207 protein-coding genes, 2 tRNA genes and 2 pseudogenes (2 of these 211 running past the window's edge) are annotated in these 228969 nt (G+C 70.3%); 94 read left to right on the top strand and 117 right to left on the bottom strand.

Going from position 1 to position 228969, the window contains the following annotated elements:
- On the top strand, nucleotides 1-559 hold the 3' portion of the coding sequence (locus OG194_RS27370) for a sulfotransferase family protein (protein WP_327403449.1). The gene continues 353 nt to the left of window position 1, outside the view; 559 of the gene's 912 nt are visible here — the last part of the coding sequence; its start codon lies off the left edge, out of view; its stop codon occupies nucleotides 557-559.
- A gap of 95 nt (nucleotides 560-654) precedes the next feature.
- On the top strand, nucleotides 655-1881 hold the full coding sequence (locus OG194_RS27365) for an MFS transporter (protein ID WP_327403448.1): 1227 nt from the start codon (nucleotides 655-657) through the stop codon (nucleotides 1879-1881).
- Here the strand turns inward: OG194_RS27365 and OG194_RS27360 are convergent.
- From OG194_RS27360 to galT, 4 genes are all read right to left on the bottom strand, one after another.
- The gene (locus tag OG194_RS27360; protein WP_327403447.1) at nucleotides 1868-2029 is read right to left on the bottom strand and encodes a hypothetical protein; all 162 of its coding nucleotides are present in this window, start codon (nucleotides 2027-2029) and stop codon (nucleotides 1868-1870) included. The genes OG194_RS27365 and OG194_RS27360 overlap by 14 nt on opposite strands.
- Nucleotides 2030-2100: 71 nt before the next feature.
- Nucleotides 2101-3243, bottom strand: a complete 1143-nt coding sequence (gene galK, locus OG194_RS27355; RefSeq protein ID WP_327403446.1) for a galactokinase — start codon at nucleotides 3241-3243, stop codon at nucleotides 2101-2103.
- Nucleotides 3244-3265: 22 nt separating this feature from the next.
- Complete coding sequence (gene galE / locus OG194_RS27350; RefSeq protein WP_327403445.1) at nucleotides 3266-4228, bottom strand: UDP-glucose 4-epimerase GalE; 963 nt, start codon at nucleotides 4226-4228, stop codon at nucleotides 3266-3268.
- Complete coding sequence (galT, locus tag OG194_RS27345) at nucleotides 4228-5286, bottom strand: galactose-1-phosphate uridylyltransferase (RefSeq protein ID WP_327403444.1); 1059 nt, start codon at nucleotides 5284-5286, stop codon at nucleotides 4228-4230. The genes galE and galT overlap by 1 nt, the downstream gene beginning before the upstream one ends.
- 157 nt (nucleotides 5287-5443) lie before the next feature.
- Between galT and OG194_RS27340 the strand changes: the two genes are divergently transcribed.
- The 3 genes from OG194_RS27340 to OG194_RS27330 all read left to right on the top strand — a co-directional run bounded on the left by OG194_RS27340 (nucleotide 5444) and on the right by OG194_RS27330 (nucleotide 7813).
- Nucleotides 5444-7132 (top strand): sodium:solute symporter family protein, encoded by a 1689-nt coding sequence (locus tag OG194_RS27340; protein WP_327403443.1) that lies wholly within the window; start codon nucleotides 5444-5446, stop codon nucleotides 7130-7132.
- A gap of 21 nt (nucleotides 7133-7153) precedes the next feature.
- On the top strand, nucleotides 7154-7489 hold the full coding sequence (locus OG194_RS27335; protein WP_327403442.1) for a hypothetical protein: 336 nt from the start codon (nucleotides 7154-7156) through the stop codon (nucleotides 7487-7489).
- Between the two features lie 84 nt (nucleotides 7490-7573).
- Entirely contained in the window at nucleotides 7574-7813 is a 240-nt protein-coding gene (locus OG194_RS27330) for a hypothetical protein (protein ID WP_327403441.1), read from the top strand.
- A gap of 71 nt (nucleotides 7814-7884) precedes the next feature.
- On the opposite strand, the gene OG194_RS27325 is transcribed toward OG194_RS27330, so the two are convergent.
- Together OG194_RS27325 and OG194_RS27320 are read right to left on the bottom strand one after the other, a co-directional pair.
- A complete protein-coding gene (locus OG194_RS27325; protein ID WP_327403440.1) occupies nucleotides 7885-8967 on the bottom strand; it encodes a DNA polymerase III subunit beta family protein in 1083 nt (360 codons plus the stop codon).
- A 103-nt stretch (nucleotides 8968-9070) separates the two neighbouring features.
- On the bottom strand, nucleotides 9071-9484 hold the full coding sequence (locus tag OG194_RS27320; protein WP_327403439.1) for an ATP-binding protein: 414 nt from the start codon (nucleotides 9482-9484) through the stop codon (nucleotides 9071-9073).
- A 225-nt stretch (nucleotides 9485-9709) separates the two neighbouring features.
- Between OG194_RS27320 and OG194_RS27315 the strand changes: the two genes are divergently transcribed.
- Together OG194_RS27315 and OG194_RS27310 are read left to right on the top strand one after the other, a co-directional pair.
- Nucleotides 9710-10561, top strand: a complete 852-nt coding sequence (locus OG194_RS27315; protein ID WP_327403438.1) for a helix-turn-helix domain-containing protein — start codon at nucleotides 9710-9712, stop codon at nucleotides 10559-10561.
- Nucleotides 10562-10569: 8 nt separating this feature from the next.
- A complete protein-coding gene (locus OG194_RS27310) occupies nucleotides 10570-10842 on the top strand; it encodes a DUF397 domain-containing protein (RefSeq protein WP_327403437.1) in 273 nt (90 codons plus the stop codon).
- An 18-nt stretch (nucleotides 10843-10860) separates the two neighbouring features.
- On the opposite strand, the gene OG194_RS27305 is transcribed toward OG194_RS27310, so the two are convergent.
- The 11 genes from OG194_RS27305 to rsmI form a co-directional block, all read right to left on the bottom strand.
- Nucleotides 10861-11553 carry a helix-turn-helix transcriptional regulator gene (locus OG194_RS27305; RefSeq protein WP_327403436.1) on the bottom strand — a complete coding sequence of 231 codons (693 nt, stop codon included), beginning with the start codon at nucleotides 11551-11553 and terminating at the stop codon, nucleotides 10861-10863.
- Between the two features lie 232 nt (nucleotides 11554-11785).
- Nucleotides 11786-13639 (bottom strand): outer membrane protein assembly factor BamB family protein, encoded by a 1854-nt coding sequence (locus tag OG194_RS27300; protein ID WP_327403435.1) that lies wholly within the window; start codon nucleotides 13637-13639, stop codon nucleotides 11786-11788.
- A gap of 46 nt (nucleotides 13640-13685) precedes the next feature.
- Nucleotides 13686-15422 (bottom strand): outer membrane protein assembly factor BamB family protein, encoded by a 1737-nt coding sequence (locus OG194_RS27295; RefSeq protein ID WP_327403434.1) that lies wholly within the window; start codon nucleotides 15420-15422, stop codon nucleotides 13686-13688.
- A gap of 201 nt (nucleotides 15423-15623) precedes the next feature.
- Nucleotides 15624-17426, bottom strand: a complete 1803-nt coding sequence (locus OG194_RS27290; RefSeq protein ID WP_327403433.1) for an ABC-F family ATP-binding cassette domain-containing protein — start codon at nucleotides 17424-17426, stop codon at nucleotides 15624-15626.
- A gap of 134 nt (nucleotides 17427-17560) precedes the next feature.
- Entirely contained in the window at nucleotides 17561-18610 is a 1050-nt protein-coding gene (locus tag OG194_RS27285; RefSeq protein WP_327407220.1) for a peptidoglycan recognition family protein, read from the bottom strand.
- 725 nt (nucleotides 18611-19335) lie between these two features.
- Complete coding sequence (locus OG194_RS27280; RefSeq protein WP_327403432.1) at nucleotides 19336-20241, bottom strand: 4-(cytidine 5'-diphospho)-2-C-methyl-D-erythritol kinase; 906 nt, start codon at nucleotides 20239-20241, stop codon at nucleotides 19336-19338.
- The gene (gene rsmA, locus OG194_RS27275; RefSeq protein ID WP_327403431.1) at nucleotides 20238-21140 is read right to left on the bottom strand and encodes a 16S rRNA (adenine(1518)-N(6)/adenine(1519)-N(6))-dimethyltransferase RsmA; all 903 of its coding nucleotides are present in this window, start codon (nucleotides 21138-21140) and stop codon (nucleotides 20238-20240) included. Before rsmA ends, OG194_RS27280 begins: the two co-directional genes overlap by 4 nt.
- Before the next feature lie 155 nt (nucleotides 21141-21295).
- Nucleotides 21296-22597: a ubiquitin-like domain-containing protein gene (locus OG194_RS27270; protein ID WP_327403430.1), complete on the bottom strand. Its 1302-nt coding sequence runs from the start codon at nucleotides 22595-22597 to the stop codon at nucleotides 21296-21298.
- Between the two features lie 132 nt (nucleotides 22598-22729).
- On the bottom strand, nucleotides 22730-23668 hold the full coding sequence (locus tag OG194_RS27265; RefSeq protein WP_327403429.1) for a TatD family hydrolase: 939 nt from the start codon (nucleotides 23666-23668) through the stop codon (nucleotides 22730-22732).
- A gap of 47 nt (nucleotides 23669-23715) precedes the next feature.
- Nucleotides 23716-24141 (bottom strand): hypothetical protein, encoded by a 426-nt coding sequence (locus tag OG194_RS27260; protein WP_327403428.1) that lies wholly within the window; start codon nucleotides 24139-24141, stop codon nucleotides 23716-23718.
- A gap of 303 nt (nucleotides 24142-24444) precedes the next feature.
- Nucleotides 24445-25305 (bottom strand): 16S rRNA (cytidine(1402)-2'-O)-methyltransferase, encoded by an 861-nt coding sequence (rsmI, locus tag OG194_RS27255; RefSeq protein ID WP_327403427.1) that lies wholly within the window; start codon nucleotides 25303-25305, stop codon nucleotides 24445-24447.
- Between the two features lie 62 nt (nucleotides 25306-25367).
- Here rsmI and OG194_RS27250 point away from each other — a divergent pair, with 62 nt between their 5' ends.
- Nucleotides 25368-27110: a dolichyl-phosphate-mannose--protein mannosyltransferase gene (locus tag OG194_RS27250; RefSeq protein ID WP_327403426.1), complete on the top strand. Its 1743-nt coding sequence runs from the start codon at nucleotides 25368-25370 to the stop codon at nucleotides 27108-27110.
- Nucleotides 27111-27120: 10 nt separating this feature from the next.
- On the opposite strand, the gene OG194_RS27245 is transcribed toward OG194_RS27250, so the two are convergent.
- Nucleotides 27121-27678 (bottom strand): hypothetical protein, encoded by a 558-nt coding sequence (locus OG194_RS27245; RefSeq protein WP_327403425.1) that lies wholly within the window; start codon nucleotides 27676-27678, stop codon nucleotides 27121-27123.
- Between the two features lie 187 nt (nucleotides 27679-27865).
- On the opposite strand from OG194_RS27245, the gene OG194_RS27240 reads away from it, so the two are divergent.
- Nucleotides 27866-29497 (top strand): penicillin-binding transpeptidase domain-containing protein, encoded by a 1632-nt coding sequence (locus OG194_RS27240; protein WP_327403424.1) that lies wholly within the window; start codon nucleotides 27866-27868, stop codon nucleotides 29495-29497.
- Between the two features lie 131 nt (nucleotides 29498-29628).
- Complete coding sequence (locus tag OG194_RS27235; RefSeq protein ID WP_327403423.1) at nucleotides 29629-31308, top strand: penicillin-binding transpeptidase domain-containing protein; 1680 nt, start codon at nucleotides 29629-29631, stop codon at nucleotides 31306-31308.
- Between the two features lie 23 nt (nucleotides 31309-31331).
- Here the strand turns inward: OG194_RS27235 and OG194_RS27230 are convergent, their stop codons facing one another.
- The gene (locus OG194_RS27230) at nucleotides 31332-31688 is read right to left on the bottom strand and encodes an SsgA family sporulation/cell division regulator (protein ID WP_327403422.1); all 357 of its coding nucleotides are present in this window, start codon (nucleotides 31686-31688) and stop codon (nucleotides 31332-31334) included.
- A 170-nt stretch (nucleotides 31689-31858) separates the two neighbouring features.
- Here OG194_RS27230 and OG194_RS27225 point away from each other — a divergent pair, with 170 nt between their 5' ends.
- The 6 genes from OG194_RS27225 (at nucleotide 31859) to OG194_RS27200 (ending at nucleotide 36667) form a co-directional block, all read left to right on the top strand.
- Nucleotides 31859-32893, top strand: coding sequence for an energy-coupling factor ABC transporter permease (locus tag OG194_RS27225; protein WP_327403421.1), 1035 nt, complete (start codon nucleotides 31859-31861; stop codon nucleotides 32891-32893).
- 1 nt (nucleotide 32894) lies between these two features.
- Nucleotides 32895-33656, top strand: coding sequence for a cobalt ECF transporter T component CbiQ (cbiQ, locus tag OG194_RS27220; protein WP_327403420.1), 762 nt, complete (start codon nucleotides 32895-32897; stop codon nucleotides 33654-33656).
- The gene (locus tag OG194_RS27215; RefSeq protein ID WP_327403419.1) at nucleotides 33644-34405 is read left to right on the top strand and encodes an energy-coupling factor ABC transporter ATP-binding protein; all 762 of its coding nucleotides are present in this window, start codon (nucleotides 33644-33646) and stop codon (nucleotides 34403-34405) included. Before cbiQ ends, OG194_RS27215 begins: the two co-directional genes overlap by 13 nt.
- A gap of 110 nt (nucleotides 34406-34515) precedes the next feature.
- The gene (locus OG194_RS27210) at nucleotides 34516-34980 is read left to right on the top strand and encodes an organic hydroperoxide resistance protein (protein WP_327403418.1); all 465 of its coding nucleotides are present in this window, start codon (nucleotides 34516-34518) and stop codon (nucleotides 34978-34980) included.
- A 45-nt stretch (nucleotides 34981-35025) separates the two neighbouring features.
- A complete protein-coding gene (locus tag OG194_RS27205) occupies nucleotides 35026-36198 on the top strand; it encodes a serine hydrolase domain-containing protein (protein WP_327403417.1) in 1173 nt (390 codons plus the stop codon).
- A gap of 28 nt (nucleotides 36199-36226) precedes the next feature.
- A complete protein-coding gene (locus OG194_RS27200) occupies nucleotides 36227-36667 on the top strand; it encodes a RidA family protein (protein WP_327403416.1) in 441 nt (146 codons plus the stop codon).
- Here OG194_RS27200 and OG194_RS27195 read toward each other — a convergent pair.
- The 6 genes from OG194_RS27195 to OG194_RS27170 all read right to left on the bottom strand — a co-directional run bounded on the left by OG194_RS27195 (nucleotide 36664) and on the right by OG194_RS27170 (nucleotide 43892).
- Complete coding sequence (locus OG194_RS27195) at nucleotides 36664-37509, bottom strand: DMT family transporter (protein ID WP_327403415.1); 846 nt, start codon at nucleotides 37507-37509, stop codon at nucleotides 36664-36666. The two genes, OG194_RS27200 and OG194_RS27195, sit on opposite strands and share 4 nt — an antisense overlap.
- Nucleotides 37506-38018 carry a YbaK/EbsC family protein gene (locus OG194_RS27190; RefSeq protein ID WP_442811635.1) on the bottom strand — a complete coding sequence of 171 codons (513 nt, stop codon included), beginning with the start codon at nucleotides 38016-38018 and terminating at the stop codon, nucleotides 37506-37508. Before OG194_RS27190 ends, OG194_RS27195 begins: the two co-directional genes overlap by 4 nt.
- A gap of 1622 nt (nucleotides 38019-39640) precedes the next feature.
- Nucleotides 39641-40192, bottom strand: coding sequence for an isochorismatase family protein (locus OG194_RS27185; protein WP_327403414.1), 552 nt, complete (start codon nucleotides 40190-40192; stop codon nucleotides 39641-39643).
- A 49-nt stretch (nucleotides 40193-40241) separates the two neighbouring features.
- The gene (locus OG194_RS27180) at nucleotides 40242-40826 is read right to left on the bottom strand and encodes a hypothetical protein (protein WP_327403413.1); all 585 of its coding nucleotides are present in this window, start codon (nucleotides 40824-40826) and stop codon (nucleotides 40242-40244) included.
- 100 nt (nucleotides 40827-40926) lie between these two features.
- Nucleotides 40927-43149: an MMPL family transporter gene (locus OG194_RS27175; RefSeq protein ID WP_327403412.1), complete on the bottom strand. Its 2223-nt coding sequence runs from the start codon at nucleotides 43147-43149 to the stop codon at nucleotides 40927-40929.
- A 134-nt stretch (nucleotides 43150-43283) separates the two neighbouring features.
- The gene (locus OG194_RS27170) at nucleotides 43284-43892 is read right to left on the bottom strand and encodes a TetR/AcrR family transcriptional regulator (RefSeq protein ID WP_327403411.1); all 609 of its coding nucleotides are present in this window, start codon (nucleotides 43890-43892) and stop codon (nucleotides 43284-43286) included.
- Between the two features lie 200 nt (nucleotides 43893-44092).
- Between OG194_RS27170 and OG194_RS27165 the strand changes: the two genes are divergently transcribed.
- Nucleotides 44093-47347, top strand: a complete 3255-nt coding sequence (locus OG194_RS27165) for a S41 family peptidase (RefSeq protein WP_327403410.1) — start codon at nucleotides 44093-44095, stop codon at nucleotides 47345-47347.
- A 128-nt stretch (nucleotides 47348-47475) separates the two neighbouring features.
- Here OG194_RS27165 and OG194_RS27160 read toward each other — a convergent pair whose 3' ends face one another.
- From OG194_RS27160 to OG194_RS27145, 4 genes are all read right to left on the bottom strand, one after another.
- The gene (locus tag OG194_RS27160; RefSeq protein WP_327403409.1) at nucleotides 47476-47670 is read right to left on the bottom strand and encodes a hypothetical protein; all 195 of its coding nucleotides are present in this window, start codon (nucleotides 47668-47670) and stop codon (nucleotides 47476-47478) included.
- A gap of 91 nt (nucleotides 47671-47761) precedes the next feature.
- Nucleotides 47762-48685: an SDR family oxidoreductase gene (locus OG194_RS27155; protein WP_327403408.1), complete on the bottom strand. Its 924-nt coding sequence runs from the start codon at nucleotides 48683-48685 to the stop codon at nucleotides 47762-47764.
- Complete coding sequence (locus tag OG194_RS27150) at nucleotides 48682-49608, bottom strand: alpha/beta fold hydrolase (protein ID WP_327403407.1); 927 nt, start codon at nucleotides 49606-49608, stop codon at nucleotides 48682-48684. Before OG194_RS27150 ends, OG194_RS27155 begins: the two co-directional genes overlap by 4 nt.
- The gene (locus OG194_RS27145; protein WP_327403406.1) at nucleotides 49605-51119 is read right to left on the bottom strand and encodes a flavin-containing monooxygenase; all 1515 of its coding nucleotides are present in this window, start codon (nucleotides 51117-51119) and stop codon (nucleotides 49605-49607) included. The genes OG194_RS27150 and OG194_RS27145 overlap by 4 nt, the downstream gene beginning before the upstream one ends.
- 184 nt (nucleotides 51120-51303) lie before the next feature.
- Between OG194_RS27145 and OG194_RS27140 the strand changes: the two genes are divergently transcribed.
- Both OG194_RS27140 and OG194_RS27135 read left to right on the top strand, forming a co-directional pair.
- Nucleotides 51304-51933: a MerR family transcriptional regulator gene (locus OG194_RS27140; RefSeq protein ID WP_327407219.1), complete on the top strand. Its 630-nt coding sequence runs from the start codon at nucleotides 51304-51306 to the stop codon at nucleotides 51931-51933.
- 173 nt (nucleotides 51934-52106) lie between these two features.
- Entirely contained in the window at nucleotides 52107-52826 is a 720-nt protein-coding gene (locus OG194_RS27135) for a Crp/Fnr family transcriptional regulator (protein ID WP_327403405.1), read from the top strand.
- Nucleotides 52827-52862: 36 nt separating this feature from the next.
- On the opposite strand, the gene OG194_RS27130 is transcribed toward OG194_RS27135, so the two are convergent.
- The 7 genes from OG194_RS27130 to OG194_RS27100 form a co-directional block, all read right to left on the bottom strand.
- The gene (locus OG194_RS27130; protein ID WP_327403404.1) at nucleotides 52863-54509 is read right to left on the bottom strand and encodes a hypothetical protein; all 1647 of its coding nucleotides are present in this window, start codon (nucleotides 54507-54509) and stop codon (nucleotides 52863-52865) included.
- Nucleotides 54506-55888 carry a protein phosphatase 2C domain-containing protein gene (locus OG194_RS27125; protein WP_327403403.1) on the bottom strand — a complete coding sequence of 461 codons (1383 nt, stop codon included), beginning with the start codon at nucleotides 55886-55888 and terminating at the stop codon, nucleotides 54506-54508. The genes OG194_RS27130 and OG194_RS27125 overlap by 4 nt, the downstream gene beginning before the upstream one ends.
- Nucleotides 55889-55890: 2 nt before the next feature.
- Entirely contained in the window at nucleotides 55891-56571 is a 681-nt protein-coding gene (locus OG194_RS27120) for a vWA domain-containing protein (protein WP_327403402.1), read from the bottom strand.
- 38 nt (nucleotides 56572-56609) lie between these two features.
- A complete protein-coding gene (locus OG194_RS27115; protein ID WP_327403401.1) occupies nucleotides 56610-58337 on the bottom strand; it encodes a vWA domain-containing protein in 1728 nt (575 codons plus the stop codon).
- A 1-nt stretch (nucleotide 58338) separates the two neighbouring features.
- Entirely contained in the window at nucleotides 58339-60609 is a 2271-nt protein-coding gene (locus OG194_RS27110; protein ID WP_327403400.1) for a hypothetical protein, read from the bottom strand.
- Nucleotides 60606-61361: a hypothetical protein gene (locus OG194_RS27105; RefSeq protein ID WP_327403399.1), complete on the bottom strand. Its 756-nt coding sequence runs from the start codon at nucleotides 61359-61361 to the stop codon at nucleotides 60606-60608. Before OG194_RS27105 ends, OG194_RS27110 begins: the two co-directional genes overlap by 4 nt.
- Before the next feature lie 182 nt (nucleotides 61362-61543).
- Nucleotides 61544-62347 (bottom strand): exodeoxyribonuclease III, encoded by an 804-nt coding sequence (locus tag OG194_RS27100; protein WP_327403398.1) that lies wholly within the window; start codon nucleotides 62345-62347, stop codon nucleotides 61544-61546.
- Nucleotides 62348-62439: 92 nt separating this feature from the next.
- Here OG194_RS27100 and OG194_RS27095 point away from each other — a divergent pair, with 92 nt between their 5' ends.
- Nucleotides 62440-62916, top strand: a complete 477-nt coding sequence (locus OG194_RS27095) for a GNAT family N-acetyltransferase (RefSeq protein ID WP_327403397.1) — start codon at nucleotides 62440-62442, stop codon at nucleotides 62914-62916.
- Nucleotides 62917-62967: 51 nt separating this feature from the next.
- Here OG194_RS27095 and OG194_RS27090 read toward each other — a convergent pair whose 3' ends face one another.
- Genes OG194_RS27090 through OG194_RS27075 form a run of 4 tightly spaced genes read right to left on the bottom strand, consistent with a single transcriptional unit; the run spans nucleotide 62968 to nucleotide 66519 of the window.
- Nucleotides 62968-64167, bottom strand: coding sequence for an ABC transporter permease (locus OG194_RS27090; protein WP_327403396.1), 1200 nt, complete (start codon nucleotides 64165-64167; stop codon nucleotides 62968-62970).
- The gene (locus OG194_RS27085) at nucleotides 64164-64841 is read right to left on the bottom strand and encodes an ABC transporter ATP-binding protein (RefSeq protein ID WP_327403395.1); all 678 of its coding nucleotides are present in this window, start codon (nucleotides 64839-64841) and stop codon (nucleotides 64164-64166) included. Before OG194_RS27085 ends, OG194_RS27090 begins: the two co-directional genes overlap by 4 nt.
- Nucleotides 64838-66001 (bottom strand): peptidoglycan-binding domain-containing protein, encoded by a 1164-nt coding sequence (locus OG194_RS27080; protein ID WP_327403394.1) that lies wholly within the window; start codon nucleotides 65999-66001, stop codon nucleotides 64838-64840. Before OG194_RS27080 ends, OG194_RS27085 begins: the two co-directional genes overlap by 4 nt.
- A complete protein-coding gene (locus OG194_RS27075) occupies nucleotides 65998-66519 on the bottom strand; it encodes a hypothetical protein (RefSeq protein WP_327403393.1) in 522 nt (173 codons plus the stop codon). Before OG194_RS27075 ends, OG194_RS27080 begins: the two co-directional genes overlap by 4 nt.
- Before the next feature lie 234 nt (nucleotides 66520-66753).
- Here OG194_RS27075 and OG194_RS27070 point away from each other — a divergent pair, with 234 nt between their 5' ends.
- Nucleotides 66754-67413, top strand: a complete 660-nt coding sequence (locus OG194_RS27070; RefSeq protein ID WP_327403392.1) for a response regulator transcription factor — start codon at nucleotides 66754-66756, stop codon at nucleotides 67411-67413.
- Nucleotides 67407-68756: a sensor histidine kinase gene (locus OG194_RS27065; protein ID WP_327403391.1), complete on the top strand. Its 1350-nt coding sequence runs from the start codon at nucleotides 67407-67409 to the stop codon at nucleotides 68754-68756. Before OG194_RS27070 ends, OG194_RS27065 begins: the two co-directional genes overlap by 7 nt.
- On the opposite strand, the gene OG194_RS27060 is transcribed toward OG194_RS27065, so the two are convergent.
- Entirely contained in the window at nucleotides 68743-69852 is a 1110-nt protein-coding gene (locus tag OG194_RS27060) for a serine hydrolase domain-containing protein (RefSeq protein WP_327403390.1), read from the bottom strand. The two genes, OG194_RS27065 and OG194_RS27060, sit on opposite strands and share 14 nt — an antisense overlap.
- A 35-nt stretch (nucleotides 69853-69887) precedes the next feature.
- Between OG194_RS27060 and OG194_RS27055 the strand changes: the two are divergent.
- Nucleotides 69888-70433, top strand: a pseudogene (locus OG194_RS27055) (GNAT family N-acetyltransferase).
- A gap of 492 nt (nucleotides 70434-70925) precedes the next feature.
- Here the strand turns inward: OG194_RS27055 and OG194_RS27050 are convergent.
- From OG194_RS27050 to galU, 7 genes are all read right to left on the bottom strand, one after another.
- Nucleotides 70926-70999: transfer RNA gene (locus tag OG194_RS27050), tRNA-Ala, on the bottom strand.
- 61 nt (nucleotides 71000-71060) lie between these two features.
- Nucleotides 71061-72410, bottom strand: a complete 1350-nt coding sequence (locus OG194_RS27045) for a gephyrin-like molybdotransferase receptor GlpR (RefSeq protein ID WP_327403389.1) — start codon at nucleotides 72408-72410, stop codon at nucleotides 71061-71063.
- A gap of 207 nt (nucleotides 72411-72617) precedes the next feature.
- Entirely contained in the window at nucleotides 72618-73232 is a 615-nt protein-coding gene (locus tag OG194_RS27040) for a GNAT family N-acetyltransferase (RefSeq protein WP_327403388.1), read from the bottom strand.
- Nucleotides 73233-73252: 20 nt separating this feature from the next.
- Nucleotides 73253-73783, bottom strand: coding sequence for a MogA/MoaB family molybdenum cofactor biosynthesis protein (locus OG194_RS27035; RefSeq protein WP_327403387.1), 531 nt, complete (start codon nucleotides 73781-73783; stop codon nucleotides 73253-73255).
- A complete protein-coding gene (moaC, locus tag OG194_RS27030; RefSeq protein WP_327403386.1) occupies nucleotides 73780-74292 on the bottom strand; it encodes a cyclic pyranopterin monophosphate synthase MoaC in 513 nt (170 codons plus the stop codon). Before moaC ends, OG194_RS27035 begins: the two co-directional genes overlap by 4 nt.
- A 62-nt stretch (nucleotides 74293-74354) precedes the next feature.
- Nucleotides 74355-75677, bottom strand: a complete 1323-nt coding sequence (gene glp / locus OG194_RS27025) for a molybdotransferase-like divisome protein Glp (protein ID WP_327403385.1) — start codon at nucleotides 75675-75677, stop codon at nucleotides 74355-74357.
- A gap of 5 nt (nucleotides 75678-75682) precedes the next feature.
- On the bottom strand, nucleotides 75683-76585 hold the full coding sequence (gene galU / locus OG194_RS27020) for a UTP--glucose-1-phosphate uridylyltransferase GalU (protein WP_327403384.1): 903 nt from the start codon (nucleotides 76583-76585) through the stop codon (nucleotides 75683-75685).
- A 132-nt stretch (nucleotides 76586-76717) separates the two neighbouring features.
- Between galU and OG194_RS27015 the strand changes: the two genes are divergently transcribed.
- A complete protein-coding gene (locus OG194_RS27015) occupies nucleotides 76718-77299 on the top strand; it encodes a 5-formyltetrahydrofolate cyclo-ligase (RefSeq protein ID WP_327403383.1) in 582 nt (193 codons plus the stop codon).
- Between the two features lie 57 nt (nucleotides 77300-77356).
- Here OG194_RS27015 and OG194_RS27010 read toward each other — a convergent pair whose 3' ends face one another.
- Nucleotides 77357-80107 carry a penicillin acylase family protein gene (locus OG194_RS27010; RefSeq protein ID WP_327403382.1) on the bottom strand — a complete coding sequence of 917 codons (2751 nt, stop codon included), beginning with the start codon at nucleotides 80105-80107 and terminating at the stop codon, nucleotides 77357-77359.
- A 194-nt stretch (nucleotides 80108-80301) separates the two neighbouring features.
- Between OG194_RS27010 and OG194_RS27005 the strand changes: the two genes are divergently transcribed.
- The 6 genes from OG194_RS27005 (at nucleotide 80302) to mscL (ending at nucleotide 86142) form a co-directional block, all read left to right on the top strand.
- Nucleotides 80302-81888 carry a potassium/proton antiporter gene (locus OG194_RS27005; RefSeq protein WP_327403381.1) on the top strand — a complete coding sequence of 529 codons (1587 nt, stop codon included), beginning with the start codon at nucleotides 80302-80304 and terminating at the stop codon, nucleotides 81886-81888.
- A gap of 270 nt (nucleotides 81889-82158) precedes the next feature.
- Nucleotides 82159-83433: an MFS transporter gene (locus OG194_RS27000; protein WP_327403380.1), complete on the top strand. Its 1275-nt coding sequence runs from the start codon at nucleotides 82159-82161 to the stop codon at nucleotides 83431-83433.
- A gap of 70 nt (nucleotides 83434-83503) precedes the next feature.
- The gene (locus OG194_RS26995) at nucleotides 83504-83830 is read left to right on the top strand and encodes an FmdB family zinc ribbon protein (protein ID WP_327403379.1); all 327 of its coding nucleotides are present in this window, start codon (nucleotides 83504-83506) and stop codon (nucleotides 83828-83830) included.
- Nucleotides 83831-83951: 121 nt separating this feature from the next.
- Nucleotides 83952-84785 (top strand): S-methyl-5'-thioadenosine phosphorylase, encoded by an 834-nt coding sequence (locus OG194_RS26990; RefSeq protein WP_327403378.1) that lies wholly within the window; start codon nucleotides 83952-83954, stop codon nucleotides 84783-84785.
- Nucleotides 84786-84966: 181 nt separating this feature from the next.
- Entirely contained in the window at nucleotides 84967-85521 is a 555-nt protein-coding gene (locus OG194_RS26985; protein ID WP_327403377.1) for a hypothetical protein, read from the top strand.
- Between the two features lie 159 nt (nucleotides 85522-85680).
- The gene (mscL, locus tag OG194_RS26980; RefSeq protein WP_019057455.1) at nucleotides 85681-86142 is read left to right on the top strand and encodes a large conductance mechanosensitive channel protein MscL; all 462 of its coding nucleotides are present in this window, start codon (nucleotides 85681-85683) and stop codon (nucleotides 86140-86142) included.
- Between the two features lie 8 nt (nucleotides 86143-86150).
- Here mscL and OG194_RS26975 read toward each other — a convergent pair whose 3' ends face one another.
- On the bottom strand, nucleotides 86151-86327 hold the full coding sequence (locus OG194_RS26975) for a hypothetical protein (RefSeq protein WP_019057454.1): 177 nt from the start codon (nucleotides 86325-86327) through the stop codon (nucleotides 86151-86153).
- Nucleotides 86328-86376: 49 nt separating this feature from the next.
- Between OG194_RS26975 and OG194_RS26970 the strand changes: the two genes are divergently transcribed.
- From OG194_RS26970 to OG194_RS26955, 4 genes are all read left to right on the top strand, one after another.
- The gene (locus tag OG194_RS26970) at nucleotides 86377-87600 is read left to right on the top strand and encodes a low temperature requirement protein A (RefSeq protein WP_327403376.1); all 1224 of its coding nucleotides are present in this window, start codon (nucleotides 86377-86379) and stop codon (nucleotides 87598-87600) included.
- Between the two features lie 239 nt (nucleotides 87601-87839).
- Nucleotides 87840-88868: a P1 family peptidase gene (locus OG194_RS26965; RefSeq protein WP_327403375.1), complete on the top strand. Its 1029-nt coding sequence runs from the start codon at nucleotides 87840-87842 to the stop codon at nucleotides 88866-88868.
- 290 nt (nucleotides 88869-89158) lie between these two features.
- Entirely contained in the window at nucleotides 89159-90385 is a 1227-nt protein-coding gene (locus OG194_RS26960) for a L,D-transpeptidase (RefSeq protein ID WP_327403374.1), read from the top strand.
- 157 nt (nucleotides 90386-90542) lie between these two features.
- On the top strand, nucleotides 90543-91289 hold the full coding sequence (locus OG194_RS26955) for a DUF6227 family protein (RefSeq protein WP_327403373.1): 747 nt from the start codon (nucleotides 90543-90545) through the stop codon (nucleotides 91287-91289).
- Nucleotides 91290-91310: 21 nt separating this feature from the next.
- Here the strand turns inward: OG194_RS26955 and OG194_RS26950 are convergent, their stop codons facing one another.
- The 7 genes from OG194_RS26950 to OG194_RS26920 form a co-directional block, all read right to left on the bottom strand.
- Nucleotides 91311-91565: a hypothetical protein gene (locus tag OG194_RS26950; protein WP_327403372.1), complete on the bottom strand. Its 255-nt coding sequence runs from the start codon at nucleotides 91563-91565 to the stop codon at nucleotides 91311-91313.
- 115 nt (nucleotides 91566-91680) lie between these two features.
- Nucleotides 91681-93735, bottom strand: coding sequence for a PTS fructose transporter subunit IIABC (locus tag OG194_RS26945; RefSeq protein ID WP_327403371.1), 2055 nt, complete (start codon nucleotides 93733-93735; stop codon nucleotides 91681-91683).
- Between the two features lie 184 nt (nucleotides 93736-93919).
- A complete protein-coding gene (gene pfkB, locus OG194_RS26940) occupies nucleotides 93920-94867 on the bottom strand; it encodes a 1-phosphofructokinase (RefSeq protein WP_327403370.1) in 948 nt (315 codons plus the stop codon).
- A complete protein-coding gene (locus OG194_RS26935) occupies nucleotides 94864-95625 on the bottom strand; it encodes a DeoR/GlpR family DNA-binding transcription regulator (protein WP_327403369.1) in 762 nt (253 codons plus the stop codon). The genes pfkB and OG194_RS26935 overlap by 4 nt, the downstream gene beginning before the upstream one ends.
- A 165-nt stretch (nucleotides 95626-95790) precedes the next feature.
- A complete protein-coding gene (locus OG194_RS26930; RefSeq protein ID WP_327403368.1) occupies nucleotides 95791-96279 on the bottom strand; it encodes a hypothetical protein in 489 nt (162 codons plus the stop codon).
- Nucleotides 96280-96360: 81 nt separating this feature from the next.
- Nucleotides 96361-97092, bottom strand: coding sequence for a Crp/Fnr family transcriptional regulator (locus tag OG194_RS26925; RefSeq protein WP_327403367.1), 732 nt, complete (start codon nucleotides 97090-97092; stop codon nucleotides 96361-96363).
- Nucleotides 97093-98533: 1441 nt separating this feature from the next.
- On the bottom strand, nucleotides 98534-100042 hold the full coding sequence (locus OG194_RS26920; RefSeq protein ID WP_327403366.1) for an MFS transporter: 1509 nt from the start codon (nucleotides 100040-100042) through the stop codon (nucleotides 98534-98536).
- A 62-nt stretch (nucleotides 100043-100104) separates the two neighbouring features.
- On the opposite strand from OG194_RS26920, the gene OG194_RS26915 reads away from it, so the two are divergent.
- The gene (locus tag OG194_RS26915; protein ID WP_327403365.1) at nucleotides 100105-101085 is read left to right on the top strand and encodes a helix-turn-helix transcriptional regulator; all 981 of its coding nucleotides are present in this window, start codon (nucleotides 100105-100107) and stop codon (nucleotides 101083-101085) included.
- A gap of 25 nt (nucleotides 101086-101110) precedes the next feature.
- Here the strand turns inward: OG194_RS26915 and OG194_RS26910 are convergent, their stop codons facing one another.
- Nucleotides 101111-101866: a TetR/AcrR family transcriptional regulator gene (locus OG194_RS26910; protein ID WP_442811632.1), complete on the bottom strand. Its 756-nt coding sequence runs from the start codon at nucleotides 101864-101866 to the stop codon at nucleotides 101111-101113.
- Between the two features lie 443 nt (nucleotides 101867-102309).
- A complete protein-coding gene (locus OG194_RS26905) occupies nucleotides 102310-103308 on the bottom strand; it encodes a sigma-70 family RNA polymerase sigma factor (protein ID WP_327403364.1) in 999 nt (332 codons plus the stop codon).
- A 183-nt stretch (nucleotides 103309-103491) separates the two neighbouring features.
- On the opposite strand from OG194_RS26905, the gene OG194_RS26900 reads away from it, so the two are divergent.
- Complete coding sequence (locus OG194_RS26900; RefSeq protein ID WP_327403363.1) at nucleotides 103492-104022, top strand: GNAT family N-acetyltransferase; 531 nt, start codon at nucleotides 103492-103494, stop codon at nucleotides 104020-104022.
- Between the two features lie 5 nt (nucleotides 104023-104027).
- On the opposite strand, the gene OG194_RS26895 is transcribed toward OG194_RS26900, so the two are convergent.
- The gene (locus OG194_RS26895) at nucleotides 104028-104831 is read right to left on the bottom strand and encodes a dioxygenase family protein (protein ID WP_327403362.1); all 804 of its coding nucleotides are present in this window, start codon (nucleotides 104829-104831) and stop codon (nucleotides 104028-104030) included.
- 97 nt (nucleotides 104832-104928) lie between these two features.
- On the opposite strand from OG194_RS26895, the gene OG194_RS26890 reads away from it, so the two are divergent.
- Nucleotides 104929-105456, top strand: a complete 528-nt coding sequence (locus tag OG194_RS26890) for a MarR family winged helix-turn-helix transcriptional regulator (protein WP_327403361.1) — start codon at nucleotides 104929-104931, stop codon at nucleotides 105454-105456.
- 111 nt (nucleotides 105457-105567) lie between these two features.
- Here the strand turns inward: OG194_RS26890 and OG194_RS26885 are convergent, their stop codons facing one another.
- Nucleotides 105568-107127, bottom strand: coding sequence for an MFS transporter (locus tag OG194_RS26885; RefSeq protein ID WP_327403360.1), 1560 nt, complete (start codon nucleotides 107125-107127; stop codon nucleotides 105568-105570).
- A 139-nt stretch (nucleotides 107128-107266) separates the two neighbouring features.
- Nucleotides 107267-107911 carry a TetR/AcrR family transcriptional regulator gene (locus OG194_RS26880; protein ID WP_327403359.1) on the bottom strand — a complete coding sequence of 215 codons (645 nt, stop codon included), beginning with the start codon at nucleotides 107909-107911 and terminating at the stop codon, nucleotides 107267-107269.
- 321 nt (nucleotides 107912-108232) lie between these two features.
- Between OG194_RS26880 and OG194_RS26875 the strand changes: the two genes are divergently transcribed.
- The 4 genes from OG194_RS26875 (at nucleotide 108233) to OG194_RS26860 (ending at nucleotide 114638) form a co-directional block, all read left to right on the top strand.
- Nucleotides 108233-109516, top strand: coding sequence for a M6 family metalloprotease domain-containing protein (locus tag OG194_RS26875; protein ID WP_327403358.1), 1284 nt, complete (start codon nucleotides 108233-108235; stop codon nucleotides 109514-109516).
- A gap of 301 nt (nucleotides 109517-109817) precedes the next feature.
- Nucleotides 109818-111500 (top strand): IclR family transcriptional regulator domain-containing protein, encoded by a 1683-nt coding sequence (locus OG194_RS26870; RefSeq protein ID WP_327403357.1) that lies wholly within the window; start codon nucleotides 109818-109820, stop codon nucleotides 111498-111500.
- Between the two features lie 122 nt (nucleotides 111501-111622).
- Nucleotides 111623-111695, top strand: a tRNA-Arg gene (locus OG194_RS26865).
- Nucleotides 111696-111848: 153 nt separating this feature from the next.
- Nucleotides 111849-114638 (top strand): LuxR C-terminal-related transcriptional regulator, encoded by a 2790-nt coding sequence (locus OG194_RS26860; RefSeq protein WP_327403356.1) that lies wholly within the window; start codon nucleotides 111849-111851, stop codon nucleotides 114636-114638.
- Between the two features lie 45 nt (nucleotides 114639-114683).
- Here OG194_RS26860 and OG194_RS26855 read toward each other — a convergent pair whose 3' ends face one another.
- From OG194_RS26855 to OG194_RS26845, 3 genes are all read right to left on the bottom strand, one after another.
- Entirely contained in the window at nucleotides 114684-115619 is a 936-nt protein-coding gene (locus OG194_RS26855) for a quinone oxidoreductase family protein (RefSeq protein ID WP_327403355.1), read from the bottom strand.
- 5 nt (nucleotides 115620-115624) lie between these two features.
- Nucleotides 115625-116071 (bottom strand): nuclear transport factor 2 family protein, encoded by a 447-nt coding sequence (locus OG194_RS26850; protein WP_327403354.1) that lies wholly within the window; start codon nucleotides 116069-116071, stop codon nucleotides 115625-115627.
- 176 nt (nucleotides 116072-116247) lie between these two features.
- Nucleotides 116248-116940: a response regulator transcription factor gene (locus tag OG194_RS26845; RefSeq protein WP_327403353.1), complete on the bottom strand. Its 693-nt coding sequence runs from the start codon at nucleotides 116938-116940 to the stop codon at nucleotides 116248-116250.
- Between the two features lie 159 nt (nucleotides 116941-117099).
- Here OG194_RS26845 and OG194_RS26840 point away from each other — a divergent pair, with 159 nt between their 5' ends.
- From OG194_RS26840 to OG194_RS26775, 14 genes are all read left to right on the top strand, one after another.
- Nucleotides 117100-118242 carry a sensor histidine kinase gene (locus OG194_RS26840; RefSeq protein WP_327403352.1) on the top strand — a complete coding sequence of 381 codons (1143 nt, stop codon included), beginning with the start codon at nucleotides 117100-117102 and terminating at the stop codon, nucleotides 118240-118242.
- Between the two features lie 238 nt (nucleotides 118243-118480).
- Nucleotides 118481-119398 (top strand): ABC transporter ATP-binding protein, encoded by a 918-nt coding sequence (locus OG194_RS26835; protein ID WP_327403351.1) that lies wholly within the window; start codon nucleotides 118481-118483, stop codon nucleotides 119396-119398.
- The gene (locus OG194_RS26830) at nucleotides 119391-120143 is read left to right on the top strand and encodes an ABC transporter permease (protein ID WP_327403350.1); all 753 of its coding nucleotides are present in this window, start codon (nucleotides 119391-119393) and stop codon (nucleotides 120141-120143) included. Before OG194_RS26835 ends, OG194_RS26830 begins: the two co-directional genes overlap by 8 nt.
- 116 nt (nucleotides 120144-120259) lie before the next feature.
- Nucleotides 120260-120388 (top strand): aborycin family tricyclic lasso peptide, encoded by a 129-nt coding sequence (locus OG194_RS26825; protein WP_327403349.1) that lies wholly within the window; start codon nucleotides 120260-120262, stop codon nucleotides 120386-120388.
- A gap of 72 nt (nucleotides 120389-120460) precedes the next feature.
- Entirely contained in the window at nucleotides 120461-122311 is a 1851-nt protein-coding gene (locus tag OG194_RS26820; RefSeq protein WP_327403348.1) for a lasso peptide isopeptide bond-forming cyclase, read from the top strand.
- Nucleotides 122308-122571: a lasso peptide biosynthesis PqqD family chaperone gene (locus OG194_RS26815; RefSeq protein WP_327403347.1), complete on the top strand. Its 264-nt coding sequence runs from the start codon at nucleotides 122308-122310 to the stop codon at nucleotides 122569-122571. Before OG194_RS26820 ends, OG194_RS26815 begins: the two co-directional genes overlap by 4 nt.
- On the top strand, nucleotides 122568-123038 hold the full coding sequence (locus OG194_RS26810; protein WP_327403346.1) for a lasso peptide biosynthesis B2 protein: 471 nt from the start codon (nucleotides 122568-122570) through the stop codon (nucleotides 123036-123038). The genes OG194_RS26815 and OG194_RS26810 overlap by 4 nt, the downstream gene beginning before the upstream one ends.
- Nucleotides 123035-124000, top strand: coding sequence for an ATP-binding cassette domain-containing protein (locus OG194_RS26805; protein WP_327403345.1), 966 nt, complete (start codon nucleotides 123035-123037; stop codon nucleotides 123998-124000). Before OG194_RS26810 ends, OG194_RS26805 begins: the two co-directional genes overlap by 4 nt.
- Complete coding sequence (locus tag OG194_RS26800; RefSeq protein ID WP_327403344.1) at nucleotides 123997-124866, top strand: ABC transporter permease; 870 nt, start codon at nucleotides 123997-123999, stop codon at nucleotides 124864-124866. The genes OG194_RS26805 and OG194_RS26800 overlap by 4 nt, the downstream gene beginning before the upstream one ends.
- Complete coding sequence (locus tag OG194_RS26795) at nucleotides 124863-125432, top strand: MauE/DoxX family redox-associated membrane protein (protein ID WP_327403343.1); 570 nt, start codon at nucleotides 124863-124865, stop codon at nucleotides 125430-125432. Before OG194_RS26800 ends, OG194_RS26795 begins: the two co-directional genes overlap by 4 nt.
- Nucleotides 125429-126178: a DsbA family protein gene (locus OG194_RS26790; RefSeq protein ID WP_327403342.1), complete on the top strand. Its 750-nt coding sequence runs from the start codon at nucleotides 125429-125431 to the stop codon at nucleotides 126176-126178. Before OG194_RS26795 ends, OG194_RS26790 begins: the two co-directional genes overlap by 4 nt.
- Complete coding sequence (gene mslH, locus OG194_RS26785; RefSeq protein WP_327403341.1) at nucleotides 126175-127497, top strand: lasso peptide C-terminal Trp epimerase; 1323 nt, start codon at nucleotides 126175-126177, stop codon at nucleotides 127495-127497. Before OG194_RS26790 ends, mslH begins: the two co-directional genes overlap by 4 nt.
- A 95-nt stretch (nucleotides 127498-127592) precedes the next feature.
- On the top strand, nucleotides 127593-128267 hold the full coding sequence (locus OG194_RS26780; RefSeq protein WP_327403340.1) for a response regulator transcription factor: 675 nt from the start codon (nucleotides 127593-127595) through the stop codon (nucleotides 128265-128267).
- 74 nt (nucleotides 128268-128341) lie between these two features.
- On the top strand, nucleotides 128342-128794 hold the full coding sequence (locus OG194_RS26775) for a hypothetical protein (RefSeq protein WP_327403339.1): 453 nt from the start codon (nucleotides 128342-128344) through the stop codon (nucleotides 128792-128794).
- Nucleotides 128795-128836: 42 nt separating this feature from the next.
- Here OG194_RS26775 and OG194_RS26770 read toward each other — a convergent pair whose 3' ends face one another.
- From OG194_RS26770 to OG194_RS26755, 4 genes are all read right to left on the bottom strand, one after another.
- Nucleotides 128837-129946: a DUF475 domain-containing protein gene (locus tag OG194_RS26770; protein WP_327403338.1), complete on the bottom strand. Its 1110-nt coding sequence runs from the start codon at nucleotides 129944-129946 to the stop codon at nucleotides 128837-128839.
- A gap of 197 nt (nucleotides 129947-130143) precedes the next feature.
- The gene (locus OG194_RS26765; RefSeq protein WP_442811804.1) at nucleotides 130144-131265 is read right to left on the bottom strand and encodes a GNAT family N-acetyltransferase; all 1122 of its coding nucleotides are present in this window, start codon (nucleotides 131263-131265) and stop codon (nucleotides 130144-130146) included.
- 149 nt (nucleotides 131266-131414) lie between these two features.
- Complete coding sequence (locus tag OG194_RS26760) at nucleotides 131415-132605, bottom strand: M23 family metallopeptidase (RefSeq protein ID WP_327403336.1); 1191 nt, start codon at nucleotides 132603-132605, stop codon at nucleotides 131415-131417.
- A 333-nt stretch (nucleotides 132606-132938) separates the two neighbouring features.
- Entirely contained in the window at nucleotides 132939-134126 is a 1188-nt protein-coding gene (locus OG194_RS26755; protein ID WP_327403335.1) for an MFS transporter, read from the bottom strand.
- A 71-nt stretch (nucleotides 134127-134197) separates the two neighbouring features.
- Here OG194_RS26755 and OG194_RS26750 point away from each other — a divergent pair, with 71 nt between their 5' ends.
- From OG194_RS26750 to OG194_RS26740, 3 genes are all read left to right on the top strand, one after another.
- Nucleotides 134198-135163, top strand: coding sequence for an ArsR/SmtB family transcription factor (locus tag OG194_RS26750; RefSeq protein WP_327403334.1), 966 nt, complete (start codon nucleotides 134198-134200; stop codon nucleotides 135161-135163).
- 106 nt (nucleotides 135164-135269) lie between these two features.
- A complete protein-coding gene (locus tag OG194_RS26745) occupies nucleotides 135270-135773 on the top strand; it encodes a glutathione peroxidase (protein ID WP_327403333.1) in 504 nt (167 codons plus the stop codon).
- A gap of 223 nt (nucleotides 135774-135996) precedes the next feature.
- Nucleotides 135997-136905, top strand: coding sequence for a MerR family transcriptional regulator (locus OG194_RS26740; protein ID WP_327403332.1), 909 nt, complete (start codon nucleotides 135997-135999; stop codon nucleotides 136903-136905).
- A gap of 127 nt (nucleotides 136906-137032) precedes the next feature.
- Here OG194_RS26740 and OG194_RS26735 read toward each other — a convergent pair whose 3' ends face one another.
- From OG194_RS26735 to OG194_RS26725, 3 genes are all read right to left on the bottom strand, one after another.
- Nucleotides 137033-137242, bottom strand: coding sequence for a DUF397 domain-containing protein (locus OG194_RS26735; RefSeq protein ID WP_327403331.1), 210 nt, complete (start codon nucleotides 137240-137242; stop codon nucleotides 137033-137035).
- Between the two features lie 243 nt (nucleotides 137243-137485).
- Nucleotides 137486-138343, bottom strand: a complete 858-nt coding sequence (locus OG194_RS26730) for a helix-turn-helix domain-containing protein (protein WP_033287311.1) — start codon at nucleotides 138341-138343, stop codon at nucleotides 137486-137488.
- Nucleotides 138344-138690: 347 nt separating this feature from the next.
- Nucleotides 138691-139443, bottom strand: coding sequence for a GOLPH3/VPS74 family protein (locus OG194_RS26725; RefSeq protein ID WP_327403330.1), 753 nt, complete (start codon nucleotides 139441-139443; stop codon nucleotides 138691-138693).
- Between the two features lie 299 nt (nucleotides 139444-139742).
- On the opposite strand from OG194_RS26725, the gene OG194_RS26720 reads away from it, so the two are divergent.
- Nucleotides 139743-142805 (top strand): D-alanyl-D-alanine carboxypeptidase, encoded by a 3063-nt coding sequence (locus OG194_RS26720; protein WP_327403329.1) that lies wholly within the window; start codon nucleotides 139743-139745, stop codon nucleotides 142803-142805.
- A 211-nt stretch (nucleotides 142806-143016) separates the two neighbouring features.
- On the top strand, nucleotides 143017-144921 hold the full coding sequence (locus OG194_RS26715; RefSeq protein ID WP_327403328.1) for an MFS transporter: 1905 nt from the start codon (nucleotides 143017-143019) through the stop codon (nucleotides 144919-144921).
- 3 nt (nucleotides 144922-144924) lie between these two features.
- Here OG194_RS26715 and OG194_RS26710 read toward each other — a convergent pair whose 3' ends face one another.
- The gene (locus tag OG194_RS26710; protein WP_327403327.1) at nucleotides 144925-145764 is read right to left on the bottom strand and encodes a hypothetical protein; all 840 of its coding nucleotides are present in this window, start codon (nucleotides 145762-145764) and stop codon (nucleotides 144925-144927) included.
- 81 nt (nucleotides 145765-145845) lie between these two features.
- Between OG194_RS26710 and OG194_RS26705 the strand changes: the two genes are divergently transcribed.
- Nucleotides 145846-146634 (top strand): SDR family oxidoreductase, encoded by a 789-nt coding sequence (locus OG194_RS26705; RefSeq protein ID WP_327403326.1) that lies wholly within the window; start codon nucleotides 145846-145848, stop codon nucleotides 146632-146634.
- 135 nt (nucleotides 146635-146769) lie between these two features.
- The gene (locus OG194_RS26700; protein WP_327403325.1) at nucleotides 146770-148347 is read left to right on the top strand and encodes a sodium:solute symporter family protein; all 1578 of its coding nucleotides are present in this window, start codon (nucleotides 146770-146772) and stop codon (nucleotides 148345-148347) included.
- An 18-nt stretch (nucleotides 148348-148365) separates the two neighbouring features.
- On the opposite strand, the gene OG194_RS26695 is transcribed toward OG194_RS26700, so the two are convergent.
- Both OG194_RS26695 and OG194_RS26690 read right to left on the bottom strand, forming a co-directional pair.
- Nucleotides 148366-149487, bottom strand: a complete 1122-nt coding sequence (locus OG194_RS26695; RefSeq protein WP_327403324.1) for an ADP-ribosylglycohydrolase family protein — start codon at nucleotides 149485-149487, stop codon at nucleotides 148366-148368.
- 1082 nt (nucleotides 149488-150569) lie between these two features.
- Complete coding sequence (locus OG194_RS26690; protein ID WP_442811803.1) at nucleotides 150570-150965, bottom strand: ATP-binding protein; 396 nt, start codon at nucleotides 150963-150965, stop codon at nucleotides 150570-150572.
- A gap of 143 nt (nucleotides 150966-151108) precedes the next feature.
- Between OG194_RS26690 and OG194_RS26685 the strand changes: the two genes are divergently transcribed.
- Nucleotides 151109-151921 (top strand): helix-turn-helix domain-containing protein, encoded by an 813-nt coding sequence (locus OG194_RS26685; RefSeq protein WP_327403322.1) that lies wholly within the window; start codon nucleotides 151109-151111, stop codon nucleotides 151919-151921.
- The gene (locus tag OG194_RS26680) at nucleotides 151918-152103 is read left to right on the top strand and encodes a DUF397 domain-containing protein (RefSeq protein WP_327403321.1); all 186 of its coding nucleotides are present in this window, start codon (nucleotides 151918-151920) and stop codon (nucleotides 152101-152103) included. Before OG194_RS26685 ends, OG194_RS26680 begins: the two co-directional genes overlap by 4 nt.
- On the opposite strand, the pseudogene OG194_RS26675 reads toward OG194_RS26680, so the two are convergent.
- Nucleotides 152097-153274, bottom strand: a pseudogene (locus tag OG194_RS26675) (transcriptional regulator). The gene OG194_RS26680 and the pseudogene OG194_RS26675 overlap by 7 nt on opposite strands.
- A 185-nt stretch (nucleotides 153275-153459) precedes the next feature.
- On the opposite strand from OG194_RS26675, the gene OG194_RS26670 reads away from it, so the two are divergent.
- Together OG194_RS26670 and OG194_RS26665 are read left to right on the top strand one after the other, a co-directional pair.
- Nucleotides 153460-153600: a hypothetical protein gene (locus OG194_RS26670; protein WP_327403320.1), complete on the top strand. Its 141-nt coding sequence runs from the start codon at nucleotides 153460-153462 to the stop codon at nucleotides 153598-153600.
- A complete protein-coding gene (locus OG194_RS26665; protein WP_327403319.1) occupies nucleotides 153597-154100 on the top strand; it encodes a DUF2165 domain-containing protein in 504 nt (167 codons plus the stop codon). Before OG194_RS26670 ends, OG194_RS26665 begins: the two co-directional genes overlap by 4 nt.
- Here the strand turns inward: OG194_RS26665 and OG194_RS26660 are convergent.
- Both OG194_RS26660 and OG194_RS26655 read right to left on the bottom strand, forming a co-directional pair.
- A complete protein-coding gene (locus OG194_RS26660; protein WP_327403318.1) occupies nucleotides 154093-154644 on the bottom strand; it encodes a hypothetical protein in 552 nt (183 codons plus the stop codon). The genes OG194_RS26665 and OG194_RS26660 overlap by 8 nt on opposite strands.
- Nucleotides 154645-154766: 122 nt before the next feature.
- The gene (locus OG194_RS26655) at nucleotides 154767-157352 is read right to left on the bottom strand and encodes a bifunctional FO biosynthesis protein CofGH (RefSeq protein WP_327403317.1); all 2586 of its coding nucleotides are present in this window, start codon (nucleotides 157350-157352) and stop codon (nucleotides 154767-154769) included.
- 238 nt (nucleotides 157353-157590) lie between these two features.
- On the opposite strand from OG194_RS26655, the gene OG194_RS26650 reads away from it, so the two are divergent.
- A complete protein-coding gene (locus OG194_RS26650; protein WP_327403316.1) occupies nucleotides 157591-159120 on the top strand; it encodes a CehA/McbA family metallohydrolase in 1530 nt (509 codons plus the stop codon).
- 9 nt (nucleotides 159121-159129) lie between these two features.
- Here the strand turns inward: OG194_RS26650 and OG194_RS26645 are convergent, their stop codons facing one another.
- The gene (locus OG194_RS26645) at nucleotides 159130-159942 is read right to left on the bottom strand and encodes an endonuclease/exonuclease/phosphatase family protein (protein ID WP_327403315.1); all 813 of its coding nucleotides are present in this window, start codon (nucleotides 159940-159942) and stop codon (nucleotides 159130-159132) included.
- A gap of 51 nt (nucleotides 159943-159993) precedes the next feature.
- Between OG194_RS26645 and OG194_RS26640 the strand changes: the two genes are divergently transcribed.
- Nucleotides 159994-160389 (top strand): nitroreductase/quinone reductase family protein, encoded by a 396-nt coding sequence (locus OG194_RS26640; protein ID WP_327403314.1) that lies wholly within the window; start codon nucleotides 159994-159996, stop codon nucleotides 160387-160389.
- A gap of 19 nt (nucleotides 160390-160408) precedes the next feature.
- The gene (locus OG194_RS26635; protein ID WP_327403313.1) at nucleotides 160409-160846 is read left to right on the top strand and encodes an SMI1/KNR4 family protein; all 438 of its coding nucleotides are present in this window, start codon (nucleotides 160409-160411) and stop codon (nucleotides 160844-160846) included.
- Between the two features lie 15 nt (nucleotides 160847-160861).
- Here the strand turns inward: OG194_RS26635 and OG194_RS26630 are convergent, their stop codons facing one another.
- From OG194_RS26630 to OG194_RS26615, 4 genes are all read right to left on the bottom strand, one after another.
- On the bottom strand, nucleotides 160862-162337 hold the full coding sequence (locus OG194_RS26630) for an aldehyde dehydrogenase family protein (RefSeq protein ID WP_327403312.1): 1476 nt from the start codon (nucleotides 162335-162337) through the stop codon (nucleotides 160862-160864).
- On the bottom strand, nucleotides 162334-164055 hold the full coding sequence (locus OG194_RS26625) for an N-acyl-D-amino-acid deacylase family protein (RefSeq protein WP_327403311.1): 1722 nt from the start codon (nucleotides 164053-164055) through the stop codon (nucleotides 162334-162336). Before OG194_RS26625 ends, OG194_RS26630 begins: the two co-directional genes overlap by 4 nt.
- 104 nt (nucleotides 164056-164159) lie before the next feature.
- Nucleotides 164160-165278 carry an LLM class flavin-dependent oxidoreductase gene (locus OG194_RS26620; RefSeq protein WP_327403310.1) on the bottom strand — a complete coding sequence of 373 codons (1119 nt, stop codon included), beginning with the start codon at nucleotides 165276-165278 and terminating at the stop codon, nucleotides 164160-164162.
- Between the two features lie 118 nt (nucleotides 165279-165396).
- Nucleotides 165397-166173, bottom strand: a complete 777-nt coding sequence (locus OG194_RS26615; protein WP_327403309.1) for an SDR family NAD(P)-dependent oxidoreductase — start codon at nucleotides 166171-166173, stop codon at nucleotides 165397-165399.
- Nucleotides 166174-166373: 200 nt separating this feature from the next.
- On the opposite strand from OG194_RS26615, the gene OG194_RS26610 reads away from it, so the two are divergent.
- A complete protein-coding gene (locus tag OG194_RS26610) occupies nucleotides 166374-167108 on the top strand; it encodes a hypothetical protein (protein WP_327403308.1) in 735 nt (244 codons plus the stop codon).
- Between the two features lie 60 nt (nucleotides 167109-167168).
- Nucleotides 167169-167963, top strand: coding sequence for a hypothetical protein (locus OG194_RS26605; RefSeq protein WP_327403307.1), 795 nt, complete (start codon nucleotides 167169-167171; stop codon nucleotides 167961-167963).
- 19 nt (nucleotides 167964-167982) lie between these two features.
- Here the strand turns inward: OG194_RS26605 and OG194_RS26600 are convergent, their stop codons facing one another.
- The 3 genes from OG194_RS26600 to OG194_RS26590 all read right to left on the bottom strand — a co-directional run bounded on the left by OG194_RS26600 (nucleotide 167983) and on the right by OG194_RS26590 (nucleotide 170902).
- Complete coding sequence (locus tag OG194_RS26600) at nucleotides 167983-168633, bottom strand: response regulator transcription factor (protein ID WP_327403306.1); 651 nt, start codon at nucleotides 168631-168633, stop codon at nucleotides 167983-167985.
- Between the two features lie 95 nt (nucleotides 168634-168728).
- Nucleotides 168729-169652: an LLM class F420-dependent oxidoreductase gene (locus OG194_RS26595; protein WP_327403305.1), complete on the bottom strand. Its 924-nt coding sequence runs from the start codon at nucleotides 169650-169652 to the stop codon at nucleotides 168729-168731.
- Nucleotides 169649-170902, bottom strand: a complete 1254-nt coding sequence (locus tag OG194_RS26590; protein ID WP_327403304.1) for an amidohydrolase family protein — start codon at nucleotides 170900-170902, stop codon at nucleotides 169649-169651. Before OG194_RS26590 ends, OG194_RS26595 begins: the two co-directional genes overlap by 4 nt.
- A gap of 210 nt (nucleotides 170903-171112) precedes the next feature.
- Between OG194_RS26590 and OG194_RS26585 the strand changes: the two genes are divergently transcribed.
- Nucleotides 171113-174067 (top strand): AfsR/SARP family transcriptional regulator, encoded by a 2955-nt coding sequence (locus OG194_RS26585; protein ID WP_327403303.1) that lies wholly within the window; start codon nucleotides 171113-171115, stop codon nucleotides 174065-174067.
- Between the two features lie 243 nt (nucleotides 174068-174310).
- Nucleotides 174311-174508 carry a hypothetical protein gene (locus tag OG194_RS26580; protein WP_033286503.1) on the top strand — a complete coding sequence of 66 codons (198 nt, stop codon included), beginning with the start codon at nucleotides 174311-174313 and terminating at the stop codon, nucleotides 174506-174508.
- A 131-nt stretch (nucleotides 174509-174639) separates the two neighbouring features.
- On the opposite strand, the gene OG194_RS26575 is transcribed toward OG194_RS26580, so the two are convergent.
- Nucleotides 174640-176220 carry a FadD3 family acyl-CoA ligase gene (locus OG194_RS26575; RefSeq protein ID WP_327403302.1) on the bottom strand — a complete coding sequence of 527 codons (1581 nt, stop codon included), beginning with the start codon at nucleotides 176218-176220 and terminating at the stop codon, nucleotides 174640-174642.
- A 143-nt stretch (nucleotides 176221-176363) separates the two neighbouring features.
- Here OG194_RS26575 and OG194_RS26570 point away from each other — a divergent pair, with 143 nt between their 5' ends.
- Genes OG194_RS26570 through OG194_RS26560 form a run of 3 tightly spaced genes read left to right on the top strand, consistent with a single transcriptional unit; the run spans nucleotide 176364 to nucleotide 178732 of the window.
- On the top strand, nucleotides 176364-177512 hold the full coding sequence (locus tag OG194_RS26570) for a lipid-transfer protein (RefSeq protein ID WP_327407217.1): 1149 nt from the start codon (nucleotides 176364-176366) through the stop codon (nucleotides 177510-177512).
- Between the two features lie 18 nt (nucleotides 177513-177530).
- Entirely contained in the window at nucleotides 177531-177947 is a 417-nt protein-coding gene (locus OG194_RS26565) for a Zn-ribbon domain-containing OB-fold protein (protein ID WP_327403301.1), read from the top strand.
- A complete protein-coding gene (locus OG194_RS26560; RefSeq protein WP_327403300.1) occupies nucleotides 177944-178732 on the top strand; it encodes an enoyl-CoA hydratase/isomerase family protein in 789 nt (262 codons plus the stop codon). The genes OG194_RS26565 and OG194_RS26560 overlap by 4 nt, the downstream gene beginning before the upstream one ends.
- Here OG194_RS26560 and OG194_RS26555 read toward each other — a convergent pair.
- The 3 genes from OG194_RS26555 to OG194_RS26545 form a co-directional block, all read right to left on the bottom strand.
- Nucleotides 178729-179316 carry a hypothetical protein gene (locus OG194_RS26555; RefSeq protein WP_327403299.1) on the bottom strand — a complete coding sequence of 196 codons (588 nt, stop codon included), beginning with the start codon at nucleotides 179314-179316 and terminating at the stop codon, nucleotides 178729-178731. The genes OG194_RS26560 and OG194_RS26555 overlap by 4 nt on opposite strands.
- Before the next feature lie 36 nt (nucleotides 179317-179352).
- A complete protein-coding gene (locus OG194_RS26550) occupies nucleotides 179353-181692 on the bottom strand; it encodes a serine/threonine-protein kinase (protein WP_327403298.1) in 2340 nt (779 codons plus the stop codon).
- A gap of 191 nt (nucleotides 181693-181883) precedes the next feature.
- On the bottom strand, nucleotides 181884-182618 hold the full coding sequence (locus OG194_RS26545; RefSeq protein WP_327403297.1) for a VOC family protein: 735 nt from the start codon (nucleotides 182616-182618) through the stop codon (nucleotides 181884-181886).
- A gap of 122 nt (nucleotides 182619-182740) precedes the next feature.
- Here OG194_RS26545 and OG194_RS26540 point away from each other — a divergent pair, with 122 nt between their 5' ends.
- The gene (locus tag OG194_RS26540) at nucleotides 182741-183388 is read left to right on the top strand and encodes a TetR family transcriptional regulator (RefSeq protein ID WP_327403296.1); all 648 of its coding nucleotides are present in this window, start codon (nucleotides 182741-182743) and stop codon (nucleotides 183386-183388) included.
- 90 nt (nucleotides 183389-183478) lie between these two features.
- Here OG194_RS26540 and OG194_RS26535 read toward each other — a convergent pair whose 3' ends face one another.
- On the bottom strand, nucleotides 183479-183943 hold the full coding sequence (locus OG194_RS26535) for a nitroreductase/quinone reductase family protein (protein ID WP_327403295.1): 465 nt from the start codon (nucleotides 183941-183943) through the stop codon (nucleotides 183479-183481).
- Nucleotides 183940-185130, bottom strand: a complete 1191-nt coding sequence (locus tag OG194_RS26530) for an acyl-CoA dehydrogenase family protein (protein ID WP_327403294.1) — start codon at nucleotides 185128-185130, stop codon at nucleotides 183940-183942. Before OG194_RS26530 ends, OG194_RS26535 begins: the two co-directional genes overlap by 4 nt.
- Nucleotides 185131-185205: 75 nt before the next feature.
- Between OG194_RS26530 and OG194_RS26525 the strand changes: the two genes are divergently transcribed.
- Nucleotides 185206-186378, top strand: coding sequence for a thiolase C-terminal domain-containing protein (locus OG194_RS26525; protein WP_327403293.1), 1173 nt, complete (start codon nucleotides 185206-185208; stop codon nucleotides 186376-186378).
- On the opposite strand, the gene OG194_RS26520 is transcribed toward OG194_RS26525, so the two are convergent.
- The 9 genes from OG194_RS26520 to OG194_RS26480 all read right to left on the bottom strand — a co-directional run bounded on the left by OG194_RS26520 (nucleotide 186276) and on the right by OG194_RS26480 (nucleotide 193662).
- On the bottom strand, nucleotides 186276-187475 hold the full coding sequence (locus OG194_RS26520) for an acyltransferase family protein (RefSeq protein WP_327403292.1): 1200 nt from the start codon (nucleotides 187473-187475) through the stop codon (nucleotides 186276-186278). The genes OG194_RS26525 and OG194_RS26520 overlap by 103 nt on opposite strands.
- A gap of 82 nt (nucleotides 187476-187557) precedes the next feature.
- Entirely contained in the window at nucleotides 187558-188919 is a 1362-nt protein-coding gene (locus OG194_RS26515) for a hypothetical protein (RefSeq protein WP_327403291.1), read from the bottom strand.
- 918 nt (nucleotides 188920-189837) lie between these two features.
- Nucleotides 189838-190557 (bottom strand): pyridoxine/pyridoxamine 5'-phosphate oxidase, encoded by a 720-nt coding sequence (locus tag OG194_RS26510; RefSeq protein ID WP_327403290.1) that lies wholly within the window; start codon nucleotides 190555-190557, stop codon nucleotides 189838-189840.
- 10 nt (nucleotides 190558-190567) lie between these two features.
- On the bottom strand, nucleotides 190568-191446 hold the full coding sequence (locus OG194_RS26505) for a GNAT family N-acetyltransferase (RefSeq protein ID WP_327403289.1): 879 nt from the start codon (nucleotides 191444-191446) through the stop codon (nucleotides 190568-190570).
- Nucleotides 191443-192048, bottom strand: coding sequence for a GNAT family N-acetyltransferase (locus OG194_RS26500; RefSeq protein ID WP_327403288.1), 606 nt, complete (start codon nucleotides 192046-192048; stop codon nucleotides 191443-191445). The genes OG194_RS26505 and OG194_RS26500 overlap by 4 nt, the downstream gene beginning before the upstream one ends.
- A 58-nt stretch (nucleotides 192049-192106) precedes the next feature.
- A complete protein-coding gene (locus OG194_RS26495; RefSeq protein ID WP_327403287.1) occupies nucleotides 192107-192511 on the bottom strand; it encodes a type II toxin-antitoxin system VapC family toxin in 405 nt (134 codons plus the stop codon).
- Nucleotides 192504-192779, bottom strand: coding sequence for a type II toxin-antitoxin system Phd/YefM family antitoxin (locus OG194_RS26490; RefSeq protein WP_327403286.1), 276 nt, complete (start codon nucleotides 192777-192779; stop codon nucleotides 192504-192506). The genes OG194_RS26495 and OG194_RS26490 overlap by 8 nt, the downstream gene beginning before the upstream one ends.
- 32 nt (nucleotides 192780-192811) lie before the next feature.
- Nucleotides 192812-193213: a Zn-ribbon domain-containing OB-fold protein gene (locus OG194_RS26485; protein WP_327403285.1), complete on the bottom strand. Its 402-nt coding sequence runs from the start codon at nucleotides 193211-193213 to the stop codon at nucleotides 192812-192814.
- Nucleotides 193213-193662, bottom strand: coding sequence for a DoxX family protein (locus OG194_RS26480; protein WP_327403284.1), 450 nt, complete (start codon nucleotides 193660-193662; stop codon nucleotides 193213-193215). Before OG194_RS26480 ends, OG194_RS26485 begins: the two co-directional genes overlap by 1 nt.
- A gap of 231 nt (nucleotides 193663-193893) precedes the next feature.
- Between OG194_RS26480 and OG194_RS26475 the strand changes: the two genes are divergently transcribed.
- The 6 genes from OG194_RS26475 to OG194_RS26450 all read left to right on the top strand — a co-directional run bounded on the left by OG194_RS26475 (nucleotide 193894) and on the right by OG194_RS26450 (nucleotide 201273).
- Complete coding sequence (locus OG194_RS26475; RefSeq protein WP_327403283.1) at nucleotides 193894-195522, top strand: subtype B tannase; 1629 nt, start codon at nucleotides 193894-193896, stop codon at nucleotides 195520-195522.
- A 232-nt stretch (nucleotides 195523-195754) separates the two neighbouring features.
- Nucleotides 195755-196987: a flavin-containing monooxygenase gene (locus OG194_RS26470; protein WP_327403282.1), complete on the top strand. Its 1233-nt coding sequence runs from the start codon at nucleotides 195755-195757 to the stop codon at nucleotides 196985-196987.
- 139 nt (nucleotides 196988-197126) lie between these two features.
- Nucleotides 197127-199352: an acetate--CoA ligase family protein gene (locus tag OG194_RS26465; RefSeq protein WP_327403281.1), complete on the top strand. Its 2226-nt coding sequence runs from the start codon at nucleotides 197127-197129 to the stop codon at nucleotides 199350-199352.
- On the top strand, nucleotides 199343-200140 hold the full coding sequence (locus tag OG194_RS26460) for an enoyl-CoA hydratase/isomerase family protein (RefSeq protein ID WP_327403280.1): 798 nt from the start codon (nucleotides 199343-199345) through the stop codon (nucleotides 200138-200140). Before OG194_RS26465 ends, OG194_RS26460 begins: the two co-directional genes overlap by 10 nt.
- 67 nt (nucleotides 200141-200207) lie before the next feature.
- Nucleotides 200208-200699, top strand: coding sequence for a nucleotidyltransferase domain-containing protein (locus OG194_RS26455; protein ID WP_327403279.1), 492 nt, complete (start codon nucleotides 200208-200210; stop codon nucleotides 200697-200699).
- A gap of 40 nt (nucleotides 200700-200739) precedes the next feature.
- The gene (locus tag OG194_RS26450) at nucleotides 200740-201273 is read left to right on the top strand and encodes an SMI1/KNR4 family protein (RefSeq protein WP_327403278.1); all 534 of its coding nucleotides are present in this window, start codon (nucleotides 200740-200742) and stop codon (nucleotides 201271-201273) included.
- Nucleotides 201274-201304: 31 nt separating this feature from the next.
- On the opposite strand, the gene OG194_RS26445 is transcribed toward OG194_RS26450, so the two are convergent.
- Nucleotides 201305-201898, bottom strand: a complete 594-nt coding sequence (locus OG194_RS26445; protein ID WP_033286521.1) for an HAD family acid phosphatase — start codon at nucleotides 201896-201898, stop codon at nucleotides 201305-201307.
- A gap of 252 nt (nucleotides 201899-202150) precedes the next feature.
- Between OG194_RS26445 and OG194_RS26440 the strand changes: the two genes are divergently transcribed.
- The 3 genes from OG194_RS26440 (at nucleotide 202151) to OG194_RS26430 (ending at nucleotide 203865) form a co-directional block, all read left to right on the top strand.
- The gene (locus tag OG194_RS26440; RefSeq protein WP_327403277.1) at nucleotides 202151-202756 is read left to right on the top strand and encodes a flavin reductase family protein; all 606 of its coding nucleotides are present in this window, start codon (nucleotides 202151-202153) and stop codon (nucleotides 202754-202756) included.
- A gap of 137 nt (nucleotides 202757-202893) precedes the next feature.
- Complete coding sequence (locus tag OG194_RS26435) at nucleotides 202894-203445, top strand: VOC family protein (protein WP_327403276.1); 552 nt, start codon at nucleotides 202894-202896, stop codon at nucleotides 203443-203445.
- A gap of 126 nt (nucleotides 203446-203571) precedes the next feature.
- Entirely contained in the window at nucleotides 203572-203865 is a 294-nt protein-coding gene (locus OG194_RS26430; protein ID WP_327403275.1) for an SCO0607 family lipoprotein, read from the top strand.
- A 10-nt stretch (nucleotides 203866-203875) separates the two neighbouring features.
- Here the strand turns inward: OG194_RS26430 and OG194_RS26425 are convergent, their stop codons facing one another.
- Nucleotides 203876-205243: an MFS transporter gene (locus tag OG194_RS26425; RefSeq protein ID WP_442811630.1), complete on the bottom strand. Its 1368-nt coding sequence runs from the start codon at nucleotides 205241-205243 to the stop codon at nucleotides 203876-203878.
- Nucleotides 205244-205315: 72 nt separating this feature from the next.
- Between OG194_RS26425 and OG194_RS26420 the strand changes: the two genes are divergently transcribed.
- Nucleotides 205316-206389, top strand: coding sequence for a GlxA family transcriptional regulator (locus OG194_RS26420; protein ID WP_327403274.1), 1074 nt, complete (start codon nucleotides 205316-205318; stop codon nucleotides 206387-206389).
- A 14-nt stretch (nucleotides 206390-206403) separates the two neighbouring features.
- On the opposite strand, the gene OG194_RS26415 is transcribed toward OG194_RS26420, so the two are convergent.
- The 4 genes from OG194_RS26415 to OG194_RS26400 all read right to left on the bottom strand — a co-directional run bounded on the left by OG194_RS26415 (nucleotide 206404) and on the right by OG194_RS26400 (nucleotide 210992).
- Entirely contained in the window at nucleotides 206404-207651 is a 1248-nt protein-coding gene (locus tag OG194_RS26415) for an MFS transporter (RefSeq protein ID WP_327403273.1), read from the bottom strand.
- Nucleotides 207652-207772: 121 nt separating this feature from the next.
- Nucleotides 207773-208822 (bottom strand): alcohol dehydrogenase catalytic domain-containing protein, encoded by a 1050-nt coding sequence (locus OG194_RS26410; RefSeq protein ID WP_327403272.1) that lies wholly within the window; start codon nucleotides 208820-208822, stop codon nucleotides 207773-207775.
- Nucleotides 208822-209970 (bottom strand): acyl-CoA dehydrogenase family protein, encoded by a 1149-nt coding sequence (locus tag OG194_RS26405; protein WP_327403271.1) that lies wholly within the window; start codon nucleotides 209968-209970, stop codon nucleotides 208822-208824. Before OG194_RS26405 ends, OG194_RS26410 begins: the two co-directional genes overlap by 1 nt.
- A 110-nt stretch (nucleotides 209971-210080) precedes the next feature.
- On the bottom strand, nucleotides 210081-210992 hold the full coding sequence (locus OG194_RS26400; RefSeq protein ID WP_327403270.1) for an SDR family oxidoreductase: 912 nt from the start codon (nucleotides 210990-210992) through the stop codon (nucleotides 210081-210083).
- Between the two features lie 95 nt (nucleotides 210993-211087).
- Here OG194_RS26400 and OG194_RS26395 point away from each other — a divergent pair, with 95 nt between their 5' ends.
- Nucleotides 211088-212035, top strand: coding sequence for a cyclase family protein (locus OG194_RS26395; protein ID WP_327403269.1), 948 nt, complete (start codon nucleotides 211088-211090; stop codon nucleotides 212033-212035).
- 338 nt (nucleotides 212036-212373) lie between these two features.
- Here the strand turns inward: OG194_RS26395 and OG194_RS26390 are convergent, their stop codons facing one another.
- From OG194_RS26390 to OG194_RS26375, 4 genes are all read right to left on the bottom strand, one after another.
- Nucleotides 212374-212844: an ATP-binding protein gene (locus OG194_RS26390; RefSeq protein WP_327407215.1), complete on the bottom strand. Its 471-nt coding sequence runs from the start codon at nucleotides 212842-212844 to the stop codon at nucleotides 212374-212376.
- A 509-nt stretch (nucleotides 212845-213353) separates the two neighbouring features.
- Complete coding sequence (locus tag OG194_RS26385; RefSeq protein WP_327403268.1) at nucleotides 213354-214247, bottom strand: acyl-CoA dehydrogenase; 894 nt, start codon at nucleotides 214245-214247, stop codon at nucleotides 213354-213356.
- Nucleotide 214248: 1 nt separating this feature from the next.
- On the bottom strand, nucleotides 214249-215382 hold the full coding sequence (locus OG194_RS26380; RefSeq protein ID WP_327403267.1) for an acyl-CoA dehydrogenase family protein: 1134 nt from the start codon (nucleotides 215380-215382) through the stop codon (nucleotides 214249-214251).
- Entirely contained in the window at nucleotides 215382-216578 is a 1197-nt protein-coding gene (locus tag OG194_RS26375; RefSeq protein WP_327403266.1) for an amidohydrolase family protein, read from the bottom strand. The genes OG194_RS26380 and OG194_RS26375 overlap by 1 nt, the downstream gene beginning before the upstream one ends.
- Nucleotides 216579-216663: 85 nt before the next feature.
- Here OG194_RS26375 and OG194_RS26370 point away from each other — a divergent pair, with 85 nt between their 5' ends.
- Entirely contained in the window at nucleotides 216664-218181 is a 1518-nt protein-coding gene (locus tag OG194_RS26370) for a class I adenylate-forming enzyme family protein (RefSeq protein WP_327403265.1), read from the top strand.
- On the opposite strand, the gene OG194_RS26365 is transcribed toward OG194_RS26370, so the two are convergent.
- Complete coding sequence (locus OG194_RS26365) at nucleotides 218160-218672, bottom strand: EF-hand domain-containing protein (RefSeq protein WP_327403264.1); 513 nt, start codon at nucleotides 218670-218672, stop codon at nucleotides 218160-218162. The two genes, OG194_RS26370 and OG194_RS26365, sit on opposite strands and share 22 nt — an antisense overlap.
- A gap of 141 nt (nucleotides 218673-218813) precedes the next feature.
- Nucleotides 218814-219203: an STAS domain-containing protein gene (locus tag OG194_RS26360; protein ID WP_019057336.1), complete on the bottom strand. Its 390-nt coding sequence runs from the start codon at nucleotides 219201-219203 to the stop codon at nucleotides 218814-218816.
- A 321-nt stretch (nucleotides 219204-219524) separates the two neighbouring features.
- Between OG194_RS26360 and OG194_RS26355 the strand changes: the two genes are divergently transcribed.
- Together OG194_RS26355 and OG194_RS26350 are read left to right on the top strand one after the other, a co-directional pair.
- Complete coding sequence (locus tag OG194_RS26355) at nucleotides 219525-220097, top strand: sigma-70 family RNA polymerase sigma factor (RefSeq protein WP_327403263.1); 573 nt, start codon at nucleotides 219525-219527, stop codon at nucleotides 220095-220097.
- A gap of 332 nt (nucleotides 220098-220429) precedes the next feature.
- Complete coding sequence (locus tag OG194_RS26350; RefSeq protein ID WP_442811802.1) at nucleotides 220430-221617, top strand: zf-HC2 domain-containing protein; 1188 nt, start codon at nucleotides 220430-220432, stop codon at nucleotides 221615-221617.
- A gap of 382 nt (nucleotides 221618-221999) precedes the next feature.
- Here the strand turns inward: OG194_RS26350 and purU are convergent, their stop codons facing one another.
- A complete protein-coding gene (purU, locus tag OG194_RS26345) occupies nucleotides 222000-222881 on the bottom strand; it encodes a formyltetrahydrofolate deformylase (RefSeq protein ID WP_327403262.1) in 882 nt (293 codons plus the stop codon).
- A gap of 405 nt (nucleotides 222882-223286) precedes the next feature.
- Nucleotides 223287-223787: an SCO4402 family protein gene (locus OG194_RS26340; RefSeq protein ID WP_026150474.1), complete on the bottom strand. Its 501-nt coding sequence runs from the start codon at nucleotides 223785-223787 to the stop codon at nucleotides 223287-223289.
- A gap of 117 nt (nucleotides 223788-223904) precedes the next feature.
- Here OG194_RS26340 and OG194_RS26335 point away from each other — a divergent pair, with 117 nt between their 5' ends.
- Complete coding sequence (locus OG194_RS26335; RefSeq protein ID WP_327403261.1) at nucleotides 223905-225215, top strand: ABC transporter substrate-binding protein; 1311 nt, start codon at nucleotides 223905-223907, stop codon at nucleotides 225213-225215.
- 34 nt (nucleotides 225216-225249) lie between these two features.
- Here the strand turns inward: OG194_RS26335 and OG194_RS26330 are convergent, their stop codons facing one another.
- Together OG194_RS26330 and OG194_RS26325 are read right to left on the bottom strand one after the other, a co-directional pair.
- Nucleotides 225250-227040, bottom strand: a complete 1791-nt coding sequence (locus tag OG194_RS26330; protein WP_327403260.1) for a hypothetical protein — start codon at nucleotides 227038-227040, stop codon at nucleotides 225250-225252.
- A 200-nt stretch (nucleotides 227041-227240) separates the two neighbouring features.
- Nucleotides 227241-228626 (bottom strand): transcriptional regulator, encoded by a 1386-nt coding sequence (locus OG194_RS26325; RefSeq protein ID WP_327403259.1) that lies wholly within the window; start codon nucleotides 228624-228626, stop codon nucleotides 227241-227243.
- A 256-nt stretch (nucleotides 228627-228882) separates the two neighbouring features.
- Here OG194_RS26325 and OG194_RS26320 point away from each other — a divergent pair, with 256 nt between their 5' ends.
- Nucleotides 228883-228969, top strand: the 5' portion of a protein-coding gene (locus OG194_RS26320) for a bifunctional DNA primase/polymerase (RefSeq protein ID WP_327403258.1). It continues 576 nt past the right edge of the window; the window shows 87 of its 663 coding nt (coding positions 1-87); its start codon is at nucleotides 228883-228885; its stop codon lies beyond the right edge, outside the window.

The raw sequence follows: 228969 nt of genomic DNA, 5'->3' as shown, positions 1-228969 counted from the left end.
GCGCACCCTGGGCCTGGGCCACGAACAGCTGGAGGGCCTGCTCTGGGACCGTGCCCTGCACCGTGAACTGGTCAGGTCCGGAAAGCAGTTCATCGTGGAGAAGACCCCCGGCAACGCCTTCCAGTGGCAGCGCATCGCCGAGACCTGGCCCGACGCCCGCTTCGTCTTCCTGCGCAGACACCCGGGCGCGGTGGCCCGCTCCTGGCACGAGGCGGTACCGGACCGCACCCGCGAGGAAGCGGCCGAACGCGTCCTGAAATACATGGAGTCCATGCGGGAGGCCCAGGCCGAACTCGGCGGCCACACCCTGCGCTACGAGGACCTCACCACCGACCCGGTCGCCGAACTCCGCTCCCTCTGCGCCTACTTGGACCTCCCCTACGAACCCGGCATGACGAACTACGGCAGCAGCCTGAAGAACGCCGTCCTGGGCGCCGGCTTCGGCGACTGGACCGACAAGATCCGCACCGGCCAGGTCCAACCGGACCGCCCGGCACCGGCGTTGGAGGAGATCCCGGAGGTGCTGCGGCCGATGTGCCGGGCGTGGGGGTATCTCTGAGCCGGTGATCGGAGCAGGTGATCCAGGCCGGTGAAGTGGCTGGTTGTGGACGCGCGTTGACGTGGGTTGACGTGGGTCCTCTAAAGTCCCTGGCCGTGACAATCACTTCGACGCAGGGCACCGGAAGATCCTCACTGTGGCGTGAGCGGCCGTTCGTGCTGCTCGCCTCCGCCCGCACCGTCTCCGTGCTCGGCAACGGATTCGCCCGGGTGGCCCTCGCCTTCGCGGTGCTGGCGCTGCCCGGCGCCGGACCGGGCCGGCTCTCGCTGGTCCTGGCCTGCCAGGCGTTGCCGCAACTGGCGTTCATCCTGGTGGGCGGGGTCATCGCGGACCGGATGTCACGCGCCCGCCTGATGGCGCTGGCGGATGTGCTGGGGGCCGGGGCCTACACCGCTCTGGCCGCGATGGTGCTGACCCGGCACGCCCCGCTCCCGGCGATGTGTCTGCTGGCGGTGGCGGCGGGCACGGCGACCGCGCTGTTCGCCCCGGCGATGGACGGCATCATGCCGCTGGTGGTCCCCACGGACCGGTTGCAGCAGGCGAACGCCCTTCTGCGGGTGGCCACCAACAGCGCGCTGCTCCTGGGCCTGTCGCTCTCGGGCGTGACGGTGGCGCTGGTCGGCCCCGGCTGGGCCCTGGCCCTGAACGCCGCGTCCTTCGCACTCAGCGCGGCCCTCACCGCCCGCCTCCCGGTCCCGGCACGCCCGCCGAAGAAGTCCTCCGGATGGGCCGATCTCCGGGAGGGCTGGCGGGAGTTCGCGTCCCGGCAGTGGCTGTGGGTCGTGGTGGCGCAGTGGTCGATCGTGGTGGCGGCGCTCAACGCGAACGTAGGAGTCCTCGGCCCCCTGACCGCCGACCGCTACCTCGGCGGAGCCCGCGCCTGGTCGCTGATCGTCGCCGCGCAGGCCCTGGGCACGATCGCCGGCGCGGGCCTGGCCGCCCGCGTCCGCGTCCACCGCCCGATCCTGGTGGCGGTCCTGGCCACGTTCCCGACGGCACTACCGGTAGCCCTCCTCGCCGTACGGGCCCCCGTCTGGCTGATCGCCGCCGCGATGTTCACGGCCGGCGTCTCCAGCGACATCTTCGGCGTCCTGTGGGCCACCACCATCCACCGAGAGATCCCCGAGGAATCCCTCTCCCGAGTCAGCTCCTACGACGGCTTCGGCTCCCTGGCCTTCGCCCCGCTGGGACTGCTCATCGCGGGACCGGTGTCGTCGGCCGTGGGCCTGGGTCACACGCTCGCGGGGTGCGCGGGGCTGGTGATTCTCGCGACGGGGGCGGCGCTGCTGGCTCCGGGGGTACGGAGGCTCACAGCGCCTTGAGCGCGTCCGAACCGATGCCGACGTCGATGTCGTACGGCATGCGGAGGTCGAGCTTGTCGTGGTGGCCGCCGGTCAGGGTGTACGTCCTGTTCACCGGGTCGATCTCGTGGACCCTCACCCCCGGGTGCCGGTCGGACGGCCCGGCCAACAAGTGCCGGCCCCGTCCGCCGCACACCCGGACGTCACACGACCCCGATCACCCGCGGGCCGCACCCAGGCTCACTCCACCCGCCGCGCCCCCGCCGAAGGCACCGCAGGGAACACGCGCGGGGCGGTGTAACCCGCCGCCGCGAACGCCTCCTCCACCGCCTTGGTCACCGTCTCCGCGTCCGAGGCCTCCACCAGCACGACCGCCGAGCCGCCGAAACCGCCGCCCGTCATCCGCGCGCCCAGCGCACCCGCGCCGACCGCCGTGTCGACCACGAGGTCCAACTCCGGGCAGGAGATGCGGAGATCGTCGCGGAGGGAGGCGTGGCCCTCGGTGAGGACCGGGCCGATCGCGCGTACGTCCCCCGCGTCGAGCAGGGTGATGACCTGGTCGACCCTGTGGTCGTCCGACACCACGTGGCGGACATAGCGCCGCACTCGCTCGTCGGAGAGGCGGGCCAGCGACGACTCCAGGTCCTCGTACGCCACGTCCCGCAGGAACGGGACGCCCAACTGCCGGGCGCCCTCCTCGCAGCCCTCCCGGCGTTCCGCGTACGCGCCGTCGCCCAGCGCGTGCTTCACGCGGGAGTCGACGACCAGCAACGAGAGACCCTCCGACGCCAGGTCGAACGGGATCTGGCGGATCGACAGGTCGCGGCAGTCGAGGTGGAGCGCGTGGCCCTCCTCGCAGCAGGCCGAGGCCGTCTGGTCCATGATGCCGCAGGGGACGCCGACGAAGTCGTTCTCCGCGCGCTGCGAGAAACGCGCCAACTCCGGGGCGGACAGGCCCAGTTCGAAGAGGTCGTTCAGGGCCAGGGCCGTGACCACCTCAAGCGCCGCCGACGACGACAGGCCCGCGCCCGTCGGGACCGTGGACGACAGGTGGATGTCCGCGCCGGTCACCTCGTGGCCCGCCTCGCGGAGGACCCAGACCACACCTGCCGGGTACGCCGCCCAGCTCGTGTTCGTGCGCGGGGCCAGCTCGTCCACGTGCAGCTCCACGACCGGGCCCTCGATGTCCGCCGAGTGGAGGCGCAGGACGCCGTCCGTGCGGCGGGACACCGCCGCCACCGCCGTGTGCGGCAGGGCGAGCGGCATCACGAAGCCCTCGTTGAAGTCGGTGTACTCGCCGATCAGGTTGACCCGGCCCGGCGCGGCCCAGACGCCCTCGGGAGCGGTCCCGTACAGCTCCTCGAAGCCCTCACGTACACCCACGTGCGATCCCCTAGCCCTTCGATCAGTTCGATACGTTCTGTGCGAACGCCCACGCGTCCGCGACGATGCCCGCGAGATCCGCGCGGGACGGGTTCCAGCCGAGGCGCTCCTTGGCCCGGGCCGCCGACGCCACCAGGGTCGCCGGGTCGCCGCCGCGGCGCGGGGCCACGACCTCGGGGATCGGGTGCCCGGTGACCTGACGGACCGTCTCGATGACCTGGCGGACGGAGAAGCCCTCGCCGTTGCCGAGGTTGCAGATCAGGTGCTCACCCGGGGTGGCCGCCTTCAATGCCAGCAGGTGCGCGTCCGCCAGGTCCGCCACGTGGATGTAGTCACGGACACACGTGCCGTCCGGCGTCGGGTAGTCGTCCCCGAAGACGGAGATGGCGTCCCGCTTGCCCTGCGCGACCTGGAGGACGAGCGGGATCAGGTGCGACTCGGGGGCGTGCCGCTCACCGCAACTGCCGTACGCACCGGCCACGTTGAAGTAGCGGAGGGACACGGCTCCCAGCCCGTGGGCGGCGGCCTCGCTCGTGATCATGAAGTCGACCGACAGCTTCGACGCACCGTAGGGGTTCGTCGGGGAGGTGCGGGTGGTCTCGACGATCGGGACCTCGTCCGGCTCGCCGTACGTGGCGGCCGTGGAGGAGAAGACGAGCTTGCGGACGCCGGCCTCGCGCATGGCGGCGAGGAGGGCCATCGAGCCGCCGACGTTGTTCTCCCAGTACTTCTCCGGCTTGACGACGGACTCGCCGACCTGGGAGAACGCGGCGAAGTGGAGGACGGCTTCGTAGGAGGAGTCGAGCCACTTGGCGGCGTCACGGATGTCGCCCTCCACGAACGTGGCACCCGCCGGGACGCCCTCGCGGAAACCCGTCGAGAGGTTGTCCAGGACGGTGACCTCGTGGCCCGCCTCCAGCAGGTGCTGGGCGACCACGCTGCCGACGTATCCCGCGCCGCCCGTGACCAGGTACTTACCGCTCATCAACTCGCTACCTCTCGCAGTCGCTCGGCCGCGCGCTCCGGCGGCACGTCGTTGATGAACACGCTCATGCCGGACTCGGAACCCGCGAGGAACTTCAGCTTGCCGGACGTACGGCGAATGGTGAAAAGCTCAAGGTGGAGAGCGAAGTCGTCCCTGCTCACCCCGTCGAACTCCTCCAGCGTGCCGAACGGCGCCTGGTGCCAGGCGGAGATGTACGGCGTCGGAGGCTCGCCCTCACCGAAGATCCGGTCGAAGCGCCTCAAGAGTTCCAGATAGACCTTGGGGAACTCTGTGCGGGCCGCCTCGTCCAGCCCGAGCAGATCGGGCACCCGGCGCTTGGGATACAGGTGGACCTCGTAGGGCCAGTGCGCCGCGTACGGCACGAAGGCCGCCCAGTGTTCACCCTCAAGGACGACCCGCTCACCGGCGAGTTCGCGCTCCAGGACCGAGTCGAAGAGGTTCTCCCCGCCGGTCGCCTCCTTGTGGGCCGCGAGTGAACGCAACATCAGGGCGGTGCGCGGGGTGGTGAAGGGGTAGGCGTAGATCTGGCCGTGGGGATGACCGAGCGTCACGCCGATCTCTTCGCCGCGGTTCTCGAAACAGAACACCTGCTCGACGGAGGGAAGATGCGACAGCTCCGACGTCCGGTCGGTCCACGCGTCGAGGACAAGGGCCGCCTGCTCCTCGGTCAGCGAGGCGAAGGACGCGTCGTGGTCGGAGGTGAAGCAGACCACCTCACAGCGCCCGGAGTCCCCGGCCAGCGAGGGGAAACGGTTCTCGAAGACCGCAACGTCGTACGACGAGTCCGGGATCTCGCTGAGCCGGTCGCCGGTGGTCGGGCAGAGCGGGCACTGGTCGACCGGCGGGTGGTAGATGCGGCCCTGGCGGTGCGAGGCGATCGCCACCGAGTCGCCGAGCAGCACGTCCCGCCGTACCTCCGAAGTGGTGACCGTGCGCTCCAGCGGGCGTCGGTCCACCGCGTCGCGCACGGTGTCGTCCCGCAGGTCGTAGTAGATGAGCTCACGACCGTCGGCCAACCGGGTCGAGGTCTTCTTCACGCCGGGCTCTCCATCCGTACGTACATCCACGCCGCATCCGGGCTTCACACAGAACTAAACACATCAAACCACCGATCCCCCCAGTCGTCACCATCAAAATCAAACAAAGAACACCAACCAAAGACATCAACCAGACATCAACCAAGGTGAGCGCTTGATGCAGACTCTGCAGACCCCCACCTCTCTCGCCGCCGAGCTCCGGCTCCCCACCAACGGGCTCGACTACACGATCCTGGCGATCTACTTCGTGGTCGTCCTGGGCATCGGTCTGGCCGCCCGCAGATCGGTGAAGACGAGCCTCGACTTCTTCCTCTCCGGGCGTTCGCTGCCCGCGTGGATCACCGGTCTCGCCTTCATCTCGGCCAACCTGGCCGCCACCGAGATCCTCGGCATGGCCGCCAACAGCGCGCAGTACGGCGCCTACACCGTCCACTGGTACTGGATCGGCGCCATCCCCGCCATGGTCTTCCTCGGCCTGGTGATGATGCCCTTCTACTACGGCTCGAAGGTCCGCTCGGTCCCCGAGTTCCTGCTGCTGCGCTTCGACAAGGCCGCACACCTGCTGAGTTCGATCCTGTTCGCCTTCGCCGCGATCCTGATCGCGGGCGTGAACCTGTACGCCCTCGCGATCGTCGTCGAGGCGCTGCTGGGCTGGCCGCAGTGGGTGGCGATCGTGGTCGCCGGTGCGTTCGTGCTCGCGTACATCACCCTCGGCGGGCTGTCGTCGGCGATCTACAACGAAGTGCTCCAGTTCTTCGTGATCCTGGCCGCCCTCATCCCGATCTCCTACCTCGGCCTGAAGAAGGTCGGCGGCTGGGACGGGCTGACCCACAAGCTGGACGCGGCCCACGGCCACAACTTCACCACCGCGTGGGGCGGCACCGGCATCGGCAGCGTCAACCCGCTCGGGGCGAACTGGCTGACCATCGTCCTCGGCCTCGGCTTCGTCCTCTCCTTCGGCTACTGGACGACCAACTTCGCCGAGGTCCAGCGCGCCCTCTCCGCGAAGAACCTGTCCGCGGCCCAGCGCACCCCGCTCATCGCCGCGTACCCGAAGGTCTTCATCGTGTTCCTGGTGATGATCCCGGGCCTGGTCGCCGCGGCGCTCGTCCCGAAGATCGGCACCAGCGGCTCGGACCTCCAGTACAACGACGCGATCCCGTACCTGATGCAGGAGTTGCTGCCCAACGGCGTCCTCGGCATCGCGGTGACGGGTCTGCTGGCGGCGTTCATGGCGGGTATGGCGGCCAACGTGTCGTCCTTCAACACGGTGTTCACGAACGACATCTGGGCGAAGTACGTCGTCACGGACCGCGAGGACGCGTACTACGTGCGCTTCGGCCGCCTGATCACGGTGATCGGCGTAGCGGCGTCAGTAGGCACGGCGTTCCTGGCGTCCTCCTTCTCCAACATCATGAGCTACCTCCAAACGCTCTTCTCCTTCTTCAACGTCCCGATGTTCGTCGTCTTCATCGTCGGCATGTTCTGGAAGAAGGCCACGCCGAAGTCCGGCTTCTGGGGCCTGCTCGCGGGCACGGTCACCGCGATGGTGAACTACTTCTGGATCTACAAGCAGGGGATCATCTCCATCCCCTCCGACCAGGGCGCGAACTTCGTCTCCGCGATCGCCGGGTTCGTCGCCGGTGCGGTGGTCATGTTCGCGGTGTCCCTGTTCACCCAGCCGAAGTCGGCCGAACAGCTCCAAGGCCTCGTCTACGGCACGACGTCACCCGGCATGACCGAGGCGCCGGCCGCGGGCGACGACGCGTGGTACCGCCGGCCCGCACTCCTCGGCTGGGGCGCGGTGATCCTGGCCGCCCTCTGCTACATCCCGTTCTCGTTCTAGTCGCGGGAGGATTGAGAAACCATGTCTGAGAACTCAGGACACTCCGAACACTCAGGGCACTCCGAGCACGACGTCCAGCGCGAGGTCAGCGAGCTGGAGGGCAAGTCGACGACCGCGTCCCGGCTGTTCGATCTGCGGCTGATCATCGGGGGGTTGTTCGTCGTCTACGGCGTCATCGTCACGATCGCCGGGATCAGCCCGTCCCAGGCCACGCTGGACAAGGCCGAGGGCGTCAACATCAATCTGTGGACCGGGATCGCGATGTTGCTGCTCGGGATCTTCTTCCTGGGGTGGCTGAAGCTGCGACCCGTACCCCCGGTGGAAGTTGAGGTCCCGGAGAAGGAAGAGGGGGCTTAGGTCGGTTGCCGGGCGCGGGTGCGCTGTGGCTGATCGCGCAGTTCCCCGCGCCCCTGGGGTGTCGGTGCTCGCGGTGTTGGTCAGTTGACCTGCGCCCGTCGCGCCCGCGCGGCGGAGGGTTTTTCCTGCGGCCAGAAACTGACCGCGCGAGCCCGCACGGCTTGGCCCCGGCTGGCCGCCGTGCACGTCCGCCACTGCGGCCAGTTCGCCCACGTGGACGGCGAACTGGCCGCTGGCGAAAGCATCAAGCTCATGCGCCTGCACTACGGCGGCTCCGTTACCACCTGGGGCTTCGCCCTCTGCCTCGCCACCCCGGGCGGCTGACCAACGCCACACAGCACCCGGCTCCGGAGTCAACCCTCGAAGGACCTCGAAGGACTTCCGAAGCCGACCGGTTAATTTTCCAGGCGGACAGGCATCAGCATCGAAAAGGTGCCCTCGCCGTCGGTCCGGCGGATCGCCAGGGGCGCCGTAGGGGCGCCGAACTCCAGAATCAGTTGGTCCCGGGCTCCGGCGGCGAGGGCATGCAGCAGGAACTCGCGATTGACGGCGATGTCGCCCTGGCCGTCGTCACCGTCGTCACAGACGCAGACCGTGCCGTCGCCCGCCACCCTGAGCACGCTGAGGTCACAGGACACGCCGTCCTGCTCGCGCACCTCGCTGACGCGGACGGAGCCGGTTTCCACCGCCGCCCGGAAAGCCGGGACGTCGACGAGGGCACGGCGCCCTGCCGGCAGGCGGACGAGGCGACGGTAATCAGGAAAGTCGTGGTCGAGACACTGACCGGCCGCCTGACGGTCCCCTGCTTCCAGGGCCACGCGGTCACCGTCCACAGTGAGCTGGACGGATGCGTCGTCACTCAGCAGCGCTCGCATCGCGTCGGCGAGCGGGGACGGCACGATGACCTGCACACGGGGGCCGCCATGTCCGGTGGTACCGGCTTGTGCGACTGCCATCCGGTACCGGTCGGTAGCCACGACATGGAGCGTCTCACCCTCGATGTCGAACAGGACACCGCCGAGCATCGGCAGCTCCGGGTCGGTACTGGCGGCGAAGCGGACCGCGTCCAACGCCGCGGCCAACTCAGGCGCGGAGACAGCCAACCGGACGGTGGCGGTGCGGAGCGAAGCCATGGGATTCTCCCTGCGTTCGAGTAGCGCTCGGACCGTGGAGAACTCCATGCGGGCATCGGACAGCCCCAGTTCAAGACGACACAGATGCGCCTGAAGCAGCTTCCGCACCAGGTCGGTGTTCTCACTGGACCAGCCGGCCAGCACCAGCCGAATGTCCGCCAAGGGCATACCAGCCCGGCGCAGCCGGGCCAGCAACCGGGCCTCTTCAAGCTGCTCGGGGCCGTACCAGCGGTAGCCGCTCACCGGATCCACCCAGGCCGGGACCAGCACGCCGGCACCGTCGTAGAACCGCAGGGCGCTCACGCTCAGTCCACTGTCCCGAGCCATCTCACCGATACTGCGCATCTCGCTCTCCACACCCGGAACTCTGAGCCCTCCACCAAGTCGAGGGTCAACCCCGAAGGACTTCCGGAGCCGACCACTCAGTTGGTCAGGGACGAACCGGTCGCTACGCCACCCCCAGTTCGCACCACACGTACTTGCCGCGGTGTCCGTTCCTCGACAGCGGCTGCCAGCCCCAGAGGTCGGCGCAGGCCCGCACCAACGCGAGGCCTCTCCCCGCCTCGGCGTCCAACAGGTTCGCCAACTGGCCTGGGGGCTGGGGAGGTTCGGGGTCCGCGTCCCACGCCCCGACGCGCAGCACCCCCGCCGACCAGCTCACGCGGAGCATCACCGGCCCCTCGGTGTGCAGTAGGGCGTTGGCCACCAGCTCTGTCGCGAGGAGTTCGGCGGTGTCCACGACCCGGATGAGGCCGTGCGCGGTGAGGACCAGGCGCAGGGTGCGGCGACAGACGGTGACGGCACGGCGATCGTGCGGGACGGAGAGGGAGTACTCCCAGGGGTCGGACTCGGTTTCGGGCATGCGTGAACTCCGTTGGTGGTGTGGGGAGTTGATGCGGTTCACCGGCGGTGGCCTGTCACGCCGTCATGGCAGGACGGGGTGGTGCGCTTCCGGGAGTTCGGGGTTCCGCAGAGTGTGCGTCGCGTCACCGACGGTACGGGTAAAATTTGGAACAGTGCAAGTCGTTGTCGTAATCTGCCCCGAACGAGTCACCACCCCACGGCAGTTGGGGCGAGAGAGGAAGCCATGCCACGCAGACGGCAAGTCACCGCGCGCCAGGAACGCCTGGGCATTGAACTGCGGAAGCTGCGTGAGACAGCAGGACTCAAAGCACGGGAAGCCGCCACGCTGGTCGGGTCCGACTCCGCCCAGATGAGTCAGATGGAGTCCGGAACCGCAGGAGTGAGCGAGGAACGCGTACGCAGCCTCGCCGCGCACTACGCCTGCACGGACGCCGAGTTGACCCAGGCGCTGGTGGCGATGGCGACGGATCGGACCCGTGGCTGGTGGGAGGAGTACCGAGGTTTGCTACCCATGTCGTTCCTGGATCTCGCCGAGTTGGAGTACCACTCCACCTACCGACTCGACGTGGAGTTCCTGCACATCCCCGGGCTTTTCCAGACCGAGGACTACGCCCGCACCGTCTTCTCGTACCGAGTCCCCGAACTCCCGGCCGACGGCCTGGAATTGCGCGTGCGCCATCGTATGGAGCGCAAGGCAATCATCGAGGGCACCACTCCAGCCCCCTACGAGGCGGTGATCCACGAGGCGGCGCTCCGCATCAAGGTCGGCGGTCGAACCTGCTCACGAGCCCAGCTCACCCGCGTTCTCGAATTCTCCGAAGCGGAACACATCACCGTGCGCGTCATCCCCTTCGCCCTGGACGACTTCGCCGGCGCCACCAACGCCATGATGTACGCGGGAGGCGCCGTACCGAAGCTCGATACCGCGGTACGCGACTCACCCCACGGCGCGGCCTTCATCGACTCCGAAGCCCAACTCGGCGCCTTTCGAACGCTCTTCCGTAAAGTGGAGGCGGTGTCACTCGACCCGGAACAGTCGCGTGACCTCATCCACAGGCTGGCGAAGGAACTGTGAGGCGCACCGTGACCATCCCCGACAACTGGCAGAAGTCGTCCTTCTCCGGCAGCGGCGACGGAAACAACTGCATCGAACTCGCCAGCACCTGGCAGAAGTCGTCCTTCTCGGGAAGCGGCGATGGCAACGCCTGCCTCGAACTCGCCACCACCCCCAGCGCCTTCCACCTCCGCGAAAGCGACACCCCCACCACGCACCTCACCACCACCCCCACGGCCCTCGCCGCCCTCCTCGACGGCATACGCTCCGGCACCCCGGTCGCCGGCCGCCCCCACCGCTGATCCGGCACCAGAACTCGCCTACGCGTCCGGCCCCGCCGAATGGTTCACCGGCCCCGCCCTGTCGAGCAGCCCCGTCCGCGCCGCCAGGGCCGCCGCCTCCAGCCGCGACCCCACGCCCAGCTTCATCAGCACCCTCTGCACATGCGTGCGGGCCGTCGACGGAGCGATGCCCATCCCCGCCGCGATCAGGCGGGTGTCCTCGCCGTCCGCCACCCTGACCAGGACTTCCACCTCCCTCGGCGTCAGCATCTGCAACAACCGCTGGCCCTCGTCGTCCGGTTGGGCCGCCGGGTTGAGCAGCTCGCTGAAGGCACCCTGCAACAACTGCGGTGCTACGGCCGCCTCGCCCGCCCTCGCCTTCATGATCGCGCGCTCCACGCCCTCGATGCGCTCGTCGTGACGGACGTAGCCGGACGCGCCCGCGGCGAAGGCCGCGGCTATGCCTCGCGGGCTCGGGACCGGGCCCAGGACCAGGACCGCCACCTGAGGGCGTTCGCGTTTGATTTTGACCACCGGGTCGAAGATGCCCGGTTCCGCCGGTGTCGCCGTGCCGATCAGGCATACCTCGGGGGCGCGGGTGATCACCAGCTCGGCCGCGCCCGCCGCGGGTGCGGCGGCTGCCAGCACCCGGTGTCCTCGCAGCTTCAGTGCCGAGGCCAGTGCCTCGGCGAGCAATCGGTGGTCGTCGACCACCATCAGCCGCACTCCCATCGAGCAACCCCCCAGTCCCCCCAATGGATGCCCACTATGGATGCCCACCGGTCCCCAAGAACAGAGGGCCCCCAGCACCCCCGCTCTTCATGCCCCCGGAAGTTACACGCTTGTTCGACGTTGCGCTGCCCCTACTGGAGAGAAGTGCCCCAGATCGACGGACTTTTTCGCATTCCTGGCATTCGGGAGTGATGGGGGTGGTGGGGGTAATGGGGGTAATGGGGAGAGCGGGTCAGCTGCTCGTACCGAAGGCGATCGCCAAGTCCTTGTCGCCCGTTGACGATGTCGACGCCTTGTCCGCGTAGACCGCCGACATGTAGAGGTGGCCCTCCCCGTAGAGGATCTCCGCGTAGTCCGGGAGGAAGGTCGTCTCCGTGCTCCGTACCGTCTCCGTGCTCGGGTTCTCCAGCAGCTTGGTCTCCTTGAAGGAGGAGCCGTCGATGCTGACGATCTGGCCGCCCTTGTCGTACGGCGGGGACTTGTAGGCGATGACGTTGGTGCCGTCCATGCGCAGCGGGGTGATGGTGTAACCGTCGCCCGCGTCGGCGCGCTGGCCGGTCTGCTTGCCCGTGGCGAGGTCGAAGGCGACGATCTCGTTGGTCTGGCTGTAGGAGTCGCCGGAACCGTCGTGTTCCTCGGTGGGCACGTACAACCGGTCGTTCCCCACGGCCAGTTCGGTGCAGTACTCGACGCGCGTGATGCCGTCGCAGCGGGCCGCGTACTGCTTGCCCGGCGCCGAGATGTGCGAGCGCAGCGCGCCCGTCTTGTTGTCGATGGAGAAGAAGTCCGAGATGCCGCTGCCGTCGCCCGCGCTGTCGCCGACGTCGGCCGCGACGACCAGCGGGTCGGTCGACACGATGCTCGCGTACTCGATGCCCTGGGCCATCTTGTAGTCCGAGATCACCTTCCCGGAGACCGGGTCGATGGTCTGGATGTGGAGCACGGGCGAGTCGTACGTGCCGCACCGGCGCACGGCGACCAGCTTGGTGCCGCCGCCGTAGCCGGCGTCGTAGCAGTCGGCGGTCTTCGGGCTCCACAGGACCTTGCCGGTGGAGATGTCGAAGGCGGCGCCGCCGTCGGTGCTGCCCACGGCGACGGTGTTCGCGCTGACGGTGACGTTCCCGAAACTGATCGGCTGGTCACCGGAGTTGGCGGTCTTCGTCCACAGCTTGGTGCCCGCGTTCAGGTCGATCGCGGCGATCTGGCTGCAGCCGTGCGAGGGCTTGTCCTTGGTCGGCATGGCGGGCTCGTAGAGGATGGCCGTCCTGCCGTCCGTGGTGGTGTGCTTCGTGGCCTGGCAGACCGGGCCCGGGAGTTTGATCGTCCACTGCTTCGCGCCCGTGTCGCGGTTGTAGCCGACCACCTCGGCGCTGCCGGTCTTGGCGTACACCTTGTCGGTGAGCCAGGAGCCGGAGGTCACCATGGTGTCGCTGACCTTGGGCATCGGGACCTCGAAGAGGACCTTGGAGGCCGGGTCGGCCGGGACCTTCTCCTTGCCGCCCGACGTCGTGCCGCCGGTGCCGCCCTTGCCGTTCGTGCCGCCCGTGGAGCCGCCGGCGGTCGCGGTCTTCTTCGTGTCGTCGTCCTTGTTGCCGGACGAGGACGCGTACCAGATCCCGCCGCCGACGATCAGCGCGATCGCCACGACCGCGGCGGTGATGATCACCGCGGGCGCCCCGAACTTCCGCCCGCCGCCGCCCGGTTGGCCCGGCTGCGGGTGCAGCGGCATGGTCGGCTGCCCCGGGTAGCCGTAACCCGGCTGCTGGCCATAGGGGTTGGGCTGTTGACCGTACGGCTGCTGCGGGTGCTGCTGCGGCTGGGCGTACGGGTTGGGCTGCTGGCCCGGGTAGCCGTAGCCGGGCGGCGGGGCCTGCGGGGGTCCCTGAGGCGGCTGGGGGGCTTGGGGCTGCTGGGGTGCCTGGGGGTAGCCGTAGACCGGCTGTTGGGGCCCAGGCGGCTGCGGGTGGCCGTAGCCCGGCGGGGTCTGGGGCGGCTGCTGCGGGGGCTGGTCCTGGGGTGGGCCGAAGCCGCCCTGCGGGGGCTGGTTCGGGGGCTGGTTCGGCGGGGGCGGTGGGGGCTGGGTCATGACGAGTACCTCGGGGTGGACGGCGGGGCGGGGAGAAGTCGGGGTCTCACTTGCCGTACGCGAGCATCAACTTCTCCTTCGTGTCGTCATTGCCGTTCAGCCGGGTCGACGAGATGTAGAAGCGCCCGTCGACGTAGTCGATGTCCCGGGAGAAGAAGCTGGACTCGATCTGCGCGGTGCCGGCGGGCATCTGGAGCAGCTTCGTCGTCTTGTGGGAGGAGCCGGTCGTGGGGACGGACACGATCTGGCCGCCCGCGTCGTAGGAGGCGTCGACGTAGGCGAGGAGTTTGCCGCCCTCGGCCTTGACCGGGACCATCGACTCGTCCGCGGGTGACTTGACGCGCCACTTCTCCTTGCCGGTGGCCAGGTCGATCGCGACGATCTGGTTGGCGCCGGTCGTCGCGTCCGTCGGGAGGTACAGGGTGCTCGCGTCGACGGCGACGCCCTGGCAGCCCTGGAGGTCGCTGTCGATGAACGACGAACCGCAGGTGGGCGCGAACGCGGCCTTGGAGTCGACCTGCGAGCGGACCGAACCGTCGTTCTTCAGCGTCGAGATGTTCCAGTGCTTGTGGTCGGAGTCGGTCATGTAGAGGACGACCGGGTCCAGGGAGTAGACGTGGTCCACCGTCCAGCCCTTGGGGATCGACTTGGTCCACCTGGCCTTGCCGGTGGCCGGGTCCAGCTCCTGCACCTCGTCGTGCTCGGTGGAGGAGCCCGCCCCGCAGGACGAGACCGAGATCAGCTTCGCGCCGCCCGCGAACCCGCCGGGGAAGCAGGCCGCGCCGTACTTCTTCTTCTCGAACAGCTTCTTGCCGGTGTCGACGTCGTACGCGATCCCGGACTGCGAGCGGCCCACCATCAGCGTCTTGCCGGTGACGGACAGCCCGATGCTGAGCACGCTGTCGAAGAGGTCGCCGTCCGGGACGACCGCCGTCCAGCCCTTCGCCCCGGTGTTCAGGTCGAGTTGCTGGAGCTGGTTGCACTTGGCGTTGTCGCTGACACCGCTCTCGTACGCCACGACGATCTTGCCGTCGTCCGACTTCACCGGGGTGACCGCGCAGATCTTCTGCGGGAAGGTGACCGTGGGCCAGGTCGGTTTGCCGGTGCCGACGTTGTAGGCGACGAGTTCCTTGTACGCCGCCTTCACCGCCGTCCTGCCGGTGATCCACATGCCGGGGGCGTCGGCGCCGGAACCGGGCGCGTCCGGCGCCTCCTTGTACCAGAGCACCTTCGCCTCGCCGGACTTGCGGCCCTCGTTGAGGTTCTCGGGGTCGGAACGGCCGTCGCCGCTGCCGTCGCCGGGGTTGGCGGGGTCGTCGGTGGCGCTGCCGCCGGAGGGCGAGGGGCTGTCACTCTTCTCGGCCACCGGCTTCTTGTCGTCACCGCCGCTGGTGACCGCCCACACCGTGCCGCCCACGACCAACAGCCCCGCCACCGCTGCCGCGATCACCAGCGCGGGCCGCCCCTTGAAGGGGTTGCGGGAGCCGCCGCCGGGGGGCGGCGGGGTGAACTGGGGCGCGGGGGGCGGGTATCCGTACCCGCCGTAGGGAGGCTGCTGACCGTACGGCCCGGGCTGCTGCGGCTGGCCGTAGGGGCCGGGTTGCTGCGGCGGCTGTTGCGGGTAGCCGTAGGGGCCGGGCTGTTGTGGTTGCTGCTGTTGCGGGTAGCCGTAGCCGGGCTGCGGCGGAACCGGGGCCCCGAAGCCGCCTGACGGTGGCTGTGGCGGTTGGTTCGGCGGCGCTCCGTAACCACCGGACGGCGGCTGTTCGGGCGGCTGAGTCATCAGCGGCTCCCCCTCGTTCACTGATTTTTAGCCACGCCCTGAGGCTCGCGAGGGACCCAGAGTCGTATTCAGACAGTGCTCAGACAGTTCTCAGACGGCTCTTTCTATCACTGAGCTGTCCATGAAGAACGGGCCGGTTCACCCCTGTTCCCAAGGGAGGACCGGCCCGTGACGTCGTCGTTATGCGCCTTCACGCACCCTTCACGCGTCCTCGGCGAGTTCCAGCCACCGCATCTCCAGCTCGTCCCGCTCGCCGCTCAAGTCCCGGAGTTTCGCGTCCAGTTCGGCCACCTTCGCGAAGTCCGTGGCGTTGTCCGCGATTTGCGTGTGCAGCTTGGCCTCCTTCTCGGAGACCTTGTCCAACTGCCGCTCGATCTTCTGGAGTTCCTTCTTCGCGGCCCGCTGGTCGGCGGCGCTCACGGCGGGTGCGGCCTTCTCCGCGACGGGGGCGGCAGCGGCGGCGACCTCCTCCATACGGTGGCGCCGCTCCAGGTACTCGTCGATGCCGCGCGGCAGCATCCGCAGGGTCGCGTCGCCGAGGAGGGCGTACACCTTGTCGGTGGTGCGCTCGACGAAGAACCGGTCGTGCGAGATCACGATCATCGACCCGGGCCAGCCGTCGAGGACGTCCTCCAGCTGGGTCAGGGTCTCGATGTCGAGGTCGTTCGTGGGCTCGTCGAGGAAGAGGACGTTGGGCTCGTCCATGAGGAGACGGAGGAGCTGCAACCTGCGCCGCTCACCACCGGACAGGTCCCCGACCGGCGTCCACTGCTTCTCCTTGTTGAAGCCGAACGTCTCGCACAGCTGCCCGGCGGTCATCTCCCGCCCCTTGCCGAGATCGACCCGCTCCCGCACCTGCTGCACGGCCTCCAACACCCGCAGCGTGGGCTTGAGTTCGGCCACCTCCTGCGAGAGGTAGGCGAGCTTCACCGTCTTTCCCACGACGACCTTGCCGGCCACGGGCTGCGTCTCGCCGTCGCTGCGGGCGGCGTCGGCCAGGGCGCGCAGCAGGGAGGTCTTTCCGGCGCCGTTGACGCCGACCAGGCCGATGCGGTCGCCGGGGCCGAGGTGCCAGGTGATGTGCTTGAGGAGGACCTTCGGGCCGGCCTGGACGGTCACGTCCTCCAGGTCGAAGACCGTACGGCCCAGCCGCGTCGACGCGAACTTCATCAGCTCGCTGGTGTCGCGCGGCGGCGGTACGTCCGCAATCAGTTCGTTGGCGGCCTCGACGCGGAAGCGCGGCTTGGACGTACGGGCGGGGGCGCCGCGGCGCAGCCAGGCCAGCTCCTTGCGGACCAGGTTCTGCCGCTTGGTCTCCTCGGTGGCGGCGATGCGCTCGCGCTCGGCGCGGGCGAAGACGTAGTCGGTGTAGCCGCCCTCGTACTCGTAGACGTCGCCCTTCTGCACGTCCCACATCTGCGTGCAGACCTGGTCCAGGAACCAGCGGTCGTGGGTCACGCAGACGAGCGCGGAACGGCGTTCACGCAGGTGCTGGGCGAGCCAGGCGATGCCCTCGACGTCGAGGTGGTTCGTGGGCTCGTCGAGGACGACCAGGTCCTGGTCCTCGATGAGCAGCTTCGCGAGCGCGATACGGCGCCGCTCGCCACCGGAGAGCGGGGCGATGACGGTGTCGAGTCCCTGCGGGAAGCCAGGCATGTCGAGCCCGCCGAAGAGTCCCGTCAGCACGTCGCGGATCTTGGCGTTGCCCGCCCACTCGTGGTCGGCCATGTCCCGGATGACCTCGTGGCGGACGGTCGCCTCCGGGTCGAGGGAGTCGTGCTGCGTGAGGACACCGAGGCGGAGTCCGCCGGAGTGGGTGACGCGTCCGGTGTCGGACTCCTCCAGCTTGGCGAGCATCCGGATCAGGGTGGTCTTGCCGTCTCCGTTGCGGCCCACGACCCCGATCCGGTCCCCTTCGGAGACACCGAGCGAGACGCCGTCGAGCAGGGCACGGGTGCCGTACACCTTGCTGACGTTCTCGACATTGACCAGGTTGACGGCCATTTCTCTCCTGACAGGGGGGACGGTCAGCCTCCCAGGGTAATGCGCGGTGGGAGGCTGACGATCCGGGCAGGTCAGGGGGGTGCCGTCGCTTGTCTGCGGCTGCGTCGTGGCTGGTCGCGCAGTTCCCCGCGCCCCTAGGGGGTTGCTGCTGAGCTTCTTACATCTGCCAGGAGGTCGTACATCGTCTGGCCTGGGCAATCTGTCTGGAGCCAGTCCCTGTGGCCGGTGATTGTTTCGTTGTCCTTCTTCACGCCGTTGACCGGGTTGGTGTAGGTGATCTTCGCCTGGGGGTCGAGGCCCTTGAAGCGGGTGATGACCTTGATGAGGCGGGTCAGGGAGGCCTTGGCCGCATCGGTCGGAGGCTGGGCCACGAGGTTGCCGATGAGGGCGATACCGAGGTTGCCGGAGTTGAAGCCGGCGGTGTGGAAGGCGGTGACGAGGTTGCCGTTCTTGTCGAAGGCCGGGACGAGGTCGTCGCCGGAGTAGCGGCCCTCGTAGACGGTGCCCGCCTCGTCGATGAGGAAGTGGTAGCCGATGTCGCCCCAGTCGAGGGTGATCGCGTGGTACTCGTAGATCCCGCGGACGGTCGCGGCCGGGTCCGGGTCGGCGTTCGGCGTGTCCGTGTGGTGGACCGTGATCGACTGCAACGGGTAGTACGCCTCGGGCGAGTTGACCTTGCCGTCCTTGTACCGCTTCGACTCGTCGGCGCCCCAGGCCGGGCGCGAGAGGTAGCCGACGCCTCGGACGCGGGTCGCCTCGGACGGTACGTGGAAGGTGTGGTCGGGGCCGCGGGTGCAGTCGATCGCGACCGAGCGCACGTCGGTCGCGCCGGCCGGTGCCTTCACCTCGTAGCGGGTGGCCTCGTCGGCGGCGACCAGGGCGGTACCGCCGCCGTCCACGGTCGCGCAACCGGTGCCGGTCCGCTGCCAGTCGCCGTCCGCGAGGCGGATCCCGGCGCCGTCCCGGTCGCCGGTCCAGCGCAGGCCGACGTAGGACGCGGCGAAGGCGGTGGTGGCCGGGGCGGTGCCGGTCGCGGTGGCGGTGCGGGTGGCCGGGAAGGTCTCCGGCTTGGTGCCGGCGGGGGCCGCGTCGGGGGTGGTGTCGGGGGTGGCACCTGAGTCGGTGGCCGCGAACACGACCGGGGCCAGGGCCGCACCGGCGGCTACGGCTCCCGCGGCTCCGATCGCGCCGCGACGCGAGAGGGAGCGCTTCCTGCGGTGGGACGGTACGGGGGACGACGTGGGGGACGACGGTGTGGGGGTTTCGGACACGGAAGTGACCCTTCCAGCAGTGCACTTGACGTTCGGTGGCGCGCGCCCCGATGGAACGCTTGAAGTATCAAGCGACCCTATCCGCCCCACCCGTCCCACTTGTACGACGATTGGGGTACATCGTGTGGAGATGGCGGGGAGACGGTGTCGGGCGAGGGCTGGCCGAGCCGGGCGCGGGTCGGGCCGGAGGCCGGTCGAGCCTGGCACTCGTCAGGCCGAGGGCCGGTCGAACCTGGCACCCGTCAGGCCGAGGGCCGGTCGAACCGAAGACTCCGGTTGGGCCGAAGCCCCGTCGAGTCGAGCGCGGGTCGGGCCGAAGGCCCGTCGAGCCGGGCGCCGGTCAGGCCGAAGGCCCGTCGAGCCTGGCACCCGTCAGGCCGAAGGCCCGTCGAGCCGGGCACCCGTCAGGCCGAAGGCCCGTCGAACCGAAGACTCCGGTCAGGCCGAAGCCCCGTCGAGCCGGGCGCGGGTCGGGCCGAAGGCCGGTCGAGCCTGGCGCGGGTCGGGCCGAAGGCCCGTCGAGCCGAAGGCACCCGTCAGGCCAAACACCGGTCGACCCTCGTCCGGTCGAACCGAAGACTCCGGTCAGGCCGAAGCCCCGTCGAACCGGGCGCCCGTCAGGCCGAAGGCCCGTCGACCTACGCACTCCGGTCGACCACGGTCGCCCCCGCCGCCGGACCCGTCGCCGTGCGGACCGTTCGGCAGGTGCCGGAGGCCGTCAGTTCCTCCGCGACCTTCGCCGCCGAAGCGGGGTCGCGGACGAGGAACGCCGTCGTCGGGCCCGAGCCGGAGACGAGCGCGGCGAGGGCGCCCGCGGTGCGGCCCGCGGCGAGGGTGTCGGCCAGTTCCGGGAAGAGCGAAAGGGCGGCGGGCTGAAGGTCGTTGGAGACGGCGGCGGCGAGCGCGTCCGGGTCGCCCTTCGCGAGCGCGTCGAGGAGTGGCCGGGAGGCGACCGGCTCGGGGATGTCGGTGCCCTCGCCCAGGCGGTCGAACTCCCGGAAGACAGCGGGGGTGGACAGCCCGCGCTCGGCCATCGCGAACACCCAGTGGAAGGTCCCGCCGGTCTCCAGAACGGTCAGCTTCTCCCCCCGCCCGATGCCGAGCGCCGCCCCGCCCACCAGGCTGAACGGCACATCGCTGCCCAACTCCGCGCAGATGTCCAGCAGTTCGGCCCGCGAGGCACCGGTACCCCACAACGCGTCGCACGCCACCAGCGCGCCCGCACCGTCCGCACTACCGCCCGCCATGCCGCCGGCGACGGGAATGTCCTTGGCGATGTGGATGTGCACGGCGGGGCTGCGGCCGTACCGCTCCGCGAGTGCTACGGCCGCCCGCGCCGCCAAGTTCGTACCGTCCAGGGGCACTTGGGCCGCATCGGGGCCCGCGCAGGTGACCCGGAGTTCGTCGGCCGGGGTCACGGTGACCTCGTCGTGGAGGCCGACCGCGAGAAAGACGTTGGCCAGGTCGTGGAACCCGTCGGCGCGCGCGGCACCCACCGCGAGCTGGACGTTGACCTTGGCGGGGACGCGGACCGTCACGCTCACTGCTGACCCTGCTCCTTCGGGGGTTCGGGGGTCGTCCCCCGGGATGACGCGGCCTCCGCGATGCGCGTGAACTCCTCCACGGTGAGCGACTCGCCCCGCGCCTGCGGGGACACCCCGGCCGCGACCAGTGCCACCTCCGCCGCCGCCGCCGACCCCGCCCAGCCCGCGAGCGCCGCCCGCAGGGTCTTGCGGCGCTGGGCGAAGGCCGCGTCCACCACCGCGAACACCTCGCGCCGTGTGGCCGTCGTCTTCAGCGGCTCGGGGCGACGGGTCAGCGCCACCAGGCCGCTGTCCACGTTCGGGGCGGGCCAGAAGACCGTGCGGCCGATGGAGCCTGCCCGCTTGACCTCGGCGTACCAGTTCGCCTTCACGGACGGGACGCCGTACACCTTCGAACCGGGCGGGGCGGCCAGGCGGTCGGCGACCTCCGCCTGGACCATCACCAGGGTGCGTTCGATGGTCGGGAAGTGTTCCAGCATGTGCAGGAGGACCGGTACGGCCACGTTGTAGGGGAGGTTGGCGACCAGCGCGGTCGGGGGCGGGCCCGGCAACTCCGTCACCTGCATCGCGTCGGAGTGCACCAGCGCGAAGCGGTCGGCCCGGTCCGGCATCCTCGCCGCGATCGTCGCCGGGAGCGCGCTCGCGAGGGTGTCGTCGATCTCCACGGCGGTGACCCTGTCGGCGACCTCCAGGAGCGCCAGCGTGAGTGAGCCCAGCCCGGGGCCTACCTCCACCACCACGTCGTCGGGGCGGACGTCTGCGGTGCGGACGATGCGGCGGACGGTGTTCGCGTCGATCACGAAGTTCTGGCCGCGCTGTTTTGTGGGGCGGACGTTTAGGGCGGCTGCCAGTTCGCGGATTTCGGCGGGGCCCAGTAGGGCGTCGGGGTTGGTGCTCACGTCCCTAGGTTACGGGGCGGGGCCGCTGCGCTGGGCTGGGCCGTCGTTCGTCTGCCGCGCCGTCGTGGCTGGTCGCGCCCACACGGCGGAGCCGCAAATAGATACAGCCCCGCGCCCCTGGGGGATGGGGGCTGCGCCCCCCTATCCCCCATCCCTCAGCCGTGCAGTCTCGTCCCGCAATGCGGCCACGGGCTCGAACCCCGGCGTACGTACAGCCTCTTCGCCCGCAGCGTCTGTTCCTCCGCGCTCGCGTCCTGGGGGCGGCCGCTGCCGCCCAGGCTGTGCCAGGTGTGGGTGTCGAACTGGTAGAGGCCGCCGTAGGTGCCCGAAGGGTCCACCGCGCCGGGGCGGCCGCCCGACTCGCAGGTCGCGAGGCCGTGCCAGTTGAGTTGGTCGGCTCCCTGTACCGAGGTGGGCATGGGCTTCGTGCCGACCTTCACCAGTTGGGGGCGGGGTTCGCGGACCAGCTGGTCATCGATCCGCCGCGGCTTCTCCTTGACGCCGTTGACCGTGCGGAGGGCGTAGGTGACGCGGCGCAGGCCGGGGTAGCCCGCCCGCTCGACGACCTCCGTGCCCTTGAAGAGGGCGGGGTCGTCGGTGCGTTCCACCTTGAAGGGGATCGCCTCCTCGCGGACCTCGCGCGTGCCCGTCACCCGCAGGACCGTGATCGTCTGGCCGTCGCGCGGGAAGCTGGTGGGCGGGACCGAGGTGGTGTCCTCGCCGTGGAGGCCGATGCCGGCCTCCTGGACCGCCTCGCCGACCGTCGCCGCGTTGGTGCGGATCGTGCGGGCGCGGCCGTCGGCCATGATCGTGACGGTGCGTTCGGTGCGGACGTCGAGGGCGAGTCCGGCGCGGCCGATGGGCTGGGAGCGCGAGGTGGAGACGTAGGCGCCCTCGGCCCGTACGCCGAGTTGTTCGAGGGCGCCGTCGACCGTGCGGGCCGTGGTCCACACCTCGCGCCGGTGGCCGTCGATGGTGAGCCGCACGGGGCGGCCGTAGCGCACCGCGACCTCGTCGCCGCTGGCGAGGGGCGCGTCGCGGCCGGGGGCCACCACGTCGTGGGCTCCAACGTCGACGCCCTGCTGGGCGAGGAGTTCGGTGACGTCGTCGGCGAAGGTGTGCAGGGTGCGCGGCTTGCCGTCGACGTTCAGCTCGATCGCCTTGTCCTTGGCGACGAACGCCGTGGTGCCGCCGGCGAGGAACGCGACGACCAGCGCCTGCGGCACCAGCCGGCGCATCGCGGAGCCGGAGTCGGAGCGGTCGGCTCTTCGGCGCCGCCCGTGCCGGGCCGGCGGCTCGCTCTCCGGCGGGACGGTCCCCGCCTGACGCGGGAACACCGGTTCGTACGCCTCGTAGGCGGGGCGGTACGTGTCCTCGTACACCTCGGTGGGCCCGTCGGTGTACGCGTCGGCGCGCACACCGCGGTCGTACGTCTCGTAGGTCTCGTAGTTGCTCACGCCGACACGCTCCAGAAGGCCACGGGGGTCCGGATCGGGCCAACAGAACCTAGCGGAGCGACCGTCACTCTCCAAAGCGGCGCGGCTACCCAGAGTTGTGTTCGATGGAACCTCGAAGCGTCGTGAGGACTCTCAATAGCCGAACGCCCGGGCCGTGTTGGCCGCCAGCGCCGTCGCCAGCTCGTCCTCCTCGATGCCCCGTACAGCGGCCATCGCGCGCACCGTGACCGGAACGAGGTAGGGCGCGTTGGGCCGTCCGCGGTACGGGGCCGGGGTGAGGAAGGGCGCGTCGGTCTCCACCAGGACCAGCTCCAGCGGGGCCACGGCGAGCGCGTCCCGCAGGTTCTGGGCGTTCTTGAAGGTGACGGTGCCGGCGAAGGACATGAAGTACCCGGCGCGGGCGCAGAGTTCGGCCATGTCGGCGTCGCCGGAGTAGCAGTGGAAGACCGTGCGCTCGGGGGCGCCCTCCTCCTTGAGGACGCGGAGGACGTCGGCGTGGGCGTCGCGGTCGTGGATGACCAGGGCCTTGCCGTGCCGCTTGGCGATCTCGATGTGGGCGCGGAAGGACTTCTCCTGGGCCGCCTTGCCCTCGGGGCCGGTGCGGAAGTAGTCGAGGCCGGTCTCGCCGACGCCCTTGACCTGCGGGAGTCCGGCGAGGCGGTCGATCTCCGCGAGGGCTTCCTCCAGGGCCGCCTCACCACCGGGCACACGCGCGCCCTGCCGGGACCATCCTCCCCCAGCCCCAGGGGGCTGGGAGGTGCCCCCAGGGTCTCCGTGGACGATGCGCGGGGCTTCGTTCGGGTGCAGGGCGACCGTCGCGTGGACGGCGTCGTACCGGGCGGCCGTCTCGGCGGCCCAGCGGGAGCCCTTCAGGTCGCAGCCGACCTGGACGAGCGTCGTGACGCCGACCGACGCGGCCTTGGCGAGCGCCTCGTCCACCGTGCCGGACTGCATGTCGAGGTGGGTGTGGGAGTCGGCGACGGCCACCCGGAGGGGTTCCGGGAGCGGCGGCGCCGCGTTCTTCTCACGGCCGCTGCTGCTACCGCTACCGCTGTCGCTGGAGGAAGGCATGCCCCGATCCTACGAAAGGGGCATGCCCGCCCGGTCGTCGGAGCGGGTCAGCTCGCCTTGCGGTGGAACGGGTGGAGGAGGTCGGAGAGGTGCCAGTGGTGGTCCTCGCGCTCCGGCAGCGGGGTCACGGCGGCGTCGTCGCCGTCTTCCGTAGCCGCTGCCGCCGTGCGGGGCCGGGGCGCCTGGTACTGCCGCTGCGCGGCCTCCCGTACCGACGACACCTGGCCCGCGCGCATGATGCGCACGACATGCCCGTCGCAGTTGAGGCAGGCGGGCCGGCTGAGCGGTGACGGCACGACCTGACCCTCCGCCACGTACATCACGAACTGGTGGCCGTCGGTGTCGACGTGGTGCTCTATCTCGTACGACTGCTCCCAGCCGTGCCCGCACCGCATGCAGGCGAAGGAGTACGACTCGTTGACCACGGCCGTGGCAGCGCCACGAGCGCCGGTCTGCCCTGCGATCTCACTCATGCCAGCTCCTGCTTGCTTTCCGCTGGACAAGCGCCTCGGCTGGGTGATTCCCCCCGGAATCCCGTTGGAGGCGAGGGACGGGTGCGTCCCTTCATCCAGTGGACGCCTCCGGCAGGGCGAACGCATCAGTCCTGTCGACTGTTGGAGGCGATTTGGACTTTCCTTGTCGAATCGCCCCGTCAAGGGGGTCCGGGCTTTGCATTTCGTGACCGCGCTTTGCCCCGCCATGGGGCGCGCGCTCATAGGAACAGCTCCCCGCTCAGAGGAACCTTTCCCGCAGGTCAGAGGTGTTTTTGCGCAGGCTCAGAGGGGTTTTTGCGCAGACTTCGCCGCCACCACGGCATCGAACACCTCGCGCTTGGGAACGCCTGCCTCGACGGCCACGGCCGCGATCGCCTCTTTACGCCGCTCCCCCGCCTCCTCACGCACCCGCACCCGCCGTACCAGCTCGTCGGCACCGAGTTCCTCGGCCTTCTCCGGGGCGCCCTCGACGACGACGGTGATCTCCCCTCTGACCCCCTCCGCCGCCCACTCGGCCAGTTCGCCGACCGGGCCGCGCTTGATCTCCTCGTACGTCTTCGTCAGCTCCCGGCAGACGGCGGCCCGCCGCTCGGCGCCGAACACCTCGGCCATCGCGGCGAGGGTGTCGTCGAGCCGGTGCGGCGCCTCGAAGTAGACGAGGGTCCGCCGCTCACCGGCGACCTCCCGCAGCCGGGACAACCGCTCGCCGGCCTTCCGCGGCAGGAACCCCTCGAAGCAGAACCGGTCCACCGGCAGCCCCGACAGCGCGAGCGCGGTGAGCACGGCGGACGGTCCCGGTACGGCGGTGACCTTGATGTCCTTCTCCACGGCGGCGGCGACCAGCCGGTACCCGGGGTCGGACACGGACGGCATCCCGGCGTCGGTCACCAGCAGCACGCGCGACCCGCCGAGCAGCGCCTCCACCAACTCCGGTGTCCGCGCCGCCTCGTTGCCCTCGAAGTACGACACGACCCGCCCCTTGGGCTGCACCCCCAGCGCCTGGGTGAGCCGCCGGAGCCGTCGCGTGTCCTCGGCGGCGACCACGTCGGCACCCGCCAACTCCTCGGCGAGGCGCGGCGGGGCGTCCGCGATGTCGCCGATGGGGGTGCCGGCAAGGACCAGAGTTCCGGGAGCAACTGTCACGTTTCCATCCTCTCAGGGGAGAGAGGCGGGACTCACACAGACCTGTTCCCTACGATGGCGCGGTGACCAGTACCGCGTCCTCCACGGACACCCGGCAAGGGCAGGCCCCGCAAGACCAGCGGCCGTCGTGGCAGCAGCGGCTGCGCCGATTCGGCTACACGGCGGGGCCCAGAAGCGACGTACGCGACCGGCTGGTGCCGCCGTACGCGGAGCCCAGCCCGCGGTTGTGGGCGGCGCTCGGCTTCTCGCCGACGCTCGTCGACCGCATCAACCGCTGGTCGGGCTGGGGCGGTCCGCTGCTGGTCACGCTCATGGCGGGCGTGATGCGCTTCTACCACCTGGGCAGCCCGAAGGCGGTGATATTCGACGAGACGTACTACGCGAAGGACGCGTGGGCGCTGGTCCACCGCGGCTTCGAGGTCAACTGGGACAAGAACGCCAACGACCTGATCCTCCAGCACAACGGTCACATCCCCATCCCGACCGACGCCGCCTACGTCGTGCACCCGCCGGTCGGCAAGTACGTCATCGGCATCGGCGAGCTGATCTTCGGCTTCAACCCCTTCGGCTGGCGCTTCATGACGGCGCTGCTCGGCACGCTCGCCATCCTGATGCTGTGCCGCATCGGCCGCCGCCTGTTCCGCTCCACGTTCCTGGGCTGCGTCGCGGGCGTCATGATGTCGCTCGACGGCCTGGCCTTCGTGATGGCCCGCACCTCGCTGCTCGACGGCGTCCTGATGTTCTTCGTCGTCGCGGCCTTCGGCTGCCTGCTCCTGGACCGAGACAGGGCCCGGGCGAAACTCGCGGCAGCGCTACCGGTCGACGCCGACGGCCGCGTCCGCCCCGACGCGCACATCGCCGACACCCTCTCCCTCGGCTGGCGCCCCTGGCGCTGGATGGCCGGCCTGACCCTCGGCCTCGCGATGGCCACCAAGTGGAACGGCATGTTCTACGCCGCCGCCTTCGTGGTGATGGCCGTGCTCTGGGACGTCGGCTCCCGCAAGGTCGCGGGCGCGGGCAAGCCGTACGCCGCGGTCCTCAAGCACGACGTGGGCCTCGCCTTCATCTCCACCGCCCCGGTCGCGATCTCGGTCTACGTCCTGTCCTGGCTCGGCTGGATCCTCTCCCCGGCCAACGGCACCGGCGGCTACTTCCGCAACTGGGCCGCGACCGCCGGCAAGGGCGGCTTCTGGAGCCAGTACATGCCGGACTGGGCTCGCAGCCTGTGGCACTACGAGCACGAGGTCTACGAGTTCAACGTCGGCCTGCACTCCCCGCACACGTACATGTCCAACCCCTGGAGCTGGCTGGTCGACGGCCGCCCGGTCTCGTACTTCTACGAGTCCCCGTCCCCCGGCGCGGACGGCTGCCCGGCGAGCGCTGGCGAGAAGTGCGCCCGCGAGGTCCTGGCCATCGGCACCCCGCTCCTCTGGTGGGCGGCCTGCTTCGCGCTCCTGTACGTCCTGTGGCGCTGGGCGTTCCGCCGCGACTGGCGAGCGGGCGCGATCGCCTGCGGCGTAGCGGCCGGCTACCTCCCCTGGTTCATGTACCAGGACCGCACGATCTTCTTCTTCTACTCCATCGTCTTCCTCCCGTTCCTCTGCCTCGCGGTCGCCATGCTGATCGGCGCGGTCATCGGCCCACCGGGCTCCAGCGACACCCGCCGGGTCGCGGGCGCGGTGGGCGCGGGCGTACTGGTCCTGCTGGTCACGTGGAACTTCATTTATTTCTGGCCGCTGTACACGGGGACGGCGATCCCGATCGACCAGTGGCGGTCGCGGATGTGGTTGGACACCTGGGTGTAGGGCCCGTCCGTCAGCCCCGCTGGACGGTGTTCGCGCCGGGCCCGTAGACCGTGTCGTCGCCGTTGCCGCTCCCGCCCGCGCCCACGGTGAGGGTGTCGTCGCCGTTCCCGCCGTGGACGCGCCGGGCCTCGCGTCCGGTGGCGGTCCAGGTGTCGTCGCCGGAGCCGAGGTAGATCTCGTTGTAGCCGAGGGGGTTGCCGGAGGTGCGGTTGTGGATGACGGCGGTGTCGTCGCCGTCGCCGAGCCGCAGCGAGAGCGTGACGAGCGGGTCCGTCTCCATGTCGTTGATCCGGACCGTGCGGTAGACCCTGGTGCGGTCCTTGACCCTGGGGTGGCGGCAGCCGGTCCCCGCCTCGATCGGGACCACGTCGTCGATGGCGTAGTGATAGGTGGTCCGGTCGGCCTCCGACGTCTCGGTGACGATCACGTCGTTGGCCTGACCCGGGGCCGCCGCGTAGACGAGCTCGTAGCCGGAGACCGCGATGGCCGGCGGCCCCTTGTACGGCTCGGGCCCCGAGGTCACCGCGATCCGCACCGCGACCCCCAGAGCCAGCACCAACGCCGGCACAGCCCCAACCCCCACCCCGGGTTGCCCGGTATCCCCCACCGTTCGCCGTACGTTCACATACGTGGCCCACCCGGCGGCGCAATTCAGTCAGCTGATCTCTGTTAGGACAACAAAAGGCAACACCCCTCACAGCTTTCCCCCACGCCACCTACAGTTCGAAGGACTGATAACGGGGAGGGACAGGGGCATGCGCAAGGGGGTAAAGGCCACCGTCATCGGCAGTGTGTTCGCCGTGATGGTGGGCGGGGCGGGGTACGGGGCGTTCAACGTCGTGTCCGCGTTGGGGGGTTCGGACGGGGTCGACGGGATCGGTGGGGCCTCGGCGAAGAAGACCGGGCCGCCCAGCGGCAGTGAGGTCGAGGAGACGACGAAGAAGTTCTTCGCGGCCTGGGAGAGCGGGAGTTCGGTGACCGCCGCGTCGTACACGAACAACGACGCCGCCGCCGACCTCGTCCTGGAGTCGTACAGCGGGGCCGGTCACATCACCAAGGTGAAGATCACGCCCGGTACGGCGACCGGGGCCACCGTGCCGTACACGGTGAAGGCGACGGTGTCGTACAAGGGCATCTCCAAGCCGCTCAGTTACAAGAGTCAGCTGACCGTCGTACGCGGGAAGACGACCGGGCGGGCCCTCGTCGACTGGCAACCGACCGTCGTGCACCCGGAGTTGAAGACCGGCGACACGTTCGTCACCGGGGAGTCCGCGAGTCCGGCGATCGAGGCCGTGGACCGGGACGGGGTCGTGGTGACGAAGGAGAAGTACCCCTCCCTCGGGCCGATCCTGGACGAGTTGCGCGCCAAGTACGGTGACAAGGCGGGCGGTTCGCCGGGTATCGAGCTGGCGATCAAGCACGACGTCGCGGACTCGGCCGACACCACGCTGGTGACCCTGGAGAAGGGCAAGGCCGGCAAGGTGCGCACGACGCTCCGGGCCAGCGCGCAGGCCGCCGCCGAGAAGGCCGTGACGAAGTACTCGGAGTCGTCGATCGTGGCCCTGCAACCGAGCACCGGGCAGGTGCTGGCGATCGCCAACAACCGCGACGACGGCTTCAACGCCGCGTTCCTGGGGAAGTTGGCGCCCGGCTCGACGATGAAGATCATCAGTGCCGCCACGTTCATCGACAACGACATCACGACGATGAACGGCCCGGCGCCCTGCACGCCCGACGCGGTGTGGCAGAGCCAGACCTTCCACAACCTGACCGGTCTCAAGCCGGACTTGAACGCCACGCTCGCCGACAGCTTCGCCCGTTCCTGCAACACGGCGTTCGTGAAGTTCGCCGACTCGGTCAAGGTGGACTCGCTGACCAAGGAGGCCGAGGACCGGTTCGGGCTCGGCCGGGACAACTGGAAGACCGGCATCCCGTCCTTCGACGGCTCGGTCCCCGCGTCCGGCGGCCCGGACACCGCGGCCAACCTGATCGGCCAGGGCCAGGTGCAGATGAGCCCGCTGAACATGGCGTCGGTGACGGCGACCGCGAAGACGGGCACGTTCCGCCAGCCGGTGCTCGTCGCGCAGAGCCTCGACGACCGCCAACTGGCCACCGCCCAGGGCCTGTCGGCGAGTACGTCGGCCCAACTGCGGGCGATGATGAACCGCACCGCGACCAGCGGCACCGCGGCCGGCATCATGGCCGGGCTCGGCGGCAGCATCGGCGCGAAGACGGGTTCCGCCGAGGTGGACGGCCAGTCCAAGTCCAACAGTTGGTTCACCGGCTACCGCGACGACATCGCGGCGGCGGCCATGACCCAGGACGGCGGCCACGGCATCGACGCGGCCGGCCCGATCGTCCGGGCGGTACTGGCGGCAGGTGGCTGATCTCACTCCGCGGGGAAAGTGAACTCACCCGCACAGGACGGGACTCTAGGCTGTGCCCCGTCGTTGGGGTGTGTGAGGGCTGAGGGCCAGAACGACGGCGGCCCAAAGGGATTCGCGGAGGATCGGGAACTGTGGGCACGAGGGGCAAGAAGAAGGTCGTCGCCGAGAAGCGCAAGGCGAGACCCGCCGTGGTCGGCGGGGTGATCGCCGTGGCCGTCGTCGGCGCGGGCGTCGGCGCCTACGCGCTGTACGACGGCGGGGCCTCGGCCGAGGCGGGCACGTCGAACACCGCCGACCACAAGGCGATCAAGACGGGTCCGCTGTCGGCGACCGAGGTGCAGACGACCGCGAAGCGGTACCTGGCCGACTGGCAGCAGGGCAAGGTCGCCCAGGCCGCCGCGACGACGGACAGGTCGACGGCCGCCGCCGCCCTGCTCACCGGCTACACGAAGAACGCCCACATGAAGGGCATCACCGTCACCGAGGGCGCCCGCACCGGCACCAAGGTCCCCTTCTCCGTCAAGTGCACGGTGTCGTACAAGGGCATCAACAAGCCCATGACGTACGCCACTTCGCTCACCGTCGTGCGCAGCGCGAAGGACGGCAAGCCGTACGTCCAGTGGCACGCCTCCGTCGTCCACCCGGACCTCGCGGACGGCGACACCCTGGTGACGGGCGAGTCCGGCACCCCGCCGGTCAAGGCCTACGACCGTGACGGCGGCGAGCTGACGGTGGCCAAGTACCCGTCGCTGGGGCCGGTGTTGGACGGGCTGCGGGAGAAGTTCGGCAAGAAGGCCGGCGGCAAGGCGGGCATCGAACTCCAGGTGATCCGGGGCAAGAAGTCCAAGCAGTCCGACAAGACACTCGTCGAGCTGAGCAAGGGCACGCCCGGCAAGGTGAAGACGACGCTCAGCCCGACCCTCCAGGCGGCGGCCGAGACACAGGTCACCAAGCAGAAGAACTCCTCGGTCGTGATGATGCGCCCGTCGACCGGCGAGATCCTGGCCGTCGCGAACGCCTCGCACGGCTTCAACGTGGCCTTCCAGGGCTCCCTCGCCCCCGGTTCCACGATGAAGGTCGTGACGTCGACGATGCTCTTCGAGAAGAACCTGATCACCCCGGACGCGTCGCACCCCTGCCCCAAGACGTACAAGCTGGCGGGCTGGACCTTCCACAACGACGACGACTCGGAGATCAAGAAGGGCACGTTCAAGATGGCCTTCGGGGCCTCCTGCAACAACGCCTTCATCAACTTCGCGCCCAAGCTGTCCAACAGCGACCTGACGACGGAGGCCCAGCAGGTCTACGGCCTCGGCATGAACAACTGGGCCATCGGCGTCCCCACCTTCGACGGCTCGGTCCCGGTGCAGAGCGGCGCGCAGATGGGCGCCTCGCTGATCGGCCAGGGCGGGGTCCGCATGAACCCGCTGAACATGGCGTCGGTCGCCGCCACGGTCGACACGGGCACCTTCCACCAGCCGTACCTGGTCTCCCCGACGGTCGACAACCGCACGATCGCGAAGGCCTCGCGCACGATGTCGTCGACGACGCAGTCGGAGCTGAAGGAGGTCATGAAGTACACGGCGGACTACGGCACGGCGGCCGAGGCGATGTCCGGGCTCGGTCCGGACTACGGCGCGAAGACCGGCTCGGCGGAGGTCGACGGCCAGAAGAAGCCCAACGGCTGGTTCACCGCGTACAAGGGCGACCTCGTCGCCGCGGGTGTCGTCCAGGCGGGCGGCCACGGCGGCGACACGGCGGGCCCGATCGTGGCGGCCCTGCTCAAGCTGGGCAGCAGCCTCGGCGGCTGAACCTCCGTGCTCGTATGGGGAGTTCAGGTCCCGACGGGCGTGGTGGCCGCCGTATAGGTCCGCCGCAGGAACCGCATGATCGTCTTCGTCTCGAACTGGACGACGGAGACGCCCTGTTCGGAGTGGAACTCGACCACGGCCTGGACCCGCCCGCACGGCCACACCCGCACCTCGCCGCTGCCGGCCGGGGCACGCAGCCCCTGCTCCAGCAGCGCCCGGTCGAAGGTCCATTCATGCGGTCCGGGCAGGCCGATACGGACGGCTCGGGGATCGGATTCGGGGTCGTACCGCAGGACGACCGGCACCGCGTCACGGTCCAGCCGGTCCACGTCCTCGTCGGTGACGATATGGGCTCGCGCGTACTGTTCGACTACGGACATCGGGCGGCCCCTTACGCTGAGTGACCTGTGTGAAAGCTATGCATCCGCTTCCACTACCCAAATGTCGCACATTTTCTCGGGAGCGCCCCTCGGGGCGATAGATCTCACATATCGGCAAGAGACTTCCTCGCTCTTGCAAAGGACTCGCAACAAGCATCTAAAATCATCTCGTGCATGTGCCTGACGGATTCATAGACGCCCCCGTATCCGCCGCGACCGGCGTGGTCGCCGCGGCCGCCATCGCCGTGAGCCTGCGCGGAGCCCGCCGCGAACTCGACGAACGGACGGCGCCGCTCGCGGGCCTGGTCGCCGCGTTCATCTTCGCCGTGCAGATGCTCAACTTCCCGGTCGCGGCCGGCACCAGCGGCCACCTCCTGGGCGGCGCCCTGGCCGCGATCCTGGTCGGCCCCTACACCGGCGTCCTCTGCGTCTCGGTCGTCCTCCTCATGCAGGGCATCCTGTTCGCGGACGGCGGCCTGACCGCGCTCGGCGTGAACATCACCGACATGGCGATCACGACGACGGTCGTGGCCTACGCCGTCTTCCGCGGCCTGGTGAAGGTGCTGCCCCGCACCCGCCGCTCGATCACCGTCGCGTCCTTCACCGCGGCCCTGCTCTCGGTCCCGGCCGCCGCCCTCGTCTTCACGCTCCTCTACTCGCTCGGCGGCACCACCGACGTCTCCCTCGGCAAGGTCGCCACCGCGATGATCGGCGTCCACGTCCTCATCGGCGTCGGCGAGGCCGCGATCACCGCGCTGACGGTGGGCGCCGTGATCGCCGTACGCCCGGATCTGGTCCACGGCGCACGCGGCCTGGAGCAGCGCCTCAAGCTGCGCGTGAACGGTGAACTCGTGGACGCGCCAACGCAGTTGGAGCCGGTCGCCGCTGAGGGTGTTTCGCGCCGCAAACTGTGGATCACCGGCCTGCTGGCCTCCCTCCTCCTCGCCGGTTTCGTGAGCTTCTACGCCTCCTCGAACCCCGACGGCCTGGAGAAGGTGGCCGCCGACCAGGGCATCGACCAGAAGGCGAAGGAGCACACCTCGGCGGACTCCCCGCTGGCCGACTACGGCGTGCGCGACGTCGACGACGCCCGGCTCTCCGGCGGCCTCGCGGGCGTGATCGGCGTGGGCGTCACGGTCGTGGCGGGCACGGGCGTCTTCTGGGCGGTCCGCAAGCGTCGCAGCACCACCTCGCAGGCGGCCTGAGATGGGCGCGGGCCACGCCCACCGCCTCTACCGGCACGGCCACTCCCCCGTCCACGCGCTGCCCCCGCACACCAAACTGGCCGCCGTCTTCGCCTTCGTGGTGGTCGTGGTGTCGACCCCGCGCGAGGCGATGTGGGCGTTCGGCCTCTACGCCGCGCTGCTCGCGTGCGTCGCGTACACGGCCCGCGTCCCCGCGGCCTTCCTGCTCCGCCGCCTGCTGATCGAGATCCCGTTCGTGGCGTTCGCGGTCCTCATGCCCTTCGTGGCGGAGGGCGACCAAGTAACCGTCCTGGGCGTGCAGTTGAGCGTGAACGGCCTCTGGGGCGCGTGGAACGTCCTCGCGAAGGGCACCTTGGGCGTAGCCGCCTCGGTCCTCCTCGCCGCGACCACCGAACTCCGCGAACTCCTCCTGGGATTGCAGCGGTTGAAGCTCCCGCCCCTCCTCGTCCAGATCGCGTCCTTCATGATCCGCTACGGCGATGTCATCACGGACGAGATGCGGCGGATGCGGATCGCCCGCGAGTCACGGGGTTTCGAGGCCCGGGGCATCCGCCACTGGGGCGTGCTCGCGAAGTCGGCGGGCGCGTTGTTCATCCGCTCCTACGAACGCGGGGAGCGGGTCCATCTCGCCATGGTGAGCCGGGGTTACGCCGGTTCGATGCCGGTGATCGACGAGGTGACCGCGGACCGGGCGCAGTGGTCGTACGCCCTCGCACTGCCGTCAGCCGCCCTTGTCGTATGTCTCCTGGGATGGACCCTGTGACTACTCCTTCGCTCGAAGTCTCCGGGCTGGCCTTCGCCTACCCCGACGGCCAACAGGCCCTGTTCGGCGTCGACTTCACCGTCGCGCGCGGCGAACGGGTCGCCCTGCTCGGCCCGAACGGCGCGGGCAAGACCACCCTCGTGCTGCACCTCAACGGCATCCTCACGGCGGGCGCCGGGACCGTGACGGTGGCCGGACTCCCGGTCGGCAAGCGGCACATGGCGGAGATCAGGCGCCGGGTCGGGATCGTGTTCCAGGACCCCGACGACCAGTTGTTCATGCCGACGGTCCGGGAGGACGTGGCGTTCGGCCCGGCGGCGGCCGGGATGAAGGGCGCCGAACTGGAGCAACGGGTGCGTACGGCACTGGAGTCGGTGGGAATGGCGGACTTCGCGGACCGCCCCCCGCACCACCTGTCGTTCGGCCAGCGACGCCGAGTGGCAGTGGCAACGGTCTTGGCGATGGAGCCCGAGATCCTCGTCCTCGACGAACCGTCCTCCAACCTCGACCCGGCCTCCCGTCGCGAACTGGCCGACATCCTGCGGTCGTTGGACGTGACGGTCCTCATGGTCACGCATGACCTGCCGTACGCACTGGAGTTGTGCCCGCGCGCGCTGATCCTGAGCGAGGGCGTGATCGCGGCGGACGGCAAGACCGGCGAGCTCCTCTCCGACGACGCGTTGATGCGCGCCCATCGCCTGGAGTTGCCCTTCGGGTTCGACCCGCGGTCCGTGACGATGGGCGCGTGACGTTACCGACGCTCATTACCCCCGGGTAGATACGGCTGTGCTACCGGTCAGTATCTTGGGCACGAAGGAGCCGCGCGCGCTCGTGTTCCAGCCCCGGGGGAGGTCCCGCCATGACCGACGACACCGCTGTCACCACCGACACCGCTGTCGACACTCGCCCGACGAAGATCATGTACGTCGCCGAGGCCACCGCCCACGGCGGCCGGGACGGCTTCGTCAGCAGCCTGGACGGCCAGCTCGCCCTCCAGGTCGCGATGCCCCCGGCGCTGGGCGGCGACGGCAACGGCACCAACCCCGAGCAGCTCTTCGCGGCCGGCTACAGCTCCTGCTTCCACAACGCGCTGGTCCTGGTCGGCCGTAGGGCGGGCTTCGATCTGACCGGTTCCACGGTCGCCGCGAAGGTCGGCATCGGCCCCAACAAGCAGCGCGGCTACGGCCTCGCGGTCGCCCTGAGCGTGTCCCTCCCGATCCTCGACCAGGACATCGCGGCGAAGCTGGTGGACGCGGCGCACGAGGTCTGCCCGTACTCGAACGCGACCCGCGGGAACATCGACGTCACGATCCTGCTTGGTTGAAAGAGGAGAGCGGTACGGCGCGACATCGGAACGAGGGGCACGGACGTGGACGTGAACGGCATGGTGGCCGAGGGCTTCGAGCCGGTCAGGGACGCGTTCGTACGGAACTTCGAGGCGCGCGGCGACCGGGGCGCGGCGGTGACGGTGTACCGGCACGGGCACCGGGTCGTGGACCTCTGGGCAGGCACGAAGGACGTGGACGGCACCGCACCCTGGCAACAGGACACGGCCCAGATCATCCGCTCGGCGACGAAGGGCGTGGCTGCCGCCGTACTGCTCCTGCTGGCGCAGCGCGGGGAACTGGACCTGGACGCTCCGGTTGGCGAGTACTGGCCGGAGTACAAGGCGGCCGGCAAGGAACACACTCTCGTCTGGCATCTGCTGGCCCACCGCGCGGGCGTACCGGTACTGGACCGCCCGCTGACCCCGGAGCAGGCCGCCGACCCGGTGCTCAGTGCGGCGGCGGTGGCGGCGCAGGCACCGGCGTGGGCGCCGGGCACGGACCACGGGTACCACGCGCAGACGTACAGCTGGCTGACCGGTGAACTGGTTCGCCGGGTGACGGGCAGGTCGATCGGCGAGTGGATCGCGGACGAGATCGCGGGTCCGGTCGGGACGGACCTGTGGGTGGGCCTGCCGGCGTCCTCGGCGGACCGGGTGGGCCGGGTCGCACAGCTGGAAGCCGCGACAACGGACGCGAGCGCCCTCCGCACCCGCCCCAAGCGCTCGGTCTCCGAGGCGTACGCGAACCCCGACTCCCTCACCCGCCGCGCGTTCGGGGCGATCACCCCGATGCCGGACGAGAACGACCCGGCGTACCGGGCCGCCGAACTCCCCGCGTCGAACGGCATCGCGACGGCGGACGGCCTGGCCCGTGTCTACGCGTCACTGATCGGTGAAGTCGACGGCGGAGTACGCCTGTTCACCCCGGCAACAGTCCAACTGGCGCGCACGGAACGCTCGTCGGGCCCGGACCGCGTCCTGGTGATCACCACCCGCTTCGGCCTGGGCTACATGCTGCACGGCAGCGCGTCCCCCCTCCTCGCGGAGACCTCCTTCGGCCACCCGGGCCGAGGCGGCGCACTGGGCTTCGCCGACCCCGAGTCGGGCATCGCCTTCGGCTACGTCACGAACGGCTTCCGCAAGAGCGTGACGGCGGACCCGAGGGCACAGGCGCTGGTGCGGGCGGTGCGGACGTCTTTGCCGCAACCGGAATGAACCGGCCCGACCGAGGGGTTCCCCGTCCATGACGCCGAAGAACGCCAACACCGACGCCGCCCCCTCCACCGACGCCCGCACGATCACCAATCCACCCGCCCTCCACGACCCGACCCCGTTCGGCTACAGCCACGCGGTCTCGGCACCCGGCGAACTCGTCTTCATCGCAGGTCAGTACGCCTCCGACGAGACGGGCGCACCGGTACCGGGCGACTTCGCGGCACAGGTGGATTTGGCGTTCACCCGCCTGCGCTCGGCACTCGCGGCAGTGGGCCTCGACTTCCACCACGTGGTCCGCCTGGGCACGTTCATCGTCGACCACGACCTCACCAAGCTCGAAACCCTGGACAAGGCCCTGCACGCGAACTTCGGCGACCGCCTCCCGGCCCAGACCCTCAGCGGGGTCGCGTCCCTCGCCCTGCCGGGGATGCTGTTCGAGGTGGACGCGGTGGCGGTACGACAGCCCTAACCGGCGCGCAGCATCAGTCCGATGCCGACGACCAGGAGCCCTGCTGCCGCGAGGCGTGGGGCTCCGAAGCGTTCCTTGAAGAAAACCGCTCCGATGGCTGCGCCGACGATGATCGACGACTCCCGCAGGGCGGCGATCGGGGCGAGGTCCGCTCGGGTCTGGGCCCATAGGACGAGGCCGTACGCCGTCACGGACAGGGCGGCGCCGAGGAAGCCGACGGCGGCGAACGGCCGTAGTTTCGCGATGAATTGGCCCCGCCAGCGGTGCAGGGCGTATGCCGGGATGGCCAGGCCCTCGATCGCCATCAGCCAGGCGATGTAGCCGAGCGAGGATCCCGAGGCGCGTACGCCGAGTCCGTCGACGACGGTGTATGCGGCAATCGATACTCCCGTCGCCAACGCGGCCCCGATCGCGGGCCAGTTGGGCGGTCGTCCGCGCATTCCCCACAGGGCGACGCCGGTCAGGCCCGTGCAGGACAGGGCGATGCCGGCGGCGGCCCAGGCGTTCGGCACCTCGTGGGCGAAGACGGCGGCCAGTACGGTCACGAGGAGGGGCGCGGTGCCGCGTGCGATGGGGTACGCCTGCCCGAAGTCCCCCAGCCGGAAGGACTTCATCAGCAGCGCGAAGTACACGACGTGAATGAACCCCGACACGATCAGGTACGGCCATGCCGCAGCCGCCGGGAACCCTCCGAACGGCGCCAGCGCCAACCCGATCAGCGCCCCGCCGCCCGCGATCAGCGTGAAGCCGACGAGTTTGTCCGCGATGCGGTGGGCGAGGGCGTTCCAACAGGCGTGGGTGACAGCGGCGAGCAGAACGGCGGCGGCGACCTCCGGAGTCACGCGGTCTGCTCGCGCACGTCCACGAGGGTGGCGCCGGCGTACGCGACAAGCTCCTTGGGCTCCATGGGGAACACGGCATGCGGATTGCCGGCGGCGGCCCAGACGACGTCGTGCGCGAGCAGCGAACGATCGGCGAGCACACGAGTCTTCGTACGGTGCCCAAAGGGCGGCACGCCTCCGATGGCATACCCGGTCGTCTCACGTACGACGTCCACCTTGGCCCGCGTGACCTTCTCCACCCCGAGTTCCTGCCGGACGAGTTCCAGGTCCACCCTCGATGCCCCGTCCATCAGCACCAGTACCGGGACTCCGTCCGCCGCGAAGATCAACGACTTGCAGATCTCACTCAACTCGCATCCGATCGCGGCGGCGGCCTCGGCTGCGGTACGGGTGGCGTCCGGGAAGCGCCGAATACGACCGAGGAGGTCTCCGAGCCCCAACTCCCTTAGCGCTTCGGCGAATCGGGGGTTGGCGCCGGTGTTGTCGCCTTCGGTGTTGTTCATGCTCATGGGGGCACGGTAGCGGTGGGTGTACTGGGCCTGCGACTGAGTTCCGACCGTCGGACCGCCCGCTTCTTGGTCAGTGTCGGGATTGCGGGAGCCGAGTAAAGGGCGCTCCCTGCGGTCGCGTCGGCTACGCCGATTCCGCTCCGCTCCACCCTTGACTCACCTCCCTCAATCCCGTTTCAGAAGCGAGCGGGCGGCCCCGAGGGATGGGTGGCCAGGCAAGAATCCCCGTGCCTGTACCGCGTTCCGGCCCGGCACCTGGGGGCGCGCTCGCGTCTCGCCAGCACGCCGGGCCGGCTCAGCGGCCAACGGTGGGTGGGCGGATGGGTGGTTGCTGGAAGCCGGGGGGGGAAATCTAACCACCGTAGCGGGCTGTGACTGGTTAGAAATAGACACAGCTTCCAGAGAGGCCAGGGCGGGGCCGGGGCGAGTGCGACGCGTTGGCGTCTCGCCCGCACGCCGGGCCGGCTCAGCGGCTACCGGCCAGTGGGGACTTGCTGCACAAGAGGCCAGGAAGCCAGGAGGCCACGAGGCAAGGAAGGGTGCCGGGGAGTTCATGGCCGAGAGCTAGGGGCAAGGGCGCGGTTCTGCGCCAGGCACGCGCAACAGAACTCTGGGGCGGGGCGAGGGCGCGCGCTCACTCCTCGCCTGCACGCCGGGTCGGCTCAGCGGCTGTCCGCCAGTGGGGACTTACCGCGCAGACGCCAAGAGACCAAGAGGGAATGAGCGCCGGGGAGTTCGGGCCCGGGCGGTAGGCAAAGGAGCAGGGGAGCGGATCCGGGCCACGGCCACCGGCACGGCCACCGGCACGGGCACGGGCACGGGCACGGAGGAAGACTCCCGGGTGGCTCGCCCCAGGCGACGGCCCGGGTGGTGGCTCCCATCTGCCGTCGGCGTCTCCCCGGGGTACCCGGTCGGCAGAAATGTGACAGTTAGAGCGGAAGTGTCACACTTCCCCCACCCGCCTACCCCCTCCCCCGGCCCTGGCATCTTTGGAGGCTGTGTTCTTTTCTAACCGGTCAGAGGTTGCGACGGTGGTTAGATTTACCCCCGGCTTCCAGCACCTACCCACCCAGGGTCGGCCGCTCAAGCCGAGGCGGCGTGCGGGCCGGACGGCAGCACGCCCCCTGCACCCTCCACCCCACCGGCCGACAGTCGCCAAGCCCACCCGGCGTGCAGGCCAGACGCGAACGCGCCCCCTCACACCGGCCCGGATCAGCCTAAGACGGCAGTCCCCACCGCACCCTCGCACCCCACCGGCCGATAGCCGCTAAGCCCCCGGCGTGCAGGAGAGAAGCGGACGCGTCCCCTCGCACCGGCCCGGATCAGCCCAGGGGCAGTCCCCACCCGCGCTTCCCGCCCCACCGGCGGGTAGCCGCTGAGCCCACCCGGCGTGCTGGCGAGATGCGAGCGCGTCCCTCAGTACCGGCTCGCGACGCAGTACAGGTACGGGTCTCCCCACCTTGGCCACCCGTTCCTCCGGGCCGCTCGCTCGCTTCTGAAACGGGCTGGAGCGGGTCGAGTCAAGGGTGGAGCGGAGCGGAATCGCCGAAGGCGACGCGACCGCAGGGAGCGCCCTTTACTCGGGCCGTGGAAGCACGACACTGGCCAAGAAGCGAGTGGCCCTACGCCCAGGTGACCTCTTTTGCCTGGGCTACAGCAGCCGTACGACCCGGTGCCGTGTGGTACTTCCAGTACAGGTTCGTGTGGGCGATGACCTGCTCCGGCGGCGGCGCACCCCACTTGCTCAGGTCCGACGTGGTGTGGGCGTCGCCGACGAGTGTCACGTCGTAGCCGCGTACGAACGCGCCGTGGAGCGTGGAGCGGATGCACGCGTCGGTGGCCGCGCCCGCCACCACCAGGTGGCCGACCTGGGCGGCTGCCAGCAGCTCTTCCAGGGAGGTGTCCTCGAAGGAGTCGGGGTAGTGCTTGGGCACCAGGGGCTCCCCGTCCCAGAGGTGCAGTTCGGGGACGTACTCCCAGGCCTCGCTGCCTGCCGTCATGTTCTCGTCGGAGTGCTGGACCCAGACGACCTGGACGCCTTCCTCCCGTGCCCTGTCGACGAGCGTGGCGATGTTGGCGACGACCGCGTCACGCTCGTACGCGTCGGCCACGACGCCGGCCTGGACATCGATCACGAGGAGTGCGGTGTTGGGGCGTTCTGTGAGTGTGGTCATGCTCAACACGCTAGTCCCGCCCACTGACACCGACTCGGTTCAGAACGGTTCAGAGGGGGCTGAAACTCGGCTCGACCGGCCCGGTCTCTCCTCGCTCCGCCAGTTCCGCCAGGTCCTCCGGCTCCAGGAACTCCAGCGCCTCCGGATCAAGTCCGTGCTCCGGCTTCCTGTCCCGCAGCCGCTCGACGAAGTCGAGGACGAACGCGGTGAACGGTCCCTCGAAGACTTCCGGTTCCGTCCCGTGGCTGTGGGTGACGACCTTCCAGCGGTCCGGGGCCGGGTCGCAGGGCCAGAAGAAGTGTTCGTCGCCGGAGTGGTCGTAGCCCCAGGAGATCAGTCCGCCGGGTTCCGGGTGGAAGGGGAAGGGGTGGAAGTCCGGACCGCGGCGCCTGCTCGCGCCGAACGTCTCGTGGATCCGCCGCATCCTGTCCAGGAGCGGACCGGCGCCCCGAGGGTGGAAGACCACCAGTTCGTCGCAGATCACGCCGGTGCCGTAGGCGTCGAGAAACGCCTTGAAGTCGGCGGGCAGTGCCGAGGCGACGTATGCCTCGACCTCGGTCCAGTCGTCGGCGGACGGTTCCCGTGACGCCGTCGACGGGCCCAGCAGCCGCACCAGTTCATCCAGTGCTGTCACGTCCACCACCCTGTCACCCCGACGCGATCTGCCGCGCCACCCGAACTCGGTGACGCGGCAGATCGGTTGCCCGGTGCCTCAGTGCCTCGCGGCAGCCGCCTCAGGCCCGGACCAACTCCCGGTCCTCGTCGGGATCCGAGTCCTTGGAGTCCAGCTCGCGCAGGCCCTCGCCCTCGACGTCCACGTTCGGCAGCATCCGGTCGAGCCACTTCGGCAGCCACCAGGCACGCTTGCCGAGCAGGGCCAGCACCGCCGGGACGATCGCCATGCGGACCACGAACGCGTCGAAGAAGACCGCGACCGCCAGGCCGAAGCCGATCATCTTGACCATGGACTCGCTGGAGGTGATGAAGCCGGCGAAGACCGCCATCATGATGACCGCCGCGGCCGTGACGACCCGCGCACCGTGCCTGAACCCGGTGACGACGGCCTGGCTGGGCTTCTCGCCATGGACGTAGGCCTCGCGCATCCGGGTCACGAGGAACACCTCGTAGTCCATCGCCAGGCCGAAGACCACGCCCACCAGGAAGATCGGCATCATCGACATGATCGGACCGGTCTCCTCCACGCCGATCAGGCCCGACAGCCAGCCCCACTGGAAGACGGCGACGACCGCGCCGAGCGAGGCGAGCACGCTGAGCAGGAAGCCGAGGGCCGCCTTCAGCGGGACCAGGATCGAGCGGAAGACGACGATCAGCAGCAGGAAGGCGAGGCCGACGACCAGGGCCAGGTACGGGATCAGGGCGTCGTTGAGCTTCTGCGAGAAGTCGATGTTCATCGCCGTGGTGCCGGTGACCAGTACCTGGGCGTCCGTGTCGGCCTTGATGCCGGCGCCTTCGTCACGGATGGAGTGCACCAGGTCCTCGGTGGTGACCGACGACGGCTTGGAGTCCGGCACGACGGTGATCGTCGCGGTGTCGCCGGCCTTGTTGAACATGGCCGGACTGACCGAGACCACGTCGTCGAGGGTCTTGATCTTGTCGGTCACCGTGGTGACGGCGGCCTTGGGCGCGTCGCTGTTCTTGGCGTCCACGACGATCATCAGCGGGCCGTTGAAGCCGGGGCCGAAGCCTTCCGCGAGGAGGTCGTAGGCCCGTCGCTGGGTGGTGGACGTCGGCTGCGAGCTGTCGTCGGGCAGACCCAGCTGGAGCTGGCTGGCCGGCAGCGCGATCGCGCCGAGGCCGAGCACGCTGAGGATCAGGACGGCGGCGGGACGCCGTACGACGAAGCTCGCCCAGCGGGTGCCCATGTTCGGCCTGGCCGCCTTGGCCGCTTCCTTGGCGCTGCCGCCGCCCAGCCACTTGGCCTTCTCGCCGGTGGGCTTGATCCTGCGGCCCGCGTAACCGAGCAGGGCCGGGATCATGGTCAGCGCGATGAACACCGCGACCACGACCGTGCCCGCCGCCGCGACACCCATCTTGGTCAGCATCGGCACGTTGACGACCGCGAGACCGGCCAGCGCGATGACGACCGTGAGGCCGGCGAAGACCACCGCCGAGCCTGCCGTGCCTACGGCCCGGCCGGCCGCGTCCTCGCGTTCGCGGCCCTCGGCCAGTTCGGCCCGGTAGCGGGACACGATGAACAGCGCGTAGTCGATGCCGACGGCGAGGCCGATCATCATCGCCAGCGTCGAGGTCGTCGATCCCAGGTCCAGCGTCTTCGCCAGGACCGTGATCGTCGAGACGCCGATCCCCACCCCGATGATCGCCGTCAGCAGCGGCAGGCCGGCCGAGACCAGCGAACCCAGGGTGATGACGAGGACGACGGCGGCCAGGGCGATACCGATGATCTCGCCGACGCCCATCTCCGCGGCGGCCTGGAGCGCGTCGCCGCCGACGTCGACGGTCAGCCCGGTGGCCCGGGCCTCGGACGCGGCGTTCTCCAGGGCGTCCTTGCTGGCGTCCTTGAGTTCCATGCCGGGGACGTCGTACTTCACCGATGTGTAGGCGACCGTCCCGTCCTTGCTCACGGCGTTCGTGGTGAACGGGTCGGAGACGGAGACGACTTCGGAGCCGTCGGCCAGCTCCTTCACCGTCTTCTCGACGGTCGCCTTGTTGCCGGCGTCGGTCATCTTCTCGCCGCTCGGCGCCTTGAAGACGACACGCGCGGTGCCGCCGTCCGAACTGGAGCCGGGGAAGCGCTGGTCGAGCAGGTCGAAGGCCTTCTGGGCCTCGGTCCCGGGTATGGAGAAGGAGGTGGAGCCCGCCGCGGGCGCGCCGGCCGCGCCGACTCCCGCGAGGGTCAACAGCGCGATCCATAGAAGGGCGACGTAGTGCCGTCGCCTGAAGGCGAGCCGGCCGACTTTGTAGAGGAACGTGGCCACGAGGGCGTACTCCCGGTCAGGTCGTGGGGTTCTTCGGGGCAGGGGTGATCGACCGGTTGGGGACACGGTTGATCTGCCCGACGACGTGAGCGGTTACGTCAGGTGGGCGTGCTGTGGGTTGTGCGCGGGGTTTCTCAGGTGGTGGGTACCGGTGCGCCCAGTGCGGGGAGCACCACGGCGTCGATGTACGACAGCAGGAAGGCCTGGGTGGGCGGCTGCTCGTCGATCATGGTGCGGGCGGCGAACCCGCCGATCATCATGTGCACGATGTACTCGATCGCCGGATTGTCGGCACGGACCTCACCCCGGTCGATCGCCCGCCGGAGCATCGTCTGGAACTCCGCCATCTCGGGTTCGACGAGGTGTTCCCGGAACGCCTTGAGGAGGTCCGGGTTGCCGTGCATCGCCATGGCCAGGCCCCGCATCAGCGCGGAGTTCTGCTCCATCTCGCAGTCGTCCGACCGCTTCGTGAGGGCGTGGAAGTCGCCCCTGAGCGAACCGGTGTCGACGGCGGCGGCCGAGGCGCCGGGCTTGTTGTGCCGCACCGCTTTGGCCACCAGCTCGGCCTTGCCGCCCCACTGGCGGTAGAGCGTCGCCTTGCTGGACTTGGTGCGGGCCGCCACGGCGTCCATGGTCAGGGCGTCGTAACCGACTTCCCGGAGCAGGTCGAGCACGGCGGCGTACAGCTCGGCCTCGCGCTCGGGTGTGATGCGACTGCGACGCGCCGTTGCGACTTCAGTCATGCCACTCACCTCTCCGGATCCGAACGAGACGGTTTCGTACCGCCTCGCGTAGTCATGAATGTAGCGCACTCTCCAGCGAAACGAAACCGTTTCGTACGTGTGGAGAGTCACCCGCCGAGTCGCCCGCCGGGCAGCCGCCGGATCACCCCGGCGATTTTTCATAAGTTGCCCGGGCCCGTCCCCCGGAAAAGCATAGGGAGGTGAGCTATCTGCGCCTGCCGCACCTCAGTGGCGACCTCCTGAGCTTCGTGGCCGAGGACGACCTCTGGCTGGCCCCTCTCGACGGCAGGGGCCGCGCCTGGCGGCTCACCGTCGACCGCACGAAGGTCGGCCACCCCCGCTTCTCCCCCGACGGCCGCCACATCGCGTACACGACCTGGCACAGCCTGGTCCCGGAGATCCATCTCGCGCCGGTCGAGGGCGGTCCCGGCCGTCGGCTCACGTACTGGGGCAGCGCCGACACCCAGGTCTGCGGCTGGACCCCGGACGGCGACATCCTCGCCGTCGCCTCGCACGGCGAACCGTTCTCGTACTTCACCTGGGCCCACAAGGTCCCCACCGACGGCGACCCCGGCGGCCGCCTCCCCTGGGGTCCGGTCTCCGACATCCAGCTCGCCGACGTCGACGGCGAACGCCAGACCCTGCTCCTGACCGGCACCCCGCCGCACGAACCGGCCGCCTGGAAGCGCTACCGCGGCGGCGCCATGGGCCGCCTCTGGCTGCACGGCCGCCGCCTGCTCGCCGACCTCGAAGGCCACCTGCACTCCCCGATGTTCGTCGACAGCCGCATCGCCTTCCTCTCCGACCACGAGGGCATCGGCAACCTCTACTCCTGTTCCTACGACGGCTCCGACCTCCGGCGCCACACCGATCACGACGCCTTCTACGCCCGGCACGCGGCCGGCGACGGCACCCGCGTCGTGTACCAGTGCGCCGGCGACCTGTGGATCGTCGACGACCTCTCCCCCACATCGGTCCCCCGCAAGCTGGACGTGCGGTTGAGCGGGCCCCGCGCGGGCCGCCGTACGTACCAGGTCCCCGCCGCCCAGCACGTCGACGGCATCTCGGTCGACGAGACGGGCCGCGCGAGCGCCGTCGTCGTACGCGGCAGCCTGTACTGGCTCACCCACCGCGACGGCCCCGCCCGCACCATCACCGACACCCCCGGCGTACGGGTCCGCCTCCCCGAGATGCTGGGCTCCGGCGGACAGGTCGCCTACGTCACGGACGCGGACGGCGAGGACGCGATCGAGATCGCCTACCTCCCCCGCGCCTCCGGCGAACGCGAGCCCCGCCGACTCGCCTCCGGCGAGGTGGGCCGCGTACTGGAGCTGGTGTCCGACGCTGCGGGCGAGCGCCTCGCGATCGCGGCCCACGACGGACGACTGCTGCTCCTGGACGCCACGGAGGACTCTGGGGGCACCTCCCGGACGGAGTCTGGGGGAGGCGAGGTGACCGAGCTGATCCGCTCGATCAACGGCCCGGTACGGGACTTGGCCTTCTCTCCGGACGGCAGCTGGCTGACCTGGTCCCACCCGGGCATCGGCCGCTCGCTCCGCCAGATCAAGATGGCGCGGATAAAGGACCGTTTGATCGTCGACGTCACCAACGGCCGCTTCGAGGACGAGAATCCGGTCTTCACTCGGGACGGCCGCTACCTCGCCTTCCTCTCCTGGCGCGGCTTCGACCCGGTCTACGACGTCCACACCGGCGACCTGTCCTTCCCGCTCGGCTGCCGTCCGTACCTGGTGCCGCTGTCCTCGGCGACCCCGTCCCCGTTCGCACTGACCCCGGAGGGCAGGCCGGCCGCCGGGGGTCTCGACGCGGCGGAGGACGACGACGGCGCGGACGGCGCGGTGACGGTGGAGGTCGAAGGGCTGGAGAGCAGGGTGACGCCCTTCCCCGTCGCCGCCTCCAAGTACTCGGCGCTGTACCCGGTTTCGGGCGGCGGCCTGGTCTGGCTGCGCTGGCCGATCTCGGGCGCGCTGGGCGAGACCTTCGCCAACCCGGACGACACCAGCGGCCGGCCGACCCTCGAACACTTCAACATCAGCAAGGCGAAGAAGTCCGAACTCGTCGACCACCTCGACTGGTTCGCGGTGAGCGGCGACGGCTCACGGCTGGTGGTAGTCGACGAGGACGAGCTACGAGCGGTCCCTTCCACGGAATCCGGCGACGGCGACTCGACCGTCTGGATCGACCTCCGCCGCATCCTCCACGAGGTGGACCCGCCCGCCGAGTGGCGCCAGTCGTACGAGGAGGCGGGCCGCCTGATCCGCGCGTACTACTGGGACCCGCAGATGTGCGGCATCGACTGGACCGGGGTCCTGGACCAGTACCGCCCGCTGGTCGAACGGGTGGCGTCCCCCGACGACTTCGCGGACCTGCTCCGGGAAGTCCTGGGCGAGTTGGGCACGTCCCACGCCTACGTCACCGCGTCCCGCCGCAACGAGGGCCCACCCCACTACCAGCGCCGCCAGGGCCTGCTGGGCGCCAACTTCGTTCGCAGGGAGGGCGGTTGGACGGTGGCCCGCATCCTCCCCGGCGAGTCCTCCGACTCCAAGGCCCGCTCCCCGCTGGCCGGCACCGGCATCCGCGAGGGCGCGATCCTGACCCACGTGGACGGCCGCCCGGTGGACGAACTCACCGGCCCCTACCCCCTGTTGGCAGGCGCGGGCGGCACAACGGTAGAGCTGACCTTCACCCCGGCGGAAGGCGAAGGCAGGGCCCGCCGAGTAGCCGTAGTCCCCCTCATCGACGAACGCCCCCTCCGCTACCAGGACTGGGTGGCCAAACGCCGGGCGGTGGTACGGGAGTTGAGCGGCGGCCACTGCGGCTACCTCCACATCCCCGACATGGGCGGCTCCGGCTGGGCCCAGTTCAACCGCGACCTGCGCCTTGAGGTGTCCCGCCCGGCCCTCATCGTCGACGTACGCGGCAACGCGGGCGGCCACATCAGCGAGCTGGTGGTCGAGAAACTGACCCGCACGATCCTGGGCTGGGACCTGACCCGCGACGCCCAACCGGTGTCGTACGCGTCAAACGCCCCCAGGGGCCCGGTGGTTGCCCTGGCCGACGAGGCAACCTCCTCGGACGGCGACATGATCACGGCCGCCTTCAAACTCCTCAAACTCGGCCCGGTGGTAGGCCAACGCACCTGGGGCGGAGTGGTCGGCATGACCGGCCGCCACCAACTCGGCGACGGCACGGTGATCACGGTCCCCATGAACGCCGCCTGGTTCGACGCCTACGGCTGGTCGGTGGAAAACCGAGGCGTGACCCCGGACTTGGAGATCCTCCGCACCCCCCTGGACTGGGCAGAGGGGAGACACGCGCAGCTGGACGACGCGATCCAGCTGGCCCTGGACCTCCTCGCCCTCCACCCGGCGGCAACCCCGCCGGACTACAGCGCGGTACCGGACCGCTCCAGGCCGAAACTTCCCCCACGTTCTTGAGAGGGGGCAGGCCAACCCCCTGCTTTCAGGGGCGCGGGGAACCGCGCGCCCAGCCCCCACCAACCCGCACCCAACGACGAAACGTGGGACGCCCCAAACTCAGGGCGCCCCACGCAAACAGACCTCAACTACGCGTCGTAGTCCTGGTCCATCCGATCCTGCACATCCCGCTGCGCCCGCTGCGCATCCTCACGCCCCTGCTGACCGCGCTCACCACCCTGCTGAGCACGCTCCGACGCCTCGTCCTCACCCTGGCCCATCTTGTCCTTGGCCTTGTCCGCGAGGTCCTTCGCCTTGTCCTGGAACTGGTCCTTCATACCCATGTGGGTTCACTCCCGTACTGAGGGGGGACTTGTGGGCCCCTTGCTGGGGCCTCGACCAGATTCACACGCCAGAACAAAGCGCGCATTTCGATCAGTCACCCTCCGTGACACGCGCCGTAGCCCGCGCCTCAGCCCGCGCAGCGGCCCGCGCCGCTTCGTCCGCCGCCCCACCCGCCCCCACAAGCCCCGACCGCATCCCGTCCAGCCGAGACCCGAACCGCCGCATCTCCCGCTGCCCCACCGACCCGATGACCCCCGGCAGATACCCCCGCACCCCCTGCATCCCCCGCAACCACCACTGCCCGTACACATGGCTGGACCGCCGCTCGATCCCGGCGACGATCCGATCCACGGCCGGCCCCAGCGGATACGTCTTGTTGGACGGCCAGGGCAACCGCTCCCTCAACTCCCGCATGACCGCGTCCTGATCAGCCCCCCGCACCATGTCCGTGTCGGTCCAGGACAGATACCCGACCCCGACCCGCACCCCCTTGTACCCGACCTCGGCCCGCAGACTGTGCGCGTACGCCTCGACGCCGGACTTGGACGCGCAGTACGCGGTCATCATCGGCGCCGGCGTGATCGCGGCCAGCGAGGCGATCTGCAGCAGATACCCCCGGCTCTCCATCAGCACGGGGAGGAACGCCCGCGCGGTCACGGCGGACCCGATCAGATTGACCTCGATCACCCGCCGCCAGGCGACCGGATCGGAGTCGAGGAAGGGCCCACCGTTGGCGACACCCGCGTTGGCGACGACGATGTCGACCTTCCCGAACCGTTCCTTGACCTCGGCCGCGACCCGGGCCATCGCCTCGTGATCGGTGACGTCGGCATACCAGTGACCGCTGTCGGTGTGCAGCCGCTCGGAGACCTGCTTCAGCGCGTCCGGCTCCAGCCCGATGAGCGCCAACTTGGCCCCGCGCGCGGAGAGTTTGCGGGCGAGCAACTCACCGACACCCCGCGCGGCCCCGGTCACGACCGCGACCTGCCCCTCAAGGCTGACCCTGTTGCTCATGCGCCCTCCGTAACCTGATCGAACTCCATATAGGTGGCGGCCAGTTCACGAATCTTCGCGCTGACCAACTCCGGCGCCTCGACGGGCGTCATATGACCGAGCCCGGGAAGTTCGGTGATCCCGACGCAGTTGGGCAAGGCGGCGACCAACGCCCGCGCGTGCACCGGCGGCGTCATCCGGTCCGCAGTACCGACGACGACGGCCGTAGGCACGGCCAACTCCCCTACGCCGCCGTCGAGATCGAGCGAATCAAGCACCCGCGACCACGCGTACCGCACCGCCCGCGGACACGCGTGCACGATCCGCGCACACGCCTCGACCATGTGCGGGGCCGAACCGGGGCCCATCGTCCCGTACTTGAGGATCCGCCGCGCGGTCGGCGTGACCGGCCCGAGCGGTGCCCGCGTCCCCAGTATCTTCCGGGTCAGCCGGGTCCGCATCCGCCCGGCCCGCAACGGCACCACGAGCGACTCGTCGACCAGCCGCGAACTCCCCGTACTGCACAGCAGAACGGCCACCGCGTGCTCCCGGAACCCCGCCCGCCCGGCCGCCGCCAGCACGGCCATCCCGCCCATGGAGTGCCCCGCGATCACGGCCTTCTCCCCGGGCGCGAGCGTCTCCTCCAGTACGGCTTCCAGGTCGTCGGCGAGCGCGTCGGTACCGTGCGCGACGGCCACCGGACTGCGCCCGTGCCCCCGCTGGTCGTAGGCGATGACGCGGTGATCGACGGACAGGTCCCGTATCTGCGCGGCCCAGAAGGCCGTGGAGCAGCACCAGCCGTGTGCGAGGACGACGGCGGGCGCGTCCTCGGGGCCGTACACCTCGACGTGCAGCCGGGAGCCGTCGGCCGAGGTGACGGTGAGTTCGCGGGCGGGGACGGGCGGGGCGTACGGCCCGGAGGCAACGTGCATGAGACGGCTCACGCGCTCGCCACCTCCGTCTCGACCTCGGCCTTCCTTTCGGTCTTCGCCCGAACCACCTCGTACTCGGTGAGGTCGACTCGCCTGGTGGCCTTGCGGAATTCGGCCGTGGTCCCGGGCCAGATGGTGGTGTTGACGCCGGACGCGTCCATGTACCAGCTCGTGCAGCCGCCCGTGTTCCACACCGTGCGCTTCATACGGTCCTGCACGCGCCGGTTCCACGCGCTCACCGCGCTCGGCCGGGCGTCGAGGGCGACGCGGCCGCCCAGGACGTCCAACTGCCGTATGTAGTCGGCGAGATAGTTCAGCTGGGACTCGATCATCAGGATCATGGAGGAGGTCCCGAGGCCGGTGTTGGGCCCGATGACGGTCATCCAGTTCGGGAACCCGGCCGCGGACGAACCGCGCAACGCCTGCATTCCGCCCTGCCACGCCTCGGCGAGCGTGCGCCCGTCCGCGCCGACGACCCGGTCGGCGATCGACATGTCCGTGACGTGGAAACCCGTGCCGAAGACGATCGCGTCGACCTCGGCCGTGGTGCCGTCGGCCGCGACGACCGTGGAACCGCGGACCTCGCTCAACCCGCTTGCCACGACGTCGACATTGGGCTTCGCGAGAGCGGGATAGTAGGTGCGGGAGAGCAGGATCCGCTTGCAGCCGATGCGGTAGTCGGGGGTCAGTTTGGCGCGCAGCGCCGGGTCCTTGATAGCGCGGGCCATGTTCTTCTTGGCCAACTGCTCCACGAGGACAAGCTCGTTGGGCCGCTTGGTGAAGGCCTGGGTCTGCAACTCCCTTATGCCCCACAGGAGTCCGCGCCGGGCCTGGGTGGTGAAGGGCAGCGCGCGGTGTACGGCGCGTTCGGCGGCGCTGATGGGGCGGTCGACGCGGGGCATGACCCAGGGCGGGGTGCGCTGGAAGAGGGTGAGGCGCTCCACGTCGGGCTGGATCGCCGGCACGATCTGGATCGCGGAGGCGCCGGTGCCGACCATGGCGACGCGCTTGCCGCGCAGGTCGTAGTCGTGGTCCCAGCGGGCGGAGTGGAAGACCTTGCCGGGGAAGGTGTCGAGCCCCGGGACGTCCGGGATCTTGGGGTCGGACAGCGGCCCGGTGGCGGAGACGACGAGGTCGGCGGAGTAGGAACCGGCGGTGGTCTCGATGTCCCAGCGCAGCCGCTCCGCGTCCCAAGTCATCATCTTGACCTCGGAGTTGAAGCGGATGTGCGGCCGGAGCCGGAAGACGTCCGCGACGTTCTCCAGGTAGGCACGGATGTGCTCCTGACCGGAGAAGGTGCGCGGCCAGTCGGCGTTCGGCGCGAAGGAGAACGAGTACAGATGGGACGGTACGTCGCAGGCGCAGCCGGGATAGCTGTTGTCCCGCCAGGTCCCGCCCACGCTGTCGGCGCGCTCCAGGACGACGAAGTCGGTGACGCCCTCGCGCCGCAACCGCACCGCGGCCCCCAGCCCCCCGAACCCGGACCCGATCACCGCCACCCGCACATGCTCGCGTTCGGTCATCCCGTGCCCTTCCTTACGACCTGCTCGACCGCGCCAGTGAACACTGGCGCAATCGGAGCGTAGGGCAGCTCCGTACTCATGGGTAGGGGTCGGGACAAGGAAAGTTACCGGGGGTACGACGTAAGGTGCGGGCGTGGCGGAGAAGGCAGAGCAGGCGGAACCGGCGGAGAAGCGCGAGTACCGCATGGAGGAACTGGCCGAGGAGGCCGGCATCACGGTGCGCACCCTGCGCTTCTACCGCGAGCGCAAACTCATCCACCCGCCGCGCCGGGAAGGCCGTATCGCCTGGTACGACGAGACGCACCTGGCCCGCCTGCGCACGATCTCGGCGCTCCTGGAGCGCGGCCACACCCTCAACGGCATCGCGGAACTCGCCGAGGCCTTCGACCACGGCCGCAACGTGGGCGAGTTGCTCGGCCTCGGCGCCCCCACCGAGGAGACCCCGGTCCGGCTCACCCCGGAGGCCCTCGCCGACTACTTCGGCGACCAGGCGACCCCGGAGAACTTCGCCGCCTCGCTCGAACTCGGCTACCTCGGCACCGACGGCGGCGAGATCGTCCACATCAGCCGCCGCCTCCTCGACGTCACGGCCGCCCTGGTCCGCGAGGGCATCCCCCTCGCCGACGTCCTCAGCGCGGGCCGCCGCGTCCGCGCACACACGGACGCCCTCGCCGAACTCTTCACCGACCTGGTCATCTCCGGGGGCCGCACGGCGGAGGACCTGCAACGGTTGCGCCCGCTGGCGAAGAGCGTGGTGCAGGCGGAACTCTCCCTCGCGATGGACAGGCGGTTGCAGAAGAGGATGGACGGGTAACGTCCTCCTGCGCCGTCCCGGCACCCACAGTCCGCACCACGCAGGAGGGGCGCTCCGTGGTCGCCGGGTGGACTCGGCGGCCGTGCGTCGGCGCTGCCGGCGGCTGCCTACTTGTCGCCGGTACGGTCCTTGGTGACTGACCGCGGAACGAGGCAGTGAGGACGGCGACAACCGTGCATTTCCAAGACGACGGGCCACTCGGGCACGGGCCCGGCAGGACTCCGTTCTGGGATCTGCTGGACCCTGCGGCCCGTCAGGTGTTGCGCGCGGGAGGACAGGTCACGGCCTATGCCGCCCGGGAAGACCTGCTCCGCCAGAACGACTTCGGCGATCATCTCCTCGTCCTCGGCTGCGGCTGCATCAAGGTCACCACGGTCTCCGCCGTCGGCTACCAGGCAGTCCTCGCGCTGCGCGGACCCGGTGACCTGCTGGGCGAACAGGGAGGACTGGACGGCGGGCCCCGATCGGCGACGCTCACCGCTCTCGTCCCGGTCCGCGCTCTGCTGATACCCGCCGCGATCTTCCGGGCAGCCGCCCGCGACCACCCCGTCATCACCGGCGCCGTCCACCATGTGCTCTCCACCCGACTGCGGGACGCCGACCGGCAGCGCACCTCGGCGGGCGCGGACCCGCTCGCCGCGCGCCTTGCCGGCCTGCTGCTCGACCTCGCCGCGAGCCACGGCCGACGCCACGCCTCCGGTGCCGTCGAGATCAGCCTGCCGCTGTCCCAGGACGATTTCGCCGGGCTGGTGCTCGGCTCCCGCAGAAGCGTCAGCCGCGTCCTCGAGCAGTGGCGCGCCGAGGGCTGGGTCATCACCGCCCGTACCCATGTGACCGTCGGCAACACCGACGCCCTGAAGCGGGTACGCGAGGGCGGGCCGACCGGCGGATGACCGGGCCGCCGACGCTGGCGGTTGGTCCGGAAGGGCTCACAGATCGGTCCAGGCCAGCGTGTCCAGGCCGTACTCCTGCGCAACGGGATTCCATGCGGCGACGAAGTCCTGTTTTGCCGCCGTGGCGTCATCGCCCGCCGACGACGCGTCCTGCCAAGAGCTCGACCCGACCACGTTGGCGGACGAGCAACTGCCCGAGACATCGTCGACCACTCGGGCATAGGCCCTGTCGGCCTTCTCTGAGTTCTGCCAGGCACTGCTCAGGTCCGACACCATGTCGTCGGACAACTGGTCCACGCTCAGCGCGCCCAGTTCCTTGACCAGGTCGGCCCGTGCTTCGGCCGCGTCCACGAACACCTGCCGGGCGTCCTGCAGTCCGCTGCACCGCAGCATCGACTGCACGGCGTCGGAGACACCGCTGCGCCGGCCGGCGTTCCCCGCCAGGAGGGTGTTCAGCGCCGTGACCTGCTCCTCACGGGTGCCGCTGTTCCCGCTCCGGGTCTGTCCCGTACTGCCGCTGCCGGAACCGCCGCTGTCAGAGCTGTGGTGAGCCATGAACTGCCAGACTCCCAGGCCGATCAGTGCCAGGACGATCCAGGCCACGACCGTGGCCGCCCGCCCTGACGACGAGCCCTGGGGCCGGCTCGGTGAAGGGACGTATGCCGGAGCTGTGTACGACGGCACGGGGCCACTGGGCGGCCGGGTGGCACCGGGGCGCGTACCACCGGTGGCTCCGCCGACCGGGCCGGTACCGGCTCGCGGTGAGGCCGTGGTCCGTTGGCCGGTCGTTCCGGTGCCGGTCGGTCCCGCTGCGGTGAGCCAGGTCACGGGAGCGGTGTCGAACGCCCGACGCAGCGGGTCGAGCCATGCGGAGAGGGTGGGCCGGGCGGCAGGATCCGCGCTCAGGCCGCGTGCGGCCAGGTCGCCCACGGTCGTGTCCATGCGGCGCAGCGCGGCCGGGTCCTGCCCGTGCTGCTCGTGCAGGAAGAGCCGCACCGCGAGCAGCGCGAACTTGTAGCAGTCCCCCTGCTGGGTGTCCGGGGCCTCCCCGTCGGGCAGCGCCCACCCGGGTGTCTGCACGGGCTTGAGGACCCAGTCTCCCTCAAGCCCCATGGCGTCGCAGTCGATGAGGAAACAGCCGGGCCGTGCCCCGGACAGCGCGAACAGAAGGTTCTTGGGGGAGAGATCGCCCGCCACCACGCCCAGGCCGTGCAGCCTCTCCAGGATGTCGGCGAGGGCGAGCAGCAGGCCGAAGAACTGACGGGGAGTCACGGTGCCGACGGTCTTCTGCACGAAGGCCAGAGGATTGAGCAGAAACTCGAAGCCGGCGGCCTTCCGGTCGCCCGAGGGCACCGTCATGAAGAACTCGTCCGGGATCTGCCGCATCAGAAAGCCGCGTATCTGCGGGCCCTCCGTCACCAGGGCCGCGGGCCAGGCCGTGTGTCCGGCCAGCCACTTCCCGACCGCTGCCGGTCTGCCCGGGAGGAAGGCGACCATCCGCTCCAGGGCGTCGATCTGAAGCTGCGTCTGAACCTCCGGTTTGTACTCCTTGTACGCCACCGGCCAGGTCCCGTTGATCAGCCGTTTCTCGACCACCCACACCTTGCCCTGACCGCCGCCGCCCAGGGAGGCGCCCAGTGCCAGATCCGAGCGGGCGATCCGCACCGCCCCGGGGCCGGTCACCGGCTTCCGCCGGATAGCCGGTCGCGGGGCCAGACAGCGAGCAGGGTGCGATCGTCGTCGAACGTCTCGCGCGAGAAGTCCAGCAGGTGGGCCAAAGCGCGGGGCTGCTGCGGAGGCACCGCCAACCCCGTGCCGAACAACTCGCCCACCACACCGGTGCCGTCGCCGAGCGGGACACCGAAACCGTCGGTGCCGACCAGCAGGACGCTGTCCGAGGGCAGCGTGTACGACACCGGGCGCACCCGCGTGGACAGCCGCGGCAACGCGACCACCGCGGTACTGGCGATCTCCTCGGAGGCGGTGTCCCCGTCACTCAGCAACTGGGCGTACTGGCCCCGCCGCAGGCACCACGCCGAGGAGTCCCCGGCGCGCACCACCGTGACGTGCATGCCGCCGGACCTGTCCGGTGCGACGGTGCCCGCCACCAAGGTCGTCGCCAGTGTCCTGATCGCCTCCGCCCGGTGCTGTTCGTCCGGCTCCCGGCCGCGCGCCACGCGCATGAGCAACTGGTACGCGGCTGCCTGCAGCACACGCGACCAGTCCGGGGCCTGCCGGTCCTCACCGAGCTGGACCAACAGGTCGTTGACCGCCGTACGGCAGGCCAACGCGGCGCCCACGTGTGACTGTGCGGCCGACGAGACGCCGTCGGCCACCGCGAAGACGACCGTGGCGGTCGGCTCGTGCCAGGCGACGACCACGTCGTCCTGCCTCGGCCGCCCGTCGAAGCGGTGCTGGTCCCCGCGCACGGAGGCAAGTCGGACGGTCAGGTGCGGAGTCGACCATCCGTCGAAGACGGTGTCGGGCCGGTAAGGGTCGGCCGGTGGCGGTTTCGGTTCCACCTGGGCGGCGGGTTTGCCCAGCACGATCCGGTCCCACTGGTTCGCCACCCGCCCGGAGTCGGGTGCAGGTGTGCCGGGTCCGGATTCCCGCGAACCCGGTTGCGGTGCCGCGTGCCGTGGTCGCGAGACGCGCTCCGCCGGGACACCGGTCTGTCCCGGTGGGCCGCCTCGCGGATCGCGCGTGTCCTCCCGGTCCACGTCGGAGAACTGCTCGGCGCTCTCCGCGCCCCGCGTGCCGTCGAGCCGTGTGGCGGACGGACCGTCGAGGCCGGGGCCGACGTACTCCGGCACGTCATAGGCCGGAACCTCGTACTCGGGCACGCGGTAGGTGGCGACCTCGTACGCGGACGCGGCGTCGCGGGCCGGCGGTGCCACGGGTCCCGGCGGCACGGCCGTCTGCCATGCCTCGGCGTGCCGCGGGTCGGGGGGTGACGACGGCGGTGGGGGAGCCGCGGGTGCATCCGGACCCGTCGGCTCCGGCGCGTCCGGCTCTTCGGCGGGACGGCCCGTGAACCGCTTCAGCAGCGATCGTTTGTCCACCGTCAGACCTCGTCGATCGCGAGCCGGAAGCCTTCCGGCTTCTCCACCTCCAGCTCGGCCGGCTGCCCCGCGGCCATGGCGTTCGCCGACTCGACCACGCTCTTGGTGAGCGCGGTGAAGAACTTGGCGATCGCCTCGCCGAGTTGGGCGCCGGGGAGCGAGACGAACGCGAACCGCTCGTTGGTCGACACGGCCAGGATGGTCTCGGCACGAGCCTCGCCGATCCCGAAGGCGATCACGTTCGGCGCGGCGCCGGTCACCGTGCGGTCGGTGAGGCGGGCGTGCGTCTGCCGCCACTCCTCACCGCAGGTCGGCTGTCCGTCACTGAGGAAGAAGACCGCGGGGCGCAGCACCTTGTATCCCTGAGACTTCAGCGTCTGCACGTCCTGCGGGATGCGCTGCAGCAGCGCCCCGAAGGCCGCGTCGTAGTTCGTGCCACCGCCCGCCGACAGCTGCGGCAGCTCGTTCTCGCTTCTCAGATCGGCCAGGATCAGACGTTCCGTCACGCGGTTGGCGAAGCCGAGTACGGAGAAGCGCACCTTGGCCGCCGCCATCGGTTCCCCCAGCAGTGCGACGTGCAGCGACTTCATCCCCTCGTTGAGGTCGCCCACGGAGCCCGCCATCGAGCCGGACTCGTCGGCGACGATGTACACCGGCAGCAACTGCCCAAGCGTCTCGGCCATCCCAGTTCTCCCCTTTGTTGCTCAACTGGTCTATTGCGCTATTGCTCTTCCGCGACGGGCCTGAGGCCCTGCGGGCACTGAAGTCGCAACTCCATCTGCCCGGCGATCGCACTCCGGCCGAGATGCAGCAGCGTCTGCTGCAGCAGGACGGAGAACTGCACCGCCGACTGGGCCGGGTCCGCGCCTTCCACCGCGACCACACCCAATTCCGGCCGGGACGCCATCCGCTGCACCACGCGGTCCTGGCCCGCGCCGATGCCGCACGCCACGATGTGCGGGAAGTACTTGTGCCCCATCAGCTCGGCGTGCGCCGCGGGCCATTCGCTGTCGTCCTCGGCCTGGCCCACGGCGAGGAAGAAGACGACGGGCCGCAACACACGCGGCACCTGTTCCTTCAGCCGCTCCGTCTCCAGCGGCACGAGGTCCAGCAGCCGCCGCAGCACGGGCCGGTAGCGGCAGCCGGGCGTGGTGCTCAATCCCGGAACGCCTGTGCGCCAGGAGACCTCGGTGAGCGGCAGCACCACATCGGCGCCGTCGGCATACGTGATCACCGAAAGCCGGATGGCCCCGGCCACGTCGGGGCTGTTCGCCAGGAGCGTCTGGACCGAACGCAGCGCGTTGCCCAAGTCGGTGACACAGGCGGTCGCGGCCGTCGAGGTGTCCAGGACGACGTACACCGGGACCAGTCCGCTCGGCGGCGCGGTACCGAAGGCCGCGGGGCTGCCGCCCCACTGCACGGACTCGGCGCCCTGCGCCGCTGCGGGCGCGGACCCCGAGAAGTCGGGACTGCGGGGTGCCACGCCGGACGCGAAGGACGCGGGCTGCCCGGCGTCGGGCCGCTCAAGCACACCGGCGACTCCGCTGCCCGGCGTGCTCTGGCCGAGCACGCCCTGCCGCAGCCCGGGCAGGTCCACCTCTCGTACGACACCCCGCTCGATGAGGTACTTGACCATCTCGGCGTGCCGCTGGTCCCGGACCTCGTGCTGAGTGGCCTCGGACTCCCGGACCCGCGCCAGCAGTTCGAGGGCGTGCACGGTCTCCTCAGGGTGCCGGACCAGGTGCTCACGGATGAGGTTGCCGAAGTCGAGCGGCGTGCGTTCCAGGACCGCGCGTTCGTCTGCCTGCCTGCGCCTGCGGGCGGCCGCCCTGATGTCCTCGAGGTCCTCGTCGGAGTAGGTCTCCGCTCGCTTCGCCTCGTGGACGTGCCCCCCGAGTTTGGCGCGCCGCCGTGCCTCCTCCAGTTCCTGGATGTAGCGGGCGGCGGCTTCGTCGGGCTCCATCTGAACCCTGCAGAGGTAGATGGTGATGCCTTCGGGGAGCCTGATCTCCCGGTCCAGCTCGTGGTTGACGGCCAGTTGGGCCGCCATGGCCTCGGTGATGGCGAACTGCGCGGCCTGCAGCCGGATCCGGTCCGTGAGGTATCCGTAGACGACCGTCAGCGCGTCCCGTACGTTCCTGGCCACCACCAGGGCCGGGTCATGTACTCGGAAGCCGATGTCGATCGTGGCCTGAAATCGATGCCCTCCGTCTTTGCAGGTCAGCGGAGTCTTCGTGACCGACGCCTGGCGTCGGTGGTCACCGAGGTCCACGACGTAGCAGGCCCGGTTCTTGCCGAACCAGCGTTGCCCGGCTGTGCGGACGGTCTCGACCTCGAAGGGCCCGCCCTCCACCGGGTAGACGATCGCCACCGCAGGCGGCAGGTTGGGCAGTTCGCCCACCCGGCTGCGGGCGATCGCACGGTCGTTGAGAATCAGCGAGACAGACATCTCACACTCCTTCCAGGTCCAACTGCGCGTGCACCATGGCGGCCGTCAGCGGCAGACCGACGATCCGCTCCGGATGGACCCAGTCATCGGCACAGCTGCGCAGGATCCGGCCCGAGCGCTGATCCCCGTGCGCGATGGCGCCGACCAGGAGCCGCAACATCTCGCGGAGTTCCGAATCCCGTTCGGCCAGCCTCGCCCAGCCTCCGATGACCTGTTCCGCTTCGTCGTGGAAGAACGACTCGTTCAGTGCTCCACGCCACAACCAGACGAAGGAGTCACGGAGTTCGGCCCGGCGGTGCGCGAGGTACAGCAGCGTGGGCCATTCCGGTACCGCGGCACCGGGCTCGATGTCCTTGGTCTCGACGACCACCTGTGCCGCAACGATCAGAAAGGCGAGTACCGCCGTCCGGCCGGAACGGTGATCGCCGATCCTGGCGCGCAGTGTGGACAGAACGGACCCGGCCATGTCGAGGTCGTCGGCGACCAGGTCGGCCAGCGCGCAGCCGACGGCCACGGCGACCATCACACTGTCGACCGTGAACAGCCGGGCGAGTTCGTCGACGGGGCGACCCGGCACCGCCGCCAGCCCGTGCACCCGGGCCGCGGCCGCCCTCACTTGGGGACGTTCGTCCGAGTACCAGCCGTTCACGAGGGCGCTCGCCTGCTCCTGCACCCAGGGACTCTGGCAGGCCACGGAGAGCGCGTAGGCGACAGCGGTGCGGCGCAGCGCGCTGTCGCTGCGCGCCCACGGACCCAGGACGCGCTGTTCGACGTGCCGGTAGGACTCGGCGGCCAGGACTCCGAGCCCGGAGGCCGCTGCGTAGACGCGCACCTGTTCCGCCGGGTGAACCACCAACTCTCCGAGCCAGTCGAGGAGTTCGCCCTGTATCTCGTACTGGGTCCAGGCGTGCAGGATGACCCGGCGCGCATACCCGGGGTCCTTGTACTCAAGGACCTTTCCCGGCTCGCCTCCCGGCTTGTCCCGCTCCTGGGCGCGCAGCCGCAGGAGTTGCCTCCGACGGGGCGTCTCGAACAGGTCCTTGGCCTGGAAGACCCGTCCGTCGGCTCCGGGTGCTCGGAGGTAGGGGCTGTCGTCGTCCAAGCGGTCGCGGAGTGACCGGGCGGCCTGGGCAACGTCCTCTTGTGGCAACCCGTTGAGTACGGCCAGGGCGAGCGCGAAGCTCCGTGAGCCGACATCCGGCAGGCCCTCGGCCCAGATCTCGAAATCCTCCGCCTCCAGCCGAGCCCGGTGTTCGCGCAGCCGGTCCAGGTCGACGCTGCCCTGCAGGTCATACTGTTCGCTGAACGCGGCGGCCAGGTCCCCGGCCTGCCTGCAGGCGGGGACACCGCCCACCAGATCGGCGATCACCTCGCGCACGTCGTCACGCGCCAGGAGCCGGTCGGCATCGCGCTCCCCCAGCCGCCACCGCAGGTGCGCGCGCACGACCTCGAGAGGTTGCGGGGCGTCCGTCAGGTCTCTTACGCCGGCGAGCAGTTCTCCGTCGGCCAGCTCGCCGGCAGCGACGGTGACGACCATCCATGCGTCTGCCTGGGACAGCGCGCCCTGCACCTTCTCGTAGGTCTCGCGGCCGAGATTGCCAATGTCGTCGGGCCGCTCCAGCAGGAATCCGGCGCCGCGCTCGATGACCCCGCCGTCGTTCTCCAACTGCTCGGCCAGCGAGGCGAAGTCGACTCCGCTGTCCAGATGGTAAAGCGTGCCCCTGCACGCTCCGAGCAACAGCCGAACCGCCATGGCGGACTTGCCGTAACCGGCCGCCGAGCGCAGGATCAGCAGCCGCTGCCGCTTGAGCGCTTCACGGGCATCGGGCAGATCGGCGGGAGGGCAGTACGCGAACCGGACCCGTTCGGCGATGAGCGGGGACAGCGCACGCAACTTGCGTTTACGGCCGCCCAACAACACCACGTACTTGTCGCCGCCGACCATGTCGCCCTCGACGTTGGCGACGGCGTTCTGCAGCAGCCCTCGGCGCTGCGATCCCTGCCCGAGTTGGCCGGTCGCCTCGTACGACTCCGCGCCCGGCCCGGACTGCGGAGGCTGCTGCCGGTCCGCCCCGTCCTCGGGTCCCGACGCCGACTGTCCTTGGGGCGTACCGTCCGGATTGTCCTTGGCCGACTCCTGTCCCGGACCCGGGGCGGACGGTTTCGGCGCGCCACCGCCTCCGCCCGCCGCGGATCCCCCCGCCCCGGCCGCCGGTTGGCTCCCCCCTGGATCACCGGCGGCCGGGGGGCCGCCGGCCGCGACTGCCGTCACAGCCGGACGCTCCCGGTGTTATGGACCGTCACATGCTTGTCCCCTGCCACCTGGTCGCCCTGCACGGTCTGGGCGTGCTGCGTGACGGAGGGCTGCCCCGGGGCAGCAGGCGACTGCTCGTCATAGGGAGCATCGGCGACGGTAGGCGGGGTCGCGGGCAGTCCCGGAGGGGCCGCGTAGCCGGGGACAGTGATCCAGGTGCCGATCTTCTCGCCATGCTTGGTCGTGAAGTCGCAGGGCAGATAGGCCGCGGGATCGATGCCGCGATGGCTGTGTCTGATCACACTGTGGTGGATCTCGTCCGACACGGCGAAGACCATCCGCGCCGACGGCGCAGCCGCAAGCACATCTCTCAACGGCTGCGCGTCGACGATACGGCTGGCAGTGTTGACCGCGTCTCCCGACCAGCCTTTCTCGTCGCGTGCGGCCAGGCCCTGGTGCAGCGCCATACGCAACCGCACAGCGTGATCCTCGTTCGCCTCTTGGGCGTACTCACGGAGTTCCTCGTCGAGTTCGCGCACGAAGGGCCCAGCGATCAGCACCGGCGACACGGACGAGCTGACCAGCATGAGTACGCCGTCCCCGCGGTCCTCGGCCACGGTGTCCGCCGCTGCGAGCTCGGCGCGCTCCATCGCGCCACCGAGAACGCGGTACATCGCGGCCCGAACACGCCGTTGCACGGGATCCCTGCGTGAACTGAAGTTCTCAATGTCCAACACCACGATCCAGTGGTGCGTGGCGTCTCCCGCCATGTCCGGACCTCCCCCGTGCTCCCCGCGTACGTGCTGCCGACCAATGGCGCTACCTAGTACACGGCATTCGGAGACAGCGGGTCCACGCCATTTGACACACTCGCGGGATTGACCGGAAACGATCTGCGACAAGAGTTCGGGAACCCGGGGGACTGGACTCGCAGCAGGTATGACCGCCGAAGCTACGAGCCGTACACGACAGTCACCGGCGCGTGGTCCGACCACCGCTCGTCATGCGTGGCCGCGCGCTCGACGTACCCCTTGACCGCCTTGGCGGCGAGGCCGGCCGTCGAGACGTGGTAGTCGATCCGCCATCCGCTGTCGTTGTCGAACGCCCGCCCCCGGTAGGACCACCAGGAGTACGGCCCCTCCACGTCCGGGTGCAGGGCGCGTACGACGTCGACATACGCACCGTCCTCCGCGTCGAAGACGCTGCTCAGCCACTCCCGCTCCTCGGGCAGGAAACCGGAGTTCTTCTGGTTGGCGCGCCAGTTCTTGAGGTCGGCGGGGTGGTGGGCGATGTTCCAGTCGCCGCAGACGACGACCTCGCGCCCGTCGGCGGCGGCCCGTGCGCGCAGCCCCTTCAGATGGACGAGGAACTCGCCCATGAAGCGGACCTTCTCGTCCTGCCGCTCGGTGCCGACCTCGCCGGAGGGCAGGTAGAGGCTGGCGACCGTGACGCCGGGGAGGTCGGCCTCGACGTAGCGGCCGCTGCCGTCGAACTCGGCCGACCCGAAGCCGACTTGGACGCGGTCCGGCTCGCGGCGGGTGTAGAGGGAGACGCCCGCGCGGCCCTTGGCGGCGGCCGGGGCGTGCACGACGTGCCAGCCCTCGGGGGCGCGGACGTGCTCCGGCAGCTGCTCCGGCTCGGCTCGCACCTCCTGGAGGCAGAGCACATCGGCGGAGGTCTCCGCGAGCCATTCCACGAAGCCCTTCTTCGCGGCAGCCCGCAGTCCGTTGACATTGACAGAGGTCACAGTGAGCACTCGGGCACAATACCGGCACACTGGACGGAGTCCAGATTCCCCTGCGCAGACCTTCGCAGACCCTCCCTACGCATAGAAGTACGATACTCGGCATGAATATACGCACCGTCCCGTTCGACCACCCCGACGCCGTCAAACTGAACGACCAGGTCCAGGCGGAGTACCACGACCGCTACGGCGACGGCGGCGACGCCACGGTCCTGGACCCGTCGGACTTCACCCCGCCGAACGGCGTCTACCTGATCGCGTACGACGAGCACGACGACCCCGTGGCCACCGGCGGCTGGCGCTCCCAGGACGCCAACGGCGAGGGCAACGAGGACGGCGACGCCGAACTCAAGCGCATGTACGTGATCGAGCAGGCCCGCGGCCTGGGCCTCGCCCGCCGCATGCTGGCCGCCCTGGAGGACGACGCCCGTACGGCCGGCCGCACCCGCATGGTCCTGGAAACCGGCACCAAGCAGCCGGAGGCCATCGCCCTCTACACGTCCAGCGGCTACGAGCCCTGCGTGAAGTTCGGGTACTACCGCTTCCATGACGACAGCCGGTGCTTCGCGAAGACGCTGTGACCGGTGACTGGTCACCGGTGACCGTGGGGCAGCCATCCTGCCGGGATCCCGTCACGGGCTGGAGAGTGCTTCCCGGGGAGCGAGGCGGGCGGCGCGGACCGCGGGCCAGAGGCCGGCGAGGGCGCCGATGGCGATCGTGGCACCGACCCCGACGACCAGCGCCCACGGGGGTATGACGACCTGCCAGCCCTGGTAGGCGGCGTAGCCCGCCGAGGCCGCGGCGCCCAGTGCGGCGCCGCTCGCTCCGCCGAGGGTGGACAGCAGTACGGACTCGGTCAGGAACTGGGTGCGGATCTGGGCGCGGGTGGCGCCCAGGGAACGGCGCAGGCCGATCTCGCCGCGTCGTTCCAGGACGGCGATGACCATGGTGTTGGCCACGCCGACGCCGCCCACCAGCAGGGCGATGCCGCCGATGCCGACCAGCAGGCCGGTGAAGGCGTTGTTGGCGGCCTGTTTGGCGGTGAGTGCGTCGGAGGGGCGGGAGACGGTGACCTCGCTGGGGTTCTCGGGGTTGACGGTGGCCGCGAGGACGTCGCGGACCTGGCCGACCTCGCTGTCCGCGCTGCGGAGGTAGATCTGGGTGGGCCTGCCGTCGAAGCCGAGCAGGCGCTTCGCGGCGTCCCAGCCGACCAGGGCCGAGGTGTCCAGCTCCGGGGCGAGCGGCGCCTTGTGCAGGATGCCGGTGACGGTGAACCACTGGCCGCCGAGCCAGATCCGGTTGCCGGGGTGGGTGATGCCGAGAAGCTCGGCCGTGGTGGCGCCCAGCACGACGGTCGGGTAGCGGGCCTGCGCGGCGTTGAGCCAGGTGCCGGCCGCGAGATGCAGGCCGACGGTCGTGGGGAGGTCGAGTCCGGTGGCGAGGACGCCGATGCCGCCGCTGGCCTCCTGGGGGATGTGGTCGGTGCGGTAGACATGCGCGTCGTCGACGCTGCCGGTGGCCGACGCGGAGTCGACGGGAGCGATGCGCCTGACCATGCCGACGGAGCTCTCGGGCAGCGGAGCCGGTTTCCCGACGAAGTCCTTTCCGGGGGTCACCGTGAGCAGATTGGTGCCCACGGAGGCGAGCCGGGCGTTGAAGGCGGCCTGGCTGGAGGAGGAGATGGCGATCACCGCGACCATCGCGGCGATCCCGATCGCGATGCCGAGGGCGGAGAGCACCACCCGGGCCGGACGGACCCGCAGGCCCGCGCTGCCGACGCGCACGGTGTCGGCGGGACCGAGGCGGCGCGGGACGAGCTGCCCGGAGTTCATGCCCTCACCTCGTCGTCGACCCGGCCGTCCAGGACGCGGACCCGGCGCGGGAGCGAGGCGGCCAACTCCTGGTCGTGGGTGATCAGGACGACGGTGGTGCCGAACGTGTTGAGCTCCCGCAGCAGTTCCAGCACCGATGCCCCGGAGGTGGTGTCCAGGGCGCCGGTCGGCTCGTCGGCGAGCAGCAGCGAAGGGTCGCCGACGACCGCGCGGGCGATGGCGACACGCTGCTTCTCACCCCCGGACAGTTCGTGCGGGCGGTGGTCCAGGCGGTGGCCGAGGCCAACCCTGCGCAGGGTCCGCTCGGCGCGTGCGCGGCGCTGCCCGCGGGGCACGCCCGCGTACAGGAGGCCGTCGGCGACGTTGTCCAGGGCGCTGACCGAGGGAGCGAGGAAGAACTGCTGGAAGACGAAACCGATGGCGCGGGCCCGCAGCGCGGAGACCTGGCGCTCCTTGAGGGTGGCGATGTCGTGGCCGTCGATGGTCACGGTGCCCGAGGTGGCCGTGTCCAGGGTGCCGATGAGGTTGAGCAGGGTGGACTTCCCGGAACCGGACGGGCCGACGATCGCGAGGAGTTCCCCGTGCCGGACACGCAGGGACACCTCGTGCAGCACTCTGGTTCCGCCGGGGTAGACGTGGGAGACCTCGCGAAGTTCCACCAGGGGGCCGGTCATTGGGCGACCCCGATCTCGGTGCCGGCCGCCAGGCCCCGCCCGCTGACCTCCACCCGGCCGTCGGCGAACATGCCGAGGGTGACGGGGATGATCGTGGACCGTCCACCGGAGCCGGAACCAGAACCAGAACCAGTTCCGGTGCCGGTGCCGGTGCCGACGACCTCGACGCCGTAGCCGCCCTCGCTCAGTGCCAGCAGTGCGGTGACCGGCACCGTGAGCACGTTCTTCTTCTCGGCGGTCCGCAGTCCGACGGTGACCGGCGCCTGGGTGTAGGCCCCGGCGTCACGGCTGTTGACCGCGATGTCGACACCGATGGTGGACTTGTCCGAGCCGCCGTCGGTGCCCGGGGTCACCGTGACGACCGTACCGACCGAGGTGATCGTGCCCTGGACGGTCCTGCCGCCCGGGAGGGAGACGGTCACCTTCTCGTTCTTCCGCGCGAGCGACTGGTTCGCGACGTCGAGGTCGACGTGCACCTGTCTCTTGTCCGAGGTGGCGGCCAGTACCGGCGTTCCGGGTGCGGCATCGGAGCCGGCCTGGGTCCTGTGGGCGCTGATCCGCAGTGCTCCGGACGCGAAGACGATCCGGCCCAGTGGGACTTTCCCGGTCCGCTCGCCCGTCGGCAGCCCGAGGTCCTTCTGCCAGCGTTCTACGGCACTCGCGGTGGCGGCGGTATAGGTGTCGTCGGCGGTGAAGCCGTCGTAGCCCAGCGCTCGGAGGTTGGTCTCCAACTGCCGTACGTCCTGGCCCTCTTCGCCGGGTTTCAGCTCGCGGTAGGCGGGGGCGGAGCCGTACATCAGGACGACCGGGGTTTCGTCGACGCTGTACAGCGGGTGGCCTCGGGTGATGGTGCGGCCGAGGCCCGGCAGGCCGGTGACGATGCCCGGCAACTGGGCGTTGACGGTGGTGGAACCGGCGTAGCCGAGGGTCCCGTCGACCTGTTGGGAGTTGACCAGGGTCTGCCGGGTCACTGTGGCGGTGTCCTCCTTCGGCCCGTCGGTGGTGGCGGGGGTGGTCCGGCCGGGGGCGACCAACGCGTAGAGCGCTCCGCCGCCGATCACCGCGACCGCCAGCGCTGCTACGGCCCAGCCGGTGCGGCGTCTTGGGCGCCGGGTAGCCTCGTCCTGCGGCGGCGCCGCGGTCCTGTCGAGGGCGGTCACTGGCCGGCCTTCCCGGAAACCCCGCCCCCGCACGCCTTCATGGCGTCCTGAGTCTTCTGCGACTCGGCGTCGGGGATGTTCAACGGCTTGTCGGCGGAGGGGTCCGGCACATCAACTCCCTTGCCGCGCAGGCACCGTGCCAGCTTCAGCGCCTGGGCGTTCGCCGAAGCGCTGTCGACGGAACCCGTCCCATCGGCGCTGGGCATGTACTGCTTGCACTTCGCGACGGCGCTGCTGAACTTCGCGGGATCGCTGGGCATGGTCAGCTTCGTCCCGTCGGCGCCGGGGTCCGGCATGTCGACGCCGTTGTGGCGCATGCAGGCCGCGAACTGCAACCGGGCCTTCTGCACGTCCTTGCTCTTCGCGGAGGCGCTGGACGTGGGCGTCCTGCTGCCCTTGGCACTGGCGACATCGTCGCCGGAGTCGTGCGCGCCGCACGCCGACAGGACCAGGACCAGCGACGCGGCGCCGGCCGCGAGGACAGCGCGGGCCCACGGAACAGTGGCCAGGGTGGACATCGGGAACCTCACAGGGATCAGGGGAAGGGATGCCTCCGTAGGACAACAGGGCGGTGTTCGCAGGGAGATAAGGACCACGCGGAGCGGGACCGGCTTCGAACGGACCCTTATCCCGCTGCAATCAGGCTCCTGGTTGGATGGCCCGGCACCTGACTGACCTGCCTGACCTGCCTGCTTTCTTCTACGTCGGTCATCGTCGCGCGCGCCCGCGAGAGAGCAAGGAACCCACGTGCCATGAGAGTTCTGATCGCCGAGGACCACCAGGTCCTGGCCCGTACGATCGCCACCGGCCTGCGCCGTGAGGCCATGGCCGTCGACATCGCCTCGTCGGGGGACATGGCCGAGCGGCAGTGCCTGCTCAACGACTACGACGTGGTCGTCCTCGACCGCGATCTGCCGGTACTGACCGGCGACGAGGTCTGCCGCCGGCTGGGCGAGCTCCGGGATCCACCGCGCATCCTGATGCTGACGGCGGCCGGCTCACCGGAGGACAAGGTCTACGGCCTTGATCACCTCGGTGCCGACGACTACCTCGCGAAGCCCTTCGCCTTCTCCGAACTCGTGGCCCGGGTAAGGGCGTTGAGCCGGCGGGTGACCTCGATCCCGGTGGCGCCGCTGCGGCACAGGGGGATCGAGATGGACCGGAGCTGCCACTCGGTGCACGTCGACGGCCGCGCTGTAGAACTGACCGCCAAGGAGTTCGCGGTGCTGGAGTTCCTGCTGGAGACCCGGGGCGATCCGGTCACCCACCGCGAGCTCCTGGACCGGGTCTGGGACGAGAACCTGGACCCGCGCACCAGGGCGGTGCGCGCCACCGTCAGCCGGCTGCGCACCAAACTCGGCGGGCGTGACGTGATCTCCCTCGACGAGGGAACGGGTTACCGCCTGTGCTGACCCGCCCGCGGTCGCCCGCCGTCCGGCGCGGCCGGCTGACCTTCCGCGCCAAGCTGGCCGCCGCCTTCGCCTCGGTCTGCTTCCTGGTGGGCGCCGCCGTGCTGGTCCTTGTCGCACTGCTCGCCCGGCACGGAACCATGGCGGAGGCGTCGGTGCTCAAGGTGCGGCTGGTCGGTCCGACGGCGACTGCCTCGCAGCCAGCGGAAACCGCCTCACCACCGGCGGACAGCACCTCGCAGTCGACGGAAACCGCCCCACCACCGATGGACGACACCTCGCGGTCGGCGACGGGCCGCACCTCATCGTCCGGAGCGGGCGCCGGAGCGGACCCGGCGATGGACCGCATGACCGTGGAGGTCACCAAGAAACTCCAGGACGCGGCGCTGCGGCAGATGGTCCTGTGGCCCGCCGTCGGGCTGGTCCTCATGGCGGTGCTGTCCGGGACCACGGCCTGGTGGCTGGCGGGCCGTGCCCTGCGTCCCGTGCGCGAGGTGACCGGGGCCGCCCGCAGGATGAGCGGGGAGAACCTCCACGAGCGGCTGCGGCTCTCGGGACCCGCCGACGAGTTGCGGGAACTCGCCGACACCTACGACGCCATGCTCGACCGGCTGGAGAAGTCCTTCACCGGCCAGCGCCGTTTCGTCGCGAACGCCTCCCACGAACTGCTCACCCCGCTGACCGTCCAGCGCACCAGCATCGAGGTGGGCCTCGCGGATCCGCTTCCGTACGGCCTCGCCGAGGTCCGCGAGGAACTCCTCACCGCCAACCGCTCAGCGGAGCAACTCGTCGCCGCGCTACTGGTTCTCGCGCGCAGCGACCGCGGCCTCGACCAGGTCCAGGACACCGACGTCTCCGTACTGCTCACCCAGACCGTGGCCGAACTGCGCTCACTCGCCGACGACAACGCCGTCGACGTCTCCACCCACATCGAGCCGCTGACCGTCAGCGGTGACCCGGCGCTGCTCAGACAACTGGTCTCCAACCTGCTGCGCAACGCCATCCAGTACAACCACCCCCAGGGCTACGTCGCTCTCCACGCCGGGGCGGACCGGCTGACCGTGACCAACACCGGCCCACTCGTCGATCCCGACCGCGTCGACGCCCTCTTCGAGCCGTTCCGCAGGCTCGCCCCGGACCGCACCGGCACGGACGGGCACGGCCTCGGCCTGTCCATCGTCCGGTCGATCGCCGACGCCCACGCGGCCACGGTCACGGCGGAGCCCCGAGCGGAAGGCGGGCTCACGATCGAAGTCCGCTTCGCCCGTGAACCTGCCCGTCCGAAACCGGGACCGACCCCGGCGACGTTCGGCCGCCCCGTCGTCGGCAGGGCTACTGACCGGTGATGAGGGCGCGGGCGGTGGCCGCGAGGCCAGGGGCCGCACCGGGGGCGGGCGGGTCGTAGTTGGAGAGGGTGACCGCCGTCCAGTCCAGGTCCGGGAACCAGTCGATGCCGGTGTCGACGCCGGGCGCCGCGCCACTGTGGCCGACGGCCCAATTGCCGTTGATGAGCGCGGTGGTGGTTGCGTACGAGTCGAAGGGGAACTGCGCGGGCACGCCAAGCCCGGCAGGCAGCGGCGCCCTGGGCACCTTGGGACTGAGGGTGAGTTCGGTGTGGACGGGGTCGAGCAGCTCGTGGCCCAACAGGGCCCGCTTGAAGCGGACCAGGTCCGGTGCGCTGGAGAAGGCGTTCCCCGCGGGCGAGCCGACGTAGAAGAAAGAGCCGTCGATGGCGTCGACGCGCTGCCCGGCGGGCTGGTTCTGCGCGGTGTACGGGTGCGCGATGCGTGGGTCGTCCCGCCACTGCGGCTTGGTGTAGAAGTCGGAGGCGGTCATGCCGGCCGGGCGGAAGACGTGGTCGCGGACGTAGTCGTAGTAGGACCGGCCGGAAACCTTCGCGACGATGGCGCCCAGGACGTGGTAACCCGAGTTGCTGTACTGCCCCTTGGTGCCCGGGACGAAGTCCAGCGGGGCTCTCCGGATGAACTCCATTGTCCCGTCCATGACTTGCTCGGAGCTGGTCCAGGTGAACGCCTCGCCGAAGAACCCCGGGCGCTGCATGTAGTCGCCCATGCCGGAGGTGTGGGTGAGCAGGTGGTGGACCGTCACGCTGCCCGCGATGTCCGCCGGGAAGCCGTCGAGGTACGTGCCGAGCGTCGCGGTGTACGCGATCCCGCCCCGCTGGACGAGTTGGGCAACGGCGACAGCGGTGAAGACCTTGGTGATCGAACCGAGGCAGGAGACGGTGTCGGCCCGGTTGGGGACCGCCCCTTGCCTGTCGGCCATTCCGTACGACCGCGCCAGCACCGGTCGATCGCGGTACAGCAGGAGCACGGTGCCGGAGAAGGACTTGTTCGGCGAGAACACCAGCTCCGCGATCGACTCGATCCTCCGGCGGGCGTAGGGCGCGGCGGCACAAGGACCGTTGCATAGGCTGGCCACCGCCTCATCTGACATACCGCGACGAGGACCAGCACATGCACAGCAGCACCAGGATCCGTCTGATCGAGCCCACCGACGCCTCCCCGATCGCCGCGCATCGGGTGCGGGACGTCGAGGCTTTTCGGCGGTGGGAACCGACTCCACCGGCCGAGTTCTTCACGCCGGAGGGCCAGGCGGAACGGATCGGCAAGCTGCTGGCCGGATACCGAGCGGGCACGGTTTGACCGGGCGTGGTGCTCGCCGACGACCAGGTGATCGGGCAGGTCACCGTCGGAGGCATCCTGCCCCAGGTCCACCTACGCCGTGCCTCCGTCGGATACTGGATCGGCAGTGTCGCACAGAACCAGGGGCACGCGGGGCGCGCCGTCGAGCTCGCACTCCGGGTGATGACGGACGAACTCGGGCTGCACCGCGCCGAGGCGTCCACCAATCTGGAGAATCTGCCGTCGCAGCGGGTACTTCGCCGCAACGGGTTCAGCCCGTACGGCGTCGCGCACTCCTCGATCTTCCTCGACGGACACTGGCGGGACGGGCTGCTGTGGGAGCGCATCCTCGGCAACCAGCTCGACTCTGACATGTAAATAGCTGCAGGTGGGTGCTCTTACAGGCATGGGTACCGGCCCGGTCGGAGTCATCCCTTCGGGCTTCGGCCGCACTCGTTCAGGTGGTGTCCCCGTCGTGGTGTGACCGATCATGGTCTGTCGCCCCCGCTCCGGAGTCGCCCTGCCCACTGCGCGCCGCTTCACGATCACCGCTAGTCCCGACTCGGTGAGCCCCGACAAGGTATCCGGCGAGGGCCCGCACGAGCCTTTCGGCCTGGCGTTTGCCAACCGGCGGTTCACCGATCGCTCGTCCAGGGCGGGTATCCGCCGTATCCGGCTGCACGACACCCGGCACACGTGCGGCTCGCTCCTGGCCGCGCTCGCACGTGCCCTCGGAGTCGACACGGCGGGCGCTTCGCAAGCCGGGCAGGCACCTTGGGAAGCAAGATCCAGAGTAGTTACTGTACTTCGCTGCTGTACGACGCCAAAGAGCCCCAGCCGGATCACTCCGGCTGAGGCTCTGAGCTGCGGTGGACCTGTGGGGATTTGAACCCCAGACCCCCTCGATGCGAACGAGGTGCGCTACCAGACTGCGCCACAGGCCCTTGCAACGAGTGAAACTCTAGCATCCCCGTCAGGGTGCTTGGAAATCCGTTCCTTGCCTGGTCACTCGTTGGCCGCGCGGGGTCGTTCGCCGTCCTCGTACTGGTCGAACAGGGGGGTACGGCCCCGCTCTCGGGCCCGGCGGGCGGACGCTGCGCGGCGGGCGTCGGTGCGGCCGTCCGGCGTCCCTTTGTCCTCCGACAGGTCCTCCGCGTCCTCGTCCAGAGCATCCCCGGTGTCGCGGGCATCGCGATCGTCCCGCGCGGCGGACTGCGCCTCCTGCTCCGGCGCTACGGAGCTGGAGCGGGCCGAACTCCACGCGTCCGGCGCCCCGAGGTCCACGTCGGACGTGGCGCGCGGCGCGACCGGCGCGGTGACGTACGTCGGCAGCGGTACCGGTACCGGGTCCCAGCTGTCGCCCTGGCCGGGCCGGCGCTGCCGCTCGCGCTGCTGGTCGACCCACTCGGCGTGGTCGGTCTGCTCGACGAGGGCGCGACGGTCGGCGGCGAGCGCGGACAGCCCGGGGTCCGTCGCCGGTTCCGGGCCCTCCTCGGCGTCGTCGATCCCGGCGTCCACGGACGCGCGCCTGCGCGACTGACGTTCCCTCAGTCGCTGCGCGGCGACCTCGGCCCGGCGCCGGTCCATCTGGTAGGCGAAGCGACGGCGTTCCCGGGTGCGCAAGTAGGCGATGTACCCGCTGAGCAGGATCGCCGGTACGCCGGGCGCCCAGAGCAGGGCGAGCCCGCCGACCGCCGCGACGATCGCGCCGAGCGTGAAGGCGAGGAAGAGCATCACGGTGGTACGCCTGCGGCGCGCGAGCACCTTCACACGCCGGGCGCGCGCTGCCGCGGCCTCCCCGGCGGGGCTGCGCCGCGCGACCGGGACACGCTTGCGCTCAGGCGCGGAGGCAGGTGCGGGTGCGGACTTGGGCGCCTGGGCCGGCACGGAGGCTTGGCGGGGTGCCGACTTGGACGCCTGCTCACGCGCCGGTTCGCGGACCGGCTCACGCTCGGGTTCGCGCGCTGCCTCCCGTGCCGCCGCGCGCTCCGATTCACGGACCGCCCCGCGCTCCGGTCCTCGCGCCGCTTCCGGCCGCTCCTGGCTCTGCTGCCGGACGGGCGCGTGCACCTGGGGACGGGCCGGGGGCATGGCGAAGGCCCGGACGTCCACCGAGTCGGTGACGGCGTCCGGCGCGACGGCGCTGGGCTCCTCCTCGTCGGTGGAGCGCGCCCGCAGGTCCTTGGCGTACCGGCGCTCCATCCCCGCCCGTCCGGACAGCAGCCGGATGGCGGTGCTGAAGCGTTCCGTCGGACGGGCCTCGTTCAGCTCGTCCTGCCTACGGAGCCACATCGGCACCAAGTAGGCGGCCCAGGCCCCGACAATGACTGCGTAGATGAGGCCGCTGCTGCTCACGCCTCACACGGTAGAGGGGTTTGCGTGAGGCCATCTGCCAATTGAGCCGGTGTGTCGCACGATCTGGCTGATATTTCGAGCTTTTTTTGTGACCGATGCGATCAACAGGCCGCGGAGTTGGCGAATTCATTGCCTCAAGACGGTCATCCGCCGATCACTTTCGAACACTTATTCCATTTCTGGGCTTCGAGTCCAACGGGCTTGCCGCTATGCGGGATTGTCGTGCGGGGTGCTCCGGGAGCGTGCCCGCTGCCAGCGGGCCAGCAACCCCTCGGGCACCTCTTCCGCGGTGAGCGCGAAGACGAGGTGGTCGCGCCAGGCACCGTCGATGTGGAGATAACGGGGCCTGAGCCCCTCCTCACGGAATCCGAGTTTCTCGACGACCCGGCGGCTGGGGCCGTTCTCCGGGCGAATGCAGACCTCGATGCGGTGCAGTCCCACGGCACGGAAACAGTGGTCCACGACGAGTGCCACGGATGTCGGCATCACTCCGCGCCCGGCCACCGATTCGTCCACCCAGTAGCCGATGTGACCCGAGCACATCGAACCCCAGGTGATCCCGGCGACCGTCAACTGACCGACCAGGCGCCCCTGGTACTCGATGACGAACGGCAGCATCCGGCCCGAGTTCGCCTCGGAGCGGAGATGCCGGACCATCTGCCGGTACGTCGGCCGGTGCGCGATCGGCCCGCTGGGGGTGGGCGGCGGAATCGTCGCCTCCCAGGGGCGCAGCCAGTCCCGGTTGCGCCGGTTGACATCGCGCCAGACGCGCTGGTCACGCAGTTTTATCGGCCTCAGGACGATGTCGCCGTCCACCAGCACGGCGGGCCAGGATGGGCTGTTCAGCTCGCACCCCCACTGGTGTCGGCGGGTCTGGTGTGATCGCCGCCTCGGATCTGGTCGACGGCGTGCGCCAGCAGGGGCTCCAGGACGGCGAGGCCGTCCCTCACCCCGCCGGTGGACCCCGGCAGGTTGACGATCAGTGTGCCCCGGGCGACTCCGGCCAGGCCCCGGGAGAGCGCCGAAGTCGGCACCTTCTCCCGTCCGTACGCCCGGATGGCCTCGGCGATGCCCGGCACCTCGTAGTCGATGACCGCGCGGGTCGCCTCGGGGGTGCGGTCGGTGGGCGAGACGCCGGTGCCGCCGGTGGTGACGACGGCGTCGTAACCGGCCTCTACGGCGGCCCGCAGCGCGGCCTCTACCGGGTCGCCGTCGGGGACCACCTGCGGGCCCTCGACCGCGAAGCCGAAGTCCTTGAGGCCGTCGGCGATCAAGGGGCCGCCCTTGTCCTCGTAGACCCCGGAGGCAGCCCTGTTGGAGGCGGTGACCACCAGGGCGCGGTACTGCGCGGGCAGGGTGCTGTCGGGTGTCATGTCCGGCTCCAGTCGCCCGACTTGCCGCCCGTCTTCTCCTCCACGCGTACGTCCGTGATGACCGCTCCCTTGTCGACCGCCTTGACCATGTCGATCACGGTGAGTGCGGCGACGGCGACCGCGGTGAGGGCCTCCATCTCGACGCCCGTGCGGTCCGTCGTCCTCACGGTGGCCCGGATCCGTACGGCGTCGTCCGCGACCGACAGATCCAGTTTCACACCCGACACCGACAACGGGTGGCAGAGCGGGATGAGGTCCGGGGTGCGTTTGGCGCCCATGATCCCGGCGATGCGCGCGGTGGCCAGGGCGTCGCCCTTGGGGACGCCCTCGCCGCGGAGCAGTTCGACCACGCGGGGCGAGACGAGGACGCGTCCGCTGGCGGTGGCGGTGCGCGCGGTCACGTCCTTCCCGGACACGTCGACCATCCGGGCGGCGCCCGCGTCGTCGATGTGCGTCAGTCGGTCGTGCGCAGGGGGTCCAGGGGTTTCCCCCCGGAATGGCTCAGTCATGCTGTGTGGCGCTCCCGGTCCGGGCGTGTTGTGCGCGACACGGTACCGCCAACCAGGAGTACTCAGCCGAGCAGGACCACTTCGACCTCGGTGCCGGGTTCCACGGACTCGACGTCCTCGGGGACGACGATCAGCGCGTCGGCGAGCGCGAGGGCCGCGACCAGGTGCGATCCGGCGCCCCCTACGGGGGTGACCGCGCCGTCGGCGTACGTCCCGCGCAGGAACTGTCTGCGGCCCTTCGGGGAGGTCAGCGCCTTGTCCGTGGTGAGGGTGGCCCGGGTCCTGGGACGGTGGACGTCGTCCAGGCCCATCAGGGCGCGGATCGCGGGCCGGACGAACAGCTCGAAGGAGACGTACGACGACACCGGGTTGCCGGGGAGGGCCAGCAGCGGGATGTGGTCGGGGCCGATGGAGCCGAAGCCCTGGGGTTTGCCGGGCTGCATGGCGAGCTTGCGGAAGTCGATCCCGGCGCCCTCCTCGTCCTCGTCGCCTACGGAGGACAGGGCTTCCTTGACGACGTCGTACGCCCCGACGCTCACGCCGCCGGTGGTGACCAGGAGGTCGGCGCGGACGAGCTGGTCCTCGATGGTGTCGCGGAGGGTCTCGGCGTCGTCGGCGACGGCACCGACCCGGTAGGCGATGGCTCCGGCGTCGCGGGCTGCGGCGGTGAGGGCGAAGCTGTTCGAGTCGTAGATCTGGCCGTCGCCCAACTGCTCGTCGGGCTGGACGAGTTCGCTGCCGGTGGACATGACGACCACGCGCGGGCGGGGGCGTACGCGGACCGTGCCGCGGCCGATCGCGGCGAGCAGGGCGATCTGCGGCGGGCCGAGGACGGTGCCGGCGTCCAGGGCGCGGTCGCCCACCTTCACGTCGCTGCCCTTCGCGCGTACGTGCGCGCGTGCCTCCGCCGAGCGGTACACGTGCACGTGCCCGGTGGCCGCCTCGGGGGCCTGGCTGCGGGCCCGCATGCCGGTGACCGGGCCACCGCCGAGGCCTCCGTCGGTCCACTCCACGGGGACGACGGCCTCGGCACCGGGCGGGAGCGGGGCGCCGGTCATGATGCGGGCGGTCTCCCCCGGGCCCACGTGGAGCGGCTCGCCCTGGCCCGCCGCGACGTCGCCGATCACCGTCAGAACGGCCGGGAACTCCTCGCTGGCGCCCGCGACGTCCGTGACCCGCACCGCGTATCCGTCCATCGAGCTGTTGTCGAAGGGCGGGAGCGAGACCGGCACCGTGATGTCCTCGACCAGGACGCAGCCCTGGGCGTCGAGCAGTTGCAGCTCGATAGGTTCCAGGGGGCGGACGGTCGCGAGGATGTCCTCCAGGTGCTCGTCCACCGTCCAGAGGTGGTCGGGCCCTGTGGTGCGGGTCGCGGCGGTGCTCAACGTTGCTACATCTCCTCGGCTACGTAACTGCGAAGCCAGGCCCGGAAGTCCGGTCCCAGGTCTTCACGTTCGCACGCGAGTCTGACAATGGCACGCAGATAGTCGCCCCGGTCGCCGGTGTCATAGCGGCGGCCCTTGAAGACGACGCCGTGCACGGGGCCGCCGATCTTTTCGTCCGTTGCCAACTGCTGGAGGGCGTCGGTGAGTTGGATCTCGCCGCCGCGGCCCGGCTCGGTCTTGCGCAGTATGTCGAAGATGTGGGGGTCGAGGACGTAGCGGCCGATGATCGCGTAGTTCGACGGGGCGTCGGCCGCGTCCGGCTTCTCGACCAGGCCGGTCACCTTGACGACGTCGTCGTCCGCGGTGGCCTCGACGGCCGCGCATCCGTAGAGGTGGATCTGCTCGGGTGCGACCTCCATGAGGGCGACGACGCTGCCGCCGTGCTGCTCCTGGACCTCGACCATGCGCGCGAGGAGGGGGTCGCGGGGGTCGATGAGGTCATCCCCGAGGAGGACGGCGAAGGGCTCGTGGCCGACGTGCGGGGCTGCGCACAGGACGGCGTGGCCGAGGCCCTTGGGGTCGCCCTGGCGGACGTAGTGCATGGTCGCGAGGTCGCTGGACTCCTGGACCTTGGCCAGCCGGCTCGCGTCGCCCTTCTTCTGGAGGGCGGATTCGAGCTCGTAGTTGCGGTCGAAGTGGTCCTCAAGGGGTCGCTTGTTGCGTCCGGTGATCATGAGGACGTCGTCGAGCCCAGCCGACGCGGCCTCTTCGACCACGTACTGGATCGCGGGCTTGTCCACGACCGGCAGCATCTCCTTGGGAGTTGCCTTCGTGGCCGGCAGGAACCTGGTGCCGAGACCGGCTGCGGGGATGACAGCCTTGCTGATCCTGGGGTGCGACTGAGTCATGCCCGAACCTTATCCGGTGCCTTTGTGCAGAATCTGTGGCTCCGGTTAAAACGCTCTCATATGAGCACATTAGGAAGGGTACGGGTGAGACCTGTGCGGGACCTAGGACATGAACCTGAGCCTGACAAGCGAATGTTGCGACGAGAGTTCCTCACGGTGAGGAACAGGTTGACGGCCGATGACGTACGGGAGGCCGCCGCCGCGCTCGCCGATCGCGCCCTGGAACTACCCGAGTTGGCGCACGCGCACACAGTGGCGGCGTACGTCTCCGTAGGGAGCGAACCCGGAACGCTCGCGCTCCTGGACGCACTCCGCGCGCGGGACGTCGAGGTCCTGCTCCCGGTGCTCCTCCCGGACAACGACCTGGACTGGGGCGCCTACGACGGCGAGGGCTCGCTCGCACGGGTCCGACACGGCGGAAAGATGGCCCTGTTGGAGCCGTCCGGCGAGCGGCTCGGCCCGGAGGCCGTGACCGGCGCCGACGTCGTCCTGCTGCCCGGTCTGGCGGTCGACGGGCGCGGGATGCGCCTGGGGCGCGGCGGGGGGTCGTACGACCGCGTGCTGGCGCGGCTGGAGCGGGCGGGTGTCCGTCCCGCGCTGGTGGTGCTGCTGTACGACTCCGAGGTCGTCGAGCACGTGCCTGCGGAGGCGCACGACCGGCCGGTGCGGGCGGTGGTGACGCCCTCGGGTGTGCGGCGGTTCGCGGGGAACTGAAATGGCCCTCCACGCGTGCGTGGAGGGCCATTTCGGGTTGTCCGGATGTTCAATGGTTCACGGTTTCAGCACCAGGGTGTCGCTCGTGCTGCCGTCGACCGCCTTGGACGAGAACGACCAGGGCAGCAGCTCGCCGTTGACCCACTTGCCGGTCTGGTCGGTGTAGTGCGCGCTGTAGGCGTGCCCGGAGGCTCCGGTGAGGTTGATCCACTTGGACTTGTCGAAGTCGTCGAGGTTGACCACCATGCGCATCGACGGCACCCAGACGACTCCGTAGCCGCCTGCCGCGTTCCAGCCAGTGGCGTTGACCGTGGCCTCGCCGCCGCTGAGCTTCCAGGGGCCGCGGTTGAGGACGTACTGGACGATGCCGGGGCCGTCGGTGCCCAGGGTCTGGTTCTTCAGGAACAGGCGGTGCAGCCGGCCCCAGCTCCAGGTGTCGATGTCCTTGCCGAGCTTGGCGGTCAGCTCCCAGCGGGCGTCGATCATGGCGCGCTTGAACAGCTGGTCCATGGTGCTCGCCGACGGGCGGTTGCCCGACGCGGGGGTCTTCCACCAGTCGCTGTTCGGGTCGTCCATGAGCTTGCGGACGACCTCGAACCAGCGGTCGCCGCCGTCCGGTTGGGCCTGGTCGGCGTCACGCTCGCCGCACTCGCGCACCTTCTGGTTGTCCTCGTCGGCGGGACCGGTGGTGTCGACCGGGGCGACGTACAGGCACTGGCCCTTGACCCGCAGCTCCTTGGGCAGCTTGTTGCCGAAGGCGAGCTTGAGGATGTTGCGCCAGACCGAGTTGAAGTAGGCGGCCGCCGCCGAGTCGGCGTCCTGGGTGTAGTCCCAGCCTTCCAGGAGCTTCTGCGCCTCGCGCACGTCCGGGTCGGGCTCGTCGATCTTCAGCAGCTTGGGCACGAGCAGCTTGGCGATCTCGCTGCTGTCGTCGAGCTGCATCTGCCGCATGTCGTCGGTGGAGATCTTGCCGCCGCCGTCGATCTTCGACTGGATCAGATCGGTGATGCGCTGACTACGGGTGCCGTAGCCCCAGTCCGTGGTGAGCGTGTACGGGTACTTGTCCTTGTCGATCACGGCCTGGTTGGCGGTGACGATGTAGCCGCGCTTCGGGTTGTACTCGTACGGCAGGGCGGCCTGCGGGATGTAGCCGGTCCAGTCGTACTTGGAGTCCCAGCCGGGCACGGGCAGCGAGCCGTCGCCCTTGCCGCGGATCGGGATGCGGCCGGGCAGCGTGTAGCCGATGTTGTTCTTGGTGTCGGCGTAGACGAGGTTCTGCGAGGGCACGTCGAACTTCGCGGACGCGGAGCGGAACTCGCTCCAGTCGGACGCCTTGTCGATGGCGAAGACGGCGTCCATGGTGGTGCCCGGGTCCTCGGCGGTCCAGCGCAGGGAGATGCCGTAGCCGTCGCCTCTGTCGGGGGCCGCGGTGTCGACGGCGGCCTTCTTGCCGACCTTCACCAGCTCGTCGTTGCGGTCCGAGAGCAGCGGTCCGTTGTTGGTCTCCCGGACGACGATCTTCTTGGACGCGCCGCCGGCGACCTTGATGGTCTCCGTGCGGGTCGTGAAGGGCTTCGTGGTGCCGTCGGACAGATAGCCGTCGCCGGAGAGCTTCTCCAGGTAGAGGTCGGTGACGTCGACCCCGGAGTTGGTCATGCCCCAGGCGATGTCCTGGTTGTGGCCGATGACGACGCCGGGCATGCCCGCGAAGGTGTAGCCGCTGACGTCGTACTGGCACTTGCTGGAGATCGCGCGGCAGTGCAGGCCCATCTGGTACCAGACGGACGGCAGCGAGGCTTCCAGGTGCGGATCGTTGGCCAGGAGGGGCTTGCCGGTGATGGTGTTCTTCCCGGCGACGACCCACGAGTTGGAGCCGATGCCCTGGCCGTTCACGCCGACGGCCGTCGGGAGGTCGTCCAGGACGTTCGAGAGGCCCGCCAGCTGGCTCGTGAGGGCCGAACCGGACGAGGACGACGTCGAGCCCGTCGTGCCGCTCGTGGACGTGCTGGAGGAGCTGTCACCGCCGTCGAAGGTCTTGGTGTACTCGTCGTACTCGCCCTCGGTGACGATCGGCTGGTTGCGGCTGTACGGGTAGTCCGGGTACAGGTCCGCGATCTGCTGGGGGCCGAGGCGGCTGGTCATCAGGGCGCGGTCGATCTCGTCCTTCATGTTGCCGCGCAGGTCCCAGGCCATCGCCTTGAGCCACGCGACCGAGTCGACCGGGGTCCACTTCTCGGGCGTGTAGTCGTACTTGAAGCCGAGGGCGGCGTACTCCAGGGAGATGTCCTTGCCGTCCTTGCCCTTGAGGTAGGCATTGACTCCCTTGGCGTACGCCTGGAGGTACTTCTTCGTAGAGGCCGACAGCTTGGTGTCGTACTCCTTCTGAGCTACCCGGTCCCAGCCCAGGGTGCGCAGGAACTCGTCGTCCTTGACCTGGCTCTTGCCGAACATCTCGGACAGCCGCCCGGCGGTCATGTGCCGGCGCACGTCCATCTCGTAGAACCGGTCCTGCGCCTGGACGTAGCCCTGCGCCATGAACAGGTCCGCGTCGGAGGACGCGTAGATCTGCGGGATGCCGTAGCTGTCGCGCTTGACGTCGACGGGCCCCGACAGGCCGTCGAGCGTGATCGAGCCCGTGGTCTGCGGAAGGGAGGCACGGACCGTGCTGACGGACCAGTACGCGCCGTAGACGATGCCCCCGATGATGGCCATTACCAGAACAAGCACCAGTAGACGGGCTTTGCGCCCCTTTTTCCTGCCGGACTTGCCGGGCTTATGACCCGATGAGGCGGTGGTGTTGGGGGGCATCGCTGTCCTTGCTGTCCTAACGCGAGCGGCAGGGCGGGCTGTGCTTTTGACTGAACGCTGGAGCAACCATAGGCGCAGGGTCCCGAGCGACTTGACGCGGAGTCGGGTACCGACGCGGACGGGCGTTCGATCTTGCCTCGCGAAGTGTCAAGAAAGCGTCAAGAGTTAGGTAAGGTAACGAAGTACTTGGACGCATGGCGCCGCAGCCTCGTGTCCCCTGTACATGTGCTGCCGCCCTGTACGCGCGTCAGCCGAGGAAGGGAAGGCCACTGACTGTCCACCACCTCGACCAGCTGCTGCTCGTCTGCTCGCTCGTCCTGCTCGTCGCCGTCGCGGCGGTCCGGATCTCCTCGCGCAGCGGGCTCCCCAGCCTGCTCGTGTACCTGGGGATCGGCGTCGCCATGGGCCAGGACGGCGTCGGCGACATCCACTTCGACAACACCGAGCTGACCCAGGTCATCGGGTACGCGGCCCTGGTCGTGATCCTGGCCGAGGGCGGCCTCGGCACGAAGTGGAAAGAGGTCAGGCCGGTCCTGTCGTCGGCCGCCACCCTGGCACTGGCGGGGGTGGCGGTGAGCGTCGGCGTCACGGCGGCGGGCGCGCACTACCTGGTCGGACTGGACTGGCGGCAGGCGTTCATCATCGGGGCGGTGGTGTCCTCGACGGACGCGGCGGCGGTCTTCTCCGTGCTGCGGAGAATCCCCCTCCCCGCGCGCGTGACGGGCACGTTGGAGGCCGAGTCCGGCTTCAACGACGCCCCGGTGGTCATCCTGGTCGTCGCCTTCTCCACGGCCGGCCCGGTCGAGCACTGGTACATGCTGGTGGCCGAGATAGCCCTGGAGCTGGCCATCGGCGCGGCCATGGGCATCGCGGTGGGGTGGCTCGGCTCCTGGGGGATGCGGCACGTGGCGCTGCCCGCCTCCGGCCTCTACCCGATCGCCGTCATGGCGATCGCGGTCACCGCGTACGCGGCGGGCGCCCTGGCGCACGGCAGCGGCTTCCTGGCGGTCTATCTCGCCTCGATGGTGCTCGGCAACGCCAAGCTGCCCCACTGGCCCGCCACGCGCGGTTTCGCCGAGGGGCTCGGCTGGATCGCCCAGATCGGCATGTTCGTCCTGCTCGGCCTGCTGGTCACCCCGCACGAGCTGGGGGACGACGTCTGGCCCGCGCTCCTCATCGGCCTGGTGCTGACGATGGTGGCCCGGCCGCTCAGCGTGGTGGTGAGCCTCACGCCGTTCCGGGTGCCCTGGCAGGAGCAGACCCTCATGTCCTGGGCCGGGCTGCGCGGCGCCGTGCCCATCATCCTGGCGACGATCCCCATGGTGAACGGCGTCGAGGGCAGCCGCCGCATCTTCAACATCGTCTTCGTCCTGGTCGTCGTCTACACCCTCGTCCAGGGGCCGACGCTGCCCTGGCTGGCCCGCAAGCTGAAGCTGGGCGAGGGGGCGGAGGCCGCCGACCTCGGCATCGAATCGGCGCCCCTGGAGCGGCTGCGCGGGCATCTGCTGTCCGTCGCGATCCCCGGGGAGTCGAAGATGCACGGCGTCGAGGTCAACGAGCTGAGGCTGCCGGCCGGGGCCGCGGTCACCCTCGTCGTACGCGACGGAAAATCGTTTGTCCCGCTGCCCTCGACGGTCCTGCGGCGCGGGGACGAACTCCTCGTGGTCGCCACGGACCCCGTCCGGGACGCGGCGGAACGGCGGCTGCGCGCGGTGGGCCACGGCGGCAAGCTGGCGGGGTGGCTGGGCACGGACGGCGCCGGCGCGGGCGCCGGTCGTTAAGGGCATGTTTCGTACGGTTCACATGTTCTCCAATCGCAGGTGAACGCGCGCGTGGTGCCCGTTTTCACAGGCTCACCGGCCCTGATCACCTGTACGATGAAGGCACATTCTGATCGAACCAACTCTGCCTGACGCAGTGCTGGCGCGACCGTATGGCGGCCGAATCCCTCTCCGCGTGGGCACCGGTATCTACCGCAGTTCCGCGCAAGAGGACAGCTCTCGGCGCCCCCCGCACAGGGCGCGCTACCAGGTGGCAGAAAGGCACGGGCCGTGGCATCCACGGTCACCTCCGGGACGGGATCCCGTCCCGGATACGGGCAGCTGCTGCGCACGCGTGGCGCCTGGACGTTCCTGCTTCCCGGCTTCGCGGCACGTCAGCCGTTCGCGATGCTCACCATCTCCATCGTGCTGCTCGTGCAGCACACCAGCGGCTCCTACGGCGCGGCGGGCGCCGCCGCGGCCGTCACCGGCGTCTCCATGGCCCTGTTCGCGCCCTACAGCGGACGGCTGGCCGACCGCCACGGACAGCGGGCCGTCCTGCTCCCCGGCGTCCTGGTGCACACCCTGTCGGGCCTCACCTTCACGGCCCTCGCGCTCGGCCACGCGCCCCTGTGGGCGCTGTTCGTGGCGGCCGTGCCGACCGGTGTCTCGGTACCGCAGATCGGGCCCATGGTGCGCGCCCGCTGGGGCGTGAAGCTCCAGGACTCCCCGCTGCTGAGCACCGCGGCGGCCTTCGAGTCCGTCACGGACGAGCTGACCTTCGTCTTCGGCCCCCTCCTGGCGACCGCCCTGTGCACCGCCGTGAACCCGGCCGCGGGCCTGATCACGGAGGCCGCGCTCACCCTCATCGGCGGCCTGCTGTTCGCCGCCCGGAAGAGCACCCAGCCCAAGGTGGCCCTCGCCGGGCACGCACGCGTGGAGCACGTCTCCGCACTGAGCATCCCCGGGGTGCGCGTGCTGATCGTGACCTTCCTGGGCATCGGTTCCGTCTTCGGCGGCATGCAGGTCTCCCTGGCCGCCTACACCGAGTCGATCGGCGAACCCGGCCTGAACGGCGTCCTCTACGGCACCTTCGCCGCCGGCAACATGCTCTCCGGCCTCGTCTGCGGTGCCGTCGCCTGGAAGGTCGCCCCGCAGCGCCGCCTCCTGGTCGGCTACGCGGCGCTCGCGCTGACCGCGTCCGCCCTGTGGACCGCCCACTCGGTGCTGCTGCTGGCCGGCCTCGGCCTCCTGGTGGGCATGTGCATCGCGCCCGCCCTGATCACCGGCTACACGCTGGTCGAGGGGCTCGTCCCGGTCGGCGCCCGCACGGAGGCCTTCACCTGGCTGACCGGCGCGGTCGCCCTCGGCCAGGCCGCCGCCGTCACGGTCGCCGGACAGCTGGAGGACCGCCTGTGGGGCGGCGCCGGTTTCCTGGTGCCGATGGCCGGTACGGTGCTCGCCCTGGGGACCCTGGTGGCCCTCCGGTCACGCCTCGCGACCCGGCCCCACAGCCGCACCGTGGCACGTGGCGTCGGTCACCGCGTGCCGGTGGCAGTGGACTGATCCCCGGGAATACGTCACTATGGACGCTCGTTAGCACTCATTGAGTGAGAGTGCCAGGAGGAAGACAACAGTGCCGACCTACCAGTATCAGTGCACCGAGTGCGGCGAGGGCCTTGAGGCGGTGCAGAAGTTCACCGACGACGCCCTGACCGAGTGCCCCAATTGCGGTGGCCGCCTGAAGAAGGTGTACTCCGCGGTCGGCATTGTCTTCAAGGGCTCCGGTTTCTACCGGAACGACAGCCGCGGCTCCTCGTCGAGCAGCTCGCCGGCCACCGCGAAGCCGTCGACGTCCTCGGACTCGAAGCCGTCCACCCCGTCGACCACTTCGTCGTCCTCGGACTCGAAGTCGAAGTCGTCGAGCTCGGGCTCCTCGTCCAGCAACAGCTCCGCCGCGTAAGCCTTTTCGTCGCGGGACCCTGTCGTCCTACGACGACAGGGTTTTCGGCGTTTCCGGAGCCGGTTCCCGCGTTCGTCCCCGCGCCCGTTCCTGAGGCTTTTCGGCGGCTAGGGTGCTGGCCATGGCGAACGCAGAGATCGGCGTAATCGGTGGCTCCGGGTTCTACTCGTTCCTCGACGACGTGACCGAGATCCAGGTGGACACCCCCTACGGACCGCCCAGCGACTCCCTCTTCCTCGGCGAGATCGCCGGCCGGCGGGTCGCGTTCCTGCCCCGGCACGGGCGCGGCCACCATCTGCCGCCGCACCGCATCAACTACCGGGCCAACCTCTGGGCGTTGCGCTCCGTCGGGGTGCGCCAGGTCCTCGGTCCGTGCGCGGTGGGCGGGCTGCGCCCCGAGTACGGGCCGGGCACGCTGCTGGTGCCGGATCAACTCGTGGACCGTACGAAGTCCCGGACGGGCACGTACTTCGACGGACTCCCGCTGCCCGGCGGCGCGGTGCCGAACGTGGTGCACGTGTCCCTGGCCGACCCCTACTGCCCGACCGGCCGGGCGGCCGCGCTGAAGGCGGCGCGCGGGCGGGACTGGGAACCGGTCGACGGCGGCACGCTCGTGGTGATCGAAGGCCCGCGCTTCTCGACCCGCGCCGAGTCGTTGTGGCACCAGGCGCAGGGTTGGTCGGTGGTCGGCATGACCGGCCACCCCGAGGCGGCGCTCGCCCGCGAACTGGAGCTCTGCTACTCCTCGTTGACCCTGGTCACCGACCTCGACGCGGGCGCCGAGACCGGCGAGGGCGTCTCCCACGACGAGGTGCTGCGGGTGTTCGCGGCCAACGTGGACCGGCTGCGGGGCGTGCTGTTCGACACGGTGGCGGCGCTGCCGGAGACCGGGGCGCGGGACTGCCTGTGCGCGAACGCGCTGGGCGGGATGGACCCGGGGTTCGAGCTGCCGTAGCCGCGGTGGGTGCCGTAGCCGCTGTGGCTGGGGGTGTGGAGAGGGCCGGGGATGCGGAACTTGCCGTTCGGGTGAGGGAGTTGTCCACAACCGGCGGGTAGCACACGGGCTCCGGCGGACCTCGGCGGATTGCCGCATCGTGGGACCGCAAGCCGATCCCTCGTCGCAGGTGGTGGTCCACATGTCCCTCGCCCCTCCCTCCCATCTCTCCTTCCCTCGCCCGTTGGGCACCGACGCTCCGCCCACGTGCGAGGTGCCGCACTTCGCGCCGGTGCGGGTGCGCGGCGGTCGGTATCAACTGCGTCGGTTGCTACGGCATCGAAGGCGGGCCCTGGCCGCGGGGCTCGCGCTGACCGCGGCCGCGCTCGTGGCGGCGGGCCCGCGTGATGCGGCGGAGGCGCGGCACAGTGAGCGGCCTCGCGGGCATCCGGTGGCCGATCCGGTACGGCAGCGGCGGGCGGTCGCGTGGGTGTCGGCGCCGGTGCGGATCGCCGACGCCGGTACGGTCCGGCTGTTGCGGGCCGGCGACCGGGTCGATGTGATCGCCGCCGAGGAGTCGGCGGCGGGCGGTGACGCGCACGTGGTCGCGCGCGGGGCGCGGGTGACGAAGGTGCCCGAGCCGCTCGAAGTGGCGGACGGCGGCGGGGCGTTGGTGGTGCTGTCGGTGCCGCGCTCCACGGCGGCGCGGCTGGCCGGCGCGAGCGCCACGGCACGGTTGGCGGTGACGCTGTGGTGAACCGTGCGCTACGTGTCGTGATCCAGGCCTTCCGTCGCCTGTGCGAATTCGTGTCAAGTCCCTCGTTGGAGTTACTGAATTGGACAGGGCGGCCGGGCCTTGACGTAGGTTGCGGAGCTGTTGGTTCCACACCCTGCACGTGCGAGAAGAGGCTCCGAGTTGAGCGAGAAGAAGAAGGAATCGGGCGTCTGGCAGGGCTTCAAGGCCTTCCTGATGCGCGGGAACGTCGTCGATCTGGCAGTCGCGGTCGTCATCGGCGCCGCCTTCACGAACATCGTCAACTCGGTGGTGAAGGGGATCATCAACCCGCTCGTCGGGGCGATCGGCACACAGAACCTGGACACCTACAGCTCGTGCCTGAGCAGCAGTTGCTCGGGCGACAAGGGCATCCAGCTGATGTGGGGTTCCGTTCTGGGAGCCGCCCTCAGCTTCGTGATCACCGCGGCGGTCGTCTACTTCCTGATGGTCCTGCCGATGTCGAAGTACCTGGCCCGGGCGGAGGCCCAGCGCAAGGCCAAGGAGGGCACGCAGGAGGTCATCGAGATCACCGAGCTGGAGGTCCTCAAGGAGATCCGCGACGCGCTGGTCGCGCAGCGCGGCGAGGGACACCGGGAGCCGTAGCCGAGGGCTCAGATGTGGTGGGGCGGCTTCTCGTCGAGGAAGCGCTTCAGGTCGGCCGCGCTGTCGCCCTCGGGCCGCTCGCCCCACCCGCGGTCCGTGTCGTCCGAGGACGGCCGGCTCAGCGGGTCGTCGAAGACCAGCGCGGGCTTCGGATCGCGCGGCTCGGGGGCGGTGGGAGTACTCATGCCTCCAGGGTACGGCGCCCGGCGGACGTCATCTGCTGTGCTTGGCCCCATGACGTCCGAGACCCACAGCCCCCAGCGCCCCCTACGACCCCTGCGCCCGCTCACCGCCCGAGGCCGGGACGAGCCGCACCGGGTCGCCTCGCCGCTGGAGCTGTTCTTCGACCTGTGTTTCGTCGTGGCCATCGCACAGGCGGGCCTCCAGCTGGCGCACGCCGTCGCGGCGGGGCATGCGGGCGAGGGCGTCCTGAACTACGCGATGCAGTTCTTCTCGATCTGGTGGGCCTGGATGAACTTCTCCTGGTTCGCCTCGGCCTACGACAACGACGACGTGCTGTACCGGGTCGTCACCCTGGTCCAGATCGCCGGCGTCCTGGTCCTCGCGGCCGGGGTCTCGCGGGCCTTCGAGCAGCACGACTACGTGGTCGTCTGGCTCGGCTACCTGATCATGCGGCTGGCGATGGCCGCGCAGTGGCTGCGGGCGGCGCGGGCGGCCCGGGGCCCGGAGCGGACGATGGCCCTGCGGTACGCGGGTGGTGTGCTCCTCTGCCTGGTCGGCTGGCTGGGGCTGGTGGTCCTGCCGGAGCACGCGCGGGTGTGGGTGTTCCTGGTGATGGTGATCGCGGAGTTGTGCGTGCCGCTCTACGCGGAGAAGGACTACGCGACGCACTGGCATCCGCACCACATCTCCGAGCGGTACGGGCTGTTCACGATCATCGTGCTGGGCGAGACGATCGCGGCGGCGACGGTCGCCGTGAAGTCGGGGGTGGACGAGAACGACGCGCTGGGCGAGTTGCTGCCCATCGCCGCCGGCGGGCTGTTGATCGTGTTCGCGGCCTGGTGGATCTACTTCGTGGTGCCGATCCACGGGCACCTTCGCTCCAACCGGCAGGCGTTCCTGTGGGGTTACGGCCACTACCTGATCTTCGCCTCGGCGGCCACGATCGGCGCGGGCCTGGAGGTGGCGGTCACCCAGGCGGTCGGCAAGGCACACATCTCGACACTGGCGGCGTCCGCCGCGGTGACCCTGCCGGCGGCGCTGTACCTGCTCACCGTCTGGGCGCTCCACGCCCGCCACTACAAGGTGGGCATCGCTCAGCAACTGGTGCTCCCCGTGGCCGCGTTGCTGGTCATCTGCTGCACGTTCCTGGGGCAGTGGGCGGTGCTCGCGGCGGGGCTGGTGTCGGCGCTGACGGTGGCGGTCGGGGTGACGTTGACGGCACGGACGGCTGCCGCCGGGGAGAGCGGGGCCGAGGCGTCGGCGCCGATGGACTGACGGCCACCGGATCGGCCGGGCACGCCGAACGGACCGGCACGGCAACAGCGACGCGCACCCGACCCACTGTCACCGGAACCGCCGCACGCGCTGGACCGGCCGCCGGCGGAACAGTCGCCGAAGCTCAGCCGACCGGTACGGGAACAGTGGCCCAAGTCGGGTTGACCGTTCGCGGATCACCGGCGCGCACCGTGCCGACCGTCCCCGAATCGGCCGGGTGCTGGGCAAGACTGACCTCCATGACAGTTGACGCGTTGACGGATGTGGCCGGGGTGCGGGTGGGGCATGCGACGCGGTCGGGGGACGGTTGGCTCACCGGGACCACAGTCGTGCTCGCGCCGGAGGGCGGGGCGGTGGCCGCCGTGGATGTGCGGGGCGGCGGGCCAGGCACCAAGGAGACCGACGCGCTCGATCCGCGGAACCTGGTGCAGCGGGTCGACGCGATCGTGCTGACCGGCGGCAGCGCGTACGGGCTGGATGCCGCGTCCGGGGTGATGGCCTGGCTGGAGGAGCAGGGGCGCGGGGTTCGGGTCGGCGCGGATCCGGCGCACGTCGTGCCGGTGGTGCCCGCGGCCTGTGTCTTCGACCTGGGGCGGGGTGGCACCTTCCGGGCCAGGCCGGACGCGGCCACCGGACGGGCCGCCGTGGAGGCCGCAGCGATCAGCGGGCCCGGGGTGCGGGTGCGCGAGGGGTGTGTGGGTGCCGGTACCGGGGCGGTGGTCGGGCCGTTGAAGGGCGGGGTAGGGACCGCGAGCGTCGTGCTGGAGTCGGGGATCACGGTGGCGGCGCTGGTGGTGGCCAACGCGGCGGGTTCGGCGACGGACCCCGAAACGGGCGTGCTGTACGGGGAGTTGTTCCGGGGACGGGTGGAGTATCCCGAGCCGCACGTCCACGAGGCCGCACGCCTGCGCCTCGCCGAGGCCGCCGCGAAGAACGCGCCTCCCCCGCTGAACACCACGCTCGCGGTGGTCGCCACGGACGCCGAACTCACCAAGGCGCAGGCCCAGAAGCTGGCCGGCACGGCACACGACGGCATCGCGCGCGCCGTACGTCCGGTGCACCTGCTGAACGACGGGGACACGGTGTTCACGCTCGCCACCGGATCCCGCCCGCTCGACGGCGAGAACCCCCTCGCCCTCAACGCCGTCCTCGCGGCCGGAGCGGACGTCGTGACCCGCGCGATCGTCCGCGCGGTACGCGCCGCCGAGCCGGTGGACGGACCGGGCGGAACGTGGCCGTCGTACGAGGAGCTGTACGGGAGACGGTAGGCACCCTCTGGAGGTCGGAGGCTTTCTAACCAGTCAACTGTCGTGACAGTGGTTAGATTTACCCCCAGCCTCCAGCAACTACCCACCCGGGGCCGGCCGCTGGGCCGAGGCGGCGTGCCGGCGGGACGCAGGCGGCCCGCCACCGGACCCCGCCCCGCAGATGTCCCGGTTCTGTCACCGGACGGCGTCCATGAAGAACGCGAGGAACCCGTACGGGCGTGCGGCCCCTCTTTGTCCACGCATCGCAGCGGATCACGCATCGCGTACACCACACGAACCTGGAGCAGCCCGTGACAACGCCGGACATAGCAGCGCGGCGCGTACTGGGGGCCATCGCCGCCCTGGTGGTCGGCACCCTCACCCTCAGCGCGTGCGGTGGCAACGCCAGCGCGGACGCCAACACCGACAACAAGGGCGGCGGCAACACGACCGCCAGGACGTCCACCGCGAAGATCGCCATCTCCGCCAAGGACGGCGCGACGAACGCGTCCATCAACTCCACCGGCGTGAAGGTCAGCGACGGCACGTTGACCGACGTGAAGATGACGGTCTCCGGGTCGGGGGAGGCCGTGGACGGCGCGATATCCGCCAACGGCAGTACCTGGAAGCCGAAGGAGCAGTTGGAGCGCGGGACCAAGTACCAGATATCGGCCACCGCGAAGGACTCCAGCGGGAAGACCGCGGCCGCCAACTCCATCTTCACCACCGTCACTTCGAGCAACAGCTTCATCGGGACGTACACCCCGGACAACGGGACGACGGTCGGCGTCGGGATGCCGGTGTCGTTCACCTTCGACAAGGTGATCAGCGACAAGAAGACCGTGCAGTCGCACATCACGGTGACGTCCAGCAGCGGGCAGCAGGTCGCGGGGCACTGGTTCGGGGCGCAGCGGCTCGACTTCCGGCCGCAGGACTACTGGAAGGCCGGTTCCAAGGTCACGATGAAGATCGACCTGGACGGCGTGCAGGGCGCCAACGGCGTCTACGGCGTGCAGAAGAAGACCGTGAGCTTCACCATCGGCCGCTCACAGGTCTCCACGGTCGACGTCAACACGCAGACCATGACGGTCGTACGGGACGGCCAGACCCTCAAGTCGCTGCCGATCTCCTCCGGCAGCCCCGAACACACCACGTACAACGGCCAGATGGTGATCTCCGAGAAGTTCACGCAGACGCGGATGGACAGCCGGACGGTCGGTCTGGGCGGGGAGTACGACATCCCGGACGTGCCGCACGCGATGCGCCTGACCTCGTCGGGGACGTTCATCCACGGCAACTACTGGTACAGCAGGTCCAATCCGCCCTTCGGCCGGACGGGCACCAGCCACGGCTGTGTCGGGCTCGCGGACGTACAGGGCGCGCAGGGCGCGACGAACGCCAAGTGGTTCTACGACAACTCCCTCATCGGGGACGTCGTGATCGTGAAGAACTCCCCCGACAGGACAGTGGACCCGGACAACGGACTCAACGGCTGGAACATGGCGTGGAGCGAGTGGACCGCCGGAAGTGCCGCCTGACCGGCGGGTTTTGACGGATCTTCGGGCCGCGCGGGAACATCTCGCGCGGCCCGCGCGTTTTCCGGGCAGACGTTTTCTCGGTTCACAGACATGATGTCCGACCGAGGGGCTACGGTATGCACCCACAAGGTGACATGCAGCAACGCCGGGAGAAGCCTTGAGCGTTCCGTACGACACGGCAGCGTACGAACAACCCGAGTCGCCCGAGTCTCCGGAGGAGCACCTCGCGCGACTCCTCGGCCGTGCCCTGAACTCCTTCGAGTTGCCGGACGAGACGATACGGCGTCTCGACTGCGCGCTGGCGCACGACAGTTCGCTGCACTCGGCGCACCACAGCGCCGGCCTGCACCGGGAGACGTACCGGCACACCTGGCTGCTCGCCGACGGCTCCGCGCTCACCCTGTGGGAGCTCGTCCACAACACGGTGCTGGGCCGCGAGACGCAGCACGAGGTGTATGTCGACGAGGACGAGCTGCGCGTCGCGACCGCGCGCCTGCCGCTGCCGCCGGACACCCCGGACTTCGAACTGCCGGTGCTGGTGCAGCTGTCGCCGATCCCTGAGCCCCGGCACACGTATCTGGCGGACGACTCCGCGGACCACGCGCGCCGTTTACTGCGCCGGGCGGAGAACGTGGACCGGCCGGACGAGGAGACGGCCGCGCTGCTGGAGACGGCGTTCGCGCACCAGATCACGCAGGCCTTCGGCCGCCCGTTCCGAGCGGGCCGTGCAGCGCTGTGCTTCTCGCTCTACGAGCACGCGTTCCTGTTGCAGGACGGCGCGGAGATCTCCCTGTGGGAGGTCGAGCACACGGCGACACCGGACGGCCGTCACATGTGCGAGGTGTACGTCAGCGAGGACGCGGCCCGCGACGCCATGGAGCGGCGGGCGGCGCAGGTCTCCTGACCGAGGTGAACGGGGAAGGCTTCAACGCCCGTCGCTGAGCTGTCGTACCAGACCCGCGAAGGCGTCCCGCTCGGCCGGGGTCAGTTCGACGGACTCCACGTGGGGCGCGGTGCGGCGCTGGTTCGGGAGGCCGTGGAGCGGGTGGGCCGCGTGCCACGTGGTGGGCTCGACGAGGGAACGGCGCAGGACGCGCGTCAGGCCGAACACCCAGGCGACGGTCGCCAGGGCGAGAACGGCCACACCGGTCAGCTGGAGGATCGAGACGTGCTCAGGCATGCGTTCCAGTAGACACCACGGTCCGGGACCGTGGTCCCGGACCGTGACGTATCTCGCAGTTGCCGTGAACATCTCACGGCGGCCCAAAAGAGGCTCGAAAGAGGCCGGAAAGCGGCTAGACGGCGACCGGCTGCTTCGTGTCCGCCGCAGGGGCGGATATGTCCTCCGGTGCTCCGGGGGCCGTGCTGCCGACGGCCGGCTTGCGCATGCCCTTCAGTACGACGACCAGGGCCGCCGTGACGCACATGCCGACCGCGATGGCGATCAGGTAGAGGAACGCGTGGCCGATCAGCGGGACCACGAAGATGCCGCCGTGCGGGGCCCGCAGGGTCGCGCCGAACGCCATCGACAGGGAGCCGGTGATCGCGCCGCCCACCATCGCGGACGGGATGACCCGCAGCGGGTCGGCCGCAGCGAACGGGATCGCGCCCTCGGAGATGAACGAGGCACCCAGCACCCAGGCGGCCTTGCCGTTCTCGCGCTCGGTCTCGGTGAACAGCTTGCCGCGCACGGTCGTCGCCAGGGCCATCGCCAGCGGCGGGACCATACCGGCCGCCATGACAGCGGCCATGATCTTCATCGCCGAGTCGCTCGGGCTGGAGACCGCGATGCCCGCCGTGGCGAAGGTGTACGCGACCTTGTTGACCGGGCCGCCGAGGTCGAAGCACATCATCAGGCCGAGCAGGGCGCCCAGCAGGATCGCGTTCGAGCCGCTGAGGCCGTTGAGCCAGTCGGTCATGCCCTTCTGCGCCGAGGCGATCGGTTTCCCGATGACCACGAACATCAGGAACCCGACGATCGCCGTGGAGATCAGCGGGATCACCACCACGGGCATGATCCCGCGCACCGCCTTGGGGATCTTCACCTTCTGGATCGCCAGCACCACACCACCGGCGATCAGACCGGCGGCCAGGCCGCCGAGGAAGCCCGCGTTGATGGTGGAGGCGATCATGCCGCCGACGAAGCCGGGCACCAGCCCTGGCCGGTCCGCCATGCCGTAGGCGATGTAGCCGGCCAGCACCGGGACCAGGAAGCCGAAGGCGACGGCGCCGATCTGGAACATCAGCGCGGCCCAGCTGTCGGTCTGCGTCCACACGAAGTGCTGCATGACCGAGGGCGCCGACTTGATCTCGTAGCCGCCGATCGCGAAGCCGAGGGCGATCAGCAGACCGCCCGCCGCGACGAACGGGACCATGTAACTCACGCCGGACATCAGCCACTTGCGGAGCATGGAGCCGTAGCCCTCGCCCGCCTCGCCGCCGCGCTCGACCGGGGTCGGCGCGGATCCGCCGGTGACCTCGCCGCGCTCCGCCTTGCCGCGGACCTCGCTGATCAGCTCGGTGGGACGGTTGATGCCCGCCTTCACGCCGACGTCGACGGTCGGCTTGCCGGCGAAGCGCTCCTTCTCCCGTACAGGCACGTCGTGGGCGAAGATCACGGCGTCCGCCGCCGCGATCACCGCCGGGTCGAGCCGGGTGAAACCGGCCGAGCCCTGCGGCTCCACGACGAGTTCGACACCGGCGTCGCGGCCCGCGTTCTCCAGCGCCTCGGCCGCCATGTAGGTGTGCGCGATACCGGTCGGGCAGGAGGTGACGGCGACGATACGGAACGGCTGCTCGTCGGCGCCGGTGTGCGCGGCAGCCGTAGAGACATCGGCCGGGGAACTGCCCGCCGCGGCGCCGGCGGAGGCCGCCACCGGCGTCGCGGCGGAGTCTGTGCCGCCCTCGGGTTCGTCGCCGCGGATCAGGGCCGCCGCGCTCTCCGCGTCGCCCACCGCGCGCAGGGCGGAGGTGAACTCGGCGTTCATGAGCTGGCGGGCCAGGGCGGAGAGGATCGTCAGGTGGGCGTCGTCGGCGCCTGCGGGCGCGGCGATCAGGAAGATCAGGTCGGCGGGGCCGTCGGGTGCGCCGAAGTCGACGCCCTCGGCGCTGCGCCCGAAGGCGAGCGACGGCTCGGTGACGTACTCGCTGCGGCAGTGCGGGATGCCGATGCCGCCGTCCAGGCCGGTCGGCATCTGCGCCTCGCGGGCGGCCACGTCGGCGAGGAAGCCGTCCAGGTCGGTGACCCGGCCCTGGGCGACCATGCGCTCGGCGAGGGCACGTGCCGCCGCCTCTTTGGTATCGGCGGACAGGTCGAGGTCGACCAGGTCCGCGGTGATCATCTCGCTCATCGCGGGCTCCTTCGCACGCGTATCGCCCGGGGACTGCCGTGGGCGGGGGTGAGGACGGGGACGGGGACGGGGGTACTACGGGACTGCCGGAAGGGGGCGGCGGTTAACAGGGAGCGGAGGTGGGCGGTCGTAGAGACCGTGAGCGCGCTCATGCAACCGGCTCCGTCAGGACGCATGAGCGCGCTCATGTCACCGGCTCCGTCAGGACGCGGTCCACCGGGACGTCCGCCGTGACCGTCACCGCGGCCGGGTCCAGGTCGGCCGGGGTGGGCATCACGCTGCCGGGGAGCTGGACGGCGGCGGCGCCGTGGGCGACCGCCGAGGCCAGGGCTTCGGGGCCGTGGCCGCCGGCGATGAGGAAGCCGGCCAGCGAGGAGTCCCCCGCGCCGACATTGCTGCGTACGACGTCGACGCGCGCGCTGCCGAACCAGACACCGGAGCCGTCCACCAGCAGCTGCCCGTCGGCGCCGAGGCTGGCGAGGACGGCGCCGGCGCCCAACTCCCGTAGTTCTTCCGCCGCTTTGACCGCGTCGCCGACGGTGGCGAGGGGGCGGGAGACGGCCTCCGCGAGTTCCTCGGCGTTGGGCTTGACGACGTCGGGGCGTTCGCGCAGGGCCTCGATGAGCGCGGGGCCGGAGGTGTCCAGGGCGATACGGACGCCGACGGCGTGCGCGCGGGCCACCAACTCGGCGTACCAGGACGGCGCGAGGCCGCGCGGAAGGCTGCCGCAGCAGGCGATCCAGTCGGCGTCACGGGACTGCCGGCGGACCGTCTCCAGGAGCAACTCCTGTTCGGCGGCGGTCAGTTCGGGCCCGGGAGCGTTGATCTTCGTGAGGACGCCGTCCGCCTCGGCGAGGGCGATGTTCGAGCGGGTGGCCCCGGCGACCGGGACCGGCGCGACCTCGATGCCCTGCGCGTCGAGCAGGTCCGCGACCAGCGCGCCCGGCGCTCCCCCGAGCGGCAGGACGGCGACCGTACGGCGGCCCGCGGCGGCGACCGCGCGGGAGACGTTGACGCCCTTGCCGCCCGGGTCCATGCGCTCGCCGGTGGCCCGTATGACCTCGCCGCGGTCGAGGGAGGGGACCTCGTAGGTGCGGTCGAGGGAGGGGTTCGGGGTGACGGTGAGGATCATGCGCGCACTACTTCCATGCCGCCGCGCTCCATGGCGGTGGCGTCTTCTGGGCTCAGCCCGCTGTCGGTGATCAGCAGGTCCACGTCGCTCAGGGCGCCGAAGCGGGCGAAGTGCTCCTGGCCGTGCTTGGCGGAGTCGGCGAGCAGCACCACGCGGCGGGCGGCGGACATCGCCGCGCGCTTCACGGCGGCCTCGGCGAGGTCGGGGGTGGTCAGCCCGTGCCCGGCGGAGAAGCCGTTGGCGGCGACGAACACGACGTCGGCGCGGATCTCGCCGTACGCCCGCAGCGCCCAGGCGTCGACGGCGGCGCGCGTACGGTGCCGCACGCGCCCCCCGACGAGGTGGAGCTGCATGCCCGGGTGGTCCGCGAGGCGGGCCGCGATGGGCAGCGAGTGGGTGACGACGGTGAGCTCGGCCTCCAGCGGGATGATTCCCGCGAGGCGGGCGATCGTCGTACCGGCGTCGAGGATCACCGTGCCCTGCGTCGGCAGCTCGGCGAGGGCCGCCTTGGCGATGCGGTCCTTCTCGTCGGCCGCCGTCGACTCGCGCTCGGCGAGGTCCGGCTCGAAGTCCAGCCGCCCGGCGGGTATGGCACCGCCGTGCACCCGGCGGACGAGTCCCGCGCGGTCGAGGGCCTTCAGATCCCGGCGGATCGTCTCCGCCGTGACCTGGAACTCCTCGGCCAGCGAGATCACGTCCACCCGGCCGCCGTCACGGGCCAGCCGGAGGATCTCCTGCTGCCGCTCCGGTGCGTACATGTCCGTTCGCCTCCGACCTGTGCCCGAACTTGTGGTTTCGCTCGGAGGCTACGCCCGGATTTCCGGAAAGTAAACAGGTTCGGGCATTAGGTGGACATGAACGGGCAGAGGGATCTTTAGGGGGCGCCGTCCGGTGTCTTTTCGGGGGTGCCTTGCGGTGGGCGGTCAGCTGCGGCGCAGGTCCTTGATCCTCTTCTGGGCGGCGAGGATGGCGCGTACCAGTTCGCCCCGGGCGGCCTCCTGACGCATGGCCTGGACGAGCCGGGCGTGGCACTCCTGGACACCGAGGTGTGCGGCCGCCGGGTCGACCTCGGGCAGGGCGGTGGCGACGTAGTCCCGCACGCACTCGACGACCTTCGTCAGTACGAGCCGAACAGCCTCGGTGTCGTCGGCTATGCCCTCGATCATGTTGCCGGTCCGGGAGATCTCCACGAAGTCGTCGGCGACACAGGGCTTCCGGGTGAGGCCGCACTGGGCCTTGTAGAGGTCGCCGAGCCACTCGGCCGGCTTGTCGAAGTCGGTGTTCGTCTCGTCCTTGCGGCGGATGTTCCGCGTCCAGGCGAAGAACTGTCTCTGCTGCCGTTGGGACAGCGCGGAGAGGACAACTCCGCCGAGGGCAGAGGCGCCGGACACCAGGAAGGTGCTGGTCATCATGCGGTGATCCGTTCGGGGATGAAGCGCGAGCGGGGAGGGTGAACGGTGTGGCGGGACGGGGGTCCGACGGACCCGGCGGTGTCAGTTCCCGGCGTCGAGGTGACGCAGCGCGTCGACGTCGTGCACGACGAACTGGCGGTACCGGGCTTCGATGACCCCCGAGTAGCGCAGGGTCCGGAGCGCGTTCTCCGTGGTGGAGACGGCTAGTTGAAGGGCGGCCGCGATGTCCTTCTGGCCCGGGCCGGTGATGGTGACGGAGCCCGTCCGCGGGTCGCGGGAGCCCGCCGTGTCGGCGAGATGTGCCAGGAGTCCGCCGGTGCGCTTCAGGGGCGGCAGAGTGGTGAGGGTGTAGACGAGTTCGTCGCTGCGGTTGCGGTCCTCAAGGCTGCGCAGAAGCGCGATCTTGGCGTCGGTCCTGCGGTTCAGCAGGATGTTGAAGCGGTGTGCGCGGCAGGGGATGACCACGGTCCTGGTCAGGCACCTGGTGCGGACGGCGGAGTCGAGGGTGATGAGCTTGGCCTCGCCGACCAGTTGGCCGCCGCCCCTGAACCGTGTGACGGTGGGGGCGCCGGCCCAGTCGCCGAGCGGGAAGCGGTCCTGTCGTACGACGCCGTCCCAGATCATGTACACGTTCCGGTCGTCCGGACCCAGCGGCAGGTGCTCGTCCTGGCCGAAACAGCGGCCCCGCAGGTCGTCCTGGAGCAGAAAGCGCCAGTCCTCGGCCGACAGACGCCGCAGGAAGCTCCCCTCGGGCTTTTTCTCGTGGCCCAGGAGAAGATCGGTCGGCCGGTTGGCGGGGGCTGTCGAGGGCACGCTCACTCCCCCGCGCCGACGGCCGTGATGGCGCGTGTACCGGCGTACGCGCCCTGAAGTGCACGAGGGTGACGGTGTGTCACGGGTAGGGGGCCGCGGGAGTCGCGGCACGACGGCGGGAATACGCCGTCGTCGTTGACGGTACGCATCGAGTCCGATCCTCGTAGTGTCTGCGCGTGGGAGCCCCGCTGGTCAGCGAGGTTCCGGGTGGTGGGTCCGGAACATTCCGGGAGGTGCGGCACCGCCCGGCTGGTGTGGGCCCGGCGGGTGGAAGCGGTGGGAAACAGTGACGCGGGATAGACCGTACCCCTCGCCAGGAGTGAAGAGCCAGTCGTGTTTTCGAGGATGCTCGCGAGGAATGTGGATCTTGCCAGGAACCCCTGACCGTGGGGTTTTATTACAGAAGATCACGGGAAATTCGAAGGGGAAAGAAATTCCCCTTCGCCTCATTACCGATCGCACCCGACCCGGTTATCGACACCCTTTCCAAGGGTGGAAAAAAGCTCTTCCCAGGTGGCCGACATATGACGCCCACGCGAACCGGCGGCAAAAACAGGAGGCCCCGGGGCACCACCCCCAGGACCTCCCGAAATGGTCCGGACCCACCAAGGATCAGACCGGTGCCCAGTAAACACCACGGATGCCGTTCGGGTCACTCCCCGGCCGGCAACATCGAGCCCCCGATGGTGGATGACCGGGCGAAAACCCCTCCCGTAGGGATTGTCACCGACAGCACACCTCTCCACACACGCCGTCGGAACACTCAGACCGGCCGCGCTTTTTGCCCCTTTTTTCCACGTGGGAGCAAGACCCTCCCGCCCCACTCAGGGACATGACAGCGTTATCAAATGATTGCCATCGATCAAGAGTAAACAGATTCGGCCACCCCGACCCCGCCCGGCCGACAGCCTCGCCAAACAGAAGCGCGCCCCGCAAAACATGTGGAGCACGCAACTCCGACCCGCTCGATTAACCGATCACCGCCGCAGCTATTTCTTTTCGAGGGGCAATCCGAGCCGACAGAAAATGCGGCGATCCCGGCCGACGGGCGGAATCCTGAACGGAAATCAACGGTTCGCCGCCGCACATCGTAAAGGTCGACAAACGAATAAGGCCACCACACCCGACTCCGCGCCGACACCCCCGGCACGCACCCCGGGCCCGCCCGTCACACCAACAACTCACACCCTGTCAGTTTTCTTGCGACGCAGGTCAGTTGAGCGCACGAGACACCCGAAGTCGGCGTGTTCCCCACAGAACCGATCATTCAGGTACGTAGTGCGGCGATCACCCCGGAGCGCGCCGTCGAACCGCCCCGCGTACGCCTCCATGTGAGCACCGGCGTACGCCATCATCCGGCGTTTCACGTCGAGCGCCCCGCCCCCGTACTGCCTCGGGGCGGGGCGCTGTCGTACGACATCCCGTGTGGCGGCGGGCGGCATCAACTCCCGTTCTGCGCCGCCTCCTTGGCCACCCGCCCCGCCGCCCGCCCCGGCAACGCGAACATCAGCAGGAAGATCAAGCCCATCACCGCGGCCACCCAACCCAGCGCGTTCTGGAAGGCGTTCACGAACGCCGGGCCCACCTGCGCCGGGGTCAGCCGGTCGCCGATCGAGCCGAAGAAGACCACCGATACCAGCCCGAGCCCCAGCGCATTGCCCATCTGCTGAACGGTGTTGATGAGTCCGGACGCCGAACCAGCGTGCTCGCGCGGCACTTCGGAGAGGATCGTGTCGGTCAGCGGGGCGAAGATCAGGCCCATGCCGGCGCCCATCACGACGAGCGGGAGCGCCATCTGCCAGGAGGCGATGGCCAGTTGGTACCGGTCGGACTCCCAGAGGTAGAGCAGCACGCCCACCGTCATCACCAGCGCACCGGCCTGGAGGACGTTGCGTCCGCCGACGCGCGGCACCAGCTTCTGCACGGACATCCCGGCCGCCACCGAGACCGCGATCGAGAACGGTACGCCGGTCAGCCCCGCCCGCAGCGGGCTCCAGCCCAGCCCGATCTGCATGTACAGCGTCCAGACCAGGAAGAAGATGCCGAGTCCGACCCCGAAGACCGTCTGGACCGCGATGCCCGCCGCGAAGCTCTTCACCTCGAACAGCGACAGCTCGACGAGCGGCGAACCGTCCCGCGCCGCCTTCCGCTTCTCGTACGCCACCAGCGCCGAGAAGACGCCGATCGAGCCGGACATCGACACGAACCCCCAGGCGGGCCAGCCCAGTTCGTCGCCCCGGGTGAGCGGATAGAGCAGCATCAGCAGACCGAGGGTGACCAGAGCGACGCCGACGAGGTCCAGCTTCAGCGCGCGCGGCGCCTTCGACTCGGTGATGAAACGGCTGCCGAGGATCAGGCCGGCGATTCCCACCGGCAGGTTGATCAGGAAGATCGGGCGCCATTCGAGACCGAAGAGGTTCCACTCGGTGAGCAGCGCGCCGAGCAGCGGGCCCGAGACCGCGCCCAGGCCGACGATCGCGCCGAACAGCCCGAACACCTTGCCCCGTTCGTGTGCCGGGAAGGTCGCGTGCACGATCGACAGCACCTGCGGCACCATCATCGCCGCCATCCCGCCCTGAAGGATGCGCGAGGCGACCAGCATCTCCGGGTTCGCGGCGAAGCCGCACAGCGCCGAGGCGAGCGTGAAGCCACCGATCCCGAGGAGGAACAGGCGCTTACGGCCGTAGATGTCACCGAGCCGCCCGCCGGTGATCAGCCCGGCGGCGAAGGCGAGCGCGTAACCGGCCGTTATCCACTGGATCTGGCTGAAGGACGCGCCCGCGTCCCGCTGGATCGACGGGATCGCGACATTGACGATCGTGACGTCGACGAGGTCCATGAAGGCCGCGGTCATCACGATCGCGAGGGCGAACCAGCGACGCCGGTCACCGGTGCGTACCGGGTCCGCCACGTCTGTCGGGCTGTCGACAAGGGTTTCGGTGGAGGTCATGGCTTGAAGCTATGACCTCATTAGGTCAGATCGTGTCCTAGTTCTACGGCATCCTCGAACTCATGACGACGGACACCCCGGCCCGGCTCCTCCAGCTCCTCTCGCTCCTCCAGACGCCCCGCGAGTGGCCCGGCGGCGAGCTGGCCGACCGGCTCGGGGTGTCCCGGCGCACGGTCCGCCGGGACATCGACCGGCTCCGCGAACTCGGCTACCCCGTGCAGGCGACGCTCGGCTCCGACGGCGGCTACCGGCTCGTCGCGGGCAAGGCGATGCCCCCGCTGGTGCTGGACGACGAGGAGGCGGTGGCGATCGCGGTCGGCCTGCGCGCGGGCGCCGGGCACGCGGTCGAGGGCGTGGACGAGGCCTCCGTACGGGCCCTGGCGAAGCTGGAACAGGTACTGCCCTCGCGGCTGCGGCACCGGGTCGCCACCCTCCAGGCCGCCACGACCCCGCTGACCAGTGGCGACGGCGCGAGCATCGCCCCCGAGACACTGACCGTCATGGCCTCGACGGTGGCCGGCCGGGAGCGGCTGCGCTTCGCCTACCGCGCCAAGGACGGCACCGAGTCCCGCCGCGTGACGGAGCCGTACCGGCTCGTCTCGACCGGGCAGCGCTGGTACCTCGTCGCCTACGACCTCGACCGCGAGGACTGGCGGACCTTCCGGGTGGACCGGGTGAGCCAGCCCTTCGCCACCGGGGCCCGGTTCACCCCGCGCGAGCTGCCGACCGGAAGCGCGGCGGAGTACCTACGGCAGTCGATGCACCGGCGTCAGGAGACGTACGAGTACGCCGTCACCTTCGCCGCCCCCGCCGACGTCGTCGCGGCCCGCATCCCCGCCTGGCTCGGCGCCCCGGAGCCGCTCGACGAGCACAGCTGCCGCCTGCGCGCCACGACCGGCGACGCGGTGGACTGGCTGGCCGTACGGCTGGCCATGCTGGGGTGCGAGTTCACGGTGCACGAGCCGGAGGAACTGGTGACGTACGTAAGGGAGTTGGGGGAACGGCTGAGTCGGGCGGGCAGTAGGGGCGAGCCGCAGGCGTGAGCCTCGGGGGGCACGTGAACGGAGTTCACACCGTGCCCCGTCCTGTCGTGCCCGGTCCCGTCTCCAGCTCACCCCAGGGAAAGTCCCGCAACGCCCGCAGGTTGCGCAGTGCCGGTTCCACCGGACTCCCCCGGCCCTCCCCGGACGCCCACCCCTCAACAGCCGTCCGTACGGCGGCACTTGCCACGGCGGCGGCGAAGCGCAACTCGGGGGACAGCACGGGCGGAGCCGGGTCGGCGGCGATGTCATTGTCGGTGTCGTCGCCCTGGGGAAGGCGTTCCACGGTGAGGCGTTCCGCGAAGATCTCGCCCAGGGTGCGTTCCGAGGCCTGGTAGACCTCCGCCCACACCCGGCGCAGGGCGGGGCTGGATTCGGCCATGCCGATCAGCGTGCGGACCCAGGTCCAGGAGTTGACGGAGACGCCCACCCCGGGGGTCAGCGTGTAGCGGACCCCGTGTTCCAGGGCCTCCGGTACCGACAGTGCGGCCGGGGCCGCGCGGACCGCCTCCACCCAGCGCTGGGCGCCGGCCGCGTAGAGCGGGGCGACGGCCTCTTCCTTGGTGGCGAAGTAGCGGTAGAAGGTGCGGGGGGCGATGCCGGCGCTCTGGGCGATGTCCTCGGCGCGGGTGGCCCGCAGCCCGTGCCGCACGAAGAGTCCGGCGGCGGCCCGGGCGATCTCCATCCGGGTCTCGGCCTTGCGCCGCTCGGTCAGCGAGAGCGGTGCGGAGGGGGCCGAGGGGGAGGCGGGGCTGGAATCCGGTGCCGGGGTGGGGCTGCTCACACCGGCAGGCTATGCCGCTGTGGCACAATCTGCCATTCGGCGGGCCACCCCGGGGTTCAGGTACGGGGTGCCCCGCCGTCCCAGCATGCCGCCGCCCCGCCGACCCCGCATGCCCGCACCTCTTCCCCCCCTCCCGAAGACACCAGGCCCGCAGAAGAGCCCATAAAAGAACCGGGCCCCGACGCCTGGGGGGTAGGCGCCGAAGCCCGGTTCGGGAGAGTCCCGGCGCCGGGGGGGTGTTGCGTCGGGACTTGGTTCAGGGGATCTCGGGGCGTGGCCCCGGACCCGAACTCCTGGGCTCTGGAGTCTTGTTCCCAGGGCCAAGCAGCTTGAAGCGGCATTACACAGCCATGTTCGCGCGGCCTCCCGCCACCGGGCGTACGCGGTGCGGCGCGTACCTCGTTCGTACGCGCCCCGCGTCCACCGGGCCGGAGTCCAGAGGCTCAGGCCGCCGCGTCGAAGCCGGTCTGGCTGGCCAGCTTCTTCAGTTCCAGCAGTGCGTGCTTCTCGATCTGGCGGATGCGCTCGCGCGTCAGGCCGTGCTCCTTGCCGACCTCGGTGAGCGTGCGCTCCCGGCCGTCCTCCATGCCGTACCGCATCTTGATGATGGAGGCCGTGCGCTGGTCGAGGCGGCCGATCAGGTCGTCCAGTTCCTCGCTGCGCAACAGGGTCATGACGGACTGCTCGGGCGAGACCGCGGAGGTGTCCTCCAGGAGGTCACCGAACTGCGTGTCGCCGTCGTCGTCCACCGACATGTTCAGCGAGACCGGGTCTCGGGCCCAGTCCAGGACGTTCGTCACGCGCTCCGGGGTCGACTCCAACTCGGCGGCGATCTCCGCGTGTTCGGGCTCCCGCCCGTTCTTGCGGTTGAACTCGCGCTGCACCCGGCGGATCCGGCCCAGCTCCTCCACGAGGTGGACGGGCAGGCGGATGGTCCGGGACTGGTCGGCGATGGAGCGGGTGATGGCCTGGCGGATCCACCAGGTCGCGTACGTCGAGAACTTGAAGCCCTTGCGGTAGTCGAACTTCTCGACCGCGCGCACCAGGCCCGCGTTGCCCTCCTGGATCAGATCGAGGAGGGGCAGGCCGCTACGGGGGTAACGGCGGGCCACGGCCACGACCAGGCGGAGGTTGGAACGGATGAAGACGTCCTTGGCACGCTCCCCTTCGGCGACCAGGGCCTCGAGTTCGGCTCGGGAGGCGTCCGCCTGGGACTTCTCCTCGCCCTCAAGGACCTGGCGCGCGAACACGCCCGCTTCGATGGTCTGCGAAAGCTCGACTTCCTTGGCGGCGTCGAGCAGCGGTGTGCGCGCGATTTCGTCGAGATACATGCCGACCAGGTCGCGGTCGGCGATCTCGCCGCCATGGGCGCGAACACTGCGCGCCACGCCGGAGGTCTCGCCGGAGGCGGACTTACGACGGGCGACGGCACGGGTTGCCATGCGTGCTCCCTTGCGATGGTGGGGTCAGCAGGTGTTCGTCCGATGCTGTGGCACTTGTCTGGTGACTCTTCTCGTGTGCCCTGCATCTGATGGAAACAACGACTGGAATCCGGACAGAATTCCCAACCCGCTCCCCTATTTTTCTGATCTTGCAGTACCCTGTCCGGCCACAAGGGGGTAACGATGTCGTCGGAACGTACAGAGGTGCAGGTCAGGCCGGGAGTCGAGAGTGACCTCGACGCCCTCACGGACATCTACAACCACTACGTAGGCGAGACCCCGATCACCTTCGACACCGTCCCCTTCACGCCGGAGGAGCGTCGCCCTTGGCTGCTCTCCCACCCTGAAGACGGGCCATACCGGCTGAAGGTTGCCGTGGACGGGACCTTCCAAGGAAACTCACAGCGAATCCTCGGCTACGCCACATCCAGCCCTTACCGGACGAAGCCCGCCTACTCGACCTCGGTCGAGGTGACGGTCTACCTCGCCCCGGACGCGGCCGGCCGGGGTATCGGCACGCTGCTCTACAAGGCCCTGTTCGAGGCCCTGGCGGACGAGGACGTGCACCGGGCGTACGCGGGCATCGCACAGCCCAACGAAGCGTCCACGCGGCTGCATGAACGCTTCGGGTTCCGGTACATCGGCGTCCACCGGGAGGTGGGCCGCAAGTTCGGCCGCTACTGGGATGTCGCCTGGCACGAGAAGGACCTGTAAAAGCCTCAGCCGAACTGCACCGACCGCTTCGCCATCCCCATCCAGAACCCGTCGATCACGGACGGGTTCAGGGCCTCCGGCGCATCCAGCTCGCCGGCCGCCTCCGCCGCGCCCAGGGTGACGAACAGCGGGGCGAAGTGCTCGGTACGCGGATGGGCGTAGCGCCCGGCCGGTGCCTTGTGGAGGAAGTCCAGCAGGCCGTCCCAGTCCCGGGACTCCAGCGCGCGCCTGCCCCAGTCGTCGAACTCGGAGGACCAGGTGGGCACTCCCCCGCCGGTGTGGCGCAGCGCGGCGAGGTTGTGGGTGAAGAAGCCGGAGCCGACGATCAGGACGCCCTCGTCGCGCAGCGGGGCGAGCTTGCGACCGATGTCCATGAGCTTCGCCGGGTCGAGGGTCGGCATGGACACCTGGAGGACCGGGATGTCGGCGGCCGGGAACATCTCGACGAGCGGGACGTACGCCCCGTGGTCGAGGCCGCGGTCCGGGACGTCCTGCACCGGGATGCCCGGGGCGCGCAGCAACTTCCGCACGGACTCGGCGAGTTCGGGGGCGCCCGGGGCGTCGTAGCGGACCTGGTAGTAGTGCTCGGGGAAGCCCCAGAAGTCGTAGACCAGCGGGACGGGGTCGACCGCGCCGAGGGCGAGGGGGGCCTCCTCCCAGTGGGCGGAGACCATGAGGATCGCCTTGGGGCGGGGGAGGTCGGCAGACCAGGCGGCGAGTTCGCCGGGCCAGATCGGGTCGTCCGCGAGGGGCGGGGCGCCGTGGCTGAGATAGAGGGCGGGCATGCGCTCCGGTGCGGCGGTGGACATGACGGTCACTCCCCATGCTTGAACTCTCAAATTCCCTGAAGCGCAGCTTACGCCCCGTTTGTTTAACGTTCAAGGAGGGCTCTCGTACAGTGGACGCATGAACACGGCATCCGCACCCGCTGACGCAGCGGCACCCTCCGACGAACCCCGCTGGCTCACCGCCGAGGAGCAGCGCGTCTGGCGTTTCTACATGCACGCCAGCACCCTCCTGGAGGACCATCTGGACCGCCAGCTCCAGCGCGACGCGGGCATGCCGCACATCTACTACGGCCTTCTCGTGCAGCTCGCCGAGGCCCCGCGCCGCCGGCTGCGGATGACCGAGCTGGCCATGAACGCGAAGATCACCCGCTCCCGGCTCTCGCACGCGATCGCGCGCCTGGAGAAGAACGGCTGGGTGCGCCGCGAGGACTGCCCCTCCGACAAGCGCGGCCAGTTCGCGGTGCTGACCGACGAGGGCTACGGCGTGCTCCGCCGGACCGCGCCGGGTCATGTGGCCGCCGTACGGCAGGCGTTGTTCGCGCGGCTGTCCCCGGAACAGCAGAAGTCCCTCGGCGAGATCATGGAGATCGTCGCCGAGGGACTTCAGCCGAACGAAGCGGGTGCGGATCTGCCCTGGCTCCGCTGAGCCGCTCAACTCAACGGAGAACCAGGGCAGTTCCTGGGAGTCGTGCCTACGAGGCGTCCCCTTCCCCGTAGGCACGGATGGTGCGAAGGGGGTACGACCGGCCGGGCGCCGTCAGTGGGCGACGACCGGGATCTTGAACTCGTCCTCGACACCGTCACCGGAGGCGACCGGGTCGGAACCCTGCTTGCCCGCGTTGACGAGGACCGAGACGATGACCGCGGCCGCCACCAGCATGCCGACGGCGAACCAGATGGCGTTGGTGTAGCCGTGCACCTGGCCCTGTAGCGCGACGAGCTGCTGCTGGGTCTTGGAGGTGCCCGCGCCGGCGATGTGGTCCTTGACGTACGCGGTCGTCGCGGACGCGGCGATCGTGTTCAGCAGGGCCGTACCGATCGCGCCGCCCACCTGCTGCGAGGTGTTGACCATCGCGGAGGCGACACCCGCGTCCCGGGGCTCGACGCCCAGGGTGGCCAGGGACATGGCCGGCATGAACGCCGTACCCATGCCGAGACCGAGCAGCAGCATCGCGGGCAGGATGATCGAGGCGTACGACGAGCCGATCTCCAGCTGGGTCATCAGGAGCATGCCGACCGCGGCGACCAGGAAGCCGGGGCCCATCAGCAGACGGGCCGGCAGGCGGGTCATCAGCCGGGTGCCGATCTGGGTCGAGCCGACCATCATGCCGACGATCATCGGCATGAAGGCGAAGCCGGTCTTGATGGGCGTGAAGCCCTTCACGACCTGGAGGTAGTAGGTGAGGAAGAGGAACGTGCCGAACATCGCGATGATGGCGATGCCGAGCGAGAGGTAGATCCCGCCACGGTTGCGGTCGGTGATCACGCGCAGCGGCAGCAGCGGGGCCTTGACCCTGGACTCGACGATCACGAACGAGACCAGCAGGACCGCCGACGCGATGAAGAGCGCGATGGTGGAGGAGTCGCCCCAGCCGTCGGTCTCGGCGCGGGTGAAGCCGTAGACGAGCGAGACCAGACCGAGGGTCGACAGGAGCACGCCCGGGATGTCGAGCGGGTTGCGGTTGCGGCCGCCCTCCGGCTCGCGGATGACGAAGTACGCGCCGAGCGCGGCGACGATCGCGAACGGGATGTTCACGAAGAACGTCCAGCGCCAGTCGAGGTACTCGGTCAGCACACCGCCGAGGATGAAGCCGACGGCGCCGCCGCCACCGGCGATCGCGCCGTAGATGCCGAACGCCTTGGCGCGTTCCTTGGCGTCCGTGAACATCACGGCGAGCAGGGAGAGCGCGGCGGGCGCGAGCAGGGCACCGAAGGCGCCCTGGAGGGCACGGGCGCCGAACATCATCGCGCCGGTGGTGGCGACACCGCCGAGCGCGGACGCGGCGGCGAAACCGGTCAGGCCGACGACGAAGGCGCGCTTGCGCCCCCACAGGTCGGCTATACGACCGCCGAAGAGCAGCAGACCACCGAAGGCGAGGGCGTAGGCCGTGACGACCCACTGCCGGTTGCCGTCGGAGATGCCCAGGTCGGTCTGGGCGGACGGGAGAGCGATGTTCACGATGGTCGCGTCGAGCACGACCATCAGCTGGGCGAGCGCGATGAACGCGAGCGCCTTCCAGCGGTTGGAATGGGCTTCGTGCTCGGCCTCGGAGGCCTTGTCGAGAGCGCCTGGGGCGCTTCGAGCCGTTTCAGACATGGTGGTACCCACTTCGGGACTTCGTGACGGAAAAGGGTGTGAAAAAGGGTGTCTTCGGGGACGGCCTGTCGCCTTCGTCGGCGCCTGCCGGGAACTTGGTGTCGGAGTTGGGACTGAGGTGAAGCGCTGAACTAATCGGTCAGGGCTGCCGGAGATCCTCCATGGTCGCGGCGGTGCCGGGCAGGACCGAGCGGGCCGGAGCCCGCAGTCCGTCCAGGAACAGCTGCAAGTGTCGGTGTACGAAGCGGTCGGCGCTGAGGCAGCCGGTGCCGGCCGGGGGCCGGCTGAGCTGGGCCACGGCGACCATCACATCGCCGACACCCACGTCGGACCGGAGCTGCCCGGCCTTCCTGGCCCGTTCCATGACCTCGCCGATGAGCTCCTCGACCCGCTCGCGGGCCGCTTCCAGGTCCGGGTGGAAGTGGTCGAACGTGCTGGCCATCATCGGGCACAGCGCGCCGACCCGTTCGTCCGCGGAGTCGTGCACGAAACGCTCCAGCGCGGTGAAGGCGTCGCCGGTCTCGGCGAGCGCCAGCTCCGCGCCCTCCGCGACGCGGTCCATGACCGAGCAGACGACCTCGCGGACGAGGGCGTCACGGTCCGGGAAGTTCCGGTAGAGCGTGGCGTTGCCGACGCCGGCCCGGCGGGCGATCTCGTCGAGCGGCACATCGGGGCCGAACTCGACGAACATCTCGCGGGCGGCGGTCACGATCCGCTCCCTGTTGCGCAAAGCGTCGGCGCGCGGCCGGGTCACCTTTCGCTGTACGGGGGTCGCGGTCGTCACGGCGTGCTCCTGAAGGTCTTGGACTGCTGAGGCGATCCGGGGAGGCAGTCCCCGTTTCGTTCGGACACATGGCTAAACGGGGAGACGCTCCCCGGTTATTTCCACCTCCGCGATTGTTCTGATGTGACCTGAGTCACATTCGCCCGAATTCCGGTTTGGATCTTCGCCCGGCGCTCCCGCGGGGCTCCCCGTTCGGCCCCCTACCAGCGAGAAACACACGGTCGGTCTCCTCCAGCGCGCGCCCTCGCGGCACACGACACAGGGTGATCGAAAGGGTGCAGCCGGAGACCGGCGGCTGCCGTTGGCGCGAAGGGTCCCTGCATGCAGCCCAGCCGTCGGATACGCCCGCGCCGCGTGGCCGCCCTCGCGTCCGTGACCGTCCTGACCCTCGCGGTCAGCACCTCGGCCGGTACCGGACACCTCACCCCGGGCACCATGACGGCGGCGGGCCCGGTCGCGCTCGCCCGCACCTCCGCACTCGGCCCCTGCATGATCAACGGCCCTCTGGACGTCCAGATGTCCGAGGGCATCCCCACCCCCGGCGGCTACTCCCGCTCCACCGGCACCGTCCACGCCCTGACCCTGATGGTCGACTTCTCCGACGCCCCCGGCGAGGGCACGGCCATGGACCGGTACCGCGAGTTCTTCCCCAAGACCCAGGAGTGGTTCGCCACCAGCTCCTACGGCCGCCTCGACTACCGCCCCGAGACCCCGGTCACCCACTGGCTCCGCATGCCCAAGCCCTTCAGGTCCTACGGCATAGAGCGCGGCGCGCCCTTCGACCCCGGGTACCGGCAGCTCGTCCAGGACATCGTGGCCGCGGCCGACCCGACGGTGGACTTCCGCCAGTACGACCTCCTGAACGTCCTGGTCACCCCGAACGCGGGCCCCTCCGCCCTGGACACGGTCCTGTCGGTGACGTTCGCCGGCAACACGGAGGCCCCGGTCGCGGACGGCGTCCCCGTCTCCAACGCGTCCTTCGTCTACTCCCGCCAGGACGACGGCTCCGGCTCGTACTCCCAGACCGGATACCGCGTCCTCCCCCACGAGAACGGCCACGTCTTCGGCCTGCCCGACCTCTACACCCAGGAGGGCGGGGGCGCGGTCGGCCACTGGGACATCATGAGCGAGGACTGGGGCGCCGACAACGACCTCCTCGGCTGGCACAAGTGGAAACTCGGCTGGCTGGACCCGTCCCAGGTCAACTGCGCGATGACCAGGGGCACTTCGGAGTACACCCTGACCCCCCTGGAGCGCCCCGGCACCGACGGCACGCGCCTGGTCTTCGTCCCCCTCACCCGACGCACCGGCTACGCCCTGGAACTGCGCACCCGCGCGGGCAACGACGAGGCGGTGTGCCGCCCCGGCGTCCTCATCTACAAGGTCGAAGCGGACGTGGACACGGGCATGGGCCCGGTGAAGGTGTACGACGCCCACCGGAACAGCGGCGGCTGCACCCGAAGCCCCAACGTCCACGCCGAGTTGTCGGACGCGCCGTTCACTGCGGGCGAGAGCTTCAACGATCCGGGGAGGGGGATCCGGGTGACGGTGACGGGGGCGGATGCGGCGGGGGACTATCGGGTGACGGTTACGCGGACGCGGTAGGGAACGGGGGGTGAGGGGGAGGGGGCGAGCGTAGAGGTAGGCGGGCGTGGCAGGCGGGGGTGCGGCTCGGTGGACGGAGCACGGCTCTCCTGAAGCCGGTGTCGCAGGTTCGCCGGAGATGAAGTGTGCCGGGCGCGAGGCGGCGCCGGGCCTCCCGCGGCGCGGGCGCCGGGTGGTGGCCCGCCGTAGAACTGTCGCGGCGGCGAAGGTCCGGCCCCCGGCCACCGCAGCGCCGTCGGCGACGAGGGTCCCGGCCTCGGGCTTACCGTAGGGCTGCCGAGATTGCCGTACCGGAGAGTCGATGCCCACTGACGCCGCTGACCTCACGCTGGTCGATCCTGCCGCCGTCGTGCCCGCGGAGGCGGTCGCGCCGTTGATCCGCGGGGTCGCCGTGGTACGTCAACTGACCGACGCGGGCGGGATGTTGAGCCTCAGCGGGCTCGAACGGGCCACCGGGCTGGCCCGTTCCACGGTCGACCGGATCACCGCGACGCTCGCGCGCATGGGGTACGTCCGTCTCGACGGCCGGGACGCGGTTCTCACCCCTCGGGTCATGGAACTGGGCAACGCCTATCTCGCCGCCCTGCGTCTGCCCTCCGTCCTGGACGCCCGCGCGGACGCCCTGGCCGACGAGTTGGACGAGTCGGTGTCGCTCGCGGTCGCCGACCGGGACGGCATCCGCTTCATCCACCAGGCCACCCGCCGCCGCGCGATGTCCCTCAGCTTCCGCATCGGCGACCTGCTCCCGGCCGAACGCACCGCGCCGGGACCGCTGTTCGCGACGGAGTGGACGGACCTGGAGTGGCGGCGGTGGCGGGAGCGGCGGGCCGCCGATCCGGGGGACCTGGGCTTCCCGGCCGTTCCCGAACGGTCCTCGCCCGGGCCCGACTTCGAACGGTGGGCCGTCCAAGTGCGCCAGGACGGCTGGGCGTTGGACGACCAGTTGATCGAACCGGGGCTGGTGGCGGTGTCCGTGCCGGTGCGGGATCCCCGTACCGGCACGATCGCGTGCGTCGCGAGCGTCGTGAGCCATACGAGCCGGCACACGGCGGAGGATCTGCGGAACTCCCTTCTGCCCAGGCTGCGTTCGGCGGTACGGACGATGGAGGAGGACTTGGCGGCGGACCTGCGCGAGGCTCCGCGGGGCGAGTCCGTCGCCGTACCCTCCGGACTCGCGACCTGGACGGGGGCGTCCAAGCAGGAGCTCGGCCGGGAGTTCGTCGAGTCCCTCGCCCGCGGCCTGACGGTCCTGACGGCGTTCGGCGAGGGCCGCGCCGAACTGACCCTCACGGAGGTCGCCCAGGCGACGGGCCTGGCACGGGCGACGGCTCGCAGGGCCCTGATCACGTACGAGCACCTGGGCCTGATCGCCACGTCCGGCGACCGCCGTTTCGCCCTCACACCCCGGGTGCTGTCCCTCGGCTTCCCGCCCCTCTCCCGTACGACCCTCCCCGACCTGGCGCTCCCCCACCTCACCGCCCTCGCCTCCCGCATCCACGAGTCGGCGTCCCTCGCGATCCTCGTCGGCGACGACATCCAGTACACGGCCCGGGTCGCCACGAGCCGCGTGATGAGCGTGAACATCGCGGTGGGCACGCGGTTCCCGGCGTACGCGACGGCACTGGGGCGCGTGCTCCTGGCGGACGCACCGCCCGCGGAACGCCCCGCCCCGGGTGAGCTGCGCGCGCTGACCCCTCGCACGCTGACCGACCCGGTGGCGCTGGCGGCGGCCCTGGAGACGGTCCGTTCGCAGGGTTACGCCCTGGCCGACGAGGAGTTGGAGGCGGGCCTGCGTTCGATCGCCGTACCGATCCGCGACCGTACGGGCAGGGTGGTCGCCGCCCTGAACACGGCGACCCATGTGACCGGCCGTACGGTCGAGGAGTACGTCCGGGACATCCTCCCCGAGCTGACGGCTACGGCGAGCGCGATCGAGGCGGATGTGCGGGTGGCGGGGCGCTTCACGCGGGTGTCGGCGTCCTGAGCCCGGCGCCCGCACCTGCCCTGCCCGCCCCACCTTGCCCGTTCCCGCCTTGCCCTCCCCACCGAACCGACTCCCCAGATCCGCTACCCTGTCCTGGACCGCCTTCCGGGGCGATCCGTCCCGCCTTCGTAGCTCAGGGGATAGAGCACGGCTCTCCTAAAGCCGGTGTCGCAGGTTCGAATCCTGCCGAGGGCACAGCGCGGAGCTTGTTCGCGCGGGCTTGGTCAGAGGCCCTTCCGTCCGGTGGACGGGAGGGCCTTTGTCGTCTCGGCGGGGACACGGCACCCATGTCTGTACCTCGCCGGCCGGCGATAGCCTGGAGTCGGCCTTCCGCTTTCCGGTCACGGCGTGATCGGCCGGACTGATCCCCTGGAGCGCGCGATGATCGACCTGCCCGCCGTGGAGGGTTCGGGCAAGGCGGAGTCCGGGCTGATTCTCCGGCACGACCTCGTGGGAGTCCTGGACCGGGCGATCCAGGAGCAGCGGGTCACGATCGTCTCGGCGCCGGCCGGCAGCGGGAAGACGTCGCTGCTGTCCGCGTGGGCGAGCAGGCCGGGGGCGGACTACCGGGTCGCGTTCCTGACCGTACGTCCGGGGCAACGGGACATGCAGCTCTTCTGGCTCGCCCTGCTGGGCGCGATCCGCACCGCGGCGGGCACCGGCACCGGTCACGGCGGTGAGCAGGTGCCGCCGCTGCCTCCGGTGACGCCCGGCGCCGACGGCAGCGCCCTGGTGGACACGGTGCTGTCCGAGCTGGAGGAGTCAGGCGACCGCTTCGTCCTCGTCATCGACGACCTGCACGAACTCAGCGCGCCCGAGGCCGCCGCCCAGCTCACCGAACTGCTGACGCGCCTGCCGGCCGGTGTCCGTACGGTCGTCGCCACCCGCCGGGACCTGCCGCTGCGCCTGCACCGGCTCCGGCTCGCCGGTGACCTGGCCGAGATCCGGGCCGCGGAGCTGCGGTTCACCGAGGACGAGACGCGTCGGCTGCTGGCCGGGGCCGGGATCACGGTGCCCGGGCATGTCGCCGCGATGCTGCATCAGCGGACCGAGGGCTGGGCGGCCGGGCTGCGGCTCGCCGTACTGTCGCTGGCCGGGCACGCCGAGCCGGAGAGATTCGTCGCCGAGTTCTCCGGCACCGACCGCACGGTGGCCGAGTATCTGATGGCCGAGATGCTGGAGCGTCAACCGCCGCACGTGCAGCGGCTGTTGCTGCGCACCTCGCTGCTCGACCGGATCAACGGCGAGCTGGCCGACCTGCTCACCGGAGCCACCGGCTCGGAACGCATCCTGCTCGGCCTGGAGGACGCCAACGCGTTCGTCGTGTCGCTGGACTCCTCCCGTACCTGGTTCCGCTACCACCGCATGTTCGGCGACCTGCTCCGGCTGGAACTGCGCCGCACGATGCCCGCCGACATCGCCGGGCTGCACCGGCTCGCCGCGCACTGGCTCGCCGCCCGCGGCCAGACCGCCGACGCCGTCGGCCACTTGCAGGCGGCCGGCGACTGGGACGCGGCGGCCCGCATGCTCACCGACCACGCCCTCGGCCTCACGCTCGACGGGCAGGCGGGGACCGTGGCCGCGCTGCTGCGTGCCTTCCCGGCCGGGACCGGTGCGGACTCCCCCGATCTGGCGCTGGTCCGGGCCATCGCCGACCAGCACGATTTCCGCCTCGACGAGACCGCCGCGCACCTGCGCGAGGTCGGGGAGTACGCGGCCACCGCACCGCCCGCCCAACGGCGCCGGCTGCGGATGGCCATCGCCTCCGTGGAGCTGCTGATCGCGCGCCGACGCGGGCACTTCGACAGCATCGTCGAGCAGGCGGAAATGCTTCTACGACCCGACGACGGCCGGACGAGCGACGGCGGCCGGACGAGCACGGACACGGCGTTCGGAACCGGCACCGCGCTCAGCACCGGCACACCGCTCGGCACCGACACCGCCCTCGGCAGCGACCTGAAAGCCGTCACCCTCCTCAACCTGGGCGTCACCGAGGCCTGGTCGCTCCGGCTGGCCGACAGCGAACGGCACCTCGCGGAGGGCGCCGCCCTGGCCCGCCGTATCAACCGGCCCTACCTGGAGGTGGCCTGCCTGGCCCACCTGGGTTTCGCCTCCACGGTCCACTCCTTCGCCCTGGCCCGGCAGCGCTGCGAGGAGGCCATCGAGGTTGCGGCGGGGCACAGTTGGGACGCCGAGCCAGTGATCGCGCCGGCGCTGGCGGGGCTCGCCAACGTGCTGGCCTGGACGGGCCGGTTCGACCTCGCCGAGCAGTGGCTCGACCGTGCCCGGCGGGCCACGCACGACGAGGGCGAGCCCGGTGTCCGCCTGCTGGTGCGTCTCACCGCCGCGACGCTGCGGGCGGCGCGCGGCCAGTGGCACCGGGCGCTGGAGGAGTTCGCGGCGGCCCGGCAGGTACAGGATTTCATGGTCGGTGAGCACGGGCTGACGGCCCGCGTCGACGCGTGGACGATCGCCGCCCGGGCCCGACTCGGGATGACCGGGGAGGCGCGGGCCGCGCTCGCCGCCCTGGACGACCGGCGGTCCGGCACCGGCGAAATCCGCAACGCCGCCGCGACGGTCCTGCTGGCCGAGCGGGACCCGGCCGCGGCCCGCCGCGAACTCCGTTCCGTCCTCGACGGCGACGCCCCGGTCCTCTCCCACCTCACCCGGATCGAGGCGCATCTGCTGGACGCGTTCGCCTGCCGCGACCTGGGCGACGAACACGCCTCCCGGGAGGCCGCCGAACAGGCCCTGAACCTCGCGGAACCGGACCGCCTGATCCTGCCCTTCGCGATGACCGGCGCGGACCGGCTCCTCACCGCCGTCCCACGGCACGGCACCTCGCATGCGGCCCTGATCACCGACATCGTCGACGCGGTCCGCGACCCTGGGCGGCGTACCGAGCCGAACACCTCACCCGCACCGCCGGTCAGGGAACTCAGCAGAAGCGAGCTGCGCGTCCTGCGCTACCTCCCGACCCATCTCACCCGCCGCGACATCGCCGGCGAGCTGTCCGTCTCGCTGAACACCATCGACACCCACATCCGCCGCATCTACGCCAAACTCGGCGTCGCCGACCGGACGGCCGCGGTGGAGCGGGGCCGGGAGCTGCGACTCCTGTCCATGGGCCGCGCGTGAGCGCCGTCCGGCGATCCGGGTCCACGGCGGTCAGGACCGGGTCCGTCAGGGCGTGACCACGAGTTTCCGGGAGGCCCCGGCCCTGAGGTGCTCCCAGGTCTCGCCGATGTCCGCCAGCCGGGTCCGCTCCAGGTCCATGGTGATCTCGCCCTCGGCCGCGTGCCCCGCCAGTCGCGCGTACGCGGAACGGCGCACCTCGACGGGCGTGACGAACAGCCCGTGCCCGATGAGCGTCAGCGGCTTGTTGCGCAGGACGGGCCCGACGATCGTGGACGCGGCCCCCGCGGAGTTCCCGACCTGGACGTAACGGGCCCCGGATCTGGCGTGGTTCATCGCGAGCGGGGCGAATCCGCCCCACAGGAAGTCGACGATCACGTCGTAGCCGCCGGGTGCCGCGGCCGCCAACTCCGCGTCCACGGCCCCCTCGTCCGCGAGGTCCACCACCGCGTCGGCGTCCAGGCCGAGGGTCTGCGGGAGGTTCTTCCCCCGGGCGGCCCCGACGACCCGGCCGGCGCCGAGAACCCGCGCCGACCGCACCGCCAGCCGCCCCGCCGAGCCACCCGCCCCGAGCACCAACACGGTCTCCCCGGACTGGAGTTGAGCACGCTGGTCGAGGGCGATCCACCCGGCGAGACCGGCGATCCCGAGGGCGGCGGCGAGAGCGGGGTCGAGACCGGCCGGAACAGGAAAACCGTCCGCCTCCGGTACAGGCACCGACTCGGCCAGGGTGCCGTACGGCGCCGGCGGTGCTGTCACGTATCGCCGGGTGCCGTCGTCGAGTTGCACGACTCCCTCGTAACCGGCGACACACGGGGCCCGCAGCGGTCGTAGCGGAAACTGGTCGTTCACGAAGGCCAGGTCCAGCGGGTTCAGGGCCGCCGCGAGCAGGGTGGCGATCGGGACGCCGGGGCCGGGGCGCGGATCGGCGAACTGTTCCAGGACGGGAGTGGCGCCGCGCTCACGGACTACTGCCGCTCGCATTCCGTTCACTGCTCCAGTGCGGCGCCGAGGTTTCCGATGACACCGAGCTGGGTGAGGATGATCGTGCCTTCGGGGTAGCAGTCGAACCGCTTGATCTTGCCGTCGACCAGCTCGAAGACGTCGCAGCACGGGGCGTCGATCCGCTTGCCGGTCGGCGGCAGTGTCCCTGCGGGCAGGTGCAGCGGGCCGAGATGCGTTCCCTGGAGCGCCAGTTGGACCACCACGATGTTGCCGGTGGAGTAGAAGCGGAACAGCTCGCGGTGCATGTCCGGGAAGGCCCGGTGGTAGTTCTCGACCTGTGTGGGGAGTTCGGCGGGACCCTTCCAGGTGACGCCGATGGACGAGTCGGTGAACGTGCCGTCCTCGGTGAACGCCGCGGCCCACGCGGCCATGTCCATCTTCTCGGCGACCTCGTACGCCTGCCGGACGATCTGCTCGTTGTCCAAAGCCATGCCACTTCTCCTCAGCCGTACGCTCGGCCGGCCGACGCGCCCCTGCCCACGGGCGAACGCCGACCGCTGACGACGTCATGGCAGTGACCTGCCGCGACACATCCAGCCTCGCCGCCGGCCCGGTGACGGGAAGTCACTTGATTACGGTGATTCACCGGCCCGGCGTCTCGGCGAGGTCAGGCGTGCTGGGGCAGTACGGCGTCGGGCTGGTCCCCGAACCCGGCATCCCGTGCCCGCAGTACCGCCGCCGCCCGGTCGTGGACCTCCAGCTTGGTGAAGATGCGGGAGACGTAGTTGCGTACGGTCTTCTCGGCGAGGTAGAGACGCAGGGCGATCTGGCGGTTGTTCAGGCCGTCCGCGAGGAGTTCCAGTATCTCCGTCTCCCTGGTGGTCAGTTGGGAGAACTCGGGCGGCTCGGGGAGTCTCTGTACCGTGGCGAAGAAGCTGCTGAAGCGGGCCGCGATCGTCGGGCTGAAGGCGGCTCCGCCGCGGGCGACGATGTGCAGGGACTGGAAGAGGTCCTCCGGGGACGCGATGCGGGCGAGGTAGCCGTTCACGCCGAGGCGGAGGGCGGAGACGATCACGTCGTCGTAGTCGTTCTGGGACACCACGACGATCTGCGGGCGGGACTTCTCCTGGCGGTACAGGGAGACGATCCACGCGATGTTCCGGCAGATGGCGCGCTTCGACGGTGGTTCGCCGATGATCACCACGTCCGGGCGGAGCGGGTTGTTCTCCAGACATCGGAGGCCGTGCGACTCGTCCGTCGCCGTACCGATGAGGTTCACGCTGTCGTCCTGCTCGACGATCGCCTCAAGTCCGGCCAGGGACACCGGGTCCTCACTGAGAATGAACAGGTTGATCCGCATAGCTTTGCACCCCCGTGGTAAGCGTTTCTACGCGTCTACGCCTGCAAAGACGGTTCCAGCCTAGGCAGACGAAACGGACGTCCACCCCGGCTCGTCGCGGGCATGGTCCTGTTCCGGCCGTGTTGGACGTCCGGTTGATCAGCCCCTTAGGTTCGGGACATGGGAGATGTCTCGCGCCGACGCATGATCCTCCTCGACACGGCGGCGGCCCTCGGGTTCGCGCTGCTTCCGCAACTGACTCCGGTACGGCCCGACAGCGGCAGCGAGCCCGCCGCTCTCGCCGTGGCCCTGCTCTCGCTCGCCACCGCGCTGCCGCTCGCCGTACGGCGGTTGTGGCCCCTGCCGGTGTTCGCGGTCGTCCTCACCGCTTCCTTCGTGGCGCTGGCCGCCGGGCTCGGCCCCGCCGTCTTCCTCGCCGCCGCCTACGCCCTGTACCTGGTCGCGACGACACGGCACCGGCCGCTGGGGCGGTCGGCCGTGGTCGTCGGCGGGGCGAGCACGGCGGGCGCGGCCCTGCTGACGGTGTCGGGCGGGCAGCACTACACGGGCGGCACCCTGGCGGTCCAACTGCTGTTCGGACTCCTGGTGTTGGGGGCGACCTGGGCCGCGGGGACGGCCGTACGGGAGCGGCGTGAGAGCCTGCGGCGGACCATCGAGCAGGCGGCCGAGCAGGCCAAGGTCGAGGAACGGATGCGGATCGCCCGGGACATCCACGACGTCGTCACCCACAGCGTGGGCCTGATCGCGGTCAAGGCGGCGGTCGCCAACCACGTCGTCGCCACCCGTCCCGAGGAGGCCGGGGCAGCTCTCGCCGTCATCGAGGACATCAGCCGCAAGGCGCTGCGTGACCTGCGGATCACCCTCAAGGTGCTGCGCCGGGAGGACGCCGACCAGCAGGACCGGCGGCAGGACCTCCAGCCGGTGCGCGGGCTGGCGGACCTGCCCTCCCTGGTCCGTACGGCCGAGGCGGCGGGCGTCGGCGTCGAGCTGCGCTCCGTGTGCGCGGAGGAACCGCCCGACGGGGTCGCGCTGACCGCGTTCCGGATCGTCCAGGAGGCGCTGACCAACGTCGTCAAACACGCCGCCCCGACCCGCTGTCTGGTGAGTGTCTCCGCGCGGGACGGCGTCCTGACGATCGGCGTCACCGACGACGGCCCCGGACCAGGGCACCGGCCGACCGTGCCCGGCGGCGGCATGGGCCTCGTCGGCATGCGGGAACGGGCCGTCGCGCACGGCGGGACCCTCACCGCGGGCCCCCTCCCCGGCACGGGCTTCCGGATCCTCGCGACACTGCCGTACTAGACATGTCCGCGGAGTCCCGCCGTCCGCCCGACGGGAGGTACTTCGCGGACACGGCCCAGGACCACGCCGATCGGCCCGGGTCGCCGTACTGGTGTCACGCCAAGTGCCCTACGTCCCGCGCATCGCATATGGCCGAAATGGACTCATACTCCGGTATGGGTCCGGGCCGCGGAAGCGGGCCGCGGCGTCCCGACCCCGGTCCGATGTGCGGTGCGGCCGGCGCGACCAGACTCGTCGTGTGATTGACGTCCAGAACCTGACCAAGCGGTACGGGCCGGCCACCGTGGTGGACGGACTGACCTTCACGGTGCGGCCCGGAGCCGTCACCGGCTTCCTCGGCCCCAACGGCGCCGGGAAGTCGACCACCCTGCGGATGCTGCTGGGCCTGACCCGCCCGGACACCGGAACCGCGCGGATCGACGGGCACGCCTACGCCGAACTGACCTACCCCCTGCGCCACATCGGCGCCCTGCTGGAGACCTCGGCCCCGCACCGCGGCCTGACCGCGCGCGACCATCTGCGCTGGCTCGCCCAGAGCAACCGGATCGCGCGCGGCCGGGTCGCCGAGGTTCTGGAGGCGGTCGGGCTCGCGGACGCGGCCCGGCGCCGGACCGGCACCTTCTCCCTCGGGATGGGCCAGCGGCTGGGCCTGGCCGCCGCGCTCCTCGGCGATCCGCCCGTGCTGGTGCTCGACGAACCGGTCAACGGCCTGGACACCGAGGGCATCCGCTGGCTGCGCGACCTGCTGCGCTCGATGGCCGCCGAGGGCCGCACCGTCCTCATCTCCAGCCATCTGATGAGCGAGATGGCCCTGGTCGCCGATCACCTGGTCGTCATCAGCCGGGGCCGGCTCCTCGCGGACACCGGGATGTCGGACTTCATCGAGCGGCACGGGCGGCCGTACGTCCGGGTCCGCACCCCCGAACCCGACCGGCTGGCAAGGGAGTTGACGGGTGCCGGCGCCACCGTGACCCGCATTCCCGGCGCCGGCCTGGACGTTGTGGGCCTGGCGGCCGCGGACGTCAGCCGGATCGCCGCGGCGGGCGGCTTCCCGCTCGACGAACTCGGCACGCACGCGGGGTCGTTGGAGGAGACGTTCCTCGATGTCATCGGAGAGGGCACCCTCGGTGCGAAGGGCGGGAACACCCATGTCTGAGACGCTCGCGGCCGTCCGCGCCGAGACCACCAAGCTGCGCGGCATCCGCGGCACCCAGATCTCGCTGCTGCTGTTCGCCGCGGTCAGCGTCCTCATCGCCGCCCTCGACGGCTGGTCCGCGAAGAACGCGCTGGAGTCCGACAACCCGAGCCTGCGCTCCGACTTCACCCCGGAGCAGGCCGGCCTCGACGGCATCCTCTACGGCCAGCTGGCGCTGATCGTGTTCGGCGTGCTCGTCGTCACCAGCGAGTACACGTCCGGCATGATCCGGGTCTCGCTGCTCGCCGTCCCCCGGCGCGGGCGGCTCTACCTGGCGAAGATGGCCGTCACCGCCGTCGCCGCGGTGGCCGTCTCCGTCCCGGTGACCGTCGTCGGCTATCTGGTCACGCAGGCGGCGCTCGGGTCGCACGGTTCCTCGCTCGGCGCGAGCGGTGTCCCGCGCGCTCTGGCCGGGGCGGTCGTCTATCTGACCCTGATGTGCCTGTTCGCGGCCGGGATCGCGGCGATCGCCCGCAACGCGGTCGTACCGCTGGCCGTGCTGCTGCCGATGGTGCTCGCCGGGACGCACATCCTGTCCCTGATCGGGGCGACCAAGGAGATGGCCCGGTACTTCCCCGACCAGGCGGGCAACGAGCTGCTCACCGTCCGCTCCCCGCACACGGCCTTCGGCTTCACGGTGCTCCTCGCCTGGACCCTCGCCGCCCTCGGCTGGGGCTGGGTGCGCCAGCGCCGGTGGGACAGCTGACAGGACCGGCGTGGGACAACTGCCCCACGCCGGTGGGACATTCCGCCCCGTAACTTCCGTGGCAGATCACAGGCCGAACAAGGTCGGCCTGGGCGATCCGAACCGGGAGGACACCCATGTCCACGATCTACGAGCCCCCCATGCTCCAGGAAGTCGGCGACTTCGAGGAGCTCACCAAGTGCCTCGGCGTCGGCAGCTGCAACGACTTCGCCGGCTGCGGCTACGCGATCGTCTGCTTCTGGTGATCACGTCCGGTGCCGGTGCGTTCACACGCACCGGCACCACCGGGGCAACGAGGAGACGGGGAACGAGGCGACATGGAATTCGTGGTTCTTCCGGACTGCCCGGCCGGTGCCGCGGCGGCCGGACGACTACGGGCCGCACAGCGCATCGACCATGCGTCGGGGCGGCCCTGGATCATCGGTGACTGGCCCGAGGCCGAAGCGGTCGTGGTCGAGGCGGGCCCACGGCGGATGGCCGTGCTGGGCCGCACCCGGCTCGACGAGCGGGCCACGACGGCCGAACTCGGCCGGCTGCGCTCGCTGCACGACGTGGACGCGATCGCGTCCCGGCTGCCGGGGGTCCTGCACCTGGCGGTGTCCCTGGACGGCAGGACCAGGGTGCAGGGTTCGGCCGTCGGCGTACGACAGATCTTCACGGCCCGCGTCGACGGGGTGACCGTCGCCGCGAGCGGGGTGGACCCCCTGCTGCGGCTGACCGGCGCCGCCCTCGACGAGAGCGTGCTCGCCGCCCGTCTGCTGGCACCGGGCGGGCCGCCCTGGCCGCTCGCCCAGCGCCCCGTCCGCCGGGGCATCGAGGCGCTCACCACCGGCCACTGGCTGGAACTGGACCCGGACGGCCGGGCCCGGCAGATCCGCTGGTGGCACCTCCCGGAGCCGTCCCTCACGCTCGCGGAGGGAGCCGCCGCCGTCCGCTCCGCGCTGGACGACGCGATCACCACCCGGGTCGCCACGGGCGGCACCCTCAGCGCCGACCTGTCCGGCGGCCTGGACTCCACCTCGCTCTGCTTCCTCGCCCACGCGGCCGGGGCCGACCTGGTCACCTATCACGTGATGCCGATCGACAGCGCCAACGCGGACACGCTGTGGGCCAGCCGGGCCGCCGAGTCCCTGCCTGCGGCCCGGCACCACACGCTGTCCGCCGACCGCGCCGAGAACCTCTTCGACGTCGGCTACACCGCCGACCTCGTGGGCGCGGCCCCGGAAGGCCCCTCGACCTGGGCCTCCGGACTCGCCCACATCCAGGACCTGGCCGAGCGGGCCACGGCCGAGGGCGCCGCGCTGCACCTGACCGGGTTCGGCGGTGACGAGCTGTTCGGCCGGATGCCCGCGTGCGCCTGGTCCCTGGCCCGGGCCACCCCGGTCGGCGGACTGCGGCTGGTCAACCGCTACCGGCTGGCGAATCGCTGGCCGTGGCGGGCGACCGTACGCTCGCTGCTCGACCGGTCGACGTTCGCCCGGAACCTCGGCCGGGTCGCCGCCCGCATCGACGCCCCGCCCCCGCCGGTCGACGAGCCGGACTTCGGCTGGGTGTTCGCGCCCCGCATGCCGCCCTGGGCGACCCCCGACGCGGTGGACGCGGTCCGCGCCCTGCTCACCGACGCCGCCGCCGGGGGACCCGGGCCGCTGGACGCCGACCGGGCCCGGCACCAGGCGCTCGCCTCGCTCGTCTTCGAGGGCACCACCGTCCGCCAGGTCAACACCGCCCTCGGGGACACCGGCATCACCTGGGACGCACCCTTCCTCGACGACCGGGTGGTGGAGGCGGCCCTGGCGACCCGGATCGACCAGCGGCTGCTCGGCGGGCGGTTCAAGCCGCTGCTCACCTCGGCCGCGCGGGGGCTCGTCCCCCCGGACATCCTGGGCCGCCGCGACAAGGGCGAGTTCAGCGCGGAGGCGTTCCGCGGCCTGGCCCGCAACCGGGCCCGGATCCTGGAGCTGTGCGAGGACTCCCGGCTCGCCCAGCTCGGCCTCGTCGACCCGGCGGCCTTCCGCTCCGCGGTGCTGAACCCGGGGCCGATGTCCCATCACCTCCAGCCGATCGACACCACCGTGGCCTGCGAGAGCTGGCTGCGGACGCATCCGGAGACACCGGAGACATGCGCCCCGCCACCCGCCCAGGCCACGCACACGGGAGAACTCCGATGAAGCTGACCCTCGCCCGCGACGTCACCCTCACCGACATCGACACCGGGGCCGTGCTGCTCGACGGGCGCCGCGGCCGCTACTGGCAGCTGAACCACTCCGGCGCGGGTGTCCTGCGCCAACTCCTCGACGGACAGGCGCCCGACGCGGCCGCCGCCGGCCTGTGCGCCGCGGCCCCGGTCAGCGACGACCGGGCACGGCAGGACGTCCAGTCCCTCATCGACGCGCTCAGCGCGGCCCACCTCGTGGAGGTGGCCTCGTGACCACCCCCGCCGTCGCCGAACAGGCCCCGCGTCTCCCCTGGCGCCGCCAACTCGCCCCACGGTGCGCCGCCGGGGCGGCCCGGCTGCTGGTCCGGCTGCCCCCGGCCCGGCTGCACCGCGTGCTGGGCGTGGTCAGCAAGGGGTCGCGCCCCGCCGGGTACGCCGAGGTGGCGCGGGCCCGCCGGTCCGTCGTCTCGGTGAGCACCCGCTGTGCGGGCCTCGGCTGCCTCCAGCGTTCCGTGGCCACGGTGCTGCTGTGCCGGGCCCGCGGCCGGTGGGCCGACTGGTGCACCGGGTTCAGAACCGAGCCGTTCGGCGCGCACGCCTGGGTGGAGGCCGACGGACGCCCGGTGGACGAGCCGGGCGAACTCAGCGTGTTCCGCACGGTGTTGGCGGTCCGCCGCCCGGACGGCCACCGGAGCACCTCCGGCCATGGCGTCCGCCCCTCCGAAGGGAGCCGCTCATGACGGCGATCCGGGCCGAGGGCCTCTACGCGTACTACGGCACGACACCGGCCGTGAACGGGCTCGACCTGACCGTGCCCACGGGGAGCGTGTACGGCTTCCTCGGACCGAACGGCGCGGGCAAGACCACCACCATCAACATGCTGACCACCCTGCTGCGACCCACCGCGGGGCGCGCGGAGGTGGCGGGCTTCGACGTCGCCGCCAAGCCCGCCGAGGTCCGCCGCCGGATCGGCATCGTCTTCCAGGAATCGACCCTCGACCTGGACCTCACCGCCACCGAGAACCTCCGCTTCCAGGCCGACCTGTGCGGCCTGTCCCGGCGCGCGTCCCGCGACGCGATCGCCTCGATGCTCGACCTGATGGACCTCTCCGAGCGCCGCCGGGTGCCCGTACGGCAGTTCTCCACCGGCCTGCGCCGCCGCCTGGAGATCGCCCGCGGCCTGCTCGCCGAGCCCAGCGTGCTGTTCCTCGACGAGCCGACGACCGGCCTGGACGCCCAGACCCGGGCCGCCGTCTGGGACCACCTGGAGCGGCTGCGGCGGGAGCGGGGCATCACCGTCTTCGTCACCACCCACCAGCTCGACGAGGCCGAGCACTGCGACCGGATCGCGATCATCGACCGGGGCAAGGTGATCACGGAGGGCACGCCCGCGGACCTCAAGTCCGTCATCGGCGCCGACCTCGTCGTCCTGCGCACCGACGACGACCCGCGCGCCGCCGACGCCCTCGGTGCCCGCTTCGGCCTCCCGGCGGAGCCCACCCCGGACGGCCTGCTGCTGCGGGTGGAGCGCGCGGCGGCGCTGGTGCCCCGCCTGTGCACCGAACTCGGCGTGACCGTACGCGAGGTGGCCATCGCGCCGCCCACCCTCGACGACGTCTTCCTGCACCACACCGGTCTCGCCATCCGGGAGAGCCCGACCGGCCCGCGCACGCTCGGCAACCTCGGGGAAGGACTGCGATGAGCCGGACCGACACCGCACCCGCCGCACTCGGCGACCGCACCGCCTCGGCACCACCGGCCGACCGGTCCCGCAACCCGGCCCGCCCCGTCCTGCTGCTCTGGCGCCGGGAGATGACCCGGCTGCGGCACAACCCCGTGCGCCTGGCCATGGGACTGGTGACGCCCCTGCTGTTCCTCGTCGTCCTCGGCACCGGCCTCGACGCCGCGTCGTCCAGTCTCGGCAAGGCCCAACTCAACGACTACCGGGCCTACTTGTTCCCCGGCACGCTGGTCATGTCCGTACAGGCGCCGGCGATCGCGGTGGGCATCTCCCTGGTGTGGGACCGCAGGCTGGGGGTGCTGCGCCAGATGCTCGTGGCACCGTTCCCGCGCGCGTCCATCGTCTTCGGCCTGGCGGTCGGCGGCGCCACCACGGGCGCGGTCTACGGCCTGATGGTGCTGTCCGTCGGCGGGATCGCGAGCATCCGCTACACGCCGATGCTGCTGGTCGTCCTCCTCGAACTCCTGCTGGTCTCCCTCATGTTCACCTCGCTCGGGCTGCTCGCCGCCGTCACCATCCGGCAGGTCGACACCTTCCAGGTCGTGGTGAACCTGAGCCTGATGCCGCTGATGTTCTTCTCCGGCGCGATGTTCCCGCCCAACGGCCTCCCCGGCTGGCTCGACACCGTCGTCAAGCTCAACCCGCTGACGTACGGCGTCGACGCGGTCCGCCGGACCCTGCCGGGACCGAGCGTGCTCACCTCGGAGCAGACCCGGCTGATGCTCGGCGACTGGCATCCGCCCGTGGCCGCCGAGCTGGGCGTGCTGGCCGCCCTCACCGCGGTCGCGCTGGGCCTCGCGGGCTACCGGTTCTCCCGTACGTCATGAGCCGGGGCGGACCGGACACGGTGGACGCGGGCACGCCGGACGCGGCCACGGCGGATGTCACGACGACGGCCAACACCCGCACCACGTACGGGCGTTGGGCGGTCCCGGCCCGGCTGGCGGCCCGACTGCTCCTGGCGGCGGTCCTGGCCTACGCCGGTCTGGTGAAGATCGGGGACCTCACGGAGGCCGGCCGGACGGTCGCGCTCTACCGCATCGTGCCCGACGACTCGGCCCAACTCGTGGGCGGTGTCCTGCCGTTCGTCGAGGTGGCGCTCGCGCTGCTGCTGGTGGCCGGGCTGGCCACCAGGGCGGCGGCGACGGGCGCGGCCGTCCTGCTGGTCGCGTACGTGGCGGCCATCGCCTCGGTGTGGGCCCGGGGCATGTCCATCGACTGCGGCTGTTTCGGCGGCGGAGGCACGCTCACCGGTGGCGCCGCACGCGGCTACGCGCTCGACATCGCGCGCGACCTGCTGCTGCTCGCCCCGGCCGCCCTCCTGATCCGGCATCCGCGCACCCCGTACGCGCTGGACAACTGGGTCCTGGACCCGAAGGAGCGAGGAGCATGACGGCGGACACCCAGACAACGGACACCCGGGCGACCGACGCCGAGGTGCGGGCGATGGTGCACCGACGGTACCGGCGACGGCGCACGGCGATCGTGTCACTGGCGGCCGTCCTGGTGGTCACCGCCGCCGCGCTGGTCGGCGCCGGCCTGGTCCGGGCGAACAACACGGCCCCCGGCAAGGCGCCGAGCCGGGTACCGGCCGGGATCGCCGCCGACAAGTCGGGCGTGGCCGGCTCCACCGGCGCCGTACGCGTCGACGTGTATCTCGACTACCTCTGCCCCGAATGCCGCCGCACGGAGCGGGCGTTGACCGCCGCCCTGGACGGTCTGCGGTCGCACGGCGGGGTGAGCGTCGTCTACCACCCGGTCGCCTTCCTCGACGACCGCAGCACACCCGCCGGCTACTCGACACAGGCGGCCTCGGCGGCGGCCTGCGCGGCGGACGCGGGACGGTTCGAGCGGTACTCCGCGGTCCTGTTCTCGAAGCAGCCCGCCGAACAGGGCCCCGGCCTCAGCGAGGCCCAGCTGATCGCGGCGGGCCGGGACGCCGGCATCACCTCGGCGTCCTTCGCCCGCTGCGTCGAGGACGCCCCCTACCGGCCCTGGGTGCGGTACGTCTCCGACATCGCCGCCTCCCGCAAGGTGGCGCTGACCCCGACCGTCACGGTCGCGGGCCGCCGTGTCGACGTCACCGGCTCCGACCCGGGCGGCGCACTGACCCACGCGGTCACGGCGGCCCGGCGATGACCCGGCTGACCGTGGCCCTCTCCGGCGACTGCATGGCGACACGGGGAGCGGTGATCGCCGCCGACCCGGCCGCCGGACGGCTCCAAGAGCTACTCCATGACGCCGACTTCGCCGTCACCAACCTGGAGGTGGTCCCCTACGACGGACGCGGGCACCCGGTGCACAACGCGGCCGGCGGCGGCTGTCTCATCGCGGACCCCGGCGTCCTGGACGGGATCACGGCGGCCGGGTTCACCGTGCTGGGCTGCGCCAACAACCACGCCATGGACCTGGGCACGGAGGGCGTCCTCGGCACCGTGGACCAACTCCGGTCCGGACGCGTCCCGTTCGCCGGGATCGGCGCCGACCTCACCGCGGCGCGCCGGCCCGTCTACGTCGACCGGCCGGGCGGCAGCCTGGCGCTGCTCTCCTGCACCGCCACGTTCCTGCCCGGCCAGGAGGCGGCCGATCCGTCACCGGAACTGCCCGGCCGGCCCGGCCTCAGCCCGCTGCGCCACTCGGCGACCCTGCGGGTGACGGCGGCGCAGATGGACGTGCTGCGGACGATCGACGCCGAGACGGGCCTGCGCGCCCGCCGGGCCGAGGCCCGCACCCTGCTCGGGATCGATCCGGCCATCCTCGGACCCGACCGGCTCAGCCTCTTCGGCACCCGCTTCCTGACGGCGGACGAACCCGGCTTCACGACCGAGTGCGATCCGCGCGACCTCGACGAGATCTCCCGCTGGGTCGGCGAGGCCCGCCTCCGCGCGGACCTCGTCGTGGTGAGCGTGCACTCCCACGAGCCCGGCCCGACGCCGGAGACACCGGGCGAGTTCCTCCGCGCCTTCGCGCACCGGATGATCGACGAGGGCGCGGACGCCGTCGTCGGGCACGGCCCGCATTTCCTGCGCGGTGTCGAGCTGTACCGGAACCGGCCGATCTTCTACAGCCTCGGCAACATCGTCAGCCAGATCGAGCTGGCCGACCGCGTCTCCGCCGAGGACTACGCCAAGGTCACCGCCGACCGGCCGCCCACCCCGGGCCGCTACTACGACCGGCTCAGCGGCCACGGCACCCGGCTGTTCGCCCCGCACCGCCGCTACTGGCAGTCGCTCGTGCCGGTCCTCACCTTCGACGACGGCACCCTCGTGACGGCCCGCCTCCACCCGGTCGACCTCGGCTTCGCCCGGCCGGTGCGCCACCGGGGCCGCCCCCGCCTGGCCGACGAGACCGAGGCCAAGGAGATCCTCACCGAGGTCACCCGGCTGTCGCAGCCGTACGGTACGACGCTCGGGGCGGCGGCCGACGGCACGGCGGAGCTGCGGCTGGACATGGCGTGAAGTGCCCTGCGGGTCGGCCGAGTTGACGAGAAAGCCTGGCTAAGATGCCCCACGTCACCAGGCTCTACGAGCGAACGAGGAACCGGGGAGCGGGCATGGCCGAGGCGGTCCGGGTACTGATCGCGGACGACCAGGCCCTGCTGCGCGGGAGCTTCCGGGTCCTCGTCGACTCCACCCCCGGCATGGAGGTCGTCGGCGAGGCGGGCGACGGCGCCACGGCGGTCCGGCTCGCCCGCGAACTCGCCCCGGACGTCGTCCTGATGGACCTCCGGATGCCGGTCCTCGACGGCATCGCGGCCACCCGGGAGATCTGCTCCGACGAGACACTGGCCGGTGTCCGGGTGCTGGCCCTGACCATGTTCGACATGGACGAGTACGTCTACCCGGCCCTCCAGGCGGGCGCGAGCGGCTTCATGCTGAAGGACGCCTCACCGTCCGACCTGGTCGACGGCATCCGGGTCATCGCCACCGGCGAGGGCGTCCTGGCCCCCACGGTCACCCGCCGTCTGATCGCCAACTTCTCCCGCCGGGGCGAGACCCCGCGTCCCGCGCCCCGCCTGGTCGGCCTCACCAAACGCGAACACGAGGTCCTCGCCCTGATCGCCAACGGCCTCTCCAACGCCGAGATCTCCGAGCACCTCACCATCAGCATGCCGACCGTGAAGACCCACATCGGCAGCCTCCTGACCAAACTCCCCGCCCGCGACCGCGCCCAGCTGGTCATCATCGCGTACGAGAGCGGCCTGGCGGAGCGGGGAATGCCCACGTGAGGGTGGCGCGCGGGGCGCAGCGCACGCCGTGAACCCGCAGGACAACCGCCGCCCCCGCCCGCCACAATCCGAGCATGTCCACCGACGTGAGCGGAATGATCGAGTGCAGGCCGGGCGCCCGGATCTGGGGCGTGGACGACGAGGACTCCGTCTGGGTGGGCGCGATCGATCTGATCGTCCTCGACACCGGCAACGCGTACGACGCGCTCGCCTGTCTCTTCGGGGTGCGCAACTCCTACGGGTTCCGGCCGCTGGCCGAGGGGCGAGGGCTGCCGGTGGACGCCTCCGACGAGATGCGCGCCACCTTCGCCGCGTACGGCGGGCCCGACCATGTCCACAGCACCACCTGGATCACCGGGGACGAACTGGCCGCCGCCGACTGGGACGAGACCGACCGTTCCGGCACGCGCAGCCGTCGTGCGGTCGCGGGAGACGCCAGCTACTGGCGGCCCACGTGGGAGGTCATGCGGACGCTCGGCGGACTCCACGGCGCGGAGAACGTGCGGCTCGTCGTCTGGTTCGACTGACCGCGGAGTACCGGGCGAGCGGCAGCCGGCCAGCCGACCCGGCTACGGAACCTTCGTCGCGTCCACGGGCTCAGCCGTCCCCTCCCCCTCCGCCAGCGCCCGGTTCCGCCGCACCGATGACCAGAACGACCACCCGATCAGCACGACCCCCACGAGCCCGGTGATGACCTCGTTGATCTGGTACTGGATGGTCACCATCAGGATCACGGCCAGGGCGCCGATCGCGTAGTGCGCGCCGTGCTCCAGGTAGACGTAGTCGTCGAGGGTGCCCTGGCGGACCAGGTACACCGTCAGGGAACGGACGTACATCGCGCCGATGCCCAGGCCCAGCGCCATCAGCACGATGTCGTTGGTGATGGCGAACGCGCCGATCACGCCGTCGAAGGAGAAGGACGCGTCGAGGACTTCGAGGTACAGGAACATGAAGAACGCGGCCTGGCCGGCGAGGACGACCGCCGAGCGGTCGCTCTCCCGCTCCCGTTCCTCCTCCGCCTCCAACCGGTCCTCGAAGAAGCCCGAGAGGCCGCCGACGATCATGTACGTGATCAGACCGGCGATGCCCGAGACCAGAACCGTCTGGGCCTTGTCCGCGTGGGCGCCACCGTGCTGGTGGGCGTGGGCCGCGAAGGTGAACGAGGTGACGAGGAGGACGATCAGGGCGATGCAGACCGACAGCATGTCGACCTTGCCGAGCCTGGCCAGGGGGCGTTCCAGCCAGCCGAGCCACTTGATGTCGCGGTCCTCGAAGATGAAGTCCAGGAAGATCATCAGCAGGAACATGCCGCCGAAGGCCGCGATCGCCGGGTGCGCGTCGGTGACCAGCTGTTCGTAGCGGTTCTTGTCGGTCAGGGCCAGGTGGACCGCGTCGTACGGATTGAGCTTCGCCGTCACCGCGACGATCACGACCGGGAACGCCAGCCGCATCCCGAAGACCGCGATCAGGACGCCCACCGTGAGGAAGATCTTCTGCCAGAAGGCCGACATCTTCTTCAGGATCCCGGCGTTGACCACCGCGTTGTCGAACGACAGCGAGATCTCCAGCACGGCCAGGATCGCGATGACCCCGAACGCCGTCCAGCCGCCGTACCAGACTCCCAGGGCCAGGCCGAGCGCGGTGACCGCGAACGACCAGCGGAAGGTCTTCAGAAGCACGGGTTACCCCTTCCTGTTGTCGCGCGGTCGCCCGCGGGCCGGGCACAACAGCCCCGACCATCATCGGCGTTGTCTACCACGAGCGCCTGTCGTACAGGTGACGGGGGCGGATCTCCTACGACCCGACCGGCCCGGAGCGCGAAAGAGGCCCCGACCTTCCGGTCCAGGGCCCCTCGCCGATGGATCGTGCCGCATCGTCACTTCTTCGACGGCACCCTGCCCGTCGTACGCAGCGTGCCCACCGTCTTGAGGAGACGGTCCGCCGGGTCGCGCAGGGACTGGTGCGCCAGGACCGTGTTGCGCAGGCCGCGGACCGGGCGGCGCCACAGACGGTGGGCCGCCGCGACCGGGTGGGGGCGGGTCGCGAAGCCCTCGCCGACCCGCAGCTCGCGGGTCTTGAGCCAGTCCTTCCACTCCTTGTCGCCGCGCCCCAGGTCCATGAGACGCACGCCGTGCCGGCCCGCCTCCTCGGCCATCCTGAGGTGCATGATCAACCCCGGGGAGTAGTACCGGAGTTCGGGGTCGTACGCCGTGAACCAGGCGGCGAACAGCGTGCGGGACGTCGGGCCGAAGTGGGCCGCCACGGGGCGGTCGCCGGCGTAGAGGACCGACAGGATGCCGGTGAAGTGTTCCTCGCGGACGCGGAACAGGTGGTCCACCAGGTCCACGATCCACGGGCGCGCGAAACGGTCCATGCGGCCGGTCCTGCGGTACTGGGCCGACTTCCAGCGCATCAGCGTGTGCAGCACCTCGGGGTCGCGTTCGTCGTACACGAAGCGCATCTCGCCGAGGTCGCGGCCGAGGCGGCGTTCCTTCTTCAGGGTCGTCTTGGCGATGCCCGGGTACGCGCCGCGCAGCCACTCCGGGTAGGGGACCTCGCCGTCGCCGTCCTTCAGGTCGATCACCGGGGACGCGAAGGTGCCGGTGACGTGGCGGCCGAACGGCTGCTGCTCCTCGACGAGATGGTCGAACTCGAAGACCGACAGGCCGCAGGCCCGCAGGAGTTGCTGGACGTCCCAGGTGACACCGGGCCGGTGCACCAGGGCCTGGCAGTCGGAGAGGCCCAGCCCGATGGCCCGGCCGACGCCGACGGGGTTGCGCTCGTACGGGAAGAAGCCGACCGGCTCCCCGCCCTCGTGCAGAACCGCCACCTGCGCGCCGCCGCGGTGGCGGCCGACGCCGTCCGCGAACTCCGGTGCCAGGAAAGGGTTCGCGTAGTCCGGCGACTCGTCCATCGCCTTGTGCCAGGCCTGGCGGAGCGTGGTGGTGAGCTCCTCCGGTCTGTGGATCGTGATGTCCGCCTTGCCGGCGGATCGCATGGATCGCATGGGCGACCGTCCCCCCACATTTCCCCCACGACGCGTCGTCCGCGTCCTGCCTACGTATCCCAAGGTACGACGAGACACGAACAGTTCGGCAGGGCTCAAACGTCGCGAAACAGTACGCACGCTGTCAAGGATGCCTGTGGTCACCTAAAAGCACGGATCACCCTCCCCCGGTACAGCCGCCCCGGAACATCGGTGAACCGCAGGTCGAGGCCGACCCCGTCACGCTCCGCGTGCAGGTGGAGATGCGGCTCGCTGGTGTTGCCGGAATTGCCTGTCTCTCCTATGAGTTGCCCCACGCGCACCGTCTCCCCCAGGCTCACCGTCAGTGAACCGGCCCGCAGATGGGCCAGTTTGACGATCTCCCGCCCCGTGTCGATGAACACGTGGTTCCCGTACAGGGGTTGATAGCGAGCACGCCCGCCCGGCCGCGCGTCCTGGTCCTCGATCGCCCCCTCGGCGGAAATCACCAGCCCGTCGCACGGGGCCCGCACGGCCCGTCCGTAGGCGGCGAACGCGCTCAGCTCGTGGTCGCGGCGCGTACGGGTCCCGTACCGCCCCAGCCCCACCAGGTCGACCGCGCCCCGCTGTTCGGGTATCCGGGCATGATGATTGAGCGGCCGGCCCCCACCGTGAACGACGTACCACTCCCCCTCCAACGGAAACCGCAACGGCCGCGAGAGCGGTGCCCGCCAGGTGTACATCCGCGCGACGGCGACCAGCACGACGAGCGCCACCAGCAGTACGCCCCCGCCCGCAAGCCCCAACACCCCGTCCCCCGACGGCAGTCCGCCCAGCCGGAACACGGACCCGAGGGCGGCTACGACGACTCCCGCCTCGACCGTACGACGCGGCAGGCGCGGCTGCTGGGCGGGGGCACCGAGGCCTTCGGCGAGGACGCAGCAGACGGCGAGGACCGTCAGGTCGGTGAACCAGGCGGTGCGGTCGGTCGCCGTCCAGAGGGCGACGACGTTGCAGAGGGCGAGCAGAACGACCAACAGGCCGTACGGCAGCCGGAGTCGGCGCCTGCGGGCCGGGGTGTGGAGGCCGCCTTCGAGGTACAGGGCGGCGAGTTCACCATCCGACGTCACACGGGCCCAGGCACGCACCTGACCCTCCTCACCGGTCACGAGCAGGCCGTCGGGGCTGTCCGCCACGGTGACGGGGCGGCCGGTGCGGGCGAGGGTCGCCTGGACGATCCGTTCCAGGGCCTCGACGCCGACCGCGTCCGCGACGCGCGGGGCGAGGCGGGGGCGCTCCTCCGGGGCTGCCGTGAGGAACCTCAACAGGGCTGCGGCTTCTGGGGGTTGGGGCGACGACGGCTCGGGATTCAACGGGGGCTCCCCTCGGCGGGCGCGGCGATGCGGTGGCCGGCGCGGGGAAGCGGGGCGGTGCTCCGGGGCCGCCATGGCGACTCCGATGTCAACAAGGGGTCCCCCGGCGGGCATGACGATGCGGCGGCCCGGGGGCGCGTCTCCAAGGCAGCCGCAGTACCCCAACAAGGCGCCGGCCCCCGGTGGTTGAGGTGACGAGGACTCCAGCGGCAACAGGTGCTCCCTCGACATGCGTGACTCCGCGACCGATGGCCGGCGTAGGGAAAGGGAAGACGACGGGGCGCCCGGCACGGTTCTTGCCCCTCCCGCCGGGCGCCCCAACACCTCTTCCCCTTAAGCCGTTTGCACCTCCGCGACCTCCCCCCGTACCTGCCGGCCGAGCACCGCCAGTACCAGGGTCACCGCTGCCGACGCCACGGCCATCAGGGTCATCGCCGTTGCCGGTGAGGTGAGTTGGGCGACCGTGCCCGCGAGGGCCGCGCCGACGCCCTGCATGGTGAGCATGCCTGCGGAACGGAGGCCGAGGGCGTGGCCCGCGAGTTCGTCGGGGGTGAGTTCCATCAGGCGTTCCTGGAGGACGAGGCTCGCGCCGTAGCCGATGGAGGCGACGCAGACCGCCAGGGCGGACCAGAGCAGGCCCGGGTGGAGGGCGAACAGCAGGTACGGGGTGGCCAGGAGGAGGCGGAGGGGGATGTCCAGGCGGGTGCGCAGGGTGCGCGGGATGAAGCGGCCCAGGGTCAGGTCGCCCACGAACATGCCCAGGGCCGCGCTCGCGAACAGGACTCCGGCGGAACCGGAGTCGTAGGAGACGTAGAGGGATTCGCAGCCGACGATCAGGCCGTTGGGGATCCACATGCCGAGGTAGGTGAGGCGGCGGGGGCGGGAGGACCACAGGAGGGCGTTCGTGCGCCAGGTCGCGGCCACCGACGGGCGGCCCGCCGCGCGGGGTGGGCGGGCCGACAGGCCGAGGCGGAGGACCAGGGCCGTCGTCGCGTACAGCGCCGCCGCGAGGAGGAGACAGACGCGGGGAGAGAGCAGCGCCAGGAGGGCTCCGCCCGTCGCGAAGCCCGTCACCTGCATCAGGCCCGAGGCCATGTTGAAGACCGAACGGCCCAGCAGGTAGCCGTTCTTGGGCAGGATCTCGTTCAGCAGGCCGCCGCTCACCCCGCCGCCCAGGGAGGCGATCAGGCCCTGGAGGAACACGACGGCGAAGATCGCGCCGATCGGCAGACCGGGGAGCGCCAGCAGGACCGTACAGCCGGCGAAGGCGGTGTTGATGCCGGTCAGGGTGACCCGTGGGGGCAGACGGTCGGCGCCCGAGAGGAAGAACGTCGCGCCCAGCATCTGGGCGAGCTGCGGGCCGAACATGCTCACGGCCGACAGTAAGGGCGAGGCCGTCGCCCTGTAGACGAGGGTCGCGAGCGCCAGGCCGCTGATCGTGAGGGCCGCGTTCTGGGCGGCGAAGGAGAAGAAGAACGGGGTGTATTCGGGGGTGCGGAAGAGCTCGCGGTAGCTGCGCATGCGCGGAGTCTGCGGGGGTGCGGGCAGGGGTCCTATTCTTTCGCCCGGACGCGAAACACGGGGGTGGGCGAATGGGGTTGTGGCAGCTCAACGCGGACACCCTGGCCCGGAGCCGGTTCGTGCTGTCGTCGTTCGCGGAGACCTTCGCCGCGCTGAAACTGCTGCACGCGGGGGTGGGCGCGCACCCCGGCGAACAAGCGTGGCTGCGCGACCATCTGCCGGGCTACCGGGCGCTGTTGGCGGCCGACCCGGCCACCGGAGCGCTGGTGCGGGCCGCGCTCGGGCGGTCCTGGATCGCCGACTTCTTCTGCCCGACCCAGACGGACCGGGAGTCGTTCGCCGAGACCGTCGCGCGGGTCCGGGAGACCCGGCCCGAGGACGCGCGGGACAACCTCCGCGTCTCGCTCGCCGGGCCGCACCCCGCCGCCCTGGAGCGCGACGACCTGCCCGAGCGGGCGGCCCGTCTCCTGGAGTACGTCTGGGAGGAGACCGTACGGCCGCACTGGGCGCGGCGCCGGCGGGTCCTGGAGGCCGATGTGGTCGCCCGGACCGCGCAGGTGAGCCAGGGCGGCTGGGCGGCCGTGCTGGACGCCCTTCAGCCGGGGCGGACGCGGTGGCTCGGGGAGAGCCGGCTACAGATCAACCTGCACGCGAATCCACCGCGGGAGGTCTCCGGCGCGGAGCTGCTCCTCATGCCCGTCACGCCGAAGAGCGGATGGGTGTCGTGGGAGGCACCGGACCGGTACGCCATCGTCTACCCGTGCGCGGGCGTCCTCGCCGACCACGGCTCGCGCGCGGTGCCCGAGAGCCTGGGCGCGCTGCTGGGCCCCTCGCGGGCGGCCGTGCTGATGCTGCTCGGCTCCCCGATGAGCACCAGCCAGCTGACCGCCGTGACCGGGCAGGCGCTGGGTTCGGTGGGGCGGCATCTGCGGGTGCTGCTGGACGCGGGTCTGGTGGAGCGGCGGCGGGCGGGGCGGTCGGTGCTGTATTCGCGGACGGCGGCGGGGGAGGTCGTGGTGAAGGCGGCGGGGCTGTGAGTACGGGGGTGTGTGGGCCCGTGAGCACAGGGGGGTGTGGGCCCGTGAGTGCAGAGGCTCATGGGCCCGTGGGGAGAACGACATTTACCGGAGTTAGCATCCGGTTATGACGACTACAGAGAACACGGGCCCCCTCGGTGTCGAGATCGGGTCGCTCAAGGGCGGCTCGGCGGACCTCTCGCAGTACGCGGGCAAGGCCGTCCTCGTGGTGAACGTGGCCTCCAAGTGCGGGCTGACCCCCCAGTACACGGGCCTTGAGCGGCTCCAGGAGCGGTACGCGGCGCAGGGCTTCACCGTGCTGGGCGTGCCCTGCAACCAGTTCCTCGGGCAGGAGCCCGGCAGCGCCGAGGAGATCGCCGAGTTCTGCTCGGCGACGTACGGCGTGACCTTCCCGCTGACCGAGAAGGTCGAGGTCAACGGGGACGGCCGGCACGAGCTGTACGACCGCCTCGTCGGCTTCGCGGACGGCGAGGGCCACACCGGTGACATCCGCTGGAACTTCGAGAAGTTCCTGATCGGCCGCGACGGCACGGTCTCCGCCCGCTTCTCCCCGCAGACCGAGCCGGAGTCGGCGGAGGTCGTGGCGGCGGTGGAGACGGCCGTCGCCTAGGACTGCCGTAGGCAGGTGTTGACCTTGCCCCTGGGGCAGGGCTGAGCGTCCTGGTCACCGGGCGGACAGAAACCGCCCGGTGACGGAGGGCGAGCGAGCCAAAGGGGCGCGCCGGTGTCGAGAGCGCGAGCGCGCGGAGGCCCGAAGGGCTGAGCACGGTCACGGGCTCGACACCGGCTTTGGCGCCCCGGAGGCGAGCCGACCAAAAAAAGGGGCGGCTGAGGTGGACGACGACCTGCTGACCATCGGCGCGTTCGCGGCCCGGGCCCGGCTCTCGGCCAAGGCGCTGCGGCTGTACGACCGGCTCGGGCTGCTGGCCCCGGCGCACGTCGACGAGGTGAGCGGCTACCGCTACTACCGCGCCGACCAGGTCCAGCGGGCCCGACTCGTGGCGCTGCTACGGCAGTTGGACATGCCGCTGGCCCGGATCGCCGAGGTGGTGGAGGCCGACGGGGCGGACGCCGCCGATCTCCTCGCCGCGTACTGGACGGACGTCGAGACCCGGATCGCCGGGCAGCGCACGCTCGCCGAGTACCTCCGTGCACGCCTTTCGGGGAGGAGCTCCGAGATGTACGGAACATTCGTGGTCGAGACGGTCGAGGTACCGGAACAGGTGCTGATCACCGAGACCCGGCACACCCTCGCGGACGAGTTGCCGGCCTGGATCGGCGCCTCCCTGGGGCGACTTGAGGCGGCGGCGCAGGAGTGCGGGGGCGTGAGCGCGGCGCCGTTCGTCGTCTACCACGCCGAGGTGTCGATGGAGAGCGACGGCCCGGCCGAGGCCTGTGTACCGGTCGCGGACGAGGCGGCGGCGCGGGCGTGGGCCGCGCGGCAGGGGCGGGTCCGGCAGACGGCGGTCCGGGTGGAGCCCGCGCGGACGCTGGCGTACGCCCGGATCACCAAGGCGCAGGTGGCCCATCCGCAGATCCTGGCCGCGTTCGAGGCGGTGGAGCAGTGGGTCGCCGGGCAGGGGCTGCGGTACGCCGGGCCGTGCCGCGAGGTGTACTTCGCGGACTGGGATGCGGCGGGGCCGGGGGATCCGGTGTGCGATGTGGCGTTCCCGGTGGAGTTCCCGACGGCACTCCCAGTGGCACTCCCGGTGGCACTCCCGGTGGCACTCCCGGTGGAGTGAGGCACCGGCCGGCGTACGGCGCCGGGCACAAGCCGAGCCCCCTCGGCCAGGACGGCGGGCCAGTCGAGAGGGCTCTTCTTGAAATGCTTGTGCTGCTTATGGAGTTGTGAAAGGTGAACCAGCCGCATCAGTGAAGGTCGTGCGCCCCCCGCGCGACATCTGCCACGAAGGCGTTCCACGAGTCGGCGGGGAAGGCCAGCGTCGGACCCCCGTCGACCTTGGAGTCCCGTACGGCCATGGCCGCGAGAACCGGTGACTTGATCTCGACGCATGCGCCGTTCCCGGTGGAGTACGAGGACTTGGTCCACATGTCCGCGGCGCCCTGACGAATTGCCATTTTTGCTCCGGTTATTGCCAGTTGATGAGTTGCTGTCACCGCGCGTCACGTCCGACCACGAACACATCGGACGTACAACACGGTTTGCGCCAAAGCCTGTTGCTCGATGGCGTGATCGACGCTACTCGCCAACATCGGCGCGCGAAGCGGCCATTCACTCGACCGGGTGGCATATACCCCTGGTGTCTTCCATCCCGCCGGGCGGAAGGTGTACTCTGCGGCACCTTCCGCCAACGGGGCCCCTCAGCGCGCGTATTCCTTCGCGATGTCCGCGATGAACTGACGGGACTGGTCCACGTTCAGGGCCTGCGCCCTCAAGTGCTCGTACATCACGCTGTACTTCTGGACGTCGTTCGCCTTCTCCAGGTACAGGTCGCTGGTGACGCCCTCGATGTAGACGACGCTGGAGTCCGCCGCGTCGGGGAACTCCAGGATCGCGTACTGCCCGTTGAGCCCCGGATGAGCACCCATGTCGAACGGGATCACCTGCACGGTCACGTGCGGCAGCTGGGACTGCTCGACCAGGTGCTCCAACTGGTCCCGCATCAAAGACCTGTTGCCGACCACGCGGCGCACCGCGGACTCGTCCATCACGGTCCACAGCCGCAGCGGGTTCTCCGGCGCGGAGATCCGCTCCTGCCGGCGCAGCCGCACCTGGACCCGCTTCTCGACATCGGCCAGCGCGGTCTCGGGCAACGCCCCGGTGATGAGCGCCTCGGCGTACTGCCGGGTCTGCAACAGGCCGGGGACGACCTGGGGATCGTAGACGCGCAGGCTCGCCGCGTCCGTCTCCAGTCCGATGTAGACGCTGTACGGGATGTCGCCGAAGGAGTGCCACCAGCCTTGCTGGCGTGAGTCCTTGGCCATCTGCATGAGCGAGTCGACGATGCGGACGTCCTCGACCTCGTAGACCCCGCACAGGTCGCGGACGTCGCGCTGGCTGATGCTGCGCCGCCCGTTCTCCAGCCGGCTGATCTTCGACTGCGACACCAGCAACCGCTCGGCGACCTCTTCGGCCGTCATGCCCTTGAGCTCTCGGAGTCGACGCAACTCCTGGCCCAACCGGCGTCTCCTGACGGTGGGATTGACACTTGACGCCACGGGAACGTGCACCTCCGGCTGCATACCTGTACTTGCTGCTACTTGCTGCTCACTGCTTGCCACTTTGCGTATCTGCTGTTGAGCAGACTGCCACCAAGGTGGTTTCTACCGCTGGGAAACGGTGGATATGCGGCAGGTACGAGCCAGTTCGGGTTGCCCGAGGCGTCCGCGAAGGCGTCCGTAGATGCGGCCGAGCGGGGTGGAGAGACGTTACGTCTACTCCACCCCGCTCGGACCAGCGGCTCCCGAACCGGGTCTTGGGGACTGCGGTGCGGCGTGTACTGCGGTCGTGCGGTGGTGCCGGTCGTGCCGCTCCGCGGTGCGGGCGTGTGCCGTGGGACTGCGGCTCAGTGAGCCACGGCGCGCGCCATCGTGCCGCGGTGCGGCTGCATCGGAACACCACGAGCCGGTTCCGGTGGCCTTGATCCGGGCACGGCCTGACGGCCGGCCGGGGCCGGGCTACGGCGTGGCTGTGCCGCCACTCCGTTCTGGACGTCCATCACGGCGTGCGCCACGAGTCCGCCCATGGGGTCGTGCCTGATCAGGTCCCGCAGCCGGGAGCGGGACGAGCGTCCCTCATTACCCGGATACAGGTGTTTGCCGAGACCTACCGCGTGCGCCAGTGCGGCGAGCGCGGCTGTCCGCGGGTCCGGTGGCACACCGGTGCGGATCGCGGAATCGAGTCGGCCCTTGATCTCGCGGCTGATCTCGTTGTCCGTCGCCTGATAGCGAGTCGTCGGCAGCACCCCGCACATCTGTCCCGCCACGGCATGCACCATGCCGCACCGCTCCAGATGCGAGAGGTAGGTCTGGCGAAGTCCCAGTCGGGGCCCGCCAATCCAGTTCACTGCACGTACGGGAGCGCCACGCCTTCGCAGCAACTCCAACGCGCAGTCCAAAGTCGGATCTCCGGTCGGCCGTGGTACCACCACGGCGATACGATCCCCGTCTGGGGCTATCCGTCCGGCCAGCGCCAGCTCCACTAGCTGTGCTCCGGCCAGACCGAGGTCGAGCGACTGCGGCTGTGCAGTGGTACCCGTGGCCGGGTCCAATGCCAGCAACAGAAGCTCTTCCGGAAGAGTTCTGCGGCTCCTGCCCATCCATGCCTCCCCGCGTGGATGAATGACAGGGTGACCCCTCTCACATTGGTCTGTCGAGGGTGCGTGACCGCTTCGTAATGGAACCGGCAGGTATGTCGTTCTCGTCTACCGCAGGGGTTAAGCCCGCACACAGGACACTGGTACATGGTTCGGACAACGGTGTTGATGCGTCGTCCGGACTGCGGGTAAGAGGTTTTCCAGCTGACATCCAGCTGGCTTCCAGCTGATTTTGTGGCTGTTTTTGTAGCTAACTCGGTTATCTCGGTCGGTTCGGTTGACGCACGCCAAGCGTGCGGCGCATGGAGGAGGCATCGGTGGCGGGCGAGTCCCCCGACAGGTCGAAGAAGCGCGAGTCGTCGGCAGAACCGACGCCGGGGAGCGCGAGTCCGGTTCCTGAGGCGCGGGGTGAGCGCGATCCCCGGTTGGCGGTGGCCCGCGAGGACGCGACACCGTCCGCGTCGGCGGCTCAGCGCGGGGGCGTGGACACGGCGACGAAGATCTTCTCGATCCGGGAACTGCGGTCGGAGGAGACCGAGGGGGCGGAGACCCCTTCCGATTCCGAGGATCCCGATACGCAGAACCCTTCCGCCAAGGGCGGGCCGGGCGGGCCTGAGGGCGATGCGCGGTTGCGGGCGGCTGTGGCGGCGTGGGTGACGTCGGGGTCGACCGGGGAGCGGCCTACCGGCGACGAAGACCCCGAGGACGCCGTCGAGAAGCCCACCGGGAGCGAGGCGGCTGACGGCGCCGAGGGCTCGGGGGACGTTGCTACGGCCGAGGGCCCCGAGGACGCGGAGACGCCCGCTGGAGGCCCGGAGACCGGGGATGCCGAGGACGCGGGGGAAGTTTCCGTGGCCGACGCCTCCGAGGGTGCTGAGAGCGCCCAGGAAGCCGACACGGGCGAGCGGGCCGAGGGTGCGGGTGCCGGGGTGACTGGTGACGCCGAGAGCCCCGAGAACCCCGAGGATGCTGAGCCCGCCAAGGGCGAGTCCGACGGCGACGACGATGTGACCGAGGGCGAGCGGGTCGCCGACGCTGCCGCCGAGGGCGAGTCCGAGGCGGACAAGACGCCCGTGGCCGCGCCGGCCGGCAAGGTCGGTGCGGATGCCGACGCGCACCCGGAGACCACCGACACCGCCTCGGGCGAGACCGCTGATGCCGGGTCCACGGAAGCCGAGGTGGACGAGGCCGAGGCCGACACCGCCCCGGAGCCCGCCGAGGGCGACACGCCCCTCCCAGCGACCGGAGCGAAGCCTGACGACCGCCCGGGGTCCGCCGAAGGCGATGCACCCTCCGACGCGACCGGTCCGAAGGCTGACGACCGCCCGAAGCCGGCCGAAGGCAAAGCGTCGACCGGCACGGCCGGGCCGAAGGACGATGACCGCCCGGAGCCCGCCGAGGGCAAGGCGTCCACCGACGCGACCGGTCCGAAGGCTGACGACCGCCCGAAGCCGGCCGAAGGCAAGGCGTCGACCGGCACGGCCGGGCCGAAGGACGATGACCGCCCGGAGCCCGCCGAGGGCAAGGCGTCCACCGGCACGACGGCCCCGAAGACCGACAGCCACCCGGAGTCCGCCGAAGGCGAGGGCGAACCCGCCCCCGGTGCAGTAGCCGCCGAAGGCGACACGGACACGGACCCCCGGACCACCGGCACCGACCCCGAGGACGCCGCTCCCTCCGCGTCGCCCACCGACGCACAACCGAAAGCCGCCGACGACGAGAAGGCCCCCGCAGGGCCACCCGCACCCGACAACGAGACCCGCACGGGCGGTGCGGGTGGGAACACCAAGACGGCCGAAGGCGAAGCCGAGGCCGTCGATCACCCCACCACCGTCTTCAAGGCCCCACGCCCACCCAAGCCCGCGGTGGACCAGCCGACCACCATGCTCAAGGCCCCCAAGGCCCCAACCGCCCCCACCCCCCCGAAAACCCCCGAGACCCCCGCAGAACGCACCAGCAGGTTCGTCGCCCTCAAGCCCCTCGACGAGCCCCGCAGGGAATCGCCCCGCAGGGATACACCCCCGAAGGACGCCACCCGCCCCGTCACCCAACTCGGCCCCGAGCACACCACCCAGCAACCGCTCCCCCCGAAGCCCCCGCTGGACCTCCTCGCCGAACTGACCAACACCCCCCCACCCCCGGAAACCCCGGTCCGCACAGCGATCCGCAGGGTCAAGATCTGGACCCCGCTGGTCATCCTCCTGGCGATCGTGTTTGCAGTAGTACAGGCCGTACGCCCCCTCCCCACCCCCTCCCTCACCCTCACCGCCGACGACTCGTACACCTTCGACGGCACCAAGACGAACCTCCCGTGGCCCAGCGAGGGCCAGGGCTGGATGGACGTCAACGGCATCGGCACGATGGGCGACTTCGGAAAGCAGACGCCGGTCGCCATCGGGTCCGTAGCGAAGGCGATGACCGCGTACATCGTCCTCAAGGACCACCCGCTGAAGGCGGGCACGGAGGGCGAGAAGATCACCGTCGACGCGACCGCCGAGAAGGAGGGCGGCTACGACAAGGACGGCGAGTCCACGCTCAACACCGTGAAGGCCGGCGACATCCTCACGGAGAAGCAGGCGCTCTCGGCGATCATGATCCCCTCGGCGAACAACATCGCGCGTCTGCTTGCTCGTTGGGACGCGGGCTCCGAGGCGGCGTTCATCAAGAAGATGAACGACACCGCGAAGTCACTGGGGATGACGAACACGACGTACACCGACGCGTCCGGCCTGAAGGAGACGACCGTCTCCTCCGCCGAGGACCAGGTGAAGCTGGGCAACCAACTGGTCAAGATCCAGGCGCTGATGGACATCACCAAGCTGCCGAGCTGGGTCGACCCGTCCGGTCACAAGTGGACCAACTACAACCGCCTGGTGCCGTACAACAACTCGCTCGGCATCAAGACCGGCACCACCACCGCGGCCGGCGGCAACCTGCTCTTCGCCGCCACCAAGGAGGTCGGCGGTGAGACGGCCGTCGTCGTCGGCGCGATCCTCGGCCAGCACACCGCGCCGATCATCGACACGGTCAACGCGGTCAGCAAGACGGCGATGCTCGCGGCGCAGGACGCGATGACCTCGGCGAAGATCCTGAAGAAGGGGACCGTGGTCGGGTACGTCGACGACCAACTCGGCGGTCACACCCCGGTCGTCGTCACCAAGGACGTCGCGGCGGTCGGCTGGGCCGGCCTGAAGGTGAAGCTGTCCTTCGCCCCCGACGCCGTACCGCACACCGCGAAGGCCGGCACCAAGGTGGGCACGCTCACCGTGGGCGACGGTTCGAGCGGTGCCGTCAAGGTGCCGGTCGCCCTCCAGAAGGACCTCGCCGAACCGGCTTTGACGTCCAAACTGACCCGCCTCGGCTGACCCACGAGGCGCTGCACGTCACCGCGCACGTCACCGCGCACGTCACCGCGTCCCGTCGGCGGGCCCCCACCCGGGAGCCCGTCGGCGGGGTGCGTGCTAGCGTCGCGAATCGGGGCACGTCGCCGGTCGAGCGGGACGCGGCGTCGAACAGGCCGGGAACGGGACAGGACGCGGCCGAGAACGGAAGACGGGACACGGGGAGTGCCTTCAGGTGGCCACAGCGGAGCCGACACGTGCCGACGATGCCGATCCGGGCCCGGTAACCGGCCCGCGAATACGCGTACCCGCGCACACCGCGACAGACAGGACGGATGACGCGGCAGTCGACGCCCATCACACGGACGACAGCGGGACCCGCGAGGTCGAACCCCGTGAGAACAGCACCCGCCTGACACGCTTCGTCGACCGTCTCCGCGCCCCCTTCCTCGCCCACCCGGTGATCGGCTTCACGCTCCTCTCCGGTGTCCTCCACGTCGTCTGGTTCTTCACGTTCGCGAACAGTGGCGGCGACCTCGCGGCGCAGGACGCCTGGGCCGAGTTCGTCGGCCGCCACCCGGACTCGGCGTACAACCTCGCCTGGTACGGCGGCATGCACCCGGTGTCGTACAGCGTGGTCTCGCCGTATCTGATGTCGGTCCTCGGTGTCCGTACGACGATGATGATCGCCGGGACCATCTCGGCGGGCCTGCTCACCATGATCCTGATCCGCAGCCGCTCGGTGCGGAACCCGCTGTGGGCCTCGCTCGCGGGTGTCTTCGCGCTGCTGTGCAACGCGGCGTCGGGCCGGGTGACGTACGGGCTTGGCCTGGTGTTCGGGCTCGGCGCGGTGGCCGTGGTCTTCTGCTGGCCCTACCGCTGGCGCTACAAACGCTGGGCGAAGGCCCTGTGCGCGGCCCCGCTGGCCGCGCTCGCGACCATGTCGTCGCCGGTGGCCGGACTGTTCGTGGGCCTGGTCGCCGTAGCCCTGTTCCTCCAGAAGCGACGCCCAGGTGCATGGGCCCTCGGCCTCGCGCCCGCGGCCGTGGTGGCCGTGTCCGCCTGGCTGTTCCCGTTCTCCGGGACGCAGCCGATGCTGTTCGGCTCGATGATCCTGCCGCTGGCGTCCGGGGTGATCGTCTACTTCCTGGTGCCGCGCGAGTGGAAGACCGTACGGATCACGTCGGCCGTGTACAGCATCGGCGTCATCCTGGTCTGGCTGGTCAGTTCGCAGATCGGCTCGAACATAAGCCGACTGGCGATGCTGTTCGCGGGCGTGGCCCTGATCGCCGCGCTGCCCTTCGCGGTGCCGCGCTCGCGCAAGTGGTACGCGATCGCGCTGGCCTTCGTCGGCTTCAACGGCTGGATCGGCTTCAAGTCGGTCGACGACGTCATCAACACCGCCCCCGCCGCGTCCTGGTCGCACGAACTCGCGCCGCTCGTCAACGAACTCCAGACCGTAGGCGCCGAGCGCGGCCGCGTCGAGGTCGTCCCGGCCGCGTCCCACATCGAGGCCTCCGCGCTCGCGCCCTACGTCAACCTGGCCCGCGGCTGGAACCGCCAGGCCGACATGGAGCGCAACCCCCTCTTCTACGACGACACCCTCAACTCGGCGAACTACCACGAGTGGCTCCAGCGCTGGGCCGTCCACTACGTCGTGCTGCCGAAGGACAAGCTGGACGGCGACGGCGGCGAGCGCGAACGGGCCCTGGTCCAGCGCGGGATGCCGTATCTGAAGCAGGTCTGGGGCGACACGAACTGGCAGCTGTTCCAGGTCACCGACCCGACGCCGCTCGCCGAGCCGAACTCGGTCGTCGACCGGGCGGAGCAGGGCGAGTTGACCATCGAGGTGAAGAAGAAGGGCCGGATCCTCATCCGCATCCCGTACTCGCCGTGGCTGAGCATCGTCGACGCGAAGGGCAAGAGCCTCAAGCCCCCGCAGGAGACCGACGCGTCCAAGCACCGCGCCGAGGGCACGCCGAAGACGTACGACAACCTCAACGGCTGCCTGATGGAGACGGAGGAGGACTCCAAGGGCGACAAGTGGACGATGTTGCTGGCCCCGAAGACAGGAACGTACCGGCTGGCGGCGCCGTACCAGTTGCCGCGGGGTACTCCGTGTCCGGATGAACTGAAGTAGTGGTCAGCGGAGTTGGTCCACGTACCTGTCCGTGCCCGGCACCGTGGGGATGAACGGTGCCACCAACTCCACCCGCCCCAGCCCCGATTCGGCCACCGGCGTCTCAAGATCCGCGAAGTGCTCCTCCCAGCACTCCCGCGGATCCGCCTCCAGGAACCACAGCAACGTGAGCCGGGTGTCGACCCCCTCGACCTGCTTGACGTAGGTCATGCGGTCGCCCGGCAGCGGGGTCGGCCGGAAGACGGTCACCATGGCGGCCGGTGACCCGGCGAGGCGCTTGGGCAGCTGCCGGGAGCGGAGCCACTCCAGCAACTCGGCGCGCTGCTCGGCCGATTCACTGTCGACGACCTCCAACACCAGCCCGGCGTAAGGGTGGTCGAGGGCGTGGAAGTCCCGCGGGCCCGCCGCGCCGTCCCGGTACACGGTCGCCTCGTGGTCCTGGAACGCCGTGAACACGTGCGTACGGTCCTGGTACACGCGACCGTCCCGATTGAGCCGTTTGTTGATGCCGACGGTCCACTTCATGTGGTCGTCGTAGCGGCCCTCGGTGACCCAGTACGTGGAGAGGTAGCAGCCGGCGGTGACGGGCTCGGCGACGGCCGACTTCTCTGGCCGGCGCAGGAGTTGGAGGTCGCGGGTGGCAACCCAGCGGCGGCCCGAGTACATCCAGGGCATGGCCATCGCACCCGCGTAGTAGTGGTCGTCCTCGTACCAGCGGTTGTAGGCGTACTCGTGGCCGGGGCGCGGTTCGACCATGGTGATCAGCGCATGCCCCGGCCGGACTCCGTACGGTCCTACGGCGGCCAGTTCGGCGTACACGTCGCTCCGGGTTTCCTCGCTCACGTCGCTCCCCTTCCGTCCTCCGCCGGTCGCCCATACTCTGACGCCCCGTCAGATAAACCGCCAGACCCCGGGAGGGATCGAATGTCGCTGCTCGCGGGCAAGACCGTCGTCGTCTCGGGGGTCGGGGCCGGACTCGGCCACCAGGTCGCCGCCGCCGTCGTACGGGACGGGGGGAACGCCGTCCTCGGTGCGCGCACGGAGGCGAATCTCGCCAAGTCGGCCGCCGAGATCGATCCGGACGGCGCGCACACGGCGTACCGGGCGACGGACATCACGGACGAGGCGCAGTGCGAGGCGCTGGTGTCGGTGGCGCGGGAGCGGTTCGGGCGGGTCGACGCGGTGGTCCAAGTGGCCGCGTGGGACAGCTACTTCGGCGGGGTCGAGGACGCGGACTTCACCACCTGGCAGTCGGTGATCGACGTGAACCTGCTGGGGACGCTGAAGATGACGCGGGCCTGCCTGCCGGCACTGAAGGAGGTGGGCGGCGGCTCGATCGTCTTCATCGGGACACAGTCCGCCGTGGCCGCCCCGTCCCAGGTGCGGCAGGCGGCGTACGCGGCGTCGAAGGGAGCGCTGACGAGCGCGATGTACTCGCTGGCAAGGGAGTTGGGGCCGTATCGGATCCGGGTGAACACCGTGCTGCCGGGGTGGATGTGGGGGCCGCCGGTGGAGGCGTACGTGCAGTTCACCGCGCACACGGAGAAGGTGCCGGAGGCGGAGGTACTGAAGCGGCTGTCCGACCGGATGGCACTGCCCGAGCTGGCGACGGACGGGGATGTGGCGGACGCGGCGGTGTTCCTGGCGTCGGAACGGGCGCGGGCGATCACGGGACAGTCGTTGCTGGTCAACGCCGGGGAGCTGATGCGATGAGTTCACATAGCTGAACGCGGAACATCAATCCGAACGATTTTACTCCCCCTTGACCGTGCGCTTACTTGTCGTGCTCACGCGCGACCGCCCACGATGAGCCCCGGGCTGAACCGGCTCAATCGTGGGAGGGCGCATATGAACGGGCTCGACTGGGCCGTGCTCATCGGCTATTTCGGCGTGATGGTGGCGATCGGTGTGTGGTCGCACAAGCGCGTCGACAACGTGAGCGACTTCTTCACGGCCGGCGGGAAGATGCCGTGGTGGCTCTCCGGCATCTCGCACCACATGTCGGGCTACAGCGCGGTGATGTTCACCGGCTACGCGGGCATCGCCTACACCTACGGCGTCACGTCCTTCATCACCTGGTCGTTCCCGATCGCGCTGGGCATCGCCATCGGCTCCAAGCTGTTCGCGCCGCGCATCAACCGGCTGCGCTCACGGCTCCACGTGGCGTCCCCGCTCGAATACCTGAAGAACCGCTACAACCTGAAGACCCAACAGGCGCTCGCCTGGTCCGGGATGCTGCTGAAGATCGTGGACGTGGCGGCCAAGTGGGCGGCGATCGCGACCCTGTTGTCGGTGTTCACAGGTGTGTCCCTGAACCAGGGCATCCTCATCACCGGTGCGATCACGGCGGTCTACTGCACGATCGGCGGCCTGTGGGCGGACGCGCTGACCGAACTCGGCCAGTTCATCATCCAGTTGCTGGCCGGCGTCTCCATGTTCGTGGCCGTCGTACTGAAGCTGCACGACAAGGGCATCAGCTTCCTCGGGGCCTGGGACGAACCCGCGCTCCAGGGCCACGGCAAACCGCTCGTCGGCCCCTACGGCACGGTCTTCCTCCTCGCGTTCCTCTTCATCAAGCTCTTCGAGTACAACGGCGGCATGCTCAACCAGGCCCAGCGCTACATGGCCACCAAGAGCCCCTACGAGGCCGAGCGTTCGGCCCGGCTGTCGGCGGCGCTGTGGCTGATCTGGCCGACGGTCCTCTTCTTCCCCATGTGGATGTCCCCGCTCCTGGTCCACGCGCAGAAGCCGGACGGCTCCGACTCCTACGGCCTGATGACCGAACAACTCCTCCCGCACGGCCTGTTGGGCCTGGTGGTCGTCGGCTTCTTCTCCCACACGATGGCGATGTGCTCCTCCGACGCCAACGCGATCGCAGCGGTCTTCACACGGGACGTGGCACCGGTCGTATCGGCCAAGGCCCGTGCGTGGGACGACCGTTCGGGGCTCATCGCGGCCCGCGTGACGACGGTCGTCTTCCTCGGCCTGTCGATGTCGGTGGCGACACAGATCAACTCGCCCACGTTCAAGGACATCATCACGGTCGTCATCAAGTGGGTCGCGGGCCTGATGGGCCCGATCGCGATCCCGATGATGCTGGGTCTGCTCCGCCCGTTCCGCAAGTCCGGTCCCACGGCGGCGCTGACGAGCTGGGCGGCGGGCCTGTTCGCCTTCTGGCTGGTCAACTACCCGATCAACTGGGAGGTGGACGGCGGGGTCCCGCTCCAGTACCAGGTGTCGATCCCGCTCGCGGTCTCCCTGGTCCTCTACATCCTCATCGGCTACGTGAAGCCCGAGGACACCCCGGAACGGGACGCGCTGATCGAGAAGATCAACGGCGGCGGGGACGACGACGGAGAGGCGGCGGCGGTGACGGTACCGGCACAGGCGAGTGCGGGAGACGACGTGGTGGGCAGCCAGTCGTAGCTACGGCTCCGGCTCCGACTACGCGCCTCTGGGGTATCTGGCGATCCACCCGGGGGCGGACCCGGCGGGCCCGTGCAACGCGGGCCCCTGGGTCATCTCCACCGCGAAATCATCGGCGAGCACAAGCAACGTGGGACGGCCCTCCAGCTCGGCCAGCCAGGCCGGCGGGAGGGCCGTCTCGCCGTGCAACGCCCCGAGCAGACCACCGGTGAGCGCCCCCGCAGTCCCGGAGGGCCCACCGTGATTCACGGCCAGACACAGCCCATGCCGTACGTCCTCGCCGACGAGCGCGCAGTAGACAGCCCCCGCGAGCACCCCGTCCGCGTTCCCCTCCCCCACGAGTTCCTCGACCCGCGCGGAGGTGGGCATCCCCTGCCGTACGGCGCCGAGAGCGCGCTGGAGCGCGACGGAGACGGGCTGGTGCCCGGGTCTGACGGCAAGCAGGCCGAGCGCCCGTTGCACGGCGGCGTCAAGACTCTCTCCACGGGCAAGTCCATGGACAATGACGGCATAGGCACCGGCGGAGAGATACCCAACGGGATGCCCATGAGTCTGAGCGGCACACTCCACGGCGAGCTGCATCACCAGCTGAGGCTCCCACCCCACGAGCAACCCAAAAGGCGCGGACCGAGCGGCGGCCTCCCCACCCACCTCGCCAGGATTCTTCGGAGCATCGAGCGTCCCCATCCGCTCATCCCCAAACCCCAGCAAACAAGCCCGAGTTGGATCACGCCGAGCGTAGAGCCACTCCTCGCGCGCAAGCCACCCATCATCCTTACGACGCTCATCGGGCCCCCAGTCATGCTGGGTCGCGGCCCACCGCAAATAGGCCCGATGCAGATCGGTAGGCGGATGCCAGGCCCCGGTGTCGCGCCGCACCTGAGCGCGGATCAGCCCATCGACGGTGAACAGACTGAGCTGCGTGAGATGAGTGACGGCCCCCCGCCGGCCGTAGCCGAAGACGAGATCCACGACGCCCTCAGCACCGTAGGCCTCCCGGATCTCATCCCCCGCCAACAGATCCACCGGCGCACCGAGCGCGTCCCCCACGGCGGCCCCGAGCAGCGTCCCCCGCACCCGACTCCGAAAATCCTGCTGCTCCACCCGACCCCAGACGGCCGCGGTTGCCGTACTCACCAAGGCCTCCTCGGGCTCCGTCGTACGTACGAGTCAGTTCAGCACTGTAATCGAACGGGGACGGTGGGTTGAGGGGGTGGATAGGGGTGGATCGGTACGCGGGGTGGGGCCACTCGCTTCTCGGCCAGTGTCGGCCTTCCACGGCCCGAGTAAAGGGCGCTCCCTACGGTCGCGTCGGCTGCGCCGATTCCGCTCCGCTCCACCCTTGACTCGACCCGCTCCAGCCCGTTTCAGAAGCGAGCGAGCGGCCCGGAAGGACGGGTGGCCAAGGCGGGCAGGCCCTTGCCTGTGCTGAGTCGTGGGCCGGTGCGGAGGGGCGCGCTCGCGTCTCGCCTGCACGCCGGGCCGGCTTAGCGACTGCCCGCCGGTGGGGTGGGAGACGCGGGTGGAGGGTGCACGGGGGCGTGCCGCCGTTCGGCCCGCACGCGGCCTCGGCTTGAGCGGCCGACCCCGGGTGGGTAAGTGCTGGAAGCCGGGGGTAAATCTAACCACCGTCGCCGCCTTTGACCGGTTAGAAAAGGACACAGGCTGCGCAGAGTGGTGGGGGAAGAGCCCAGCAGGGAAGGACCGGCGGGACGGGTGGCAGCACCCAACCGCACTCCCCACCGGGCGTTGGCCGCTGAGCCGACCCGGCGTGCGGGCGAGACGTCAACGCGTCGCACTCGCCCCGGCTCCGCCCCGCCCTGGCCTCTCTGGAAGCTGTGTCTATTTCTAACCAGTCACAGCCCACAACGGTGGTTAGATTTACCCCCGGCTTCCCGCAACCACCCATCCACCCGTCCGCCCATCCACTCATCCACCGTTGGCCGCTGAGCCGGCCCGGCGTGCAGGCGAGACGCGAGCGCGCCCCTCCGCACCGGCCCAGAACGCAGCCCACCCGACAGGATTCGTACCTGGCCACCCATCCCTCGGGGCCGCCCGCTCGCTTCTGAAACGGGCTGGAGTGCACCGAGTCAAGGGTGGAGCGAAGCGGAATCGCCGTAGGCGACGCGTAGCGCCCTTTACTCGGGGCATGGAAGCCCGACACTGACCAAGAAGCGGGCGGCCCGACGTTCACTCCACAACTCAGGCCCACAGCAACCCCCTCACCCCCGCCCCAACACGAGCTCGGCCCACACGGTCTTGCAGGGGGCGGGTGCCTCATCGACACCCCACCGCTCCGCGTACGCGGCCACGAGCAGCAGCCCGCGCCCCGACTCCGCCCACACCGAGTCCGAGTTCGGGACATGGGGGACCCGATCGCCCCGGGCGTCCGTCACCTCGATACGGAGCGTGCCCAATGCGTCGAGCCGTAGTGTCAGCCGGAAATCGCGCCCGGGTACCCGCCCGTGAAAGACGGCGTTCGCGGCGAGTTCGGCAACGACGTGTTCGGCGGCGTCGGACGGCAGCCCCCAGTCGGCGAGTTGACGTTCCGTGAGGAGACGGGCGAGGCGGGCTCCCCTGCGCGTCGCGGACAACAGCACGGTGAAGTGCCGTACCAGGGTGGCGGCTTGGGTGATTTCTTCATTCACATCACTCAGCGTGGCCACTCCTGTCTACCCTGAACAGCATTCATGTCGGTACGGAGCGCGACTGTCCGGCTGCTGTCCGGGGTCGTCCGGCTCGTGCACGAGAGGTGGGCGGTGTGGAGGACGAGGAGTCGGCGGCCGTACTGAAGGCGGTAGGCCGGCAGATCAAGATGTGGCGGGAGGCCGCCGGGCTGTCGCAGGCGGAGTTCGGGGTCGAGATCGGGTACAGCGCGGAGATGGTCTCGTCGGTGGAGCGGGGGCGGCGGGCCCCCAAGCCGGAGTTCCTCGACAAGGCGGACAAGGTGTTGAAAGCGGGCGGCAAGATCTCCGCGATGAAGGAGGACGTGGAGAAGGCCCGGTACCCGAAAAAGGTCCGGGATCTGAAAAACCTGGAGGACGAGGCCGTAGAGCTGGGGGCCTACGACAGCCACCAGATTCACGGTCTGCTGCAAACCCCGGACTATGCAAGGGAGTTGTATGTCATGCGACGCCCCGCGTACACGGAGGAGGAGATCGACCGGCACGTCACCGCGCGCGTGGCACGCAAGGCCGTCTTCGAGCGCAAGCCATCACCGCTGCTCACCTTCGTCCAGGAAGAGGTGACGCTACGGCGACCCCTCGGAAGCAGAATGGTGCTGCGGAAACAGCTTGAACACCTCCTGGAGATCAGCAAGTTGCGCCATGTCGAGATCCAGGTGATGCCCACAGACCGTGAGGACCACGCGGGTATGGCGGGCTCGATCCGGCTGCTGAAGCTCCTCAACGGCAAGACACTCGGCCACTCGGAGGGCCAGCTCCACAGTCGACTGATCAGCGATCCCAAGGAAGTTCAGGTCCTGGAAATGCGCTATGGCATGATCCGGGCGCAGGCTCTCACGCCACGGGAGTCCCTGGCCTTCATCGAGAAAGTAATGGGAGAAGAGACATGACCTCCGCGCTGAAGTGGTTCAAGAGCAGCTACAGCAGCAACGACGGCCCTGATTGCGTTGAGGTCGCGATAGCCCCCGCAGACGCCACAGTCCACGTACGCGACTCCAAGAACACGCAGCGCGCCCAACTCGCCTTCGCGGATGCCTCGTGGGCCGAGTTCGTGGCTTTCGCGTCCTACTGACGTACAGCCGCCTGCAACTCACGGACGCCGGTCGTACGCGGGTGCCGTTCTGCCAGTTCGTGGACGATGCTGCGGATCGCGGGCCGGTCCCGGACCTCGGCGGGGCTGGCGCGGTATGCGGAGAGCAGCGCCTGGGTGGTCTGTTCGGGGCGTTGCCATGCCCACCATGCTCGCGCCATGTCGGTGCCCAGGCGGGCCTTGCGCTCGGCGGTCGGGAATTGCGCGGGCGCAGGTTCTTCCCCGCCTCCAGGGCCGCGCCCGCATCGCCGAGCGCCCAGTGCACTCCGACCGCGTACAGGTCGACGGCGGCCGGGTTGATGGGGAACAGGCGTCCCGGCGGGGCGGTTTGAGGCAATCGGCTGGCGGCGCGGCGGGCTTCCTCGGTCATCGCGAGGGCCTCGGCGCGGTGTCCGCCGCGGGCGGCGGTGTAGGCCAGGGTGCAGAGCATCTGCGCGTACGCGGACGCCGACGCGTCGGTCCGCAGTCCGGTCGCCTGTACCCCGGAAGCCGCCGCCAACATGAGGCGCTGGGCCTCCTCACCGCGATCCTGGTGGAGTAGCACGATCGCCAACTCCCGGACCGCGGCGGCCGATGCGAGGGGTGAACCAGAGACCTCGGCCCAGGTGCGGGCGCGGTCCGCGGTGAGTCGGGCCTGCTCGTAGGAGCCGAGCTTGCTCAGTACGGCGGCGGCGAGGCTGTAGACGGAGGAGAGGCGGGCCTGATCGAGTTCCCGGCGGGAGGAGGCGGCAGCGTGCCCGTCGGCGATGAGGCCGGGCAGGGCGGCGAGCAGAGGCGCGTGCGTGCCCTTGTCGTACAGGTCGCGGGCGGCGGCCAGCCGGGCGTCCAGCGGTCCGGCGCCGGTCGGTGCGGGAGTGTCGGCCAGGGCCTCGTCCACCCCCAGCAGCAGGGCGGCCGGTCCGGCGGCTGCCGTTGCGGTGAGCAGCGTACGGCGGCGCATCGGGTCCTCCTCGGCGTGCGGACTGGCCGTCACCCTAGTGGCCGTCGATACCGTCGGGGTGGGTGGCGCGAGAGAACTCACCAGGACGTGTCGCGGAACACCGACTTCGAGCGCGGCGCGGTGTTCGCGGCCGAGGCGGATGAGCGCGCCGGGGCGCCGTTGCGCGGCCAACTCGCGTGCTCTCGTGCTGTTCCAGAGCGGGTCAACGGGCACGGGCCCCTCCCACACCGCACGAACGGGGCCTTTCAAGCTACGGGTGCGGAGCGGGGCCGTCGAGACCGCTTGCACACCGCGCAAAGCCCTTACGCGGAAAGCGAGTTGATCGCACCTGGCCCGTTCCGTGCGGCGTGCTGGGCGCAGCGCCCCGAAACGCGGGGCACCGTCCAACGGAGGTCTGGGTGAAGACCCTGGACGAGGCCGGGTTCACGGACATCAGCGTCGACCTGCTCCCGTCGACCAACGAGGGACCGCGCGCCGCGGACACCCTGTTGATCCGAGCGGTGAGCATCCCTCGTACGCGGGGAAGAAACCGGTCATGACCACCCCCACCTCACGCACCGCGGCACAGCTCGCCGCCACCCTCCTCACCGCCACCGTCGCCCTCTACATCGCCCTCGTGGCGTTCGGGAACATCACCGACTTCGGGACCAACCAGCAGTTCGTGCGGCATGTGTTGGCCATGGATACGACGTTCAAGGACGACGATCTGATGTGGCGGGCGGTGACCAGCAAGGGGCTACAGGACGCGGCTTATGTGCTGATCATCGTGTGGGAGACGCTTGCCGCGCTTGTGCTCGGATATGGGACCTGGCTGTGGGTCCGGCGGGATGACGAGCGGGCGCGGCGGTTCTCCACGTACGGGCTGCTCATGCTGATGGTGTTGTTCGGGGCCGGGTTCATCGCGGTCGGCGGTGAGTGGTTCTCGATGTGGCAGTCGAAGGACTGGAACGGGCTGGAGGCCGCGACCCGGGTGTTCCTGCTGAGCGGGGTCGTGCTGGTCGTCGTTCAGCTCACGGAGAGCCGGACGGCGACTACTTGACCACTATCACCTTCGTGCTCGTCGTCCCGAACGCCCACAGTGCCGCGCCGTCCGCCTTGCCCATGCGGACGCCGCCCGTCTCCTTGCCCGCCGCCGGCGGGGGCGAGGAGCCGTCCACCGCGTTGGAGAAGGCGATGTTGAGGCCGGACTTGGTGGCGAAGTAGACGATGTTCTCGATCTGGACGCCGTCGGAGCCCGTCGTGGCGTCCTTGCGGACCGACACGGTGTATTTGCCGGGGTCGGGGCTCACCGTGCCCGGCCAGACCGCGAACGTACGGCCCGCCTTGTCGCTCGCGTCGACCAGCCAGACCCGTTTCTGGCCGACGGCGTAGACGATGCGCCGCCCGGTACCGGAGGAGGCCGGTACCGCGGCGGCCGTCGCGTGCGGCTTCGGGGACGTGGACGCGTGCGCGGACGCGGAGGCGCTCGGGCGGGCGGCGGACGCCTTCGGGTGCGGGCCCTTGTTGGCCTGGACGGCCAGGACCGTGACCGCGGCGATCGCTCCCACCGTCAGACCGGTCACCCAGACCTTGGAGGCAGGCACGGGCACGCATCTCCTCAGCTACTCACAGCCCCCACATCCCGATCGAACAGGGGTCGGATCATCGTACCGGCCCCCCATCCCGACACCCGACCTCTCCGCCCGCTCCCGCCCGCTCCCGCCCCTCAGTCCAGCACCGGCAACAGCTCCGGCAGGTGCCCGTCCGACACCGCCGCCGCCCGCTGCCGCTCCTCCGACACCTCCCCGTACAAGGTCGTACGGGGGCGCGCCGGCCGACCCGCCAGCTCCGCCACGGCGACCAGGTCCCGCACCGACTTGTACGAGCCGTACGACGAACCCGCCATCCGCGAGATCGTCTCCTCCATCAGCGTGCCGCCGAGGTCGTTCGCCCCGGAACGCAGCATCTCCGCCGCGCCCTCCGAGCCCAACTTCACCCAGCTCGTCTGGATGTTGGGGATGTGGGGGTGCAGGAGCAGCCTCGCCATCGCGACCACCGCCCTGTTGTCCCGCATCGTCGGGCCCGGGCGGGCGATCCCCGCCAAGTACACCGGCGCGTTGGTGTGGATGAACGGCAGCGTCACGAACTCCGTGAAGCCGCCCGTGCGTTGCTGGATGGACGCCAGGGTCCGGAGGTGGCCCAGCCAGTGGCGTGGCTGGTCCACGTGGCCGTACATCATCGTCGACGACGAACGGATGCCCAACTCGTGGGCCGTCGTGACCACTTCGATCCACGTCGCCGTCGGCAGCTTGCCCTTCGTCAGGACCCAGCGGACCTCGTCGTCCAGGATCTCCGCCGCCGTGCCGGGGATGGTGTCGAGGCCCGCCTCCTTCGCCGCCGTCAGCCACTCGCGGATGGAGAGGCCCGTGCGCGTCGCGCCGTTCACCACCTCCATGGGGGAGAACGCGTGGACGTGCATGCCGGGGACGCGTTCCTTGACCGCCTTCGCGATGTCGAAGTACGCCGTGCCGGGCAGGTCGGGGTGGATACCGCCCTGCATGCAGACCTCAACTGCCCCGACTTCCCAGGCCTGTTGGGCCCGGTCCGCCACCTGGTCCAACGACAACGTATAGGCATCCGCGTCCGTACGGCGCTGCGCGAACGCGCAGAAACGGCAGCCCGTGTAGCAGACGTTGGTGAAGTTGATGTTCCGCGTGACGATGTACGTCACCTCGTCGCCGACCACCGACTTCCGCACGTCGTCCGCGATCCGCGTCAGCGCGTCCAGCGCCGGACCGTCCGCGTGCAGCAGCGCGAGCGCCTCCGCGTCGGTGAGGCGAGTGGGGTCGTCGGCCGCCGTCGCCAGTGCCTGTCGTACGTCCGTGTCGATGCGCTCGGGGACCATCCCGGGCGCCGCCGCCTCGCGCAGGGCGCCCCAGTCGCCGTAGACCTCGTCGAAGTCGTCACGGCGGTCGGACGTACGGCCCTCCGTGTCGATCGTCGTGTGGAGGTCCGTGCGGCCGGATGACACGAAGGCCTCCTCCGGTTCCTGCCACGCGTGTCCCTCGACCACCGCGTCCTCACGGGCCAGGCCCGTCTCCGGGTCCGCCAGCGCCCGTACGTGCGGCAGCAGACGCGGGTCCAGCCAGGGTTCGCCGCGACCCACGAACTCCGGGTAGACGCAGAGGCGTTCGCGGAGTTCGAAGCCCGCCTCCGCCGACTGCTCGCGCAGCAACTCGATCTGCGGCCACGGGCGTTCGGGGTTCACGTGGTCGATCGTCAGAGGCGACACCCCGCCCCAGTCGTCGATGCCCGCGCCGATCAGGCGCTTGTACTCCGAGTCGACGAGGTTGGGCGGGGCCTGGAGGCAGGCCGACGGGCCCATGATGTGCCGCGCCACCGCGACCGTCGCCACCAACTCGTCCAGTTCCGCGTCCGGCATGCCGCGCATCGCCGTGTCCGGCTTGGCGCGGAAGTTCTGGATGATCAGTTCCTGGATGCCGTGGTAGGAGCGGGCGACCTTGCGGAGCGCGAAGAGGGAGTCCGCGCGCTCCTCGTAGGTCTCGCCGATGCCGATCAGGATGCCGGACGTGAAGGGGACCGACGAACGGCCCGCGTCCTCCAACACCCGTAGGCGTACGGCCGGTTCCTTGTCCGGGGAGCCGTAGTGCGGGCCGCCGGGCTCGGACCACAGGCGGGTCGCGGTCGTCTCCAGCATCATGCCCATGGACGGGGCCACCGGCTTCAGGCGCTGGAAGTCCGTCCACGTCATGACGCCGGGGTTGAGGTGCGGGAGCAGGCCCGTCTCCTCCAGGATGCGGATGGAGATGGCGCGGACATACGCGATCGTGTCGTCGTAGCCGTGCGCGTCGAGCCACTCGCGCGCCTCCGGCCAGCGGTCCTCGGGCTTGTCGCCGAGGGTGATCAGGGCTTCCTTGCAGCCGAGTTCGGCGCCTCGGCGGGCGATGTCGAGGACCTCGTCGGGGGACATGAACATCCCGTGGCCGGCCCGGCGGAGCTTGCCGGGGACGGTGACGAAGGTGCAGTAGTGGCACTTGTCGCGGCAGAGGCGGGTGAGGGGGATGAAGACGCTCTTCGAGTACGTGATCACGCCCGGTCGGCCGGCCGTCGCCAGGCCCGCGTCGCGCACCCGGGCGGCGGACGCGGTCAGGTCGTCGAGGGCCTCGCCGCGCGCCTGGAGCAGCACCGCCGCTTCCGTCACGTCGAGCGCGACGCCGTCACGGGCGCGTTTGAGGGCGCGACGCATGGAGTTCTCGGTCGGGCCGGTTCCGGAGCTCGCGGGAGTCGTCATCCTTCGAGCATACGATCGGCCTGATCAGGCCAGAGAGAGACGCCCGATTCATGCCGCACCGCAGATCGTTACACGGTGTGACTGGCCGCGGGAGCGCCCCGGCGTCCCCATGCCGACTCCGGATTTCCGACACCCGCCGATTCCCTGTCCTTGCACGGGAGTTCACAGCCGACTATCAGAGTCGTACGGGTCACCTCCGCACCGTCCCTGTCACTCACGACACCCCGGGAGCAGCAGCATGTGCGATGACGATCACGGAAACGGCACCACCAGACGTGCGCTGATCGTGACGGGCGCCACCGCCGCGCTTACGTTGGGAAGCGTGACCTTCGCGAGCGGTGCGGCGACCCCGGCAAGCGGTGCCCAGGAGACGCGGACGGTACGGGGCACGCTCCCGACCGGTTCGCCCGACTATGTGTACGTGCCCGTCGAGGTCCCCACGGGGGTCGCCGAGATCAAGGTGGCCTACACGTACGACAGGCCGTCCGTCCCGGCCGGCACCCAGGGCAACGCGCTCGACATCGGCATCTTCGACCAGCACGGCACGGACCTGGGCGGCCGGGGTTTCCGGGGCTGGTCGGGCGGGGCCCGCACGGAGTTCTTCCTCCGCGTGGACGACGCGACGCCCGGCTACCTCCCCGGCCCGGTGCACGCCGGGACCTGGCACATCGCGCTGGGCCCGTACACCGTCTCCCCGCAGGGGCTGTCGTACGAGCTCACGATCACGCTCACCTACGGCGACCCGGGCGTCGCCCCGCGACCGGTGTACCCGCCGGAGCGGGCGAAGGGGCGCGGGCGGGCCTGGTACCGGGGTGACTGCCATCTGCACTCCTGGTACTCGGACGGGCGCCGCACCCCGGCCGAGATCGCGGCGCTGGCGCGGGCGGCGGGCCTGGACTTCATCAACTCGTCGGACCACAACACCCCGTCATCGCACCCCCATTGGGCCTCGGAGGCGGGCGACGACCTGCTGATCCTGCTGGGGGAAGAAGTCACCACCCGTAACGGTCACGTGGTCGCCCTCGGCACCGAGCCCGGCACCTTCGTCGACTGGCGGTACCGGGCTCGCGACAACCGCTTCGGACGGTACGCCCGCGAGATCCGGCGGGCCGGCGGCCTGGTCGTCCCCGCCCATCCGCACGCCACCTGCATCGGCTGCGCCTGGAAGTTCGGCTTCGGCGAGGCGGACGCCGTCGAGGTGTGGAACGGCCCCTACACGCCCGACGACGAGATCGCCCTGGCCTCCTGGGACGCGACACTCGTGGCGTCCGTACGGGAGAACCGGGAGTGGCTCCCGGCGATGGGCAACAGCGACGCCCACCGCGACCCCGACGCGATCGGTCTGCCCCAAACCGTCGTCCTGGCCGAGGACTTGACGCGGGAGGCGATCCAGGACGGCCTGCGCGCGGGGCGTTCGTACGTCGCCGAGTCCAAGAACCTCTCCCTCACCTTCACCGCGACCGGCGGCCGGGCCCAACACGCGGGAATCGGCGAGCGGTTGAGGGTGGCTGCGGACACCCCCGTCACGCTACGGCTGGAAGCCACCGGTGCCCCGCGCTGCACCGTCCGCTTCGTGACCGACCAGGGGGTGCTGTTCACCAGCGATCCGCTCCCGGTGAGCGGGGCGGGGGTGGTCGAGTGGGGTACGACGGCTGCCTACGCGGCGTACGTACGGGCCGAGTTGAGGCACGAGACGGCGGCGGGGGCGGTACCGGGGGCGCTGGCGGCGCTCACGAACCCGATCTTCCTGGGCGAAGCCAAGCGGTAAGCCGGTGGACTAGGCGCTCAGATCCACGACAACGGCCGCGTGGTCGGTCGGCCACACCCCGTCGACCGGCCCGTCCCCCGCCCGCCGTACGCCCCGCACATGCCCGAGCCCGCCCTTCCCGGTCGGCGCGACGAAGACGTAGTCGACGCGCACGCTCGGCCCGAACGTGCCCGCGATGTACGGATTGTTGAGGTCCCAGGTGGCCGAGGGCGCCCCCGGCTCGGCGAACTCCCAAGCGTCGATGAGGACTTGCCCGTCCACGGCCGGCGCGGTCCGGTACCCCCCGAAGAGCCGTACCTCGTCGGAGTCGGGCCAGGCGTTGAAGTCGCCGGTGACGACGGGCGGGAAGGGGCCGCCGCCACGGTGCTCGGCGACGAATTCGGCGAGCGCGGTGACCTGTTGGCACCGTACGGCCGAGGCCTCGGTGGCGGAGGAGAGGTGGACGGTGAAGAAGGGGACGCGATGCCCCGGCGCGTCCAGCCCCGCGTACAGCGCGAGCCGGCCGCCGTCTCCATCGCCCGGCGGCAAGGGCAGTACGGCCCGCTCGGCGACGGGCCAACGGCTGAGGACGGCGTTGCCGATCCCGACGGTGGGATCGCCGAGTCGCCGCTGCCAGAACCCGGGGTCGTGGGAGGCTCCCCAGGTCCAGTGCATCCCGAGTTCCGAGGCGAGCCACCCGGCGAGGTTCACACCTTCGGCATCCCACACCTCCTGCAACCCGACGACATCGGGCCGCAGTTCACGCAACACGGCGAGAATCGCCTTCTGCCGGGCCTCCCAGGGCCCGTACCGCCACCACAGGTTCCACGTCACGACGCGCACGGCACCATTGAAGTCCACACCCCGGCCCACCGACAGGAGATCAGCAAACCGATGCCCACATCGAACCCCGAGGCCAAGTACCGCACCATCAGCCGGATCCAACGCGTGCTGAACTCGGTCACCCGCCACCTCCCCACCCAGACCGTCCTGGAGACCACCGGCCGGGTCTCCGGTCAGCCGCGCCGCACCCCGCTCGGCGGCCGCCGCATCGGCGACACGTTCTGGCTCGTATCGGAGTTCGGCGAGCTCTCCCAGTACGTCCGCAACATCAAGGCGAACCCGAAGGTCCGGGTCCGCATCATGGGCCGCTGGCACACCGGCACGGCCCATCTCCTCCCCGACGACGACCCCCAGGCCCGCCTGCGCACCCTGCCCCGCTTCAACAGCGCGGCGGTGAAGGCGATGGGGTCGAGCCTGCTGACGGTGCGGGTGGATCTGGGGGACTGAGCCCGCCTAACCTGCACGCATGTGGAGAGACACCGCCCAACAGGCCTGCTCGGAGACCGAGTTCGACGTTCCGGTCGATACGTCGGCCCTCCGCGCGGCGGAGCGGCGGCTCGGACGGCGGCTCCCCGCCGCGCTCGCGGACCTGCTCCAGGAGACGGACGGCATCCGCGGCCCGTACGGACTCGCCACCGTCTGGCCCCTCGAACGGATCGTCGCGGACAACCTGCACTTCTGGTCGGACCCGATGTTCGCCGACCTCTACATGCCGTTCGAGCCCCTGCTGTTCTTCGGTGACAACGGCGGCGGCGACCAGTTCGCGTTCGTGCGTGTTCCCGACGGGCGGCCCGACGTCTTCGTGTGGGAGCACGAGGACGACAGCCGCCGGTGGGTGGCCCGGGACCTGCGGGACTACGTCGCCCGATCGCTCACGTCCGAGGGCGACGACTGGTACCGGTAGCAGGACCGGAGAACGTCACCCCGGCCACACGATCGCCTGCACCTCGCTGTACGCGTGCAGCGCGTACGACCCCACATCCCGCCCGACCCCGCTCTTCTTGAACCCCCCGAACGGCGCCTCCATGTTGCGCCCCACGGTGTTCACGCCCACCCCGCCGGCCCGCAACAGCCGTGCCACCCGGAACGCCCGGGCCACGTCCCCCGACCACACGTAGTCGATGAGGCCGTAGTCGCTGTCGTTGGCGAGGGTGATGCCCTCCTCCTCGTCGTCGAAGGGGACGACCACGACGACCGGGCCGAAGATCTCCTCGCGGACGACCCGCATCTCGGGGCCGCAGTCGGCGAGGACGGTGGGGGCGACGAGGAACCCCGGTCCGTCGGAGGGGCGTTCGCCGCCCGCGACGACCACCGCGCCCTCCTTCCGGCCCAGTTCGACGTACGACTCGACGCGCTCCCGGTGTGCCGCCGAGATCACCGGCCCGACGACCGTGTCCGGCGAGCGCGGATCGCCGACCTTCAACGCCCGCGCATAAGCGGCCAGTTGCTCCACGACCCGCTCGTACACACCCCGCTGCGCCAGCACCCGCGTGGGCGCCGTACAGATCTGCCCGCTGTAGAAGGAGAAGGTCGTACCGATCCCGGAGACCGCGGACGCGAGGTCCGCGTCGTCGAAGACGACCGCCGCCCCCTTCCCGCCCAGCTCCATCAACTGCCGCTTCATGCCCCGCCCGCACACCTCGGCGATCCGCTGCCCGACGGCCGTGGAACCGGTGAAGCTGACCATGTCGACGTCACCGGACTCGACTGCGGCCTCCCCCACCTCCACCGACTGCCCGTTGACGACGTTCACGACCCCGCGCGGCACCCCGGCCGCCTCCAGGGCCCCGGCCATCCGGTAGACGGACAGCGGGTCCTGCGGCGCCGGTTTCACGACGACCGTGTTGCCCATGGCCAGGGCGGGGGCGATCTTCCCGGCGGGGTTCGCCCAGGGGTTGTTGTACGACGTGATGCAGGCAACCACACCCACCGGCTGCCGCACGGCGATCGCGCCCATGACAGCCGCCCGCCCGAACGGCCCCGCCTCGTTGACCTGCGGCGCGATCGCCCACTCGGCCGGCTCCACGGTCGCGTAGCGCCGGAACCGGGCCGCGGCGACGCCCACTTGCATGCCCCGCGCGGTCCCGGTCGTGGCGCCGGTCTCCGCCTGGGCGAGTTCGGCGTACGACACGAGCCCGCGACGGATGATGTCCGCCGCCCGCCCGAGAATCGCCGCCCGCTCCTCGGCCGGCGTACGCGACCACGGCCCGAAGGCTTCCCGGGCAGCGGCGGCAGCGGCGAACACCTGCTCCCGCGAGGCCTCCGGTGCCCACCCCACGGTCTCCTCGGTCGCGGGATCGACCACGGCGTAGTACCCACCATCCGGCTCGACCCACTCACCCCCGACGAACAACCGCTGCCCATCAGCGACTTGAGAACCGACTTCGGAACTCACTTGGTGCTCACCGTCCTGGTGTCCCGCCCCGACCGCAGCACCCGCCCCGGCACGTTCCCGCTCACCACGTCGCCCCGGATGGCCTCGACTCCGTTGACCCACACGGCCGTTATGCCGATCGCCTTGGAGTCCAGGCGCGGACTGTCGCCCGGCAGGTCGTGCACCAGGGTGGCCTTGCCGGCGTCGATGCGCTCCGGGTCGAAGAGCACCAGGTCCGCATGCCATCCCTCCCGCACCTGCCCCCGCTCCCGCAGCCCGAACAACCGGGCCGGGTCATCGGTGAGCATCTTCACGGCCTGCTCCAGCCCCACCAACTTCCGCCCCCGCACGCAGTCCCCGATGAACCGGGTCGTGTACGGCGCCCCGCACATCCGGTCCAGATGCGCCCCGGCGTCGGACCCACCGAGTAGCACGTCCTCGTGCTGCCAGGTCTCGGCGCGCAGCGCCCAGGAGGCCGGGTCGTTGTCGGAAGGCATCGGCCAAAGCACCGTCCGCAGCTCATCAGCCGCGCAGATCTCGACGAGACACTCGAAGGGCTCCTGACCTCGCTCGGCGGCGATGTCCTTGACCACCCGCCCGGTCAGCCCCTCGTTGGCGTCGCTGTACGTGTCCCCGATCACATACCGCCCGAAGTTCGCGAGCCGCCGGAAGACGCCCGCCTCCCTGGAGTTGGCGCTCCGCAGCATCTCGGCGCGCACGTCCGGTTCCCGCAGCTTGGCGATCCGCTCGGGTACGGGCAGGCTCAAAATCGGTCCCCACCCGGGTATCAGGTTCAGCGCGCAGAAGGTGCCGAGGGACATGTTCATCGGCGTGAGGATCGGCATGGTCAGCGCGACGACCCGCCCCCCGGCCTTCCGCGCCCGCTCACTCGCGAACAGCTGCCGGGGCACCCGCTCGGGCACGGCGGCATCGATGGTCAGCACGTTCCAGTTCAACGGCCGCCCGGCCACCGCGCTCATCTCGACGAACAGATCGATCTCCGCGTCACTGAACTGATCCAGACACCCGGCGACGATCGCCTCGATCTGCGTACCTTCATGCTCCCCAACTGCCCTGGACATGGCGATGAGTTCGGCGGGCAGTGCATGCCGGGAGGCAACGGGCTTCCCGTCCCCGTCGGAGTGAGTGCTGGACTGAGTCGTGGAGAACCCCCACGCCCCCGCGTCCATCGCCTGGTGCAACAACCGCACGATCTCGCCGAGTTGCTCCTCACTCGGCTGCCCACCCACGGCATCCGCCCCCATCACATACCGCCGCAGCGCACAATGCCCCACCATGAACCCGGCGTTGACGGCGATCCGCCCTTCGAGCGCGTCCAGGTACTCCCCGAACCCACGCCAACTCCAGGGCGCCCCCTCCTCCAGCGCGACCAGCGACATCCCCTCGACCTTGGACATCATCCGCCGCGTGTAATCAGCGTCCTCCGCCATCAGCGGCGCGAGCGTGAACCCACAGTTCCCGGCGGCGACGGTAGTCACCCCGTGATTGAGGGAGGGCGTGGCATACGGATCCCAGAAGAGCTGGGCGTCGTAGTGGGTGTGGGGGTCGACGAACCCGGGCGCGAGCACAAGCCCGCTCGCGTCCTCCGACGTCCGGGACTCCTCAACCACCGTACCGATGACGGCGATCCGCCCGTCCCGTATACCGACGTCGGCGACAAACCCGGCCGCCCCCGTCCCATCAACGACGGTGACACCTTTGATGACGTGATCGAGCATGGGGCTGGGCCTCCTCAACTCCGTTAGGTTCAACGCCCTTTGCTTTTAGGGGCGCGGGGAACTGCGCGACCAGCCACAGCCGACCCGCACCCCGCAACGAGACCTCAGGCCGTCTCCCGGAACCGCGTAGTCCGATGCACAGGATCCGTATCGATCTTCGGAACCACGTGCTCCCCGATCAACCGAATCGTCTGCAACGTCTCCTCCTTGGGCACCCCCACCGGCAACCCAAAGCTCAGCTGATCCGCCCCCGCCTGCTCCCACCGCTTGCACTGAGTGAGCACCTCATCCGGATCCCCACAGATCAACAGCTCCTCCTCCACGAGGAGTTCGACGAACTCCGGCGTGTACTCGGGCAGCGTCTCCGGCCACACAGGGAACCCCTCAGGCCGAGGAAACGTGTCGTGGTACCGGAACACCAGCGAGGGCAGATAGTGCAGCCCCCCACTCGTGGCGATCCGGATCGCCTCGTCATGGGTCGGCGCACAGATCGCCGTCGTGGTCACCATGACGTTGTCGTTGACGAACGCCCCGACCGGCTCGGCGTTCACGATCGCCGTCTTGTACTGCTCCAGCACCCACTCCATGTCGGACACCTTCTGGATGCTGAACCCCAACACCCCCAGCCCCTTGCGCGCGGCCATGGCGTACGAGGGAGGCGACCCGGCGGCGTACCACATCGCGGGGTGCGCCTTCCCGTACGGCTTCGGCAGGATCTTCCGCGGCGGCAGCTGCCAGTGCTTGCCCTGGAAGCCGACGTACTCGTCCTGGAGCCACATCTTGGGGAACTCGGCGATGGTCTCTTCCCAGATCTCCTTGGTGTAGTTCATGTCGGTCACCCCCGGCATGAACCCGAGGATCTCGTGCGACCCGGCACCCCGCCCGCTGCCGAACTCGAAGCGGTTGCCGGTGAGATGGTCGAGCATCGCGACCTTCTCGGCGACCTTCACCGGGTGGTTGACCTGGGCGAGCGGGTTGAAGATGCCCGACCCGAGGTGGATGTGTTCGGTGGCGTGGGCGAGGTAGCCGAGGAAGACGTCGTTGGCCGAGAGGTGCGAGTACTCCTCCAGGAAGTGGTGCTCGGACGCCCAGGCGTACTTGAAGCCGGACTTGTCCGCCTGGATGACGTACTCGGTCTCCTCCATCAGCGCCTTGTGCTCGGCCAGCGGGTCCGTCTCGGCACGCTTGCCCACGTATCCCTGTACAAAGAGCCCGAATTCCAAGGAGGTTCACCGTCCCCAGTCCAGATGGTTCCTATGAGTGCTACGACTTTCTGACGTACCGTCAGATTCGTCAATAGATGACGCCTCGTCAGATGGCGCCGGATGACATCAGGTGACGTCAGATGACACTGACCCCGGCCAGCCAGCCCCCGTCGATCACGAACGGCTGCCCGGTGATGTACGACGAGTCGTCCGACGTCAGGAACAGCGCCAGCCGCGCCACCTCGTCGGCCCGCCCGATCCGCCCCAGCGGCACGAGCTTGCGGTACAGCTCGTCCAGCGCCCGGGTCATCTCCTCCGGGTCCGCGTCCGGGTCGAGCCGCGCCGGGTTGGACATCGCGGTGTCCACGGCCCCGGGGCAGACGGCGTTGACCCGGATCCGCCGGCTCGCCAGCTCCAGCGCGGCCACCCGGGTGAGCCCGAGGATCGCGTGCTTGGTGGCGGTGTAGGTCCCGACGGCCGCCATCCCCGTGACCGCCGTGTACGAGGCCGTGTTGACGATCGTGCCACCGTCCTCCATCGCCGACGCCACGGTCTTGATCCCGAGGAAGCAGCCCACCTGGTTGACCCGCACGACCTGCATGAACTCCTCAAGCGGCGTGTCCACAAGGGAGTTGAACCGCAGGATCCCGGCATTGTTGACCAGCCCGTCGATCCGCCCGTACACCTCCTTGGCGGCTCCCACGGCGGCACGCCAGTCCGCCTCCTCGCCGACGTCGAGATGGACGTAGGACGCGGACGCGCCCAACTCCTTGGCCAGCGCCTCCCCTTGCTCGTCCAGCACATCGGCCACGACGACCTTCGCGCCCTCGGCCGCGAACAGCCGTGCCTCCTGCTCCCCCTGCCCGCGCGCCGCCCCGGTGACGATGACGACACGCCCGTCCAGCTTGCCCATGCGGGCCTCCTCGGGATCGGTGGATGCAGGGCATCGTAGCGCCGTATCTGACGAAGCGTCAGATAGAGGGAAGGGACTCCTCGCGCACGAGGGAGACCTTGCACAAGCACACATCGAGTGCACAAGCACACTTCAAGTGACCGCCGAGTAGGGACATTTGACTCTGTCCATACCTCGGCTTGGCTCCAAGAATGCCGGGTATGGCAAAGCGGAGATTGCGCAACAGGAAAGTCAGGTACGTGGCGATCGGCGCGGCACTCGCCACCGGCGGGGTGGTCATCACGCTGCTGCCGTCGGCGAACGCGGCCGACGCGAAGACGCCGGACGAGATCATGGCGATGTGCGAGAGGTCCGCCGTGGTCAATGGCGAGAAACGGACGGTCGAGGATTTCGGCGGCTCCTTCGCGGACGGTTTCGCCGCCGACAACTGCGATTTCGCCGAGACGAACTTCGAGACCTTCGACGGGCCCACCGAAAAGGCGTCCATCGACTTCCCCAACTGCGAGCCGAACGCGACCGATCCGGCCAAGGTCTCCATCACCTGGTCGTCGACCGCTGCCCAGGGGCAGGGCACGTACGTCTCCACCCAACAGGGCGCCGCGGGCGGCCTGTTCGGATTTCTGAGCGGGTCCTGGAGCAAGCACAAGGGCACCCTCGACATGACCGTGAAGTCGGCGACGGCCGGGGACACGGAAGCGCGGGACGTGCCGGTCGGCAAGGTGCTCCACATGGAGTTCACGCCCAAGTTGCAGCGCATGACCGGTGAGTGGCGGGTGCGTGTCGACGCCCGGGAACAGACCACCACCCTGCCGGCCAGCCCCGAGCAGAACTTCGTGGCGCCGGATGTCGTCGAGGGACCCGTCGTCCTGCCGGCTGCGGCCGGTGCTCCCGGTGTCGTGGACGGCACCTCGAAGGCGGTCCTGGAGGACTGCTGAGCCTCGGCCCGCCTTAAGGAACCCGCAGCTCAACTCCCTTACACCTCACTGGAGATACCCATGTCCCGGAACGGCCGCACGAGAAGTCACCGGAGCAAGAAGAAGCGCATCACCCTCGCCCTGGCCCCCGTCGCGGCACTCGCGGTGATCGTCCCGCTGATGAACCAGGCGAACGCCGCCACCCCGTCCGAAGTGAGCGCCGACTGCTCCACGGACTCCGACAGACTGGCCGACTGCCAGTTCGTGGACGTGCAGTTCAAGGCGAACAGCCTCGGGCCCAACGAACGCGTCTCCCCGGTGTCCGACAACTGCGGTTCCACGGGCACCGCGACGAAGACCTTCAACGTGAGCACGTCGGTGACGAGAACCCTTCAGGTGGAGGAGGGAACCGTCACCGAGGCCGGTACGAAACTCGGGAACTCGCTCTTCGAAGTCGGCCTGGAATTCAGCACGTCGACCATCAACATCACGCGCGACGACAAGACGACCACCCTCGCGTTCAGCCGGACGGACACCGTGCAGGCGGACAGCACCGCCTTCTTCATGTGGTCCGCCAAGCGCACCGATGTCAGCGGATTCCTGAAGGCGACGTACAAGGAGGCACAGGACGGCCAGACGGTGTTCTTCGCGCCGAGCGAGGGAGCGGCCACCGTGCACGTCTTCTATCCGCAGATCCTGAACAACGGAACGCCCGACGGGCGCCTTTGGCTGCGGAATGTGAAATGCGAGACGACCGCCGCCGATGCCGTGCCGAATTCCACGAAGGCCCTCCAGTCCGAGGAGGCCGGGTTCGGTGAGGGCGGCGCCAATGTCACCGACGTGGAGATTCCGCTGTCGGAGGTTCCGGCACCCTGATATCCGGTTGCCCCGATTCTCAGGTGCGAAGCACGGGCGTGGCTCCCAGCCAGCGCAGGACCGCGTCCGTGCCGCTCCTGGCGTCCAACTTGGCATAGATGTTGCTGAGGTTGTTGCGCACGGTCTTCTCGCTCAGCCGTAGGCGCTGCCCGATCTGCTGTGCGCCCAGGCCGGTCGACAGCAGCTCCATGATCTGCTGCTCGCGCGGCGAGAGCAGGGCGCGCAGCCGCTCCATCGCGTCGTCGGTCGCGGCCATCCGCCGCGCCCCCTCGCGCAGGGCCGCGGCCGCGGACGGCGAGAGGTACGTGTGTCCTACGGCCGCCGCCATGGCCGCCGAGGACAGCATCTGGCCGCAGTGGTCGCCCTCGACGAGATAGCCCGCCCCGGCCCGGAACACGTCGAGCACCGCCTCGGTGTCCTGGCGCGGGCTGACGACGAGCACCGGAACTTCCCGTGCACGCAGGGCGGTCAGCAGCCCGGGGAAGGTCACCTCCGGGTCCTCGCAGCGCAGGACGACGACGTCCGCCGTGGTGTCGCGCAGCCCGCGGTAGGGCGGGGAGACCCTGAGCACGCTGCTGACGAACGGATCGTCCGGGGCCGGCCAGTCGTCGTGCGGCCAGGTGCCCCCGGCGGAGGCGAACACGAGGGAGAGGCGCTGGGAGGATCGCACTTCGGGGTCCTTCCGCCGGAGCCATCACGTCCGTACGTCCGTACATACGCGGCTCGGCGTAACCGTGTTCAAACAGGTTGTGATCAGCGGCGTGATCAGAGCAGCGGCCCCACCTCGGTCCCGAACTCGCTTATCTGGTCGGTGAGTTCGGCCCGGTCGCGGCAGCGGAACCGCACCTGGATCTGGTCCACGCCCATCGCCCGATAGGCGCGAAGGGACTCGGCGAGGATTTCGGGCGCCCCGGTGAGCGTGCGCCGCCCGACCTCCCACCCCGGATCGCCGATGTACAGCGGCTCGGTGATCGCCCCGAACACGAACGGCCCCTCCACGGCGGCCTCTTCGCGCAGTCGCCGTATCCGCTCGATCTGCGCGGGCAGCTTGTCGCGCGGGTCGCCCTGCGGCAACCAGCCGTCCGCCTTGAGCGCGGCCCGGCGTACGGCGGCGGGGGACGACCCTCCGACCCAGAGCGGGACGTGTTCCTGCGCGGGCCGGGGCCGCTGCCCGAGCCCCTCGAAGTCGTACAACTTGCCGTGGTGCTCCGGGAATTCGTCCGGTCCGAGCGCGGCACGCAACGCGTCGATCGACTCGTCGAGAACGGGCCCCCGGCGCTCGAAGTCGACCCCCAGCGCCTCGAACTCCTCCTGTACGTGCCCGGCGCCGACCCCGAGGATCAGCCGGCCCCCGCTGAGGTGGTCGAGGGTGGCGTACTGCTTGGCGGTGAGCAGCGGGTGCCGCAGTCCTACGACCGCGACATGGCTGAGCAGGCGGACGCGTTCGGTGACGCCCGCGAGGTAGGAGAGGGTGGCGACGGGGTCGTACCAGATCGTGCTCATGGCGGCGGCGAGGCGGCGCGGGACGCCGACGTGGTCGCAGCCCGCGATGTAGTCGAAGCCGGCCCGGTCGGCGGCCCGCGCGATCTCGACGAGGTCGGCGGGACCGGCGTCGGCCTCCCAGGGCTCGGCGTAGATGGTGCTCTGGGACTGGACGGGCAGCTGAATGCCGTAGCCGAGGCTGGTCACTTGGGGCCCTCCCACAGGCCGGCCGGGGTCAGGCCCAGCAGGTCGATCGCGTTGCCTCGTACGATCCGTTCGACCACGTCCGGTGCCAGGTGGCCCATCTGTGCCTCGCCGACCTCGCGGGACTTGGGCCACGTGGAGTCGGAGTGGGGGTAGTCGGTCTCGTAGAGGACGTTGCCGACGCCGATCGAGTCGAGGTTCTTCAGGCCGAACGCGTCGTCGAAGAAGCAGCCGTAGACGTGCTCGGTGAAGAGTTCGGACGGCGGGCGGTGGACCTTGTCGGCGACGCCGCCCCAGGCGCGGTTCTCCTCCCAGACCACGTCGGCGCGCTCCAGGATGTAGGGGATCCAGCCGATCTGGCCCTCGGCGTACATGACTTTGAGGTCCGGGAAGCGCTCGAACTTGCCGCTCATCAGCCAATCCACCATGGAATAGCAGCAGTTGGCGAAGGTGATCGTCGACCCGACGGCGGGCGGCGCGTCCGCAGACGTCGACGGCATACGGCTGCTGGAGCCGATGTGCATGGCGATGACCGTGCCGGTCTCGGCGCAGGCGGCGAGGAACGGGTCCCAGGCGTCGGTGTGGATGGAGGGCAGGCCGAGGTGCGGGGGTATCTCGGAGAAGGCGACGGCACGGGTGCCGCGGGCGGCGTTGCGGCGGACCTCCGCGGCGGCCAACTCCGGGTCCCACAACGGGATGAGAGGGAGTGGTATCAGGCGGCCGTTCGCGTCCGGGCCGCACCACTCCTCCACCATCCAGTCGTTGTAGGCGCGGACGCACAGCAGCCCGAGTTCGCGGTCGGCGGCCTCGGTGAACGTCTGGCCGCAGAAGCGCGGGAAGGTGGGGAAACACAGCGCGGACTGGACGTGGTTGACGTCCATGTCGGCGAGCCGGGACGGGACGTCGTAGGAGCCCGGCCGCATCTGCTCGTAAGTGATGACTTCGAGCTTGATCTCGTCCCTGCTGTAGCCGACGGCCGTGTCGAGGCGGGTGAGGGGTCGGTGCAGGTCCTCGTAGACCCACCAGTCGCCGATGGGGCCGTCGTCGCCGGGTTCGCCCATGACGGGCTTGAACCGGCCGCCGAGGAACGTCATTTCCTTCAGTGGCGCGCGGACTATGCGCGGGCCGGTGTCCAGGTACTTCTTGGGCAGCCGGTGCTGCCAGACGTCGGCGGGCTCCACGGTGTGGTCGTCGACGGAGATGATCAGAGGGAGGGCCGCCTGGTCGGTCGCCTGGGGGTTCTGGGTGTCCATGGCGCTCACGGTAGCGCCGATCTGACGACCCGTCAGCTAGCTGGATCCGGGTTCGGGATGCTCGGTTGTGTGCGGAACTGTGCGTAGGCGGTGTGAGGGCCTTGTGATATCCCGCGTGGCCACCTGTGACCGGCGCCCCCGAGAGCTGACGCATCGGGCGCGGACAAGGCAAACTGTCGTAGTTAACAGGCTTGCCTAGGGGGAACGGCGATGGACGGTGGACCGCGAGTACCGGAGCAGCGGCGCCCCGGGTCCGGCTCGAAGGAGTCGACCGCGCTGCGCTTCAGCGTGCTCGGTCCGGTACGTGCCTGGCGGGGCCCTGTTTCGCTGAACACGGGCTCGCCGCAGCAACGCGCCCTGCTGGCCGCGCTGTTGCTGCGCGAGGGCCGCACGGCGACCGCCGGTGAGCTGATCGACGCACTGTGGGGTGACGAACCTCCGTCGCAGGCGCTGGCCGCGGTGCGGACGTACGCGTCCCGGCTGCGCAAGTCGCTGGACGCCGGGGTGCTGGTCAGCGAGTCGGGCGGGTACGCCGTACGGGGGCTGCCCGAGGGCGCGTTGGACGTGGCCGAGGTGCACGACCTGGCGAACGAGGCGGAGAAGGCGAAGTCGGCGGGCGACCTGGGCCATGCGCGGGACCTGCTGGGCCGGGCGCTCGCGCTGTGGGACGGCGAGCCGCTGGCCGGACTCCCCGGGCCCTACGCGGAGGCGCAGCGGGTCCGTCTGGAGGAGTGGCGGCTCCAACTCCTGGAATCCCGGCTGGACATGGACCTGGAGCAGGGCTGCCACGCGGAGGCGGTCAGTGAGTTGACCGCCCTCACCGCGGCCCACCCGCTTCGCGAACGCCTCCGCGAACTGCTGATGCTCGCCCTGTACCGCTCCGGCCGCCAGGCGGAGGCTCTGGCCGTGTACGCGGACACCCGGCGCCTGCTCGCCGACGAGCTGGGCGTGGACCCGCGCCCGGGCCTGCGCGAACTCCAGAACCGCATCCTCCAGGCCGACCCGGGCCTGGCGGAGCCCTCCGCGCCGGCGGCGGAGACCGTGCCGACACCGGTCCGCCCCCACCAACTCCCGGCGACGGTCCCCGACTTCACCGGCCGCGTCTCCTTCGTGACCGAACTGATCGACGTCCTGGCCTCGGCCGAGGGCCGCGTGATGGCGGTGTCGGCGCTGGCGGGCATCGGCGGAGTGGGGAAGACAACTCTCGCCGTCCACGTGGCCCACCAGGCCCGATCCACCTTCCCCGACGGCCAGTTGTACGTCGATCTCCAGGGCGCGGGCTCCCGCTCCGCCGAGCCGGAGACCGTACTGGGCGCGTTCCTGCGGGCGTTGGGCACCGCGGACTCCGCGATACCGGACTCCTTGGAGGAACGGTCCGCGCTGTACCGGTCGGCGCTGGACGGGCGGCGGGTGCTGGTACTGCTGGACAACGCGCGGGACGCGGCGCAAGTACGCCCCCTGCTCCCCGGTATGGAGGGCTGCGCGGCACTGGTGACATCCCGCGTACGGATGGTGGACCTCGCCGGAGCACATCTCATCGACCTGGACGTGATGTCCCCCGAGGAGGCGCTGCAACTCTTCACGAAGATCGTCGGCGCCGAACGCGTCGCCGCCGAACGGGAATCCGCCCTGGACGTGGTGGCGGCGTGCGGCTTCCTGCCCCTCGCGATCCGCATCGCGGCGTCCCGCCTCGCGGCCCGCCGTACCTGGACGGTCTCCGTCCTCGCCGCCAAACTCGCCGACGAGCGACGGAGGTTGGACGAACTCCAGGCCGGCGACCTGGCCGTGAAGGCCACCTTCGAGCTGGGCTACGGCCAGTTGGAGCCGGCCCAGGCACGAGCGTTCCGCCTGCTGGGCCTCGCCGACGGCCCGGACATCTCCCTCGCGGCGGCCGCGGCGGTGCTGGACCTCCCGGTCGAGGAGACGGAGGACGTGCTGGAGTCCCTCGTAGACACGTCACTTGTCGAATCGGCGGCTCCCGGACGCTACCGGTACCACGATCTGGTGCGGCTCTACGCGCGTGCGTGCGCGGAGCGGGACGAGTCGTCGCCGACCGAGCGGGGGGCGGCGCTCTCGCGGTTGCTGGACTTCTATCTGGCGACGGCGGCGGGGGTCTACGCGATCGAACGCCCCGGGGACCGGCTGGTGGACCACCTGGAGCCGACCGCCGTCGAGGGCCTGACCTTCGTGAACCGCCAAGCGGCCTGGGACTGGCTCTACTTGGAGGCCGTACCGCTGCTCGCCTGCGTACGGCAGTCCACGGAGAAGGGCACCCTGCGCCGTGCGATCGACCTCATGTGGGCGTCGGTCGACCTCGCCGAGTCGGGCGCCAACTCGAAGGAGTACGAGACGGCCGCGGCGGCCCTTCGTGATGCCGCGCGTGCCGAGGGCGACGTCCGGGCGGAGGGACGGGCGTCGGTCGTCCTGAGCAACGCGCGCCTCTTCTCCGGGCTCTTCGACATGGGATACCGGGAGGCGCAGGAGGCGTTCCGGCTCGCGGAGACCACCGACGACCTGCTGCCGTCCTGCTGGGCGGCGAACATCCTCGGCGGCATCGCCTTCTACCAGAACCGGCACCAGGACGCCGAGGACCACTTCGGCCGGGCCATCACGAAGTTCCGGCACTGCGGCGACATGGCGGGAGCGGCGGCCGCCCTCTGCAACCTGTCCCGTCTCCACCTCGCGACGGGCCGTGCCGAATCGGCGGTCGAACTCGCCCGGCAGGGAGTCGACATCTACGAGAACCTGGGCCACTCCCTGCGGGGGGCGAACGGGCACTACGCGCTCGGGATGGCCCTCGGCAAGACGGGCCAACACGCCAACGCCGCCGAGCAGTTGGAGGAGGCCCTCCGGGTCTTCCGCTCCAGCCGCCAGCGCCTGTGGGAGGGCATGACGCTCTGCCGGCTCGCGGAGGTCGACCTCGACGCCCGCAGGCAGGCCGGCGCCGCGAGCAATGCCGAGATGGCGCTCACCGTCCTCCGGGGAATCGGCGGCGAATGGCGTCGCGCGCATGTGCTCACCGTGCTGGGCAGGGCGCTGAACGGGATCGGACACTCCGGGCGGGCCCAGGTCTGCCTGCGTGAAGCCCTGGAGATCTACGAGGGGCTGGACTCGCCGGAGGCCGCACAGGTGCGCTCGCTCCTCAGCCCGGTCTCGACTTCCTAGGGCTCTTCCTCAGGGGCTCCCTCGGCCCGGCCGGGGACCCGGGCGGCGTTCATCGTTCGTTTATCGCCGCCCGGCAGTCTCTTCGTAGTCGATCCGTCGCGTCGGGGGGCAGACGGACCGCCGGTGAGGTCGCCTTTTCCTGCATCTAGGGTGGGCGACCGAGTACCCGTCCGGTCATCCTCGGGGGAGTGACCGGACGGGTCTCTCACAGTTCCGACTTGCTCCAACAGGGGAGGCACCACCATGAGCGACACCGAGAACGACACGGTCACGCCGGACAACACGCACGTCACCGACGAGCCCGCCGGCGAGGAGATCACGCCACTCAACACCCATGTGACCAGCAGCCCGATCAAGCCGCTGAACACCCACGTCACCGTCCTGGCGGACGACGGGACCGACACCCCGGACAACACCCACGTGACGTCCGAACCCAGCTAGACCATCTCCCAGCACGGGGGATCGGCCGCGACTGCTCTGGGGGGAGCCGTCGCGGCCGATGTGTGTCCGGGGGCGGACGGCGGTGGCGGGCCGGGCCGTACCGCAGGACAACCGGGACGACAGGGGGCCGCTCACAGCCCCCGCAGCTCCCCCTTGACCACCTTCCCGCTCGCGTTCCGAGGCAGCTCCGCCACGAACTCCACCACCCGCGGGACCTTGTAGTTCGCCATCTCCCGTCGCGCCCAGGCGATCAGGTCGTCGCCGGTCAGTGTCACGTGCGGGCGTCGTACGACGTACGCCTTGCCGACCTCGCCGAGCCGTGCGTCCGGTACGCCGATCACCGCGACGTCCGCAACGTCGGGATGGACGCCGAGGAGTTGCTCTATCTCCGCCGGGTACGCGTTGAAGCCGCCGACGATGAACATGTCCTTGATGCGGTCGGTGATCCGGAGATTGCCCTCGTCGTCCAGGACGCCGACGTCACCGGTGCGCAGCCAGCCGTCCTCGCCCAGGACCTCCGCCGTGGCCGCCGCGTCCTGGTAGTAGCCCCGCATGACGTTGAAGCCGCGGACCAGCACCTCGCCCGGGGTACCGGGAGGCGCCTCCACCCGCACCTCCGTGCCCGGAATCGCCCGCCCCGACGTCGACGCGATGACCGCCGGATCGTCCCCGCGCCGGCACATCGTCACGATGCCGCTGGCCTCCGAGAGGCCGTACGCCGTGAGGACGGTCCCTACTCCCAGCTCGCCCCGCAACCGTTCCACCAGCCGCAACGGCACCACCGCCGCGCCGGTCACCACCAGCCGCAGCGCCGAGAGGTCGTGCGCGTCGCGGGCGGGGTGGTCGAGGAGGGACTGGTGGAGGGTGGGCGGCCCCGGCAACACCGACACCCGTTCCGCCGCGATGTTCGCGAGCACCGTGTCGACGTTGAACACCGGCTGCGGGATCATCGTCGCGCCCCGCATCAGACAGGCGATCACACCCGCCTTGTAGCCGAAGGTGTGGAAGAAGGGGTTCACGACGAGGTAGCGGTCGCCCTGTCTCAGCCCCGCCAGGTCGCTCCAGATCTCGTATCCCCGCAGCGTCTGCGCGTGCGTGATCACCGCGCCCTTCGGCCTGCCCGTCGTGCCGGACGTGAAGATGATGTCCGAGACCGTCGAACCGTCCAACTCCCGTTCCCGCTCCCGTACTTCCGCCGCGCCCACCCCCTCCCCGCCCGCGAGGAAGTCCTTCCAGGTACGGAAGTCGGCGGGCGCGTCATCGGCCAGCACCACCACCTGCTCCAGCGCCGGAAGTCCGGGCAGCGGACCGTCCCCGGCCCCCTCCCCCGCCGCCCGCCGCAGCGACGCCACGTACGACGTCCCCAGGAACGTCCCGGTCACGAACAACAACCGCGCCCCGCTGCTGCGCAGCACATACGCGGCCTCGCTCCCCTTGAACCGCGTGTTCAGCGGCACCAGCACCGCGCCCGCCGACACCGCGCCCAGCGCCGAGACGATCCAGTCCGTCGAGTTCGGCGCCCAGATGCCCACCCGGTCGCCGACCTCGACCCCGGCGGCCATGCAGGCGGCCGCCGCCCGCTCCACCCGGGCGCCCAGTTCGGCGTAGGAGATCCGGGTCCGGCCCTCCACCACCGCCTCGGCATCCGCGTACCGTTCCGCGGCCGAGCGCACCAGGCCCGGGACCGTGCCCCACTCCACGTCTCCGCGCATGAACGGCCTCCCCACACCCACTAGCTGACTACCCGTCAGATTAGCTGTAGCCTGACGCCCTGTCAGCAGCCCCGGTGTCACGCGGAGGTGCACAGAACATGGCCGCACAGAGCATGGCGGGACAGCGCACGGCCGGACATCGCATGGCCGGACTGAAGGACGCGACCGCGATCGTCGGCATCGGGCAGACCTCCTTCGCCAAGCAACTCCCCGAGGACGAGCGGACCTTGGCGTGTCGTGCCGTGCTCGCCGCCCTCGACGACGCGGGCATCGCCCCGAGCGCGGTCGACGCCCTCGCCTCCTACACGATGGAGGAGACGGACGAGGTCGAGCTGGCCAAGGCGGTCGGCTTCGGGGACCTGACCTTCTTCAGCAAGGTGGGGTATGGGGGCGGGGGTTCATGTGCAACCGTCGCGCATCTCGCCACCGCCATCGCCGCCGGGCAGGCGACGGTCGGCGTGGCCTGGCGGTCCCGGAAGCGCGGCAGCGGGGCGAGACCGTGGACCAACACGACCCGCCAACTCCCCACCCCCGCCCAGTGGACCCGCCCCTTCGGCCTCCTCCGCCCGGCGGACGAGATAGCGATGCTCACCCGCCGCTACATGTACGAGTACGGCGCCACCCGCGACCACCTCTTCAACGTCGCCCTCGCCTGCCGGAACAGGGCCAACCAGAACCCGGCCGCGATCATGTACGACCGGCCCCTCACCCGCGAGATGTACATGACCTCCCGCTGGATCAGCGAACCCCTCTGCCTCTTCGACAACTGCCTTGAGACCGATGGGGCGTTGGCCTGCGTGATCGTCTCCCGCGAACGCGCCCGCGACTGCCGGAGCACCCCCGTGTACATCCACTCCGCCGCCCAGGGCCTCCCCGCCCAGCACCACGGCATGGTCAACTACTGGAACGACGATCCCCTCACCGGCCCCGCCTGGACCGCCGCCCGACACCTGTGGAAACACGCCGACTTCACCCCGCAGGACGTCGATGTCGCCCAGATCTACGACGCGTTCACCGCCCTCGTCCCGCTCTCCCTGGAGGGCTACGGCTTCTGCGGACGCGGCGAAGGCGGCGCCTTCACGGAGGGGGGCGCTCTGGAGATCGGCGGCCAACTCCCCCTGAACACCAGCGGCGGCGGGCTCTCCGAGGCGTACGTCCACGGCTTCAACCTGATCAACGAGGGCGTACGGCAGTTGCGCGGCACCAGCACCGCCCAGGTCCCGGACGCCGCCACCTGCCTGGTGACGGCGGGCGAGGGCGTCCCCACCTCCGCCCTGCTGCTCACGACGTGAAATGAGGAGTCGACCGCCATGCTCACTCCGCTCACCGACACCGACGGCGCCCCCTTCTGGCAGTACGCCCGCGACGGCGAACTCCGCGTCCAGACCTGCGCCGACTGCGACGAACCCCGCTTCCCACCCCGCCCCTGCTGCCCCCACTGCCAGTCCTTCGCGAGTGAGTGGCGGCCGGTGAGCGGGCGCGGGCGGGTCTGGTCGTACGTCTTTCCCCACCCCCCGCTACTTCCCGACTACGCCGCCGTCGCGCCCTACAACGTGATCGTCGTCGAGCTGGTCGACGCCCCGCGCATCCGGCTGGTCGGCAACCTCGTCAGCGAGGCCGGGGCCGCGCTCAACTCCGTTGCCCCCGGCCGGATTCGGATCGGGGCGCGGGTGCAGGTCGTGTTCGACGAGGGCGGGCTTCCGCAGTGGGTTCTGGAGCGGTCATGACTCCCACCACTCCCACCACCCTCACCGTCTCCGTCGACAAGGACACCGGCGTCGCGGTCGTCACCCTCGACCGGCCGCGCAAGCTCAACGCCATCGACCTCGCCACGGCCGCCGAACTCAGCACGACGTGGCGGGAGTTGCGGTTCGACGACTCCGTACGGGCCGTCGTCCTCACCGGGGCCGGGGAGCGCGCCTTCTGCACCGGGCTCGACCGGGACTCGGTGGTCCCGCAGCCCAACTCGCCCTACATGCAGGACGATCCACTGCTGCACATCGGCCCGAAGGCCAACGACCTCTGGAAGCCGGTGATCTCCGCCGTGCGCGGGATGGCCTGCGGCGGGGCGTTCTATCTGCTGGGCGAGAGCGAGTTCGTGGTCGCCGACCCGACCGCCGTGTTCTTCGACCCGCACACCACGTACGGGATGGTCAGCGCGTACGAGTCGGTGCTGATGGCGCACCGGATGCCGTACGGCGAGGTCGCGCGGATGATGCTCATGGGGACGGCGGAGCGGATCTCCGCGCGGCGGGCGTACGAGCTCGGGCTGGTCTCCGAACTCACCGAGCCCGGGCGGGCGTTGGAGGCGGCCGTGGCCTGCGCGACCGTCATCGCCGGGTATCCGACCGAGGGTGTCCAGGGGACCGTGCGGGCGTTGTGGGCGGCGAAGGAGGCGGCACGGGCGCAGGCCTATGCGCAGGCGCCGCCGCTGATCGCGCTCGGGAATCTGCCCGACGAACGGCAGGCTGAGCTGTTCGCCGGGCGGCAGCGGGAGTACCGGCTGCGTTAGGGGGTGGCGTCGGCCTCGGGGTCAACTTGGCAGTGGTCGACCGAGGTTGAGCTGCCGCGCACGGGGACGCGGACGGTCGCCTTGCCCTTGGCCGGGACCTTGACGTCCGCGAAGTTGAAGTCGACCTCGCTGTTCTGGGCGTCCAGGAAGGTGACGTCGACGGAGAAGGTGGCCTTGCGGCTGTTGGGGTTGCTGACTTCTACGGTCGCGTACGGCTTGGTCGCGGTCGCGCAGCTCACCAGCTTCGCCGTACCGTCCAGCAGGCTGGTGCCGCTGCCGGAGGTGGCCGTAGAGGTGGGTGTGGAGCGGTAGTTGGGCCGGTGGGTGTACGAACTGCCCCCGGACGTACTGCCCGAATAGTCGTCCGCCGAGCTACCCGTCGAACCGCCTGACGATCCACCTGACGTCGATGATGTCGACGTGTCGTGGTCCTGGCCGGCGCTGCTGCACCCGCCCCCTCCCCCGCCGCTCCCGTGACCGTGACGGCTGCCGCTGTGGTGCCGTCCGGTGGAGAAGCCGGTGAGGGTGAGAACCGTCAGTGCCAGTACCGCCGTGAGTTTGAGCCTGCGCCCCCGCGTATGCATCCGATCATGGTACCAACCGGGACCAACCGGCTTCGCTCACGCGGTCCTTGCGGTGCCCGTGCCCTTCTCCGCGTCGAGGGCGTACACGCAGCGGTCCTTGCTGCACGCGTACACGACGCCGTCCCTGACCACCGGTGCCCCGGTGATCTCGCCGCCGGTCGCGAGCTTCCAGCGGAGGCGGCCGTCGTCGGCCTTGAGGGTGTAGAGGAGGTGGTCGGTGGAGCCGAAGTGGATACGGCCCTCGGCGACCGCGGGGGTGCCCACGATGTCGCCGCCGGCCTGGAAGCGCCACTTGGGTGTACCGGTGACCGCGTCGAGCGTGTAGAGCCCCTTGCCGCTGCCGACGTGGACGTGGCCGGCGGCGACGAGGACCGGTTCGATCGACGCCCGGGACTCGGTCGCGATGCGCCAGCGGTCGCGGCCGTCGGCGGCGTCGAGGGCGTAGACCGTACCGAGGTAGTCGGCGAGGTAGATCCCCCCGCCCGTGACCGCGGGGCCGGGGGCGAAGGTGGGCGGGCAGAGGAAGACGGCCGGGGCCTCGAAGTGCCAGCGGACCCGGCCGCTCGCCACCTCGACGGAGAGGACGCGGGTGCCCGCGGCGACGTAGACCTGACCGTCGGGGGCGGGGGTGATCCGTACGGGGACGCCACCGCAGGAGGCCGCGTCGCCGATCGGGTAGGCCCAGCGCTCGTCGCCCGTCCGGGCGTCCAGGGCGCGGAGGCGGGCGTCCTGCCAGACGTAGACGGTGCCATCGTGCAGCGCGGGGCCCGCCTCCGGGGACTCGAAGTCGGTCTGCGCGCCGGACAGCTGCCAGAGCTTCTGCCCGCTGGACGCCTCCCAGGCCTGTACTCCGCCGCCGCGTGTGCCGGTGACGACGGTGCCGCGCTCGGCCTTGAGGGAGTACACCCAGGCCTCGGTGGACAGCCGCCACAGGTCGCCGCCCTCGCGGGCGTCCAGGGCGAAGAGGGTGGGCCCGTCCGAGGCGTGGATACGGCCGTCCGCGACCGCCATCGACCAGGCGACGTCCCGGGTCTTGAAGGAGCGGCGGCCGGTCTGTACGTCCAGGGCGTGCACCTCGAAGGAGGTGACGTAGACGAGGTCACCGGCGACGGTCGGGGTACCCCAGACGTCGTTCGACATACGGAACCGCCAGGGGCGCCAGCCGGAGGCCGTTTCCGGGGGCAGCGCGGGGGGCGGGGGTACGGCGGCGGGGTCGGCGCCGTTGACGCCGGGGCGGGGCCGGGACCAGGAGGCGACCAGGCCGGCCTCCGGAGGGGGTGCCTTCACGGCGGCGGCGCGGGCGTCGGCGACACGGGGACCGGGGCCGATGGGGACCGGGGCGCCGGCCAGGCGTACGGGCCCGGTGTCGGGGGCGCCGACCGGGACGGGCACGACGGGGTCGTGGGAGGGCGGGGGCGGTACGGCAGCGCGCCCGCCACCACCGCTGCGCCCGGCGGTGGGCGTCGGTTTCACGGGCGGGCGACCGCCGCGCCGGGTCTCGATCAGGGTCACCGCGCGCTCGGGCAGCCAGGCCGAGGCCGTACCGCTGTCGTCGGAGCCGGAGCCGAAGAGGTGCGGGGCGAGTTGGGCCTGGAGGTCGGCCGGGTTGGGCCGGCCGGTGGCCTCCATCTGCATGCACGACTCGATGAGCGGGCGCAGTTCGTCCGGGAGGCCCTGGAGGTCGGGGCCTTCGCGTAGCAGCATGAAGACGGTCTCGACCGGGTTCGCGCCATGGAACGGAGGATGTCCGGTGGCGGCGAAGACGAGCATCGAGCCGAGCGAGAACACGTCACTCGCGCCGGTGACGCTGCGGGAGTCCTTCGCCTGCTCGGGAGACATGTAGGCCGGGGTACCCACGGCCACGTTCGTCATCGTCAAACGTGTGTTGGACACCCCGGAGGCGATACCGAAGTCGATGACCCGGGGCCCGTCCTCGACCACGAGGACGTTGGACGGTTTGAGGTCACGGTGAACGAGACCCGCGCCGTGAATGGACTGCAACGCCTCCGCGACCCCCGCCGCGAGCCAGCGCACCGCCTGGGCCGGCATCGGCCCACACTCGTTCACTATCTCTTCGAGGGAGGGCGCGGGCACGTACGCGGTGGCCAGCCACGGCACGGCGGCCCGCGGATCGGCGTCGACCACGGCCGCCGTGTAGAAACCGGAGACCGCCCGCGCCGCCTCGACCTCGCGCGTGAAGCGGACCCGGAACAGCTGGTCCTCGGCGAGTTCCGTCCGCACGGTCTTGATCGCCACCCGCCGGCCGGACGCCGAGCGCGCGAGATAGACCAGCCCCATGCCGCCCGCGCCCAGCCGTCCCAGCACCTCGAACGGCCCGATCCGCCGCGGATCGTGCTGCGTCAGCTGATCCACCACTTGCCTGCCACCTCCCCGTACGGGCCGCGCCACCCACATATGTACGCGACCCCGTGCAGCGTCTCACCACCGCACCGCCATGGCGGCACGCACCCTGATTCTTCCTGGCCGGGCCACAGGTTGCGAACCCGGCGACTAATCGGGGTGTCTCGCCATATCTCCGGACAAACATCCAGGTGTCAGCGTTGCGGTCATCGTTGCAGCAGTGCGAACGACGCCCCTTGATTGTCCGTGACGACCGCCACTTTCCCGTACGACGTCTCGAAGAGCGGAACCTGGACCCGCCCGCCGAGCCGGTGCACGGCCCCCAGTACGGCCTCGATGTCCTCGACCCGGAAGTGAACGAGGAAATGCGGCGGCATCTCGACCGGGAAGACGTCGGAGACAGGAGCGCGCCCGAAATCAGGGGCGGCATCCGGTCCGAACAAGGCGTCTGTGAAAAGTCCGCCGTAGAAAGTGTTCGCGGCCTCCGTGTCGCGGGTGTACAGCTCGGCCCAGCCGAAGGTGCCCGCCTTGTGCCGGGTGCCGAAACCGGAATGCCGGGCGGCCTGCCACAGCCCGAAAACGGCACCCTCCGGGTCGGCGGCGAGGACGGCGGTCCCCAGCTCCCCCACGGAAACCGGCGCCATCACGACCTGCCCACCGGCCTCCCGGATCCGCCCGCTCAGCCGCACCACGTCCGGTGTCGCGAAGTACACCGTCCACACGGTCGGCATCCGCCCGTCCGCCTTGTGGGCGAGCGCCGCGACGGCCTCGCCGTCCTTGCGGGCCCATACGGAGCCGCCGTACGCCTCCTCGAAGGTCCACCCGAAGAGCTCACCGTAGAACCGCCTGCCCGCGGCCAGGTCCGGCAGCTGCGCGTCCAGCCAGCAGGGGACGCCCTCTCCGTAGGTCTTTTCCTTCGCGGATGCCCTGTTTTCGGCCATACCGTCAAAGTAACGGCGCCGCACGCACCCCGCAGACCAGGCACACCACCCTCTAGACCCCCGTGCACCCCATTTGCAGTCGGCCGAATCGCGCTCCGATCACCCCTCGGTAAGCTGACGGCATGACAGGACAAGTGCGTACCGTCGACGGCCGCGTGGCCGGCCGGCGTGGGCAGGCGACCCGGCAGAAGCTGCTCGACTGCCTAAGCGAGATGCTCAGCTCCTCCCCTTACCGGGACGTCAAAGTCATCGATGTCGCCCGGAAGGCGGGGACTTCACCCGCGACCTTCTACCAGTACTTCCCGGACGTCGAAGGCGCCGTCCTGGAGATCGCCGAGCAAATGGCCACGGAGGGCGGTCAGTTGACCGAACTGCTGGCCGGCCGGTCATGGGTCGGCAAGGCGGGTTGGCAGACCTCCCAGGAACTCGTGGACGGTTTCCTGGAGTTCTGGCGCAGGAACGACGCGATCCTCAGGGTCGTCGACCTCGGAGCCGCCGAGGGAGACAAACGGTTCTACAAGATCCGGATGAAGATCCTGAACTCCGTGAACAACTCCCTCTCGGACGCGGTGGCCGAGTTGCAGGCCAAGGGCAGGGTCGACAAGGACGTGAACCCGGCGGCGATCGCCGGTTCACTGGTCGCGATGCTCGCGGCCGTCGCCTCGCACCAGAAGGGTTTCCAGACGTGGGGCGTCAAGCAGGCTGAACTCAAGCCGAACCTGGCGCTGTTGGTCCACCTGGGCGTGACCGGCAAGAAGCCGACGAAGTAGGAGCAGTTCCTGCTTCCAGGTGCCAAGTCCTGTCTCGTGGGCGGTGGTTCACTCCGGTGGACCACCGCCTGCCCTGCATCCACGACGAGTTCACCGCCGCACGACCCGGAACAGCCGGATCTCCCGCTCCACCCGTTTCTGGTACGTGGCGTACGGCGGCCAGAACGCCAGCGCGGTCTTCCACACCTCCGCCCGCTCCTCCCCCTCCAACAGCCGTGCCGTGACGGGGATTTCCTGCCCTTTCCAGCTGATCTCGACATCGGGACGGGCAATGAGGTTGTACGTCCAGGCGGGATGACCGGCCCGTCCGAAGTTGGACCCGACGAGCACCCAGCCGCCCTCCTCCGGCATACAGGCGAGGGGGCTGCGCCGCGCCTGCCCACTCCGCGCCCCGATGGAGGTCAGGATCACCCCCGGCAGCATCTGGGCGCTGAGCAGCACCTTCCCGCGCGTGAGCCGGTGCACGGTCCGGTCCATGGCCGGGATGACATGCGGGGCGATCCGCGCGAACGCCCGGGTCGACGACACCTTCTGGACCGCACGCACACCGATCACACCGTCACCTCGCGGCTCTCGAAAAGGTGCGCGCCCTCGGCGGCGTACGCCCGCAGCCGGTGCACCGGCCCGAACAGCAGCTCGTCACCGGCGGCACGCTTGAAATAGAGATGGGCGTCGTGCTCCCAGGTGAACCCGATCCCACCGTGCAGCTGAATGCCCTCGGCGGCAGCGGTCCTCAGGGCTTCCAACGCCTGAGCGAGCGCGAGCCCACCGGCCCGCTCCTCCCGGCCGATCGCCCAAGCGGCGTAGTAGGCAGCCGACTTGGCCGCCTGCACCTGCACATACACATCGGCCAACCGGTGCTTCACCGCCTGGAACGACCCGATGGCCCGCCCGAACTGCTCACGCTGCTTGACGTATTGGACGGTCCGCTCCAGCGCCCGGTCGGCGGCCCCGACGGCCTCGGCGGCGAGCACGGCGGCGACGGTGTCGCCGGAGGCGGAGAGCTCCCGCAGAACGCGAGGACTGTCGTCGACACCGAGCAACTCACCCTCGACATCCCGTAGTTCGAGCCGGGCCTGCGGCCGGGTCGCGTCGAGGGAGGTCTGCCGTACGCGCACAAGCCCGTCCGCATCCCCCGCCACCAGGAACAGCAGTGTCCGCGACCTCGCGAAGCCTCCGGCATGGGCGGCGACGACCAGCAACTCGGCACTGTGCCCGTCGAGAACCTGCGCGACCTGCCCGTACAACCGCCACCCGGAGCTCCCGACCTGCCTGGCCTGCACCCCGCCCGCGCGCCCGCCCCCCGCCCATTCCCCGCCGTTGGGGCCGGTGAGGGTGAGGGCGGTGGTGAGGGCGGTGCCGGGTACGGCGAGGGCGGCGGTCAGGGAGCCGGCGGCGATGCGGGGCAGCAGGCGGGCGCGCTGGGTCTCGGTGCCGAGGGCGAGGACGAGGGGCGCGACGAGCACGGCGGTGGCGAGAAGCGGCGACGGCGCCAGGAAACGTCCCGTCTCCTCTGCCGCGAGGGCGAGTTCGGTCGCCGTACAGCCGACCCCGCCGTAGGCCTCGGGGAGGGCGAGTCCGGGCAGGCCCAGTTGCCGGGCGAGGGCGGTCCACAGGGCGGGGTCGTGTCCGGCGGGGGTATCGACGGCGGTGCGCAACTCCTCTGATCCGCACCGCTTTTGGAGCAGTTCGCGGAGGGTACGGCGGATCTCGTCCTGCTCGGCGGTGAAGCTGGCGTCCATGGCACTTCCCTCCAGATCTGACGGTCCGTCATATTAGGAGTCCGGGCACGATATGCACAGAGGGAGGAGCGCCTCATGACACCGGGGAGCCGCAAGGTCGCCGTGGTGGGTGTCGCCCTGTCCGACTGCGGGCGCGTGGACGACACGACCCCCTACGCCCTGCACGCCCAGGCGGCCCGCCGCGCACTGGCGGACGCGGGCCTGGACAGGGAGCTGGTGGACGGCTTCGCGTCGGCGGGCCTGGGCACCCTGGCCCCGGTCGAGGTGGCCGAATACCTGGGCCTGCGCCCGACGTGGGTGGATTCCACCTCGGTAGGGGGCTCAACCTGGGAGGTGATGGCGGCCCACGCGACGGACGCGATCGCCGCAGGCCACGCGAACGCGGTCCTGCTGGTCTACGGCTCGACGGCCCGAGCCGACATCAAGGCGGGCCGCCGCACCGGCAACCTCTCCTTCGGCGCGCGGGGCCCGCTCCAGTTCGAGGTCCCCTACGGCCACACACTGATCGCGAAGTACGCGATGGCCGCGCGCCGCCACATGCTCGAATACGGCACGACGATCGAGCAGTTGGCGGAGGTGGCGGTACAGGCCCGCGCGAACGCCGCGCTGAACCCCGAGGCGATGTTCCGCGACCCGATCACCGTCGACGACGTGCTCTCCGGCCCGATGATCGCCGACCCGTTCACCAAACTGCACTGCTGCATACGGTCCGACGGCGGGGCGGCGATCCTGCTGGCGGCCGAGGAGTACGTACGGGACTGCCGTACGGCACCGGTGTGGGTGCTCGGCACCGGGGAGCACGTCTCGCACGCGGCGATGTCCGAGTGGCCCGACTTCACGGTGTCACCGGCAGCGGTGAGCGGCCGACTGGCCTTCGAACGGGCGGGAGTTGGGCCGTCGGAGATCGACTTCGCGGAGATCTACGACGCGTTCACCTACATGACGCTGGTGACGCTGGAGGATCTGGGTTTCTGCGCGAAGGGTGAGGGGGGTGCCTTCGTGGAGAAGGGCCGGTTGCGGGTGACCGGCGGCGAACTGCCCGTGAACACGGACGGGGGCGGGCTGTCGGCCCAACATCCCGGGATGCGGGGGCTGTTCCTGCTGGTGGAGGCGGTGCGGCAGTTGCGGGGGGAGGCCGGGGCTCGTCAAGTCACCGGCGCGGACGGCGACTTGCCGCGACTCGGAGTCGCCTCCGGGACGGGCGGCTGGTTCTGCTCTTCGGGGACGGTGGTGCTGGGGCGGGACTGAGCCATCAGGGACTTCCAGGACCGGTTCCGCTTGAAGGGCAGTTCGAAGATCCGGGAGAACAGCCATGCCGTCAGCACCGAGACGGGCAGTCCCAGGAGAAGCGTGAAGCAGAACGTCGGCATCCCGGGCGCGACGAAATGCGGGGCAACTCGGCGGATGACGACCAGGACGATCGGCAGGTGGATCAGGTAGAGGCTGTAGGAGGCATCGCCGAGGATCTGAAGAGGCCGGGCGGTCAACAACCGTACGAGAAAGGCAGGTTGGCCGGTGGCGACCGCGGCGATCAGCATCGTCATGGCGGGAGCGATGGCGAGATCGACCCAGAAGTAGTGGTTCACGGTCCACACGGACCCTTGAACGACGCCGACCACCACGACCGGCAGGGCGGCCAGGACGGCGAACCACCCCCACGGCAGACGCCGAACCCGCTCCGACGCAACTACAACCCCCGCACCCACCACTCCCGCGACGAACACGGGGGCGAGATGCGGGGCGAGCCAGTTGTCACCCTCGACCGGGTTCGCGCCGGTGGCCAGCAGCCCGCGGACGATCACCGGGAGCGTCACGCACGCGACCGCGGCCGCCGCGCTGAACCGCCGCCGGACAAGAAGGACGAGGGGGAAGAGGAGATACAGCTCGGCCTCCACCCCGATCGACCAGAACGCGCCGTTCGGGGTCGGGGCGAAGAACACGTCCTGAAGGACAAGGCCGTAGACGAGAATCGACGAGCCGTCGGGCGGCCCGTAGTGCGAGGCCGGCACCACGTACAGGGAGACGACGAGGCTCATGGCCAGCGCCGCCCAGTACGGCGGCAGGATGCGCCAGGCGCGTCGGCGCAGGAACTGGGCGACACCGCCGGACCGCCAGCCGTGCCGCGCCGGGGAGATGGCGAGGGAGAAGCCGGACAGAACCAGGAAGAAGACGACGGCGAGGCGGCCGAACATCAGCACGTCCAGCACTCGGGGCGCCGAACTGTTGGGGTACCCCGGGAAGGTGTACAGCCAGCAGTGGAACAGCACCACGTACAGCGCCGCCAGCCCGCGGAGGCCGTCCAGCCCCAGCACCTGCCGACGCACAGGTGCGTCGCTCGCCCTCACTTCCACAGAGACTGAAATCGCTCGACCCTTCCTCCGACGCCGCCGCCCTCGGTGAGTGGTACGCGGGGCCCGGCCGAGCGGTTCAACGGTCGGGGTGGACCGTGATGACGGCTTTGTCGTTGCCCGGGTCCGGGTCGCGGTCGCCGACGTACCAGTCCTGGGCCGGTTTCTTGTCCTGTTTCCTGTCCTGGAGGGTCAGGGCGCCTTCGCCCGGTTCGCCGAGGCGCATCGTGAACGTGAAGGTCTGGGTCTTGCCGGGTTCCAGGGCCTTGATGTCGCAGGTGTAGGCGTAGGCGCCGCGCTCGCAGTAGGGCTCGTAGGCGTCTTCGTCGTACTCCTGCATGGGCTGCTTCACCATCTCCATGCCGAGCGGCGGGCTGAACACCAGCTGCTCCGTGGCGCCGGCGTCGGCGGGGCCGTTGTTGCGGACGGTGAGTTTGAAGGTCCGCTCGGTGCCGGGGTCGCCGTACAGGTTCACGTCGGAGACGGAGTAGTCGGCGTGGGTGTCGAGCACGACGTTCGTCCAGCCGCCACCCTTGGCGTAGGTGCCCTTCTCGGCGGCGGTGGCTTCGGGACGAAGGGCCGGACCGTCACCGTGGTCCCCGCCGGCCATGGCACCCCCGTATTGCGGTCCCATGTCCAGCGCCCGGGCCTCGCTGTTGAAGGAGGCGTACATTCTCGTCTTGGGCGCGCGGAGCCGGAGCGCGGGCTGGACGGTCACGGTCTGCCCGGGCGCGATGCGAAGATCCGGGAACTGGCACACCGCGATGTGCCCCTTGTAGAAGCCCGGATAACGGCAGTTGGCGTACCGCTCCTCGAACTCCAGCTGTTCGAGGCCGACTTGGAGCACCAGTCCCCTGACCGGCACCTCGCCGGTGTTCCGGACGACGATCGGCCGGCTCAGCTCGGCCCCCGGACGAACTCCGCCGAGTAACTTCGTTGTCAACACCTCGACCACCGGCTCGCCTACGACGACCTTCGTCCGCGCGGTGACCGTCTTCCCACCCCGACCCGCGTACGTGTACCGAACCACACCGGCATCCCCCGGCCTGCTGCCCTCGGCCGCGACCAGGGAGACGCCTCCGTCCGACCGGCTGTCGTACTCGGAACGCACCGCACACGTCATATGTGTGGGACTGCCCGTGCAGTTCCCGCCCTTACGCAGTACGACCGCACTCTTCACGCCGGGCAGCACGTCCACGGTGAGGGTGTGATCAGCGGATCCTCCGACACCGGTGTGCGTCTTGCCGTCGTCGGCGGAGAAGTGGAACGGATCCTTGTCGTGCGGGCCGGACTTGTCGCCGACGGGGCGCAGGTAGAAAACCTCGGGCGCGGTGATCGAGGGCGCCTTGTCGGTTGCCCCGCTGCCACAGGATGTGAGCGCCGCGAGCAGGAGGGTGACGGCTGCTCCGGCGCCGACCGCACACTTCAACGGGCGGCGCACGTTCACAGTCTCCCCGCCTTCTCCTCAACGAACTTGGAGATCAACGTACCCCCTGCCCGCGACTCGACGAAGACGAGATTGAGGCCCTACTCAGTGCCCACAAGCCCCTCACCAGTGACCGTTGGGCCACTCGCTTCTTGGTCAGTGTCGGGCTTCCACGGCCCGAGTAAAGGGCGCTCCGCTGCGCTACGCGTCGCCTGCGGCGATGGCCCTGCGGGCCACCCTTGACTAGGGCCGCTCCAGCCCGTTTCAGAAGCGAGCGAGCGGCCCGGAAGGACGGGTGGCCAGGCAGGAACCCCCTTGCCTGAACTGTCCTGCCGACCGGTATGAAGGGGCGCGCCCGCGTCTCGCCAGCACGCCGGGTCGGCTTAGCGGCTACCCGCCGGTGGGGCGGGAAGCGTGGTGGTGGGGGGTGCATGGGGGTGTGCTGCGGTCCGGCCCGCACGCCGCTTCGACTTGAGCGGCCGACCCTGGGTGGGTAGGTGCTGGAAGCCGGGAGTAAATCTAACCACCGTCACCACCCTTTACCGGTTAGAAAAGGACAGAGGCTGCGGAGAGTGGAGGGGGAAGAGTCCAGCGGGGAAGGACGGGCGGGACGGGTACCAGTCCCCAACCACACTCCCCACCCACCACCCACCACTCGCCGTTGGCCGCTAAGCCGGCCCGGCGTGCTGGCGAGACGCGAACGCGCCCCTCCGCACCGGCTTGCTACGCAGTGCAGGTAGGGGCCTGCCCACCTTGGCCACCCGTTCCTCCGGGCCGCTCGCTCGCTTCTGAAACGGGCTGGAGCGGACCGAGTCAAGGGTGGAGCGAAGCGGAATCGCCGAAGGCGACGCGACCGCAGGGAGCGCCCTTTACTCGGGCCGTGGAAGCACGACACTGGCCAAGAAGCGAGTGGCCCAAAGTTCAGTACACAGCTCAGGGCCAGAGCAACCCCTTCGACCAGCCCCGCTCCCCCCGGACATAGCTCAGGCGCACGTGTCGTCGTAGCGCATCGCCCTGGAAGAACTCGACCTCGTCCGGGAACACCCGGTACAGGGTCCAGGACGGGGCAGGGGTTTTTGGTTCTCGTTGTGCCAGTTCCCAGGCCGTTTCCGATGTCTGCGTCAACTCGCCCAAGGATGAGAGGACTTCGCTCTGGTGGCCGGTCAGCGCTGCCGCCAACGCGCCCGTCGAGTGCGCGTGCAGGTCCGCCTGGGATTCGGTCGGTGTCGCCGGGATGACGGGGCCTCGTAGGCGGACCTGGCGGCCGAGCCGGGGCCAGTAGAAGGCGAGGGCGGCGTATGCGAAGCCCTTCAGCTGGTGGCCTTTGCGGCTCGTGGAGTGGGTCGCGAAGGACCAGCCCTCCGCGTCCGCGCCGTGCAGCATGACCATCCGTACGTCCGGGAGGCCGCCGCCTTCAGACTCCGGGTCGCCGTCCCTCGTCGCCAGCGACATCACGTGCGGTTCGAGCTCGCCCGCCGCCACCGCCTCCGCGAACCAGGTGGTGAAGAGGGCGAGGGGGGTGTCCGGTGCCGCGGTCGGGTCCAGCGGCGGCAGCTTGGTCACCTCCGGGGCCCATACCCGTAGTGACTTCAGCAGTTCGTGAAGGTCTGTTCCCGATCCCGATCCCGATTCCGTTCCTGATCCCGTTCCCATGGGTCGAGTATCACCTTCGCTCCGCGCCGGGCCGGAAGTCGTAGCCCGCGAAGTCCTCCACCGGGCGGTACCCGATGCGCTGGTACAGGGCGTTGCTCGTGGGGTTGGCCAGGTCGGTGAACAGGAGTACCTCGTCCGCGCCCGCCGCCAGGGCCATTCCGCTGACCTCCGCCGTCACCGCGCCCGCGTAGCCCCGGCCCCTGAGGTCCGCCGGGGTGTAGACGGGGGCGACTCGGACCTGGCCGGCGACCTTCGTCGTGAGCCCGGCCATGGACACCGGCGTACCGTCCGGGGTTTCCCAGAGCGTGATCCCGCCGTACGCGATCCGGGAGTCGGCCCACTCACCGGGGTCCTGCGAGGTGCCGCTCTCGCCGATCGCCGCGGTGAACTCGACGTACCAGCGCATGAGTTGTTCGCGGTCGTTTGCCGTCGCGACTCTCGGGCGGCCCGGTGGGGAGGGTTGCGGAGTCGTCAACTCGCCCAGGCGGTAAAGGCGTTGGCGTGCGTGGAGTTCGGAGAGCGCGCCCGTTCGGCTTGTCCATGCCTCCGCGAACGTCGATGCCGTGTCCAGTTCCCCCATGACTCCCGGCAACTCGTCGCCGCGCAAGGACAGTTGGGCGGCCAGCTCGACGGCCTCCTCCGCAGCGAGGGGCGTCAGCATCAGCCGGCCGGGAGGCGTGCGGAAGAAGGCGGCCCGTACGTCGCCGTCTCGTTCCAGCGCGCCGAACACCGGGTCCCCCACGCCGTACATGCGCAACCCTCGGCTGCGCAGCGCCGCCGTCACCGTGAGGTGAACCGTGTGCAGGGCGGGCCGAGAACGCAGGAACTCCCCTGCCCGGGCGAGGAATTGGTCCAGGTCCCCGGTGATGTGCCAGTCGCGGTCCGTCACACCTTCACCTCCGGTTCCGGGTCCGTGGCCAGCCGGCCGTGCAGGTGAACGTCACGGAACGCGTCCCGTTGCCCTGCCTCGAACATCGCCCCGCGCAGCGTCCCCTCGGCCGGGAACCCGCAGTGCTCGGCGATACGGCAGGACGCGTCGTGGCCGAGGGCGTGGCCCAGTTCGAGGCGGTGCAGGCCCAGGTCGGTCAGGGCCCAGCGGGCGGCGAGGGTGAGGGCGCGGGTGGCGACGTTGCGGCCCCGGGCCTCGGGGAGCGTCCAGTAGCCGACGCGGGCGACGCGGATGACGTGGTCGATGTCGTTGACGCCGATGTGCCCCAGCGTCGTACCGCCGGCCGCGTCCGTGACACAGAACGACGCGCTGACGCCGTCCTCCGCGTTCTCGGCACGGGACCGCAGCGAGTTACGGGCGCTCGCGAAGTCCGTGACCGGCCGCAGCGGGGTGTTCCAGCGCTGGAACTCGGGGTCCGACACCCCGCGCAGCCAGTCCGTCACATCGGTGTCGTCGTCGGCATCCCAGGGCCGCAGCCGCAGTCCGTGACCGTAGAGCTCGGGAAAGGGCTGCCGCAGAGACCGCTCGCGTATGTGGGCCATCGCGCCATTGAATCAAGCCCCTTGTGCGCCGGGTACGTCATTTTCCGGGCCGGGACAGTCAGACGGGGACGATGAGAACCGCGTCTTCCAGCCCTTTGAAGTCGCCCGCATTGCGCGTGTAGAGCGGCAGGCCTCTCGTCGAGGCGATCGCGGCGATCATGAGATCCATGCGCCGTGGTCGCGGATCCCTGCTGGCCGCGATGGTCAGTGCGACCAGCGTGCTGTACCGGGCGGCGGCGGGGCCGTCGAACGGCAGGGGGTCGAAGTCGGCGACCGCGGCTCCCAGCTTCTCCATGCGGGCCGCCCTCGCCATCGGGTCCTTGGCCATGGCCACGCCCTGCTGCAGTTCGGCCAACGTCACGGCGGTGAGCTCCGGCGCAACAGGGAGATCCTGCGGGGCGAGGAGGTCGAGGTCGATATAGGTGCAGGTGTCGAGGACACCGGCGGGATGTCGATCAGCCACGCCTGCGCTCCCAGGGGTCTTCGTCGGCCCGGTCCTCGCCCTCGAAGAACTCGTCCGCCTCCGCTCGCATCTGCGCGGCGTCCACACGCGGAAGCATCCGGTGCCGGGCGACGAGTTCCTCGACGCTCAGCCGCCGCCGGCGCGGCAACGGGCGCAGTTCGGCGACCTCTATGCCGTTGCGCGTGATGTGGTACGTCTCCCCGGCCTCCACCGCGTCCATGACCGCGGCGGAGTTGTTGCGGAACTCCCGCTGCGTGATCGTCTTCATGCAATCAGCGTAGCCCTGCGTGTCTCACAGGGCTACACCGTCCTGAACACCGGCACCCCGTCCCGGAACGTCACCTCCACCGGCATCCCGGCCCGCAGCCCCGCGGGCCCAAGCCCGGATTCCACGAGCTCCGTCATCATCCGCGGCCCCTCCGCGAGGTCGACCACCGCCGCCACGTACGGCACCCGTTCCCCGAAGGGCGGGAGGTCGTTTCGGTGGACGACGGACCAGGTGTAGAGGGTGGCGTGACCGGTCGCGGGTTCCCAGGTGACGTGGTCGCTCCAGCAGTGGGGGCAGAACTCGCGGGGGTAGTGGTGGGCCCGGCCGCAGTCCGCGCAGCGGCGGAGGAGCAGGCGGCCCTGGGCCGCGGCGTCCCAGTAGGTGCGGGTGAACGCGTCGGGCTCGGGGAGGTCGTAGCGCGGGGAGGTCCCCATCAGAACCATCCCAGTGCCGCGTCCAGCGACCACACCTGCCAGGACATCGCGAACAGGGCGACCAGGGAGATGAGCGCCATCATCGCGTTCTGCCCCTGCTCCGCCCAGTCGTGGATCATGAGCGTGAAGTAGAGGACGTTGAGGAGCAGGCCCCCGACGAGCGCGGCGGGGGTGAGGAAGCCCACGACCAGGCCGAGGCCGACCGCCAACTCGGCGTAGACGACGACGTACGCCATCGTGCGCGGGCGCGGCGCGACCATCACGTCGAAGCCCGAACGGACCGCGGTCCAGCGGTGTTTGGCGGCCACGTCGGCCGCCCACGCGATGCCGGTGCCGCGCTCGAACCAGGCCTTCTTGTCCTTGTGCCGCCAGCTCTCCAGCCACCACAGCCCGAGTCCTATACGGAGGACCGCGAGCCAGTCCGCTCCGCTGAGCCAGATCGCATCCATGAATCTGACGGTACGTCAGAAGCTGAAGAAAGCCGAGAGGGGGCCATGAAAATCCTGTGCGCGGACCGTGCCGCTGTGGGTCCGCCATGAATCCCCGCAGATTGTTGACGATTTTGTTCGGCGCCGATTACGTTCGCAAGCGCAAGGCCAAGGAGCGGTCGGGAAGACGCAGTCGGGAAGACGAGAGGCAGCACGGTGAAGCACAGGGCAGTGAAGCGCAGGACGGTAGTCATGGGCATCGGCGCGACCGCCGGTGTCGCGGCGGTCGGCGGCATCGCGCTCAGCGCGAACGCCAGCAGCTCGAAAACGTCGTCGTCATCGTCCTCATCTTCCTCGGACACCCTGGTCTTCGACCCGGACGCCTACACGAAGCTCACGAAGACCGTCACGGACACCGCGGGCACGAAGCACACGGTCGTCTACCACTTCTGGAAGGCGATCACGTACGTCGCCAACCCGGTGGACGCCACCTACCAGTCCCTGATCGTCAGCTCCCCGGTGTCGATCGACGGCAAGGCGGTCGACGCGAGCAACGCCCCGATCCTGCTCGCCAACTCCATCGGCGGCTACCTCCCCGCCTCCGTGGCGACCGCCACCGAGGTCGGCGGCGGCGGTTCGGCGATGGGCGGCGGCGCGGCCCCGTCCGGTGCCCCCAGCTCCTCCGCCTCAACCTCAGCGAACGCCTCAGCCTCCGCGAGCGCCTCCGCCCCCGGCGCCAACGGCAACACCAACGCCACCGGCGGCGCCACCTCCAGCAACCAGTTCCTCGCGCTGGCCGCCGGCTACGTCGTCATCGAGCCCGGCGCCCGCGGCCGTACCCTCAAGAACTCCAGCGGCGAGTACTACGGCACCGCCCCGACCGCGATCGTCGACCTCAAGGCCGCCGTCCGGTACGTGCGGTCCAACAAGGGCCGCATCCCCGGCAACGTCGAGCGCATCGTCTCCGCGGGGACCAGTGCGGGCGGCGCGCTGTCGTCCCTGCTGGGCGCGTCCGGCGACAGCCCGCTCTACGACAAGTACCTCAAGGAGCTGGGCGCGGCCGACGCCTCCGACGCCATCTTCGCGACCGGCGCCTGGTGCCCGATCACCGACCTGGAGCACGCCGACGGCGCCTACGAGTGGAACTGGGGCGCCAACGACCTCAGCACCGGCAAGCAGGTCGACCAGACGGTCTCCAAGGCGTTGCAGGCACAGTTCGCCGAGTACCAGGCCGGCCTGAAGCTGCGCGGCCTCGGCGGCTTCGGTCCGCTGAACGCCCGCAACCTCGACGCGTACATGGTCGAGCAGTACCTGGAGCCCTCGGCGACCACCTATCTCGCCGCCCTCTCCGACTCCGCCCGCGCGACCTACCTGAAGGCCAACACCTTCATCACCTGGTCCGGCGGCAAGGCCACCTTCACCTGGGCCGACTTCCTCACCCATGTCGGCGCCCGCAAGAAGGACGCCCCCGCCTTCGACGCCTTCGACCTGTCGGCCGGCGAGAACAACGAGTTCGGCACGGGCACGACCCTGGCCCGCCACTTCACGGCGTACGGCGCGAAGAACGACTCAACGGGCCTGAGCAGCAAGCGGGTTCCGAGCGACATCCCCGCGAAGCTCGACCTGATGAACCCGATGTACCACCTGGTCGAGAAGGTCAACCCGAACCGTTCCAAGCACTGGTGGATCCGCCTCGGTACCAAGGACTCGGACACCTCGCTGACGGTCGCCGCCAACCTCGCCGCCCGCCTCGACAACCTGGGCGACGACGTGAACCACGTCTACTACTGGGACGAGGGCCACGGCTCCAACACCGACCCGGGCGACTTCATCACGTGGATCGCCCAGGTGACGGGCCACAAGGCCAAGCGCGGCAAGTAGACACCAAGGACGCGGTACCGGTTTCCCGTCATACATTCCGGTCGCCGTCTCACGACGCCGAGCCCCTTCGCGCACGACGCGGGCTCGGCGTCGTGGCCATTCCCACGGCCCTCACACACCAGAGGCCCTACGCCACCGACCTCACCCACTCCTCCACACCCGTGATCGATCCGCAACCAATTCCGGGCTTGACCGAGACCCATCAACGTGGGACGTGATTACGCTCGCGCTCATGGCCGACTCCACAGCGTCCCCGAACCCCGCGGCGCAGAACCACGCAGACCGCCCCGTGTACGTCATCGGCGGCGGCCCCGGCGGTCTCGCCGCCGCGTACGCGCTGCGCGCGCAGGGCATCCGTGCCGTCGTACTGGAGAAGTCGGACCGGGTCGGGGCGTCCTGGCGCAGGCACTACGACCGCCTGCACCTGCACACCACCCGGCGGCTGTCGAGCCTGCCCGGACTGACCATGCCGCGCCGGTTCGGCCGCTGGGTCTCGCGGGACGACGTGGTGCGCTATCTGGAGAAGTACGCCGAGGTCCACGAGCTGGAGATCGTCACCGGCGTCGAGGTCTCCCGCGTCGAGCGCTCGGCCGACGGCACCGGCTGGCTGCTGCACGCCACCGGCGGGCGTGAGCTGACCGGCCGCGCGGTCGTCATCGCGACCGGCACGAACCACACCCCCCGCGTCCCCGACTGGCCCGGCCGCGACGCCTACACCGGCGACCTCCTGCACGCCGCCGACTACCGCGCCGCCCAGCCCTACGCCGGCCGGGACGTCCTGGTCGTCGGCATCGGCAACACGGGCGCGGAGATCGCCGTGGACCTGGTGGACGGCGGAGCGTCGCGCGTCCGCCTCTCCGTCCGCACGGCCCCGCACATCCTGCGCCGCTCGACCGCGGGCTGGGCGACCCAGTACACAGGCGTTCTCGTACGACGGCTGCCGGTCGGCCTGGTCGACCGGCTCGCGGGGCCGGTGTCCAAGGTCAGCGTGCCTGACCTGTCGGCGCAGGGGCTGCCGCGCCCCGAGACCGGGCTGTACAGCCGGGTCAAGGAGGGCTCGATCCCGGTGCAGGACGTCGGGCTGATCGACGCCGTGCGCAAGGGGCGGGTCGAGATCGTGCCGGCCGTGGAGAGCTTCGAGGACGGCAAGGTGGTCCTCGCCGGCGGCGACCGCATCGGGCCGGACGTCGTGATCGCAGCCACGGGTTACGTCCGCTCCCTGGAGCAACTCGTCGGCCACCTGGGCGTGTTGGACGCCCGCGGCAAGCCGGTCGTGAACGGGGCCCGCACCCCGAAGGACGCGCCCGGCCTGTACTTCACCGGGTTCACCAACCCCATCAGCGGGATGCTCCGGGAACTGGCCATCGACGCGGAGAAGATCGCGAAAGCGGTCGCCAAGGAGACCAGGAAGCTCTCGAAGAAGGCCTCGAAGGCGGCCTCGAAGGGAGTTCCGGCCGCGTCCTGACCCCGGGTCCGTCCGTGTCCGTCCGTTCTTTGCGTGCACGACAGTTCCTGACGGACTGTCAGTTCGTTAATCTGACACTGCGTCAGTTTATTGCGCTGGCATGACTGTCACGACTGTCACACAGGAGCGGGGCGGACCGATGCTTGGATCAACCCACGGCACCCTCACCACCGACTCCCGCCGGGCCCGGGTCATCGCCTGCGGTGAGCAACCCGGCCCCGCCGTCCACGGCAGGCCCGCCGACGTCGACGATCTCGACGTCAGCGGGCGGCCGTTGTACGCGGGCGTACCCGACCTGGACCGTTTCTTCCGCCCCGAGTCGGTCGCCGTGGTCGGCGCCTCCGACGCGGAGGGCCGCCCGAACACCGGCATCACCCGCCAACTCATGGCCTGGGCAGGACGGGTGGGGGCCCGTCTGCACCCGGTACACCCCACCCGTGCCACGGTCTTCGACGTCCCCTGCTTCCCCGCCATCACCGACCTCCCCGAACAGGTCGACCTGGCGGTGGTGTTGGTGTCCGACCCGCTCCCCGTGATCGAGCAACTCGCCGAGGCGAAGGTGAAGTTCGCGGTCGCCTTCGCGTCCGGCTTCGCGGAGACGGGCGAGGCGGGTGCGCTGGCACAGGCCCAACTGGCCGCAGCCGTAGGCCGATCCGGCCTCCGCCTGCTCGGCCCGAACACCAACCTCAACGCCTTCGAGAACTTCCGCGAGGACCTGGAAGGACCCGCGATAGCCCTCATCACCCAGTCCGGCCACCAGGGCCGCCCGGTCTTCGCCCTCCAGGAACTCGGCATCCGCCTCTCCCACTGGGCCCCCACCGGCAACGAGGCCGACCTGGAGACCGCCGACTTCATCTCCTACTTCGCCGAGCGCCCCGAAGTCGGCGCCATCGCCTGCTACATCGAGGGACTCAAGGACGGCCGCTCCTTCCTCCTCGCCGCCGACCGCGCCGCCCGCCGCAAGGTCCCGGTGGTCGCGGTGAAGGTCGGCCGCACCGAGACCGGCGCCCGTACGGCCGCCTCCCACACCGGCAAACTCACCGGCGCGGACACGGTGGTCGACGCGGCGATGCGCCAGTACGGCGTGATCCGCGTCGACGGCCTGGACGAACTCCAGGACACGGCGGCCCTGTTGGCGCGGGCGAAGCCTCCGGTGGCCGAGGGGGTGGTCGTGTACTCGATCTCCGGCGGCACGGGAGCCCACTTCGCCGACCTGGCGAGCGAGGCGGGACTGCACCTCCCACAGCTGTCGACCGGCAAACAATCCGAACTCCACGAGTGGATACCGCCATACCTGAGCGTGGCGAACCCGGTCGACAACGGCGGTCACCCGGTGGGCGATTGGCGCGGCCGGAAGATCATCGACGCGATCCTGGACGACCCGGAGGTAGGGGTACTGGTCTGCCCCATCACGGGCCCGTTCCCCCCGCTGAGCGACAAGCTGGTGGAGGATCTGGTGGCGGCGGCGGAGCGCACGGACAAGCTGGTGTGCGTGGTGTGGGGCTCACCGGTGGGCACCGAACCGGCGTACCGCGAGCGGCTGTTGGGCTCGTCCCGAGTGGCGACCTTCCGCACGGTGGGCAACTGCGTCACGGCCCTCCACGCCTACTTCTCCCACCACCGCTTCGTCCACGCCTACCGTTCCCCCTTCGACGAGGCCCCCCGCGCCGCCTCCCCCTCCTTCCGCAAGGCCGAGGCCCTGATGCGCCCGGGCCAGCAACTGAGCGAACACGCGGCGAAACAACTCCTGCGGGCCTACGGAATCCGGGTCCCCCGCGAGCAGTTGGTGACCAGCGCGGCAGCCGCCGTACGGGCGGCGGGGCTGGTGGGCTACCCGGTGGTGATGAAGGCGTCCGGCGCGCAGATCGCGCACAAGACGGAACTCGGCCTGGTGAAGGTGGGCCTGACCTCGGCGAGCCAAGTCCGGGACGCGTACCGCGAGTTGACGGACATCGCACGCTACGAGGACGTGACGCTCGACGGGGTGCTCGTGTGCCAGATGGTCGAGCGGGGCGTCGAGATGGTCGTCGGCGTCACCCAGGACGAGCTGTTCGGCCCGACGGTGACGGTGGGGCTGGGCGGGGTGCTGGTGGAGGTACTCCGGGACGTGGCGGTACGGGTGCCGCCGTTCGGCGAGGAGGCGGCGCGGGACATGCTCGGCGAGTTGCGCGGGCGTCCGTTGCTGGACGGGGTACGGGGACGGCCCCCGGCGGACCTCGACGCCTTGGTGGAGGTGATCCTGCGCGTGCAGCGCATGGCCCTCGAACTGGGCGATGTGCTCTCGGAGTTGGACATCAACCCGCTGATGGTGCTGCCGAGGGGGCAGGGCGCGGTGGCGTTGGACGCGTTGGCGGTGTGCCGGTGAGTGAGGTCGTGTACACAGTCTCCGGCCAGGTCGCGTACCTCACCCTCAACCGCCCCGAGGCCCTGAACGCGATCACCCCGGCCCAACGGGACCGCCTGATAACCCTGTTGGGAGAGGCATCGGCGGACCCCTCGGTACGGGCGGTGGTCCTCACCGGCACCGGGCGCGGTTTCTGCGCGGGCGCGGACCTGCGGGGCGGCGGAGCTTCAGCCGGTGACGAACGGGTGGCCGGTGACGTGGCCCGGGTGATCCGCCTGGGCGCACAACGCCTGATCGCCGCCGTCCTGGACTGCGAGAAACCGGTGATCGCGGCGGTGAACGGCACGGCGGCCGGCCTCGGCGCCCACCTGGCCCTGGCCTGCGATCTCGTACTGGCCGCGGAATCGGCGAGGTTCATCGAGGTGTTCGTACGGCGGGGGCTGGTCCCGGACGGCGGCGGCGCGTATCTGCTGCCGCGCCTGATCGGCCCGCAGCGTGCGAAGGAGCTGATGTTCTTCGGCGACGCGGTGAGCGCACCGGACGCGGAACGGCTCGGCCTGGTCAACAGGGTCGTACTGGATGGGGAGTTGGAGAAGACGGCCCGGGAATGGGCGGAACGCCTCGCCACCGGCCCTACCCGAGCCCTCGCCCTCACCAAGCAGCTCGTCAACGCGTCCCTGGACAGCGACCGTACGACCGCGTTCGCGGCGGAGGCGGCGGCCCAGGAGATCAACATGACGACGGAGGACGCGCGGGAGGGGGTGGCGAGCTTCGTGGAGCGGCGGACTCCGGAGTACCGGGGGCGGTGACCCTCCGGCTTTGCCTCGCGAAACGGTTCGCGTGTCCGGGGCGGTCACTTCTAACGTGCCTCAAGTGATGAGTGCCGACGAGGTGTTGTTCATCCTGGAGCTGCTGCGCCGCGCGGAAGCGGACGTCTGGATCGGCGGCGGCTGGGGCATCGACGCCCTGATCGGCGAACAGACCCGGGACCATCGCGACCTGGACCTGATGCACCGCCGGGACGAGGAGGACGCGGTGCTGGCGGCTCTCGGCGCGGAGGGCTTCGCCGAGAGCCTGGACTGGCGGCCGGTCCGCTTCGTCATGACGGCCCCGGACGGGCGCGAGATCGACCTCCATCCCCTGGTCTTCGCCGCCGACGGCTCGGCCACCCAAGCGTCACCCGACCCGGAGCGCCCTTTCGCCTACCCCACCTCGTGCTTCGTGACGGGCACGATCAAGGGAGCGCCGCTCCCGTGCCTGTCCGCCGAGCAGCAGGTCCATTTCCACCAGGGTTACGAGCCGTCGGAACGCGACCGGCACGACATGGCGCAGCTCCGCCGTGTCTTCAGGATCGGCACGCACTTCTGACGCACGCCCGCCGTCCCGGTCACATCGCTAATCTGTTCGCGTGACGCCGAACGAGGACCGCGAGTTCCCCGCCCCACTTGCCGCTGCCATGGCGGTTCGGCTCGCCTGGATTGGCGAGGACGGTGTCGATTTCGAGCCCTACGACGCTTTCCTCAGTGCCGATGAGACGAACGACTGGCTGCGGGCCTGCACCCGCAACGGTGAGCTGAACGGCGATGACTTCCGGGTGTTCGGCCAGGACGGCTCCGGTGGGAACGCCGCATTCTGGATCGTCCGCCCGGGCCGGGCACTGGCCGAGCAGCCAGTCGTCTTCCTCGGCTCCGAGGGAGAGACCGGCGTCGTCGCCCGCGACCTGGGCGCGTTCCTGTGGTTGTTGGCCGACGGCTTCGGCCCGCTGGAGGCATCCGTCGCGGACGATCCCGAGCCCGACTGGGTACCACGCCCCAACCGTGAACTGGCCGCCATCGCGGAACAGTTCGCGCCCGACCGTCGCGCGACCGCGGCTGCCGTGATCGAGCGGGCCGCGCGGGAGTTCCCCGACTTCGACGACATCATCATGAAGCTGGTTCGCTGAACTCCGCGCGGACCCTCGGCAGTTGTACGGGTCAGTCCAACAAGCCGTCGTAGTCCGGGAGTTTGTACGTCGTGTCGGCGTAGCCGCCCGAGAGGTCGGTGGTGTTGTTGCCGATGTTGGCGATGATGTCGTAGCCGTTCGCCTCGATCGCCTTGCGCTGGGAGGTCTTGAAGTCGGCGATGGACTCGGTCAGGAGCTGGGCGACGGTACGGGCGTAGAGGCCGTCGACCGTGTAACCGACGCTCGTCAGGTTGGACTTGGTGACCGCGTTGAAGAGGTTGCTGCGGGCGCTGACGAAGAAGACGCTGATGCCCTTGGCGTGCGCGTCCTGGGCGAGGGCGAGGACCGGCGGGGTGGCGGGGACGGTGATGCCGCCCTCGAAGTAGGTCTCCAGCGAGGTGTTGTCGATGTCGAGGACGATCGCCTGCTTGGCGCCGGAGGTGTTGGCGGCGGCACGGGAATCGATGTAGGTCTGCGCGGGGCCGGTGACGGCGGCGACGTCGGTCAGCCACTGGGACTCGGTCACGGTCGAGTCGGCTGCCTGCGCGGGCAGGGCGGCGGCGAGCGTCAGGGCGAGGCCGGCGACGGCGGCCACGGCTCCGCCGCGTGCGGTGAGACGGTTCATCGTGTGGGTGCTCCTCAGGTCACGGCTGCCAGCGGTGATGTACCGGTGGCGGTCGTTCCGTAACACTGCTGAGGGTTGGCGTGCGGGGGGTGACCCGTAGGGGTCCGTGGGGCGACGTAACACCCATGATCTGCCCAGCAGCCTGTGAATTGGCCCAGCACAGAGCCGATTCGGACCGGTCCGCGATACGGGATGCCGACAGGCCCGCACCCCTTCCTATCTGATGATCCGTCAGCTTCAATGGGTGATGTGATGGGACACGCAGGGGCGGCCGCGGCCGCCGTCCGGTACCTCAGGTCGGCCGGAAGCGCTCCGGCCGCGCAGCCTGTCGAGGCGCTGCCGCGGCCGGAGCTTCGGTGCGTCACGGACGACGAGCGGGCGCCGGTCGACCACGGTGAATTCCGGCGCGTACTGGGCACGTTCGCGACCGGCGTGACCGTGATCACCGCCCCCGCGGCCGAGGGCGAACCCGGCCCCGCCGGCTTCGCCTGCCAGTCCTTCTCCGCCCTCTCCCTCGACCCGCCCCTCGTCGTCTTCATGGTCGGCCGCACGTCGACGACCTGGCCGCGCATCGCCCGCGCCGGCGTCTTCTGCGTCAACGTACTCGCCGCCCACCAGGGCGAGTTGTGCCGCGGCTTCGCGGTGAGCGGCAAGGACAAGTTCGCGGACGTCCCCTACGACGCCTCCCCCGTCTCCGGCTCCCCCCGCCTCACCGACGCCACGGCCTGGGTCGACTGCACGATCCACGCGGTGCACACCGGGGGCGACCATCTGATCGTGGTGGGACGGGTGGACGGGCTGGGGACCGACGAGGGTGAGGGTGCGCCCCTGTTGTTCCACCGGGGCCGCTTCCTCTGACCGTCAGCAGGACATCCGGCCGTCAGTAGGGCATCCGGCCGTCAGTTGGAGATCCGGCCGTCAGTAGGACAGGACCTGTCCTATCCCGCCCCTATCGTCGCGCCCGAAACCCGGCAGCGACGAAGGGAACCCCGACCATGCCCCAGCAGACCGACTCCGCCCCGGAGGGCTACACCACCGTCGCCCCCTGGGTCGTCACCGACGACACCGGAGCCTTTCTCGACTTCGTCGCCGCGGCGTTCGGCGGGAAGGAACTCGGGCGGGTGATGACGGAGGGCGGGGCGATCGGGCACGGTGAGATCCGGATCGGGGACACGGTCGTGCTGGCCTTCGACCGCAGCCCGGACTGGCCCGTCATGCCGAGCCTGCTGCGCGTGTTCGTACCCGACGCGGACCAGGCGTTCGCCCGGGCCGTCGACGCCGGCAGCCGCATCGTCACGCAGTTGGCGAACGACGCCTTCGGACAGCGCGGCGGCCGGATCACGGACCCCTTCGGCAACATCTGGTGGGTGGTCGCCCACGTGGAGGACGTCCCCGAGGACGAGATGTGGGAGCGGCTACGGCAGCCCGAGTACGCCGAGGCCATGCGCGTCGCCCAGGAGACGTTCGACGCCGAACTCAGCGGCCGGGGTCACGGGCGCAGCAGCGCGCCCGTGCGGACGGCGGTTCCTCCGAGTGCTGCTGAGTAACCCGCGCTCCGATGCTGAGCCCGCGTACTCATGAAGGTCCGCCCCTCCTCCGACAGCCTTGCTCTCAGACCGATTCGAGCATTCGCGCATTCGTGCATTCGCGCATCTGACCGGGGGACCTCCACCATGAGCAAGCGCACGCGAGTCGCCGTTCTCACGTCCGTCCTGATATCCACCGCCGGGCTGCTGTCCGCCTGCTCGTTCTCCAGGGCGGACGCCCTGTGCGGTGGGGGCGAGTACCCGGTCCTGGCCGTGGGCAGCACCGCGGGCGGCGCCTGTGTGAAGAACGGCGACACCCCGCCGAGCGGCTATGCGCGGTACCCGAAGGGGAAGGTGCCGCAGCACGTCGACGACAAGTGGGACACGTACTGGCAGACCCACACCGTGGACGCGAAGGGGAACATCACCTCCGCCCCGTAGCCGTCAGCCGTCACGCCACCGCGACCGCGCCCATCCGCGCGACCGGCCGTCGCCGGATCACCAACGCCATCAGCGCCGCCACCGCGCACAACGCCCCGGACACGTACCAGACCATGTCGTACGACCCGAACGCGTCCCGGGCGACCCCGCCCAGGAAGGCGACGAGCGCCGCGCCGATCTGGTGGGAGGCGAGGACCCAGCCGAAGACGATCGCGCTGTCCTCGCCGTACTGCTCTCGGCACAGGGCGAGGGTCGGGGGGACCGTGGCGACCCAGTCGAGGCCGTAGAAGACGATGAAGAAGAGCATGGGCGGGTGGACGGTGGGGGCCAGCAGCATGGGGAGGAAGAGGAGGGAGATGCCGCGCAGGGCGTAGTAGACGGCGAGCAGGCGGCGGGGTTCGAAGCGGTCGGTGAACCAGCCGGAGGCGATCGTGCCGACCACGTCGAAGACGCCGATCACCGCGAGCAGCGAGGCCGCCGCCGTGATGGGCATGCCGTGGTCGTGGGCGGCGGGCACGAAGTGGGTCTGGATCAGGCCGTTCGTGGACGCGCCGCAGATCGCGAAGGTACCGGCCAGCAGCCAGAACGGGCCCGTGCGCACCGCCTTGGACAGAACCGAGATCGTACGGCGGGCCGCACCCGTCACCGGTTCCGGCTTCGGCACGAACTCGGTCGCCCCGTACGGCTTCACGCCCACGTCCGCCGGGTGGTCCCGCAGCAGCAGCCACACGAAGGGGACGACGGCCAGCGCCGCGAGGGACACCGTCACCGCCGCCGGGCGCCAGCTGTGCTCCTCGACTATCCAGGACAGCAGCGGCAGGAAGATGAGTTGCCCCGACGCCGAGGCCGCCGTGAGGATGCCGGTGACCAGGCCCTTGCGTGCGGTGAACCAGCGGTTGGTGACCGTCGCCGCGAAGGCGAGCGCCATCGAACCGCTGCCCAGCCCCACCAACAGGCCCCAGCACAGCAGCAGTTGCCACGGCGCAGTCATCCACACCGTCAGGCCGGACCCGAGCGCGATCACGGTCAGCGCGACCGCGACCACCCGCCGGATGCCGAAGCGGTCCATCAGCGCCGCCGCGAAGGGGGCCGTCAGCCCGTACAACGCGAGGTTGATGGACGCCGCCGCCCCGATCGTGCCGCGCGACCACCCGAACTCCTGGTGCAGCGGATCGATCAGCAGCCCGGGCAGCGAACGGAACGCCGCCGCACCGATGATCGTCACGAACGTGACGGCGGCGACGAACCAGGCACGATTGATCCGGGTACGGCTACGACGGCTACGGCCGCTGGGCGCGGTGCCGGAGCCGGGCCCCTCGGCGGTGCCGGGGCCCGGCTCGTCTGCGGTGCCGGTCGCGGCATCGGTTGTCTGCGTCACGTCAACGAGCTTCCGGCATCCCACCCCTCCCGAGCCACTGGCCCGAAGGACAGCATTCGCTAGAATCGGGCCATGAGCCGAGAGTCCGAGCCGGAGTACCGCCCGCACCGCGTCGTCGTCCTCGCCCTCGACGGCCTCCTCCCCTTCGAGCTGGGCATCCCGCACCGCATCTTCGGCCGCCCCAGGGACACCGAGGGACGTCTGCTGTACGAGGTCGTCACCTGCTCGGTCCGCCCGCCCGGCCCGGTCGACACCGACGCCGACTTCGCCATCCACGTCCCGAACGGCCCGGAGGCCCTCGCCACCGCCGACACCGTGATCGTCCCGGCGTCGTACGAACTCGGCCCGGTCTTCGAGGAGGGCGTCCTCACCCCCGAACTCGCCGCCGCCCTCGCCCACATCCGCCCCGGCACCCGCCTCGCCTCCATCTGCACCGGCGTCTACGTTCTCGCCGCCGCCGGCCTCCTCGACGGCCGCCCCGCCACCACGCACTGGGCCGACGCCGAGCGCTTCCAGGAACTGTTCCCGCAGATCGAGGTCGACGCGGACGTCCTGTTCATCGACGACGGCGACGTCCTCACCTCCGCCGGTGTCGCCGCCGGCATCGACCTGTGCCTGCACATGGTCCGCCGCGACCACGGCACCGCGGTCGCCAACGACGTCGCCCGCCGCACGGTCGTACCGCCCCACCGCGACGGCGGCCAGGCCCAGTACATCCACCGCCCGGTCCCGGACCCGCAGGTGGCGACCACGACCGCCGCCCGCACCTGGGCGCTGGCCCGCCTCCACGAACCCATCCAGCTCCGGGACATGGCCGAGCAGGAGGCGATGTCCGTCCGCACCTTCACCCGCCGCTTCCGCGAGGAGGTCGGCATCAGCCCCGGCCAGTGGCTCACCCAACAACGCGTCGAACGAGCCCGCCACCTCCTGGAATCCACCGACCTCTCCATGGACCAGGTCGCCACGGACGCGGGCTTCGGCACAGCCCAGTCAATGCGCCAGCACCTACAGACGGCCCTCGGAGTCACCCCGACCGCCTACCGCCGCACCTTCCGCACAGGAGCAACGGGAGCAACGGGAGCAACGGGAGCAACGGGAGCAACGGGAGCAACGAACACGCTAGGCGCGATGAGCGCCCTGAACTGACCAAGCGTCGCAGCTCACTTGACACCCTCAACACCCGCCCCAGCCCCAACACCCCCTGGCTCTACGACACTCACACCACTCCCCTCCGCATACGCACCCCGCCGCGCCCGTCGCACCTCTCCCCACCACCCCACACCGGTCATCGCCACGGTCAGACACACCCCCGCCAAGATCGCCGTGGACGGCGCAGCCACCTTCAACAACGCCCCGGCCAGCGACCCCGTAGCCGCATACCCCACCCCCGACGCCGCGTACATCACCGAATACCCCGCAGCCAACGCACCCGGCGGCAACACCTCCCGCAACGAGAGATTCCGGGTGAGCATCGCGCCCGACTGAAGCGTGCCGCCCACGACGAGCGCGACCGCGATCCCCGCCGCGGCCGGTATCACCGCGGCCAGCGCCACACACACCGAGGTGCCGGCCATCAGCACCACACTCCGGGTGCGCAACAACCCCGGCCAGCCGCGCAGCCCGTAGACGAACGCGCCCAGCCCACCCCCCACCGCCATCCCGGTCAGCAGCGGACCCGACCAGCCGACGCCGATACCGCGCTGTTCGAGGAGAGCCGGGAGGACAAGCTCCGACAGCCCGAGCAGGGCAAGGCTGGCCCCGCCCACGACATACACCGGCCATGCCCCGACCAGCACCCGGAGCAGCGGAGGACTCTCCCCGCCCTCCTCTTCCGCCCCACCCCACCGGGCCGGCAGCAGCCACAACCCCCCGACCGACCACGCCATCAACCCGGCCGCGAGCAGCAACGGCACCCTCGGCGCGACACCGAGCGCCAGCCCGGCCACCGCCGCCGGAGACACGGCCCACACGCCCGCCGTGAGTATCGACTCGACGGACAGGGCCTGCGCCACGGACCGCGCCGGCACCAACTCGCTTAGCAGCGTGCGCAGTCCGCCGGTGGCCGCGGCAGGCGCACCCCCGGCGACGAACGCGAACCCGGCGAGCACGACAGGATGCGCCCCCGGAAACACCCCGAGCCCCAGAAACCCCACCGTCCCGACCGCGAGCCCGACAGCCAGCTGAACCCGGGCCCGCTCCGGCCGCAACCGCATCCCGAAGACCGGCGCACCGCCGATCTCCCCCAGGACATAGGCCGCCGCGAGTATCGCGCCCAGCGAATAGCCCCCCGGTCGCTCGCGCACCAGGAAGACCAGGGCCAGCGGCGCCATGGCCACCGGCATCCGGGCGCCGATGGCGGTGCAGGCCCAGGCCAGGACCTGTCGGGAGACCACATCGCGGTAAGTCATGCCAAAACGCTACGGGCCGGGACCGACAACGCCCCATGAATTTCCCCGGCCTGTGGATAACTCCAGCCATGCCACCGTCAAGCGCACCCGCCGCCACCATCGAGCACGCCCGAAGCCACCGTCAGAACGTGAGTACCCCGCGCGCCACCCGCCCCGCCTCCGCGTCCCCCGCCGCCTTCTCGAAGTCCTCGACGGGATACGTCTCGGTCACCAACTCGTCGAGCAGCAACCGCCCTTCGCGATACAGCTGGGCGTACAGGGCGATGTCCCGCTGCGGCCGGGACGATCCGTACCGGCACCCGAGAATCGACTTGTCCAAATACATGGACGAGACGAGGAAGGACGCCTCGGCGGTAGCCGGCGGCACCCCGAGCAACACCGCCTGCCCATGCCGATCCAGCAGATCCACAGCCTGCCGGATCAACTCCACCCGTCCCACGCACTCAAAGGCGTGATCGGCCCCGTTCGGCAGAATCTCGCGCACACCCTCCGCCGACGTAAGGAAGTGAGTGGCCCCGAACTGCCGAGCCACCCCCTCCTTCCCCGGGTTCGCATCCACCGCGACGATCGTCAACGCCCCCGCGATCCGGGCCCCTTGAAGAACATTGAGCCCAATACCACCCGTCCCGATGACGACGACACTGTCCCCAAGACCGACCCGCGCCCGATTGAGAACGGCACCGACCCCGGTCAACACCCCGCACCCGATGAGCGCGGCGGACGGCATCGGGATGTCCTTCGGAATCCGTACGGCCTGCACGGCCTTGACCACGGTCCGCTCGGCGAAGGCGGAGTTGGAAGCGAACTGGTACACCGACTGCCCGCCTCGCGTGAACGGCTTCCCCGGCCGCCCGATGGCCTGCCGGCACATGGTCGGCCGCCCCCGGTCGCACTCGGCACAGGTACCGCAGTTGGCGAGCGTGGAAAGAGCCACATGATCCCCAGGCCCGACATGGGTGACGCCCACACCCACGGCCTCCACCACGCCCGCACCCTCATGTCCCAGCACCACAGGAACGGGGAAAGGTATGGTCCCGTCCACCACAGACAGATCGCTGTGGCACAACCCGGCCGCCGAGATGGCGACCAGCACTTCCCCGGGCCCCGGTTCCCGGACCTCCAGATCGTCCACGACCTGGATCTGCTTGCCGTCGAAGACCACACCGCGCATCAGACGACCCCCTTGGGTTCCCTGGGCAGACCGAGCACCCGCTCGGCGATGATCGTGCGCTGAACCTGGTCCGAGCCGCCGTAGATCGTGTCGGCCCGCGAAAAGAGGAACTGGTGCTGGAACAGGTCGAGTTCGTACGACAGTGACGGCGTCCAGTCCACCGGCCCGACCGCCGCCGCGGCCCCCCGCACCTGCATCGCCAACTCCCCGAGCCGCTGATGCCACCCGCCCCACAACAGCTTGGCCACACTGGGCGCCCCCGCGTCCCCGGCCCGCCCCAGGGTCCGCAGGGCGTTCCACCGCATGGCCTTCAACTCGGCCCACTGTCGCACGAGTCGATCGCGCAGGACGGGATCACCAACGGCCCCCGAGGCAACGGCGGCCTCGACCACCCGCCCCAACTCCCGTGCGAACCCGATCTGTTGGGCCAGGGTCGACACCCCCCGCTCGAACCCGAGCAGACTCATGGCGACCTGCCACCCCTCGCCCTCACCCCCCACAAGATGCTCGGCACGCGCACGTGCCCCCTCAAAGAACACCTCGTTGAACTCACTCGTCCCGGTCAACTGCCGTATGGGCCGCACCTCGACACACCCCGGCTGATCCATGGGCACGAGCAGAAAACTCAACCCCCGATGCCGCCGCGACCCCACCTCGGTCCGCGCCAACACAAAACACCAGTCGGCCTCATGAGCGAGCGAGGTCCAGATCTTCTGCCCGGTGACCCGATACTCCCCACCGTCCCGCACGGCAACAGTCCGCACCCCCGCGAGATCCGACCCGGCCCCCGGTTCGCTGTACCCCTGACACCACAGCTCGTCCCCCGCAGCGACAGCCGGCAGGAAACGGGATTTCTGCTCCTCGCTTCCATGCGCGATGAGGGTAGGGGCAAGAAGGTTCTCCCCAATATGCCCGGACCGAGGCGGCGCGCCCGACCGCGCGTATTCCTCGGCCCAGGCGACCTGTTGGGTAAGGCTCCCCGTCCGATTCCCATACCCGGACTCCGGCCAACCCAGCCCGATCCACCCACTCTTACCAAGCGTCCGTTCCCAAGCCCGCCGATCCTGATCCGAATCAACATGCTCAGAGAGCCACGCCCGAACCTCCACCCGAAAGTCTTCATCTGCGTCAGCGAATCCAAATTCCACAGCGGGTCCCCTTCCAGCACAGGCCGGCTCAACTAACCCAGGGGCGCGGGGAACTGCGCGACCAGCCCCCACGCACCCGCACACGCCACACAACACAAACCCCCCACCCCCTAGGCGTTAGGCCGCTCCCCACCCCGCGCAGCCCGCTCCATCTCCTGCACCCGAGAAAGCATCGGCATCGGATCCACCCCGACAGACCCCGGCAAAAACTCCGCGATCTTCTCCGCCGTCCACCCTCCGGCCGCATACGCCGCCCGCAACTCCCGAGGCTGAGCCCACACCGCGATCTTCTCCCCGGCAACGGTATAAACCTGCCCGGTAATCCCAGCCTCCCGAGCCCGCTCGGACAACAAATAAACAACCAGCGCCGCAACATCCTCCGGCGACCCGATCTCCGCCAACTCCATAGGAACATTCGCGGACATCCGCGTACGAGCAACAGGCGCCACCGCATTGGCGGTAACCCCATACTTGTTCAAGCCCAAGGCAGCGCTCCGCACCAGCGAAATAATCCCCCCTTTCGCCGCACTGTAATTAGCCTGAGAAACCGACCCTTGATGATTCCCGCTGGTGAACCCGATCAAGGTTCCGGCCCGCTGCTTCCGCATCACAGCGGAAGCCGCCCGAAACACGGTGAACGTCCCCTTCAGATGAGTGGCGAGTACGGGATCCCACTCCTCCTCGGACATATTGAAAAGCATCCGCTCCCGAAGAATCCCCGCAACGCACACCACCCCATCGATCCGCCCGTACGAAGACACCGCGACATCGACAACCCGCTGCCCCCCAGCCATCGTCGAGATGTCATCGGCAACGGCAACGGCCTCCCCACCCGCAGCCAGGATCTCCTTGACAACCCCCTCGGCGATCTCACTCGTGGGCGACGCCCCGTCCATCGAGACCCCGTAGTCGTTGACGACAACCCGCGCCCCCTCGGCGGCAGCCCCCAGCGCGACGGCCCGCCCGATCCCCCGCCCCGCCCCCGTCACAGCGATGACCCTGCCAGCCAAGAAGTTCCCCATGTCCGGCCCCTCCCGCAGTATCTGACGGTCCGTTAGATTCGACTCAGATTCTACGACCCGTCAGATACCTGAGGACAAGCCCCGGGGAGGCCCCGATGTCACCGCAGACGTCACCGCCGTCACTTGGTCCGGAGTTCCACGACATCGCCAAGCGCGTGAACAACTGGGGCCGTTGGGGGTCGGACGACGAGATCGGCACGCTGAACCTGATCACCGACGACGTGGTCCGAGCCGCCTCCGCCGAGATCCGCACCGGCCGCCGCATCCCCCTCGCGCTGCCCCTCCAACAGGACGGCGTCCAGACGGGGTTGATCCCCGGCCGGATCAACCCCCTGCACGCGATGGTGCAGATCAACCAGGAACTCTTCGGCCCCGGAACGGTGGCGTGCAGCGACGACGCCGTGACGATGGGACTACAGGCGGGCACGCACTGGGACGCGCTCACCCACGTCTCGCACTCCGGGAAGCTCTACAACGGCCGCCCGGCCGGCACCGTGACCCCGCACGGCGGCGCCGAGTTCAGCGGCATCGACAAGGCCCGGCACATCGTCTCGCGCGGGGTCCTGCTCGACGTGGCACGGGCGCGGGGCGTCGATCGACTGGAGGGCGGACACGCGGTCACCCCGGAAGACCTGGAAGCCGCCGAGGAGTTCGCCGGCACGCAAGTCCGCGCGGGCGACATCGTGCTCGTACGGACGGGGCAGGTGCAGGTGTATCTGGCCGGTGACAAGCACGGGTACGGCTATCCGTCACCCGGGCTGTCGGTCCGTACGCCGGAGTGGTTCCACGCGCGCGATGTCGCGGCGGTCGCCAACGACACCCTCACCTTTGAGATATTTCCGCCGGAAATAGACGACTTGTGGCTGCCGGTGCACGCTCTCGATCTGGTCGAGATGGGCATGCTGCAAGGCCAGAACTGGAATCTCGAAGAGTTGTCCACAGCCTGTGGACAAGAGAACCGCTACACGTTCTTCCTCTCCGCGATGCCCGAACCTTTCGTGGGCGCGACGGGAACCCCGGTGGCCCCGATCGCCATCCTCTGAAGCAGTCCGGTTTTGACGAGGGCCGGACTTACGGTCGGATGGCGGCGCGCTGCTGCCCGCCCCGAGCACGGCACCGCGTGCCGCCATCCGACTCCGGCGCCCCGTCCTGACCCCCGGCCCCGAGGGGGCCCACGCCGAACACGACCCACACTCGCCGAGGGCTCCCGTCACCGAAGCCCTCGCCGTCCCCTCGCGGCGAATCGCTGCCCACAAGCGTGACCACATGGTCACGTCGCGTCAACGCCCATCCGGGGATTTGTTCCGTAAGCACCATTTATCGCAGGGCGCGCACGGAAGCACAGCCCGGCGCATCTCCGCCCGGCACTTGCAGACAGCACCTACACGGCCTCGTACGCGAAGCCCTCGAACTCGAAGCCCTCGTACGCCGCGACAGCTCCCCCGCACGCGACTTCCCGGGGTTCGCTGTCCCGGTCGATCTCGCACCAGATGCGCTTGCCGGTGCCCTCGGCGCTCCAGCCCCAGCGGTCGGCGAGGCCATCCACCAGGGCCAGGCCGCGACCGCCGGTCTCGTCGCCGTCCGCACAGCGCGGCACGGGCGCCTTGCAGCTGGTGTCGGCGACCTCCAGCCGTACGGTGGCCGACTCGGTCGCCACGTCCGGCAGGGAGAGCCGCAGGACGGCCGGACAGCCGGTGTGCACCACGGCGTTGGTGACCAGCTCGGAGACGAGCAGGATCAGCGTCTCCGCTAGCGGTTCGTCGGCCTCTATCCCGGACCCCGCGAGCCGGGAGCGCGCCCACCGCCGGGCTCGCCCCACCTCAGCGGGGTCGGGCCGGATCTCCAGCTGCACTTGAAGCACCTGCACCGCTCACACCATCCGAACCGGCGGACACTTAGCCTCGCGCCTCACGAGGGCCACGATCGTAGCCATTTCCTGCATGACCAGAACAACGGCCAGAACAAGGGTCACGGAACGTGAATCCCTTGCGAGACAGCATGATTGACGTTCAGTCACCCCAACAAGCGCTTCGGGCATATTCCAGCGCGAAGGAGTACGAGTGCGGGATACTGTGCGACGCTCGCCGCGGGCAGTCGAACAGGCAGGGGTGAAAGCCTGTTCTGCCGTGCGAGCGGGGGTACGCATCGCCCGATCCGGAGCCGCCTCACAGGCAACACCGGCATGGCTCGTACCTTGAACCACTCGCATCCCACACAAGGTACCGGAGCCCACAGACGACTCCAGGCCGTGACGAGTCACGCATAGGACACAACCCGATATCAACGCTGCGTGATCCCGTCGTGCCACGATCCGCGACACCGTTGTCGGGCCCGTCCCGGTCCTCGCAGGCAGCCGCCCCGCTAGGCCGCGCGGGCCAGCAGATCCGCCGCGAGCAACTCCTCACTCTCCGTGTTCCCACCACCACGCCGAGCGCGCACCCATGCCCGTTTCAGGTGCAGATGAACCTCGGACTCCCAGGTGAAGCCCATCCCGCCATGCACCTGCAAACAGTCCAGCGCCCCCCGCACAGCCGCCTCGTCAGCGAGCAACCGAGCCGCCGCGATATCGACCACATCCCCGGTCACAGCCGCCGCGTAGACGGCGGCCCGCGCCACCTCCACCCGCACCAACGACTGCGCGCACAAATGCTTGACGGCCTGAAACGCCCCGATCGGCTGCCCGAACTGCTCACGCGTCCGGGCGTGTTGCACAGCCAGCCCGCACACACGCGCGGCCGTCCCGAGCTGCTCGGCGGCAGTAAGAAGAACAGCAACAGGGTCGGTACGCGCCGGGGCCGGCACCCGATGCAACGGAGTCAACGGATCCACCGACCGCAGCGCTACGGCCCCCTCGGCCCCCGGCAACACGACATCGGCCTCGTCCAGCCACTCCACAAGGCTCCCGTCGGCAGCGGCGACAACGGTCTCCCCGGTAGCCGCCCCCGGCACCACCCCGGCAGCGAGATGCGTAGCCACCAACGGCCCAGGCACCAACGCCCACCCAAGCTCCTCAAACACCAACACGGCTTCGGGAAGCCCGAGTCCGGCTCCCCCATCCACTTCCGCCAACCGCAGAGAGAACACCCCAAGCTCACCGAGGCCCCGCCAGAAACCCCGGTCCAGCCGAGGAGCGCCCTTTAGGGGCGCGGGGAACTGCGCGACCAGCCCCCACACACCCGCAGACGAAGAACGACCAACCACACCCCGCACCGCATCCCGCAACGCCCTTTGATCATCCGTGAGTTGAAACCGCACGTCAGCGCCCCTTCGGCAACCCAAGAATCCGCTCAGCCACGATGTTCTGCTGAATCTGCGAAGTACCCGCAGCGATCGTGTACGACAGCGAGGACAATCGATCCAGCACCCAAGCCCGTTCCAGATCAAGGGAGTCCGGCCCAAGGACGTCCGCCGCCACGTCATACAACTCCTGACGGGCGTGCGAGTAGCGGAGTTTGAAGACCGAGCCCCCCACACCCGGTACACCGCCGGAGGCTTCCGCCTCACTCACATTCCACTGAGTAAGCCGCCACAACGCCCGGAACTCCGCGTTCAACCGCCCCAGTTGACGCCTGAGCACCGGATCGTCCCAACGCCCATTCCGCCGAGCCTCCACCGCCAGCTCCCCCAACACCCGCCGACAGGCAACGACCTCTCCCACAAAGGCCGTACCGCGCTCGAAGGACAGCGTCACCATCGTCACGCGCCACCCGTCGTTCTCGTCCCCCACCCGGTTGCCGACCGGCACCCGCACCTCGTCAAGAAACACCTCGGCGAACTCCGCGGACCCGGCCAGCGTCCGCAACGGCCGTACGGTGATCCCCGCCGCGGACATCGGCATCGCGAGCCAGCTGATCCCCCGATGCTTGGGCGCGTCCGCATCCGTCCGGACCAACAGCTCACACCAGTCGGCGACTTCCGCATGCGAGGTCCAGATCTTGGAACCGCTCACTACGTAGTCGTCGCCGTCCCGCCACGCGCGCGTGCGCAACGCCGCGAGGTCGGACCCGGCGTCCGGTTCGCTGAACCCCTGGCACCACACCTCGTCACCGCGCAGCACCGGCGGCAGCCACCGCTCCCGCTGCTCGGCCGTGCCCTCCGCGGCGAGCGTCGGCCCGGCGTGCAACAGCCCGACGAAATTGGCCCCTACGTAGGGCGCGCCCGCCTTCTCCGTCTCCTCCAGGAAGATCAGCCGGGTGGTCGGAGACGCGTCCCAGTGCACATGGCCGTACCCGGCGTCGTACAACATCCGCTGCCAGCCACAGTCGTAGGCACGACGGCCGGGCCAGTCGTCCGGCGACGGCTTCACCGGCAGGGTCGGCAGCACCTTGCCCAGCCACTCCCTCAGCCGCGCCCGGAACTCGTCCTCCTCAGCCGTGTACGAGAGGTCCATTACTTATCAAGATCCAGGCCCAGCATGCGGATCGCGTTGCCCCGCATCAGCTTGTAGACCGTCTCGTCGTCGAGGCCCTTCACATGGTCGAGGGCAACTTCCTTGGTGTGCGGGAAGGTTGAGTCGACGTGCGGGTAGTCGGTCTCGAAGGTCGCGTTGTCCCGGCCCACCACATCCAGCGAAGCGACCCCGTGCTTGTCGCGGAAGAAGCAGCAGAACATCTGCCGGTAGTAGTACGTCGACGGCGGCTCGGGGATCAGGTCGCGCACCCCGCCCCACGCGCGGTGCTCCTCCCACACGTCGTCGGCGCGTTCCAGGGCGTACGGGATCCAGCCCATCTGCCCTTCGGAGTAGGCGAGTTTGAGGGTCGGGAACTTCACCAGGACCCCGCTGAAGAGGAAGTCCATCATCGAGGCCATCGCGTTGTTGAAGGAGAGCGAGGCCTGTACGGCGGGGGGCGCGTCCGGGGAGGCGGCGGGCATCTGGGAGCTGCTGCCGATGTGCATGTTGACGACCGTCCCCGTCTCCTGGCAGACCGCGAAGAACGGGTCCCAGTAGCCGGAGTGGATGGACGGCAGCCCGAGGTAGGTGGGGATCTCGGAGAAGGTCATCGCGCGGACGCCGCGGGCCGCGTTGCGGCGGATCTCCGCTACGGCCAACTCGACGTCCCACAAAGGGATCAGGCACAGCGGGATGAGCCGGCCGCCGCTGTCGCCGCACCACTCCTCGACCATCCAGTCGTTGTAGGCGCGGACGCAGGCGAGCGCGACCTCCTTGTCGTGGGCCTCGGCGAAGGTCTGGCCGCAGAAGCGCGGGAAGGTCGGGAAGCAGAGCGAGCCCTCGACGTGGTTGAGGTCCATGTCCTTGAGCCGCTCGGCCGGGTCCCAGCAGCCGGGGCGCATCTGCTCGCGGGTGATGCCCTCCAGGGTCATCTCGTCGCGGTCGAAGCCGACGGCGGCGATGTTGCGCTTGTACGGGAACTTGAGGTCCTCGTAGATCCACCAGTCGGTGGGCGGGCCGTCCGGGTCCATCGTGATCTGGTATTTGCCCGCCACGTAGGCGAGTTCGCCGATTCCGGCGGTGAGCGGCTGGGGGCCGCGGTCGCGGTACTTCTTCGGCAGCCAGGTCTCGAAGAGGTGCGCGGGTTCGATCACGTGGTCGTCGACGCTGATGATGCGGGGCAGTTCGGTGGTCATGGGTTCCCCTCCGCAGGGACGGCACTTATCTGATGACCCGTCAGATAGCATGTCACCTGACGAGTCGTCAGCCAAGGAGGGGACCATGAACGAGACGGCGTACTCCCTGAGTTCCTCCCGCACCCTGTGGGAACTGGTCGCCCGCCGCGCCGACTTGACCCCCGACCGCCCGGTCCTCCTCCAGGACGACCGGGCCCTGACCTTCGGCGAGTTGCGCGACCGGTCGGAGCGCGTGGCGGCGGGCCTGTACGGCATGGGTGTCCGCCCCGGCACGGTCGTCGCCTGGCAGCTGCCCACCCGCGTCGAGACGGCCCTGCTCTCCTTCGCGCTGGCCCGCCTGGGCGCCGTACAGACACCGGTGATCCCCTTCTACCGCGACCGCGAAGTCGGCTTCGCGCTACGGGAGTCGAAGGCGGAGTACTTCGCGGTGCCGGGCGTCTGGCGCGGCTTCGACTACGGGGAGATGGCACGGCGGCTCGGCGCGAAGGGCGTCTTCGAGGCGTACGACAGCGCCCAACTCCCATACGGTGACCCGGCGTTGCTCCCCGCCCCGCCCGCCGACGGCACCTCGGTCCGCTGGATCTACTGGACCTCCGGCACCACCTCCGACCCCAAAGGCGTGCTGCACACGGACCGTTCACTGATCGCGGGCGGCTCCTGCCTCGCGCACGCGCTGCGTCTCACGGCGGACGACGTGGGCTCGATGGCCTTCCCGTACGCGCACATAGCGGGGCCCGACTACACGGTGATGCTGCTGCTGTACGGCTTCCCGGCGGTGATGTTCGAGCAGTTCGCGCTGCCGGACGCGCTGGAGGGGTACCGCAAGCACGGGGTGACGGTGGCCGGCGGCTCAACCGCCTTCTATTCCATGTTCCTTGCCGAGCAGCGCAAGCAGCCGGGGAGCAAAGTCATTCCCTCGCTACGGCTGCTCGCGGGCGGCGGCGCTCCCAAGCCGCCGGAGGTCTACCACTCCGTCGTACGGGAGATGGGGGTCCAGCTCACCCACGGCTACGGCATGACCGAGGTGCCGATGATCACGATGGGGGCGCCCGACGACACCGTGGAGAATCTGGCGACCACCGAGGGGCGGCCGCCGGACGGGATGGAGATACGGATCGCCGAGGGTGGCGAGGTGCGGTTGCGCGGGGAGGCCGTGTGTCAGGGGTACTTGGACCCGGCGCAGACGGCGGAGGCGTTCGACGCGGACGGTTTTCTGCGCACCGGAGACCTGGGGGTCGTGACGGAGACCGGGCATCTGATTCTCACCGGGCGGCTGAAGGACGTGATCATCCGCAAGGGGGAGAACATCTCGGCGAAGGAGATCGAGGATCTGCTCGCCGCGCATCCGGACGTCGGGGACGTGGCCGTCGTAGGGCTGCCGGACGCGGAGCGTGGGGAGCGGGTGTGTGCGGTGGTCGAACAGCCGCCAGGGGCCGGGGAGTTGACGCTTGCCGCCGTCACGGACTACCTGTGCGCGGAAGGGCTGTCCGTGCACAAGCTGCCGGAGCAGCTGGAGATCGTGGACGCCCTTCCGCGCAACGACGCCTTGCGGAAAGTGCTCAAGTACAAGCTGCGGGAACGCTATTCGGGGACGGTGAAGTAGCGGGCGAAGGAGGAGATGATCTCCGCCTCGCCGACCTTGCCGTCGCTGTCCGTGTCGAGGGCGTCGGCGGCCATCGCGGCGACGTCGTCCGGTACGCCGAGGGCCTTGAGGACGCGCACGGTGTCCGCGATGGTGGCCGAGCCGTCGCCGTCCGGGTCCGCGACGTCGAGGGCCGCGTGCAGGAAGGGGCGGCCGATCTCGGCGAAGCGCTCCGGGTTGTCGCGCAGCCGCTTGACCGCGCCGTTGACGAACTCCTCGCGGCTGACGCGCTGGTCGCCGTCCCGGTCGGCGATGCCGGCCATGCCCTGCCAGAACGCCTCCGCGCCGATGTACAGGGCCTGGCCCTTGTCGGAGCGGGCCGCCGTACCGAACTCCGCGAGCAGCGCCTTGGCCGCCGAGCTGAAGTCCTCCCGGTCGATGAAGCCGTTGCCGTCCTGGTCGAAGGTGGCGAACCGGGCGGCGATCCGTCGCTCGTACTCGGTGCTGACCATGTCTTTCGGGCCGCCTTACTCATGTGGGGTGCGCTTGGGACGGAGCGTACGACGCCGGGGCGGGTCCGGGAGCGGAAAACGACGCTTGTACCAAGATCGGGGAAATTCCGAAACAACGACGTCACCCCGGAAACCGACGCGTCACGCCGAGAGGGGGTCCGCCTCGTCCTCGGGCTCGTCCTCTGTGGCCGTCATCACATCGGGATAGACGTCGAAGAGGCGGCGCACGCCGAGGGCGCCGAGGACCCGGTTGACGTGCGAGCCGTCGACCGCGCCCTGGGCGGGCAGGACGACGCGCAGGTGGCCCTGGCAGGAGCGGATCAGGCGGCGGGAGGCGATGAGCACGCCGACCCCGCTGGAGTCGCAGAACAGCACCTCGGAGAGGTCCAGGACCAGGCTGTGCTGCCCCTCGGCCACCACGTCGTGCACCCGCTGGCGCAGCACCGGCGAGGTCACCAGGTCCAGTTCGCCGGACACGAGGAGTACGGACCAGCCGCCGCGCTCGCCGTCGTTCACTTTGAAGGCCACCATCGCGCCTTTCGCTAGCCGGAACTCCCGGAGACCGTCCGGAAACGGAAGCCGTACCTACGCTTCCTTGCAGCGCGGCTGCCCAGCGGCCGTTCCCTGAAACACGGGGGAAGAAACGGAAACCGTCCGGAAGAGGCTTGTTTTAGTCGCCTTCGATCCTGTTCGATCAGATGTGGGTGGGGTAGGCGCAGATCCGTTACCACTCGCGCCGCTTCGGGGGCGTGCAATTGCAGAATGGGGGGTGCGCTGTCAGACGTGCCCACTACATTCGAAGAGACGGTGAGCGCACGCTTGACTCGGGCACAGGCACGGTGAGGGGGCCGCATGGCGACGAAGGACGCACCGCCCCGTTGGGACCGCAAGATGCAGCAGCGGCTGGCCCGGGGCGAGGCGGCGGCCCTCGGTGAGCTGTACGACCGCTTCGCCTCCCTCGTGCACTCCCTCGCCCACCGTGTCCTGGGCGACGAGCGCGCCGCCGACGGCATCACCCGCGAGGTCTTCGCCCACGTGTGGGAGCACCCCGACGCCTACGACCCCAAGCAGGGCCCGCTGCGCTCCTGGGTGGCCGCGCTGACCCACCGCCTCGCCGTGCAGCGTCTGCGCACCACCGAGACCGTCGCCCTCGCCCACGGCGGCGAGGGCTCCACGGAGGAGCTGGAGCGCAAGGTCCGCCGCGCCTCCGTCGCCGCCCGCGCCGACTACATCGTCACGTCCATGCCCGCCCCGCTGCGGGCCGCCCTGGAGCTGGCCTACTTCCAGCGCCGTGACTACCGCCAGACCGCCGTCGACCTCGGAGTCACCGAGGACGAGGCCCGCCGCCGCCTCCGCCTCGGCCTCCAGCTCCTCTCCACCGCCCACGACGCGGGCGCACCGCCGGGAGCGGGGGGTGGGGCGTGAGCGACGCGTGGCGGGAGGGTTTCGAGAGGTACGAAGGGTACGGCGAAGGGGCCGGGGAAGGTGAGGAGGTCGTGCCGGCGCAGGGTGGGGCGGGTGGGGGTCCTGGTGGGCGGCCTGGTGGCTCCGAGGACGGCCGCTCCGTGAACGACGGCTCCGGGAACGGCGGTTCGGTGAACGACGACGGTGACGGCGACGACGGCATGCGGGGTGGGCCGGGCGGGCCGGGTGACGGCGGTTCCGCCAACAGCGGTTCCGTCGGCGGGAGTTCCGGGAACGGTGGCTCCGTAGACCGTGGTTCGGTGAGTGGTGAGGGTGAGCCACCGCGGATTCCCATGCCGCGGGCCTCCGTCGAGGACAGTGGGCGTCCGTTGCCCGAGCTGGACGCGGCCGAGTCCCGGGCCGTGCCGCTGGTGCTGGAGCACCGGGTGTTGAAGGCGCTGCTCGGGGCGTGGGCGCTGGCCGCGTGTTCGGCGGCGGAGACGGCGGCCGTCGAGGAGCACCTCGGCGAGTGCGGGGCCTGTGCGGACGAGGCGCTGCGGCTGCGCGGCGCGGTCGGGCTGCTGCACCCCGTCGAACCCCTCGACCTCGACCCCGGGCTGCGCACCCGCGTCCTGACCAGCTCCTTCGACCGCCGGCCGCCGCGCATCCCGGTGCCGGTGTGGGCGACGCCGTACGACGCGGAGACGGCCCGCCTGGACGCCCTGTTGCAGGACATAGGTGACGCCGAGTGGCACGCGCCCGTGCGGCTGCGGTGGTTCGAGGGCGACGGGCCGACGAGCCGTCGTACGACTGTCGCCGGGGTCATCGCGCATCTGCTGACCGTCGACGGCCTGGTCGCGGCGGCGCTCGGCCTCGACGACCCGCTGACCGGGGAGACCGCGAAGCCCATGACGCCGGCGGCGCGCACCGAGGCGTACTGGAAGTCGTCGCACTTCCCGCCGACCCGGTCCATCCGCTCGCCGTGGCGCGAGCAGAGCCACAACATCGTCCGCACGGTGTCGTTCACGGGCGGCAGCACCGGCAAACTGGCCGTGTCCTACGGCGACTTCGAGCTTCCGTTGCACGATGCGATGCTCGACCGGGCCTTCGAGTGCTGGGTGCACGCGGGGGACATCGCGGAGGCGGTGGACTATCCGTACGATCCGCCGTCCCCGCGTTACCTGAACCGGATGATCGATCTCGCCGCGCGGATGTTGCCGGTGGTGCTGGCCGAGCGGCGGCGGCATGGGTTGGCTTCGCCGTTGAGCGGGCGGCATCTGGTGGGTGCGGGTGAGCCCGGTCGCAGTCTTCGGCTGGAGATCGAGGGGCATGGTGGGGGTGAGTGGCTGATCGCCCTCGACTCGCCTGGCGCGGTGGGGTCCGCCGAGCGGGAGGTTGCCCATATCGCCCTGGACGGGGTCGAGTTCTGCCACCTGGCTGCGGGGCATGTGTCGCCGGAGGAGGCGGCTGCGGGGCAGCTCGGTGACCGGGAGGCGATCCGGGATGTGCTGTTCGCCACGGCGTCGTTGAGCCGGATGTAGGGGTGGGTTGCGGGTTCGTGGGCGAGTGCGGGTGGGTGGGGGCTTGTCGCGCAGTTCCTCGCGCCCCTGAGGGGAGTTGGGGTTCGTCGACGGGTGCGGGTGCGTCGTGGTTGCTCGCGCAGTTCCCCGCGCCCCTTCGTAACTCGGGCCCAGTCTCCAGGGGCGCGGGGAACTGGGCTCTCTCGAAACACGGGCCGACTTTCAGGGGCGCGGGGAACTGCGCGACCAGCCCCCACCGACCCGCAGCCGAACCCGAAACCTGTAAGCGGCGCGAGGAACTGCGCTCCTTCGAGACACGGGCCCACTTTCCAGGGGCGCGGGGAACTGCGCGACAAGCCACGGCGCACCCGCAGCCGCCCCCGAATCAGCAGCCCCCGCGCTCTTAGGCGAACACGACAGTCCGGCGCCCGTTCAAGAGAATCCGGCGCTCGGCGTGCCACTTGACCGCCCGCGCCAGCGCCTGGCACTCCACGTCCCGACCGACCGCCACCAATTGGTCCGGCGTCACGTCATGCCCCACCCGCTCGACCTCCTGCTCGATGATCGGCCCCTCGTCGAGGTCGGCGGTGACATAGTGCGCCGTCGCCCCGATCAGCTTCACACCCCGCAAGTGAGCCTGGTGATACGGCTTCGCACCCTTGAAGCTCGGCAGGAACGAGTGGTGGATGTTGATGATCCGCCCACTGAGCGCCTTGCAGAAGTCGTCGGAGAGGACCTGCATGTAGCGCGCGAGGACGACGAGTTCGACGTCCTCCTCGCGGACCAGGTCCAGGACCCGCGCCTCGGCCTCCGCCTTGGTGTCCTTCGTCACCGGGATGTGGTGGAAGGGGATGTGGTACGACTCCACCAGCTCCGCGAAGTCCGTGTGGTTGGACACCACCGCCGCGATCTCCACCGGCAACGCCCCGATCCGGGCCCGGAAGAGCAGGTCGTTCAGACAGTGCCCGAACTTGCTGACCATGAGCACGACCCGCATCCGGTCCGCGGCCCGGTTGACCTGCCAGTCCATGTGGAAGGCGTCGCCGATCGCCGCGAAGCTCGCCCGCAGCTTCTCCACCGTCACCGGCGACTCCGCCGAGAAGTGGACGCGCATGAAGAACAGTCCCGTGTCGTGGTCGCCGAACTGCTGGCTGTCCTCGATGTTGCAGCCGGTCATGAAGAGGTAGCTCGACACGGCGTGCACGATGCCCTGCTTGTCGGGACACGACAGGGTGAGGACGTACTGGTCGGCGGCTGCCGCGGCGGCGGTGGACTGGGCGTTCATGCAGGACAGGGTCCCATACCCCCCTGAACAGAGACACCGCCGTCCGCCACCCGGACCGGCCACCCCACCTGGGCGCGACCCGGCCACGAAGCCACCCGCACCGGCTGAACGAACGGCGCGTTACGAAGGGGCGCGGGGCTGTATCGATATGCGGCTCCGCCGCGTGGGCGCGAGCAACCACGACGCACCCACAGCCGACGACGAGCCCGAACTCCCTCAGGGGCGCGGGGCTGTATCGATATGCGGCTCCGCCGCGTGGGCGCGACCAGCCCCCACACACCCGAACCCGCCGACGAGCCCGAAACCCACCCCTACATCCGGCGCGCCCCGCAACCAGGCGGCAGAACCCCACCCCGCCCCACGCGAACCCGCCCTACCCGGACCAGCCGCGCGCGCGAACCCGCCCTACGCGGACCGCGTGATGATCTGCAACACCTCAAGCGTCCGCGGCGGCGTATCCGGATCGTCCCCGTCGCTCACCGCCATCCGGACATGCGCGTCCCGCGCCGCCCGTACCGCGTCCGGCCACGCCTCGTGGTCGACGTACACGGAGACATGGGCGTCCGGGCCGACCTGGTGCATGATCCGCAGGACGCGCAGGACGGCGGTGTCCACGAGGGCCGCCTCCTGGGAGTCGCGGAAGATCGTGCCGACGTACTTCTCGGCGGACCAGTTGTCGAGCCAGGTGTCCTCGACGAGGCGGTAGACGGCGTCGGTGACGTCCCCGTACCCGTCGACACCGGCCAGCCAGACGTTCTGCTGGAACGCCGGATCGGAGAGCATGTGCAGCGCGGAACGCACGTTGCTGCGCCAGCGCCACCAGGGCATGTCGTTCAGTGGCATGCCGCCCATGGTGGAGGAGCGACGGGGGCGACGGGAAGAGTTCTCCGAACCTTGCACGGTCATCGATCGTACGTTCCTCGTCACACCCACAGGAACGCCCCCCGTAATTCACCCCGGCGTCACCACTTGTTGACCCGGAGTCACACCCGGGTTTGTGGTGTGGCGGAAGCGTGTCTGTCCATGACAGGCAGGCGACGCAACCGCAGCACCTTCCTCCCCACCCTCACCCGGCCCGTCAGAGCGACCGTCCTGTCGGCGGTGGCCCTGGGGGCATGCGCGTCGCTCGTGGCCGGCTGCGGGGTCGTCCGCGGCGTCACGGGGGACTCCGGGGACGGCTCGATCACCGTCATGACCTGGGCGCCGTGGGACACCGGCGCGACCAACAAGCCGGGCATGCCCGCGATGGCGACGGCGTACGCGAAGTGGATCAACAAGCACGGCGGGATCAACGGCCGCAAGCTCAAGGTCCTGACCTGCAACGACCACAACAGCAGCGTGGCCGCCGCGAAGTGCGCCCGGCAGGCCGTGCAGGAGAACGTCGTCGCGGTCGTCGGTTCCTACAGCGAGTTCAGCGACTCGTACTTCGCCCCGCTGGAGGGCGCCGGCATCCCGTACATAGGCGGCTACGGCGTGACGACCGCGGAGTTCACCCGCGCCCTGTCCTACCCCGTCAACGGCGGCCAGCCCGCGCTCCTGGCGGGCCTCGGCAAGGAACTCGGCCCGGCGTGCGGCCCGGTCACCCTCGTACGGCCCGACTCCATCGCCGGCGACGACCTGCCCCCGCTGCTGAACGCCGGGCTCGCGGCGGGCGGCCACGCGGCGGCGACCGACCAGCTCGCGGCCGACGACGCCACCGAGTACGCCAGCCAGTCGACACGCGCCCTGAAGAGCGCGAGCGGCGGCTCGGGCAAGGAGGGCTGCGTGGTGCCCTCGCTCGGGGACCACACCGACACCTTCATGGACTCCTTCCGGCGCGACCGCCAGGACTATCCCGCGGTGCACGCCGCGACCGTGCTCGGCAGCGTCGACCAGACCGAGATCAACTCCACGGGCGGCCAGTCCGGGCCGTACGAGGGGTCGTACATCACGGGCTGGTACCCGGTCGCGAGCGACGCGCGCTGGGACCCGATGAAGAAGGCCGTCAACGAGGTGGCCTTCGGCGACAACCGCATCGACCCCGCGGACGCGGGGGTGCAGACCACCTGGATCGCGTACACCGCGTTCAAGACCGTCGTGAACTCGCTCGGCAGCGGCGACATCACCGCCGACACCGTACGGCGCGCCCTCGACGACGGCGTGAAGGTGAGCACGGGCGGACTCACGCCGACGCTTCAGTGGAGCCCCCGCGACGACAACCTCGCCTCGGTCGGCCTGGCCCGGCTGGTGAACGCGAACGTGACCCTTCAGGTCGTACGGAAGGGCGTTCTGGTGTCCGCGAAGAAGGGCTTCTTCGATATGACGAGGACGCTGGACAGCGCGGACCTCGACTGAGATCCGCGCTGTCGGGAAAGCCTGTCGGGAGTGCTCAGAGCTGGGTCGGCTGGCGCTGGGTCAGGCCGTAGGTCTTCGCGATCGTGTTCCAGAGGGCGGCGGCCTTGACCTTCTGGTTGCTGGCGACGCCGCTCGCCGCGTTGCCGGCCGCGGTCTGGCCGGTGGTGCGGGCCTGGCCCTTCTTGCAGCCCTTCTTGCCGGCCGCCTGGTCGGCCCAGGCCGCGTAGTGGTTGTCGGCCGACGCGGACGCCTTCCACGCGTTGGTGAGCGCGGTCGTCAGCGCCGCGTTGTCCGGCAGCTTGTCCACCGTCAACTGCGAGAGCTTGGTGACCAGTTCGGCGCGCTGCTTGGCCGCGTCCCGCAGGTCGGAGGCGGAGTCGCCGAGCTTGTCGCAGGCCTTCACATTGCCCACGGCTTTGATCACCGAGGCGCGGCTGCTGCCGCTGTCGGCGAGCAACTTGTCCAGGGCTACGGCCTGTTCCTTCGCGGCATCGGTGCCCGCCGACGAGGAACCGTCCGTCGCGGCCGAGGTGGCGGCGACCGTCTTGTTGGCGTCGTCGCTCTTGCCGCCACCCCCGCTGAGCAGGGCACCGGCACCGACCCCGAGGATCGCGATACCGACCCCGACCCCGGCGATCAGCGGCACCCGCGAACGACGCCCGCCCCGGCCGCCGTCGTCGCCCTGCGCACCGCGCCGACCGCCGCCGTCCCCGGGCGGGGCGTACGAGGGCTGTGCGTACGACGGCTGCGCGTACGGCGGTTGGGCCTGGCCGTAGCCCTGCTGCCCCGGCTGCTCGGCGCGCGGCGGCTGCTGGAAGCGGGGCATCTGCTGCGTGGACGCGGCGGGCTGCTCGCCCCCGGCGTCGTTGCGGAAGAGGTTGTCGAACTCGGCGGGCGGCTGCCGGTCGTCCGGCCCGCCCGGCCGCGCCCCGTACCCGGGAGCGGCACCCTGCGCGGGCACCGGCGGGAGGAACTGCGTGGGCTGCGCGTCGGGGTACGCGGCCTGCGGCATCGGGCCCGCGGGCATCTCGGGCGGCAGCGCGCCGGGCCCGACGGGCGGGATGTACTGGGTCGCGCCCTCGTCCATGGCGGCCATGCCGGCGGCGGTGACCGGCGGCAGGAACTGGGTGGCGCCCTCGTCGCCGGGCACGTTGACCACCGGCGGGATGTACTGCGTCGCGCCCTCGTCGGCGGGCGGCAGCGGGGCGCTCGGGAACGCGGGGGCCGCGGTCGGCAGGGGGGCGGCACCGGACGACTGCTGGTGTGCGTCGGAACCGGAAGTGCCGTATCCGTAGCCGTAGTTCTGCGCGGCACCCTGAGGTATCGCGGGCGACTGGTCGGAGGCGTAGCCCGCGCCGACGTACCCGGCGGCGGGCTCCTGGGCGTATCCCGACGGGTACTCCTGTGCGTACGACTGCTGCTGGACGCCGTAGGCCGCGTGCCGGTCGCTCTCCTGGGGCAGGGCGCCCGACTGGCCGGGGATGCCGTCCTGGGCGCCCCACGGGGACGGAGCGGGCTGCTCGGGGGCGGCGCCCCACTGTTGCGCCGGTTGCTGCGGCTGCTGCTGTTGCGGGTCTCCCCAGCCCTGGCCCGGCGGCGGGGCCGGGGTCCGGTGCTGGTGCTGGTCGTGCTGGTCCGGGCCCCACGACCCGCCCCAGGACTGGCCACTGGTCGGAGGTGCTATCGACGGCTGCCCGCCCGACTGCTGGTCACCGCGTCCGCCCGTCATACCCGGCAGGAGGGGTGCGCCTCCGTCGGAGGGCAGCACGATGCCTTCGCGCGCGGGCCGCGCCGAGGGCTCCTCGCCCTGTCCACTCTGCGTCACCGGGACTCCTACGAATGGGGGACCTACGGGATCGTCGGCTCACGCTACCGGGTACCCCGAGCCCGGTGCCACGCAGCACTGGACCGGACCTGCCATCTTGTGACGGCGGTAACAGTCCCGGGCCCGCATCCGCTCCAAGTGCCGCTGTCCGCACTCCTTTCCGCACCGGAGCGGTGTTCACCTGCTGGTCCCCCCGCCGTTCACGCGGCGGCCTGCAACTCCATCCGCGCCCCGAACTCCCTCACCACCGGCTCGTCCCGGTACGGCTCCAGGCGCTGCTGGAAGTCCTCCAGGTACTCGGCGCCCCGGTTGGACCGCAGCGAGCCGAGCAACTCCACCGCTTTCAGGCCCGTGTTGCAGGCCTGCTCGATCTCGCGCTGCTGCACCTGCGCGCTCGCGAGGAGGACGTACCCGATGGCCCGGCGGCGCGCCCGCGACTCCGGGTGCCCGTCCAGGGACTCCTGCGCGGACCGGGCCGCCGCCTCGGCCTGGCCCAGGTCGCGGTGGCAGTGCGCCAACTCGTCGGCCAGATAGGCCTCGTCGAAGTGCGCGATCCACGCCGGGTCGTCCCCGGTCGACGGATCCGCCGCGTCCAGCGCGCTCACCGCGCGCCCCGACGCGAGCTGCGCCGACCGCGCGTCCCCCATCAGGGCGTGCCCGCGCGCCTCCGCCGCGTAGAACATCGCCTCGGCCCGCGGGGTCACGCGCCCACGCGCCCCCTCCTGCGCCGCCCGCGCCAACTGGGCGATCTCACGCGGGTTTCCGAGCTGCGCGGCGAGGTGACTCATGGACGCGGCGAGCACATACCCGCCGTAGCCCCGGTCCCCCGCCGCCTGCGCGAGGCGCAGCGCCTGGATGTAGTACCGCTGCGCCAGACCGGGTTGACCCGTGTCCACGGCCATGTAGCCGGCGAGTTCCGTCAACCGGGCGACGGCGGCGAAGAGTTCACGCCCCACGGCCTCCCGGTACGACCCCGCGAGCAGCCCGGAGACGACGCTGTTGAGGTAGTGCACGACGACCGGGCGCACATGCCCGCTGCCGTACTGATGGTCCAGCTCGCTCAGCGCCTGGGTCATCGCGCGCACGGCCGCCACGTCGGACTGGCCCACCCTCGGCCCCGCCGCGCGGGCGACCTGCGAGTCCGGCGAGGAGATCAGCCAGTCACGGCTCGGCTCGACCAGCGCGGACGCGGCGACCGACGAACCGGACAGGAAGTCCCGGCGCCCCACGTCACTGCGCCACAGCTCACACACCTGCTCGATGGCCCCGAGGACGGTCGGCGAGAACTGAAGACCCACGCCCGACGCGAGGTTCTTGCCGTTGGCCATGCCGATCTCGTCGATCGTGACCGTACGGCCCAGCTTGCGGCCCAGCGCCTCGGCGATGATCGCCGGGGCCCGCCCGCGCGGCTGCTGCCCCCGCAGCCAACGGGCCACGGACGTCTTGTCGTAGCGCAGGTCGAGACCGTGCTCGGCGCCGCACATGTTGACCCGACGGGCCAGCCCGGCGTTCGAGCACCCCGCCTCCTGGATGAGCGCCTGCAGCCGTTCGTTCGGCTGCCGCGCGACAAGTGGCCTTGCGGCCATGGCGTACCCCCTGGGAACAACCCCTGAAGCGAAAAGATCCGGCCGTGAAGATCAATGCCCAGCGAACATGGCGAAAATGCGAAGCATGCGAGGAATGCCGGGGTAAAAGCTGGTGCTCGCCCCACACCTGGCTACCCAACTCCCGCTGTCGTTCCTCCCGCGCGCCCCCGCACATGCCTCCATGCGCCCCAGTTGCGGAATCGATGCCCCTCCCCCGCGCGCGCTACGCCCGTAACTCCAGGTGGGTGCGGGAGTTGTGTTGGGCGTGGAAGAGACGATCGCGGGCACCGAAGCCGCTCAGATTCCGAAGCAGCGCGGGGAATCGCTGCTGGAGACAGCCGTA

The organism is Streptomyces sp. NBC_01288 (genome assembly GCF_035982055.1).
Taxonomy (GTDB): domain Bacteria; phylum Actinomycetota; class Actinomycetes; order Streptomycetales; family Streptomycetaceae; genus Streptomyces.
This window is presented reverse-complemented; position numbering and strand designations above follow the sequence as displayed.

What these genes read in the sequence shown, in the direction of transcription:
- OG194_RS27325 (WP_327403440.1), bottom strand. Translation starts at nt 8,967, where the DNA reads ATGCGCAGTATCGGTGAGATGGCTCGGGACAGTGGACTGAGCGTGAGC.
- OG194_RS26805 (WP_327403345.1), top strand. Translation starts at nt 123,035, where the DNA reads ATGACGGCGATCCGGGCCGAGGGCCTCTACGCGTACTACGGCACGACA.
- OG194_RS26895 (WP_327403362.1), bottom strand. Translation starts at nt 104,831, where the DNA reads ATGTCCACCGCCGCACCGGAGCGCATGCCCGCCCTCTATCTCAGCCAC.
- OG194_RS26510 (WP_327403290.1), bottom strand. Translation starts at nt 190,557, where the DNA reads ATGGGAACGGGATCAGGAACGGAATCGGGATCGGGATCGGGAACAGAC.
- OG194_RS26700 (WP_327403325.1), top strand. Translation starts at nt 146,770, where the DNA reads ATGAACGGGCTCGACTGGGCCGTGCTCATCGGCTATTTCGGCGTGATG.
- OG194_RS26775 (WP_327403339.1), top strand. Translation starts at nt 128,342, where the DNA reads ATGTCCACCGACGTGAGCGGAATGATCGAGTGCAGGCCGGGCGCCCGG.
- OG194_RS26570 (WP_327407217.1), top strand. Translation starts at nt 176,364, where the DNA reads ATGGCCGGACTGAAGGACGCGACCGCGATCGTCGGCATCGGGCAGACC.
- OG194_RS26590 (WP_327403304.1), bottom strand. Translation starts at nt 170,902, where the DNA reads ATGGACACCCAGAACCCCCAGGCGACCGACCAGGCGGCCCTCCCTCTG.
- OG194_RS26530 (WP_327403294.1), bottom strand. Translation starts at nt 185,130, where the DNA reads ATGGACGCCAGCTTCACCGCCGAGCAGGACGAGATCCGCCGTACCCTC.
- OG194_RS26765 (WP_442811804.1), bottom strand. Translation starts at nt 131,265, where the DNA reads ATGCGATCCGCCGGCAAGGCGGACATCACGATCCACAGACCGGAGGAG.
- OG194_RS27120 (WP_327403402.1), bottom strand. Translation starts at nt 56,571, where the DNA reads ATGGCCGAGACGCTTGGGCAGTTGCTGCCGGTGTACATCGTCGCCGAC.
- OG194_RS26410 (WP_327403272.1), bottom strand. Translation starts at nt 208,822, where the DNA reads ATGCGCGGTGTGGTCTTCGACGGCAAGCAGATCCAGGTCGTGGACGAT.
- OG194_RS27160 (WP_327403409.1), bottom strand. Translation starts at nt 47,670, where the DNA reads ATGGGTATGAAGGACCAGTTCCAGGACAAGGCGAAGGACCTCGCGGAC.
- OG194_RS26455 (WP_327403279.1), top strand. Translation starts at nt 200,208, where the DNA reads ATGAGTGCCGACGAGGTGTTGTTCATCCTGGAGCTGCTGCGCCGCGCG.
- OG194_RS26720 (WP_327403329.1), top strand. Translation starts at nt 139,743, where the DNA reads ATGGAGGAGGCATCGGTGGCGGGCGAGTCCCCCGACAGGTCGAAGAAG.
- OG194_RS26665 (WP_327403319.1), top strand. Translation starts at nt 153,597, where the DNA reads ATGACCACCCCCACCTCACGCACCGCGGCACAGCTCGCCGCCACCCTC.
- OG194_RS26930 (WP_327403368.1), bottom strand. Translation starts at nt 96,279, where the DNA reads ATGATGACCAGCACCTTCCTGGTGTCCGGCGCCTCTGCCCTCGGCGGA.
- OG194_RS26560 (WP_327403300.1), top strand. Translation starts at nt 177,944, where the DNA reads ATGACTCCCACCACTCCCACCACCCTCACCGTCTCCGTCGACAAGGAC.
- OG194_RS27230 (WP_327403422.1), bottom strand. Translation starts at nt 31,688, where the DNA reads ATGTCCGTAGTCGAACAGTACGCGCGAGCCCATATCGTCACCGACGAG.
- OG194_RS26355 (WP_327403263.1), top strand. Translation starts at nt 219,525, where the DNA reads ATGGCGACGAAGGACGCACCGCCCCGTTGGGACCGCAAGATGCAGCAG.
- OG194_RS27315 (WP_327403438.1), top strand. Translation starts at nt 9,710, where the DNA reads ATGCCACGCAGACGGCAAGTCACCGCGCGCCAGGAACGCCTGGGCATT.
- OG194_RS26635 (WP_327403313.1), top strand. Translation starts at nt 160,409, where the DNA reads ATGTGGAGAGACACCGCCCAACAGGCCTGCTCGGAGACCGAGTTCGAC.
- OG194_RS26360 (WP_019057336.1), bottom strand. Translation starts at nt 219,203, where the DNA reads ATGGTGGCCTTCAAAGTGAACGACGGCGAGCGCGGCGGCTGGTCCGTA.
- OG194_RS26825 (WP_327403349.1), top strand. Translation starts at nt 120,260, where the DNA reads ATGTCCACGATCTACGAGCCCCCCATGCTCCAGGAAGTCGGCGACTTC.
- OG194_RS26575 (WP_327403302.1), bottom strand. Translation starts at nt 176,220, where the DNA reads ATGCGCGGAGACGTGGAGTGGGGCACGGTCCCGGGCCTGGTGCGCTCG.
- OG194_RS26750 (WP_327403334.1), top strand. Translation starts at nt 134,198, where the DNA reads ATGGGGTTGTGGCAGCTCAACGCGGACACCCTGGCCCGGAGCCGGTTC.
- OG194_RS26920 (WP_327403366.1), bottom strand. Translation starts at nt 100,042, where the DNA reads ATGACCTCCACCGAAACCCTTGTCGACAGCCCGACAGACGTGGCGGAC.
- OG194_RS27005 (WP_327403381.1), top strand. Translation starts at nt 80,302, where the DNA reads ATGGCGCCGCAGCCTCGTGTCCCCTGTACATGTGCTGCCGCCCTGTAC.
- galE (WP_327403445.1), bottom strand. Translation starts at nt 4,228, where the DNA reads ATGAGCGGTAAGTACCTGGTCACGGGCGGCGCGGGATACGTCGGCAGC.
- cbiQ (WP_327403420.1), top strand. Translation starts at nt 32,895, where the DNA reads ATGGGCGCGGGCCACGCCCACCGCCTCTACCGGCACGGCCACTCCCCC.
- OG194_RS26335 (WP_327403261.1), top strand. Translation starts at nt 223,905, where the DNA reads ATGACAGGCAGGCGACGCAACCGCAGCACCTTCCTCCCCACCCTCACC.
- OG194_RS27265 (WP_327403429.1), bottom strand. Translation starts at nt 23,668, where the DNA reads ATGCCTTCCTCCAGCGACAGCGGTAGCGGTAGCAGCAGCGGCCGTGAG.
- OG194_RS27090 (WP_327403396.1), bottom strand. Translation starts at nt 64,167, where the DNA reads ATGAACTCCGGGCAGCTCGTCCCGCGCCGCCTCGGTCCCGCCGACACC.
- OG194_RS27340 (WP_327403443.1), top strand. Translation starts at nt 5,444, where the DNA reads ATGCAGACTCTGCAGACCCCCACCTCTCTCGCCGCCGAGCTCCGGCTC.
- OG194_RS27290 (WP_327403433.1), bottom strand. Translation starts at nt 17,426, where the DNA reads ATGGCCGTCAACCTGGTCAATGTCGAGAACGTCAGCAAGGTGTACGGC.
- OG194_RS26905 (WP_327403364.1), bottom strand. Translation starts at nt 103,308, where the DNA reads ATGGCAACCCGTGCCGTCGCCCGTCGTAAGTCCGCCTCCGGCGAGACC.
- OG194_RS26555 (WP_327403299.1), bottom strand. Translation starts at nt 179,316, where the DNA reads ATGCATACGCGGGGGCGCAGGCTCAAACTCACGGCGGTACTGGCACTG.
- OG194_RS27105 (WP_327403399.1), bottom strand. Translation starts at nt 61,361, where the DNA reads ATGGCGGGAGACGCCACGCACCACTGGATCGTGGTGTTGGACATTGAG.
- OG194_RS26945 (WP_327403371.1), bottom strand. Translation starts at nt 93,735, where the DNA reads ATGAGCGAGATGATCACCGCGGACCTGGTCGACCTCGACCTGTCCGCC.
- OG194_RS26430 (WP_327403275.1), top strand. Translation starts at nt 203,572, where the DNA reads ATGAGCAAGCGCACGCGAGTCGCCGTTCTCACGTCCGTCCTGATATCC.
- OG194_RS27335 (WP_327403442.1), top strand. Translation starts at nt 7,154, where the DNA reads ATGTCTGAGAACTCAGGACACTCCGAACACTCAGGGCACTCCGAGCAC.
- OG194_RS26350 (WP_442811802.1), top strand. Translation starts at nt 220,430, where the DNA reads ATGCCGCGGGCCTCCGTCGAGGACAGTGGGCGTCCGTTGCCCGAGCTG.
- OG194_RS27015 (WP_327403383.1), top strand. Translation starts at nt 76,718, where the DNA reads ATGTTGCGACGAGAGTTCCTCACGGTGAGGAACAGGTTGACGGCCGAT.
- OG194_RS26850 (WP_327403354.1), bottom strand. Translation starts at nt 116,071, where the DNA reads ATGGCTTTGGACAACGAGCAGATCGTCCGGCAGGCGTACGAGGTCGCC.
- OG194_RS27210 (WP_327403418.1), top strand. Translation starts at nt 34,516, where the DNA reads ATGACCGACGACACCGCTGTCACCACCGACACCGCTGTCGACACTCGC.
- OG194_RS26780 (WP_327403340.1), top strand. Translation starts at nt 127,593, where the DNA reads ATGGCCGAGGCGGTCCGGGTACTGATCGCGGACGACCAGGCCCTGCTG.
- OG194_RS27295 (WP_327403434.1), bottom strand. Translation starts at nt 15,422, where the DNA reads ATGACTCAGCCGCCCGAACAGCCGCCGTCCGGTGGTTACGGAGCGCCG.
- OG194_RS26465 (WP_327403281.1), top strand. Translation starts at nt 197,127, where the DNA reads ATGCTTGGATCAACCCACGGCACCCTCACCACCGACTCCCGCCGGGCC.
- OG194_RS26790 (WP_327403342.1), top strand. Translation starts at nt 125,429, where the DNA reads ATGACGGCGGACACCCAGACAACGGACACCCGGGCGACCGACGCCGAG.
- OG194_RS26985 (WP_327403377.1), top strand. Translation starts at nt 84,967, where the DNA reads ATGTCCCTCGCCCCTCCCTCCCATCTCTCCTTCCCTCGCCCGTTGGGC.
- OG194_RS26735 (WP_327403331.1), bottom strand. Translation starts at nt 137,242, where the DNA reads ATGGCAATTCGTCAGGGCGCCGCGGACATGTGGACCAAGTCCTCGTAC.
- OG194_RS26755 (WP_327403335.1), bottom strand. Translation starts at nt 134,126, where the DNA reads ATGCGCAGCTACCGCGAGCTCTTCCGCACCCCCGAATACACCCCGTTC.
- OG194_RS26400 (WP_327403270.1), bottom strand. Translation starts at nt 210,992, where the DNA reads ATGGGGAACTTCTTGGCTGGCAGGGTCATCGCTGTGACGGGGGCGGGG.
- OG194_RS26580 (WP_033286503.1), top strand. Translation starts at nt 174,311, where the DNA reads ATGAGCGACACCGAGAACGACACGGTCACGCCGGACAACACGCACGTC.
- OG194_RS27070 (WP_327403392.1), top strand. Translation starts at nt 66,754, where the DNA reads ATGAGAGTTCTGATCGCCGAGGACCACCAGGTCCTGGCCCGTACGATC.
- OG194_RS26565 (WP_327403301.1), top strand. Translation starts at nt 177,531, where the DNA reads ATGCTCACTCCGCTCACCGACACCGACGGCGCCCCCTTCTGGCAGTAC.
- OG194_RS27215 (WP_327403419.1), top strand. Translation starts at nt 33,644, where the DNA reads ATGGACCCTGTGACTACTCCTTCGCTCGAAGTCTCCGGGCTGGCCTTC.
- OG194_RS26370 (WP_327403265.1), top strand. Translation starts at nt 216,664, where the DNA reads ATGAACGAGACGGCGTACTCCCTGAGTTCCTCCCGCACCCTGTGGGAA.
- OG194_RS27185 (WP_327403414.1), bottom strand. Translation starts at nt 40,192, where the DNA reads ATGACCACACTCACAGAACGCCCCAACACCGCACTCCTCGTGATCGAT.
- OG194_RS26545 (WP_327403297.1), bottom strand. Translation starts at nt 182,618, where the DNA reads ATGGCCGAAAACAGGGCATCCGCGAAGGAAAAGACCTACGGAGAGGGC.
- OG194_RS27200 (WP_327403416.1), top strand. Translation starts at nt 36,227, where the DNA reads ATGACGCCGAAGAACGCCAACACCGACGCCGCCCCCTCCACCGACGCC.
- OG194_RS27145 (WP_327403406.1), bottom strand. Translation starts at nt 51,119, where the DNA reads ATGACCGAACGCGAGCATGTGCGGGTGGCGGTGATCGGGTCCGGGTTC.
- OG194_RS26485 (WP_327403285.1), bottom strand. Translation starts at nt 193,213, where the DNA reads ATGGGGACCTCCCCGCGCTACGACCTCCCCGAGCCCGACGCGTTCACC.
- OG194_RS27305 (WP_327403436.1), bottom strand. Translation starts at nt 11,553, where the DNA reads ATGGGAGTGCGGCTGATGGTGGTCGACGACCACCGATTGCTCGCCGAG.
- OG194_RS26655 (WP_327403317.1), bottom strand. Translation starts at nt 157,352, where the DNA reads ATGACGACTCCCGCGAGCTCCGGAACCGGCCCGACCGAGAACTCCATG.
- OG194_RS27115 (WP_327403401.1), bottom strand. Translation starts at nt 58,337, where the DNA reads ATGTCTGTCTCGCTGATTCTCAACGACCGTGCGATCGCCCGCAGCCGG.
- OG194_RS26915 (WP_327403365.1), top strand. Translation starts at nt 100,105, where the DNA reads ATGACGACGGACACCCCGGCCCGGCTCCTCCAGCTCCTCTCGCTCCTC.
- OG194_RS26435 (WP_327403276.1), top strand. Translation starts at nt 202,894, where the DNA reads ATGCCCCAGCAGACCGACTCCGCCCCGGAGGGCTACACCACCGTCGCC.
- OG194_RS26585 (WP_327403303.1), top strand. Translation starts at nt 171,113, where the DNA reads ATGGACGGTGGACCGCGAGTACCGGAGCAGCGGCGCCCCGGGTCCGGC.
- mslH (WP_327403341.1), top strand. Translation starts at nt 126,175, where the DNA reads ATGACCCGGCTGACCGTGGCCCTCTCCGGCGACTGCATGGCGACACGG.
- OG194_RS26415 (WP_327403273.1), bottom strand. Translation starts at nt 207,651, where the DNA reads ATGACTTACCGCGATGTGGTCTCCCGACAGGTCCTGGCCTGGGCCTGC.
- OG194_RS26990 (WP_327403378.1), top strand. Translation starts at nt 83,952, where the DNA reads ATGGCGAACGCAGAGATCGGCGTAATCGGTGGCTCCGGGTTCTACTCG.
- OG194_RS26475 (WP_327403283.1), top strand. Translation starts at nt 193,894, where the DNA reads ATGGGCATCGGCGCGACCGCCGGTGTCGCGGCGGTCGGCGGCATCGCG.
- OG194_RS27300 (WP_327403435.1), bottom strand. Translation starts at nt 13,639, where the DNA reads ATGACCCAGCCCCCACCGCCCCCGCCGAACCAGCCCCCGAACCAGCCC.
- OG194_RS27140 (WP_327407219.1), top strand. Translation starts at nt 51,304, where the DNA reads ATGGAGGAACTGGCCGAGGAGGCCGGCATCACGGTGCGCACCCTGCGC.
- OG194_RS26540 (WP_327403296.1), top strand. Translation starts at nt 182,741, where the DNA reads ATGACAGGACAAGTGCGTACCGTCGACGGCCGCGTGGCCGGCCGGCGT.
- OG194_RS26795 (WP_327403343.1), top strand. Translation starts at nt 124,863, where the DNA reads ATGAGCCGGGGCGGACCGGACACGGTGGACGCGGGCACGCCGGACGCG.
- OG194_RS26615 (WP_327403309.1), bottom strand. Translation starts at nt 166,173, where the DNA reads ATGGGCAAGCTGGACGGGCGTGTCGTCATCGTCACCGGGGCGGCGCGC.
- OG194_RS26490 (WP_327403286.1), bottom strand. Translation starts at nt 192,779, where the DNA reads ATGAAGACGATCACGCAGCGGGAGTTCCGCAACAACTCCGCCGCGGTC.
- OG194_RS26640 (WP_327403314.1), top strand. Translation starts at nt 159,994, where the DNA reads ATGCCCACATCGAACCCCGAGGCCAAGTACCGCACCATCAGCCGGATC.
- OG194_RS26480 (WP_327403284.1), bottom strand. Translation starts at nt 193,662, where the DNA reads ATGGATGCGATCTGGCTCAGCGGAGCGGACTGGCTCGCGGTCCTCCGT.
- OG194_RS26445 (WP_033286521.1), bottom strand. Translation starts at nt 201,898, where the DNA reads ATGAACCGTCTCACCGCACGCGGCGGAGCCGTGGCCGCCGTCGCCGGC.
- OG194_RS26840 (WP_327403352.1), top strand. Translation starts at nt 117,100, where the DNA reads ATGGGAGATGTCTCGCGCCGACGCATGATCCTCCTCGACACGGCGGCG.
- OG194_RS26325 (WP_327403259.1), bottom strand. Translation starts at nt 228,626, where the DNA reads ATGGCCGCAAGGCCACTTGTCGCGCGGCAGCCGAACGAACGGCTGCAG.
- OG194_RS26725 (WP_327403330.1), bottom strand. Translation starts at nt 139,443, where the DNA reads ATGGGCAGGAGCCGCAGAACTCTTCCGGAAGAGCTTCTGTTGCTGGCA.
- OG194_RS27260 (WP_327403428.1), bottom strand. Translation starts at nt 24,141, where the DNA reads ATGAGTGAGATCGCAGGGCAGACCGGCGCTCGTGGCGCTGCCACGGCC.
- OG194_RS27095 (WP_327403397.1), top strand. Translation starts at nt 62,440, where the DNA reads ATGAATATACGCACCGTCCCGTTCGACCACCCCGACGCCGTCAAACTG.
- OG194_RS26885 (WP_327403360.1), bottom strand. Translation starts at nt 107,127, where the DNA reads ATGTCTGAAACGGCTCGAAGCGCCCCAGGCGCTCTCGACAAGGCCTCC.
- OG194_RS27190 (WP_442811635.1), bottom strand. Translation starts at nt 38,018, where the DNA reads ATGAGCATGAACAACACCGAAGGCGACAACACCGGCGCCAACCCCCGA.
- OG194_RS26935 (WP_327403369.1), bottom strand. Translation starts at nt 95,625, where the DNA reads ATGTACGCACCGGAGCGGCAGCAGGAGATCCTCCGGCTGGCCCGTGAC.
- OG194_RS27075 (WP_327403393.1), bottom strand. Translation starts at nt 66,519, where the DNA reads ATGTCCACCCTGGCCACTGTTCCGTGGGCCCGCGCTGTCCTCGCGGCC.
- OG194_RS27010 (WP_327403382.1), bottom strand. Translation starts at nt 80,107, where the DNA reads ATGCCCCCCAACACCACCGCCTCATCGGGTCATAAGCCCGGCAAGTCC.
- OG194_RS26420 (WP_327403274.1), top strand. Translation starts at nt 205,316, where the DNA reads ATGAGCCGAGAGTCCGAGCCGGAGTACCGCCCGCACCGCGTCGTCGTC.
- OG194_RS26625 (WP_327403311.1), bottom strand. Translation starts at nt 164,055, where the DNA reads ATGCTCGATCACGTCATCAAAGGTGTCACCGTCGTTGATGGGACGGGG.
- moaC (WP_327403386.1), bottom strand. Translation starts at nt 74,292, where the DNA reads ATGACTGAGCCATTCCGGGGGGAAACCCCTGGACCCCCTGCGCACGAC.
- OG194_RS26680 (WP_327403321.1), top strand. Translation starts at nt 151,918, where the DNA reads ATGACCTCCGCGCTGAAGTGGTTCAAGAGCAGCTACAGCAGCAACGAC.
- purU (WP_327403262.1), bottom strand. Translation starts at nt 222,881, where the DNA reads ATGAACGCCCAGTCCACCGCCGCCGCGGCAGCCGCCGACCAGTACGTC.
- OG194_RS26820 (WP_327403348.1), top strand. Translation starts at nt 120,461, where the DNA reads ATGGAATTCGTGGTTCTTCCGGACTGCCCGGCCGGTGCCGCGGCGGCC.
- OG194_RS26500 (WP_327403288.1), bottom strand. Translation starts at nt 192,048, where the DNA reads ATGGCCCACATACGCGAGCGGTCTCTGCGGCAGCCCTTTCCCGAGCTC.
- OG194_RS26855 (WP_327403355.1), bottom strand. Translation starts at nt 115,619, where the DNA reads ATGCGAGCGGCAGTAGTCCGTGAGCGCGGCGCCACTCCCGTCCTGGAA.
- pfkB (WP_327403370.1), bottom strand. Translation starts at nt 94,867, where the DNA reads ATGATCCTCACCGTCACCCCGAACCCCTCCCTCGACCGCACCTACGAG.
- OG194_RS26970 (WP_327403376.1), top strand. Translation starts at nt 86,377, where the DNA reads ATGACGTCCGAGACCCACAGCCCCCAGCGCCCCCTACGACCCCTGCGC.
- OG194_RS26965 (WP_327403375.1), top strand. Translation starts at nt 87,840, where the DNA reads ATGACAGTTGACGCGTTGACGGATGTGGCCGGGGTGCGGGTGGGGCAT.
- OG194_RS26890 (WP_327403361.1), top strand. Translation starts at nt 104,929, where the DNA reads ATGAACACGGCATCCGCACCCGCTGACGCAGCGGCACCCTCCGACGAA.
- OG194_RS26875 (WP_327403358.1), top strand. Translation starts at nt 108,233, where the DNA reads ATGCAGCCCAGCCGTCGGATACGCCCGCGCCGCGTGGCCGCCCTCGCG.
- OG194_RS26745 (WP_327403333.1), top strand. Translation starts at nt 135,270, where the DNA reads ATGACGACTACAGAGAACACGGGCCCCCTCGGTGTCGAGATCGGGTCG.
- OG194_RS26800 (WP_327403344.1), top strand. Translation starts at nt 123,997, where the DNA reads ATGAGCCGGACCGACACCGCACCCGCCGCACTCGGCGACCGCACCGCC.
- OG194_RS26870 (WP_327403357.1), top strand. Translation starts at nt 109,818, where the DNA reads ATGCCCACTGACGCCGCTGACCTCACGCTGGTCGATCCTGCCGCCGTC.
- OG194_RS26845 (WP_327403353.1), bottom strand. Translation starts at nt 116,940, where the DNA reads ATGCGGATCAACCTGTTCATTCTCAGTGAGGACCCGGTGTCCCTGGCC.
- OG194_RS26605 (WP_327403307.1), top strand. Translation starts at nt 167,169, where the DNA reads ATGTCCCGGAACGGCCGCACGAGAAGTCACCGGAGCAAGAAGAAGCGC.
- OG194_RS27035 (WP_327403387.1), bottom strand. Translation starts at nt 73,783, where the DNA reads ATGACACCCGACAGCACCCTGCCCGCGCAGTACCGCGCCCTGGTGGTC.
- OG194_RS27240 (WP_327403424.1), top strand. Translation starts at nt 27,866, where the DNA reads ATGCGCAAGGGGGTAAAGGCCACCGTCATCGGCAGTGTGTTCGCCGTG.
- OG194_RS26395 (WP_327403269.1), top strand. Translation starts at nt 211,088, where the DNA reads ATGTCACCGCAGACGTCACCGCCGTCACTTGGTCCGGAGTTCCACGAC.
- OG194_RS26975 (WP_019057454.1), bottom strand. Translation starts at nt 86,327, where the DNA reads ATGAGTACTCCCACCGCCCCCGAGCCGCGCGATCCGAAGCCCGCGCTG.
- OG194_RS26830 (WP_327403350.1), top strand. Translation starts at nt 119,391, where the DNA reads ATGTCTGAGACGCTCGCGGCCGTCCGCGCCGAGACCACCAAGCTGCGC.
- OG194_RS26525 (WP_327403293.1), top strand. Translation starts at nt 185,206, where the DNA reads ATGACACCGGGGAGCCGCAAGGTCGCCGTGGTGGGTGTCGCCCTGTCC.
- OG194_RS26950 (WP_327403372.1), bottom strand. Translation starts at nt 91,565, where the DNA reads ATGCCTGAGCACGTCTCGATCCTCCAGCTGACCGGTGTGGCCGTTCTC.
- OG194_RS26815 (WP_327403347.1), top strand. Translation starts at nt 122,308, where the DNA reads ATGAAGCTGACCCTCGCCCGCGACGTCACCCTCACCGACATCGACACC.
- OG194_RS26365 (WP_327403264.1), bottom strand. Translation starts at nt 218,672, where the DNA reads ATGGTCAGCACCGAGTACGAGCGACGGATCGCCGCCCGGTTCGCCACC.
- OG194_RS26440 (WP_327403277.1), top strand. Translation starts at nt 202,151, where the DNA reads ATGGGACACGCAGGGGCGGCCGCGGCCGCCGTCCGGTACCTCAGGTCG.
- OG194_RS26900 (WP_327403363.1), top strand. Translation starts at nt 103,492, where the DNA reads ATGTCGTCGGAACGTACAGAGGTGCAGGTCAGGCCGGGAGTCGAGAGT.
- OG194_RS27155 (WP_327403408.1), bottom strand. Translation starts at nt 48,685, where the DNA reads ATGAGCAACAGGGTCAGCCTTGAGGGGCAGGTCGCGGTCGTGACCGGG.
- OG194_RS26380 (WP_327403267.1), bottom strand. Translation starts at nt 215,382, where the DNA reads ATGGACCTCTCGTACACGGCTGAGGAGGACGAGTTCCGGGCGCGGCTG.
- OG194_RS26470 (WP_327403282.1), top strand. Translation starts at nt 195,755, where the DNA reads ATGGCCGACTCCACAGCGTCCCCGAACCCCGCGGCGCAGAACCACGCA.
- OG194_RS26650 (WP_327403316.1), top strand. Translation starts at nt 157,591, where the DNA reads ATGTGCGATGACGATCACGGAAACGGCACCACCAGACGTGCGCTGATC.
- OG194_RS27320 (WP_327403439.1), bottom strand. Translation starts at nt 9,484, where the DNA reads ATGCCCGAAACCGAGTCCGACCCCTGGGAGTACTCCCTCTCCGTCCCG.
- OG194_RS26610 (WP_327403308.1), top strand. Translation starts at nt 166,374, where the DNA reads ATGGCAAAGCGGAGATTGCGCAACAGGAAAGTCAGGTACGTGGCGATC.
- OG194_RS27170 (WP_327403411.1), bottom strand. Translation starts at nt 43,892, where the DNA reads ATGACTGAAGTCGCAACGGCGCGTCGCAGTCGCATCACACCCGAGCGC.
- OG194_RS27085 (WP_327403395.1), bottom strand. Translation starts at nt 64,841, where the DNA reads ATGACCGGCCCCCTGGTGGAACTTCGCGAGGTCTCCCACGTCTACCCC.
- OG194_RS26705 (WP_327403326.1), top strand. Translation starts at nt 145,846, where the DNA reads ATGTCGCTGCTCGCGGGCAAGACCGTCGTCGTCTCGGGGGTCGGGGCC.
- OG194_RS26375 (WP_327403266.1), bottom strand. Translation starts at nt 216,578, where the DNA reads ATGACCACCGAACTGCCCCGCATCATCAGCGTCGACGACCACGTGATC.
- OG194_RS26340 (WP_026150474.1), bottom strand. Translation starts at nt 223,787, where the DNA reads ATGACCGTGCAAGGTTCGGAGAACTCTTCCCGTCGCCCCCGTCGCTCC.
- galU (WP_327403384.1), bottom strand. Translation starts at nt 76,585, where the DNA reads ATGACTCAGTCGCACCCCAGGATCAGCAAGGCTGTCATCCCCGCAGCC.